This is a genomic window from Intestinimonas massiliensis (ex Afouda et al. 2020) (genome assembly GCF_001244995.1).
In the GTDB taxonomy this organism is placed as follows: domain Bacteria; phylum Bacillota; class Clostridia; order Oscillospirales; family Oscillospiraceae; genus Intestinimonas; species Intestinimonas massiliensis.
This window is the reverse complement of record NZ_LN869528.1, coordinates 641,143-804,651: the sequence shown is the minus strand read 5'-3', so window position 1 is coordinate 804,651 and position 163,509 is coordinate 641,143. Positions and strand designations below refer to the sequence as shown.

Genomic DNA, 163,509 nt, shown 5'->3' with positions numbered 1-163,509 from the left:
AGGCTTTCCGCCGGTTCTCAACCGCTCGCCTCACGCGAACTTTTGTATTTTACTACATCCCGTTCGCTTTGTCAAGACCTTTTTTCAAAACCCTCCAGATTCCTCTCTCATCGGGCTCCTACTCGCCGGCCTCTCGTGAGGCGCTCGATTAATATACCAAATCCGCGCCCTCCTGTCAACACCTTTTTTCATTTTTTGCGTCACTTTTTCTCATAAACTTTACGCAACAAGATCTGCTCTTTTCATTTCGTTACGACCACTATATATGTGCCCGTCCACCGGCCCGTTTGACCTTTTGAACAAGGCGCAGAAGGGCCGGGACGCCAAATCCCAACAGCAGATTGCCAAACAGCACTCCCTCGGAGGCCGCCCTTTGGGCGGTAAAATCGTCCGGGAACAGAAAGACAGCCCCCAGAAAGGTAAGCGCCACCACGACGGGGACCGACCACTTTCGCCCCTGCTCGCCCCAAAGTGTCTCCGACATATTCCGGCAGGCAAAGACCAAAAGTCCCAGCAGCGCCAGATCGCTGAACGCCCACAGGGCGACCACCACCGACTCCACCCGCTGGAAGGCTCCGTTTATGCCCACGCCCCGCGCTACCTCGAAGAAGGGCTCCTCCAGTTGTGCGGACAGATCGGGGCCCAGTTGGCCCAGCACGGCGAACTGAAGGGCCGCCATGACCAGGCAGCCTGCGGCCAGCCACCGCACGCAGCGCCGGCGGTCCCCCTCCACCACCGTGATCTGCCCGCCCAAAAAGGCCATAAAGACTCCCGCTCCGGCCACGCCTAGGGGCACCAGGGTGGCTGCGGCGGCACCGGGCAGGTCGGAGACCCAAACCGGCAGCACGTTTTCCGGCGTCAGGTCCTGGATGGAGACGGCCAGCACCAGCCCCAGGGCCAGGGCCAGAGCCAGATAGAACACCTCGGTCGCCCGGGTGAAGGCTGAGAGCTTTTTCCGCCCCATCCAGAGCACCAGCGCCAGCAGCACGGCCAGGAACACCGTGACCGAAGCGTTTCGGTATCCGGTGGCCAGCATGCGCTCCCCGTAGAGCCGGGCCTGGAGGCAGAGCAGGAAGAGGGCCCATATACCATATATAATAGTAAGCCCTCCGCCCAGGACCTTCCCCAGCACCGTCTGAAAGATCTGGGCCAGTCCGCTGTCCGCCGGGGCCGCGTGGAACAGCCCGCGGAAGATCCACCCCATGGCCAGCAGCACGGGGAAGGCCAGCAGTCCGGTCAGCCAGGCCCCCTCCCCCGCCGTGGCCGCCGTCCAGGTGGGCAGAGCCCGCACCATGGGGGACAGCAGGGCAGTAAAGAGCAGGACCAGCACCTGCCGGACGGATATTTTATCGCGGTCCAGAAGCGACCACCTCCTTATTTATCACTCTCCGGGCCCCTTTGCAGCGGGGCCTAGCCTCCGGCCACCTTGACCTGCACATTCACTGTGAAGGCCAGGCCCGGAAAGCCCTCCTCCCAGTCCTGCTCCAGCTCATCCTTGCGCCATGGGGCGGACAGGGCGGCGCGCTGCCGCAGGTTGAGGTAATCGGCCTCCAGCGCCCGGCTGTGGGAGAGGGCTGTCTCCATGCGCGTGCGGCAGAGGCGGGCCGTCTCCGCCTCCAGCCAGGCCAGCTCTTCCCGGCTCAGGGCATCTCCGCCCCGGACCTCAGCCAGGCGGGCCTCCACCTTGCACTTTACCTCCAGCCCGGCGAGTGCGCCGCCCCGGAAAATCGGCGTATAGCCGGTCCGCACGCCGGTGAGGAGCAGGGCCACCCGGGCGCCGTCCGGCGCGGCGCACTCCAGCAGTCCGCCGTCGGCCCGCCCCAGCAGGAGATGGATCCCATGAGCCTCTTCTCCCGCCGCCCAGCCGCACAGGGCCCCATCCCGGAAGAGGGCGTACCCGGCGGTGCTGACCGTCGTGTCCCCCTCCGCCCCGTCGCCGGGCCGGGAGGGCCCCTGGGCCAGTGCAGGCAGGAAGGTGGTCCCGCTCCGGGCCAGGTCCACCAGGGCCTCCCGGGCGGTACGGGGCAAGGTGGCGGCACCCTGATCGGCGTTAGACTCCATGGCGTCCAGCCGGTCGTCCACGCCGCCGCTCTCCTCCCCCCCGAAGAGCACATCGGAAGCGCTGCCTCCCCGCACCACCCAGAGTCGGGCCTCCAGCCGCAGCTCCGGGTCCCGGGCCATCAGGGCCAGCAGGTCGTCCAGGCCCCGTTGGGCCAGGCCCTCCCCCACCACCACCTGCTCCACGTCGCCAAAGAACAGCTCGTCCTTGCCGTAGCTCTGCATCATGGTCCGGGCGGCGCTGACGGTGTCCGCCTGAGCGGAGAGGACCACGCCGGCCTGGCCGGGAGAATCCCCCACGGCGGGCCGCTCGCCGCTGGAGGCGGTGACCGCCACGCCGTCCAGGCGCTGGGTGGCCACGTCCACCCCCAGAGTCCGCAGCAGGACGGTGTCCTCAATCTCGTAGGCGTAGGGCAGGGCGTCCAGGGGGGCGCAGCCGGTGAGGGCGGCGCAGGCCGCGGCCGCCAGCAGCAGCCATTGGGCTCGACTCACTTCTGATTCCTCCTGTTCCGGATCTTGAGGGCGGCCTCCCGCAGCTTGGCCTTGGGCAGGGGCTGGCGCAGGACGGTCCGGCCCTCCACCTGCTCCCCGGCGTTGGCGGCGAAGGGGGTCAGGTAGGCCACGCCGAAGCTCTCGATGCCCGCCAGATGGAACACCAGCGCCGCCGCGCCCGCTGCGATGCCGAACAGCCCGCCCACGCTGGCGCAGAGGGCCAGCAGGAACCGCCACAGGCGCAGGGCGCCGGCCAGGTCCTGGGAGGGCATGGTATACCCGGCGATGCCGGCGATGGCCACCACGATGAGGACTGCGGGGGAGACGATGCGGGCCTCCACGGCGGCGGAACCCACCACCAGCCCGCCCAGGATGGACACGGTCTGTCCGATGGAGCCTGGCAGGCGCAGCCCCGCCTCCTGGATGATCTCAAAGGCGATGAGCAGGATGAGCACCTCAAAGATGGAGGTGAAGGGCACGTCCTGCTTGGCGGCGATGATGGAGAGGGTGAGCTTGGTGGGGAGCATCTCGGGGTGGAAGGTGACGGCGGCGATATAGAGGGCGGGCAGGAACAGGGTGGTCAGCATGCACAGGTAGCGCAGCACCGTCAGCATGGAGGCCACCATCCAGCTCTGGGCCTTGTCCTGGGGGGTCTTGAAGAACTGGCTGATGGTGCCGGGGACCAGCCACCCCAGGGGCAGGCCGTCCACCAGGATGCCCACCCGTCCCTCCACCACCCCGGCGGTGAAGCGGTCGGGCCGCTCTGTGGTGGCCACCAGGGGGAAGGGGGTGTGCAGGTCGTCCACGATATACTCCTCCAGGTTCCCGGTGGCGATGAGTGCGTCGATGTCGATGGCGTCGATGCGCTGCTCCACCGCCTTCACCAGCTCCGGATTGGTCAGCCCCTCGATCCACAGGATGTCCACCGGGGTGACGGTCTGGCGGCCCACCAGCAGCTCCTTGATCTTCAGGCTGGGAGCGCGCAGGCGGCGGCGGACCAGGGAGGTATTGGTCCGAATGGACTCCACGAAGGAGTCCCGGGGCCCTTTGAGGGGCGGCTCGTTCTCCGGCTCGGAGACAGAGCGCTTCTCCTCGGTGCCGGTATTGAAGGAGAGGCAGACGGATTCCCCGGGAAAGAGCAGCAGGCAGTTTCCGCCGATGAGGTCAAACACCGCCTCGTCCATGGTGGTCCGCTCCTCCACGCTCAGGTTGTAGAGGGCGCCGTCCCGGATGCGCCCGATGGCGCCGGCCAGGTTCCCCACAGCCAGGGCCTTGTCCTGGGCCAGGGGCCGCAGCACATAGTCGCTTACCCGCTCCATGCGGACCATGCCGCCGATGTAGCACAGGGTGAGCTTCTTTGCCGGGTCGCCCCCCAGGTCCACCGCCCGGTGGGAGAAGTCCACGCAGCCGTCAAAGACCTGCTCCAGGCTCTCCAGGCACAGGGGCAGGTCGATCCGGGGCTCCCGGCGCGGATGGGGCGGCACGGGAATCTTCTCCCGTCCAAAAAAGCCCATGGGTCCGGCCTCCTTTCCCGGGTATTTTCTCCGGGCGCCCGGAAAATATACCCGCCAAAGGGGCGGGCCAATTGTGAAGTGGTCCAAAAATCCTGAAAATGATTTAGCTCCCCATAGACAATGTTAGGCCCCGGGAGTATAATGTAGATGTTGTGGATTGGAGCATCAATTTCGCCCGGAGTCGGGAAGCTCCGGCGGAGACAGGAGGCTTTACCTGAAATGGCGAAGATCATACGAAAAGAGAGACTCAACCCCACCGTCACGCGGATGGACGTGGAGGCGCCGTTAATCGCCAAAAAGGCGCAGCCGGGGCAGTTCGTCATTCTGCGGGTGGATGAAAAGGGAGAGCGTATCCCCCTGACCATTGCGGACTACGACCGGGCGGCGGGCACCGTCACCATCATCTTCCAGAAGGTGGGCCTGACCACCGAGCTGCTGGACGGCCTGGAGGCGGGGGACGACATTCTGGACTTTGTGGGCCCGCTGGGCACGGCCACCGAGGTGGAGCCGGATGTGAAGCGGGTGGCGGTCATCGGCGGCGGCGTGGGCTGCGCCATCGCCTTCCCCCAGGCCAAGGCCCTCCACGCCCGGGGGGTGCAGGTGGACGTGATCGCCGGGTTCCGATCCAGGGACATCGTCATCCTGGAGGATGAGTTTAAGGCCAACTGCGACCGCTTCTACCTCACCACCGACGACGGTACATACGGAGAAAAGGGCCTGGTGACCGATAAGCTGAAGAGCCTGATTGACGGCGGGGCCAGCTATGACCTGGTCATCGCCATCGGGCCCATCATCATGATGAAGTTCGTGTGCAAGACCACGGAGCCCTATGGTATCAAGACCCTGGTGAGCCTGAACCCCATCATGATCGACGGCACCGGCATGTGCGGCGGCTGCCGGGTGAGCGTGGGGGGCCAGGTGAAATTCGCCTGCGTGGACGGTCCGGACTTCGACGGCCACCAGGTGGACTTCGACGAGCTGATCACCCGCAACGGGGCCTACCGGGAGCGGGAGGCAGAGACGAAGCAGAGCCATCTGTGCCGTCTCCAGCAGTGGAAGGAAGGGGTGTGAGGACATGGCGAACCTGAGCCCGACCAAGGTACCGGTCCCCGAGCAGGACCCCAACGTGCGCAATCACAATTTTGAAGAGGTCAACCTGGGCTATACCCCCGAGATGGCGGTGGAGGAAGCAGGGCGCTGCCTCCAGTGCAAAAAGCCGGCCTGTGTGGCGGGCTGCCCGGTGAACATCCAGATCCCCGAATTCATCGCCAAGGTGGCGGAGGGGGACTTCCAGGCGGCCTATGAGATCATCCATCAAACCAACGGTCTGCCCGCCGTGTCCGGCCGGGTCTGCCCCCAGGAGAGCCAGTGCGAGAGCCTGTGCGTCCGGGGCAAGAAGGGGGAGCCGGTGGCCATCGGCCGACTGGAGCGGTTCGTGGCCGACTGGTACCGGAACAACGTGCATGCGAAGCCGGAAAAGCCGGCGTCCAACGGCGTCAAGGTGGCGGTGGTGGGCTCCGGCCCTGCCGGGCTGACCTGCGCGTCCGACCTGGGCAAGCTGGGCTACCAGGTCTCCATCTTCGAGGCCTTCCACACCGCCGGCGGCGTGCTGGTGTACGGCATCCCCCAGTTCCGCCTGCCCAAGGAGATCGTCCAGCACGAGGTGGAGGGCATTCTGGACCTGGGGGTAGAGCTGGACCTGGACACCGTCATCGGCAAGACCATCACCATCGACGAGCTGTTTGAGATGGGCTACCGGGCGGTGTTTGTGGGCTCCGGCGCGGGCCTGCCCATGTTCATGGACATCCCCGGCGAGACCCTGAGCGGGGTGTACTCGGCCAACGAGTATCTGACCCGGGTGAACCTGATGAAGGCCTACCGGGAGGAGTACGACACCCCCATCAAGAAGAGCAAGTCCGTGGCCGTGGTGGGCGGCGGCAACGTGGCCATGGACGCCGCCCGGTGCGCCAAGCGGCTGGGTGCGGAGCACGTCTATGTGGTCTACCGCCGCAGCGAGGCGGAGATGCCGGCCCGTGTGGAGGAGGTCCACCACGCCAAAGAGGAGGGCATTGAATTCCACCTGCTCAACAATCCCCGGCGCATCCTGTCCGACGGCAAGGGGGCCGTGGCGGGGATGGAGTGCATCCGCATGGAACTGGGCGAGCCGGACGAGTCCGGCCGCCGCCGCCCGGTGGAGGTCCCGGACAGCGCGTTCGTGCTGGACGTAGACACGGTAATCATGAGCCTGGGCACCACGCCCAACCCCCTGATCCGCTCCACCACTCCCGGCCTGGAGACCAACCGGAAGGGCTGCCTCATCGTCAACGAGGAGACCATGCAGACCACCCGGGACGGGGTCTATGCCGGCGGCGACGCCGTCACCGGCGCCGCCACCGTCATCCTGGCCATGGGCGCCGGCAAAAAGGCCGCCGCCGCCATCCACCAAGCCCTGAGCAAATAAGCTTCTTTCCCCCGGCCGCGCCGCCCGAACAGCGGCGCGGCCGTTTTTTCCGAAATAAGGGTTGATTTTCCCACTGAATAGGATATACTAAAACCCGTTATCGACGATAAACACCTTACATATGAAGATAAAGGGGTCCCGAACATGCAATTTCAGGTAAACGACAGCAAAAACGTCACCATCCAGGTGGGAGACCGCTATTTCGCCCGCAACGCCATCCAGACCCACTTCGTCCAGATCGGCGAGAACTACATCGACCTGGTGAAGCGGTACGTGGCCCCCCTCTATCAGGAGGGGGACATCCTCTCCATCAGCGAAAAGATTGTCGCCCTGTGCCAGAAGCGGGTGGTATATAAGAAGGACATGCGCCTGAGCTGGCTGGCCAGGTTCCTCAGCAAGTTCGCCATGCACTCCGAGGCGGGCATTGGTGTGGACAGCCCCTGGAAGATGCAGTTTGCCATCGACCACTGCGGGACCCTGAAGGTCATCTGGGCGGCGATCTGCGCCGGCGTGGGCAAGCTCTTCGGCAAGCACGGCATTTTCTACGACATGGTGGGCCAGGAGATCACCGGCCTGGACGGTTTCTATGACCACGTGTTCGACGTGTACGGTCAGTTTGGCATCCGCATCCCGGAGAATTCCTCCGGGGTCTGCGACGAGATTTACGCCGCCACCGGGGTAAAGGCCATGATCGTGGACGCCAACGACCTGACCCGGGACCTTCTGGGCAAGGCCCAGGCGCTGGAGGAGCCCGAGGCCGATCTGCTGGGCATGATCCGGGACAATCCGGCGGGCCAGTCCGCCCAGTGCACCCCCTTCATCCTCATCCGGCCCATCGCCGCGGAAGAGGTGGAGGCCTGCGAGGCTGCCCGGGTCCAGACCGTGGAGCTGGATCCCAAGACGGTGACCACCGCCGGCGGCGAGGCGTGAGCTTTTTCGGGGGAGGGCTTGACGCTCTCCCCCTTTTCTGTTATCCTATACATACCGACGGTATGTATAAAAAGGAGGCAAACCATGGCCCGCAATAAGTACCCGGAGGAAACGGTACAGAAGATCCTGGCCGTCTCCTACCGGCTGTTTCTGGAAAAGGGCTACGACCACACCACCATCCAGGATATCACCGATGCGCTGGGCATGTCCAAGGGTGCGGTCTACCACCATTTTAAGTCCAAAGAGGCCATTCTGGACCGCATTTACGACCAATACTACGCCGAAAGCGGCCTGCACGCCGCCGCGCTGGATGCCCCGGGCCTCAGCGGCCTGGAAAAGCTGCGCAAGCTCCTGCTGCTGGAGCTCACCGATCAGGGAAAGCTGTCCATCGACTCGGTCACCCTATCCTTCCGCAGCAATCCCCAGCTCCTTCAGCTCATGCTCACCTCCTCCATCCGGGATGCCAGCCCCATGATCCAGCGGCTTTTGGAGGAGGGCGTGGCCGACGGTTCCATCCATACCCACCGCCCCAGGGAGCTGGCCCAGGTCTCCATTCTTCTGCTCAACGTGTGGATCGGCCTTTTTCCCGGCAGCCGGGACGAGTTTCTGGCCAAATTTCAGTTCCTCAAGGAGCTCACCGACGGTATGGGCGCGCCCATCTTCAACGAGGAGCTGATGGCCGCCGCCCAGACCTATTACGACCACTTTTCCAACCTGCTGGACCCGGCCTGACCCCTTCCGCCCCCTTTCGGGGGGCGGTTTTTCCGCTCACAATACATACCGACCGTCGGTATTTAATAAAAGGAGTGTTTTTATGAAGCCCGCCTCTCCCTTCCGCCGTGATTTCACCCTTATGGTCATCGGCCAAATCATCTCCCTGTTCGGCAATGCCATTCTGCGCTTTTCCCTGTCCCTGCACGTGCTCTCCCTCACCGGCTCTGCCGCCGTGTTTGGCAGCATCCTGGCCCTGGCCATGGTCCCCACGGTCCTCCTCTCCCCCCTTGGCGGGGTGTTGGCCGACCGGCTGCCCCGGCAGCGGATTATGGTGGCGCTGGACTTCTTCACCTGCGGACTGATTCTTTGCTTTGACCTGTTTTTCGCCCGCTCGGGCTCGCTGGGCGCCATCACGGCGTTTCTCATTCTGCTGTCTCTGATCCAAGCGGTATATCAGCCCTCGGTCCAGGCCAGCATCCCCTCCCTGGCGGCGGAGGAGGCCCTGATGGCGGCCAACGGCGTAGTGGTGCAGGTACAGGCCCTGTCCGGCCTGCTGGGCCCCATTCTGGGTGGCGTGCTGTACGCCGCCTTCGGCCTGTACCCGCTCCTGGCGGGCAGCGCCCTGTGCTTCTTTGCCTCCGCCGTTTTGGAGCTCTTTCTTCGCATCCCCTTCACCCCGCTGGCCAGGACCTCCGCCCCCCTGGCCCAGCTCGGGCGGGACCTGGGCGACGCCCTCCGCTTTCTCTCCCGGGACAACCCGCGGCTCTTGAAGCTGCTGGTGGTGGTGGCGGGCATCAATCTGTTCCTCTCTTCTCTATTCACGGTGGGCCTGCCCTATCTGGTTAAGGTCCATCTGAGCCTCAGCGATCCGCTCTACGGGTTTGCCGAGGCGGCCATGGGCATGGGCTCCATCCTGGGCGGGCTGCTCTCCTCCACCCGGCTGGGCCGCCTGGGCTTTGAGAAGTCCTACCGCCACATTTTGGCCACCGTGCTCCTCCTCCTGCCCGCGGCGGCAGTTCTGGCCGCCGGAGCGCCCGACGGGATGGCCTACGGGGTACTCATCGTCTGTATGGCCCTGGGCATGGCCTTTGCCGCGCTGTTCTCCATCGCCGCCCAGACCTTTCTCCAGCGGGCTACGCCCGCCCCGCTGCTGGGCAAGGTGGGCTCTTTCGTCACCACCTTCTGCACCTGCGCCATGCCGGCGGGGCAGGCCATGTACGGCGTGCTCTTTGACGCGGCGGGCCCCGCCCCCTGGTCGGTGGTGCTGCTGGGGGCGGCGGCCACCCTGGTTTTGGTGGAGGCCACCCGCCGCATCCTCCGGGGCGTGGGCGGGGCGGGCGGCCCGGCAGCAGCCCCCTCTCGCCGATAAAACGCACTTTTTGCGTTTGCGCCTTGTCTTTCCACGGGATTTGGGCTATACTGAAGGTGATTTTGGCGTCTGCCCGTCCTGAAGCGGGTGCGCAGGAAGCGGAGATGATTTTATGGAACTGCAGAACTTTGATCAGATTTTAGAGCGGGTCCCCAAGATGTCCCGTCCCATGCGTGTGATCCTGGCCGGTTCTGACGGCGAAAACATGCTCAAGGGCATTTTTGCCGCGCAGGAGAAGGGGTTGGTGCAGCCGGTGCTGGTGGGCGACCGGGCCCGTACCATGACCGTGCTGGAGCGGCTGGGGCTGGACAAGGAGCCCTATACCATGGTGGATACACCTCCGGGACACAACGTCACCCAGGCCGCCATCGACATCATTCATTCCGGCGACGGCGACGTGCTGATGCGGGGCAATATGCCCACCCGGGAGTTTCTGATGCCGGTGCTGGACGGCAAAAACGGCCTGCGGACCGACCGGCTGATGAGTCATGTGTCTCTGGCCTCTCTGCCGGAGTACCCCAAGCTGCTGGCTCTGTCCGATATGACGGTCATCATCAACCCCAACCTGACCCAGAAGAAGGCCATCATCCGGAACACCGCCGACGCGCTGAAGGCCTTCGGCTATGAGAACCCCAAGCTGGCCCTGCTGGCCCTGGTGGAGAACGTGACCTTCCACATGCCCGACACCATTGAGGCCCAGCGCCTGGTGGCCGAGCAGAAGCAGCGGCCCTTTGCCGACTGCGAGCTGTGGGGCCCCATCGCCTACGATCTGATCCTGAGCAAGGAGGCCGCCCGGCTGAAGGACTACGACTGTCCCTGGAGCGGCGGTGGGTTTGACGGCATCATCGCCCCCGACCTTTCCACGGCCAATACGCTGGTGAAGAGCTGGCTCATCCACGCCCACGCGGTGACCTGTGGCGCGGTGGTGGGGGCCAAGGTGCCCATCGCGCTGACCAGCCGTAGTGCCAACGAGGAGGAGACCTACCTCTCTCTGGTGTTCTGCGCCGTGCTGGACGCATGGCGGAAAAAGAATCGGTCCGCGGAATAAGGGGACTGCAAACTGCCCGGACCTTTCGGTCCGGGCAGTTTTTGGGGCGGGGCAAGGCCCCCCGAGGCCGCCCGGTAGCCGCAGAAGTCGGAATTTTAGGAGGGATACTGTGGACCTTACCTGTTACCTGGCGCTTCCCCAGCAGGCCGACGGGGCGGCCTTTGACGCCATGATGCGCAATTGGCGCGCCTGCGGGGGCCGCCTCCATCCGGCATTATCTCAATCACACCAACCTCATCGACGGCGGTCATCTGGCATACGGCATCGCGCCCGCCCACCGCGGAAAGGGGTATGGAACGCGGATTCTGGCGCTGGCGCTGCAAAAGATGAAGGAGATGGGCATCCGGAGGGTGCTCATAACCTGCGACGCCAGCAACATCCCCTCGCAAAAGGTCATCCGGTCCGGCGGCGGCAGGTTTGAACATGAGACTCTGGATGAGGACGGTGTCCCCATCCATCGGTATTGGATCGACAACTGACCGAGGCCGGAGGAGCTCGCTCCTCCGGCCTCTTTCTGCGCACCCGCGCAACCCCCGCGCCCGTGCCGGGACTCCGTGCAAGGAGTTCTATTTCTCCTCCTGGGTTTCCTCCGCCTCGGCCGCTTCCAGATAATCGCTGAGAATCTTGATGATGAGATTGGAAACGCTGCGGCGCTCCCGGGCCGCTTGGGCCTCCAGGCGGGCCTTAAATTCATGGGTCACTCTGCAACTGATCTGGGTGTCCGTTTTTGCCATATCTCCTGCCTCCATTTGCTATACATTGTATAACGATGTATCTCAAATGTGTTGACTGTCTTTGTCTGATTTTGTTATACTTTGTATGTCATTTGGTTGAATGCTTTATGGGAGGGAGCGTATGGACATCCACCTGATCTCAGAAGCCCGATATCAAAATCTCCTGGCCATCATCGCCCATCAAAATCATACCACGCCGGAGCGGGTCGAGACCGACCTGGATGCCGCCCTCCAGTCCGCCTGGGCCCACTCCGGCTCTCTGCCCCAGAGCCGGCGACCGCCCCCGTTCGACCGGTTCGAGCGGCGGCCCACCGTCCGGGAGTTTATCTCTGTCCTTGCCGAGCGCATGACCTAAGTATGCCCCTTCACCCCGTTGGGGATGCCTCTCCTGTCATCCCGTCCGGGCTGTTTTCTCCTCACCCTCTTTTCCAGCTCGCACACCGCCACTGGGGCCACCGCCAGGGCCAGCACGCACAGCCATTCGGCCGCGTCCATGGGCACGGTGTCGAAGACCAGCATCAGCGGCGGGAAGCACAGCACCGCTAGCTGCATGGCCAGGCCCGCCAGAAAGGCTCTGTTCATGGCCTTATTGGAGAACACCCCGATTTGGAACAGGGAGTGGTGTTCGCTGCGCACGTCGAAGGCGTGGAAGAGCTGGCAGAGGGTCAGCGTGGCGAAGGCCATGGTGTTGGCCACGCCGTCGGCCTGTCGCAGGGGGGCCAGCACGTGCTCTCCCAGCATGTAGGCGGTGAGGGTGAGCCCCCCCACCATGAGCCCCTGCCAGGCCAGCCGGAAGGCAAAGCCCCCGGTAAAGAGGCTTTCGTGGGCGTTGCGGGGCGGCTGGTCCATGACCCCTTCCTCCACCGGCTCCACCCCCAGGGCCAGGGCAGGCAGGGAGTCGGTGACGAGGTTGAGCCACAGGAGCTGCACCGGCACCAGAGGCATTTGCCGGAAATCCAGCACCGTGGCGAAGAAGATGGTGAGGATCTCCCCGATGTTGCAGCTAAGCAGATAGTGGATGGCCTTTTTGATGTTGGCGTAGATGCCCCGGCCCTCGGCCACGGCGGAGACGATGGTGGCGAAGTTGTCGTCGGTGAGGATCATGTCGGCGGCCCCCTTGGCCACGTCGGTGCCGGCGACCCCCATGGCGCAGCCGATGTCGGCGGCCTTGAGGGCGGGGGCGTCGTTGACCCCGTCGCCGGTCATGGCCACCACCTTGCCCCGGCGCTGCCAGGCCCTGACGATGCGCATCTTGTGCTCGGGGGACACCCGGGCGTAGACCGCGAACTTCTCCACCTCCCGCTCCAGCATTTCCTGGGGTATGAAGTCCAGATCCTCTCCGGTGATGGCCAGGTCTCCCTCCCGGCAGATGCCCAGCTCCCGGGCGATGGCCACCGCCGTCAGCCTGTGGTCGCCGGTGATCATGATGGGTCGGATGCCGGCGGCGAAGCACTTTTCCACCGCCCCCCGCACCTCCGGCCTGGGCGGGTCGATCATGCCGACGAGCCCGGCGAAGGTAAGTCCCTGCTCCAGGGTGTCGGCGTCCAGGGCGGCCGGCGGCGCGGGCAGGTCCTTGAAGGCGGTCCCCAGTACCCGCAGGGCCCGGGAGGCCATATTCTCGTTGGCGGCGGCGATTTGCCGGCTGAGGGCGGGGGTGAGCTCCGCCGTCCCCGCCGTCCCCAGCGCCTTTTTGCACCGGCGCAGCAGCACGTCGGGGGCTCCCTTCACCATCACCCGCACTCCGCCGCCGGGCAGGGGGTGGACGGTGGACATGAGCTTGCGCTCCGAGTCAAAGGGCAGCTCGCCCCGGCGGGGCGACTCCCGCTCCAGGGCGTTTTTGTCGATGCCCTCCTGCCAGGCGGCCCGGACCAGAGCGGTTTCGGTGGGGTCCCCGGCGGCCAGCACCTCCCCGGACGGAGAGAAGGACAGCACCGCGTCGTTGCACAGCGCGGCGATGGTGAGGGTCTGCGCCCGGTGCTTCTTTCCCGCCGTCCACACGTCCACCACCGTCATCCGGTTCTGGGTGAGGGTGCCGGTCTTGTCGGAGCAGATGACCCCGGCGCAGCCCAGGGTCTCCACGGCGGGGAGCCGCTTGACGATGGCGTTGCGGCGCGCCATGCGCTGCACCCCCAGGGCCAGCACGATGGTGACGATGGCGGGCAGGCCCTCGGGAATGGCGGCCACTGCCAGGGAGACGGCGGTCATGAACATGTCCAAAATCTCCTTGCCCTGGAGGAGTCCCACCCCGAACATGACGGCGCAGACGCACAGGCAGACAAAGGAGAGGGTCTTGGAGATCTCTGCCATCTTCCGCTGGAGAGGGGTGGCGGCGGTCTCCTCGTCCATGAGAAGTCCGGCGATGCGCCCCACCTCGGTGTTCATGCCGGTGCCGGTGATCACTGCGGTGCACCGGCCGGAGGTGATGACGGTGGCGGCGATGACCATGTTGCTCCGGTCGGCCAGGGGGGTGTCTGGGGGCAGGCGGTCGGCGGGGGCCTTGGATACCGGGGCCGACTCCCCGGTCATGGCCGACTCGTCAGCCTTCAGGTTGGCGCACTCCAGGACCCGGGCGTCGGCGGGGACCAGGTCCCCGGCCTCCAGCCGGATGAGGTCGCCGGGGACCAGCCGGGCGCTCTCCACCCGGACGTTTCTGCCGTCCCGCACGGCCTTGGCCATGGGGGCGGACATCTTCCGCAGGGCCTCCAGGGCCTTTTGGGCGTTGTCCTCCTGGGAGATGGAGATGAGGGCGTTGACCACCACGATGACCAGAATGATGACGGCGTCGATCCAGTCCTCTCCCCCGCTGGCCCAGAGGGACAGGGCGGCGGCGGAGAGCAGCACCAGAATCATGGGGTCCTTCATCTGGCCCAAAAACCGGGCAAAAAAGCCCTCCTCCTCCTGGTGCTCCAGCTCGTTGGGCCCGTATTGCTCCAGCCGCCGCTGGGCCTCGGCCTGGCTCAGGCCCCGGCGGCGGTCGGAGCCCAGCTCGTCCAGCACCTGGGCGGCGGGCTTGGTGTGCCATGCGCTCATAGGTATCCTTCCCTTCTTATCCCTTGTCCATCCTTGGTACGGCCCAGTATAGCCCCCCGCTTGTCCGGGATACAAGGGAATGGTGACGGACGATTACAGGCATAAAACAAGGAGGCACAGCATAGGCTGTGCCTCCTTGGAGCAATCCCTCGGGGGTTATCCCGCCGGCGTGGCGCTGGGGGTCGCCGCAGCCTCCGGGCTGCCGGACTCAGGCGGCGTGGTCTCGGCGGGCTCGGGCTGGGCGGCGGCGGTCATCTCGGCGCGCAGGTCCACCAGGGCGGTGTAGAAGCGCTCGGCGTTGAGCTGGTCGAAGGCGGCGGTCTTCTCCACCTGGGCCTCCTCCATCCACTGGTCGGACTGCTCGTTCATCTTGGCTGTGGTGTACTGGTTCCGGGTGTCGGCGGTATCGGCGTCCAGCCGCAGCAGGATGTGATAGCCGTAGGTGCTCTGGACGGGGTCGCTGATCTCGCCCACGGCGAGGGCTGCCGCGCCCTGGGTGAACTCCGTGACCAGGGAGCCGCTGCCGTCCAGCAGGGCGCCGGAGGCGTCAAAGACGTAGCCGTCGGGGTTGTTGACCGCGCCGGTGGAGCTCACATCGGACGTGTTGGCGGCCATGAGCGCGTCGAACTGCTCTTCGGTGTCCCCAGCGGCCTTGAGCTGGGCCCGGATCTCGTTGGCCTTCTCCAGGGCGGCGGCCATGCCGTCGTCGGTGACGTTGCCGTCGGCGTCCTTGGTGGGCTCGGCGGCGATCAGGATGTGCTTGGCCCGGACCACGCCGTTGTCCTCCAGCCACTGGCCCATGGCCTCGGCGGTGAGGCCGTCGCCGCCGAAGAGCTTATCCTTCAGGTGGCCGTAGATGTAGGGGGTCTGGTTGACCATGTCGAAGGTCTCGCCGGAGATGCCGATGAAGGCCAGCCAGCGCAGGTACTCGCTCTCGGCGTCCCCGCTGGTGCCGGAGGCCTCGAGCTGGCTCTTCAGCTCGGCCACCTGTGCGTCGTAGTCGGCCTTGTCCTCGTCGGTGAGGCCGCAGTCCTGCTCCTCGGCCTTCTGCCATACCACCTCGTAGAGCTTGGCGGTCTCCAGGGCGTTGTTGAGGACGTAGTCCCGGGTGGGCACCCCCTCCAGCTCCTGGTCCCAGTTGATGTCGCCGCCGCCGTAATACTGGTTCATCTGCATCACCTGGTCGGCGGAATAGGCCACCCAGTAGAGCAGCTCCTCGGCCGTGACCTCCCGGCCGTTGACGGTGGCCACCGCCGTATCCCGGGCCATGCCGATGGTCTCCTGGATCACGTCGGCGGGGACGCCGTCGGGCAGCGTGACGGAGGGCTTCGGGGAGCTCCCCTGTCCGCCTCCGCAGCCCGTAAGGGCGGTGACCAGCAGCGCGCCGGCGGCGGCTGCACTCAGCAGCTTTTTTCCAAATCTCATTGCATTCTCTCCTTAAATAGGGTCCCAAATCTTCGGGAACACGGCTTTTATCATACCACCTTTTGTCCCCAAACACAACGGGAATCCCGTCATGTTTACACCCCGTTCAAGGAAATTTCACGAAAGAGGGGCCGCGCCGGAAGGCGCGGCCCCTGGGGCATCATGGCAGATCCGCCCGGAGCACCAGCGTGCCGGCCAGGCCCAGCCGCTCCAGCACCGCCAGGGTGTCGGTGGCGGTTTTCTGTACGGTGATGGTCACGGAGCGGGTCCTATCCCGGTTGGCCCGCTGGGTGGAGTCGGCCGCCAAAGCCGTTTCCGTCCCGGCCGCTTGGCCCTCCGGCACATAGAAGGTCAGCTCCAGATCGTTGTAGTAGCAGTTGGTCTGCCGCTGGGCGTCGTCCAGCAGATAGCGCCGGCCGATGCGGCCCGCCTTCAGGTCGGACTGCAAGGCGGCCAGCAGGTCGTCCCAGCCCTCCTGCGGGACGGCCGCCCGGCCCGCCTGGACCTCCTCGGCGTAGCGGTCGGCGTATTCCTCGCCGTACTTTTCCGCGTTTTCGGCCCACTGCCGGCCGTCGTCCGTCACCGTCAGGTAGGCGTCCACCAGCCTCCAGCCGCTGATGTCCGCGGGGAAGTAACCGTACCAGGTCACCTCCGGCCGGTTGATGAGCGCCTGGAGCCTGGCCGCGGCGGAGTCCGGGTCAGCGAGCATGTCGGCGGTGAGGAACAGGTCGTCGTAGCGCCGCCGCACCTGGGCCCCGGTGTCCAGATCGTAGGAGATCCAGAGCTGGACCGAGCCGGCCTTCTGTATGTCCCGCAGCACGGTGCCGCCGGCCAGGGTAACGTCGCCGTACCAGTCGCCGGAGTGGCTCCGATCTCTGTCAACGGCGTCCTTTTCCTCCACTATCGCCCGGTGGAGCTCGGTGACCAGCCGGATGAGCTCCGGGTCGCTGGTGTCCAGCCTCACAGCCCTGCCGTCGTCGTAGGGGGCGGTGTAGGGTCCATGCAGGGTGAGGGAGGTCACCCGGTCCGGGTCGGGGACCCGGCGCTCGAAGCCAGTCAGGTCCAGCTCCATGACGGCGGTGGCGGCGGTCATGGCGCACAGCAGGAGGACGCACCCCTTCCAGGAGCCCTTAAAGACCCAGAAGGCCTTCTGCAGCAGCATCTCCGCCACAAAGTAGCCCATGGCGCCGCACAGGAGCATGAACAGCAGCAGGGTCCAGGCCCCCTGGGGCAGGTTCCAGCCCAGCCAGGCGTACAGCACCGAGCCGAAGGCCAGGCCGGCGCACAGGCCCACGCCGTACTTGAAGATGGGCCGCACCCAGTTCACCGCCACCACGTCGCCGGCGGTCTCCAGCGAACGGCGGCGGTAGAGGCACAGGGCCAGGACCGCCAGCACCAGCCCGGCCAGGGCGTAAACCAGGGCATAGCCGAACCCCTGGAACCGGATGGCCAGGACCACTGCCCCAGCCTCATCCCACTCCCGGAAGGCCCCCACCTTGTCGATCAGCTTGGCCACGGGGGTCAGCCACAAGGCCGCCCGCTCCACCCCGTCGATGCCGGAGAAGCCGAAGACGAACTGCCGCAGCACCGCGCTGACGAGCATGTAGAGCCCGGTGGCCAGGCCGTTGAGAATGGCGTAGAAGGCGGGCAGGGCCAGGATGTGGCCGGTGAACATGGCGCAGAAGACGGCGAAGGAGTAGAAGAACAAAGCGTAGCACACCTGGCAGCCCAGCCACAGGCCCAGGGCCCCGGCGTTGAGGCAGCCCTTGGCCGCCTCGGCCAGCAGGGCAAGCCCGAAGACTGCGACGGCGGGCAGCAGCAGGAAGCTGAGTCCGGACAGATAGTTGGTGAGGAACAGCCCCTCCCGCTTCACCGGCAGGGCGTGGAGCATCCCCACGCTGCGGCTCTGATACAGGTAAGAGAACACCGCCATGGCGGCGAGGATGGCGAAGCCCACCGACAGGATCACGCTCAGTTCCCCGGCATACTCCAGCACAGTGTAGTTGGCGAAGTGGTTGGCCCCCTCGTCCAGTCCGCTCCAGCTTCCGCCGCCCCGGTAGTTGGTCATCAGGTTCAGCGGCAGGGCCACGAGCCAGACCAGCCCGTACAGGGCCCATACGGGCCAGAACCGGGCCATGTTTTTCTTCCAGAGCGTGGGGTAGAACCAGCTCTTAGAGGACGATGTCGCGGACTTCATAGTCCTCACCTCCCAGCTCATAGATAAAGATCTCCTCCAGGGTGAGGGGCAGGGCGTCCATCAGGATGGGGGCGTAGACGGCCAGGCGGTTGGTGACCTCGGTGGCGTTGCCCCGGATGATGAGGGTATGGATGCGCCCCACCTGGGACACGTGGAGGACCTCCAGGTCGTCGGGCAGCTTGGGCAGCTCCTTTTCCTGAAAGACCACCTGCATCTTGACCACGTTCTCCTGGAGGTCGGAGAGCCCCCGCTCCACCAGCACTCTGCCGTGGGAGAGGATGCCCACGTGGTCGCACACGTCCTCCAGCTCCCGCAGGTTGTGGGAGGAGACCAACACGGTGGTGCCGTGCTCGGCCACGTCGGACATGAGCAGGCTCCACACCTGACGGCGCATCACCGGGTCCAGCCCGTCCACCGGCTCGTCCAGCACCAGCAGATCGGGCCGGCAGCACAGACTCAGCCAGAAGGCGGACTGCTTCTGCATCCCCTTGCTCAGCCGCCGGATGGGCTGCTTTTCGTCCACCAGAGTGAAGATGTCTTTCAGCGCCTCATAGCGTTTTGGGTCAAAGCGGGGGTAAAAGCCCCGGTAGAAGCGCATCATGTCCCGGGTGGAGGCGGAGAGGAAATAGTAGAGCTCGTCGGGGATGGAGGCCATGCGGGCCTTGACGGCCGGATTTTCGTACACCGGCTCCCCGGCCACCAGCACCTTGCCCTCGTCCTGGCGGTAGATGCCGGTGATGTGGCGCAGGATGGTGGACTTGCCCGCGCCGTTGGGCCCCACCAGGCCGTAGATGGACCCATCGGGGACCGTCATGGTCAGGCCGTCCAGGGCCCGGAAGCCCTCAAAGGTCTTGACCACGTTCTGTACTTCGATCATGCCTGCGTCTCCTTTCCCTTGGCCGCCCGAAGCCGGGCGGCCAGCTCCTCGGGGGTGAGCCCCAGAAAGAGGAGCTCCGACGCTGCGGCGTCGAACTGCCGCAGCAGGGCGTCCCGCCGGACGGTGTTGATGCCGCCCCGCTCGGCGGCGAAGGAGCCCTTCCCCGCCACGGTGCAGAGATAGCCCTCCCGCTCCAGGGCCTCGTAAGCCCGCTGGATGGTGTTGGGATTGATGGCCAGCGAGCTGGCTAAAGCCCGGACGGACGGCAGCTTGTCGCCGGCCTGGATGGCCCCGGTGACCACCAGATGCCGCAGGCCGTCCTTGACCTGCTCGTAGATGGGCCGGGCATCCCGGTAATTCAGACTCAACATGTCTTTGTCCCCATCCTCCTTTATGAAACTGTACTAAGCGTCTTAGTACGGTTATGATACCCATTTTCCCTCGGAAGTGTCTTAAGGATTTATGAAGATTTTCAATCTTCCATCAAAAATCACATGACAAGGCCGGCGCAATGGGCTATACTATGGGCAGAAAAAACATTCTGTAAAGGACCTGGTGACCTCTGCCTATGTATTATGACTACAATTACCGCTGTTTTGTGAACTGCGTCCGGGACCTGCTGGACTCCCCGGAGGTCCAGTCCATGCGGAGCATCCGCCACCACCCGGGCATGAGCTGCTACGACCACTCGGTGTTCGTATCCTACGTGGCCTTCCGGCTGGCCCGCCGGTGGAAGCTGGACTACAGGACCGCCGCCCGGGCGGGGCTGCTCCACGACCTGTACCTCTATGACCCCCGCCAGCCCGGCAGCCACCAGGGCAACCAGTGCTTTGCCCACCCCAAGGCGGCGCTGAGCAACGCCTGGGCCCTGTGCGGCTCCCTGACTCCCAAGGAGGAAAACATCATCATCTCCCACATGTGGCCCCTGGCCCGGAAAATGCCGCGGTACAGGGAATCCTTTGTGGTCAACCTGGCCGACAAGACCTGCGCCACGCTGGAGGTGGTGGGTCTGTACCGCTATCTGCGCCGCCGGCGGCGGCGCAAGGCGGCGGCCGCCGCCTGATCTTCCCGGCATTTGTGAAATTGACCGCGTCTTTTACCAAAGGCGCGGTCTTTTTGTCCATTTTTGCGGAAAAATTTTTGCAATTTTCGGTGCAAAGCCTTGGGCCATTTGTTATAATGAATCCTGTAAAGAATTCGTATGCCCGTATGGGATGGGAGGTCCCTTTTATGGAATCTTTGGGCGCGATTGTATTTCTGCCCCGAGAGGGCGATTTGCCCTCCCTCATGCTGGAGGATATCCTGTTCGACCCGGCGGCCCGGTGGCTCTCGGCGGCTTTGGAGCGCGCCGGCGCGGAGCGCTTTCTGGTGGTCTGCCACGACGATGACCGCGCCGCGGCGGAGGCCTGCTTCCCCGCCGGGACGGAGTTTGTCACTGCCGGCGCGGTGGACGCCAACCGGCGTCTTACCGCCTTTCTCACCGGCCTGAGCGGCCCGGTGGCCGTGTTTACCCGTCCTGTCTTTTTGGATGACCAGGGGGCGGCCCGGCTGCGCGGAGGGGATCTGCCCCAGGGCGAGGACTCCGGCGTGTACGCCATCTCCGCCGCCGCGCTGGGCGCCGCGGTGGAGGGGGGCGGCGACTTTCTCACCAGCCTGCGGGCCGAGGGCAAGGTGTTCGGCGTCCGGCCCGGTCTGTTCCATGGCCTGCTGCCCCTGGACCGCTGCGCCCCCACCTGGGACAGCGCCCAGGACTTCGCCCGGTACGCCTCCATCACCCGGTTGCAATCGGAGCTGGGTACTGCTCCGGTCCGCTTTCTGGACAAGGGCAGCGTCTACATCGGCCCCCGGGTCAGCGTAGGCGGCGGCACCCGCATCCTCCCCGGCACCATCCTGAAGGGGGAGACCGTCATCGGCCGGGACTGTGAGATCGGCCCCAACACCATGATCACCGACTGCGCCATTGGGGACCGGGTGACGGTGAATGCCTCCCAGCTCAATGCGTCCACCGTGGACGACGGGACCAAGATCGGCCCCTTCGCCTACATCCGTCCCAACTGCCGCGTGGGCCGGGACGTGAAGGTGGGGGATTTTGTGGAGCTGAAAAACTCCACCGTGGGGGACGGCACCAAGATCTCCCACCTGACCTATGTAGGGGATACCGATGCGGGATCGCGCATCAACTTCGGCTGCGGCACGGTGACGGTGAATTACGACGGCACGGCCAAGTTCCGCACCACCATCGGGGACGGGGCCTTCATCGGCTGCAACACCAACCTGGTGGCGCCGGTGAAGATCGGCGAGGGGGCCTACATCGCGGCGGGCAGCACCATTACCGACGACGTGCCGGCCGACTCGCTGGCCATCGCGCGCTCGTCCCAGACCATCAAAATCCAGTGGGCCGCCAAACGGCGCCGGGCCAGGGGAAAGAAGTGAAAAACCGCGCTGACTGTATGACGACGCGGAAAATTTATAAAAATTTGTGAGGGATGTTGAAATGATCGCACATGGCAAGGACATCAAGATATTCTCCGGCAACTCGAACCGGGCGTTGGCGGAGAATATCTGCCGGGAACTGGGCACCCAGCTCGGCAACGCCGAGGTAGGGGCCTTCTCCGATGGGGAGAACTTCGTCTCCATCTACGAGACGGTTCGCGGCTCCGACGTGTTCGTGGTCCAGTCCACCTGCTCTCCCGTCAACGACAATCTGATGGAAATGCTCATCATGATCGACGCGTTTAAGCGGGCCTCCGCCGGCCGCATCACCGCCGTGATGCCCTACTTCGGCTACGCCCGGCAGGACCGGAAGGCCAAGCCCCGCGACCCCATCTCCGCCAAGCTGGTGGCCAACATGATCGTGGCCGCCGGGGCCGACCGGGTGCTGACCATGGACCTGCACGCCTCCCAGATCCAGGGCTTTTTCGACATCCCCGTGGACAATCTGCTGGGCAACCCCATCTTCACCCAGTATTTCCACCAGCGGTACGAGGGCCACGAGGACGAGACCATCGTGGTCTCCCCCGACGTGGGCTCCGTGGCCCGGGCCCGGGCCTTTGCCCAGAAGCTGGGGATGGGCCTGGCCATCGTGGATAAGCGCCGTCAGAAGGCCAACTCCTCTGAGGTCATGAATATCATTGGCGATGTGCGGGATAAGAAGGTCATCCTCTTCGACGACATGGTGGACACCGCGGGCTCCATCTGCGGCGCGGCCCAGGCTCTGGTGGAGCTGGGCGGGGCCACCGAGGTCATCGCCTGCGCCAGCCATGGCGTGCTCTCCGGCCCGGCTATCGAGCGCATCGAGAAAAGCGCCCTCAAGGAGATGGTGTTCCTCGACACCGTTCCCGCCCGCCCCGAAGTAAAGTGTGATAAGATCAAATATATCTCCGTGGCCCACATGTTTGCCGAGGCCATCGAGCGCATCTACGAGGAAGTCTCTGTCTCCAAGCTCTTCCTCTAAGGACCGTTTTCAACACCAATGCACAGGGGCGGAGCGATGCTCCGCCCCTGTGTCGTTTCGATCGAGGTAATTATGATTTTTGGTAAGAATCGCTCCTCCGGCGGCGTGGAATGGCTGCTGGTCTGCCTGGGCAACCCCGGGGACCCGTATGAGAACACCCGCCACAACGTGGGCTTTCAGGTGGCCGACGAGATCGCCGCCCGCAAGGACGTGCCCGTTCAGCGTCTGAAATTCCGCGCCCTCACCAACACGGTAGAGCTGGGCGGGGCCAAGGTGCTGCTGATGAAGCCGGTGACCTATATGAATCTGTCCGGCGAGGCCGCCCGAGAGGCCGCCGCCTTTTACAAGGTGCCGCCGGAGCGGGTGCTGGTGGTATCCGACGACGTGGCCCTGCCGCCGGGCAGGCTGCGCATCCGGAAGGGGGGCAGCGCGGGGGGCCACAACGGGCTGAAAAACCTGATCCAGCATCTGGGCACCGACCAGTTTCCCCGGGTCCGGGTGGGCGTAGGGGAAAAGCCCCGTCCGGACTACGACATGGCCGACTGGGTGCTGGGCAAGCTCCAGGGGGAGGACAAGAAGGCGGTGGATGCGGCGGTGAAGCGCGCGGCGGACGCGGTGGAATGCCTCATCCGGGAGGGCCCCGACCGGGCCATGAGCCGATATAACGGCTAATCCCCGTCCGCCAGCTCCCGCCCCGCGTCCAGGCCCGGCGCCAGTCCCAGGCGGCTCCCGCAGAGTCCCCCGCTTCGAAAAAATCCGGTCTTTTGGTGTCACTTTTTTCCTAATTTTCAATTTCAGAATGGGAGGCTGCCATGAAATTACTCACCCAGATCCTCTCCGGGGTACCGGAATTCCCCCGCCTGCTGGCAGCTCTCGACTCGGGGGGCTGTCCGGCGGCGGTGTCCGGGCTGTCCGCCGTCCACCGAGCCCACTTTGCCGCCGGGATCTGGGAGCAGACGGGCCGCCCGGTGGTGCTGCTGTGCGCCGACGAAACCGAGGCCGACCGTCTGGCTGAGGACCTGACCGCCTTTACCGGCCAGGCCGTCCGGCGGCTGTCCGCCCGTGACTTCACCTTTCACAACGCCGCCGTGGTCTCCCGCCAGTGGGAGCACCGGCGGCTTTCGGCGCTGCGGGCGCTGGCGGCGGGGGAGTCTCCCCTGACAGTGTGTACGGTGGAGTCCCTGCTCCAGCGCACCCTGCCCCGCACCCTGCTGACCCAGTGCGCCCAGATGCTGCGGGTGGGGGAGTCCCACGATCTGCCCGAGCTGGCCGAGCGCCTCTCGGCGGCGGGCTACACCCGGTGCGAGCAGGTGGAGGGTGTGGGGCAGTTTGCCCTGCGGGGCGGCATCCTGGACGTTTTCTCCCCCGCCTTTGACAGGCCGGTGCGGGCGGAGTTCTTCGGTGATGAGATCGACTCCATGGGCCTGTTCGATGTGTCCAGCCAGCGGCGGACGGTAAATCTGCGGGAGGCGGAGATCCTCCCCGCCTCCGAGGTGCTGCCCCAGTTTGCCCCCGGCGGCTTCCCCGGGCTGCTGGAGGCCCTGGACGGCCTGATCGCCCGGGTCGAGAAGTCCAAGCCCTCCCACCCCGCCCTGCTGGCCACCCTGAACGAGGACCGGGAGCGGTTCCAGGCCGGGGTGGCCTTTCCGGCGGTGGACCGCTATCTGGCCCTGATCTATCCCCAGATGGCCACGGCGGCAGACTATCTGCCCGAGGACGCGGTGGTCCTGTTCTGCGAGAGCCCCCGGGTGGCGGAGCGGGCCAAGCACTACCTGTGGCGGCTGGAGGAAGATGTTAAGACCCTTTTGGAGGGTGGCCAGGTATCGGGTGAGCTGGCGGTGTACGCCCGCACCATGGAGGAGCTCTGCCGGGTCCTGGGCGACTACCCGGTGTGCTTCCTGGATTCCTTTGCCTCCTCGTCCTACCCCCTGCGGCCCCGGGTGATGCTGGACGTGATGGCCAAGCAGCTCCCCTCCTACGGGGCCAGCCTGGAGACCGCCGCCGGTGACCTGCGCCACTACCAGGGCGCCGGCTTCGGCGCGGTGGTGCTGGCCGGCGGGGAGCAGCGCTGCTTAAACCTCCAGTCCCTGCTGCGGGAGGAGAAGGTCCGCTCGGCGGTGGACTTTGCCCTCCACGACCTGCCCGGCCCGGGCCAGGCGGTGCTCTGCGTGGGCGGGCTGTCGGCGGGCTTAGAGTACCCCGACGCCAAGCTGGCGGTGCTCACCGAGGGCCGCCCGGCGGCCCCCAGGAAGCCCCGGCCCAAAAAGCAGACCAACCGGCAGAAGCTGGACTCCTACGCCGACCTCTCCCCCGGCGACCTGGTGGTCCACGAGCACCACGGCATCGGCCGGTATGTGGGCATGGTGAAGATGACGGCCGACGGGGTGCAGAAGGACTATGTGAAGATCAACTACGCCGGGGCGGACGTGCTGTACGTCCCGGCCACCCAACTGGACCTGGTGAGCAAGTACATCGGCGCGGGCGAGAACGTGGAGGCCAAAAAGCTGTCCAAGCTGGGCGGCGCCGACTGGGAGAAGGCCAAGACCCGGGCCAAAAAGGCGGTGGCCGACCTGGCCAAGGGGCTGATCCAGCTCTACGCCGAGCGCCAGCGCCTGCCCGGCTACGCCTTTTCCCCCGACTCCCCCTGGCAGAAGGAGTTCGAGGACCAGTTTGAGTATACCGAGACCGACGACCAGCTCCGCTGCATCGCGGAGATCAAGCGGGACATGGAGAAGGCCGCTCCCATGGACCGGCTCCTGTGCGGCGACGTGGGCTACGGCAAGACGGAGGTGGCCTTCCGGGCCATCATGAAGTGCGTGCTGGACGGCAAGCAGGCGGCCATACTGGCCCCCACCACCGTCCTGGCCCGGCAGCACTATCTCACCGCCAAGCGCCGCTTCGCCAAGTTTCCGGTGGAGATCGACGTGGTCTCCCGGTTCCGCACCGCCGGTCAGATGCGTGCCACCCTGCAAAAGCTCCAGGCGGGGAAGATCGACCTGCTCATCGGCACCCACCGGCTGTTCCAGAAGGACGTGAAATTCAAGGACCTGGGCCTGCTGGTGGTGGACGAGGAGCAGCGCTTCGGGGTGGCCCATAAGGAAAAGCTGAAGGAACTGAGCAAGCAGGTGGACGTGCTCACCCTGTCGGCCACGCCCATTCCCCGCACGCTGAACATGGCCCTGAGCGGCATCCGGGACATGTCCACGCTGGAGGAGCCCCCTCAGGACCGTCTGCCGGTGCAGACCTATGTGCTGGAGCACGACTGGGGGGTGCTGGCCGACGCCATGAAGCGGGAGCTGGAGCGGGGCGGCCAGGTCTACTACCTCCACAACCGGGTGGAGACCATCGAGCGCACCGCCGCCCGCATCCAGGCCCTTCTGCCGGAGGCCCGCATCGGCGTGGGCCATGGCAAGATGACCCAGGAGGAGCTCTCCGACGTGATGAGCCACATGACCGACGGGGATCTGGACATCCTGGTGTGCACCACCATCATCGAGACGGGCATCGACATCCCCAACGCCAACACCCTCATCATTGAGGACGCCGACCACCTGGGTCTGGCCCAGCTCCACCAGATCCGGGGCCGGGTGGGCCGGTCGGCGCGCCGGGCGTCGGCCTACATGACCTACCGCCGGGGCAAGGTGCTCACCGAAGTGGCGGCCAAGCGCCTGGGTGCCATCCGGGAGTTCGCGGAATTTGGCTCCGGCTTCAAGATCGCCATGCGGGACCTGGAGATCCGCGGAGCGGGCAACGTGCTGGGCCCCGAGCAGTCCGGCTTCCTGTTGAGCGTGGGCTACGACATGTACCTGAAGCTGCTGGAGGAGGCGGTGCTGGAGGAGCGGGGAGAAAAGCCGGAGCTTCGGGCCGAGTGCGCCGCCGACCTCACCGTGGCAGCCTCCATCCCGGACCGCTACGTCCCCTCGCCGGAGCAGCGCATGGACCTGTACCGCCGTATCGCCCGCATCCGCAGCGAGGAGGAGGCGGACGACCTGGTGGACGAGCTGGTGGACCGCTACGGCGACCCGCCCCGGCCGGTGAACAACCTGATCTCGGTGGCTCTGCTGCGGGCGGCGGCGGCCAAGTGCGGCGTCACTGAGATCGCTCAGCGGGGAGAGCGGCTCAACTTCACCCTGCGAGACCCGGACCTGGCCCGGGTGTCGGCCATCGCGGGCCGTCCCGCCTACCGGGGCCGGCTGCTCTTCTCGGCGGGCGACAAGCCCTACCTCTCCCTCAAGGTGAAAAAGGGCGAGGACCCGGTCAAGCTGTCGTCCAAGCTCATCGAGGAATACGGCGGGGCGGCTCCGTGAGGGCGCTCTCCCCGCTTTTCGTTGCGCTGGCGGGAATTTTGTTCTGTCCGGCGCATCGTTTTTTTCGGTCCTCCGTCGTTTTTTTGCCCTCCCTTCCTGGGGGGCTGAGACCCCTTTTTCAGCCCGGGCGCACCGTCTTTTTCCCCCTGTCAAGAAAAAATTTTTTGCGCACTTTTTTGTAAAAAGCGCCTTTTTTAACCATTGGGTGAATTCTTCCCTATTGGTTGAAACGTCCAAACCCCTTGCAAATCGGACGTTTTTTCTCAGATTGGTGCTACCACTATCGTTTCTATGTAAAAGCTATTTGTGAATCGTATTATTTGTATTGTGCAAATATTCGATACTTTTTCGTTGCTTTTTTAGGGACAATCGTGTATAATTGAAAATTGAAGGGAAGCGAATCATTCAAATTATGCAAAATTCATAATTGATGGAGGTAATGTCATGCGCGAAGTGTACATTGTAAACTGCTGCCGTACTGCTGTTGGTAATTTTGGTGGCTCTCTGAAGGATGTCCCCGCAGCCGATCTGGGCGCGATCGTGGTCAAGGAGGCCCTGAAGCGCGCCAATGTCGCCCCCGAGAACGTGGATGAGGTCATGTTTGGCTGTGTGCTGACCGCCGGCCTGGGCCAGAATGTGGCTCGCCAGGTCAGCGTGAAGGCCGGCATTCCCTTCTCCGTCCCCTCCTACACCGTCGGCATGGTCTGCGGCTCCGGCATGAAGTCCGTCATCGAGGCCGCCCGTACCATCCAGGCCGGTGACGCCGACATCATTGTGACCGGCGGCACCGAGAACATGTCCGCCGCTCCCTTTGCCCTCCCCGACGAGCGCTGGGGCGCCCGCATGGGCGACAAGAAGGCCGTAGACACCATGATCAAGGACGGCCTGTGGGACGCTTACAATAACTATCACATGGGCACCACCGCCGAGAACATCTGTGACGTGTGGGGCATCACCCGCGAGGAGCTGGACGCCTTCGGCGCCTCCTCCCAGCAGAAGACCGAGGCCGCTCAGAAGGCCGGCAAGTTTGCCGACGAGATCGTGCCCGTGATGATCAAGAAGAAGAAGGAAATGGTGGAGTTCAAGGTGGATGAGTTCCCCAAGGCCGGCGTGACCGTCGAGGGCATCGCCAAGCTGAAGGGCGCTTTCCCCTGCGGTCCTGAGGGCGTGGAGGACGAGATCGTCCACACCTTTGAGGTAACCGAGTGCCACGAGGCCGACGCCCACAAGCACGTGCAGCGCGTCACGGCCGCCCAGGCCTCCGGCATCAACGACGGCGCGGCCGCCATCATCGTGGCCTCCGGCGAGGCCGTTGAGAAGTATGGCCTCAAGCCCATGGCCAAGCTGGTCTCCTGGGGCCAGGGCGGCGTGGACCCGAAGATCATGGGTGTGGGCCCCGTGCCTGCCTCCCGTCAGGCCATGAGCAAGGCCGGCCTGACCATCGAGGACATGGACCTGGTGGAGGCCAACGAGGCCTTTGCCGCTCAGTCCATCGCCGTGGCCCGCGAGCTGCACTTTGACATGAGCAAGGTCAACGTCAACGGCGGCGCCATCGCCATCGGCCATCCCGTCGGCTGCTCCGGCGCCCGCATCATCGTCACCCTGCTCCACGAGATGCTCAAGCGCCCCGACGCCAAAAAGGGTCTGGCCACGCTGTGCATCGGCGGCGGCCAGGGCGTTGCCACCATCTTCGAAAAGTGCTGAATTCCTTATAAACTCTTGGTCTCGGGTGTTGATACCCGCTCCAAAACGTGCTAAGATAATAGTGATAATAGGTCTGGCGGGCGGCCCCTTCTGGGTCCGCCCGCTGGAGCGCGTTATCGAAGGGATTACCAAACTAGCAGCAGGAGGGAAAAACTGTGGCAAAAATTATTTCTGTTGAGGAAGCCGTAGCGATGATTCCCGATGGGGCCACTATCATGTTCGGCGGCTTCCTGGGGTGCGGCAGCGCCCACAAGATCATTGACGCTCTGTCTAAGAGCGGCAAAAGCGGTTTTACCATCATTGGCAACGACTGCGGCATGGCGACCGGCCCCGACGGAGATCTGTACGGCATGGCCAAGCTGGTCCATAACAAGCAGGTCAAGCGCGTCATCGCCACCCATGTGGGTATGACCCCCGACGTGGCCACTCAGAACATGGTGGACAAGACCCTGGAGGTCAACCTGATCCCTCAGGGCTCCCTGGCGGAGATGATCCGGGCCGGCGGCGCCGGTCTGGGCGGCGTGCTCACCCCCACCGGCGTGGGCACCATCGTGGAGGACTCTCCCCTCTGCCTGGGCAAGCAGACCATCGACGGCAAGGAGTACCTGCTGATGAAGCCTCTGCACGCCGACTTTGCGCTGGTCAACGCGTATAAAATCGACAAGGCCGGCAACATGTGGTACAAGGGCACCACCCGCAACTTCAACGTGGTGGCCGCCACCGCCGCCGACGTGGTCATTGCCGAGGCCGACAATCTGGTGGAGATCGGTACCATTGAGCCCGAGAACGTAGTCACTCCCGGCGCCTACATCAAGTACATCGTGGATGGAGGGAAAGCATAATGGAAAAGTCTGAGATCAAGGGCTTTATCGCCAAACGTGTTGCCAAAGAGCTGAAGGACGGCGACGTGGTGAACCTGGGCATCGGCCTGCCGACCATGGTCCCCGCCTACCTGCCCGAAGGCGTGAAGGTCACGCTCCAGTCCGAGAACGGCATCATCGGCACCGGCCCCAAGCCCACCGCTGAGGAGGCCGAGCCCAAGTATAAGACGGATGCGGGCGGCTCCCCTGCGCAGGCCGGTCTGGGCGGCTGCTATGTAGACTCCGCCACCTCCTTTGCCTTTATCCGCGGCGGCCATGTGAACGCCACCATTCTGGGCGGCCTGGAAGTGGACCAGGAGGGCTCTCTGTCCAACTGGATCATCCCCGGCAAGAAGATGCCGGGCATGGGCGGCGCCATGGACCTGCTGGTGGGCGCGAAGAACGTCATCGTGGCTATGGAGCATACCGCCAAGGGCAATCCCAAGATTCTGAAGAAGTGCACCCTGCCCTACACCGCCGTGCACTGTGTCACCAAGATCATCACCGAGATGTGTGTGTTCGATGTGACCAAGGACGGCCTGGTCATGACCGAAATCAACCCCGAGTTCACCGTGGACGACGTGAAGGCCGCTACGGCCGCTGACTTCACCGTGGCCGAGGGTGGCCCCAAGGATATGACGGCCTGATTCTACCTGTAAAAAGCTCCCTGGACCATCGGGGCAGTATCCGTAAGACCGTTAGATGCAGGAACGGCGTGACTTTCGAAGTCACGCCGTTCCTGCATCTCATAATGTGGATAGCCGCAAAGCGGCGCAAGCGGTGTAGTCCCTTGTTCGGAACACAGTGACGCAAAATACCCCGGACATTCAGGTGTCCGGGGTGTTCAGTCTCGTTTCACGCACGTACAGGAGATACCCGTATAGAAGTGCGCCATTGTATCTGCTCGAAAAGTCGGAATTTGTCACTCCACATGATAGCCCTTAATAATGTAAACGGATTCCTGAATAGCGGCCACACTTGCAATGATACACGCAAATATGACCACCAGGGCCTTTGCCTGCCATGCATATTCGCTTCCGATAAACAGCGGAGGAACAAATACTATGATTCCGCAAACTTTATTCCATACAGAATGCACTGTGGCAAACCGATGGCATCGAATAAAGCCGACGATTATATTTACAGCTTTAATGATTGCGATAATACTGATCCAAATCAGCAGCCATGACGGGACAACAACAGAACCGATAATTTTAATAAGCACAGCCAGTACGAAAAAGATGTCTGCTATTGTGTCAAATTTAGCCCCCCAAGCCGTTGCGTTTCCCGATTTGCGTGCTACTGTGCCGTCCACGGCGTCCGTAATTCCTCCAAGCAGATAGAATAAGTAGAACCACGTTGAAAACGCCGGAAAAATTAGAATCAGCAGAGCGCATATTATCCGTATGGCTGTTAAGATGTTCGCCATTTAATCTCCTCCAACAAATCCCAATTTGTAAGTCTGTTTGGTGCCATATTATCACATAGCAGCAGAGGATACAAGAACAGCCGCAGCAGTGCAAACTCCTGTGGCTGTTACTGTCTTATGAATACCGACTTTCAGTCCGGGGAGCTTTTTTCTCTTGCCTTTTGTTCTTTCACAGAGCGCTTCAAGACCGTCTCGACCAGATTGGAAAGTTTCCTGTTCTCCTGCTTGGCATAAGTCTGTAAGTCTTCTACCAGTCCTATTTCAAGGCGGAAGCTATAAACTTTCTTCTCAACGCCCATTTTCATCCCCTTAAAATAGTTTATATTACATTGGCAGCGGCATCAACATCCTCCGGGATGCCCAGCAGAAGGCGGAGAAGCTCCATCTGGAAATGAGTGATGAAAAGTCCCCCGGCGCTCATTGAGCGCCGGGGGACTTCTGTCTTTTCAGGCGTTTTCAGGCGTCTTCCCGGCCCACGAGCTTGCTGCACTCGTTCACGGCCCGCTCCACGGCGTTGAGGATGTTCTGATAGCCGGTGCAGCGGCACAGGTGGCCGGAAATGAGCTTGCGCAGCTCGTCCCGGGTGTAGGTCTTTCCCGAGCCCACGATCTCCACGGCGGACAGGATGATGCCCGGCGTACAGAAGCCGCACTGGACGGCGGCCTCCTCCACGAAAGCCCTCTGGATGGGGCTGAGCGCGCCGGTGTCCGGGTCTTGGAGCCCCTCCACCGTGAGGATGCTCTTTCCCTCCGCCCAGACGGACAGGTAGATGCACGAGTCGATGGCCGTGCCGTCCACCAGGACGGTGCAGGCGCCGCACTCCCCCACCTCACAGCCCTTTTTCACGCTGGTGAGCCCCAGCCGCTCCCGCAGGGTGTCGGCCAGGGATTCCCGCGGGTCAATACCCACCTCCACGTCCTTGCCGTTGACGGTCATATGCAGAATCTGCATCATATCTGTGCACCTCCCTTCCTGGCGGCCTCGGCCAGCGCCCGGCCGGAGAGTTCGGATACCAACTGGATGCGGAATTCCCGGGACGCCCGCCAGCTCGTCCGGGGATTGACGTCGGCCAGGGCCAGGGCCCCGATCCTCTCGACAGCTTCCGACAAGGCCATTCCCTTTACGCCATTTTCCGCCGTCAAAGCCCGCATGGGGACGGGTCCCGCCACGCCGAAGGCCAGACGGGCGTCCTCCACGGTCCGTTTGTCCGCGGACAGCTTCACCAGGCAGGACACTCCCAAGGTGGCGATGTCCATGGCATTGCGCTGGGCGTACTTGATGTAGTGGCCGCTCCAGCCCGCATAGTGGGCCTTGGGGATGACGATCTGCATCAGCAGCTCGTCGTGGGCGAGGGCCACCTTTCCCACGCCCTGGTACCACGCCCCAATGGGGATGATCCGCCAGCCGTCGGGGCCCTTGACGTGCATCTGGGCGTCCAGGGCCATGAGGGTGGAGGCGGTGTCGGCGGAGGTAACGCCGTTGCAGACGTTGCCGCCGATGGTGCCCGCCGCCCGAAGCTGGGGCCCGCCGGCAGTGTCGGCGGCCTCGCCCAGCACGGGGACGGTTTTCCGGATCACGTCGCTGTAGGTGACCCCCCGGAAGGTGGTGAGGGACCCGATGCGGACGTCGCCGCTGTCGTCCAGGTGCACCCCGGCCAGCTCCTCCTGGAGCTCGTGGATGGACACCAGGCGGCAGCCCGCCAGCTTGCCCTCCCGGCATTTGATGAGCACGTCGGTGCCGCCGGCGATGACCACCGCCGACGGATCGGCCCGGAGGGCGGCGATGGCGTCGTCTGCGCTTTGGGCCTGATAGATGGATGTGATGTCGTACACGATTACTCCCCCTTTGCGTCGATGAGCCCGGCGGCGGTAAAGGCCTCCACCAGCCGCTGGGGATTCATGGGCAGGCGGTTCAGGGCCACGCCGGTGGCCTGAAGGATGGCGTTCCGGATGGCGGGGGCCACGGGGATGGAGGGCGGTTCGCCCAGGGCCTTGTTGCCGAAGGGGCCGGAGGGGTCGTCGGTCTCCACGAAGAGGGCGCGGAGCTCGGGGTGATCCATGGCGGTGGGCAGCTTGTAATCCAGCAGGTTCCCGTTGAGCAGCCGTCCCCTGTCGTCGAACTTCATCTCCTCGCTGAGGGCGTAGCCGATGCCCATGGACATGCCGCCGTGGACCTGGGCCTCCGCCAGGGCGGGGTTGATGAGCTTGCCGGAGTCGTGGACGTTGACCATGTTCCGGATCTTGACCTTGCCCAGGGGGATGTCCACCTCCACCTCCGCGAAGCAGCAGCCGAAGGCGAAGGTGTTCTCCTTGCAGTGGCTGGTGGCCTCGGCGGTGATGTGGACGCTGTGCTCCAGGGAATAGAAGGCCTCCATGGCCAGGGCCTCCAGGGAGAGCAGAGCCGCGCCGGAGGTTTTTTCCACCACGTCCCGGCCGCGGATATCCAGCGCCGCCTGGTCCAGTTGAAGCACCTCGGCGGCGTACTCCAGCACCCGCGCCCGGAAAATCCGGCCGGTCTTTTGGATGGCCTTTCCCGTGACATAGGTCTGCCGGGAGGCGTAGGCGCCGGTGTCAAAGGGGGCGGTGTCGGTGTCTTGGAAGGAGACGATATGTACGTCCTCGGTGGGGATGCCGATGGTCTCGGCGGCCATCTGGGAGAACACGGTGTCGCCGCCCTGGCCGATCTCGGTGGCGCCCAGGTGGAGCTGGACGGTGCCGTCCTGGTTAAGGACCATCCGTGCGGAGGAGGTCTCCAGAGAGATGGGATACACGCCGGTCTTGTAGGAGAAGACCGCCATACCCACGCCCCGCCGGACGGGGCCGGTCTGGTTCCTGTATTTCTCCCGCAGCTCGGACCAGTGGATGGCCTCGGCCCCCTTTTTCATGCACTCGGCCAGGCCGGTGGAGTGGCAGGTGATGCCGTTGAAGGGGTCCTTGTAGCCCAGGGGCATGATGTTCTGGAGCCGGAACTCGAAGGGGTCCAGCCCGTACCGGCGGGCGATGTCCTCCATCATGCACTCCACGGCGAAGTTGCACTGGGGGATGCCGTAGCCCCGCATGGCGCCGGGGGCGGGCAGGTTGGTGTAGACGGTGTAGGCCTCGGAGTGGTGGCCGAGCCGGTCCAGATAGAGCTGACGGAAGCCGGTGACGGCGTTGGCGACGATGGAGTGGCCGTGAGAGGCGTAGCCGCCCTGGTTGGACACCGCCCGGCAGGAGCGGGCCATGAGGTAGCCGTCCCCGTCCACAGCGGCCTCCACGTCGAAGGCGATGGGGTGGCGGGAGCGGGTGTTCTGGAAGGTCTCCTCCCGGGAGATGTCCAGCTTCACCGCCCGTCCGCCCACCTGGGTGGTGAGGAAGGCGTTGAGGGGCTCGTAGAGCACCTCCTGCTTGTTGCCGAAGCCGCCGCCGATGTAGGGCTTGATGACCCGGATCTTGCCCCACCCGATCCCCAGCGCCTGCCCCACCACCCGCCGGACGATGTGCGGGATCTGGGTGGAGGTAACCACGGTGATGCGGCCGGCCTCCATGTAGGCGTAGGAGATGGGGGGCTCGATGTGGCAGTGCTGGACCTGCTGGGTCTCATAGTGGCCCCGGAAGTGGTGGTAGGCGGGGCAGGCCAGCACGTCCTCCACGGACTGGAAATCGGACGGCGGCATGGGCGTGCGCAGATCCATGTGGGCCAGCACATTGTTGGGGTACTCCTGGTGGATGGGTATGCCGCCGCCCCGCATGGACTCCTCCGGGTCCAGGCAGACGGGGTACTCCTCGTACTCCACCCGGATGAGCTTAAGGGCCCGGTCGGCGGTGACGGTGTCCTCAGCCACCACGGCGGCGATGTCGTCTCCGTAGTAGCGCACCCGTGAGGCGAGCAGCTTCCGGTCGGAGATATCCTGGTGGGCCTTCTCCACCGACCAGGGGTGGCCGGGGGTGGGGAACTGGATGTCGGGCACGTCGAAGCAGGTGACCACCTTAACGACGCCGGGCAGGGCTTGGGCGGCGGAGATATCCATGGACTTTACGACGCCGTTGGCGATGGTGCTGTGGAGAATCTTCGCCACCAGCATGGGACCCTCGTGAAAATCGTCGGTATACCGGGCCCGGCCCGTCACCTTGTCGGCGGCGTCCACCCGGTTGATGCTTCTTCCAACTTCCACAATGCGCACCTCCTTGTTGAGCCTATTATACCCGATTCCGCGGGAGAAAGGAAGGGGGAAGCACCGCACCCTCTCCCCCAAATTTTCGGGTGCGCGGGCCCTGGAATCTAAAAATTATTTTGTCTGCCTAACATTTTGTGTAATATGACTTGATTTCTCCTCACCATGTGCTATCATGGACGTAAGAGCATATCATAGACCGCGTATTATAAGGAGGCGTCGCCATGATCGACCTGACCGTAAACAAGGAAGCGCTGGAGCGCAATATTCAAAAGGCCCGGGAAAACCGGATCGTCATCCCCACCTACCGGCAGATGAAGGACCCGGAGACCATCCCCGGCAAGATCAAGGACAAGCTGGCCAAGACGGGGCTGTGGGACGTGGACCCGGTGAACCTGTTCCGCATCACCTGGAAGAACGAGGCCCGGGAGAGCGGCGGGCTGTACCAGGCGGTGCCCAACTATGTGGAGCTGCCCCCGGAGCTCACGGGCGTGAACGCCCGCATCGTGGCTCTGGTGGGCAAGTGGTTCCCCACCGGCTGTCACAAGGTGGGGGCCTCTTACGGCTGTCTGGTCCCCCGGCTGGTCACTGGCCAGTTCGACGCCGGGTATCACAAGGCGGTATGGCCCTCCACGGGCAACTACTGCCGGGGCGGGGCGTTCAACTCCAAGCTGCTGGGGGTCCACGGCGTGGCCATCCTGCCCGCCGAGATGAGCCGGGAGCGGTTTGACTGGCTCCACTCCATCGGGGCGGAGGTCATCGCCACCCCGGGCTGCGAGTCCAACGTGAAGGAGATCTTTGACAAGACCAACGAGCTCAAGGGCGACCCCCAGTATATGATCTTCAACCAGTTTGAGGAGATGGGCAACCACCTGTGGCACTATCAGGTCACCGGTGACGCCATCGCGACTGTGTTCGAGGCCATCAAGCGCCCCGGCGACCGGATGGCGGGGGCCTGCTTCACCTCCGGCTCGGCGGGCACCATCGGCTGCGGCGACTACCTGAAGGAGGTCTACCCCACCATGAAGCTGGCGGTGGGCGAGGCTCTCCAGTGCCCCACCATCCTGTGCAACGGCTTTGGCGACCACCGCATCGAGGGTATCGGCGACAAGCACATCCCCTGGATTCACAACGTGAAAAACACCGACATGGTCATCGACATCGACGACGAGGACTCCCAGCGGCTGCTGCGTCTGTTCAACGACCCGGCGGGCCTGCAATACCTGAAGGAGGAGGCCGGCGTGGACGGCGAGACCCTGTCCAAGCTGTCCTGGCTGGGCATCTCCGGCATCGCCAACGTGCTGTGCTGCATCAAGATGGCCAAGTATTACGAGATGACGGAGCGGGACGTGGTGTGCACCGTCCTCACCGACTCGGCCGCCATGTACGGCAGCCGCATCCGGGAGCTGGCCGACCAGTACGGCCCCTACGACGCCAAGGCGGCGGCGGTGGACCACCACCTGCACCTGCTGGGCCTGCGGACCGACTCCATGGCCGAGCTGGGCTACCGGGACCGCAAGCGCATCCACAATCTGAAATACTACACCTGGGTGGAGCAGCAGGGCCGTACCATGGCCGAGCTCAACGACCTGTGGTACGACGAGGACAAGACCTGGAAGGGCGTCCACGGCCAGGCGGAGGCGCTGGATGAGCGGATCGACGCCTTTAACGAGGCCGCCGGCGTGCTCAAGAGCCTATAAAGGAGACGCTATGCTGAAAAACGTCACCCATGCCAAGTGCGTCCGCTGCGGCGCGGAGTACGAGGCCGTCCCCGGCCTCACCACCTGTACCTGCGGCGGGATGCTGGACATCCAGTACGACTACGGCTACATCCGCACCCTCGTTTCCCGTGGAACGCTCTCCGGCTGTCGGGACTACTCCATGTGGCGCTACCGGCCCTTCCTGCCGGTGGAGCCCGACTCCCCTCCCACCCCTCTGCGGGTGGGCTGGTCCCCGCTGTACCCCGCCCCGCGTCTGGCCCAGGTCCTGGGGCTCAAGGACCTCTACATCAAGGACGACGGCCAGAATCCCACTTCCTCTCTGAAGGACCGGGCCTCCGCCATGGCGGTGGTCAAGGCCCGGGAGGCCGGGGCGGACACCATCGCCTGCTCCTCCACCGGCAACGCCGCCTCCTCCCTGGCGGGCAACGCGGCGGCGGCGGGGCTCCACACCTATATCTTCGTGCCCGCCCGGGCGCCCAAGGGCAAGGTGGCCCAGCTCATGATCTTCGGTGCCACCGTCATCACCGTAGACGGCTCCTATGAGGACACCTTCGAGCTCAGTAAGGCCGCCATCGACAAGTGGGGCTGGTATAACCGCAACGCCGCCATCAACCCCTACCTGCTGGAGGGGAAAAAGACGGTGACGCTGGAGATCCTGGAGCAGCTCGGCTGGCAGGTCCCGGACTACATCGCCCTGTCGGTGGGGGACGGCTGCACCATCGCCGGGGCCTGGAAGGGGCTCAAGGACCTGTACGCCGCCGGGCTCATCGACCGCCTGCCCCGGCTCATCTCGGTCCAGGCGGAGGGCTGCTGCCCCCTGAACCGGGCCATCCAGACCGGGGAGCCCTGGTCCCCCATGGAGGAGAACACCCTGGCCGACTCCATCGCCGTGGGGGTGCCCCGCAACGCCGACAAGGCTCTGATGGCCATTCGGGAGTCCCAGGGCGTGGCCGTGAACGTCTCCGACGGGGAGATCCTGGCCGCCATGCGGCTGCTGGGCCGCACCTGCGGGGTCTTTGGGGAGCCCGCAGGGGTTACCGGCGCCGCCGGGGTGAAAAAGGCTCTGGAGCTGGGGCTCATCGACCCGGCCTCCACCGTGGTCAGCGTGGTCACGGGCAACGGCCTGAAGGACGTGGCCAACGGCATCCAGGCCGCCGGGGAGCCCATGCTGGTGCGCCCCGACATGGACTGTCTCCTCTCGGCCTTTGCCCAGCGCAGCATTACCCCCTGAACGGGGGAAAGGGGGAGCGTCACATGTATGAAAAAGCCGCCCGGACCGGCAATCTTCTCTACCGCGCCACCACGCTGGGGGGCACGGCCCTGACCCTGATCCTGTTCTTGTGGAAGGGGCCCATGGGGACCTTCCGGCTGGTGCTGTTTCTGGCCTGGCTGGCCCTGGGCGCCTATTCGTCGGTAAAAACCCTGGCCGACCTGGCCTCCGGCCGCCGGGCCCGTGAGACCAACTTTCAAACCATGCTGAAGACCTGGGAGGGCCGCACCGGCAGCCCCTCCTCCGCCCTGAGCAGCTTCTGGACCATCACTCTGGTGACGGCGGCGGGCAAGCTCCTGGTGCCCATTCTGCTCTACCTGGTGTAAAGGAGGCCCCTATGTCGATTCTGATTCAAAACGGCGTCCTGGTCCTGCCGGACGGCCCGCAGAGGGCCGATCTGCGGGTGGACGGGGACAAGATCGTCCAGCTCGGCCCCTCCCTGCCCGCGGGGAACAGCCGGGTGCTGGACGCCGCCGGGAAGCTGGTGTTTCCCGGCTTGATCGACACCCACACCCACTTCGAGATGAACAAGGGCCTGGCCAACGAGACGGCGGACGACTGGTTCACCGGCACCCGGGCAGCTCTGGCGGGGGGCACCACCACCGTGCTGGACTTTGCCGAGCCGGAGCGGGGCTGCTCGCTGGCCTCCGCGCTGGAGACCTGGCACGGCCGGGCGGACGGAAAAGCCTGCTGTCACTACGGCTTCCACATGACCATCAAGGACTGGGACCCCCGCATCCGCTCCGAGCTCCGGGACATGGCCGCCGCGGGGGTGACCTCCTACAAGGTCTATCTGGCCTATGACAACCTGCGCCTGAGCGACGCCGCAGCCTACCAGGTGATCCAGGCGGTGGGCCGGGAAGGGGGCGTGCTGGGCTGCCACTGTGAAAACGGCGACCTGGTCAACGCGGGCATCCGGGCGCAGAAGGCCGCCGGACGCCTGGGCCCCTCCGCCCATCCCCGGTCCCGCCCCCCGGCGGTGGAGGCCGAGGCGGTGAACCGCTGGCTGGCCATCGCCGAGTGCGCGGGGTATCCGGTAAACGTGGTCCACCTGTCCACCCGGCGGGGGCTGGAGCACGCGCTGGCCGCCCGTGAGCGGGGGCAGAAGGTCTATCTGGAGACCTGCCCCCAGTATCTTCTGCTGGACGAGAGCTGCTACAGCCTGCCCGGCTTTGAGTCGGCCAAGTACGTCTTTTCCCCTCCCGCCCGGCCCCTGGAAGACCAGCAGGCCCTGTGGCAGGCTCTGGAGCGGGGGGACATCGACACCCTGGGCACCGACCACTGCTCCTTTGACTTCCACGGGGTGAAGGAGCTGGGAAAGGACGACTTTTCCAAGATTCCCAACGGCCTGCCCGGGGTGGAGCATCGCCCCGCCCTGCTCTATACCCACGCTGTGGCCTCGGGGCGCATCACGGCCGCAGACATGGCCCGGTTGCTGGCGGAAAATCCCGCCCGGCTCTTCGGCATGTACCCCCAAAAGGGGGTCCTGGCGGTGGGCAGCGATGCAGATATTGTAATATTTGATCAAAATTATACCGGTCGTATTACAAGTGCAACTCAATATCAGAACGTGGACTACACCCCCTATGAGGGCTGGGCTCTCCGGGGCCGGGCCGACACGGTGCTTCTGTCCGGCCAGGTGGCGGTGGAGGGCGGCCGGGTGGTCCTGGAGCGGCAGGGCCGCTACGTCCGCCGGGGCCCGGCGGGCTTCTGGCGATGAGGGCCGCCGCGACGGTGGGGGCGGTGCTGATGGCCTCCGGCGCAGGGAGCCGGTTTGGCTCCAACAAGCTGCTCCACCCGGTGGAGGGGAGGCCGCTGATCCAGCGGGCCTTCGCCGCCCTGCCCGCCGCCCTCTTTGACCGGGCCGTGGTGGTGAGCCGCTACCCGGAGATCCTGTCCCTGGCCGCCCAGGCGGGCTACCACGCCTTTGAAAATCCCTTTGCCGACCTGGGCCAGTCCAGGTCCGTCACCCTGGGCCTGGCGGCGGTGGAGGATCTGGACGGGGCTCTGTTCGCCGTCTGTGACCAGCCCTGGCTGACTACGGAGAGTATCAAACGTCTGCTAAATTCCTTTCAGGAATCGCCCGACTGCATCTGCGCCCTGTCCTGGGGTGGAAAGCGGGGCAACCCGGCGCTCTTTCCCAGGGAATTTTACCCGGAGCTCTTTGCCCTCACCGGCGACGCCGGCGGCGGAGCGGTGATCCAGGCCCATCCCGACCGGCTGGTCCTGGTGGAGGCGGCCGACCCCCGGGAGCTCCGGGATGTGGATACCCTCAACGATCTGTAAAAAAGAGGCCCGGACTGTCCGGGCCTCTTTTTTATTCCTCCGCCGCCAGCCGGAGCACCTTTTCCACGTCCTCCCGCTCGGCGTGGCCCTCGTGGACCTTCTCCCCGCCGACGTAATAGGTGGGCACATAGAAATAATCGTAGGAGTCAGCCAGGTCGGCCTCCTCCCGCTCGTCGATCACGCGCAGGGGGATGTCCCGCCACTCCGGGTGCGCCTGGAGCAGCTCCTCCTGGCATTGCAGGGCCAGCCGGCAGTGGGGGCAGTCCTTGAGCACAAACAGCAACATTTCTTTCATAGTATGGATTCTCCTTTGTATCTTTGTATCTCCCAGCTTGCCCCTCCGCCCTGCTTTCCATTCACAGCTCCAGCTTGAGGGGCAGGCTGTCCAGGCTGGCTTCGATGCAGGTGTAATACCGGCCAAAGTGTACGATCAGCCCCAGCTTGTCCTCCGTCAGATAGAAGTCCTCCAGATAGCCGTTCTCGCCCCAGTCCACAAACGCCCCGGCCAGGAACTCCATCTCGCCCCCGGGGCAGGTCCACTGGGGCGTCCAGTCGTACCGGCGGATCAGGGCCCCGCCGTCCCCGTCGAAATCCACCACGTCGGTGAGGGCCAGCCGCCGCCCGGTCTCCCGGTCCACGGTGACCCCCCGCTCCCCCCAGCTCGGGTGGGCGGCCCAGCGGAAGTCGTAGTAGCTGTAAAACCGCACGGAGAGGTACTTCTCATCCTCCCGGGTGATCTGATAGGTTCCCTCCGTCGCGCCGTTTTCCTTCTTCCGGATGTCGTAATCCCCGCCGAAGTCGAAGGGCACCTCCACCGCCGCCTGCCGCAGCAGGTCGTCCACCGTCTTTTCCACGCCCTCGGTGTCCCAGCCCCGCACCCAGCCGATCTGGGGGTAGTCCGCCATCACGTCCAGCCCTCGCCGCTGGTCCACGTAGTGGTAGGTCTCCCGGTGGAAGTCCCCTCCGGTGCGGAAGGGGTCCTGATGGTCCGTCACCGTCTCCACCGGCACCGGCGGAGTGTCGAATCGGGGGACCTCCGCCGCCGGGGCCTCGGTGTCGATCTCCAGGGTCCAGACCGGGTCCACCTCGGGGCAGTACCCCTCGTCTCCGGACAAAAAGGGCTCCGACAGGCTGTGAAAGCCATACCAGTCGGCCTCCTCGTCCCAGCCCACGCTGAAGTAGCCCCCGCCGCGGAGACCGTCGCCCCCCTCCACCACCACGGCGCACAGACTCTCCCCCTCCAGCGCTCGGAAGTAGTCTCGTTCCTCCTCCAGGGGCCCGAAGGACAGGGTGTATTTCCCCGGCAGCCGGTAGTCCGTCAGCCCCTGGCGGATATACAGGGCCAGTTGGCGGTACAGGGCGGCGTGTTCGGGCTCGGGCTCCGGCGCGGGGTCTGCCTCCCCGCCCGCCGGAGCACAGGCGCCCAGCAGCGCGAGGAGTATCAACATAAGGGACAGCTTTTTCATGGTTTTGACCTCCAGGACCGTTTTTCTCCCCTATCCTATCAGGTCTTTCTCCAAAAATCCCCCGTTTCCGGCTACATTGGGTTACAAAGGGTATCAGCCCCGGCGGCTCTGGAAGTACAGCAGCCCCTCCAGCACGCCGCCGCCCACTGCCCGGGCCTTGTCCGAGACGGTGAAGCAGTGCTCGTATTCACACCGGGGGTCGATGTCCCCCGCCTTCATGCCCTGGGTGACCCGCAGGCCCGCGGGGAGCATTCCCCGCACCATGCCCGGCATGGCGGCGTACACCGGCGTGCCATCCACCCGGGCCACCAGCGCTCCGGTCTCCACCCTCTGGCCGATCTCCACCTCCGGCTCAAAGATTCCGTCTGCCGTGGCCCGGATGATCCGCTGGGCGGAATAGCCGCCGATGTCGCCGGGCACGCCGGTGTTGGGGATGGCGCTCCCGGCCAGGATGAGCCGCCCCAGGTAGTGGCCCCGCTTGGTCTCCACCACCCCATGGCAGTCCACCCCCGCCGTAAAACCCGGCCCCAGGGCCAGGACGATGGGGGCGTCGGTGAGGGCCGTGCCCAGGTTCCGCTTGGCCAGGATGGCGTCCACCAGGGCATCGAAGGGCAGTTCGGTCCGAATGCGCGCCTCCGGGTCGGCCAGCACGGGGACCTCTCCCGCCGTCAGGCAGGCCGCGGCCTCCTCCGCCGTCTCCACCCGGCGGGCGGCGATGCCTTCCACCTGGGCCGTCCCGTCATACATGCACTGGCAGAAGGCCACGGTCCGCCGCACCGCCGTGGGCCGGGCGATGTCGGTCATCACCACCCGGAACCCCGCCCGGTGCAGCCGCACCGCCGTGCCGGTGGCCAAGTCCCCGGCCCCTTTGATCAAAACCAGCATTTTCCGTCACGCTCCTCTTCCCGAAATGCCGTCAGCACGGCTTGAAGGCCCATGGCCCGAATCTGGGCCGCGCATACCTCCCCGGCGGCCCGGCGGGCCGGCGTGTCCGCCTTGTTGAGCACGCACCGGAAGGCCGCACCGACCGGGACCCCCTTGCGCCCCCCCAGGGGGTGGGTCAGCAGCCGGGCCGCGTCCGCCGCCGTCACGAGGGCGTCCGGGGGCTTGTCCACCAGGGCCGCCGCCCGGTCCGGCCGGTGGCAGGTCTCCCCGATGGGGCGGCCCACCGCGTCCAGCCCCGCCACGGCCAGCACCGCCCGGCTCTCCGGCGGGATCACCGGCTCCCACTCCTCCGGAGCTTTGAGGGGCAGGCGGTTGGCCCCGTCCCCCTCCACCAGCACCACGCCGGCCAGGTCCAGCAGGGCCGCCGGGTTCTCCGGGCCGGTCAGCTTGCCCTTCTCCCCCACCGTCCCCACGGTCACCGCCCGCCGGGCCTCCAGCAGGGCCCGGGTGGGCCGTTCGGACCGCGGGAGCCCGGGATGGGGCAGGATGTGGGTGGTGGTGGTGACGGCCACGGTGTAGCCCGCGTCCACCGCCTGCCGCGCCAGGGCATAGAGCAGGGTAGTCTTGCCGCCGCCCCCCACCAGGGTCACCAGCCGGTGGGCCGCCGGGTCCAGGGCCAGCCTGCGCCAAAGCTCCATGTCCTTACCCTCCCGTCAGATGCTCGATCAAAATTCGGACCCCGATCAGAATGAGGACGATTCCGCCCGCCAGCTCGGCCCGCCGCTGGAAGAGGCAGCCCAGCCGCCGGCCCAGCAATCCCCCCAGCACCGACAGGCAGAAGGCCACCGCCCCGATGACCCCGGCGGCGGTCAGGATGTCCACCTCCATGCACGTCAGGGAGACGCCCACCGCCAGGGCGTCGATGCTGGTGGCCACCGCCAGGGCCGTCAGCCGCCCCGGCGTGAGGGCGGCCGGCTCGGGCCGCGCCTGGGTCCCGCAGCCCTGAACCAGGGCCCCTGCCGCCATCCGTCCGCCGATGAGGGCCAGCAGGGCAAAGGCGATCCAGTGGTCCGCCGCCTCCACATAGGCGCTGACCCCGGTGCCCAGCAGCCAGCCCGCCAGGGGCATGGCAAACTGGAAGGCCCCGAACCACACGCCCAGCTTGAGTGCCTGGGCCGGCCCAAAGCCGGGGACGGCCACCCCGCTGGATACCGACACGGCAAAGGCGTCCAGCGCCAGGCTGAGGGCGATGAGGAGGAGAAAGACGGCCTGTTCCACGCGATCACCTGTTTTCCTGTTTGATATCATAGCACACCTGTACACATTATGCCAGAGCCTTGCGCCCCATGCCAAAACCGGGTACAATAGCGGGGAGAGAAAGGCAGGTGGGTCCCCTATGGAGCGGGAGGAGTATATGCGTCAGGCCCTGGCCCTGGCGGAGGAGGCCGCCGGGCACGGCGACGTGCCGGTGGGCTGCGTGGTGGTAAAGGACGGGGCGGTGATCGGCCGGGGCTGCAACCGCCGGGAGGAACGGGGGGACGCGGTGGCCCACGCGGAGGTGGAGGCCATCCGGCAGGCCTGCCGGGCGGTGGGGGGCTGGAATCTGCACGACTGCGCCCTCTACGTGACGCTGGAGCCCTGCCCCATGTGCGCCGGGGCCATCATCAACGCCCGGGTGGGCACGGTGTGCTACGGGGCCCGGGACGAGAAGGCGGGGGCCTGCGGCTCGGTGCTGGACCTGTTTGCCGAGCGCTTCAACCACCGCCCCCGGGTATACGGCGGGGTCTTGAAAGAGGAGTGCGCCGCTCTGCTCCAGGATTTTTTCCATGATCTGCGCAAAAATTCCCCGAATTTTCCCCAGAATTAAAACAATTGTAACAACTCCAGCTACTTTTTTTAACAATACCTCTGTATGCTTCGTGTTGCAAGAGACATTACTTCTTTTCATTCTATCCTCCGATCCTGTGAAAAAGCAGCGGCCTGACCGCTGCTTTTTCACGCCCGGAGGGGCAGTTTGGCTGCATTACGTCAACTTTACGAAAAACCCCCGAGATTTAATGCTCTTGTAACAACTTAAGATTTGATTGTTAACAACTCTTGGGTATCATAACACTTGCAAGAGACAGTTTCTTTTCATTTCATTGTATCCTCTTTCCTTTGGCAGAGCCGGACGTCAGGAGCAGGCGTCCGGCTTTTGCTGTCCGGAAAAAACGCCGCCCGCCGCAGCCGTTTCCATCGGCTGCGGCGGGCGGCGGTTTGTTCGCTTATCTTTCCTCTCGGAAGTAGGACAGCCCCAGATGTGCCGGCGGCTGATTCTCCCGCTTTTTCCGCAGGCTCACCACCACCAGCACCAGGATGGTGGCCAGATAGGGCAGCATCTTGAACAGCTCCTGGCTGGAGCGGCTCAGGCCCGGGATATACAGGTACAGCCAGGTGAGGAAGCCGAACAGGTAGGCGCCCCAGATGGCGTTGAGGGACCGCCACACGGCAAAGATGACCAGGGCCACGGCCAGCCAGCCCAGGGCCTCGATGGTGCCCTCGCTGGCCCAGGTGCCCTTGATGTAGTCCATGGTGTAGTACAGCCCGCCCAGGCCGGAGATCCCCGCGCCGATGCAGGTGGCCAGGTACTTGTAGCGGATGACGTTGACGCCGGCGGCGTCGGCGGTGGCGGGGTTTTCGCCCACCGAGCGGAGGTTGAGGCCCATGCGGGTGCGGTTGAGGAACCAGCGCAGCAGCACGGCCAGCAGGATGGCCAGATAGACCATAAAGCCGTAGCTAAACAGCAGCCGGCCGGGCGCGCCCAGGTTGGCCAGGGCGGGGATGTTGGCCCGGTAGGCGGCGGAGGTGGTGGCCACCGAGATCTGGCCCACGCCGCCGGCCATGGTGTTGAGGGCGCCGCCGAAGAAGTTGGCCACGCCTCCGCCGAAGATGGTGAGGGTCAGGCCGGTGACGTTCTGGTTGGCCCGCAGGGTGATGGTGAGGAAGGAGTAGAGCAGTCCTCCGGCGGCGGCGGCCAGGAAGGCGCAGACGAAGGAGAGCGCCAGACAGACGGCGGGGTTGGGGGTGGGGGTGGACAGCTCGTAGCCGAAGGCGCTGGCCAGACCGGCGATGCCGCCCAGGTACATGATGCCGGGCACGCCCAGGTTCAGGTTGCCGGACTTCTCGGTGATGATCTCCCCCAGGGCGCCGTAGAGGATCACGGTGCCGAAGACGATGGAGGCCTGAAGCAGCGACAGGATGTCGATCATGAGTGGTGGGCCTCCTTTCTCCCGCGGAAGATCAGCTTGTACTGGATAAAGAACTCGCTGCCGATGATGCAGAACAGGATGATGCCGGTGATGACGTTGGAGGCGAATTCGTTGAGCTTGAACTGGGAGGCGATCTGGCTGGCGCCCTTCTGGAGGAAGACCAGCAGGAAGGAGATGAGCACCATGACGAAGGTGTTGAACTGGGCCAGCCAGGCCACGATGATGGCGGTAAAGCCCCGGCCCCCGGCGGTGGAGGTAGAGATGGTGTGGCTGGCTCCGGCCACGGCGATGAAGCCGGCCAGGCCGCAGATGGCGCCGGAGATGGCCATGGTGCGGATAAAGACCTTGGACAGCCGGATGCCGGCGTAGCGGGCGGTGTTCTGGCTTTCGCCCACCACGGCGATCTCATAGCCCTGCTTGGAGCTCTTCAGATAGATGTACATCCCCACGGTGAGGACGACCACAATGAGGACGTTGAGGCCGTAGGCCTGGCCGAAGAGCTCGGGGAACCATCCGTCCTTGGTGCTCTGGTTGATGATGCCCACCACGTTGGAGCCGTAGGGGTTCTCCCACAGGGCCACGCAGTAGGAGGTGATCTGGATGGCCACGTAGTTCATCATGAGGGTGAACAGGGTCTCGTTGGTGCCCCAGCGGGCCTTGAACACGGCGGGGATCATGCCCCACACCGCCCCGGCGCACAGACTGGCGATGGCCATGATGACCAGCAGCACCGGAGTGGGCACGGTGCCGCCCAGGGCGAGCATGAGCCCGGCGGTCATGCACCCGCCCACCAGGATCTGCCCCTCGGCGCCGATGTTCCAGAACTTCATTTTGAAGGCGGGGGCCAGGCCGATGCCGATGCACAGCAGCATCATGGCGTCCCGAATGGTGACCCAGCTCCGGCGCGAGGAGCCGAAGGCCCCTTCGAACATGGCCTCGTAGACCTGTACCGGGTTGAGCCTGGTGATGGCGTAGATAAAGGCGCCGCTGAGGATCAGGGCCAGGACCACGGCGGCGACGCGGATCAGCCAGCCCTTCCAGTGGGGCAGGCCGTCCCGCTTGGCGATGCGGAGGACGGGCTCTTTGTGGACAGCCGGGGTACTCATGCGCGCTCATCCTCCTTTTTCAGATTGGTCATGAGGAGGCCGACCTCCTCCTTGGTGGCGGAGCGGCCGTCCACGATGCCGTTGACGTGCCCGGCGCAGAGGACCAGGATGCGGTCGCACAGCTCCAGCAGCACGTCCAGGTCCTCGCCCACATAGACCACCGCCACGCCCTTCTTTTTCTGCTCGTTGAGCAGGTGGTAGATGGTGTAGGAGGTGTTGATGTCCAGGCCCCGAACGGCGTAGGCGGTCATGAGCAGGGTGGGGCTGGAGGCGATCTCCCGGCCCACCAGCACCTTCTGCACGTTTCCGCCGGACAGGCGACGTACCGGGGTGGACAGGCTGGGGGTCATGACCTCCAGCTCATCCTTGACCTGCTGGGCCAGGGTCTTGGGGGCCCGGCGGTCCAGCATGGGTCCCCGGCCGGCCCGGTAGCTTTTGAGCATCATATTGTCCGGCATGTCCATGTCCCCCACCAGGCCCATGCCCAGCCGGTCCTCGGGGACGAAGGCCAGGGAGACGCCGATCTTTCTGATCTGCAACGGGTCCTTGCCGATGAGCTCCTCTCCCGCCCGATCCACGGGCACGTGCTGCCCGGCGATGGCCTCATCGGGGGCGGGGGGGTGGTAGAGAATGTGGCCGCCGCTCTGGACGCTCTGGAGCCCGGCGATGGCCTCCAGCAGCTCCTTCTGCCCGCTGCCGGAGATGCCGGCAATGCCCAAAATCTCCCCGCCGTAAGCCTCAAAGGACACATCGTCCAGGGCCTTGACCCCCTCGTCGGACAGGACGGTGACGTGCCGGACCTCCAGGCGGAGGTTCCGCTTCTCCACTACCGGCCGCTCGATGTTCAGGGTGACCGCCCGGCCCACCATCATGTCGGTGAGCTTCTGGGGATCGGTGTCCTGGGTGGCCACATCGCCGATGTACTCCCCCTTGCGCAGCACCGCCACCCGGTCGGAGATGGCCATGACCTCGTGGAGCTTATGGGTGATGATGACCACGGACTTGCCGTCCGCCTTCATGTTGCGCAGCACATCGAAGAGGCGGTCGGTCTCCTGGGGGGTGAGGACGGCGGTGGGCTCATCCAGGATGAGGATGTCGGCCCCGCGGTAGAGGACCTTGATGATCTCCACCGTCTGCTTCTGGGATACCGACATGTCATAGATCTTCTGGTCCGGGTCCACCTGGAAGCCGTACTTGGCGCAGATCTCCCGGATGCGTCCGGAGACCGCCTTGAGATCCAGCCGCCCCTCGTTTTTCAGCCCGAGGGCCACGTTTTCGGCGGCGGTGAACACGTCCACCAGCTTGAAGTGCTGGTGGACCATGCCGATGCCCAGGTCGAAGGCGTCCTTGGGGGAGCGGATGGTGACGGGGTGCCCGTTCACCGCGATCTCGCCCTCGTCCGGGAAATAGATGCCCGAGAGCATGTTCATCAGCGTGGTCTTGCCGCTGCCGTTCTCTCCCAGCAGGGAGAGGATCTCCCCCTGGCGGATGTCCAGATCCACCTTGTGGTTGGCCACAACGGCACCGAAGGTTTTGGTGATGCCCCGCATCTGGACTACATTTACGGTTGCCAAGCAATTCACCCTTTCTCCCTGGCCTTCCCGGAATCCAGGCGGGGCCATGGTTTCGTGTACCACTCTATTGTACCAAAATGGAGGGCTTGCTGCCAAGCCCTCCATTGCGGTTTGTGGTGTACTTTATGAAATTTATTCGGCGGTGAGCTCGGTAATGCCATCGATGCGCAGGTCGAAGTAGGGGGCGGAGCGGATGACGGACTCGTAGAACACGCCGTCGGTGATGGTCTCGGCGCCGTTCATGCCGTAGGACTCGGTATAGGAGGTCAGGTGCTCACCGCCCACGGTGAAGTTGGCGCAGTCAAAGATATTGAGGCTGCCGTCCTTCAGGCCGGCCCAGACCTCTTCCACCTTCTCGGCGGTGCCCTCGGCGCAGGACTGGCCCAGCGCGGAGATGGACACGGCGCCGTCCTTGATGCCGGTGGCAAAGTCGGCGGGGATCTCCTCTCCCTTGAGGAATTTGTCCAGGGTGGTCTGGTACAGGACGGACCAGACGTTCTGGGCGGAGGTCAGGGCGGCGGCGGGGGCCACGGAGAGCATATCCACGTTGTAGCCCACGGAGTAGGCGGTCTTGCCGCCGTCGAGGGCGGCCTGGACGGCGGAGGGAGCACCGGTGGAGTCGGCGTGCTGGCCGATGATGACGCAGCCGCGGGCCATCAGGGCGTTGGCGGCCTCAGACTCCTTGGCGGGGTCGTACCAGGACTGGGTGTACTGCACGTCCATGTGGGCCTCGGGGACGATGGACCGGATGCCCAGGAAGAAGGCGGTGTAGCCGGAGACCACCTCGGCATAGGGGTAAGCGCCCACATAGCCCACGTAGGGATCGGTGACGGTACCGGCGTCCAGGAGCTCCTTGAGCTTCATGCCGGCCACCACGCCGGAGACATAGCGGGACTCGTAGGTGTAGGGGAAGATGTTCTTCAGGTTGGCCAGGCCGGAGGCGGCGGCGTTGTCGCCGGTGCAGGAGACGAAGATCACGTCCTCGAACTCGGAGGCAGCCTGCTGCATGTAGCTCTGATGGCCGTAGGAGTCGGAGAAGATGATGGTGCAGCCCTGCTCGGCCAGATCCACGGCGGCGTCGTAGCAGTTTTCATCCTCGGGCACGTTGTACTTGATGATGAGCTGGGTGTCCAGGTCCAGGCCCAGGTTCTTGCAGGCGGTGGTCAGGCCCTCGATGTGGGCCATGTCGTAGCCGGAGTTCTCGTCGTGGAGCATGATGCCGCCCACCTTGACGGCGGAGGCGGGCTCGGCGGGGGTGGACCCTGCGGGAGCGGAGGCGGCGGGGGCAGAGGCGCTGGGAGAGGGACTCTGGCTGCCGGAGCTGGAGCAGGCGGCCAGGCCCAGGACCATGACGCCGCCCAGGAGCAGGGCGAGAATGCGCTTTTTCATTTCTGGTTCCTCCTTATTTCTGGTTGGTTTATGGAACGTGATACCCGTATTCGCTATGTAAAAACGGCTGCCATAGCCGGGATATCCTGATACCGCATATCGCCGACTGGCAGCCGTCTGGCTTCCATCCGCTCATCCCAAGAAGGCGTCCCTTCTTGGCTGCGGCAGCATACGTAGAACCTATGTCGTCGTCGGAACAAAGTTCGTTCCACTCCGCCCGTCTGACGCCGGGCATCCGTTTCGTTCCCTTGTTCAGCAGAACTCCACGCCGGTCTCCTCGCTCATGGACTTGATCCGGGCCAGGGACTCCACCCGCACGCCCATGGAGCGGATGCGGTCTCCGCCGGGCTGGAAGGCCTTCTCCACGCAGATACCGGCGCCCACCAGGGTGGCCCCGGCGTCCTCCACCAGCTTGATAAGCCCCTGCAGGGCGCTGCCGTTGGCCAGGAAATCGTCGATGAGCAGCACCCGGTCCTCCGGGCGCAAAAACTCCCTGGCCACGATGATGTCGTAGACCTTGCCGTGGGTGAAGGACTCCACCTTGGAGGTATACACGTCCCCGGCGATGTTCTTGGTCTTGTTCTTCTTGGCGAAGATGACCGGGCAACCAAAAAACTGCGCAGTCACGCACGCGATCCCGATCCCCGATGCCTCGATGGTCAAAATCTTGGTGACCCCGCAGTCGCCGAACAGGCGCCGGAACTCCTTGCCGATCTCGGCAAAGAGGCTCACATCCATCTGGTGGTTCAGGAAGCTGTCCACCTTGAGCACGTCGCCGCCCCGAATCTTTCCGTCCCTGCGGATGCGCTCCTCCAAAAGCTCCATGGCCCCTTCTCCTGTCTCTATCTTTCGTAATGGAAAAAACTATCTTCATTTTACAGGAAAACGCCGCGCCCTTCAATCAAGCAAATTGCACAAAAAGCGGCGGTCATATCCGGGCTTTTCACGGAATGTTTCCAAGCCGCAGCGCCCGCAGCCGTTTTTTAGGGCTTGCGGCTTTGCCCCATAAGCATTACAATAGGGGCTGCGACAGAATCCGCCCCTTTGTGTGTTCCGTTTGGAGGTTTTTCTTATCATGCTCAAGCGTCAAATTCCCGCGCTGATGATCTGCGCCGTTCTGCTCTGCTTGCTGTCCGCCTCGGCTCTGGCGGTGGAGTTCCCCGACGTCTCTCTGGAGCACTGGGCCCATGACGACGTGGTCAAGGCGTCGGACTGCGGTCTGGTCCAGGGTCTGGAGGACGGCACCTTCCGCCCCGAGGAGACGCTGAACCGGGCGTCCTTTGTGACCATCCTCCAGCGCATGTTCGGCTGGGAGACGGTGACCCCCACCGTCCCCTCCTTCACCGACGTCCCGGCCGACGCGTGGTACTACGCCGCCGTGGAGACCGCCCGTGCCCACGGGGTGCTGGACGCGGACACGGCCTTCCACCCCATGGGCTACATCACCCGCTCGGACATGGCGGTGATGCTGGTGCGGGCCCTGGGCTATGACACGCTGGCCGACAGCCTGGCCGCCGCGGGGGCTCCCTTCCCCGACGTGACGGAGAACGCCGGCCACATCACCGTGGCCGCCGCCATCGGCATGACCAACGGCATCGTGGATGAGCGGACCGGTCAGACCCTGTTCCAGCCCGCCTCCTTCGCCACCCGGGGGCAGGCGGCGGCCATGCTGGTGCGGGTGTATGACCGCTATACCGCCCGGGTAAACTGGCTCCATGGGTTTTACGCCTTCTCCTCCTACGCCCAGATCGCCTATACCGCCGACATGGACGCCGTCAGTGTGGGCTGGGCCCGTATGAGCTGGGACGAGACCAACGGCGCGTGGCTCAACTCCACCAGCGCCGGAGGCAACGACTGGGTGAAGCCCAACGACGCCTCCGCCGCCACCTCTTATTTCCAGGGGAATGGCACGCCGTATAACCTGAACGTCTATGCCGACACCGCCAAGCTCACCCTGTCCGGGGGCGGCGAGACCAGCGCCCTGGACCAGGTTCTGAATACCGAGGCCGGCCGGGAGCAGGCGGTGTCGGCCCTGGCCGCCGCCGCGGCCGACTATGCCGGCATCACCATCGACTTCGAGGGTATGAAGTCCGCCGACTGGCGCGCTCCCTTCGTGGCCTTTCTCACCCGGCTCCGGGCCGCCCTGCCGGCGGACAAGGCCCTCTACGTCTGCGTGCCCCCCGACGACTGGTACAAGGGCTACGACTACCGGGGCATCGGCGAGGTCTGCGACAAGGTCATCCTGATGGCCCACGACTACCAGTGGACCTCCGTGCCCGACGGCTATGTGGGCGTCCGGGCCCCTGACTCCCCGGTGACCCCCTTCCCCAGCATCTTCCGGGCCCTCTCCTCCATCACCGACGCCGCCACCGGCGTACAGGACCGGAGCAAGATCGCCCTGGCCATCTCCTTCGGCACCGCCGGGTTCCAGGTGGACGGCAACGGTCTGCTGGCCAGCCAGACCATCTATCACCCGGCTCAAGCCACCATCGCCCGGCGCCTGGCCCAGCCGGACACCGTCATCACCTACGACGCCGGTGACCGCAACCCCTGCGCCGTCTACACCGGGGACGACGGGACCGTCCGCTATCAGCTCTGGTACGAGGACGCCCGCAGCGTCACCGACAAAATCGAGCTGGCCCGGATGTTCGGCGTCAACGGCGTCTCGCTGTGGCGTGTCGGCAACATTCCCAGCTATGCGGAGGACGCCGCGCTGTACTACGACGTGTGGCCCGCCATTTTAGCCCAGCGGCCCTGATTTATCCTCACCACGGACGGGAGACGATTGGCATGCGCCCGAAAAAGCTCGCCCAGGAATTTCTGCTGATGACCCTCGGCACCGCCCTGGTGTCCGTGGGGGTCTACTTCTTCAAGTTTCCCAACCACTTCTCCATGGGCGGGGTGTCGGGCCTGTCCATTCTGCTGGGCGCGGTCATCCACGTGCCCTGGCTCACCCCATCCGCTTTCAACACCATCATCAATATCCTGTTTCTGATTCTAGGCTTCCTGCTGCTGGACAAGGGCTTCGGCCTGCGGACGGTGTACTGCTCCCTGCTGTACTCCGGCCTGGTGCAGGTGTTTGAGTGGCTGTGCCCCCTGGACGGCCCCCTCACCGGCGAGCTCATGCTGGAGCTCTTTTTCGCCGTCCTCCTGCCCGCCCTGGGCTCGGCCATCCTGTTCAACCTGGACGCCTCCACCGGCGGCACAGACATCGCCGCCATGATCCTGAAGAAGTACAGCGGCACCGACGTGGGACACGCCCTGCTCTACACTGACATCGTCATCGCCGCCGCGGCCCTGTTCATCTTCGGCATCACCGCCGGGCTGTGCTCTCTGCTGGGCCTGGTGCTCAAGTCGGTGCTGGTGGACAGCGTCATCGAGTCCCTCAACCGCCGCAAGGCCTTTATCATCATCACCTCCGATCCCCGGATGGTCTCCGGGTTCATCACCCACGACCTGGCCCGGGGCGCTACCATCTGGCGTGCCCAGGGGGCCTACACCTTGGAGGAGCACTGGGTGGTGCTGACGGTGCTGACCCGGGGGCAGGCGGTGCTGCTGCGCCGCTATTTGAAGGAGCACGATCCCCATTCCTTCATGATCGTCACCAATTCCAGCGAGATTTTCGGCAAGGGCTTCCTGCGGGCCTGAGCCCGGCTTCGGCCCCGGTCCAGAGCGGCGTTCCGGACCGGGGCCTCTTTTCTTTTTCTTGACAGCTTTGCTTTTCTCAGGTAATATGGTCCTATGCTCCCGTTTTTGTGCGGATTGCTCTGTTTTTATGTACTTTTTTGCGCTTTCCAATGAAAATATTTCAGCTTTCGATTTGTATTTCATCATACGGGTCTCTTGTATGTGGAAGAAATAAAAAAGGAGTGGATCGAGTGGATTATCAAGCCGAATATCAGAAAAAGCGGACCACCGCTGCCGAAGCCGTCAAGATCATCCAGTCCGGCGACTGGGTGGACTATGGCTGGTGCACCAATCACCCCGTGGCCCTGGACCGGGCGCTGGCGGCCCGAAAGGACGAGCTGACCGACGTAAACGTCCGCGGCGGCGTGACGATGTGGATGCCGGAGATCTGCAAGGCAGACGACGCCGGCGAGCATTTTACCTGGAACGCCTGGCATATGAGCGGCGTGGACCGGAAGATCGCGGCCAAGGGGATGGGGTACTTCTGCCCCATGCGCTATTCCGAGCTGCCCCGCTTCTACCGTGAGAACGTCACGGTGGACGTGGCCATGATCCAGGTCAGCCCCATGGACGAGCACGGCAACTTTAATTACGGCCTGGCCGCCTCCCATCTGTCCGACATGCTGTCCGTTGCCAAGCACATCATCGTGGAGGTCAACCAGAACATGCCCTGGGTGAACGGCCTGACGGGCAGCGAGATCAACATCATGGACGTGGACAAGATCGTAGAGGGGGACAATCCCCCGGTGGCCGAGTTGGGCGCCGGCGGCCCGCCCTCGGAGGTGGACCAGGCCGTGGCGGAGCTGATCGTGCCCGCCATTCCCAACGGCGCCTGCCTCCAGCTTGGCATCGGCGGCATGCCCAACGCCGTGGGCATGATGATCGCCCAGTCCGACCTGCGGGATCTGGGCGTACATACCGAGATGTACGTGGACGCCTTCGTGGATATCGCCCGGGCGGGCAAGATCACCGGCGCCCGGAAGAACCTGGACAAGGGCCGTCAGGTGTACGCCTTTGCCGCCGGCACCAAAAAGCTGTATGAGTACGTCAACCGCAACCCCCACGTGCAGGCCGCGCCGGTGGATTATACCAACGACGTGCGGGTCCTGTCCCAGTTGGACAACTTCATCTCCATCAACAACGCCATCGACCTGGACCTGTTCGGCCAGGTGAACGCCGAAAGCGCCGGTCTCAAGCACATCTCGGGCACGGGCGGACAGTTGGATTTCGTGATGGGGGCCTACCTGTCCAACGGCGGGAAGAGCTTTATCTGCATGTCCTCCACTGTGGCGGGCAAGGACGGGACGCTGAAGAGCCGGATCATCCCGACCCTGGCCAACGGGTCCATCGTCACCGACCCCCGCTCCACCATCCAGTACCTGGTCACCGAGTACGGCATGGTGGACCTGAAGGGCACCGCCACCTGGCAGCGGGCGGAGAAGATCATCTCCGTGGCCCATCCCGACTTCCGGGACGAGCTGATCGCCCAGGCGGAGCAGATGAAGATCTGGAAGCGCTCCAACAAGCGCTGATCCCTCCAGGGCCCGGCGGCATCCCCGCCGGGCTCTTTTTTGCGGCCAGGCCCTGCGCTCTTCCCCGGGAAATGGTCTGTCCGCAAAAGATTTCCCACTCGACGCGGTTCGACTGCTTTTACAGGAATTTATGGTAAAATATGGGTATCCAACAAAAAGGGAGGCCGCCCACATGCCGCTTTTACGTCGAAAGGGCCTGTATGAGACGGGCCGTGTCATCTACCTTCACCCGGACGTTCTGCACCCCAATCCCAACCAGCCGCGGAAGCGCTTTTCCCCCGACGGCCTGGAGGAACTGGCGGCCAGCATCCGGGAGCACGGCGTCCTCCAACCTCTGACCGTCCGGAAGGTGGACGGGAGCTTTGAGCTGGTCTCCGGCGAGCGCCGTCTGCGGGCAGCCCGGATGGCCGGGCTCAGCGAGGTTCCCTGCATTGTCATCGACGTGGACGGCGTGTGCTCCTCTCTGCTGGCCCTGGTGGAGAACCTCCAGCGCCGGGACCTGGATTTTCTGGAGGAGGCCATGGCGCTGGACCGGCTGATCCACACCTATGACCTGTCCCAGGATGAGGCCGCCCGGCGCATCGGCAAATCCCAGTCGGCGGTGGCCAATAAGCTGCGGCTGCTGAAGCTCTCTCCCCGGCTGCTGGACCGGCTGCGCCAGAACGGGCTCACCGAGCGCCACGCCCGGGCCCTGCTGCGCCTGGAGACCGAGGAGCAGCAGTGGGAGGTGCTCGAGTACGTCATCGACCACCATCTGACCGTGGCCCAGACCGAGGCCTATATCGAGGCCCGGCTGACTCCCCCTCCCCCCCGGAAGAAAAAGCCCACCTTTATTCTTAAGGACGTGCGGCTCTTTCTCAACACCGTGACCAAGGGGCTGTCCATGATGAAGGATGCCGGGGTGAACGCGGAGTATGGCCGGCAGGAGACGGAGGACGCCATCCTGTTGACCATCAAGATTCCCAAGGCGGCCTCGTAACGGGCCGGGCAGACCGGGTATCAAAAGAGCGCCAATGTTTCACGTGAAACATTGGCGCTCTTTTTCGCTTTTCTCAGTTGAATAAAACCATATTACGCATTATAATGGTAGAAGTTCTGCAAATGATAGAAAGAGAGCGGGTGCCCTATGGCGAAAACCATTGCGATAGTCAACCAAAAAGGGGGCGTGGGAAAGACCACCACCTGTGTGAACCTGGCCGCGGCCCTGAAGCTGCTGGGGATCCGTGTGCTGGTCTGCGATTTCGACCCCCAGGCCAACACCACCTCCGGTCTGGGCGTGGACAAGACTGCCGCCTCCCCCTCCATCTACGACGTGCTCATCGACGGCGCCGACTGCCGCAAAGCGGTGGTCCCCACCCCCTGGGCCGACGTGATCCCCTCCAACAAGGCGCTGGCCGGCGCCACGGTGGAGATGATCGGCATGGACCGGCGGGAATACCTGCTGAAGCAGGCCCTGTCCTCCTTCCAGGAGGATTACGACTACATCTTTGTGGACTGCCCCCCCTCCCTGGAGCTGCTCACCCTCAACGCCCTGTGCGCGGCGGACACCATTCTGGTGCCCGTCCAGTGTGAGTATTACGCCCTGGAGGGCCTCAGCGACCTGCTGTCCACCATCCGGATCGTCAAGCGGTCCCTGAACCCCTCCATCGACCTGGAGGGTGTGGTCCTCACCATGTACGACGGCCGGACCAATCTATCCATGCAGGTGGCGGAGGAGGTCAAGCGCCACTTCCCCGGCAAGGTCTACGCCTCGGTCATCCCCCGGAATGTCCGGCTGTCCGAGGCCCCCAGCCACGGCAAGCCGGTAACGGCCTACGACAGCCTCTCCCGGGGCGCCGAGGCCTATCGGTCCCTGGCGGAGGAGCTGCTGGAGAAAAACCGCTGCCTTGCCGCCCGGCTATGACCCCGCATCCATTCTCACCAGAAAGGACTGATCACATGGCATCCGAACGCGGCCTGGGCAAGGGGCTTGGAAAGGGCCTGGGCGCTCTGCTGGGCGACGCCGCCTTGCAAAGCCAGGAGGGCGGCTCGGTCTCCCTCCCCATCGCCCAGGTGGAGCCCGGCCTCAAGCAGCCCCGGAAACGCTTTGACGAGGAATCCCTGGCCGATCTGGCCGATTCCATCCGGCTGCACGGCATCATCCAGCCCCTCACCGTCCGGCGGCTGGCCTCCGGTTATTATCAGATCATCGCCGGGGAGCGGCGCTGGCGGGCGGCCAAGCTGGCCGGGCTGGCCGAGGTCCCGGCGGTCATCATCGAGGCCGACGACCGCAAGGTCATGGAGCTGGGCCTCATCGAAAACCTCCAGCGGGAGGACCTGAACCCCATGGAGGAGGCCCAGGGCTACAGATCTCTGATGGAGGACTACGGCCTCACCCAGGAGGAGACCGCCCAGCGGGTAGGCAAATCCCGTCCCGCCGTGGCCAACGCCCTGCGCCTGCTGGCTCTGCCCGACGCGGTGTGCCAGCTCTTGGAGGAGGGCAAGCTCTCCGCCGGGCACGCCCGGGCCATTCTGGCCGCCCCGGCCGGGGAGCTGCAAAAGCGGCTGGCCCGCAAGGTGGTGGAGGAGGGCCTCTCCGTCCGGCAGACCGAGGCCCTGGCCAAACGGCTGTCCAGGGAGCAGCAGGAGCTGGACGAGTGCGGCGGCGAAAAGCCGGTGGACCCCATGAAGCTGTACCGGGACGCCGCCGCCAAGGAGCTGTCCACCCACTGGGGCCGCAAGGTCTCCATCACCATGGGTCCCAAGAAGGGCAGGCTGGAATTTGAATTTTACAACGACGAGGACCTGACCCTTCTGCTGGACCAGTTGGAAACGCGCCTCGCAAGCGGCAAAGGAGGGGGCGCGCGGTGAGCACGGGAAGCGACAAGGAAGAACAGGTCTCCCTCCAGCACGCGGCGGAACACGAAAAGCCCCACAAAAAGCTCTCGGTGATGACCTATCTGGTCATCCTGATCGCCGCCGCTTTTCTGTTACTGCTCCTGTCCTATTTTATGCAGCAGCGGGCCAATCAGGAGGCCATCGCCGACCTGCAGCAGACCTCCAACTCCGCCGTCCAGTCCCTGGACAACCTGATTGCGGAGCGGGATGGGCTGAAGCGGCAGAATGAGGAACTCCAAACACGCTTGGATGAGCTTCAGTCCGAATTGAACGACGCCGTCCGCGCCGCACAGGAAAACCAGGAGCAGCAGTCGACGGCAACCGAGGCCAACTTGGCCCTGATGCGGCTGAATCAGCTCCGGGCCCTCTATAACCAGGGGCGCTACCGGGAGGCCCGGGCCCTGCTGGAGGAATGGGGCGAGGCCGGGGCGGCCTCCACGGAGAAGGCGTTGGAAGGCATCCGCTCCGCCATGACCGAGGAGGAGCTGGAAATTTACGACCCTCTGGAGGCTTATCGCCAGCTTGTGGACTGGTTAGAATAATGTGAATGTTTCACGTGGAACAAAATAAGAAAGGTTGAACCAACATGCTCGACATTCGATTCATCCGGGAAAACCCCGAGGCGGTCAAAGAAAACATCAAAAAGAAGTTTCAGGAGGCAAAGCTTCCCCTGGTGGATCAGGTGATCGCTCTGGACCAGGAGAACCGGGACACCATTCAGGAGGCCCAGGCCCTGCGCACCGCCCGCAACGCCAAGTCCAAACAGGTGGGCATGCTGATGGGCCAGTCCAAGAAGGACCCTTCCAAGCTGGCGGAGGCCGAGGCGCTCAAGGCCGAGGTCAAGGCGGACGCCGACCGGCTGGCCTGGCTGGAGGGCCGGGAGGCCGAGCTGGCAGCGGAGATCCGCAAGATCCTGCTGGTCATCCCCCAGATCATCGACCCCACCGTGCCCATCGGGCCCGACGACTCCGCCAACGTGGAGGTGGAGCGCTTCGGTGAGCCCCTGGTGCCCGACTTTGAGGTCCCCTATCACACCGACATCATGGAGTCCTTCGACGGCATCGACATGGACGCCGCCGGGCGGGTGTCCGGCTCCGGCTTCTATTATCTGCTGGGCGACATCGCCCGCCTCCACGAGGCGGTGCTGGCCTACGGCCGGGACTTCATGATCGACAAGGGCTTTACCTACTGCATCCCCCCCTTCATGATCCACGGCAACGTGGTGGAGGGCGTCATGAGCCAGACCGACATGGACGGCATGATGTATAAGATTGAGGGCGAGGACCTCTACCTCATCGGCACCTCTGAGCACTCCATGATCGGCCGGTTCATCGACCAGATCATCCCCGAGGACAAGCTCCCCCAGACCCTCACCTCCTACTCCCCCTGCTTCCGCAAGGAAAAGGGCTCCCACGGCATTGAGGAGCGGGGCATCTACCGCATCCACCAGTTTGAAAAGCAGGAGATGATTGTGGTCTGCAAGCCGGAGGACTCCAGGGACTGGTACGAAAAGCTGTGGCGCTTCTCCGTGGAGCTCTTCCGCAACTTCGACATCCCCGTGCGGCAGTTGGAATGCTGCTCCGGCGATCTGGCCGACCTGAAGGTCAAGTCCTGCGACATCGAGGCCTGGTCCCCCCGCCAGCAGAAGTACTTTGAGGTCTGCTCCTGCTCCAACCTGGGCGACGCCCAGGCCAGGCGGCTGAAGATCCGCTACCGCGGCGAGGACGGCAAGACCTATCTGGCCCACACCCTCAACAACACCTGCGTGGCCCCTCCCCGGATGCTCATCGCCCTGCTGGAAAACAACCTCCAGGCCGACGGCAGCGTCAAGATCCCCAAGGTGCTCCAGCCCTATATGGGCGGCAAAGAGGTCCTGATCCCCCGAAAGTAAGCAGCCCCGGTCGAAACCGCCCATCCAAATCACATTAGAAAGAAGGCAGATTTTATGGCAGAGAAAAAAAGCGGATTTGTCGCAGAATTCAAACAGTTTATCGCCCGCGGCAATGTAATGGATATGGCGGTCGGCGTCATCGTCGGCGGCGCCTTCAAGGCCATTGCCGACTCCCTCACCGCCGACATCATCATGCCCATCATCGGCATCTTTGTCCGTGAAAACTCCTTTGCAGACCTCAGCGTCACCGTGGGCTCCGCGGTGATTACATATGGCAATTTTATCCAGGCCATTCTGAACTTCCTCATTATGGCTTTTGTGGTATTCTGCCTAATCAAGGGCATCAACTCCTTCCACCGCAAGAAGGAGGAGGCCCTGGCCGAGCCCCCTGCGCCGCCCGAGCCCTCCCATGAGGAAGCCCTGCTGATGGAGATCCGCGACCTGCTGAAGGAGAACGACAAGCATGTCTGATGCCCCCCGCTTCGACCCCGGCTCCCCCGAACAGGAACCCCGGCCGCCGGTGGTCTACGCCACCCCGGTCAAGCGGGCCTGGGCCTGGGTGGGCATCGCCTATATGGTGATCTTCACCCTCACCTTCACCTACTATCTGGCCACCGCCCGCATCCTGAACGGCATCGGCCCCGTCCTGCTGGTCCCCGCCCTGCTGGGCCTGGTCGCCACCGCCGTGCTCCGCTTCCGCCAGGGCCAGGGCAAGGGCGGCCTGCCCGCCTGCATCCTCATCACCGCGGCCTGCATTCTGCTGGCCCTGTGCAACCTGGCCGCCGGGCTCTACCGGCTGGCCGCAAACTTCGGAGGCTGAAACCATGAAAGAGCTCCTCGCCCAGGGCCTGGCCCGGCTGGGCCTCACCCCGCCCCCCGCTGCGGCCGAACAGATGGAGACCTACGCCGGGCTGCTGCTGGAACAAAACAAGGTCATGAACCTCACCGCCATCACCGACCCCGAGCAGGTGGCCCGGCTCCACTTTCTGGACTCCGCCGCCCTGCTGGGCTGCGCCGGAGACCTGTCCGGCAGGACCCTGATCGACGTGGGCACCGGGGCGGGCTTTCCCGGCATGGCCCTCAAGCTGCTCTGCCCAGAGCTCAAGCTCACACTGCTGGACAGTCTGGCCAAGCGGCTGGACTGGTTGGCCGCGGTCTGTTCCCGCCTGGGCCTGGAGGACGTGGAGATCGTCCACGCCCGGGCCGAGGAGCAGGGGCTGAAGCCCGGCTTCCGGGACCACTTCGACTTTGCCACCGCCCGGGCGGTGGCCGACCTGCGGGTGCTGTGCGAGCTGTGCCTCCCCTTCGTGCGGGTGGGCGGCCGGTTCCTGGCCATGAAGGCCGCCGACAGCCAGGAAGAGCTGGACGCCGCCCGAACAGCCATCCAGACTCTGGGCGGACGGCGGCTGGAGGACTACACCTACACCATCCCCGGCACCGACGTCATCCGGCGGGTGGCCGTCATCGAAAAGACGGCCCCCACCCCAAAACCCTACCCCAGGCGCTGGGCCAAGATTCAAAAGGCCCCACTTTAGCAGACCTCCTGCCAGCATTGGTCGTGCCAATTTTACCCCTTTCAGAACTTTTTTCTGTTTTCCACAAAAATGGTTTACAATCATTGTTCTATAATGCTATAATGTTACATTGGACAGGGGGAACCGTATGGGTACCGTAATTGTAATCACGTCGGGCAAGGGCGGCACTGGAAAGACCTCCCTTACCGGCGGCGCAGCCTCCTGTCTGGCCGCGCTGGGCCGGCGGGTGCTGTGCATCGACCTGGACATCGGCCTGCGGAATTTGGATATCTCCCTGGGTATGACCGACCGGGCCCTGATGGATTTTACCGACGTGCTGTCCGGCCGGTGCTCGCTGGAGCGGGCCGCCGTCCCCCATCCCGTCATCCAGGGGCTGCACCTGCTGACCGCCCCCCTCTCCCCTCCCCGGGAGGGACTGCCGGAGGCGGCCATGCGGACGCTGCTGGACCAGGCCCGGTCCCAGTTTGATTACATCCTCATCGACTCCCCCGCCGGGCTCGGCTCCGGCTTCCGGCTGGCGGTCTGCGGGGCCGACCGGGCTGTGGTGGTCTCCACCAACGATTCCTCCGCCCTCCGGGACGCCCAGCGCACGGTGGCCGAGCTGGGCAAGCGCCTGGACACCATCCACCTGGTGATGAACCGCATCCAGCCCAAGCTGATGCGCCGCCTGCGCACCACCATCGACGACGCCATGGACGAGGCGGGGCTCCCCCTGCTGGGCGTCATCCCCGAAGATCCCCAGGTCATCCTGGCCGCCAATACCTCCAAGCCGCTGATCCTGTTCTCCCGCAAAGGCGCGGCCATTGCCTATCTGAATATCGCAAAGCGCATCATGGGGGAGCGGGTCCCTCTGATGAAAATCCGCTGAGAAGGGGTTTTGAGATGAATATCGCACTGATGAGTCACGACCGAAAAAAGGAGCTGATGGTGCAGTTCTGCATCGCCTACTGCGGCATCCTCTCCAAGCACACCGTCTGCGCCACCAACACCACGGGCAAGCTGGTGGCCGAGGCCACCGGACTGCCGGTGTACCTCTTCCTCTCCCACGAACACGGCGGCAGCCAGCAGATCGGGGCCCGGATCGCCTACAACGAGATCGACATGGTCCTCTTCTTCTCCGATCCCCAATCCAATGACCTGGACGCCGACCTGAAATATATCACCAATCTGTGCGACCAGTACAACATCCCCTTCGCCACCAACGTGGCCACCGCCGAGATGCTGATCCACGGTCTGGAGCGGGGCGACCTGGACTGGCGCGACATCGTCTCCCCCAAGACGACCCCCTTCAAGGTCTGACCGTGGATAAGCGCAAGGCCCATACCCTCTGCGCCGCCGTTGCCCTGCTGGTGTTTGCCGCTCTGCTGGCGATGGACGTATGGCTGGTGATCCAGGTGCGCGGGCTCCGGGAACAGCTTGAACTGCGCAGCACCGAGACCGACAACCGCATCGCCTTCTTCCGGGACCACGTGGACAACCAGCACAGCCTCCTGCTGGAGCGGCTGGAGCAGCAGGGCAGCCTCTTCTCCAGCCAGAGCGCCGCGCTGGATTACGTGGGCGGGACCGTCACCCTGACGGTGACGGTGGTCCCCAGGGAGCTCCGACAGGACGAGACCCTGCTGCTGACGGTGGACGGGGCCCGGACGGCGGACTTCCGCCCCGACGAGACCGGCACCCGCTGGATCGCATCGGCCGAACTGCCCCTGCAGGAGAGCTATACCCCCGTGGTCAGCTTTCTCTCCGACAGCGGGCGGCGCATCCAGACCCTGGACCCCCTCTCCACCGACGAGCTGCTGAGTGTGGAGACCGCCTCCTGCTGGGGCGGGGACCTCTACAACCTGCCCGACCGCTCCCAATTCTATCTGGGGCTGGATCTGGACCCGAAACAGGTGGAGTCCCTGGAGGTGGTCCTCCGGGAGAGCGGCAGCAACGCGGAGCTGGCCCGGTTCCCCATGACGGCTGCGGCCGATTTCCCCACCGAGCACTTTGGGGAAAGCTATACCTTCTACGCCGCCGACCTGGGCGACTGGCGGGACCGGGAGGGGCACTATGAGGTGTGGGCCGAGCTCACCACCTCCGGCGGACTGCTGCTCACCGGGCCCAACAGCGTGGGCGGCTTTTCCCAGTCCGGAAACACCGCCGGCACCAGCAGCGGCATGGAAACCCTACGCCCCGCCTGGGATTGATGGTTGACTTTTCTGCCAAAGTAATATAATATGCTGTGCAGCAACACCGCGAAGACGGAGCATGAGTACCCCGCAACACCCCCGGACAGAGAACGGCGCCTTTGGCTGAGAGCGCTGAACGGCAAGGAGCGGGCGAAAGACGGCCCCAGCAGCGGGCCCGGAGACGGGCGCGGTCCCCTTCCCGCAACAGAAGGCGCAAGGGCGGAGCTTCTCCGCTGAAATTGGGTGGCACCACGAAGTATCTTTGGATGCTCTCGTCCCATATACGGGATGAGAGCATTTTTTTGCTTGAAAGGAGAACGAAAATGGCCAAACTCAAACCCCGCACCCTCTCCGGCTTCATGGAATTACTGCCGGAAAAGCAGGTGTTCTTCGACCGGATGGTAGCCGAGCTGCGGCGTACCTACTCCCTCTACGGCTTCACCCCCCTGGACACCCCCCTCATCGAGGCCAGCGAGGTGCTGCTGGCCAAGGGCGGCGGTGAGACCGAGAAGCAGATCTACCGCTTCACCAAGGGGGACACCGACCTGTCCCTCCGCTTCGACCTGACCGTCCCCCTGGCCAAGTACGTGGCCCTGCACCAGAACGAACTCTCCTTCCCCTTCCGCCGCTTCCAGATCGGCAAGGTCTACCGGGGAGAGCGGGCCCAGCGAGGCCGGTTCCGGGAGTTCTATCAGGCCGATATCGACATCATCGGGGACGGCTCCCTGGACATTGCCAACGAGGCCGAGATACCCTCCATCATCTACCGCACCTTTACCGCCCTGGGCCTGCGCCGGTTCAAGATCCGCGTCAACAACCGCAAGGTGCTCAACGGCCTGTTCGCCCTGCTGGGGCTGGAGGAAAAGGCCGGGGACGTCATGCGGACGGTGGACAAGCTGGAGAAGATCGGCCCGGACAAGGTCAAGGCCATCCTGGTGGACGACTTCGGCGTGGAGGCCCCGACGGCCGACAAGCTGCTGGACCTGCTGCGCACCGACGACCCCATGGGGGCCCTGGAGGCCTACCGGGGACACAACGAGCTGCTGGACACCGGCATCGACGAGTTGTCCACCGTGGTCCGGTATATGGCCGCCTTCGGCGTGCCCCAGGACCACTTCATGGTGGACCTGACCATCGCCCGGGGCCTGGATTACTACACCGGCACCGTCTACGAGACCGTCATGCTGGACCACCCGGAGATCGGTTCCATCTGCTCCGGCGGCAGATATGATAACTTAGCGGAATATTACACCGATAAACAACTCCCCGGCGTGGGTATTTCCATCGGCTTGACCCGCCTGTTCTTCGTGCTGGAGGATCAGGGGTACCTGAACCAGGAGGTGCTCACCGCCCCCGCCGACGTGCTGGTCCTCCCCATGACCGAGGACCTGGGCCCCGCCGTCTCTCTGGCCACGGCCCTGCGGGAACAGGGGATACGCGTCCAGCTCTACACCGAGAACAAGAAGTTTAAGGCCAAAATGAACTACGCCGACAAGCTCAAGGTTCCCTTCGTGGCCTTCCTGGGGGAGGACGAGGTGAAAAACGGCGTGGTCTCCCTCAAGGACATGGCCTCCGGCGTCCAGGAATCGGTGGCCCTGACCGCAGCCCCCGGCTGGCTGGTCGAGAAGGTGGCCGGGCTGGGCGTGGGGACCCCCATCCGGGACCGGGAATAAGCCCTCTTCCTCTCCGCCCTGTGGAGAACGAAACCCGCATGACGCGCAGTCTTCCAACGAAAGACCCTCTTATGATACAGTTTGTACTTTTCACATTATATATTACAATTTGGAGTTGATTTTATGATGCAATCCCGCACCCATACCTGCAACGAGCTCCGCATGGAGCACGTGGGACAGCAGGTGAAGATCGTCGGCTGGATGGAAAACATCCGGGAGGTGGGAGGAAACCTGGCCTTCGTCATCCTCCGGGACTTCTACGGCACCACCCAGGTGGTGATCGAGACCGAGGATATGATGAAGCGGGTCAAATCCGTCAACAAGGAGTCCACCCTCTCGGTGGAGGGCGTGGTACGGGAGCGGGATTCCAAGAATCCCAAGCTCCCCACCGGCGACATCGAGGTGGTCCCCTCCCAGATCGAGGTCTTGGGCCGCTGCCGCTACAACGAGCTCCCCTTCCCCATCAACCGCAGCCGGGAGGCCGACGAGGCCGCCCGCCTCAAGTACCGCTACCTGGACCTGCGCAACCCTGAGGTCAAGGCCAACATCATCCTGCGCTGCCAGGTGGTGGCCGCCCTGCGTCAGGCCATGACCGAGCACGGCTTTTTGGAGATCACCACCCCCATCCTCACCGCCTCCTCCCCCGAGGGGGCCCGGGACTACCTGGTGCCCGCCCGGAACCATCCCGGCAAGTTCTACGCCCTGCCCCAGGCCCCCCAGCAGTTCAAGCAGCTTCTGATGGCCTCCGGCTTCGACCGCTACTTCCAGATCGCCCCCTGCTTCCGGGACGAGGACGCCCGGGCCGACCGCTCCCCCGGCGAGTTTTACCAGCTCGATATGGAGATGGCCTTTGCCTCCCAGGAGGACGTGTTCGCCGTGCTGGAGGACGTGTTGCCCCCCATCTTCGCCAAATACGGCAAGTACGGCGTCGCCTCCTCCGCCCCCTTCCGGCGGATCCCCTTTTCCGAGGCCATGGAGACCTACGGCTCCGACAAGCCCGACCTACGCATCGACCTGACCGCCGTGGACGCCACCGCGCTGCTGGGCGGCTGCGGCTTCGGGCCTTTTGAGGGCAATGTGGTCAAGGCCGTGCCCGTCACCGACTTTACCGCCACCCGGAAGCAGATCGACAAGCTCTGCGCCGACGTGGAGGTCCAGACCGGCAACAAGTGCTACTGGTTCCGGCTGGACGAAAAGGGGGAGATCGTAGGCGGAATCGCCAAGTTTGTCCAGCCCATCCGGGACCAGGTGATCTCCACTCTGGGCCTGAAGCCCAATACCTTCGTGGGCCTCACCGCCGGGAAAACGCTGGCCGCCCAAAAGACTGCCGGCGCCCTCATCAAGCTGCTGCCCACCCTGGCCCCCCACCACATGGACCAGGCCCGCTACGAGTTCTGCTGGATTACTGACTTCCCCATGTACGAGATCGGCGAGGAGTCCGGCCAGTTGGAGTTCTGCCACAATCCCTTCTCCATGCCCAAGGGCCAACTGGAGGTGCTGCTCCGGGCAGAGCGGGGCGAGATCGATCCCCTCACCATCACCGCCGACCAGTACGACCTGGTATGCAACGGCGTGGAGCTCTCCTCCGGCGCGGTGCGGAACCACGACCCGGAGATCATGATCAAGGCCTTTGAGCTGGTCCGCCTGGGCGAGGACGACGTGAAGGCCAAGTTCCCCGCCATGTACAACGCCTTCTGCTACGGCGCGCCCCCCCACGCCGGCATCGCTCCCGGCGTGGACCGGATGGTCATGCTGCTGGCCGGCGAGGACTCCATCCGGGAGATCATCCCCTTCCCCATGAACAAGAACGCCCAGGATCTGATGATGGGCGCGCCCTCCGAAGTCAGCCAAAAGCAGCTCGACGAGCTGCATATTGCGCTGGTCAGGCCGGAGGAGTAAGCCCCTTCACAAGCAGGAGCCTGCCTCTGCTTTGGGCTGACCGGGGCCCCGCAAAGCGGGGCGGCGCGAAACGCGCCGTACAAGCGTTTTGTGAAGCAAAACCTTGGTGCGGGGGCAATTGACTTGCCTCCGCACCAAAAAAATTGGGGTCCCCGCAAAATTTTGATTTTGCGGGGCCAGCCAAAAGCAGCTCGACGAGCTGCATATTGCGCTGGTCAGGCCGGAGGAAATCTGATCACGGCTCGGCGGACTTTTGCGTTGTCCGCCGAGTCTTTTTTCTTTATTCTTGACATATGCCGATAAATAGTGTATCCTCTGTTTATCGGCATATGTCAGAAACTAGAGAGGAGGTCCGCAGATGCCCAGGCCCTGCAAGAGAAGACGGGTATGTGCCCTACCGGAACGGCCCAACTTCGGTCCCGTGGGCGCAGGCCCCGTCCGACAAAGCGTACCCATGACGGTGGACGAATTTGAGACCATCCGGCTCATTGATCTCGAGGGGCTGACCCAGGAGGCCTGCGCCGGTCAGATGGAGGTGTCCCGGGCCACGGTCCAGGCCATCTACGGCAGCGCCCGGCACAAGCTGGCCCAGGCGCTGGTCCAGGGCCGGGAGCTGGTCATCGGCGGAGGGGACTTTGTCCTCTGCACCGGCGAGGGCCAGGGCTGTGGCTGCGGACACTGTCACAAAAAGCGCGGGCATCACAAGGAGGATCAGCCATGAAAATCGCAGTTACCTACAACAACGGACAAATCTTTCAGCACTTCGGCCACACCGAGACCTTCAAGGTCTATCAGGTGGAGGACGGCAAGGTGGCCTCCAGCGCGATACTGGACAGCAGCGGCAGCGGCCACGGGGCTTTGGCCAGCCTGCTCCGGAGCCAGGGCGTGGACGCCCTCATCTGCGGCGGCATTGGCGGGGGAGCCAAAACCGCCCTGGCCCAGGCCGGAGTCACCCTCTACGGCGGGGTATCGGGCAGCGCCGACCAGGCCGTGGCCGACCTGCTGGCGGGCAAGCTCACCTTCAACCCCGACGTGATGTGCAGCCACCACGGGGAGCATCATGGCCATGACTGCGGAGAGCACCACGGCGGACACCACGACCACCACTGCGGCGGACACTGCGGAAGCTGAGGCGGCGGCCCGCAGGAGGGTAAAAAAGGCCCTCGGCCCTACCTGGTAGGGCCGGGGGCCTCAACTTGTCGAAAAAGGCCTTTGGCCTTTTTCGACAGGGGGATGCATGACAGACAGGGCTCGATTCTTGCAGAAAAGTCGCCCTGTCCGTCATGAGAGGTGTCATTTCCGACGCGCATGTCGCCGGAAATGACGGAGCTTCCTTTCTTTCCGCCGTCTGCGGACGACGGAACTCTGCGAGGCTTTTCTCCAGGAGGTTTTTTCGACAGCCGGGGGCCTTTTTGTGTCTAGTCACCCGTGGGGGCCGCAGGGGGCTTCGGGCCCCCTCCGCTCCGATGGCGGCGGCGGCGAGGGCGGCTGGAGGGTCTTTTCTCCTCCCCCTCTTTTCCCGGCTGCGGCTGGGGCTTGTCGCCCTGCTCGTCCTGGGGCCCCTTCGGAGGCCGCGGCTTATTCGGCCGGGGCGGCTGCTCCTGGCTCCTGGGCTGGCCCGCCTGGGGCTGGGCCGGGGCCTGCGCGCCTCCCTCCCCCGCCGGCTTGCGGCGGCGGCGGGACCGGCTGTGGCCCTTTCCCTCCCCCTGCTTCTCCGGCCGGGGCGGCTCTCCATGGTCCGGCTCCGCCGGGGCATCGGAGGCGCTGAACACCGCCTCCAGCGCCGCGGCCAGAGAGGACCGTTCCGCCGCCGCCCAAGGCTTGGCTTCCTCCTCCGGGTCCACATAGCGCAGCTTGGCCAGCTCCTCCGGCGGCGGGGCCACATAGCCCTCCGGCCGCTTGCCCTTGCCGCTGCGGACCACACAGACCTCGCAGTTGCGATAGCACTTGGGGGGCTCCTGGCTGTCCTCCAGACGCACCTTTACCTGCTCCCGGAGCAGATTCACCCCGCTCACCGTCCCTACGCCGTCCGGCGTCTCCACAAAGGACTCCTGCTTGGGACAGCGCTTCACCGCGTCCTCATAGGCCTCCTGCTCATACTTCAGGCAGCACATCAGCCGCCCGCAGGTGCCGGAGATCTTGGTGGGGTTCAAGGACAGGTTCTGGGTCTTGGCCATCTTGATGGACACCGGCTGGAACTCGTCCAAAAACGTGGCGCAGCAGAAGGGCTTGCCGCAGATGCCCAGGCCGCCCAGCATCTTGGCCTCGTCCCGGACACCGATCTGCCGCAGCTCGATGCGGGTGTGGAACACCGAGGCCAGATCCTTCACCAGGGCCCGGAAATCCACCCGGCCCTCGGCGGTGAAGAAGAACAGGATCTTATTGCCCTCGAAGTTGTATTCCACCTCCACCAGCTTCATCTCCAGCTTGTGCTCGGCGATCTTCTCCTGGCAGATGCGAAAGGCCCGCTCCTCCTTCTCCCGGTTGCGCTGGAGGGTCTTCTTGTCCTCCTCGGTGGCCAGCCGAATCATGGGGCGCAGAGGCTGCACCACGGCGGAATCCTCCACCAGGGTGTTCTCCTTGACGCACTCGCCGTACTCCACGCCCCGGGCCGTCTCGATGATGACCCCCTGGCCGGGCTCCACCCGGACGCCCCGGGGGTCAAAATAATACTGCTTGCCGCCGCTCTTAAAGCGGACGCCGATAATCTCTGTCATGGGGTTACCTCGTTTTGTTTGGATTCCCGGGCATACTGCCCGCGCACAGCCAGCCCGCGATATGGCCCGGGCCCACGTTGAAGTCCAGGGCGGAGCGCAGGGCCTTTACATGCTCCGTCAGCGCCAGCGCCCGCTTGCGGTCCGGGCTGGTCAGCAGCCCCTCCCGTAGGCGCTCCACCGTCTGATCCAGCAGGGCGGCCAGGCCCTCCCGGTCCAGCTTCTCCAGGCCCACGCAGTATTCCATCCGCTCCAGCTCGCCGCCGGTGAGCAGCAGTCCCGCCAGCGTGCGGGATTGCTCCACCAGGGCCGGGTCAGGCGCCTCCCCCGCCAGCCGGTCCAGCCGCAGCGTCTCGCATCGGGAGCGCACTGTGGGCAGCAGGTCCCCGTCGCTCTCCGCCAGCAGCAGGAAGGCCGCGTAAGGCGGGCCGTCCTCCAGCAGCTTGAGCATGGCGTTCTGGGCGCTGGCGTTCATGCTGCCCGCATTCTCGATCTGATAGACCTTCCGCGGCGCCTCGTTGGGCAAAATATAGGCGTCCGACCGCAGGGCCCGGACGGCGGCCACGTTCACGTCCTTCCCGTCCTCCCCCACCCGCACAATGTCCGGGTGGATGCCCGCCGCCGCCTTCCGGCAGCCCGAGCAGACGCCGCAGGGGGGATTCTCCCCCGTACACACATAGGACATGGCCAGCCGGTCCGCCGCCGCCCGCCGCGCGGCTCCCGCCGGCCCACTGAGAATATAGGCGTGGGACAGGCGGGAGGCAGCCGGCTCAGGCCCGTTCAAAGCGCTCAATGTCCACCACAAAGATGGTGGCCCCGCCCACCGTGACCTCCACCGGCATACTGGGGTAATAGCCGTAGCTCATCTCGGTGGTGGTGGGAATCATCTGCTTGCGGCTGTGGGAGTGCTCTTTGATGATATCAATCACGGTCTGCACCTTCTCCTCGTCCACACCGATGAGGATGGTCACGTTGCCCGCCATCAAAAAACCGCCGGTGGTGGCCAGCTTGGTGGAGGAGAAGCCCTTCTTCGTCAGCGCATGGGTGACGGCGTTGGCATCGTCATAGTTAATGATCGCAAGGACCAGTTTCATGGTTGTCCCTCCCATTACAAGGCGCACGGCGAAGTGATTACGCCTATCGTATTATCGGTATTATATCCTATTTCCGTCAAATAGGAAAGGTGTTTTTTTTCGATACGCTCCCCGGGGGCGATGACCGGCACGCCGGGGGGATAGGGGGCCACCTGCACCCCGCAGACCTCCCCCTCCGTCTGCCGCAGAGGGAGGTACCGCCGGGGCGCGAACAGGGCCTGCCGGGGGCGGACCACCAGCGGCGGAATACCGGGCAGGCCGGGACAGGAGCGGGTGGGGACGGGGGGCAGAGACAACCCCTCCAGCGCCGCGCGCAGCCGGGCAAACTCCGCCGCCCCATCGGCACAGGTGGCGATGAACACCACATGGCCGACGTCGGCCATCTCTGGATAGACACCCTGCCCCTCCAGCGCACCCTTCACACCAAATCCGTCGCGGACGCTCAGCACCAGACGGCAGGGGTCCAGCGCCAGGTCAGGCCGGGGCCGGAGGGCCGGGAGCTCCGCCCGCAGAGCCGCTACCTCCTCCGCCACAGTCCCATACGCCGCCGCGCCCCCATCCTCCAGCGCAGCCCGGCACAGGTCCAGAGCCGCCATCATGGGATAGGAAGGACTGGAGGAGCCGTAGATGGAGCCCGCCCGGCGCAGGTCATCCAGGCTATAGGTCCCGGAGGAGAACAGCAGAGCCGTCTGGCCCGGGGCCGGGAGGGTCTTATGGGCCGAGCAGACCACCAGGTCGGCCCCCCCATAGGCCTCCAGCCCCAGGAAGGGCAGATGGGCTCCGTGAGCCCCATCCACCACCAGCGTTCCACCGTGGGCATGGACGACCTGGGCAATGGCGAAAATATCCGACAACACCCCGTAATAGGTCGGTGATGTAATACAAACTGTTTTTATATCCGGGTGATTTTTCAGCTCATTGTCCACAAGCTGTGGAGAAATCGGTCCGGTCACTCCCTCCTCGGTCAGCCAAGGGCGGGGCAGGTACACCGGCTGCAGGTCCAGCAGGGCCATAGAGTGATAGACCGAGCGGTGACAGCCCCGGTCCACCAGCACGCCGCCCCCCACGGAGCAGGCCAGCGTCAGGGCGGTGTGCAGGCCCTGGGTGGAGCCGCCGGTGAGAAACAGACAGGCCGACATCCCGAAGGCCGCCGCCCAGAGCTTCTCCGCCGCCTCGATGGGGCCGCCGGGGGAGAACAGGTCTCCCGTTGGGGGCAGCTCGGTGAAGTCCAGCTCCGACAGGCGGGACAATTCCGGCGCGGGCAGGGGCTTTCCATGGTGGCCGGGCATATGGAAGCGGAGGGGACCGGTATCGGCAAAGGCGCGCAGCGCGTCATAGAGCGGGGTATGGGACATCCGAAAGACCTCCTGTGTAAAAAAGCGGCGGGACGCAATCGTCCCGCCGCTCTTCCTCTGGATTTAATTTCTGTGCTCTCCCCGGGAGTAGGCCACCACCGTACGGCGATTGGGCTCGGCGCCGGTGGAGTAGGTGGTCACGTCGGGGTAATCCTGCAGAGCGGTGTGGATGACATGGCGCTCGTAGGCGTTCATGGGCTCCAGCGTGACGTTCCGGCGGTATTTGACCACCTTGCCCGCCACCTTCCGGGCCAGCCGCTGCAGGGATTCCTCCCGCTTGGCCCGGTAGTTCTCCGCATCCACATGGATGCGCACCCGCCGGCTCTGCCCCTTGTTCACCGCATAGCTGGTGAGCTGCTGAATGGCGTCCAGAGTCTCTCCCCGGCGGCCGATGAGGGCGCCCAGGCCCTCGCCCAACAGTTCTACCTTGTAGTTACCCTCCTCGGTGACCAGAATCCTGGGCTCGGCCTTTACCTCCATGCGCTCCAGCAGGCCGGTGAGGAATTCACGGATCTGAGCGGCCCTCTCGTCATCCCCGGCGGGGGGAGCGGCCACAGGCGCGGCCGCGGGAACCTCCGCTTTCGGGGTGGCGGGGGCGGGCTGGGCCGCCGCAGGCGCCTTTTTCGGCGCGGCCTCCTTCCTGGCGGGCTGTGCCGCAGGCGCGGGGGCGGGCGCCTCGTCCGCCGCTTCGTACGTCACCTTGATCTTGGCGGGAGTGCTGCCGATGCCCAAAAAGCCCGACTTGGCCCGCTCCAAAATTTCCACAGAGACCTCATCCCGGTCCAGGCCCAGCTCCCGCAGGGCCTTCTGGATGGCCTCCTCTTCATTCTTCCCGGTGGTTTCGATCCATTTCATCATTTGGTATCTTCTCCTTACTGGGACAGACTTACTGTTTGGTCTCGCCGTCCTGCTCCGGATCGGCGGTCATGTCCTTGACTTCCTGGTCCAGCGCCTTCCAGGGGTCGTCCACATCCACGGTGGACTCCTCCGGCACGGCAGGGGTCTGCTCCGGCTGTTCGGCGGCCCGCTCCTCCAGGAGCTCCTCTACGACGGCCTCGTCGGCCTGGCACTCCAGGGCCTCCTCAGCCAGCTTTTGGGACGCCTCGGGCTCCTCCTGCTTCTTTTTGCCGAAAAAGCGGCGCTTCTTCTCCAGCGCCTCCTCCACGGCGGCCTCGTCCACCGGCTCGCCGGGGTCGCGGTAGGCCGTGGGACCCTCGGGACGGTAGCGGTAGGGATCGTAGGCCCGGCCCCGGGCATAAGCGCGCACGCCCACGCCGCTGACCGAGATCACCGACGCGTCGGACTTCTTTTTCTCCACGGGGAGCTTCTTCTTACCCTTGTTGGCTTTGGCGTCGGCCAGAGCCTGGGCCTTGCGCTCGGCCGCCTCCCGGCGGCGGCGCTTTTCCTCCTCCTTCTCCAGCCGCTCCTGCTCCTCGCGGGCGGCGGCGGCGGCCTCGTAGTCCTTCTTCAGCATCTTGCCCGCCACAAACTCCTGGAGCATGGACAGCAGGTTGTTGGCCACCCAGTACACACCCAGGCAGCCCGGCATCATAAAACCGATCCACAGGGACATCAAGGGGGACATGATCAGCATGCTCTTGCTGGTGGAATTCTGCTGCGCCGACTGGTTGTTCACCGAGTTGGTCTTCATGGAGATCAGAGAGAACACAAAGCCGGTGACAGCCGAGATGATGGGGATGAGGAACAGGCCGATGCTGTTCCAGTTGATGCCGTTGGCCCAGAACTTCAAGGTGGGGATGTCGGCCAGGTTCAGACCCAGGAACTGGAAGTTCAGGGCCTGGAGCTGATCGGCAAACTCCGCCACGGCGGGGTTGGAGACGATCTCCTGGAAATTCTTGGCCAGCACGTCGGCCCCCTGAAGCTGCTGGTAGGCGGCGTTGCCCGCCGAGGTCATGTAGGAGCCCAGCACCTCCATCAGGGTCCCGATCTGGGTGGGGTTCAGGCCCATGGCATATTTCATGGGCTGACGGATGATGGCATACAGGGGGAACAGAATGAACAGCGGGACCATCGTCCACAGGCAGCCGCTCATAGGGTTGACGTTTTCCCGTTCGTAGAGCTTCTGCACCTCCAGATTCTGCCGCTCCCGGTCGTTGGCATACTTCTTCTGGATGGCCTGGATCTTGCCGTTGAGCATGTTCATCTGGATCATGCCCCGCTTGCCCTTCAGAGAGAAGGGGAAGAGGATCAGCTTGACGATCAGGGCGAAGACGATCAGGGCCGCGCCGTAGTTGCCGAAGACGTTGTAAAACAGCGTCAGCAGCCAGGTAAAGGGCGTGAGTACGTAGTACCAGATATCCATTGACTGGCCTCCATTTTTTGTAGTAGCGCTTAGGGTACAGGGTCGTATTCGATGGACTTCTGCCGGTGAAAGGGCTGACACTTCAGGATACGCCGGAGAGCCAGCCAGCCGCCCTTGCACGCGCCGTATTTTTCCACCGCCTCCAAAGCGTAGGCCGAGCAGGTGGGAATAAAACGGCAGCAGGGCGGCCGCCCAGGTGACACATACCTGCGGTAAAATCGGATCAGGCTCAGAAGCACGCGCTTCACGAGGCCTCCTCCTCCCTGCGGAGCAAGCCCAGATTGTCCATCAGCTTGAGAAAGGAGTCCTCCAGCTTGGCATAGGGGGTAAAGACCGCACGAACCCGCGCCACCAACACGATGTCATAGCCGGATCTGATCCGGCCCTCGTTGGTGCGGTAGATCTCCCGGATACGGCGGCGCACCTTGTTGCGCACCACGGCCTTTCCCACCTTTTTGCCCACGGTGAGGCCCAGACGGTTTCCGCCGGTCCGGTTTTTCCGGCAGTAGACCGCCAGACAGGGCGAGGCCGCGCTCTTCCCCTTGGCGTAAAGACGCCGGAAGGCATAGTTTTCTTTCAGGCTGCTTGTGAATTTCAACCCGGCTTCTCCCCCGTCGCGCCCATAAAGCAAATGCTGCGTATGCACTGCAGGGGCGGTGGGAATGCTCCCCCGCCCCTTCATGAGCCTTATTTCGATTCCAGCCGCACGATCAGTAGGTCAGACGGGCGCGGCCCTTGGCGCGGCGGCGGGCCAGAACCTTTCTGCCGTTGGCAGTCGCCATCCGCTTGCGGAAGCCGTGCTCCTTGCTGCGCTGGAGCTTCTTGGGCTGATAGGTACGCTTCATGCTGTACACCTCCCATGCAAGGTATCGACGGGTCGTGCCCGTCCACCACAACGGCCGGTTTCCGGCCGCGGTCGTCAAAGGATACGCCCCCATCTTACAGGACGCGATTGTTATTATACTTCATGTTTTTATCCACTGTCAACCACATTTTTGTCCCTTTTCGCCGGGAAGTTTTCCGCCTTCCTGCCCCTACACCATATCTTGTGGTCTTTCGCGGGACGGACACAAAAATCCTATTTATTTTATAATGTATCCGCCCGTTTTTATTGCGTTCTCGTCCTTTTTTTGATATACTAAGTTGATACGAAATACGCTAGAATGGGAGGTCCTGCGATGAATTCCCCCGCAGACATCTGGGCACGTGTGCTCTCCCTGATGGAGGCGGATATGACCGCCACCACCATCCACACCTGGTTTGACGACACCGAAGCGGTCGCTCTGGAGGAGGACCGCTTTGTGCTCTATACCCCCTCCGACTTTAAAAAGGACATCATCGCCGCCCGCTATCTGGGCGCGGTGAAAAAGGCCCTGCACGAGCTGTTCTCCGCCGAATTCGACGTGCTGGTGCTGGGCCCCGGCGAAATGGAGCAGCGCAGGGCCCGTCAGAAAAAAGACGACAATTTCCTGCCCGGCACCGAGGAATATACCTTCGAGCGCTTTGTGGTGGGCTCTTCCAACAAGTTTGCCCACGCCGCCGCCCGGGCCGTGGCCGACCACCCCGCCCAGAACTACAACCCCCTGTTCATCTACGGAGAATCCGGGTTGGGCAAGACCCACCTGCTCTACGCCATCGCCCACACCATCCACAACAATCACCCCGATTACCGCATCGTTTACATCAAGGGCGACGCCTTCACCAACGAGCTCATCCAGGCCATCCGGGAGGGACGCAACCAGGAATTCCGGGAAAAGTTCCGGGCCGCCGACGTGTTCCTCATGGACGACGTACAGTTCATCGCCGGAAAGGATTCCACCATGGAGGAGATGTTCCATACCTTCAACACCCTCTATGAGACCAAAAAGCAGATCGTCTTTACCGCCGACCGACCCCCAAAGGAGATGCTCAAGCTGGAGGACCGGCTCAAGACCCGGTTCGAGTGGGGACTCATCGCCGACATCCAGCCGCCCGACTATGAGACCCGGATGGCCATTATCAAAAACAAGGCCATCCGCATGGGGGTGGAGCTGCCCGAGCCGGTGCTCCAGTATATCGCGGAGAACATCACCGCAAACGTGCGGCAGATCGAGGGCACCGTGAATAAAATCATGGCCCTGCGGGACCTGGAGGGCAGCGACATCGACGCCGCCACCGTCACCCGGGCCGTCCGGGACATGTTCAAGGACCCCACGGACATTCTGCCCACCTCCGACGTCATCATCGACGAGGTCTGCAAATATTACAGCATCGAAAACGACGTGCTCCGGGGACAGGGCCGGACCAAAGACACCGCCCTGGCCCGTCAGATCGCCATGTTCCTCATCCGGGAGATGACCAACATGTCCCTGAAGGAGATCGGCCGCGAGTTCGACAACCGGGACCACACCACCGTCCTCCACTCCACCGACCGCATCGAAAAGCTGAAAAAATCCAACCCCGACATCGCCGAGGTCATCAAGGACATCCGGGCCAACATCAACGCCCGGTATGAATGAGTTCCGTCGTTTTTTTGGTTGACATAATATTATAGCCCGTTTCGACTCCTTTCCACCGATTTTGTGGAAATGTGGAAAGGGGTCTGTGGATAAGCCTGGCCGATCTTTCCCCGCTGTGGAAGAGCGTAAAAAAACTTCCACACCCCCTGTGGGCGGAAAAGGGTTAGGGCCCCAACGGGTGGAGACGGTTATCCACAAAAATTTGCCCTACGGCATACTGTTTCTACAAATATCCTGTCCTCTCCTCCAAAAGCGGAGACGGCAGAGAGAAAGGAAGGAACCTGTCCATGAAGTTTTCCTGCGAAAAAGCTCTTCTGCAGTCCGCCATCGGCACCGCCGCCCGGGCTGTCTCCCCCAAAAGCTCCATTCCCGCTCTGGAGGGCATCCTCCTGGAGGCCGGAAACGACCTGCGCCTGACCGGCTACAACCTGGAGACCGGAATCCGCACCACCGTCCCCGCCCAGATCGAACAGGGCGGCAGTCTGGTCCTCTCCGCCCGGCTGTTCGGCGAGATCATCCGAAAACTGCCCGACGACGTGGTGGTCTTTTCTGCCGACGGCTATATGGTCCACATCTCCTGCGGCATGAGCCACTTCAATATCCTGGCCACCGACCCGGAGGACTTCCCCGAGCTGCCCAGTGTGGAGGATAAAAACGGCTTCACCATCAAACAAAGCGCCCTGGGCTCCATGATCCGCCAGACCCTCTTCGCCGTCAGCGACAACGAGTCCCGACCCATCCACACCGGCTCCCTCTTTGAGGTGGACTCTACCGGCGTCACTGTGGTGTCAGTAGACGGCTACCGGCTGGCCCTGCGCCATGAGTCCATTGAGGAGAGCGGCGGATTGCCCTCCTACTCCTTTGTGGTGCCCGGCGCTGCCCTCAACGAGGTGGAGAAGATCTGCTCCGACGTGGACGACCCCGCCACCGTCACCCAAGGCGAGCGGCACGTGCTGTTCCGCATCGGAGACACCATGCTGGTGTCCCGCCGGCTGGAGGGCGAGTTTTTGGCCTACCGCAACGCCATCCCCCGCAACAACGCCATCCAGGTGGTAGGCGAGACCCGCAAGCTGCTCGCCTCCATCGACCGGGTCTCCCTCATCATCAGTGACAAGCTCAAATCCCCCCTGCGCTGCGTCTTCGGCGACAACGTGCTGAGTATCACCACCAAGACCGGCATCGGTGACGCCGCCGATCAGTGCCCCATCGAGGGGGACGGCGGCGGACTGGAGATCGGCTTCAACAACCGCTATCTGATGGACGCCCTCAAGGCCGCACCCGCCGAAAAGGTGCGGCTGGAGCTCACCTCCGGCGTGGCCCCCTGCGTCATCCTGCCCGCCGAGGGGGAGGAGAATTTTCTCTATATGGTGCTGCCGGTGCGGCTGAAGGCATCCGAATAGCGAATGGAACCGCGGCAATACCGGCTATAACAGTAAGGAGCGAGTATGCAGAAACAAGACGTGAAAATCACCACCGCGTTCATCAAGCTGGACGCCCTGCTCAAATTCGCCGGGGTGGCCGGCACCGGCGGAGAGGCCAAGGAGGCCGTCCAGGCCGGCGCGGTATCGGTCAACGGGGAGGTGTGCACCATGCGGGGGAAAAAAATTCGCCCCGGCGACGTGGTCACCCTGTCCGGCGTGCAGATCAGCGTGCAATGATCGTCCGACGGCTGGAGCTGGACTTCTACCGCAACTACCCCCATCTGGAGGCAGACTTCTCCCCCGTCACCAACGTCATCTACGGAGAGAACGCCCAGGGCAAGACCAATCTGCTGGAGGCGCTGGCCTATCTATCCACCGCCTCCTCCCACCGGGCCCGGTACGACCGGGAGCTCATCCAGTTCGGCGTGGACTCGGCCTTCATCAAGGGGGAGCTCTTTTCCCGGGAAAGGGACTTCACTTTGGAGGCCCGGCTGTCCCGGACGGGCCGGAAACACCTGTTCTCCAACGGGGTGCGGCTGAAAAACGCCGGGGAGCTGTCCGGCATTCTGAATACTGTGCTGTTCTGCCCCGAGGACCTCTCCCTCATCCGGGAGGGGGCCGCCGCAAGGCGGCGCTTCCTCAACGAGTGCATCTGCCAGCTCCGGCCCCGTTACGCCGCCGCCCTGGCCGAGTACAACCGGCTCCACGAGCACAAGACCCGCATCCTCCGGGACTGGCCGGAGAAGCCCTCCCTGCTGGATACCCTGGACGAGTTCTCCCTGCGCATGGCCCAGACTGGCGCCATCCTCATCCACTACCGGGCCCATTTCGTCAAGCGGCTGCGGGAGACGGCTCCCGCCATCCACGCCGATTTCTCCGGCGGGCGGGAGCGGCTGGGGCTGACGTATGAGACCGTCAAGACGGTGACCGACCCGGAGGCCAGCCCCCGGGACATCCTGCCCCGGCTCCTGGAGCACCAGGAGGCCCACCGGCAGGCCGAGCTGGAGGCCCGCTCCTGCCTCACCGGGCCCCACAAGGACGACCTGAACGTGGAGCTGGACGGACGGAGCGCCAAGAGCTTCGCCTCTCAGGGGCAGACCCGCACCGCCGCCCTCTCCCTCAAGCTGGCCGCCCGGGAGATCTTTTTCCACGACACCGGGGAGTGGCCGGTGCTGCTGCTGGACGACGTGCTCTCCGAGCTCGACGCCCGCCGGCAGGAGTTCGTCCTCAACCGCATCCAGGGCGGCCAGGTCTTCATCACCTGCTGCGAGGACGACAAGCTGGAGGGATTGCGGGAGGGAAAGACCTTTCACATCCGGGCCGGCGCGCTGATTTAGCCGCCAACAGGAAAGGAACTGCATTTGGTCATTCTCATCGCCTTTGTACTGGCCCCCCTGGGGGCCGGTTTTGTGCTGGAATATCTGGTATGCCGCCTGTCCATGGGACACGGCAGACTGTGGAAGCTGCTGCCCCCCGTCCTGGCCGCCGCGCTGACCGGGGCGGTGGCCCTGGGCCGCTACCGGGTCTGGGCCTCGGCGGAATCCCCCCTGCCCACCCTCCTTTTCGTGCCCGGTCTGCCCGCCCTGCTGGGCTTTCTCGGCCTGCTGGCCGGGTGGCTGGCATGGCGGCGCATGTGGCTGCCCCGGGTGGTCAGGAACAAACAATCCGAGTAAAAGAGCGTTAGGAGCGTTTTATGTATCTGCACTTAGGCCAGTCGGTGGTGGTCCCCTTTCGGGATGTGGTCGGCATATTCGACCTGGATAACACCACCTCCTCCATTTATACCAGAAAATTCCTGGAGCGGGCGGAAAAGGAGGGCCGCGTGGTGGATGTGTCCGGGGACCTGCCCAAGTCCTTTACCGTATGCAGGACCGGCAAGGGTCCCCCTACCGTCTATCTGTCCCAGCTCTCCTCCGCCACTCTGCTCAAGCGGGTGGAGAACAACACCTTTGAATGAATGCCCATGCGGAGCACATCCATCCGCTCTCTTCCTCCAAAAAGGGAACGGGTGGATGCGCTCCGCAATCAAACCCAGGAGGTTTTAGAATGTCTGAAGAACTGGAAACCAACGAGATCGGCCAGATGGAACAGGTCGAGCACGAATACGGCGGCTCGGAGATCCAGGTCCTCGAGGGCCTGGAGGCCGTCCGCAAGCGGCCCGGTATGTATATCGGCTCCACTTCCTCCTCCGGCCTGCACCATCTGGTCTATGAGATCGTGGACAACGCCATCGACGAGGCCCTGGCCGGCTACTGCGACGAGATCAACGTCATCATCCGGGAGGGCGACATCATCACCGTCACCGACAACGGCCGCGGTATCCCCGTGGACATCCAGCCCCAGACCGGGCGGCCCGCCCTGGAGGTCGTCTACACCATCCTCCACGCCGGCGGTAAGTTCGGCGGCGGCGGCTACAAGGTATCCGGCGGCCTCCACGGCGTGGGCGCCAGCGTGGTCAACGCCCTCAGCGAGTGGCTGGAGGTCCAGGTCCACAAGGACGGCAAGATCTATGAGATGAAATTCGCCCGGGGTAAGGTCACCCAGGAGATGACCGTGACCGGCGATACCGAAAAGCGGGGCACCATGGTCACCTTTAAGCCCGACCCCGAGATGTTCACCGACACCACCGTCTACGACTACGACATCCTCCACACCCGCATGCGGGAGGAGGCCTTCCTCAACGCCGGGCTGCGCATCCACACCATCGACCAGCGACCCGGCCGGGAGCAGCACGACGACATGTGCTACGCCGGCGGCATCCGGGAATTCGTCACTTGGCTCAACCGGGCCAAGACCCCCATCCACACCGGCGTCATCTATATGTCCGGACAGCGGGGGGACTCCATGGCCGAGCTGGCCTTCCAATACACCGACAGCTACAGCGAGACCATCCTATCCTTCGCCAACAACGTCCACACCCCCGAGGGCGGCATGCACGAGACCGGCTTCAAGCAGGCCCTCACCTCCACCCTCAACGCCTATGGAAAAAAGATGAACCTCCTCAAGGACGGGGACGAGATCAAAGGCGAGGACTACCGGGAGGGCCTGACGTGCGTCCTCTCCGTCAAGCTCACCGACGCCCAGTTTGAAGGCCAGACCAAGGCCAAGCTGGGCAACTCCGAAATCCGCACCCTGGTCAGCAGCATCGTTTCGGAGAAGCTGGAGGAGTTTTTGGAGGAGAACCCCGCCGTGGGCAAGGCCATCCTGGACAAGGCCCTCACCGCCTCTCGGGCCCGGGAGGCCGCCCGCAAGGCCCGGGAGTCCATCCGGCGTAAGACCGCCCTGGGCGGCGCCGCCATGCCCGACAAGCTGCGGGACTGCAACGAGGTCAACCCGGAACTCACCGAACTCTACATCGTCGAGGGCGATTCCGCCGGCGGCTCCGCCACCCAGGGCCGGGACTCCCGCTTCCAGGCCATCCTCCCCCTGTGGGGCAAGATGCTCAACGTGGAGAAGGCCCGGGCCGACAAAGTCTACGGCAACGACAAGCTCCAGCCCGTCATCACCGCCCTGGGCGCCGGCATCGGGGACGAGTTCGACCCGAGCAAGCTGCGCTACCACAAGGTCATCATCATGGCCGATGCCGATGTGGACGGCGCCCACATCCGTACCCTGCTGCTCACCTTCTTCTTCCGCTTCATGCGGCCCCTCATCGAGCAGGGCTACGTCTACGCCGCCGTGCCCCCCCTCTACAAGCTGACCCGGGGCAAGGCCACCCGGGTGGCCTTCTCCGACGAGGAGCGGGATCGGATCTCCGCCGAGCTGCGGGGCGACAACCCCAACGCCAAGGTGGACATCAACCGCTATAAGGGCCTGGGCGAGATGGACCCCCACGAGCTGTGGGAGACCACCATGGACCCGGAAAAGCGCACCCTCAAGCGCATCGAGCTGGACGACGCCGTCAAGGCCGACGAGACCTTCACCATCCTCATGGGGGAAAAGGTGGAGCCCCGGAAGGAATTTATCGAGAAAAATGCCCAGTATGCCGTCAATCTGGACTACTGAGGGAAAAGAACGCACATGAAAAAAGCAAGCATTTGGATGATCGGCACACTGCTGTGCGCCCTTCTGGCCGCCTGCGGGAGCAACCCGGCCGCAGAGACGCCGGAGCAGTCCCCTACCGCCGCCGTACAGACTCCCGCGTCCAGCCCTTCCGGCGCGCTGGAGCCGTCGCCCACGCCGGAACCGACCTCGGAACCGCCGCAGACCTCCCTGCTGACCGAGGAGAACGCCCCCGCACGGGCAGCCTATGGCGCTGCTCTGATGGAACTGCTGGATCACAATATTCTGCCCGACGGGACCGACTATTCCAACGGCTATATTGGCAGTATTGAGGATAGAGAGAGAATGGCGCAAAACCAGTTTGCCGTCTGGGATGTGGACGGAGATGGAAGAGAAGAACTGATCCTCCTCTACACTACCACGGCCGGGGAGCGGGGCTTCGTGTTCGATTGGGACGAGGCGTCGGGAGAGCTGCGGACGCAGTTGGAGGAATTTCCCCTGCTCACCTTTTATGAAAACGGCGCCGTTATGGCGGGCTGGTCCCACAACCAGGGCAAGGGCGGAGATTTCTGGCCCTATTTCCTCTACCAGTATCTGCCCGAGACCGACGGCTACCAGCAGGTGGGCGCGGTGGATGCCTGGGACAGGGCCCTGGGGATCGAGGGCTATCCCGACCAGGTGGACCGGAGCGGAACGGGTTTTGTCTACTATATCTACGGGGATCTGGCGGCGGAATGGGACAAGGTCGAGCCGGTGGACGCCGCCGAGTACCACGCCTGGCTGGACCCCTATTTGGGAGAGGGCGAAGAGCTGGCCCTTCCCTATTGCCCGCTGACAGCAGAGAACATCCGGATGATCCAGACGGCGGGCTGACAGACCGTGACAAGCGAAATGCTTTTTGGAAGAAGAAAGGCTGTTTTTGAATGAGTAAGAAACCACAGTACGATCCCGAGGAAATCCGTTACCCGGACCAGGTCATCGTCACCTCTCCCCTGGTGCCCGAGATGGAGAAATCCTACATCGAATACGCCATGAGCGTCATCGTGGGCCGGGCCCTGCCCGACGTCCGCGACGGCCTCAAGCCCGTCCACCGCCGCATCCTCTACGCCATGTACGAGGACAACCTGACCCACGACCGGCCCTTCAAAAAGTCCGCCACCTGCGTGGGCGACGTGCTGGGCCGCTACCACCCCCACGGCGACCAGTCCGTCTACGACGCCCTGGTCCGTCTGGCCCAGGACTTCTCCATGCGCTACCCCCTGGTGGACGGCCACGGCAACTTCGGCTCCGTGGATGGCGATCCCCCCGCCGCCTACCGTTACACCGAGGCCCGCCTGGACAAGATCTCCCAGGAGATGCTCCGGGACATCGACAAAGAGACCGTGGACTGGGACCCCAACTTCGATGAGTCCCGCAGGGAGCCCCGGGTGCTCCCCTCCCGCTTCCCCAACCTGCTGGTCAACGGCTCCTCCGGCATCGCCGTGGGCATGGCCACCAACATCCCGCCCCACAACCTCACCGAGGTCATCAACGCCACCATCTGCGTGCTGGACAACCCGGAGGCCACCTTGGCCGACCTGATGGAGCACGTCCACGGCCCCGACTTCCCCACCCGGGGCATCATCATGGGCCGCTCCGGCATCCGGGCCGCCTATGCCACCGGCCGGGGCCGCGTCATCATCCGGGCCCGCACCGAGTTTGAGGAGTTCGGTAAGGACCGCATCCGCATCATCGTCACCGAGATCCCCTATCAGGTCAACAAGCGCATGCTCATCAAGAACATGGCCGAGCAGGTGGAGGATAAGCGGCTGGAGGGCATCTCCGACATCCGGGACGAGACCGACCGCAACGGCATGCGCATCGTCATCGAGCTCAAGCGGGACGCCAATCCCCAGGTGGTGCTCAACCGCCTGTTTGCCCAGACCCAGCTCCAGACCTCCTTCGCCATCAACATGCTGGCCCTGGTCAACAACCAGTCCCAGCCCAAGATCCTCTCCCTGCGCCACATTCTGGACGAGTACATCGCCTTCCAGGAGGAGATCATCGTCCGGCGGACCAAGTACGACCTCAAGAAGGCCCAGGAGCGGGCCCACCTGCTGGAGGGCCTGCTCATCGCCCAGGACAACATCGACGAGGTCATCAAGATCATCCGCAGCAGCTACGACAACGCCAAGGAAAATTTGATGAACCGCTTCGGCCTGGACGACATCCAGGCCCAGGCCATCCTGGACATGCGGCTAAAGGCACTCCAGGGTCTGGACCGGGAGAAGCTGGAAAACGAGTACAAGGAGCTGGAGGAGCGCATCGCCTACTATCAGGAGCTGCTGGGCTCCGAGACCATGATCCGCCAGGTCCTCAAGGACGAGCTGACCGCCATCCGGGACAAGTACGGCGACGAGCGCGTCACCGAGATCCAGGACGTGGAGGACGAGATCGACATCGAGGACCTCATCGAGGAGGAGGAGTGCGTCTTTACCCTCACCGCCGCGGGCTACATCAAGCGGCTGCCCGCCTCCACCTACCGGGCCCAGCGCCGGGGCGGTAAGGGCATCACCGCCCAGACCTTGAAAGAGGAGGACGTGGTGGAGACCGTGTTCACCGCCTCCACCCACGACTATATCCTCTTCTTCACCAACAAGGGCCGGGTCCACCGGAAAAAGGGCTATCAGATCCCCGAGGCCGGCCGCACCGCCAAGGGCACCAACATCGTCAACGTCCTGCCGGTGGAGTCCGACGAGAAGGTCACCGCCATGATCCACCTGCGCCAGTTCCCCGAGGACCGCTACCTCACCATGGTGACCCGCAACGGCACCGTCAAGCGCATCCAGCTCTCCTCCATCAACACCGCCCGCAAGGCGGGCATCCGCTGCATCACCCTGGAGGAGGGGGATGAGCTCATCTGCGTCCGGGAGACCGACGGCGAGCAGGCCCTTCTCATCGCCACCCACGACGGCATGACCATCTCCTTCCTGGAGAGCGACGTGCGGTGCATGGGCCGGGACGCCTGCGGCGTCATGGGCATCCGGCTGCGGGACGGCGACTACGTGGTGGGGGCCGCCCGGGCCAAGTACGATCACCAGGTGCTGATGGTCACCGAGCGCGGCTACGGCAAGCGCACCCCCATGGACGAGTATTTCCGTGCCGACGGACCCCAGAAGCGGGGCGGCTACGGTCTGAAGGGCTATCAGGTCACCGAAAAGACCGGACCCGTGGTGGGGGTCAAGGTGGTCAGCGACGAGGACGATATCCTGGTCATCAACGACGCCGGCGTCATCATCCGCATGGCGGTGAAGGACATCAACGTCTACAGCCGCTCCGCCCAGGGCGTCAAGCTGATGAATCTGGACGAAGGGGTCAAGGTGATCTCCATCGCCCGCACCGACCACGAGGAGGAAGAGACCGGCGAGGGCGCGTCCGCCCCGGAGACGACGGAGGGCTGATATGGATCGAAAGCGGAAACAGCGGGTCACCTATCGGCCCAGCAAGTCCAGCGGCGTGTTCGGCGGCGTGGTGGGGGTCATTTTCGTCCTCATCGGCGTGTTTGTGGTCATTCCCACCTTCGGACCCTTCGGCATCCTGTGGACCCTCTTCGCCGTGGCCATCACTGGAATGAGCCTCTACCAGGCCTTCGGCAAGGGCTATGTGGGCCCCGAGATCCACATCGAGGAGGACGGCGGCGAGCCGTCTGAGACGCCCGCTCCCGTGGGCGGCGTATCCGCCCAGGACCGGCTCACCGAGCTGCGGGCCCTCTACGACCAGCGCCTTATCACCCAGGAGGAGTATGAGGAGAAGCGCAGGGAGATCCTAAAGGACCTGTGACAGGAGGCTTATGAAAACAGTCACCATCTACACCGACGGCGCCTGCTCCGGCAACCCGGGGCCGGGCGGCTGGGGCGCCATCCTCATGTACGGCGGCTTTCAAAAGGAGCTGTCCGGCGGGGAGGCGCACACCACCAACAACCGCATGGAGCTCACCGGCGTCATTACCGCCCTGGAGGCCCTGAAGGAGCCCTGCGCCGTGGAGCTCTACTCCGACTCCAAGTACGTCATCGACGCCCTGGAAAAGGGCTGGGCCAAGGGCTGGCGGGCCAGAGGCTGGGTCAAGGGGGACAAAAAGCCCGCCCTCAATCCCGACCTGTGGGCCCGGCTGCTGGACCTGTGCGACTACCACAAGGTCAACCTCCACTGGGTCAAGGGACATGCCGCCAACCCCTATAACAACCGCTGCGACGAGTTGGCGGTGGCCGAGAGCCGGAACCATAAGCAGTAAAAGAGGAGCGCGTGCGATGAATCGCACGCGCTCCTCTTACTCTTTTACAAAATAGGCGATGCCCGCCGCGCCGGGCCCGGCGTGGGTGCCCACCACGCTGCCGATGTCGCTCTCCCGCCAGGACGTCAGGCCCAGCTTTTCCACAAAGTGCGCCCGGCACTCGGCCAGAACCGCCGGGGCGTCCGAGTGGCCGAAGGCCACGGGAAGCGTCAGATCCGGCCGCTCCTGCTCCATCCGCCGATCCATCCACTGGAAGGCCGCCTTTCGGCCCCGCACCTTGGCGGCGGCCTCCACCACCCCGTGCTGCACCTTGAGGATGGGAGTGATGCCCAGCATCCCGCCCAGCACCGCGGAGGCTCCCGAGATACGGCCCCCCATCTTCAGGTATTTCAGGGTGTCCACCACCGCCAGCAGCCGCACCCGCCCGGAAATGGCCTGGACCTCTGCCGCGATCCGGGCGGCCGATCTGCCCTGATCCCGGAGCATTACAGCATACTCCACCAGAAGACCCAGCCCAAAGGTCACCGCACCCGAGTCCACCACAAAAATATGGGTCTCGTCCACAATGTCACGGGCGATCGAGGCCGACTGAAAGGTGCCGGAGAGCAGCGAGGACAAAAAGATCCCCACCACCTCGTCCCCGGCCTCCACATGGGTCCGGAAGCGGTTGACAAACTCCTCCGGATTGACCTGAGCGGTGACCGGCAAGGCCTCCGCACGCCGCAGGCGGTCATAAAACGCATGGTTGGTGATGTCCACCCCATCCCGGAAGGTCTCATCCCCAAAGTGGACGGTGAGCGGAGCCACCTCCACCCCCAGCTCCGCCTGACGGGCGGCGGAGAGCTCACTGGTGCTGTCGGTCAAAATGCGAACCATGTCTGGCTACCCCCTTATTGGTCTGTTTTGCCGGTCCTTTTCCTGAAAAAAGCCGGCCAGATGGCCCAGCGCCCGGACCAGAACCCCGGTCTCATCCTCCGTAAGGACCGCCAAAAGCCCGTCCACCATCTCCCGGTGGAAACGGGCATGGACGGCGTTGGCCGCCCGGGCCGCGGCTGTGGGCAGGATGCGAACCGCCCGTCGGTCCTTCTCGTCCCGGCGGCGCTCCAGATAGCCCTTCTTCTCCAGCAGCGTCACCGCAGTGGTCAGCGTCCCCGCCGTCACGCGCTGGGCGGCGGCAATGGCGGTGGCCCGGTTGTCTCGGCCCTCCTCCTCCGCCCGGCAGACCTCCTCAATCAGGTGCAGCTCCCGCAGGGACAGGTCCGGAAACCGGCCCGCCAGGTCCCGCTCCTCCGTCCGGAGGATTTCGTTGAACACACGGACCAGAAAGAGATTCAGTTCCTTGCCGCGGTTTTCCATGCTGGGTCATCCTTTTCATTTGGTTTGAAAATCAAAGCGTTCCAAGCATAATACGGCAGGGTCCTTTTTGTCAAGGATATTTTGAAATTCAAAGTACTTTGAGCGGCAAAAAAACCGCCTGCCGAAGCAGACGGTTTTCCAGCGGCTCTTCCAATCAGGCCAGCTTGTTGAGCTTGATGGTCATGGCGCTCTTCTTGTTGGCCGCGTTGTTCTTGTGCAGCAGACCCTTGGCAGCAGCCTTGTCAATGGCTTTGACAGTGGCCTTGTAAGCGCTATCGGCCTCGCTGCGGTTGCCTTCGGCCACCACGGCTTCAAACTTCTTGATCTGGGTCTTCAGCGCAGACTTGGCAGCCTTGTTCCGCGCAGCCTTGGTCTCGTTGACCAGCACGCGCTTCTTGGCAGACTTAATATTCGGCAAACCAAACACCTCCTCCGATGCGATCTATTGGGGCATATTCTGCCCGTGCAGATATTTATTTTAACAGCCGGGCGGGAAAAATGCAACTGATTTTTTCGGTTTTTTCACATTTTTTTGTATATCACAGCCGTTGCCGCTAAAAATAGCGGATGGAGTATGAATACGGCACAAGATATTGATGTGTGGAGGCAAAAAACAATGCTGAAAAGACGGACGGATCTGGCGCTGGAGGCCAAGGAGCTGTGGACCGAGTCGGCGGAGAAGGAGACCAAGCTGGAGGGCGTCCGGGCCCGGGACAGTCTGCGGGAGGGGTATCAGGTCACTACGGTGGATATCCTGGACGAGCAGGGCGCCAGCTCTTTGGGCAAGCCGGTGGGCTCCTATGTGACGGTACAACTGGACGCCCTGGCCCGCCGGGAGGAGGACGCCTTCGGCCGGGCCGCCCGGGCCATCGCCGCCGAGCTGAATGGGCTGCTCAAGCTGCCCGAGGAGGCCACATGCCTGGTGGTGGGGTTGGGCAACCGGGCCATTACCCCCGACGCCATCGGGCCCGGGGTGGCCGACCACACCATGGTCACCCGCCATCTGGTGGAGCAGGCACCGGAGCACTTCGGTTCCTTCCGACCGGTAGCGGCCTTGGCCGCCGGAGTGCTGGGCACCACCGGCGTGGAGAGCGGCGAACTGGTAAAGGCGGTAGCGGAAAAGATCCGGCCGGGCTGCATCATCGCGGTGGACGCCCTGGCCTCCCGATCCATGGACCGGGTGTGCACCACCGTACAGTTGGCCAACACCGGCATTGTCCCAGGCTCCGGCGTGGGCAACCACCGGGCCGCCCTCAACCGGGAGACCTTAGGCGTCCCCGTCATTGCCGTGGGAGTACCCACGGTAGTGGACGCCGGGACGCTGGCCGCCGATATTCTGGCGGAGGCCGGGCAAGAGGGGCTGGACCCGGAGGCCCTGGCCGGGGCGGGCGAAGGGCTGATGGTCACGCCCAGAGATATCGACCAGCGGGTGGCCGACCTGGTCAAGGTCATCGGGTACGGGATCAACCTGGCGCTTCAGCCTGGCTTGACAATCGAGGATGTGGATCTGTTTCTGAGCTGAGGCGGACCCGATGACCAGCGTGCAAAGCACGCCGCCGCGCAAGCGGCGCAGCCCGGCGGAATTGATTTTCGCCGGGCACAGATGAAATACGGGGCCCCCGTGGGATGTCAATCCCATGGGGAACAGCGGGTACGGGATCAACCTGGCGCTTCAGCCTGGCTTGACAATCGAGGATGTGGATCTGTTTCTGAGCTGAGGCGGACCCGATGACCAGCGTGCAAAGCACGCCGCCGCGCAAGCGGCGCAGCCCGGCGGAATTGATTTTCGCCGGGCGCAGATGAAATACGGGGCCCCCGTGGGATGTCAATCCCATGGGGAACAGCGGGTACGGGATCAACCTGGCGCTTCAGCCTGGCTTGACAATCGAGGATGTGGATCTGTCCCTGAGCGGATAGGTCTCTGTGGGCAAAAAGGGAGCGCCCGGACTTCCCCAAATCCGGGCGCTCCTTGATGGGAGAATAGGCACATGAAAGGAATCAGGCGGCTTTGTCGTGCTGGCCCGTCGGCGCATGGAAGGGAATCAACTGACCGATCTCCTTGTCGTTGGGCGTGGCGATGGAGGTCACGGCCAGCGCCAGGGCTAGACCAAAGGTGACATAGACTGCGGCACTCCACAGCAGACTGACAAGACAAAACACAACGGTGAGAACCAGCAGGACGTTGGATGTGCGTTTCATAAGAAGCTCCTTTCCAAAAAGCGGTTATGGTTAGATGTTTAACATATTACTTATCTGTCTAACATCAAGATACACAAAGACGGCCGATTTGTCAAGAGGGTTTGCGCATTTCTCTGTTTTCCATAAAACCGCCCTGTCCTTTTTGACAGGGTAAACAGGAGTTGTGGGAATTCTTGCTTTTTCTCCCTGTTTTGCGTATAATTGAAAAACAACTGTGGATACGAACTTTTCGGGGAGGCAATGGAGAGATGGCGGCGAGAAACAAGGGAAGTCTTTCTCAGCAGGTGGCAAAACAGCTTCTCAGCGACTTCCAGGAGGGCGTGCGCTACCGGCCCGGCGACAAGCTCCCCAACGAGAACGATTTGGCCGGCGAGTACGGCGTGAGCCGGGGCACCCTGCGGGAGGCTATCCGCATCCTCTCGTCCCACGGGGTGCTGGTGGTGCGGCGGGGCATGGGGACCTTTGTGGCCGAGCAGCTCCCGGAAAAGGCGGATTTCGGCCTGATGGAGCTGCTCACCCAAAAGACGGTGCTGAAGGAGCTCTTCGAACTGCGGCTGATGGTGGAGCCCCGGTGCGTGGCCCTGGCCTGCCGCCGGGCCACCAGCGAGGAGCTGCGCAACATCCTCCGGCTGGGGGAGGCCTTTGAAAAGACCGTTCTGGAGGGGGGCGACAGCATCGCCGCCGACCAGGCCTTTCACTCCGGCATCGTCCAGGCCATGCATAACGACTTCATGGCCCAGTTTATCCCCGGCATCCAGCGCTCCATCAGCCAGTCCGCCGCCCTTCAGGATGGGGTCAACTGGTTCAGCGGCGAGACGGTGGAGGACCACCGGCTGATCCTCTCCTTTCTCCGCATCCGGGACCAGGAGGGCGCGGAGGCCGCCATGCGGCTGCATCTGGTCCACATCATCAACCGCCTGAACCTCCCCGACGACGGAGAGCCCGTACTCTAGGGCCCAGAAAGGCGAAATCCCTTGACGGCGGGCGGTTTCGGTGATACAATACACTCCACGATACAGCGACAGGCAGTGACCGGGAGGAGTACGCGAGGGCCCGGGCCAGAGAGAAGCCGGACGGTGCGAGGCTTCCGAAGGTCCCCGCGGAAGGCGTCCGGGAGCTCCGGCCAGGAAATGGGCCGGCGGTACCCGCCGTTACAGGGGCCGAGCGCGGGGCGGTCTGCCGCCCCGAATTCAGGTGGCACCACGGACAGACTGTTCGCCCTGAGCCTTTGGCTCAGGGCGTTTTTTATCGGTCTGCCGCCTCATTGTGTTCTCCAGTTCTATTTTATTTCATAAGGAGTGCTTCCCATGAAAAACACCGAAAAAACCATGGAAAAGCTGGTGGCGCTGTGCAAGGGCCGCGGCTTTGTCTACCCCGGCAGCGAGATCTACGGCGGCCTGGCCAACTCCTGGGACTACGGCCCCCTGGGCGTGGAGCTCAAAAACAACGTCAAGCGGGCCTGGTGGAAAAAGTTCGTTCAGGAGTCCCCTTACAACGTGGGCCTGGACGCCGCCATCCTCATGAACCCCGAGGTGTGGGTGGCCTCCGGCCACGTGTCCACCTTTAACGACCCCCTCATCGACTGCAAGGCCTGCAAAATGCGCCACCGGGCCGACAAGCTCATCGAAAACTGGTGCGCCGAGCAAAACCGCACCGACGTGAACGTGGAGGCCATGACCCAGGACGAGCTGGTGGCCTTTATCCGGGACAACGGCGTCACCTGCCCCGGCTGCGGCAAGTCCGATTTCACCGACATCCGCAAGTTCAACCTGATGTTCAAGACCCACCAGGGCGTCACTGAGGACTCCTCCACCGAGGTCTACCTCCGGCCCGAGACCGCCCAGGGCATTTTTGTCAACTTCCCCGCCATCCAGCGCACCACCCGCAAAAAGCTGCCCTTCGGCGTGTGCCAGGTGGGCAAGTCCTTCCGCAACGAGATCACCCCGGGCAACTTTATCTTCCGCATCCGGGAGTTCGAGCAGATGGAGCTGGAGTTCTTCTGCCAGCCCGGCACCGACCTGGAATGGTTCCGGTTCTGGCGGGAATACTGCCACCAGTGGCTGCTGAGCCTGCACATCCAGGACGAGAACCTGCGCCTGCGGGATCACGAGCCCGAGGAGCTGGCCTTCTACTCCAAGGCAACCACCGACTTCGAGTTCCTGTTCCCCTTCGGCTGGGGCGAGCTGTGGGGCGTGGCCGACCGCACCGACTACGACCTCAAGCAGCACCAGGAGCACTCCGGCAAGGATCTGACCTACTTCGACCAGGAGAAGAACGAGCACTATATCCCCTACGTTATCGAGCCCTCCCTGGGCGCCGACCGGGTCACCCTGGCCTTCCTGGTGGAGGCCTATGACGAGGAGGTGGTGGACGCCGAGAAGAACGACGTGCGCACCGTCATGCGCTTCCACCCCGCCCTGGCCCCCTTCAAGTGCGCCGTCCTCCCCCTGAGCAAGAAGCTGGGGGACAAGGCTCTGGAGATCCGGGACCTGCTGGCCAGAGACTTCATGGTGGACTACGACGATGCCGGCTCCATCGGTAAGCGCTACCGCCGCCAGGACGAGATCGGCACCCCCCTGTGCGTCACCGTGGACTTCCAGACCGTGGGCGACGACAAGACCCCCGCCGACGGCTGCGTCACTGTCCGGGACCGGGACACGATGGAACAGGTCCGCATGCCCATTGGCGAGCTGAAGGCATATATCGCCCAAAAGATCGCATTTTAAGCCCGTACTTCCTGCGGGCGGCCCTTCGGCCGCCCGCTCTTTCCCTATTCTGGAGAGTGCTATGAAACACGTTTTTCTTTTCCAAACCCATACCGACCCCGGCTGGTCCCCGGGCAGGCGGGCCGGCTTCTGGCTGTGGAACCTGTTCTGGGTGGCGGCCGCCAGCCTCTGCGTGGGGACGCTGAGCCTGTACTTTGCCGCGGTGTTCAAGCAGGCCGAGCTGTTTGGAAGCTACTTCAAAAACCCACTCATTGCCCTGCTGAACCTGGCCCCCGTGCTGCTGCTGGCCCTGGGGCTCTACTTCCTCACCGGGCGGCCCGGCCTGGCCTACGGCCTCACCGCCGGGCTCACCGCCGGCTTTACCATGGGCAACTGGTTTAAGCTCCAGTTTCGCAACGACCCCCTGCTCTTCGAGGACCTGCTCCTGCTCAAGGAGGCGGGCAACATGGCGGGGAAATACCAGCTCTTCCTCTCCCGCACCATGGCCCTGGCCCTGGCCCTGCTGCTGCTGGGCGGAGTGTTTTTCCACTTCTGCGTCCGGGGCAGGCTGAAGGGACAGACCCGCTATCGTTTTCTGGGTATCTCCGCCGTCATTCTGGCGGCCCTGCCCCTCCAGGAGGCCATCCTCAGCGACAGCGTCTACCAGGACCGCACCGCCAACAACGACCTCATCAACCGCTGGTCGGCTACCCAGGTCTACGTCTCCAAGGGCTTCGTCTACCCCTTTCTCTACAGCGTCAAGTCGGCCTCCGACGCGCCGCCGGAGGGCTATGATGCCAAGCGGGCCGAGGCTATGCTGAACGCCTACCAGGACGCCGACATCCCGGAGGACCAAAAGGTATCCCTCATCACCATCATGCTGGAGGCCTACAGCGACCTGTCCGGCTTTGACATCCCCGGCCTCAGCGACCGGGTCTACGCCGACTACCACGCCCTGGAGGCCGAGAGCTACACCGGAAATCTCATCACCAACATCTTTGCCGGCGGCACGGTGGACACCGAGCGGTGTTACCTCACCGGCTTCTCCCGGCTGGGTTCCTTCCGCTCCCCCACCAACTCCTACCCCTGGTACTTCCGCTCCCAGGGCTACTCCGTGCTGGGAGCCCACCCCTGCTTCTCCTGGTTCTACAACCGGGAAAACATCAACCGCAACCTGGGCTATGAGGACTACTGGTTCGTGGAGAACCACTTCGCACCCCTCACCGGCGGGGACGTGGGCTACGACAAGGTGCTCTTCCCCGAACTCATCGGCATGTGGGAGGAGAACCGGAGCACCGGCAAGCCCCTGTTCGCCTATAACCTGACCTACCAGGGCCACGGCCCCTACGACGCCGACGTGACCTGGTGGGGGGACGATTACGTCACCGGCGGGGACTACACCGACGCCGAGCGGAACATCCTCAACAACTATTTCGGCTCCATCTACGACACCAACCAGCACCTGACGGAGTTTTTCGACTACTACCGCCAGGCCGAGGAGCCGGTGGTCATCGTCCTGTTCGGGGACCACAAGCCCTGGCTGGGGGACGGCAACTCGGTGTACGAGACCCTGGGCATCAACCTGGACTTCTCCACCGAGGAGGGGTTCTACCACTATTACGCCACCCGCTACCTCATCTGGGCCAACGACGCGGCCAAGGATGTCCTGGGAAATAACTTCACGGGAGAGGGCCCGGATCTGGGCCCCTACTTCCTGATGAACCAGGTGTTCCGGCTGTGCGGCTGGGAGGGGCCCGCCTTTGTGCAGGCCACCCAGCAGGTGATGGACCGGGTGCCCGTCCACAACACCCCCACCGGCCTGTATGTGGAGCAGGGCGTCCTCACCGGCAGCCTCACCCCCGAGGGACAGGCCCTGGTGGACGACTACAACACCATGCAGTATTATTGGCGCAAGCATTTTGCCTACGAGAAGTAAGCAGTCAAACGGCTTTTTTGACACGCTGAGGCGCGGCCCCGGGGCCGCGCCTCTTTTTTGCATAAATTTTACCGCCCAGGATGTGAAATTCACAGATTCTTGATGATTCGCCATATGGTTCTGATATAATAATTCTTCACACGAAAGGGTGGACGATCACAATGGAACAGGCACAAACGGAACTCTCCTGGCGGGAACGGGGCCGGTTATGGCTGCGGTTGGGCATCCGATTTCTGCTCATCGCGGCGGTGGTGCTGGGCCTGCGGTATCTAGCGCCCCCCCTACTCTCTCTCTTCATGCCCTTTGTCCTGGCCCTGCTGCTGGCCTGGCTGCTCAACCCCCTGGTGCGCACCCTTCAAAAGGCCCTGGGCCTGAGCCGGGGTATCCTCTCCCTGCTGCTCATTCTGCTGGTCTTCGGCGGCGTAGGGGGCGTTTTGGCCGCCTTCGGCTACAGCGTATTTGCCGAGATCCGCTCTCTGGTGACCAACTGGCAGGATATCTGGGCGGGGGTCCAGGCCGCCATCGAGGCCACCGGCGGCTTCCTCGACTCCCTGCTGGCCCACCTGCCCCAGGAGGTGGAGCAGACCGTCAACAGCGCCCTGGACAGCCTGACCCAATGGCTTCAAACCGCCCTGCCCAACTTCTTCACCAACGCTGCCGAACGGGCCGGCAATTTCGCCATGAGCATCCCCTCCTTCGTCGTGGCGCTGGTGGTCTTTATCATGGGGACCTATTTCATCACCGCCGACTATCCCCATCTGCGCTTTCTGGTCACCGACCACCTCTCCCCCGCGTTCCGCCGCTTCCTGGGCCACGTCAAGCACGCGGCGGTAGGGGCTTTCGGCGGCTATGTCCGGGCCCAGATCATCCTCTCGCTGGGGGTGCTGCTCATCCTGCTGGCCGGATTCGTCCTCACGGGCCAGAGCTACGCCGTATTGCTGGCCCTGCTGCTGGCGGTGCTGGACTTCATCCCCATCATCGGGGCCGGCACCGTCATGGTGCCCTGGGCGGTGATCGACCTGTTCCTGGGCCAGTTCGGCCACGCCGTGGAGCTGATGGTCATCTGGGGCATCATCTGCGTGTTCCGCCGGGTGGCCGAGCCCAAGGCCGTGGGCAGCCAGACCGGATTGTCCCCCATCCTGTCTCTGGTGAGCATCTATGTGGGCATGCAGGTGGCCGGGGTGCTGGGCATGATTTTGGGTCCGGTGCTGTGCATGGTGGTCATCAATGTGTGCAAAACCGGGCTGTTCGACGGGCTGACGGATGACCTGCGCCTGGCGGTGGACGATACCGCCCGCTTCCTGCGCAACCGGCCCGTCCCCAGACGGCCGGAGCGGTAGCCCGGTTCAAAAAAGATTCTTACTTCGTTCAAAAAACATCGGAGGTTTCTTCACGCAATGGACATATTTTTTGAGTATCCTTTACCACGATCAGAGAAATGCTAAAGCACAGGAAGGAGCGAGCGTTATGTACTATCGCAATGATTATAACAGCCCCCACGAGCCGTGGGAGCAGCCCATCGAAACGACCGGCCATGTGGTGGAGGAGCCCGGGCACAAGGAGCCCAAAAAGAAAAAGTCCTTCGGCGGGAAGATCGTGGCCCTGTGCCTGGTCTGCGCCCTGGTGGGCGGCGTGGCCGGAGGGGCCGGCGTGGCCGCCTTCTCCGGAAACGGCAGCGGCGGCGGTTCCACCACCCTGGTGGAGGGAGAGCGGACCCCCACTGTGGTCAATGTATCCAACGTCACCACCAAGGACCCTCTGACCGCCTCCCAGATCTATCAGGCCTATGTGGGCTCCACCGTGGGCATCACCACCGAAATCGTCACCACCAACTACTTCGGCCAGCCCGTGTCCCAGGCGGCGGCCGGCTCCGGCTTCGTCATCTCCGACAACGGCTACATCCTCACCAACTACCACGTCATCAAAGGCGCATCCTCCATCAAGGTGGCCTTTATGGACGGCACCAACTATGACGCCACGCTGGTGGGTGGCGAATCGGAAAACGACATCGCCGTGCTCAAGATCAACGCCTCCGGCCTCTCCCCCGTGGTGCTGGGCAACTCCGACAACGTCCAGGTGGGCGAGCAGGTGGTGGCCATCGGCAACCCCCTGGGCGAGCTGACCTACTCCATGACCCAGGGCATTATCTCCGCCAAGGACCGCTCCATCACCATGTCCGACGGCACCGTGATGAATATGCTCCAGACCGATACCGCCATCAACAACGGCAACTCCGGCGGGCCCCTGTTTGACATGTACGGTCAGGTCATCGGCATCACCAGCGCCAAGCTGTCCAACAGCGCTACCGCCGGCTCGGGGGCCACCATCGAGGGCCTGGGCTTCGCCATCCCCATCAATGACATCAAGGGCATGGTGGAGGACATCATCGCCAACGGCTATGTCACCGGAAAGCCCTACATGGGCATCACCGTCACCACCGTGCCCGAGTCCGTGGCCTCCCAGTACGGTCTGAGCCAGGGAGCCCTGGTCAAGAGCGTGGATTCCTCCTCCTGCGCCGCCAAGGCTGGGCTGAAGGAGAACGACATCATCACCGCCATCGACGGCCAGACCGTCCTATCCTCCGCCGAGCTGGTGGAGGCCAAGAAGGATTACAAGGCGGGCGACACCATCACCCTGACGGTGGACCGCAGCGGCGAGAAGCTCACCCTCACCCTCACCTTTGACGAGGATACCCCCGAGCGGCAGGCCGCCCAGCAAAAGCAGTTGGAGCAGCAGGAACAGCAACAGAAACAACAGCAGCAGAACAATTCCGGCAGCTACTACTGGCCCTTCGGCGGCTTCTCCCCCTGGTTCTATTAAGGACGTAACATCCAAATCCCCCCGGCGGCAGGTGCCGCCGGGGGGATTTTTCAGGCTTCGGGAGCCATTTCCTGCTCCTCGTCCGCCGCTTTTGGCCGGAAGGTCAACACCACCAGCAGCAGGCAGAGCAGAGCCAGCACCAGACCCGCCGCCACCTGCTCCGGCTCCGGGCGGTAAAACCGGGGGTACAGATCGGACAGGGTGGGCTTAGCCAGGATAAATTCCTTGCTGCGGGGCAGGTAGGCCCACTCCTCCCCCAGACCGGGCAGCAGATCAGCGCCCAGCAGCAGCAGGGCCGTAGGGGCCAGGCCCCGGCGGCGGCCCTTTTTCAGGGCGAGCAGCAGGCAGAGCAGAATCAGCATCCCAGCCAGGCCGCCGTAGAGCAGGCTCTGCCGGAGGTACGCCTCCAGAGGCAGGGCGTCCAGGCGGAAGAGCAGCCAGAAGGCCGTCAGCAGCAGCAGGGAGAGGGCGGGCAGCAGCTCCCGGACAGCGGGTCGGCGGAGCCCCGGCCGGAGCAGCACCGGTCTCCGCCCAAAGCCGCAGCGCTCCACCAGCCAGAGGGTGAGGGCGGTGAGAGCCAGGGCCAGAAGCACGCCCAGCAGGAGGAGCAGGGGCAGGTGGTCTTTCCACCAAAACAGCAGCCGCACACGCCATTCCTGGACGTTGGCGATGGTCATGGCGGCGGGCAGGGCGGCCAGGCCCGTTCCCAGCCGAAGGACTACCGTCAGGTTGACCGACAGGTCCATGGCGGCGTTGCCGATGCGGAACCAGCGGTTCTGGTAGCAGTAGTACCGCTGAAGATAGACCCCGTAGGCCATGCACCCCAGGTAGGCCAGGTAGCACAGCAGGGTGGGCATAAACAGGTCCAGCAGGAAGAAGAGCACCCCGCCTCCCAGGGCAAACGCAAAGGACAGCAAGCTCTGCCCGTCCGCCCGGGTGAGGGTCCGGATGGGCTTTTCCCCGTCCAGCAGGTCATCCACCGTCACCCCCAGCGCCCGGGCCAGGGGGACCAGCAGCGGCACGTCGGGATAGCCGCCCCCCGACTCCCAGCGGGAGACCGTCTTGTTGCTGACCCCCAACTGGTCCGCCAGGTCCTGCTGGGTCATGGCCTTGGCCCGGCGGTAGTTTTTCAGCCGTTCACTGAAATCCGGTTCCATAGAATCGACTCCTTTTCCCTTGGGTGTGGATATTGTAGCATGGCGGGGCGGAAAAAGGCCACCCCATGGTCCGGGAATTCACTCCCGGCAGGCGGGAAAGGGCCTGGAATCCGGTCTCGGGACGAAAAAAGGGCCGGTTTTACACCGGCCCTTCTCAAGGTGTGGAAAATCAGTCCTCCCTCGTCCGGGTGAGGGCACCGAAGAAGCGGACCATCAGGGGGATGTAGGTGCCCACGAAGAGGATGGAGGACAGCACCGCCGCCGCACTCCGCTTTTTCAGTGGGATGCCCAGCCCGATCAGAATGCCCAGCGCCATCAGGCACAGCTTCAGCGCCGCCACGTCCTCCAGATCCATGTCCTTGATGGCGAGCCGTCCCGCCGCCAGCCACTTGTCCAACATGTGCACACGTTCCTTTCCGCCGGGGCCTAAGTCCAGGCCCCCTCCAGTTCCAACAGCCTTCGTTTCAGCTCCAGACCCCCGCCGTAGCCGGTGAGGGTGCCGTCCGCCCCCACCACCCGGTGGCAGGGGATCAGGATGGGGATGGGATTGCGGTGATTGGCCTGCCCCACCGCCCGCACCGCCCTGGGCGAGCCCACTGCCGCGGCGATCTGGGCATAGGTGCGCGTCTCGCCCCAGGGAATAGCCGTCAGGGCCGCCCAGACCCTCCGCTGAAAAGAGGTGCCCCGGGGGTCCAGCGGCAGGTCGAAGCTCCGACGCGCCCCGGCCAGGTATTCCAGGACCTGACGGCGGGCCTCGGCCAGCACCGGGGTCTCATGCTCGGCGATTCGGGGTACCGGGGCGTTGGGCAGGGCCAGGCCGGTGACGCACGCCCCCTCCCCCAGCAGGGCCAGACGACCCGCCGGGCTGTCAAACAGGATCAAATCCATGGGGCTCACCTCCGAAAACAAGCGGGACGGTCAAAATGCACGATCTCCAGCTCGATGCCCTCGGTATCGTAGAAAAAGAAGGCGTAGTCGTCCGGAGTATACTCCGGATAAAACCGGGGCGGAAGGCGGATCGCCGCGCCGGGGATGGCCCGGACCTGGCCATAGAGCCGGTCCACCTCCTCACGGCGATCCACACCGAAGGCCAGGTGGTGGAGGGAAACGGGCTTCCGGCGGCAGACGGCCTCCCCCGCCAGGGCGGGGCGGGGGCAGATGAGAGTCAGGTCAAAGGCCGGGCTGCCATAGTCCACACAGCGGAATTCGTGTTTCGGGATGTTATCCCAGTTTTTGCGGTCTAGATCAAAGCCCAGCAGGGGCAAAAGTTCGTCGTAGAACGGCTCTGCCCGGTCCAGGTCGGCCACCGTGAGCTCGATATGGTCGATGCGGGGGACCATCAGTCGTACCGGCGGACCACCGCCACCACCTTGCCCAGAATCTGAGCGCCCTGGCCGTCGATGGGCTGGTACTCCGGGTTCTCCGGCAGCAGCCACACATGGCCGTCCCGGCGGCGAAAGGTCTTGACCGTGGCCTCGTCCTCGAACAGAGCCACCACGATGTCCCCGTTGCGGACGGTCTGCTGCTGGTGGACGATGACAAAGTCCCCGGGCAAAATGCCCGCGTCCAGCATGGACTCCCCCCGGACTTTCAGGGCGAAGTGCTCCCCGGACAGGCCGCCGGTGTCAAAGGTGAGATAGTCCTCGATATGCTGCTCCGCCAGTATGGGCGCGCCGGCCGCCACGCTGCCCACCACCGGGATCTTATCCGCCGGGGCCTCCACCTCCGGCGCGCCGGGGCCGCCGCTGACCGTGATGGCCCGGGTCTTCCCCTCCGCCTTGGTGATGAGTCCGGCGGACTCCAGCCCCTTCAGATGAAAATGCACCGTGGAGGGGGATTTCAGCCCCACCGCCTCCCCAATCTCCCGCACCGAAGGGGGATAGCCATGGTCCTTCTGGAAGGCGACGATATAGTCGTAAATCTGCTGCTGCTTGTCGGTGAGCTTCTTCATGGCAGACCCTCCTCTGCATCTCAGGCGGAACATAAAGCCTTCTGCGCGCTCGTATACATATACTCTAACGCTATCCTATCATACAACCGCCGGAAAGTCAAACATTCGTTCTAAGAAACTAAAAGGTTTCTTGATCTTTTCCCCATCAGCCGATCGGCGGAAAGAAATGGGACAGGAGGTACGGCATGGACCCCAACAGCGAGATGCCCGGTATTTTATTCGACGCCCTGGCCCGGGCCCGGCGGCGGGCCATTGAGCGGGAGCTGGCCCGGGAGGAAGGGGGCTGCTCCGCCGTGTGGAGGGACGCGTCTCCGGCCATCCGGCGGGTGGACCGGCAGATGTTCGAGGGCTTTTCTCGGGAGGAGCTGGACCTGCTGGCCGCCTTCCAGCGCCGGATGCTCTCCGGGCTGCGGCGGGGGGACGGGCCCAGATGCCCCCGGGGAGGAGGAGCGGGATGAGATGAGAGAGAACAAGGCGGCAGCGCCCGGAGGGGGACGACCAGCGGGACCAGATGAACAGGCTGCCGGGGACAGGGCGCTGGACCGATTGGCTCTTGCAATCCACGGAAGAAACGGTATAATAAAAACTGGAAAACAAAAATGCGGCAGCTCCGGAGTGTTGCAGCACCCCGGAGCCTGCGCAGGTGCACCACCACCTACACAACGGCCCTTGGGCCGCGCCGCACGCTTCATTATACGGTATTCCCAACCCTTTTACAAGGCGGGAAATAACGTGTATTTGGCGTGCCCTGTGTGCATTTGAGAGACTTTGTCCTCGGATGCCGTGTAGGGAATCCCCTGCACGGCATTTTTGTTTCCCGCCGAGATGCCGGGGGAGTCTGTCCCCCGGCCGTCCGGTGCGGACACAGAGGAGGAAGTATAGATGAAACAGAGATTGGCGCCCCTGTTCCTGGTACTGGCCCTGTGCGCGGGGCTGGCCGCCCCCGCCCTGGCCGGCGACGAGCCCGTCCCCGGGCCGTATTTTACCATCAGCACCCAGACGGAGGGCCGCTTTGTCGTGAGGATGGACCGGTCAGCCGACGGCGAGGGCTGGAGCTTTGATGCCGCCACCCGGACCATCGCCCTCAGCGGCGCCGGAATCCAGTACCTGGAGATCTGCCGCGCCGCCGCTCCCGTCAGCCTGGTCCTGGCCGACGGGACCACCGGCACCCTGACCGGCGGCTGCGCCGTTCTGGCGGCCCCCCGGGCGGGCCTGACCATCTGGTGGAGCGCCAGGTCCACGGGCGGGGGGCCGCCGGTGTGACCCGCCGCCTCCCCCGCAAAAAGCCGCCGCGTCTGCATCGCAGACGCGGCGGCCTTTTGTGGTCAATAGCGGTTGACCCAGCCGGAGATCAGATAGGTGGGCACCAGCCAGGCGGTCAGGAAAAAGGTCAGGTTGGCGGCGGTCAGAGAGTCCCACGCCCCCTGGGCTGTGAGATAAAAGGCCAGCAGCACCCCGATCACCGAGCCCAGCACTGCCAGCAGGGCTGCGGCGGTCACCGCCCACCGCAGCCGGCGGGCGCCCACCACCGCCTCGGCAAAGGGGGCCAGGCCCTCCCGGCACAGCACGGCGGTGATGACCGGATCGTGGGGGGCGTCCGGGTCGGACAGCTCCCCCCGCCGCTCCACCGTGGGAAAGTCCATCTTCTCCACCGGCAGCTTAAACTTCTGCCGCAGCATGGCGGGGATGAGATTGAAGTCACGGGTGGCCAGCACCGGCGACACCTTGCCCCCGATAAGGGAGGTGAGGGACGGGGAGATCACCGGATGGAGAACGTAGTTCAGGGCGAAGATGCCTGCCAGCTCCCCGTCGATGGCGCAGAACACGGCGTTGCGCACGTTGAGGCCCTGGGGCAGGGAGACCTCCAGCAGAGACATGAAGGCGGCGGAGCCCACAGCAATCTGCTCGTTGCGGATGACGGCGGTAAGGCCGCCCCCCTCATGGCGCTCGATGCCGCCGGTGGTGCGGCGGTAGACGGCGCCCTGGGAGCGCAGCAGGTCGTGGAAGATTTTGTCCAGGCCGCTGCCCGCGTCCCGGATGAGGGTGGCGGTGACCGCCACCACCTTTTCCACCGGGTAGTCCCCAAAGATCTTGATGCCGTTCAGGGAGACGGAGCCGGGGGGGAAGAGGTCGGCGTCGGTGAGGAGGATGGCGCTCCCCTGCCGGGCCACGCCGGGCCACCCGCCCAGAGCGGCGCCGCTGGAGGACAGCCGCCGGGACAGCACCCGGAAGGGACGGCCGAACAAAAGCATGCCCGACAGGCAGGCCGCCGAGGCGGTGGTGGCCGACAGGCACCACACCAGCCGCTCCGGGGCCCCCCGACCCACCGAAGCGATGAGGGAGAACAGCAGGCAGGACAGCAGCAGCAGCGGCGCGGCCACCCGGAAGATGCGCTGGGCTCCGTCGTCCTCCTGGATCTGGCTGCCGAAGCCGATGGGAGAGCCCGACCACTTGGCGTAGGCGCTGCGGCCGTTCCAGGCCTTCTCGTCCAGGGTGACCAGATAGGGCTCGGAGGCCGCCGCCGCCGTGCGGCAGGCCATGCGCAGGCCCTGCCGCTTGGAGTAGGTCCCCCACAGGGTGAAGAACAGGGACAGCCCCGCCGCCACGCAGTAGGGGAGGCCCTGCCGCTCCGGGGTCAGGCGCCCCATGGTCAGGGCGTCGGCCAGGGCGAAGAGGCAGGAGAAGGCGGTCAGGGTGTCCGCCCCGGGCCGCAGAGTGAACAGCCGCGCCAGACCCAGAATCAGCCCGTCCGCGCCCAGCAGCATGGCGGCCGCCAGCAGGATGGCCGACAAAAGCCCCTGGAGCGGGACGCTGGCGGCCAGGGCGGCGGGCAGCGGAAAGGGCAGCAGCGGAGCCAGCGTCAGCCACAGCATGGGCAGGCACAGCAGCAGCACCAGCACCGCGCGCAGCCGCAGCAGACCCAGGCCCCTGCCGTACCGGCCCGCCAGCTCCGCCGGCGGCAGGTCGGGGGGCGGGGCCGCCTCTCTGCGGGGCTTGCGCTCCCGGAAGAACCGGCCCGCCGGGGGCTCCTCCTCGTCCACGCCGGGGATGAGCCGTTCGAACCGGAGGGTCTCGTCCGAGACCTCCACCCCCTCCTGCTCAAACATCTGCTCGGCATATGCGTCCGCCTTGCGCTTGAGATGTTCGATGCCCGCCTGGAGAGGGGGCGTGTCATCCTCCGGGAATTCCAGCACCTTGTCCGAGACGGGCGGCTGCCCCGTCTTGGGCCGGGGCGGCGGCGGGAGGGCCTCCTCCTCTTCCGCGTCCTCCTCCGGCCCGTCCGGGTCCTCCCCGCCGGGCGCCTCCGGCGCCGGGGTCGGGAAGGGCACCACGTTCTCCGGCGGAGGGGGCCGCCGCTTGGCCTCCGGCCAGGGCAGGTCCGGGCCGGAGGGCTTCGGCCCGGAGCCGAATTCCACCAAAATCTCCTCCAGCGTGAATTCCGCCGCCTCAGTGTCCTTATTCAGCTTGTCATCCCGGTCGTTTGACATCCCTGAATTCCTTGCTTTCTTGATGAGATATTACGGCTCCAGCCGCTGGCGCACCGCCTCGTAGAGCAGGATGGCCGCCGCCGCCGAGGCGTTGAGGGAATTGAGCTTGCCCTTCATGGGGATACTCACTTTGAAGTCGCAGGTCTCGGCCACCAGACGGCCCATGCCCGTCCCCTCCGAGCCGATGACGATGGCCGCCGGGCCCTTCAGGTCGGCGTCGTACAGCCGGGTGTCCCCGTCCGCCGCCGTGCCGAAAACCCACACGCCCGCCTCCTTCAACTCCTTCAGCAGAGCGGGCAGGTTAGCCACCCGGGCCACCGGCACATGGGACACCGCCCCCGCCGAGGTCTTGGCCACCACGGCCGTCAGCCCCGCCGAGCGGCGCTTGGGGATGATGACCCCGTGGGCCCCGGCGCACTCCGCCGTGCGGATCACCGCACCCAGATTGTGGGGGTCGGACAGCTCGTCGCACACCACGATCAGGGGAGGCTCCCCCTTTTCCCGGGCAATGGACAGGATGTCCTCCACCGTGGCGTATGCCCGTACCGCCGCCACGGCGATGACCCCCTGGTGGGCGTGGGTCAGGCTCATGGCGTCCAGCTTGCGCCGGTCGGCCTCCACCACCACGATGCCCTTGCCCCGCGCCGTGGAGGCAATGTGGCCCAGGGAGGCGTCGGTCTCCCCCTTGGCAATATAGATTTTATCCACCGGCGTGCCCGCCCGCAGAGCCTCCAGCACCGCATTGCGGCCCTCGATGACCCCATCGGATTCCTGTTGCCGGTCCTTCCAATCTTCCCGCTTTTCCCGCATGGCTTGTCCTGCCTTTCCGTTCAATCAGCTTTCAGTATACCATATTTGCGCGTGGAGAAAAAGAAGAATTTGCGCGCTTTGACCCGCAGTCCAGGCCAAGCTCCCCGGCCCGTCCGTCCCCCCCCGCTCCCCCCCACCCCACCCCCGTCATTCTGAGGCGCAGCCGAAGAATTCGTCCTTCCCCGTCTCATGCGGCGGCAAAAAGGACGGTGGGAACGGATTCTTCGCTCCGCTCAGAATGACGCGGGGGGCAGAGAAAAGGAGCGGTCCATTTGTCCTGGCTATACCAGGAACAATGGACCGCCCCTTATCCGTTCCTTTTTATTGGATTGGAACCGTCTCCCCATCCTGCCCGGAGGACGGGTCCAGACCTACGGTGGTAAATACGGGGTTGTTCTCAAATTTCTCGAATCGAGTCATCCGGTCAAAGTCCCCGCCGCAGAGGTAAACGAAATTGCCCTTAATGACCAGGTCGTAGACGGAATCCTGACCATGCAGGACCGCCGTGTCCTCCGACATGGCCCAGGTCCCTTCATCCAGTGCTTTCCCGCCCTCCCCGAGGTAAAGGGAAAAGTGATCGCCGTCAAAGGTCAGATAGGTCGCAAAATTAACGATCCGATCCGTGCCGAAGGTGCCGTACAGCGCGGCGTCCTTTGGATGCGCCTTCCGCTGTGCATATAGAGAACCCCAGCCGACGAGGCTGAAGAGGAGTAAAAGAAGGATCACGGCCCAGACCAAGAGAGATACCTTGTTCGCTTTTCTCATGTTCTGCTCCCCTTTCGTCCAATCAAGGACCGATGTGACACAAGACTCCGACTTTTGCGTTTCTATCTAAAGGTTATGATACACCCCAACAGTATGTTTGCCAATCATTAATAATGCAATACTCCGATTCAAAAAGGCAGACAGAGGGACGGTTCGCGGCCTGGGCCCGGCCCCCCGGCCCACCCCTCCTCCCCGCGTCTGGGCGTAAAACACCCCCGGTGTCACCAATGTAACACTGGGGGGTGCGGTACAAGACGGGAGAACCGTCCCCTTGTCTGCCCTATTCAATTGGAACCAGGGTATATGGTCCAGCATCTTCAAAATAATAGACATCTAAAGGAACATCCATACTATTCATTACAATGTACCATTTGTTGTCGGTATATAAAGCATAGTTCAAAATTTTTTCGTTAGAAGTTTTTTGTGAATTAATAACTGTATTTAACTCATACAACCTATCGGCTATTTTTTTTATATTAACAATTTCGTAAGAGATTAATTTATCTTGGATAAAGCCATTTACAGCTAATTTTCTAAAGGTTTCGACTTGGGAATTAAAAAAAATCATAGTTGCTGCCTGTTCATATCGCTCAGAAATAATATTATCAAAATATTGGGTTGCCATCTCCTGTACGTCGTTTTTTTCGTTGATATTTTTTTTAATATGTAAAATTGCAACAGTTAATATAAACACAACGATTAGAGCTATAAATAAACCAACATATTTTTTAACTAATCTATACATATACACTCCTTAGAGAAATAGTTATGGGGAGTATATACTTCCCATAACTATTATGAAAAAAGTACTAATACCTAAAGAATTTATGCAAGCTTGTCTACTGAGCGCCACTTTACTGTCCCAGATAAGTCACCACCTGTTCTGTTTGAAACAGCTCCAAAATAAGTATACGTATTGTTAAATTCTGCCTTGGTATCATATGTGTATCCTACCAACGGACACATCTTATAGCTTGTATACTCAAATCCACTATACGATTTCCATATACCGATGCCCACTTTTGTCGTATCGGAGTACCCACCTGACACGGTCATATTCGTGTCATAAGCTATTAGATTGTGTTTTACATCAGAACCCATAAATCCATAATTTGCTGTCCAAAAATATTCATTATCTCCTAAAGGCCCAAATTTATAAGAGAGCAATAGAGTAGTTGAGTCTCTAGGCTGTGGGTCTGTGAGAACGACATGGGCAACATCCTGATTTAAAACGTCCCCGTGGGTTGCAGCGAATGCAGGGGCAGACATGCCAATTGCTAGTGAAAGAGTTAAGGCCATGCAAATAAATTTTGATTTAATATTCATTTTTTTCTCTAGGGCTTGTTTGAAAAAAGGCGGAGATTGTGCTAAAGCAACAAAATAGCGATGGAGGCAAGATACACAAAGGCCAGGAAGGAAGCATCCGACTTGTCATATCGGGTGGCGATTCTGCGAAACCACTTGATTTTCTGGAAAAAACACTCCACCAGATGGCGCTCTTTATACAGATGCCAGTCAACCGGCCGGGGATCGGAAACGTTGCTTTGCGGCGGGATCACATAGCTGGCCCCGTGCGCTGAGATATATTCCCGAATCGTCCGGGCACCATAGGCCCGATCTGCCAGCACGGCACTCCCGCTGATCCTGACTTTTTTCAGCAGTTCAACAGCGTGAACCGAATCGTGGTCATTTCCAGCGGAGAGCAGGAACTCCACCGGGTTTCCCAGACCGTCTACGACAGCGTGGAGTTTTGTGTTCCACCCGCCTTTGGTACGGCCAACCGCCTTATCCGCCGTTTTTTTCCCCGCCATTTGCGCTTTCATGCACCTTTACGCAAGTGGAGTCCATGCTCAGGTTCTCCATATCCGCGTCCGCAGACAGTGTGTGGAATACCGCTTCCAGAGTGCCGTCATCCCGCCATTTGGCGAATCGGGCGTATATAGACTGCCAAGGGCCATAGGTCTCCGGCAGCTCACGCCACTGCGCACCGCTCCGGACGATCCAGAGCATTCCGTTGAGCATGATCCGGTTATCCTTCCGGGGACGACCCCGCTTTCCCGTTTCTTCCGGTGGCAGCAGCGGCTTGATCCGTTCCCATTGTTCTTTTGTTAATTCATATCGTTTCATGCTCGTAGCTTCGCATAACTTGGTTTCTTGTGCAACTTTTATTTTTCAAACAAGGCCTAACCCCTCCTGACAAGCAGTTTTCCGTGGCAAGAAAAATCTTGCCACGGAAAACTGCTATGAAGCTTCTTAGAAGTATACGTCTGTGGTGTTTCTTAGCCTACATCCACCGTAAGTCGTACGTTTTGCAGACCGGAGCCTTGGTGGCTTATGAATAGATTGTATTCATGGGTAGGGTCAACGTTAAAAGACTTTGAGACAGGAGCAGTGCTGTTATAGGCCAGCGAGAAATAATCGGAAATCAACTGCTCATCTTTGTCATAAATCGAAACGTTCACATCCGATTTGCTCGGGTCCTGTGAATCGGTGAAAGTAACTGTGACTACACCAGTTTCATCACTTTCAAATGTCAGTCCAGTAACCAAGGTGGTATTGCTTGTACCCGGATAAGGATTAGCAGGGACACCCCTCACCCATCCGCTAAAAACATTTCTGTCAGCGGTTGCCAGCATAGAGATAGGACTCTGAGGATACCGATGATACTCGGTTCCAGGAATACACATAGACGTATCGACCTGGCTCCAATCAATACCAAAATAATAGGGGTCATCCTCAAGAGATGCGGCACTAGCGGAAACGGCCAGAGAAAGCATCATGCAGACGGCGCACAGGACACTCAGGAGCTTTTTGAACTTTTTCATTATGATATCTCCTTATTCTCGTTTGGGAAATGAATCCTCATGGATGAACGGTACTGGGATACTTGTGCTACGGAGTTTGATTTGCTGAATCTTCTGACGGCCTCACCGCTTTTTAGTCTATAGGGAAAGCCGCGGACCGTCAAATTTCTACCCCATTGGACTCCCCTCCGATCCTCACCGCCCGTCGGCGGGCCATTGGCGTATTTGTGTCCCAAGCTGGGACAGAACTTGAAGCGCCCTATTTATGCTCTCATCCAATAAAACGATTTTCTGCGAAAAGTGCAACGGGCTTTTTTCAAAAGATTTTATTTAGGCCTTGTTTGAAAAAAGATAGAGAATGTGCCAAAGCAACAAAATAGCGATGGAGACAAGATAAACGAAGGCGAGAAAGGAAGCATCCGACTTGTCATATCTGGTGGCGATTCTGCGAAACCACTTGATTTTCTGGAAAAAACACTCCACCAGATGGCGCTCCTTATACAGATGCCAGTCAACCGGCCGGGGATCGGAAACGTTGCTCTGCGGCGGGATCACATAGCTGGCCCCGTGCTCTGAGATGTATTCCCGAATTGCCCGAGCGCCATAAGCCCGATCTGCCAGTACAGCACTCCCGCCGATTCTGACCTTTTTCAGCAGTTCAACAGCGTGAACCGAATCGTGGTCATTTCCAGCGGAGAGAAGGAACTCCACCGGGTTTCCCAGACCGTCTACGACCGCGTGGAGTTTTGTGTTCCACCCACCTCTGGTACGGCCAACCGCCTTATCCGCCGTTTTTTTCCCCGCCATTTGCGCTTTCATGCACCTTTACGCAAGTGGAGTCCATGCTCAGGTTCTCCATATCCGCGTCCGCAGACAGTGCGTGGAATACCGCTTCCAGAGTGCCGTCATCCCGCCATTTGGCGAATCGGGCGTACACGGACTGCCAGGGACCATAGGTCTCCGGCAGCTCACGCCACTGCGCACCGCTCCGGACGATCCAGAGCATCCCGTTTAGCATGGTCCGGTTATCCTTCCGGGGGCGGCCCCGCTTCCCCGTTTCTTCCGGTGGCAGCAGCAGCTTGATTCGTCCCCATTGTTCTTTTGTTAGTTCATATCGTTTCATGCTATTAGCTTCGCATAGCTTGGTTTATTGTGCAACTTTTATTTTTCAAACAAGGCCTAATCTGTTGATTTCGACCTCAATTACGGTATGTATGATATCATCTTAACATATACTTGTCAATAACAATTATATTTACAAGAAGAATATTTTTTGCTAAACTAAAACTATCCTAGGAAAAGGTGCACCATGATGCCAAGGAACAGCGACAAAACCACAAAGAGCGGCACGACCGCCAGTATCAACGACCAGCTCAAAAAGGCAACGACAGAAATGTTGGTGCTTTTTGTGCTGCGCCAAAAACCCATGTACACCTACGAGATGATGAGCACCATCGAGCGGCTGAGCGAAGGTAGGCTGAGCTTCAACACCCTGTACCAGGCCATCTACCGCCTGCGGGACTTCGGATATATCAGCGAGTCCGACAAGGTCCTGTCCGAGGATAACCGCATAAGGATCTATTTTTCCATCACGGAGGCGGGCGAGGGTTACCTCAGAGACCTGAGGGTGGAGTATCAGAATTTCATCGACACCATATCCCTGATTTTTTCAAAGGACGGCAGACTGGATGAGGGCGACGGACATGAAAACTGAATGGAAAGCCTATTATCGTGATTTGGCGTGGCGGCTGGAATGTCCGAGGGCGAAGCGCAGGGAATTGATCGAAGAGACACGACGGGCCGTCACGAATTTCATGGAGGAGGCCCCCCACGCCGAATTTGCCGACGCGGTACGGTTCATAGGTACGCCGGCAGAGCTGGCGCGGTCCTACAACGAGCTGCTGGGGCCGGAGGCCACCGAAAAATTCCGCAGGGGCAGGCGCATCCGGCGCAGGATTGTGCTGGGCTTTGCAATTGTGGCCCTCGCCGTGGCGGTCATTTACTGCGCTTACTTACGAGAGCGGCAACACGACGTAAATATAACAGAAGAAAAAACAATTGTCATATACAAAACAGAAGAGGGAGAGAATCCATGAAAAAAATGATTTCTATGTTGACAGCTCTCGCTTTGGTATTGTCGTTGTGCCTTATCCCGACTTGTTCCGCTTACGGGCGGGAGAATACGAAAGTAGTCGATTTGGGGAACGGCATCACGGTCGAAACGACGACTACCGTTTACGATTCGCTTTTGCGCAGTTCCACACAAAAGGCGTCCTCTACCAGTAAGTTTAAAAATAACGGTGAATTGATCGCCACTGTCACTCTGACCGCTACTTTCGGTTATGACGGCTCCCGCGCGTGGGTGGTCAGCGCCTCCGGCTCCCACTCCATGGAGAGCGGCTGGACATACAGCAACCAGAGCATCTCCAAATCGGGCGGGACGGCCAATCTGACGGCGGACATCAAGAGCACCACCGGACTGGGCGCGTTCCCCGTCGACATCAGCCTGACCTGCAGCAAGGACGGCGACATCAGCTAAAGGAACGATATGTGAAAAATAAGGCCGGCCCGCGGTCCTGGAAAAACCAGGACAGGCGGGCCGGCCTTTTCCCTTAGCGCGCGGAGCGGATTCACAGAAAGTTTACGGGGGGTTTTCTTGTATTTTAAGGTGTTGTGTGCTATATTAAAGCAAACTTGTTATACAATAGGATAGCAGGCGAAAGGTTCCAATAAAGGAGGACACGCCTTGAACCAAAATAACAACAAGGGCTCGGGGAACAACTCTGGCGGAAATAAAAACATGATGGGGATCATCTCCATCATCCTCTGGGCCCTCATCATCGTGCTGATGGTCAACTATGTCACGTCCATGGCCACCACCCGGCAGAGCACCGAGATCGACTACTCGGAGTTCGTCCAGATGGTGCGGGACGACAAGGTGGCCTGGGTGGTGATGGAGAGCAACAAGTACACCATCTACCCCAAGCCCGACGCAGCCGCCCAGACCCAGTCCGCCAAGCCGGAGACGACGGAAAGCCCCATTCCCGGCCTGGAGGGCCTCATGCAGTCCGCTGAGAGCGGCACCGATCAGTGGAAGCAGCAGCTCAAGAGCGGACCCTCTTACTACTGCGCCCCCATCGCCAGCGACAGCGAGATCGCCCGCCTGATCCCCCTGATGGAGGAGCACGGCGTGGTCTACGGCCCGCCCTATGTGGAGCAGCTCTCCCCCATCATCTCCCTACTCATCTCCTATGTGCTGCCCGTCATCATCATGGTGGTGCTCTTCTCCTTCCTGTTCCGCAACATGTCCTCCAAGATGGGGGGCGGCCTGGGCGGCGTGGGGAAGGCCAACGCCAAGGTCTATGTGGAAAAAAAGACCGGCGTCACCTTCCGGGACGTGGCCGGTCAGGATGAGGCCAAGGAGTCCCTGGAGGAGATCATCGACATCCTCCACAACCCCCAAAAATACACCGAGATCGGCGCCAAGCTGCCCAAGGGCGCCCTGCTGGTGGGCCCCCCGGGCACCGGCAAGACCCTGCTGGCCAAGGCTGTGGCCGGAGAGGCGGGGGTCCCCTTCTTCTCCATCTCGGGCTCCGACTTCGTGGAGATGTTCGTGGGCGTGGGCGCCAGCCGGGTCCGCGACCTCTTCAAGGAGGCCAGCAAAATGGCCCCCTGCATCATCTTTATCGACGAGATCGACACCATCGGCAAATCCCGGGACAACCGCCTGGGCGGCAACGATGAGCGGGAGCAGACCCTGAACCAGCTCCTGGCCGAGCTGGACGGCTTCGACCCCACCAAGGGCGTCATCGTCCTGGCCGCCACCAACCGGCCCGAGGTGCTGGACCAGGCCCTGCTGCGGCCCGGCCGGTTCGACCGCCGTATCACCGTGGACCGGCCCAACCTGGCCGGTCGTGTGGCCACCCTCCAGGTCCACACCCGCAATATCCGCCTCTCCGAGGACGTGGACCTGAACAAGATCGCCCAGGCTACCGCCGGCGCTGTGGGCGCCGACCTGGCCAACCTGGTCAACGAGGCCGCCCTCCGGGCCGTGCGCCTGGGCCGCCGGGCCGTCAATCAGGAGGACCTGCTCAAGTCCTTCGAGCTGGTCATCGCCGGGTCGGAGAAAAAGGGCACCGTCCTCACCGAGCACGAAAAGAAGCTGGTGGCCTATCACGAGGTGGGTCACGCCCTGGTGGCTGCCAAGCAGAAGAACACCGAGCCCGTCCAAAAAATCACCATCGTTCCCCACACCCAGGGGGCGCTGGGCTTTACCCTCCAGACCCCGGAGGAGGAGAAGTTCCTCAACACCAAGGACGAGATTCTGGCCAAGATCCGGGTCTGTATGGGCGGCCGGGCCGCCGAGGAGCTCATCATGCACACCCAGACCACCGGCGCAGCTCAGGATATCCAGCAGGCCACCAGCCTGGCCCAGTACATGGTCACCATGTACGGCATGTCCGACGAGTTCGGCATGACCGGGCTGGCCTCCCGCCAGAGCCAGTATCTGGAGGGGGGCTACGGTCTCAACTGCGCCCAGGAGACCGCCGCCCAGATCGACCGGCTGGTTACCAAGATCATCAAGGACTGCTATGCCGAGGCCATCCAGATCCTGCGGGACAACGAGGAGATGCTCCACGCCATCACCAGCTACCTGCTCCAGAAGGAGACCATCACCGGCACCGAGATGAAGGCCATCCTGGAGGGGCGGGACCCGGAGCTGGCCGAGGCTGAGGTCTCCGGTGTGAGCCGGGCAATGCGTGGTCCGGCGGCCCAGCCCGCCGTCACCGACGGCGTGGAGGCCCCCGCCCGAAATATCCACATCGTCAGCGATCCCCCCGTGGCCCCCCCGTCCCCGGCGGAGGAGCCGGGCGTGCCCAGTCCGCCCGACGAAAACAAGACCCAGGAGTGATGAAAGAGGTCCCGCGGCAACGCCGCGGGACCTCTTTGCTGTCTCACAGCCTTCTCCAGATTTGACAGAGGATAGAAACTGTGGTATCATGATACCAATTTCATAAAAAAGAACCGTCGATGCGGAAGCATAGAAGGGCTTTTTAGTATTTTTACTGTGAGGTAAGCGTATGAAGAAAGCCGCTTCTATTTTTTTACGCGCGGACATTGTCCAGGAGGATATTCGGAGACTGACGCTGTGGCTGCAGAACCAGCGCGTCACCCGGTTCCTCAACGAGGACGCCCGGGTGGTGGACGAGCTCAACCGGCTGCTGGCCGACGTGCCGGCTCCCATGCTCCGCTATCACATGAACCAGCAGGGCCGCTTTTTTCTGGTGTGCCCGGAAGGGGGCGGCCCCATCGGCTTTTTGAAGCTGCGGGAGCACGCCGTCGGAACCTATGAGATGGTGATCGTCATCGGGGACGAGACCCTCTGGGGCAACGGCTATGGCCGGCAGGCCGTGCGGGCTGCCGTGGCCAAGGTTTTTCTGGAGTGGCGGGGACGCAGCCTGACGGCCCGCATCTATCACGGAAACACCCGGTCGGTGGGTCTGGTGTGCGGCTGCGGCTTTCGGGAGCGGGAACGACTGGAAAAACTGAGCTGCTACCGCATCACCAGGGAAGAGTATCTGGCCCAAGCCGAGCGGGGCGGGAGCCTGCGCTACGGCACGTGATGAAATAAAGGCGGGGGCGCTGTATCCATCCGATACAGCGCCCCCGCCTTTTTGTCAAAGCTCCTCCATATGCCGGTCCACCAGACTCAGCAGCTCCAGGTCGCTGGAGAAGGACATGGGAGATTGGCCCTCCATCCAGTCCACCGCTCCCTGCCAGGTGGCGTTCCGGCGGGTGAGGATGGCAAGCTGGAAGGTGGTCAGGGCGCCTCTGGACGCCTCCACCTCCGCCTCGCTCATGGCCCCGCCGGGCAGCACGGAGGCCGGGTACTCCGACGCGTCCTGGACAAAGGTGCGGATACGCTGGGACGCCTGAGGAAAGTTCTGGGCGTCCAGCACCCCCTCCACCTTTAAAAGCAGGTCGCCCAGGTCCGCAAAGGCCATGGGGGCGGTCAGCCGTTGGCTGACGATCCGGCCGCTGAGCCGGCCGTCCTCCTTTTGGTCTACACAGATGCGGAAAAGGCCGTTTTTCGGATTCAGTTTGGTGCTCATATCCTCACCTCATTTGGTTTTTTTCGGCTCCGCCGGCCAAGGCGGCCAGGCGGCGGATCATCCAGTCGCTGTTGGCGGCGTGGCGGAAGGCGGTGTCCGGATGGACCCGCCCGGCCTGGACCAGCCGCAGGATGCTCTGGTCCATGGTCACCATCCCCTCCTGGCTGGAGGAGGCGATGACGCTGTCCAACTGGAACGCCTTGGATTCCCGGATCATGTTGCGCACGGCGGGGTTGACCGTCATGACCTCAAAGGCGGGGACCTGCGCGCCGTCCTCCGCCTGGAGAAGCTGCTGGGAGACCACGCCCTCCAGCACCAGAGCCAGTTGGGTGCGGATCTGCTGCTGCTGGGCCGGGGGAAAGGCGTCCACGATGCGGTCCACCGTGTTGGCCGCCCCGATGGTGTGGAGGGTGGAGATGACCAGATGGCCCGTCTCTGCGGCGGTGACGGCCGCCTTGATGGTCTCGGCATCCCGCATCTCCCCCAGCAGGATGATGTCCGGAGCCTCCCGCAGGGCCGCCCGCAGAGCCGCGTCGTAGGAGGCGGTGTCGGTATACAGCTCCCGCTGGGTTACCACGCTCATTTTATGCTGGTGCAGGTATTCAATGGGGTCCTCGATGGTCACCACATGGGCTTCGCGGGTGGAGTTCACATGGTCCACCAGACAGGCCAGGGTGGTGGTTTTGCCGCTCCCCGCCGGGCCGGTGACCAGCACCAGGCCGTGGGGATAATCGGCAAAGGCCATTACGTTGTCCGGGATGCCCAGGGCGTGCCGGTCGGGCAGGTTGAAGGACACCACCCGGATGACCAGGGCCAGGGAGCCCCGCTGCCGCAGGGCGTTGACCCGGAAGCGGCTGAGGCCGGAAACGGCAAAGGAAAAGTCGTCGTCCCCGGTATCCAGCAGCTTGGTCATGTCCCGGCCCGCCAGGGAGTAGAGCTCCTGAGTCAGCGCCAGGGTCTGGGCGGGAAAGAGCTTCTCCCCCTCCCGGCACAGGCGGCCGTTGATCTTATAGTCCACCGGCAGGCCGGCTACCACCAGCACATCAGAGGCCTCACGGGTTACGGCGTTTTGCAGGATATCAGTCAGGGGCATAACTACCGCTCCTCTTCGTTGTTCGCCGGGGCCCCGGGGATCAGCCCGCTGGCAGGGTGCCGTCAAAGACCGGCAGAGGGTCCGCCTCCGCAGGGGCGTCTTCCCCCTGGGCCGGGACGGTCTGCCAGGCCAGAACGGCCACGGTGCCGTCCGCCCGGCGGGCCAGATGGATGTGCAGGGACTGGGCCTCCGTCATGGGCAGGGTGGCCTCCAGCTCCTCCGCACTGCCGGCGGAAAAGCCGGACAGGAGACGCGCGGCCTCGGCGTCGGCGGCGTAGTAGGCCGTCACCGTGTCGGCGTTGATGCGGGACAGGGCCCAGTCAGCCCGGGCAGAGGTATAGGTCAGGGCGGAAAAGACCGCCAGAGTGAGCACCAGCAGGACGGTGAGCACCGTCAGCACGCCCACGCCGACGGGGGAACCGCGGTCATCCTTCACGGCAGGCTCACCTCCAGTTCATAGACGAGGCGGCCGTCCCTGGATATGCGGACCCGTCCGGTTTGGACGGAGGTCCCGCCGCCGGTACGGGTGTGCTGCACCTGGTAGCCGTCCACGGTCCGGTCGGCCCCGTCCCCGTGGCTCCGCCACGTCTCGGCGGCGGTCTGGGCCAGATAGACCGCCTGGGTCAGCTCGGCGCTCTCCCGGCTCATGGATCGGGCCCTCACCAGCAGGGCCACGCAGACGGCGGCGCACAGGGCAAAGATGACCAGGTCCAGGATCAGCTCGACCAGCAGCAGACGGGCGCGGGAGCGATCGTTCACAGCATGCCCACCTCCCCGCCAAGCCGGCAGCGGGGGGCCACCGACACGGAAGAGACCGTCCCGTCAGAGGCGGTGGCGGTGAAGCAGAGCAGGCCGTCCTCGGCACGGATGTCCAGGGACGAAAGCTCCAGCACCGGTAGGCCGTCCTCCGGCAGGAGGGGATAGCCCTCCTCCACGTAGAGCTCCCGAAGCTGGCCGCCGTAGCAGTAGAGCAGGGTGATATAGCTGGACCCGCCGGCGGGCTCCACCAGGGCCAGCGCGTCGCCGCCGCCGAAGGACTCCACATAGACGCATCCGTCGGCGTCGGAGCGTCGGACCTGATGGACCAGGTAGCTCAGGGCGGTGCGGCGGGTGTAATTGACTTCGGCAACGGCCGCCGTGTCCCGGTAGGCCCCGCTGGCCAGCAGGGTCAATCCCATGGCCAGCACCGCGAACAGGGCGCACAGGGCAAAGACGGCGGCGGAATGGAGGCCGCCGCGGGGCAGGGCAGGTGACAAAAGGCGGAAGCCTCCTTTCCAGTGGGGGGAGTGCCGCCGGGCACCCCCGAAGGGGGGACGCGCAGCGGCCAAGCGTTTCGGCGCCAGCCGAAACCTTGCCGCAGGCCGAATTTATTTCGGCCGAGGAAGAAACAAGAAAAGGGGCCCCCGTCGGCCGCGTCAGCGGTCGATGGGGAAGGCGGAATGGAGGCCGCCGCGGGGCAGAGCAGGTGACAAAAGGCGGAAGCCTCCTTTCGGGAATGAGGATCCCTCTCAGCGGATGGGCAGTACGGTGATGTCCGGCATCAGATTGGAGGCGACGTAGCGGTAATCTACAAAGTACCGCTCCCGGTCCACCGACACGCCATAGCGTTCCTCCAGGTCGGACAGGTCCCGGGGGTAGGCCCCCTCCAGGGCATAGCACTGGACCGCCGCCCGCCGGATGGACTGCTCAGCCAGGGAGAGGGATTCCCGGCCTGCCCGGTTCCCCAAAGTGCCCGTGATGAGAAACAAGGCCAGCGGCAGGGCAACCAGCACCCCCAGCAGGGGCAGCGTCCGGCAGAGAGAAGGGCGTTTCATGCGACGTCACGACCTTTCCTAGCCGCCCACGGCGGACAGCACCCCCAGCAGAGGCAGCATGACCGACAGCAGCACCAGGCCCACCGCCGCGCACAGCACGATGACCAGAGCATATTCAAACCGGGAGAGCAGACGGGTTAACAGCTCCTCCCCCTCCGCCTGGCAGCGGGCGGCCACCTCGGTCATGGCGGCGTCGGAGGCGCCGGAGCGGAACCCGGCGGACAGCAGACCGGCCTGGAGGCCAGTGAGCAGGCCGGCATCCTCCACCGCCCGGGGGAAGGGGACGCCGGAGAGCATCTGTGCCCGGCACGTCCCCACCTGGGTCTGGAGGGGAGTGCGCTCCAGCAGCTCGGCGGTGCGGTCTATGGCCTCGTCCAGGGGCAGGCCGCTCTGGAGCATCAGGGCCATGGCGGAGGCGAACTGCCCCCGGGCCAGGGCGGCGCCGGTGGCCCCCCGGGCAAAGAGCGCGGCCCCCCGCTCTCCCCGGAAAAAGAGAAGCAGCACCGCCGCTCCCGCCAGGAGCAGGACGGCCAGCGCCACCGCCGCCCAGCGGCCCAAGCCGCCGAAACGCAGCAGGGAGGCGGCCATGGGGGATGCGCCGCCCCCCACCTGGGCAAAGACCTGCGTGAGCACCGGCAGCACCCGGCGCACCAGCACCAGGAACACCAGCGCGATGAGGGCGGCCATCACGGCGGGATAGGTCACTGCCCGGCGGAGCGCCTCGCCGGTGGCAGACTGGCGGCGGTAATAGCCGCTCAGGGCCTCCAGCACCTGCTCCGCCCGCCCGGCGGCCAGGCCGATGGATACCATACGCAGCAGATAGGGGGGGAACTCCCCCGCTTCCGCCAGCGCCCGGTCCAGCGGCTGTCTCTTATACACATCTCGTTGTGTATAAGGGGCAGCTCCAGCACCGGGAGGCCGTCCTCCGGCCGGGGGGGATAGCCCTCCTCCCCGCAGAGCTCCCGAAGCCGGCCGCCGTGGCAAGGCCCGCCAGCAGGGCGCGGCTTCGGGGCGTGGGGGCGTCCTCCGCCAGCAGGGCTGCGCTGTCCGACCAGGACATCCCCGCCCGGCAGAGCTGGCCCAACTGCCAGCACAGGACGGACAGCTCGTCGCCGGTCAGAGCGGTCTTCGTCTCGTTTCGTTTCATGACAGACCTCGCAGGTTACAGATTGGCGGTCCCCCCGAAAACGGGGAGAAACAGGGACGGGCAGACCTGGGCCAGCCCGTCCCTGCCAGGGGATCAATAGGCGTACTTTTGGCTGTAGTTGGAGTCGGTGGTGACATATTCCATAATGGAAGGGCTCCGCTTGCCGCTGGAGACAAAGGTGGGGTCCATCAGGGTCCAGTCCTTGCCGTCAAACCGGATGGCACCGGCGATCCAGCCTGTGCCATCCACATAGACGTCGATCCAGGCGTGGTAGATGGTGCCCGCATACCCCACCACCAGCTTGCAGGGAATGTTCTGACTGCGGAGCATGGCGGTCATCACGGCGGCATAGTCAAAGCAGATGCCCTTTTTGGCCGCCAGAATGTCGTCCACCACCGGCAGGTAGCCGGAGGAAACGGTGGACGCCTTGTCGTAGTCGTAGGTGAAATGGTCCACCACAAAGTCAAAGACCTTGCCCACCTTGTCCAGGTCGCCGGAGGCGTCCTGACACAGCTCCGCCGCCTGGGCCGCCGTGGCGCTGTCGGCGGTGTAGTTGACGTACTGATTGCTGTAGAGGAAGGGCAGAAAATCGTTGCGCAAGGTCATCTTCACCGAGGTGGAGTAGGCCTGGGCGTATTTGGAGCCGTTGGTATTTTCAAAGACCTTGACGGAATAGGTGCCGTCCCCCTCGGTGAGCGGGAAGGTCTCAGGTTCGCCGGCGTTGTTCAAGTCATAGGTGTAGGTGGCGCCGCCGGTCTTGGCGATCTGGACCTTGATGCGCACGCTCTTGCCGCCGGTATACGCCACGATGAGATAGCCCTCGCTCAGGTTAGAGGCGTCCACGCTGGCCTTGGCGTTGGAGTAAACGGTGACGCCGGTCTGGGTCTCCTGCTTGGCAGGCAGACAGGCGGCCCGGGCAGACTTGGCCTCCGCCCCGGCGGCCCCGGCGGCCAGCGCCGCCCCCGCCAACAGGCACAGACCCACCAGCAGGCTGCCCGCCCGCCGGAACAGAGTCTCTTTCATGCGTTCTCACCCTCCAAAGGAGCAGATTCCAGATAGTCAAAGTCGCTGCTGTCGTCAAAGATCCCGTCCAGAAGGGCCCGGACCACGATGCGGTGGTCGGAGATACCGATGGGTTCGCAGGAGGTGATGGTCAGGCAGCTATAGCCCGTGGTGGCGATGGGGCTCCAGTCGTCGGGCTCCACCACCCAGGTGTCGTCGTAGAGATAGCGGTAGATGCAACCGCCGCCGGTGAGGTAGAAATAGTCCCCCTCCCCCAGCGTGTCCACATAGTAAAAAGGGGCGTGGTCGGTGACGTTGCCGTTCTTGTCCAGGCCATTGCGGTGGCCCGCCAGGGACACGTTGCGGTTGCCCTCCCCGGGGAGCTGGGCGTACTCGTACAGCCCCACCCCCTTGCTCAGGGTCTGGGCGTCGGTGCCGTCCCAGATGGTGCGGGTGATGCCGATGGCCGGGATATACAACTCCAGAGATCCGTCCACGTAGTCCCTGCGCTCCTGAGTGATGGGCCAGGCGCCCACCTTCAGACCGTCCACCACCTCGGGCATCACGGAGGCGGTGGGCTCCGGTGTGCCGGAGGGCGCCGGGTCGGGCTCGGCCGTGGGAGCGGGAAGAACGGCGGAGGGGGTGGGGCTGGGCTCCGGCGCTGAGGCGTTCCGCCCGGACAGCAGCAGCGCCGCCGCCAGCAGAAGCAGGACCGCCGCCCCGGCCAGGACGGCCGTCAGGATGGTTTTGGTGTTGGCTTTCATACGCTCTCCACTTATCAATCTATGCCGAACGTTCAGTTTAGTTCGATCTCCCGCACCCGGACGGTCAGCTTGAGGAAGTTGCGCCGGTGCTGCTGGTAGAAGGCGTTGACCACCCGGTCCATGACCATGTTGCTGTCCTCAAAGTTGGCGGCGGGCAGCAGAATGACAAACTGAGCCCCGCTGAATTTGGACACCACATCGCCCCGCCGCAGGTTCCGAACCAGGACCTCCTGAAGCTGGTCCATGGTGGCGGAGAGCACCTTCAGGGGCGGCACGCCCCCGTCGGGCAGGGACACGGTGATGAGGCACAGGTGGACGCAGGCGCCGCTCCGGAGGGCGCGGCGGGCCTCCAACCGGTAGGCCTCCTTGAAGAAGCCGTACTCACAGACAAAGGCGCCGGGCCGGGAGGCGGCCTCCTTCAGATCCCCCATAATGACGCCCAAGTCGGTCTCCAGCGTCTTTTCTGTGGACATGATCTCGATATACAGCGCCCGCAGCTCCTCCGACGGGCGCACGCCCAGGTTGCGATAGAGCAGGTCGGTGGCCTTTTCGTAGTGGGCCAGGGCGGCGGTGTCCCGGCCCTGCCGCAGCAGGGAGCGGACGATCAGGGTGTGCAGGCCCTCATCCAGGCCGTCCAGGGCGCTGGCCTGCTGGCAGATGTCCTGCATCTCTTCAAAGAGCTCCGCCTGTTCCAGCAGGACGGCCTGGGCCTTTACCGCCGATAAGTACAGCCCGTGGTAGCGCACCGACAGGGGGATAAGCCACATCTGGTGGTCCAGCTTGGGCAGCAGGTCCCCCTGGTACAGGGAGAGGGCGCTGCGGTAGAGGTCCATGCGGGATTCGCTGGAGAGGGACTCGTCCGCGGCCCGGGCGCACAGCGCCTCGAACCGGTCGGTGTCCAGGTCGCAGCCCACCGCCGGATTCCACAGATAGGCCCCCCGCTGGGCCAAAATGGGCTGCAGCTCGCCGAACAGGGGCTCCAGCATGGAGCGGATGCGGTAGAGCAGCGTCTTGAGGGCGTTGACCGGGTTGGAGCTGTTGTCGTCCGGCCAGAACGTCTCGATAAACTCCGTTTGGGGGACTGGCCGGTCCCGGTGCAGGATCAGATAGGCCAGTACGCTCCACAGCTTCAGAGAGCGGTTGATGTCGTCGGTAAGGGCCGTTCCGTCCAGCTCCAGGGCAAAGCCCCCGAGCAGGGAGACGGAAACCGTTTTGATCACCGTTGGCTCTGCAGTGCGCTTCATACACAGGGCCTCCTTCCAGGGCGGATGGATTCGAGAGTTCGCAAAAGAGGAATCAGCGGATCAAGCGCGGCCCCAAGCAAGAAGGGGCTATCATAATTATAGTAACAGATTTTTCAAAAAAAAGAAAGGGAGAAATTACAGATTATCAAAAAATTTTTTAATAAATAAAAAATATGTAACCAAATTGGAGGAGGAGCCGAGCAAGCCTTGCGTTTCTGGGGCGGATAGAGTAAAATAACCGGGAAAAAGGAGGCGGGAAGCATGGAGCAGAACTATGGGATCACCAGTCCGGAGCTCTTTACCATCCTTGACGGGGACCGGGCCTGGCGGGGGGCGGACCAGGAGTGGTACGCCGACGAATGGCAGCGCAAGGCGGGCTGCGGCCCCACCACCGCCTCCCACCTGGTCAGCTATCTGGCCGATACCCGGCCGGGCTGGGGGGATTTGTACCCCTCCCACAGCCGCCGGAAGAGGGACTTTCTGGCTCTGATGAACGAGATGTGGGAGCACGTCACCCCCGGCCGCATGGGGGTCAACACCCTGCACGCCTTTGTCCGGGGGCTGGAGAGCTATGCCCGGGAGAAGGGGCTGGAGCTTCCCATCCGGGAGCTGGACGTGCCCGCCCTCAAGTCCGCACGGCCCACCGTCGGCCAGTGCGCCGCCTTCCTCCGCACCGCCCTGGCCGCCGACAGCCCGGTGGCTTTCCTGAATCTGTCCCACGGGCTGGTGAAGGAGCTGGATAGCTGGCACTGGGTCACCATCGTAGGGCTGGAACAGCACGGAGACGGACTCATGCAGACCACGATCCTGGACGGCGGCCGGGAGTACGCCGTTGACTTCCGGCTGTGGTTCCAGAGCACCCGGGCCGGAGGCGGGCTCATCTATGTGCCGGGGGTGTGAGCGATGCGGGATTATTTGGCCGGACACTGGACGCTGGTCCTGCTGTGGGCGCTGGTCCTGAGCGCGGTGGATTTCTGCCTAATGGGGGTCGATAAGCGGCGGGCCCGCCGGGACGCCTGGCGGGTACCGGAAAAGACCCTGTGGCTGTTCGCCCTGCTGGGGGGAGCTCCCGGCGGCTGGCTGGGGATGCGGGCCTTTCACCACAAGACCCGCCACTGGGATTTCCGGTACGGCTTCCCCCTGCTGGCGGCGCTGGACGCCGCTCTGCTGCTCTGGCTGCGGCTGGGGTGAGCGGCGGTGAGCGACAATCTTTTCCCTTGACAATCCCCCGGGGCGGGGGTATAGTGAGGAAGCTGTTTTGCTGTATGAAATGATTGACGTGTTCCTCGATTGTTTGTACGAAATCGGGGGACATGTCTTTTTTTGTCTCACAAAACAAGTTTTTTGCAGGAGGTATCCGATATGTATCAGGGTACTGTAAAGTGGTTCAACGCGGAGAAGGGCTTCGGCTTTATCTCCAACGACAACGGCGGCGAGGACGTGTTCGTCCACTTCTCCGCCATCCAGACCAGCGGCTATCGTCAGTTGGAAGAAGGCCAGAAGGTCACCTTCGATACCGAGCCCGATCCCCGCGGCAACCGCGGTCTGCGGGCCGTCAATGTGGTCCCCTGCTGAAACAGGCCGGACGCAGAAACGCGGGGGAGAGGCGCCGCCTCTCCCCCGCATTTTGTTGGACCGGCTTGACTTTTTTGACGAAGAATGGTATAGTAGCACCCACATAAGGGAGTAGTCGGCGCGCTGCGCAGCCGGGCCAACATACTGGAGGGAGAACCTCCTGGCTCGGCTTGAAATGACGAGACTTATCTGTTTGAGGCAGATGGGTCTCTTTTTTTGTGCCCTCTGCAAAGAAAAAGGAGGAACCAAACCATGCAGCTTTGGGAACTGTTCGTCATCGCGGTGGGCCTGTCCATGGACGCCTTTGCCGTGTCCATCTGTAAGGGGCTGTCCGTGCAGCGGCTGCGCTGGAGCCACGCCCTCACCGCTGGAGCGTGGTTCGGGGCCTTTCAGGCCCTGATGCCCTTGGCCGGCTGGCTGCTGGGCACCCGATTCGAGGGGCTCATCACCAATGTGGACCACTGGGTGGCCTTTGTGCTGCTGGTCCTGATCGGAGGCAACATGGTCAAGGAGTCCCGGGGCGCGTGCGAGGCGCTGGACGCCTCCTTTGCCGTCCGGGCCATGTTCCCCCTGGCTGTGGCTACCAGCATCGACGCCCTGGCCGTAGGGGTCACCTTCGCCTTCCTCGGGGTGGACATCCTCCCCGCCGTCTGCTTCATCGGCTGCACCACCTTCGTCCTCTCCGCCGTGGGGGTCAAGGCAGGCAGCGCCTTCGGCGCCCGGTTCCAGTCCAGAGCGGAGCTGTTCGGCGGTGCGGTGCTCATTGCCATGGGCGTGAAGATCCTGCTGGAGCACCTGGGGGCGCTGGGATAAACAAGGGGCCGGACGCGCAGCGTCCGGCCCCTTGTTTCTGATGGGAGCTACAGCCAGACGGCCCAGTCCCCATAAGCATAGGTGCCGCTTCCGTGATGGAGCCTGCCCTCGGATTTCAATTCCCGGAAGGCGTCCCGCATCCGGACCAGAATATCTGGGCCAACCGCCAGACTGTGGTGGCCGGGAAAGACTCGCTTGACGTCCAAGGAGGCCACCTTTTCCAGGGAGAGAAGGTAGGCCTCCGGGTCGGTAGAGGGATAATAGGCGAAAAGGGTGCCCAGGTAGACAAGGTCGCCGGTGAAGAGGTAGCCCCGGTCCGCCTCATAAAAGCACATATGCCCTGGAGAGTGCCCGGGCGTGTGAAGTACCTGGATGCGGCGGTTGCCAAGATCAATAAGGTCGCCGTCCCGCAGCACCCGGGTAGGCGTGCCCTGGAAGAGAGAGTAGGTGCGGACGTCGTAGCCCTCCGGCAGATCGCAGCGATCCACCACCATGTCCTGGATCTGCGCCGGCGACAGAGGAAAGCCCCCGTGGAGCCAGTCCAGTTCAGCTTCGTGGGCGTAGAAATCGGGAAAGTAGCGGTGGCCGCCGATATGGTCCCAGTGAATGTGGGTGGCTACGGCGGTGACCGGCTTTTGCGTCAGTCGGACCACCTGGTCATAAATATTGCAGATGCCCAGGCCGGTGTCGATAAGCAGGCTGCGCTCCGAGCCGTTGAGCAGATAACAGTGGGTCTCCTCCCAGTGGCGGTACTCGCTGAGAATAGAGGTATCTGGGTCGATTTGGTCCAGGGTAAACCAGTCTTTCATGGGTGTGCGGCTCCTTTCTCGCTACAGCTCCAGCACGGCGCCGGAGGACAGAGAGTGGAGCCGTTCCCCCAGTACCGGGCGCAGCAGCTCATAGGCCGGCGCGCCGGTGCAGTGGCCGGTCCAGACCTCCTCCACGCCCAGCTCCAAAAGACGGCGGCCCAGCGCCTCCACCGCCGCGGGCGGCGCCCCCAGGGTGGTCACGCCCCCGTGGCCCATCAGGTGAAAACCGCCCAGGAAGGCCCGAACGGGCCGGCCGGGGAAGAAACGCCGCGCCTCCTCCACCACCGTATCCGCCCCGGCGTGGGAGCAGCTACTAAAGAGCACCAGCCCGTCGTCAGTCACAAAAATCAGGCTCTGTTCATGGGAAAAGTCGTCGTCCACTGCCCCGACGGCGGTCTCCCGGTACATGGACACGGCCCTCCCCCGCCGGGCCAGGCCGGGGGTGTCGTGGGGCAGCAGCCACACGCCGGGGGCGGCCTCCAGAGGCCCGTCCACGAAGCGCAGCCGCTGGGCGTACCCGGCCAGCTCCCCCGGCACGCCGATGTACCGGGGCTCGGACCGGGTGCGGACATAGCCGGGCTCCAGCGCCTGGGGGCGCAGGTAGAGCGGCGCGGCGGCGTTGCGGGCAAAAAAGGCCGAAAAGCCGCCGGCGTGATCGAAATGGCCGTGGGAGAGGACGGCGGCGTCCACCGCCCCCAGATCCACCTCCAGCGCGGCGGCGTTTTCCACCAGGCGGGGACTGGCCCCCGCGTCCAGCAGCCAGCGGCGACCGCCGTGCTCGATGTGAAGGGACAGGCCGTGCTCGCAGGCCAGGCCCGCCGGGGCGGTGTTCTCGATCAGGACGGTGACGCGCATGAGCTCACTCCTCCTTCTTCGGCAGCCGGTGCCGGGTGCCGTCCGGTTCCTGGATGAGGGTGCGGTCCAACTGCTGCTCCAGGCTCTTGCGGACGGCGGCCACGTATTCCGCCCGCAGGGCGGCCCGGTCGGCCTCCTCCGCCGGGGTCAGGGCCTCCCCGGCCTTCACCCGGCGGGCGTAAGCGTTGATGCGGTCGATCTTTGCCTGTTCCATGCTCCCGGCTCCTTTCCGCTACACGTAGCGCTCGATCACGATCATGGTCCGGCCCTTCTTGGAGGGGCCGGACACCTCTTTCAGCACGCACTTGCCCAGGCCCCGGCAGGTGATCACGTCCCCCTCCGCCACGGTCCGGTCGGGCTTGACGCACTCCCGACCGTTGAGGGCCACCTTCCCCGAGGAGATGGCGTCGGCCATTTTGGACCGGGCCAGGGAGAAGCCCGAGGAGGCCACCGCATCCAGCCGCAGGGTGGCCACCGTGTCCCGGATGATCTTGACCTGCCGGACGGGGGGGACCAGCTCGTCCAGCGCCATGGGGACCGCCCGGACCCGCTGACGGCCCACCTGGTCGAGCTGGGTCAGCAGGACCTTTTCCGCCTCCTCCAGCACGATCACCTGACAGGCGCCCTCCCCCACCAGCAGGTCGCCCACCTTCTCCCGCGTGATGCCCAGGCCCAGAATGGAGCCCAGAAAGTCCCGGTGGGTCAGCCCGGCGCCGGTGGGGACGCTCAGACGCAGGGCCCGCAGGGGGCAGTCCGGCCCGGCCCGCCAGTCCTCCGCCTCCAGCCAGTCGGGGAGGAAGGCGCAGACGGTGCGCTCGGCCTCCTCATAGCCGCCCCAGAATCGGTGCCGGGGCCGACCCGAGGCGGCGATGAGCCGCTCTGCCGCGGTCCGCTCGGCCAGGGAGAGGAAAAAGGTGTGGGCGGGGATGCCCCGGTTCCGGGTCAGGTCCAGCTTGTCCAGCACCCGGGCCAGCACCAGCCGCTCGTCGGCATCGGCGGCCAGCTTGTTCAACAGTTCCGTCTTGTTCATAGGGCCGCGTCTCTGGTCACCGGGGCGAAGTCCGCCTCCGCCAGCCCGGCCAGGTCCTGGGGGGAGAGCTCCACCTGATAGCCAATCTTCCCGGCGCTGACCACGATGGCGGCCTGAGCCCGGGCGGAGGAATCCAGCACGGTCCTCAGCCGCTTTTTCATCCCCAGGGGAGAGCAGCCGCCCCGGATGTAGCCGGTGAGGGGGGTGAGTTCCTTGACGGGGATCATCTCGATGGACTTCTCCCCCACCGCCTTGGCCGCCTTTTTCAGGTCCAGCTCGGCCAGCACGGGGATGACAAAAACATAGTTGGCCTTGGCGGCCCCACGGGTCACCAAGGTCTTGAACACGGCGGCGGGGTCCTTGCCGACGAGACCGGCCACTGTGGCCCCGTCCACCGCCTCCCCCTCGCTATGCGCGTACTGGTGGGGGGTATAGGGCACCTTCTTCTGCTCCAGAAGGCGCATGACGTTGGTTTTCTCTTCCCGCATATGGGTTCCTCCTTGCCTGAGGGGATGGTTAGACCGCAGTGCTCTTCTGGGCGTTGTAGAGCCTGGCGTACGCCCCGCCCTTGGCCATGAGCTCGGCGTGGGTGCCCTCCTCCACGATGCGGTTGTCGTCGATGACCAGGATGCGGCCGGCCGACCGGATGGTGGACAGGCGGTGGGCGATGATGAGGGTGGTGCGGCCCACGGCCAGCTCGTCGAAGGCCCCCTGGATGCGGGACTCGGTCACCGCGTCCAGGGCGGAGGTGGCCTCGTCCAGAATGAGGATGGAGGGGTTTTTCAGAAAGATGCGGGCGATGGACACCCGCTGCTTCTGCCCGCCGGAGAGCATGACGCCCCGCTCCCCCACATAGGTCTGGAAGCCGTCGGGCATCTCCACAATGTCGTCGTAGATCTCCGCCTTCCTGGCGGCGGCCACGATCTCGGCCTCGGTGGCGTCGGGCCGGCCGTAGCGGATGTTGTCGTAGATGGTGCCGGCGAAGAGGAACACGTCCTGCTGGACGATACCGATGTGCTCCCGCAGGGAGTGCTGCTGCACCGTGCGCACGTCCACCCCGTCGATGAGGATGCGCCCGGCGGTCACGTCGTAGAATCGGGGGATGAGCTGGCACAGGGTGGACTTGCCCCCGCCGGAGGGACCCACCACCGCCACCGTCTCGCCGGGCTTTATGTGGAGGGTGACGTGGTCCAGCACGGGCTCGCCCTCCGGCTCGTAGCGGAAGGTCACGTCGTCCACCAGAATGTCGCCCTTGACGTCGCCCACCGCCGCGGCGTCGGGGGCGTCCTGAATCTCAGGCTCCACCCGCATCAGCTCCACGAACCGCTTGAAGCCCGCCATGCCCTGCATAAACTGCTCCACAAAGGCGGACAGCTTGCGGATGGGGGTGATGAAGGTGCCGATATAGAGGAAGAAGGTGGTCAGGTCGATGAGCTCCATGCGGCCCTGCATCATCAGATAGCCGCCGAAGGCGATGACCAGCACCGACATGACGCCCATGCAGAACTCCAGGCCGGACTGGTACACCGCCATGGCCCGGTAATAGCCCCGCTTGGCCCCCCGGAACCGGGAATTGGACCGCTCGAACTTGTCGATCTCGGTGGCCTCGTTGGCGAAGGCCTTGGCGGTGCGCATGCCGGAGATGGAGGACTCCAGCTCCCCGTTGATGCCGGCCATCTTCCGCTTGACCTCCGCCGAGGCGTGCATCATCCGCCGGCGTTGGAGGACGGTGAAGAGGAGAAACAACGGCACCACGGCAAAGACCACCAGGGCCAGCTCCCACCGGATGGTGAGCATGACCAGAAAGGCGCCCGCCAGGGTGACGGTGGAGATGAACAGGTCCTCGGGGCCGTGGTGGGCCAGCTCGGTGATCTCGAACAGGTCGGTGGTGACCCGGCTCATGAGCGGACCGGTGCGGTTCTTGTCGTAGAAGGAGAAGGACAGATCCTGCATGTGGGAGAAGAGGGCGGAGCGGATGTCCGCCTCGATGCGTACCCCCAGCAGGTGGCCCCAGTAGGTGACGATGAAGTAAAAGATCCCCTTGAGCAGGTAGGCCAGCAGCAGGGCGACCATCACGGCGAAGAACAGGCCGAACAGCCGCTGGGGCAGCATGTGCTGCATGGCGTACCGGGAGACCAGAGGAAAGGCCAGATCCACCAGCGAGATGCCCAGCGCGCAGAGCATATCCAGAAGGAAGATGGCCAGGTGGGGCTTGTAATAAGAGGCGAAGATGCGCAGATAGCCGCTTTTCCGCATCTGTTCCGGGGTCATGAAGACCCTCCTTTCAAATGGAAAGATGTTTCTGTTTTTTAGTATATCGCCCCACCGGCGGCTTTGTCAACCGATGGGGCCCGGGGCTTTACTTTTCGGCCAAACCATCTTATAATATCTCATCATCCAAGATGGGGCGCTCGCCCCGCGCGGAAAGGCGGGATCGTATGCTGGAAAGTCTCCTCCTGGTGGCGGGCCAGGTCCTGACCCTTTTCCTCCTGATGGGGATCGGCTTCCTGCTGGCGCGGATCGGGAAGCTGACCGAAAAGGCCGTCAGCGAGCTGTCCTTCCTGGTCCTCTATATCGTCATCCCCTCCGCCATCATCCAGTCCTTTCAGGTGGAGCGGACGGCCGAGCTGATCCGCACCCTGCTGATGGGCGGGGCGGTGATGGCCGTGTTCTACGGCATCCACATCGCCGTGGGGCAGTTGTGCTACCGGAAGCAGCCCCTGGACATCCGGGGCCCCATGCGCTTCAGCCAGGTGTACTGCAACACCGGCTTCATGGGCCTGCCCCTTCTCTCCGCCATCCTGGGGGAGGAGGCGCTCATATTCGGCGGGCTGGCCATCGTCATGTTCAACCTGTTCCAGTGGACCCACGGCGTGCGCATCATGGGGGGCAGGGTCTCGCTGAAGTCCACCCTGATCAACCCCGGCACCGTGGGGCTGGCGGTGGGGCTGTTCCTGTTCCTCACCGGCTGGCGGTTCCCCGGCCCGGTGAGCAAGGCCATCGGCTATGTCTCCGACCTGAACACCCCCCTGGCCATGATGGTGGTGGGGGCCCAAATGGCCCGGGCCGACCTGAAAAGCACCTTTACCCGGCCCATCCTCTACGGCTCCGCCCTCTACAAGCTGGCGGCCGCCCCCGCCATCGTCCTGCTGGTCCTCCTCCCCCTGAAGGTGGACCCCATCCTCTTCTGCGCCTGCGTCATCCTCAATGCCACCCCCACCGCCGGCGTGACCGGGATGCTGGCCCAGACCTACGGCCGGGACACGGTGGTGTCGGCCCAGACCGTCACCCTGTCCACCCTTTTGAGCATCCTCACCCTGCCCGTCTTTGCCACGCTGGCCCGGACGCTGACCGGGATCTGACGGCCCTGCCTATTCTCTGACAGAAGGAGGACCTCTATGTCCGCCAAAGAAGAATTCATCGACCTCTACACCGCCCACATCCGCCGGGAGGGGGCCGACGCCCTGCTGGACTATCTGGAAAACAAGTCGGACTTTTTTACCGCGCCCGCCTCCGCCCGATTCCACGGGGCCTACGCCGGGGGCCTGTGCGAGCACAGCGTCAACGTCTACCACTGTCTGGCCGAGTACCTGGCCCGGGAGCGGGTGCAGGAGCTCTATGGCCTGGAGTACCCCGCCGAGTCGGTGGCCGTGGCCGCCCTGCTCCACGACCTGTGCAAGATAGGGTGCTACAAGTCGGGCTCCCGCAACGTGAAGGGGCCCGACGGCAAATGGACGGCGGTGCCCACCTTTTATTATGAGGATACACTGCCCTACGGCCATGGGGAGAAGAGCGTGTACATCATCTCCGGCTTTCTGAAGCTCAAGCGGGACGAGGCCATGGCCATCCGCTGGCACATGGGCTTCTCCGGCTCGGAGGATAGCCGGCTGGTGGGGCAGGCCCTTCAGCAGTATCCCCTGGCCTTCGCCCTCAGCGTGGCCGACATGGAGGCCACGTACTTTCTCGAAAACGAAGACGGCGTATGACCCGCCGCGCAAAGGAGACGATCCCTTGAAACCCAAGCGCCAAAACGATCTGGGAAAGGACCCGCTGGGCCCCCTGCTGCTGCGGCTGGCGGTGCCCGCCATCACGGCCCAGTTGGTCAATGCCCTGTACAACATCGTGGACCGAATGTACATCGGCCACATCCAGGAGGTGGGCGACCTGGCGCTCACCGGCCTGGGGGTGGCCTTTCCCGTGCTCATGTTCATCTCCGCCCTGTCCGCCCTGGCGGGTATGGGGGGCGGCTCCAGAGCTGCCATCCGCATGGGGGCCGGGGATGAGGAGGGAGCCAACGCCATCCTGGGTGGCTGCACCGCCCTGCTGGTGCTCATCTCCATCGTGGTGACGGTGGTGTTCCAGCTCCTGCGGGAGCCCATGCTCTACGCCTTCGGGGCCAGCGGGAACACCATCGGCTACGCCTCCGGCTACCTGAAAATCTATCTGTGGGGCACCATCGCCGTGCAGCTCTCCCTGGGCCTGAACAACTTCATCACCACCCAGGGCTTTTCCACCACCAGTATGCTCACCGTGGTCATCGGCGCGGTGTGCAACATCGTGCTGGACCCCATCTTCATCTTCGGACTGGACCTGGGGGTGCAGGGCGCCGCCCTGGCCACCATCCTGTCCCAGGCGGTGTCGGCGGTGTGGGTGCTGGCCTTCCTCACCGGCAGAAAGTCCCGGCTGAAGATCCAGCGCCGCCACCTGCGCCTGGACCCCAAGGTCCTGCTCCCCGTGGCGGCCATCGGCGTCTCCCCCTTTATCATGCAGTCCACCGAGAGCCTGGTCAACATCGCCCTCAACTCCTCCCTCAAGCACTACGGCAGCGACACCTTCGTGGGGGCGATGACCATCGCCTCCTCCGTCATGCAGGTGCTGACCATGCCCTTCATGGGCCTGTCCCAGGGGGCCCAGCCCATCATCGGCTACAACTACGGGGCGGGCAATACCGACCGGGTGAAGCGGACCTTCCGGATGATGTTTGCCGCCGGTATGAGCCTGAGCATTCTGGGCTTTACCCTGGTACAGCTCTTCCCCGGCGCCTTCATCGCCATCTTCAACGACAAGCCCGAGCTGGTCCAGGCCACCGAGTGGGCCATGCACATCTATTTCGGCGGCATGTTCATGCTGGGGATGCAGTTCTCCTGCCAGCAGACCTTCGTGGCCCTGGGACAGGCCAGGGTCTCCCTCTTCCTGGCCCTGCTGCGGAAGATCGTGCTGCTCATCCCCCTGGTCTATCTCCTGCCCCGGGTCCTCCCCGCCCTGCTGCCCCCGGCCATGGCCGACCGGGAGGTCTTTTCCGTCTACCTGGCCGAGCCCATCGCGGACATCTGCGCCGCCACGGTTACCGGCCTGGTCTTCCTGTGGAAGTTCCCCAGGATCCTGAAGAAACGGACCGGAGAGCTCTCAGGCGGCCCGGCGTAAGGGGACGGGCCCAAAATGGCCGAACGGATCACGCTCGCCCCGTTCCGGTTCGGCGGGGGGTGCCGGCCCCGTAGGTCCGCATTCTGGACCTGTCCGCCCTGCGGGTGAACATCCTGCTCCCCATGGGGAGCAGCGTGGGACCGGCAGAGGCAAATATAAGAGGCTTTGTCCCGGTAGGGACAAAGCCTCGTTTTCATGCGTGCCGAAAGGGCCGGGCAGCGGAGAAAATATAAGAAAAATTTAATGGGTTCTTTATGCCGTTTACAGATGGCGGTGATAGGATAACTCCCACACGATGGGAGGGATACCTGTGGAAACGCTGACGGAGGACCGGAGCCGGCCGGCGGAGGCCGTGCGCCCGGCGGACGGCCCGGGCCAGAGGGTGAGCCTGCGCCGGCTCTTCTGGATCTTCTTCATTGCCTCCTTCCTGGGGGCCAACATCGAGACGGCGTTCATGCTTCTCACCCGGGGCGAGCTCCAGAACCGCAGCGGCGTCCTGTTCGGCACCTTTTCTCTGGTGTGGGGGTTCGGGGCGGTGCTGTTTACTCTGTGCTTCCGGCGGTTCCAGGGCCGGGGCGGAGTGCGGGTGCTGCTGGGCGGCGCCCTGGTGGGGGCGGGGTATGAATACCTGTGCTCCTGGCTCCAGGAGGTGCTGTTCGGCGCCTGCTTCTGGGATTACAGCCACCTGCCCTTCAACCTCCATGGCCGGGTCTGCCTGGTCTTTTCCCTGCTCTGGGGGGTGGCCGCCCTGGTGTGGGTGCGGCGGATTTACCCCTGGCTGCAGCGCTGGATCGACCGCATTCCCGCCCGGACGGTCGGCCCCCTCACCCGGGTGCTGGCTGTGTTTATGGCGGCCAACATCGCTCTCACCGCCGCCGCCCTGGGTCGGATGGATGAGCGGCAGCGGGACCTGCCCCCCTCCAGCGGCGCCGAGCGGCTTCTGGACCGCTACTTCCCCGACGAGACCCTGCACCGCTGTTTTTCCAGCATGGTGTATGTGGGGACGCCGGAGGATCGGTAAGCCCCATTTTCCACTCAAATCCGGCTCATTTGCCTTCCATATGGTACAAAGCCGCCCCATCACAAGGCGCTGAGGCAAAACCATTGCCTCGGCGCCATTTTTTTGATATAATATTCCGATTGATATCAGCGCCGCTGCGCAGACTAAGGATGGAAAGCTGTGGACAACATCATTCTCGTCGGCATGCCGGGGGCGGGCAAGAGCACCGTGGGAGTGCTGCTGGCCAAGACCCTGGGCTATGCCTTTCTGGACACCGACCTGGTCATCCAGGCCCGGGAGGGGGCCCTCCTCCAGCAGCTCCTGGATGCCAGGGGCCAGGAGGCCTTTCTGGAGGCCGAGGCGGACGCCGTGTGCGCCGTCTCCTGCCGATGCACCGTCATCGCCACCGGGGGGAGCGCGGTGTACCGGACGCGGGCGGTGGAGCGCCTGCGGGAGCTGGGCCGGGTAGTGTATCTACGTCTGCCTCTGGACGAGGTGGAGCGGCGTCTGAACAACATCGGCAGCCGGGGTATCGCCATGGCCCCCGGCCAGACTCTGGCCGACCTCTACGCCTATCGTACCCCCCTGTACGAGGGCTGCGCCGACCTGACCGTGGACACGGCGGGGCAGACCCTGGAGGAGTCGGTCTCCGCGGTGCTGCGGGCACTGGGGAAGGGCGAAACGGGGCCCTTGCCGACCCCCTGAACATGGCAACTACGAACGTAAAGGAAGAATCCCATGAAATTCAATGAGCTGGGGCTGATCGCCCCGATCCTCAAGGCATTGACGGCCCAGGGCTACGCCGAGCCCACCCCCATCCAGCGCCAGGCCATCCCCCCCGCCCTCAAGGGCCGGGACGTGCTGGGCTGCGCCCAAACCGGCACGGGCAAGACCTGCGCCTTCGCCGCCCCTATCCTCCAGCGGCTCCACGCCGACGTGGTGGTGGGGCCCCGGTATATCCGCGCCCTCATCCTCACCCCCACCCGGGAGCTGGCCCTCCAGATCCAGGAGTGCTTCGAAGCCTACGGCAAGAACCTGCCCCTGCGCTCCGCCGTTATCTTCGGCGGCGTGGGACAGCAGCCCCAGGTGGACCAGATCAAAAAGGGCCTGGATATCCTGGTTGCCACCCCCGGTCGCCTGCTGGACCTCCAGGGCCAGGGCCTGCTGGACCTGGGCCGGGTGGAAATCTTCGTGCTGGACGAGGCCGACCGGATGCTGGACATGGGCTTTATCCACGACGTGCGCCGGGTGCTTAAGCTGCTGCCGGCAAAAAAGCAGACCCTCTTCTTCTCCGCCACCATGCCCCCCGAGGTGATGGAGCTGGTCAACGCCCTGCTCCGCGACCCGGTGAAGGTGGCGGTGGACCCGGTGTCCTCTCCGGTGGAGGTCATCCGGCAGAGCCTCTATTTTGTGGACAAGGGCAACAAGACCAAGCTGCTCTCCCATCTGGTGCGGGAGCTGGGGGTGAAAAACGCCCTGGTGTTCACCCGCACCAAGCACGGGGCCAACAAGGTGGCCTCCGACCTGGTGAAGAGCGGCATCACTGCCGCCGCCATCCACGGCAACAAGTCCCAGACCGCCCGGCAGCAGGCCCTGGCCGACTTCAAGGCCGGGAAGGTGCAGTGCCTGGTGGCCACCGATATCGCCGCCCGGGGCATCGACATTGAGGAGCTGTCCCACGTGTTTAACTACAACCTGCCCGAGGTGCCGGAGACCTATGTCCACCGCATCGGCCGCACCGGCCGGGCGGGCCACGGCGGCACGGCCATCTCCTTCTGCGACTTTGCCGAGCGGGAGTATCGGAAAGGCATCGAGAAGCTGATTGGCAAAAAGCTGCCGGTGGTGGAGGGGCACCCCTGGCCCATGGAGGTCTTTGAGGCGCCCAGGGACGCCAAGGGGCGGACGGTCAACGCCGACGACGCCGAGGCCCGCGCCGCCGCCCGGGAACGCAAGGCGCTGCGGGATGCGGCCCAAAAGCGGGCGCAGCCGGTCCCGGCACCGGAAGCCGCCGCGCCCACGCCGGCCAGAAAAAAGCGGAAGCCCAACTGGCAGAAGGCGGAGGGCGAGCGGGCCGGACGGCTGGACGCCGTCCTGCCGGAGCGCTCGGCGGGGCCGGTGGAGGCCGATTACGGTGATTTCAACCGCCCGGACCCCTTGGGAGAGGACCGCATCATGGACGCCACCGCCCGTCTGCTGGCCCCCCGGCCGCGGATGTTCTCCCAACGACCGGAGGCCCCCGCGCCGGAAAGGCGGGCCAGGAAAAAGAACAAGTCCGCCGCCGGACCGGCGGCAGAACCCCAGGAGCGCCCCGCGCAGGGGGGCCGGGGCAAACGGCGGGAGGAGGGCAAGAGCGCCGTCCCCGCACCCGTTCAGGCGGTGAAAAAACGCCACGACCGGGGTCGTGGTCACCGGGCGGGGCCGGTCATGCCCACGCGGAGCAGCAGCGTGAAGGACTCTACGGAGCAGCCCAGCCTGATGAAGCCCTATTATCTGAACGACGACTGAGAAAGAAGCACGAAGACGGCGGGCGGCACGGTGCGGCCCGCTGTCTCCGATTATGAAATTTGACTGGGTGAGAACCATGGACTACAACGCTGGAAGCTATGATATCGCCGTCATCGGGGCAGGGCACGCGGGCATCGAGGCCGCCCTGGCCGCCGCCCGGCTGGGACTGAAAACGGTGTGCTTCACTGTCAACCTGGACGCGGTGGGTAACATGCCCTGCAATCCCGCCATCGGCGGCACCGGAAAGGGCCATCTGGTCCGGGAGCTGGACGCCCTGGGCGGCGAGATGGCCCGGGCGGCGGACCGGGCCTGCATCCAGTATCGTACCCTGAACCGGGGCAAGGGCCCCGCCGTCTGGTCCCTGCGGGCCCAGGCCGACCGGCGGGAGTACCAGAAGATCATGAAGCACACCCTGGAATTGCAGGAAAACCTGTGGGTGAAGCAGGCCGAGGTCACCGACCTCTTCACCGACGAGTCCGGTGCGGTGGACCGGGTGCGTACCGCCGCCGGAGCGGTGTACCAGGTCCGGGCCGCCGTGGTGTGTACCGGTACCTATCTGGGTGGGCGGACCATCGTGGGCGACGTGACCCGGGATTCCGGGCCCGACGGCCTGGCCGCCGCCCTGCCGCTGACCCAGAGCCTGCTGCGGCTGGGGCTGGGCCTGCGCCGGTTCAAGACCGGAACGCCTCCCCGGGTCAACGCCCGGAGCGTGGATTTTTCCAAAATGGAGGTCCAGCCCGGCGACGAGACGGTGGTCCCTTTCTCTTTCGAGACCCGGGAGGTTCCACAAAACCGGGCGGTGTGCTACCTGACCTACACCAACCAGCGCACCCACGCCGTGATCCGGGCCAACCTGGACCGCTCCCCCCTCTTCTCCGGTGTCATCGAGGGGGTGGGGCCCCGGTACTGCCCCTCCATCGAGGACAAGGTGGTCCGCTTCGCCGACAAGCCCCGGCACCAGCTCTTCATCGAGCCCATGGGGCTGGACACCGAGGAGCTCTACATCCAGGGCTTCTCCTCCTCCCTGCCCGAGGATGTGCAGGTGGAGATGCTCCACACCGTCGCCGGACTGGAGAGAGCCGAGATGACCCGGTCGGCCTACGCCATCGAGTACGACTGCGTGGACCCCACCGAGCTCTACCCCACCCTGGAGCACATCAGGGTCCCCGGACTCTACGGGGCGGGGCAATTCAACGGCTCCTCCGGCTATGAGGAGGCCGCTGTCCAGGGCTTTGTGGCGGGGGTGAACGCTGCCCTGAAGCTGCTGGGCCGGCCGCCTATGGTCATTGGCCGGGACCAGGGGTACATCGGGGTGCTGATCGACGACCTGGTGACCAAGGGCACCAACGAACCCTACCGCATGATGACCTCGCGGACAGAGTACCGGCTGCTCCACCGGCAGGACAACGCCGACCAGCGGCTGTGCCCTATCGGTCACGCCGCCGGTCTGGTCAGCGACGAGCGATATGAGCGGGTGAAGGCCAAATACGCTGCGGTGGACCGGGAGATCAAGCGGCTGGAGAGCCGAGGCGCGCCCCCCTCCCCGGTCCTGGATGCGATGCTGGAGGGCAAGGGGGAGCCCCCCGCCAAAAGCGGGGCCCGGCTGGCCGACCTGCTGCGGCGGCCCCGGGTGGGGTACGGCGATTTGGCCCCCTTTGACCCGGAGCGCCCCGACCTGCCCGCCGCCGTGGCCGAGCAGGTGGAGATTGCCCTCAAGTACGAGGGGTACATTGCCCGGCAGCGGCGCCAGGTGGAGGAGATGCGGAAGATGGAGCGCCACCCGCTCCCGCCGGACCTGGATTATCTGGCCATTCCGGCGCTCCGGCTGGAGGCCCGGCAGAAGCTGGATCAGATCCGTCCGCTGAACCTGGGACAGGCCAGCCGCATTTCCGGCGTCAGCCCGGCGGACATGGCGGCGCTGATGATCTATCTGGAGCGGGGCTGACGCCGGGGCCCCGTGGAAAACGGGGCGCGCCGAAGGCGCGGACAAGCGTTTTGCGGAGCAAAACCTTGGCGCAGGGCCAATTTACTTGGCCCGAGCGATAAAAGAGAGGGGGCCCCATGAAACAGGGTTTCATGGGGGATCAGCCCGGCGGATATGGCGGCGCTGATGATCTATCTGGAGCGGGGCTGACGCCGGGGGCCCCGTGGAAAACGGGGCGCGCCGAAGGCGCGGACAAGCGTTTTGTGGAGCAAAACCTTGGCGCAGGGCCAATTTACTTGGCCCGAGCGATAAAAGAGAGGGGCCCCATGAAACAGGGTTTCATGGGGGATCAGCCCGGCGGACATGGCGGCGCTGATGATCTATCTGGAGCGGGGCTGACGCCGGGGGCCCCGTGGAAAACGGAGCGCGCCGAAGGCGCGGACAAGCTGAAGAAGCGAGGTTGATCTATGAAGAAGCCGCATTTGGTACTGGGACTCTCCGGCGGGGTGGACTCCGCCGTATCGGCTCTGCTTCTGCGGGAGAGCTATCAGGTCTACTGCCTCTGGCTGGACATCGGCCTGGGAGGCGGCGAGGACGCGGCCGCCATGGCCGACTGGCTGGGGCTGCCCTTTGAAAAAAAGGACATCCGCAGGGAATTGGAGCACTTCGTCTGCCAGCCCTTTGTGGAGGATTATCTGGCGGGCCGCACCCCCTTGCCCTGCGCCCGGTGCAATCCCCTGGTGAAGTTCCCCGCTCTGCTGCAGAAGGCCGAGGAGCTGGGGGGCGGCTATGTGGCCACCGGCCACTACGCCCGGGTGACCCAGGGGCCCGAGGGCCGCATTCTTCTGCGCAAGGGCCAGCCCGCCAACGACCAGTCCTACATGCTGGGACGTCTGACCCAGAGCATCCTGCGCCGGACCGTGTTCCCTTTGGGGGGGTATGAAAAAGTACAGGTCCGGGCCCTGGCGGCCCAGCGGGGGGTGCCCGTGGCCCATAAGCCGGACAGCATGGAGATCTGCTTTATCCCCGGCGGGAACTACGCCGCCTGGCTGGACGCCCGGGCCCAGACTCCGCCGCCCGGCGACTTTGTGGACCGGGAGGGCCGTGTTCTGGGCCGCCATAAGGGCATCCACCACTATACCCTGGGCCAGGGGCGGGGTCTGGGAATCTCCGGTCCCCACCGCTATTTCGTCTCGGACATCGACCCGGCGCGCAACACCGTCACCCTGTCCGACGGGTCCGATCTGTCGGCCCGGCGGGTGTTCTGCACCCACCCCAACTGGATCTCCATTCCTGGACTGGAGGCCCCCATGGAGGTGACGGTCCGGCTGCGCCACTCCCGGGCCGAGACCCCCGCCCGGCTGCACCCCTGGAAGGACGGAGTGGCCCTGGAGCTGGCCGTCCCCGCCCGGGCCCCCACGCCGGGGCAGCTTGCGGTCTTCTATCAGGAGGACATCGTGGTGGGCTCGGCCTGGATCGAAAAGGAGGACGGGGACACATGGAGCTGATACAGGCCAAAGGCGACACCTGGTATCTGGCCGCCGCCGAGCTGATCCCCCTCTACCGCCTGGAGGGCGGTCGCTGCATCCTGCTGGACAGCGGCCTGGAGAGCGAGCGGGAGGCGCTCTCCGCCGCGCTGGACCGGGCGGGGCTGACGCCGGTGGGGGTATTCGGCTCCCACACCCACCGGGACCACTCGGTGAACAACGGGTGGCTGCGGGAGCGCTACGGCACCCGCATCTGTCTGCCCGAGGGGGAGGCCGTCATTGCCTCCACCCCCCTCATGTGCAAGCAGGTGTACGCCTCCCTGTCCCTGGAGGGCCTGATGGAGGACTGCGGCGGCATGGTGTGCCGGGCGGATGAGACCGTGGGGCCGGAGGACGGTACGGCGGAGTTTCTGGGGGTCCCCTTCCGGGTGCTCCACGCCCCCGGCCACACCCCCGACCACATCTGCACCATCACTCCGGACGGAGTGTGCTACACCGCCGACCTGATGCTGGCCGGTCCGGCGCTGGAGACCGCCCGGCTGCCCTATCACTACGTCCATGCCGTCGCCCGGGCCAGCATGGAAAAGCTGCGGGATGCGGCGGGCGGCTGCGCCTGCTGCATCGCGGCCCACCGGGCGGTGTTCCGAGACCCGGCTTCGGTGGCGGCGGGGAATCTGGCCCTGCTGGACCGGGTGGGCGGGGAGATGCTGGAGCTGCTGCGGACGCCCCTGACCCTGGGGGAGCTGGTGGCCGCCGTGGTGGAGCGGAAAAAGCTGCTGACCCACAGTGAGATGAAGGCCGCCCGGTATGCCCGCAGCGTGCAGTGCTTTGTGGAATATCTCCGGGACACCGGCCGGCTGGACGTGGTGGTGGACCGAGGGATGCGCCGCTTTGTGCGCAGATAAAGGAAGAAAAGCGGGGCCGTGGAGAATCTCCACGGCCCCGCCGTTTTTTTGCTGGTTTATTTGCCGCCCTTGAGGGCCTTCATCCGATCGCCGTGGTCCAGAATCCGCTTGCGCAGCCGCAGGTTCTCCGGAGTGACCTCCAGCAGCTCGTCGTCCGCCAGGAACTCCAAGCACTGCTCCAGGCTCATCTGCCGGGCGGGTGTCAGCCGCAGGGCCTCGTCCGAGCCGGAGGCCCGCATGTTGGTGAGCTGCTTCTTCTTGCACACATTGACCGAGATGTCCTCGTTCTTGGGGGTCTCACCCACCACCATGCCGGCGTAGACGGGCACGCCCGCGCCGATGAACAGCGCGCCCCGCTCTTGGGCGTTGAACAGGCCGTAGGTCACGGCCTCGCCGGTCTCAAAGGCCACCAGGCTGCCGGTATTCCGCCGGGTCACCTCCCCCTTGAAGGGGGCGTAGCACTCAAAGACCGAGGCCATGATGCCCTCACCCTTGGTGTCGGTCAAAAACTCATTGCGGTAGCCGAACAGGCCCCGGGCGGGGACCAGGAACTCCACCTTCATCCGGTTGCCCACGGGGGTCATCTCGGCCATCTCACCCTTCCGGGCGCCGATCTTCTCGATGACCGAGCCCACGGCCTCGGCGGGCACGTCCACCACCAGCCGCTCGATGGGCTCGCACTTCTGGCCGTCGATCTCCTGATAGAGCACCCGCGGGGGGGAGACCTGGAATTCGTAGCCCTCCCGGCGCATGGTCTCGATGAGGATGGACAGGGACATTTCGCCCCGGCCGGCCACGTTGAAGGAGTCGGTGTTGGCGGTCTCGGTGACCCGGAGGGACACGTCCTTCAGCGTCTCACGGAACAGCCGCTCCCGAAGCTGGCGGGAGGTGACGAATTTGCCCTCCCGGCCGGCAAAGGGGGAGTCGTTCACCGAGAAGGTCATCTCGATGGTAGGAGCGGAGATCTTGACGAACTCGATGGGCTCCACCGCGTCGGGGGCGCAGATGGTGTCGCCGATGGTGATGTCGCCAATGCCGCTCATGGCGATAATGTTGCCGGCGGTGGCCTCGGTCACCGGGACCTTGCCCAGTCCGTCGAACTGGTACAGGGAGACGGCCTTGGCCTTTTGGGGGGCGTCGTCCGGGGTGTGGAAGTTACACACCGCGATCTCCTGATTCTGCTTGATGGTGCCCCGCTCGATGCGTCCGACGGCAATGCGGCCCACAAACTCATTGTAGTCGATGGAGGAGACCAGCATCTGGAAGGGGGCGTCCTCGTCGGCCTCGGGGCCGGGGATATAGTCCAGGATGGTGTCGAAGAGGGGGGCCAGATCGGTGCCGGCCACCTCCGGAGAGTAAGAGGCCGTGCCCTGGCGGCCCGAGCAGAACAGCGTGGGAGAATCAAACTGCTCTTCGGTGGCGTTCAGGTCCATCAACAGCTCCAGCACCTCGTCGCAGACCTCGTGGATGCGCTGGTCGGGGCGGTCGATCTTGTTGATGACCACGATGACCCGGTGGCCCAGTTCCAGAGCCTTGGACAGCACGAAGCGGGTCTGGGGCATGGGGCCCTCGGCGGCATCCACCAGCAGGATGACGCCGTTGACCATCTTCAGGATACGCTCCACCTCGCCGCCGAAGTCGGCGTGGCCCGGGGTATCCACGATGTTAATCTTCACGTCCTTATAGTGGACGGCGGTGTTCTTGGCCAGGATGGTGATGCCCCGCTCCCGCTCCAGGTCGTTGGAGTCCATGACCCGTTCCACGGTGGCCTGGTTCTCCCGGTAAATGCCGCCCTGCTTGAGCATCTCGTCCACCAGAGTGGTCTTGCCGTGGTCAACGTGGGCGATGATGGCAATGTTTCTTAAGTGTGTGTTCTGCAATTTCAGCACCTCTTATAGACTGCGATTCCAATGTCATTCCAAATTTCCGACCCCATATTATATCCTGTCCGGGGGAAAAAGGCAACTTTTTTCTTTTGATTGTCAAAAAAAGAGCGAAACAAAGAATGTTACATATATTAAAAAGAAACAGAATATTTATATTAATCAGTAACATATAACCACAATGTGACTGTGGCGTGCTATACTTACAATCAAATATGGAGGCGAGACGGAGAAAGGCGGGCTTATCATGGGAAAAGACCGGAACGACAGACGGAAAAAGCTCATCGCCAGTTGCCTGCTGGCGCTGTTGCTGATCGGCGGCGTGGCCGCGGCGGAGCGGCTCAATCAGATGGACCCCGCCAGTCGGGGGCTGACCGGTACTCCATCCGGGGTAACCTTCTGGAGGGCGGAGCAGGAGGACGTGGAGATCCCCGACGAGGCGGCGCCCAAGGCCCCGGCGCCCCGAGCTGCGGGGGACGCGTTGTAAAAAGGAAAAGGGCCTGGTGGCCGATGGGCCGGGCACTTTTTGACGGGATGCGGCGTTGACAGCCGCCCGGATTTGGGTTACAATATCCGGGCAGTTGTCCATATGCGCCAGTAGCTCAATAGGATAGAGCATACCCCTCCTAACAATTGAATCGTTCGAACCCCGGAGCCCTTCATAGTTGAATAATTTCTGTATATGCCCCCGTACCTCACCAGGATAGAGGGTCCGCCTCCTAAAAATCGAATCGTTCGAATCCTGGAGCCCTGCAAAATTGAATATTTTCTGTATAAGCCCCCGTAGCTCAGTTGGATAGAGCGGTCGCCTCCTAAGCGACAGGCCACTGGTTCGAACCCAGCCGGGGGTGCCAAAAATGACCGCTGTAAGCCGTTTTTTGATGGTTTACAGCGGCTTTTGTTATCATTTCCTCAGAGCGTTCTTGCCACTCCGCCGGAACAATTTTATACATTTTCCGCTGTATGCCTGCTAATTGGCTTCGAACTATTTTTCTGACCTTGCTAATAAAAAACGTCGATTTGCTAATACGATTTTCCCGCCCTATTTTTCGGATGGGGCCGACGCCAGCAATGCGGCCAGTGTGTTGGCCAGTTCCGGCGACTTGCGAAGCTGTTCTACCAGGGCCTCCAAATCCAATGTGGCGGGCGCCGGTTCCTTCGGTTCCTCCGGGGGCCGAACCGAACGCAGGTCAGGATTGGCATAGAAGGCGCTCTCAAACTTCTGGGCGTTGATCTTGCGGTCCTCGTCCAGAATGTGCGCATACACGCTGGTGATCATGTCGATCTGAGCGTGGCCCGTATCACCCTGGGTGGCCTTCAGGTCGCCGTGGTTCAGCTTTAACTTATAGGTGGTACTGGAATGGCGTAGGGAGTGAAAGACCACTTTGGGCAGCCCCGCTTTCTCCCGCAGCTTCTCAAACGACTTCAGGATGATACGGTCCTCACAGGGGCGGCCATTGGCCAGTGCCACCACCAGGTCGTAGTCCTGATACTCGTCGCGGAGCAGCGCCCGCAGCTCATCTTGTGCGGATTTCCATTCCCGCAAGATATACGCCAGGGTCTTGGGCAGCCACACCTTGCGGATGCTGGAATCGGTCTTGGGCTTCTTCAAAATGATCCTGGTGCTGGTGTTTGGAAACAGCGGCGTGAACACATGATAGATGTCCTTTTGCCCCAGCATCTCAATGGCCCGCTTGGAGGCCCGCGCCAGCTCCTTGTCGATGTAGACATAGGCGTTGTCATCGGCGATTTCTTCATCGGAGATGTGGACGTTGCTCCAGGTCAGCCCCAGAATCTCACCCATACGCAGCGAACAGGCAAAGGCCAGATTCATTGCCACATAGAGTTTGCTGTCCGTACACTGGTCCAGGGCGGTGCGGATCATATCGGCGGTCCAGATGTCCCGCTTCTTGTATTCCACTTTGGGCAGAACCACATTGTCAAAGGGGTTCTTGGCAACCAGCTCCCACCGAACTGCCTGCTTGAAGGCACAACGGAGAAGTTTGATGATCTTCTCGATGGTGGCGTTGGTCACGAACTCCGTTTTGGCGTGATGCGTCCTGGTGTTCACCGCGGGGGTTTTCTGCAAGGTCTGGATGTACTTGTCCACCACCCGCGTGGTGATGTCCTGCACCTTCATGTCCCCGATGATAGGGTTGATGTAGTTGGCAATCAGCGAGTTTTGGCTGTCATACATGGATACGCCCCACCGCTTTTCGCCGTATAGGGAAACGAAGTCGGACAGGAACTCCGCAATATTCTGATTGGTGGGCGGAAGGAAGGAGTTGGAGCTTTTCTGACTCTCAATCTCTGCCTTGCGCTTCAATGCCTCTTGGTAGGAAGTGCGGGTTTCCCACTTCTGCTTGGTCTCGCCGTTCTCGTCTACATAGGTATAAACAATAGAATAGTTTTTCTTTCTCTTGATGATAGATGCCATAACGAACCTTCCTTTCTGATGTCACAGATCAAGCGGCTCCAGCCACTTGTCAAACGACCGCTTGGGAATTCGTATGGCGTTACCAATTCGTACGCTTTTGAAAAGGCCCTCCTGCACAAGGCGGTATGCCTGTGTCCGGCTGACACCCAATATACGGGCAACCTCGTTGACCGTATAGGTGCGGCACTCCAAAGGCCTTCTCTCCGTACCGTTCTGAATTTCTGACACGGCAGCCTCCTTTCCAGTCAGAAACGGCACACAAAAGGGTGTTCATTCATAACTTCCACCCTCATTGTACCGCGCCATTTCGGGTTTGTCTGCTGCTAATGGAAAGTTTACGAATTATCCGTAAACAGAAAAGCAGAAGATTTATCTGAAAATAAAAGAGGCAAAAAAACGGATGGCTGCTGGCTACAGCTCCACGGGAATTTCACCCCGGCCCATGCTGATGGGTGCGCCGCGCAATGCTTTGAGGGCGTTCAACGCGGGAGTCTCATTATCCTGTCTGTGCATCCTCGCCCACAGGCTGCCACACCTGTTTCGCGGCCTGGTTTTGTCGCTCACCTGTTTGGTAGGGGTCCCGTCCTGCGGACTTGCAACAGACTTCATGGCGCACCGGCCGACCGGCTCCACACAGACAGATCGTATCCGTCTGCCTTATGCTGCCCGAAGGCTTTCTTTGTCAAGGTGGGGTCAGTCCCCGGCATCGGCAAAGGAGGAAAGGGTAAGCCGCTTGCCTTCTGCCAGGGCTGAAAGGATCAGGCGCGCATCACGGCCCGGATCAGTCGGATTTCCAGACAGCGTTTCATGTGGGTATCCACGCACACATGAGGGGTTCCGTCCTTGTCATAGAGAGTACGGGTACACAGGCGGCTCATATAGTCGTCGTAGTACCGCAGCACTTGCTCCATGGCCTCGCTGTCACCGCCGGAGGCCGCGTGAATCACCCAAACGGGCGGCAGGTCCTTTCCCTTGTGGATGGGCTCTGTCATCTTCCTCAGCCTCCTTTCGGCATCAGCGCCGACAATGCTTCGCGCAGCTCCTGCAGCGCCTTCGTCCGGTGCCGCTGAACGGCGCTACGGGACATCCCAACGAGATTGCCGATCTCACCGTCTGCCAGGCCCAGGGTGCAGTGCAAAATCAAAATGCTCTGCTCCGTGTGCGGCAAAGCGGAGAAAGCCTCGGCCACAAGCTCGTTGTCGATATGTAGATCGTAGCCGTGCGACGAGAACACAATGCTGTCGCTGGGGTAACAATCCACGACGCAGAGCTTGTCCAGCTCCGCCTGGGACAAGTCGCTAAAGAAGGCTTCACGCTCTCTTTGGCGTTTCATGTTCCGCAGGTAGGCTCTGGCCTCGTTTCGCAATACCTTCTTGCAAAAAGCATCGAACCGGCATTGCTCGCCATAGTCGCGGGGGTTAGATTCCATCAGTTTCACCCCCTTTCCATGGGGGGATCAGGTGGTTCTCTCCCTTTCCGCTACTACCAATCCTGCGAGAGCGTGTTCTGCCCGCTAAGCGCCTCCTTTTTGAAGAAAATTTGAGAAAATCAACAGCCAGCCAGCCCGACCGCAGGAAATCACAAAAAGCGCCCGGCAGGTCACAGACCCACCGGGCGCAATAGCAAGTGATATGCAGATTGTTTACATGGTATAGTTCACACTCATGGCCGAACATCTCCGCCGACTGGAACGAGCTTTTCTTGAGCGGCTGGCCCTTGTCAGATCAGGCGGGGACAGCATCCGGCGCAGCATGGCAGCATCCTCCTTCTATGCCGCCGTGTGAGCTGTCAGGGCAAAAGGAAACGGCGGCCTTGATTTCTCAAAGCCGCCGCTGAACGTATGGGCGTGTCAATAGGGCTGCTGCACGACGGCTTTTTTCTTTTGCCGTCGTCCGGCAGATTCTTTGATATTTAAGTTCTTGTATAACTTCCTATCTCCAATGCAAGGAATGTAAAATAGCAGCCACACATTTAGCAGCTCATAGATACGGTTGCCTGGTAATGTTGGAACAACTCACAGCGAAAAAACACTTTTTAACGCTTTCCCTAAGAGTTCAATTTTGCCGATCTTCTCCAAATCTTTTCGCAGCTTTTCTTCACTGCCATTCTTCCCGGCAACAACCTTAATGATTTTTGTTCCGGGGATAGTGCTTTTTTTCATTTGCAGCACCTCCTTTCTCCCTCATTATAAAAGTCTTAGCTATCAGCGCAAAATAAGTCCGAGTATTCAGACCATTTTTGCTTGGATGTGATATAATGGGTATTAGTCAAGTAAGAGGTGAGATTTATGGAAACATACGGTATCACGATTCGTAAGATTAGATTAAGCAAGGGCTTTTCTCATAAAGAAATATATACCGGCATTTTGAGTAAGTCCTTTGCCATTGATTTTGAGAAGGGAATGTATGACATCAAGTTTAATCTCATGCTGAAAATTTTGGATAGGCTAATGATTTCCGTGGATGAACTTCTTCTGATACATAGCCAGTACAAAACAACACCTTGCCATGAACCTTTGCTGAATGTTAATCTTGAGCGAATAAAAAATGATCCATCATACTCTGCCGATATAGAAAAGAAATTCTATGATGAAATGAAGGCAAATAAAACTTCATCCAGCAGATTACAACACGCAGAAATAGTAGCATTAAGATCTGTATATGGAGATCCTGATTATCAAAATTCATCCGAGTATCAAGTAGCCAAGAGCTACATTCAGAAGTATCTTTTTGATGTGGAAACTTGGTCATTGTCTGAATTTCGTATATTTTCAGATATGAGCTTTATATTTGAGAATGGTGATGTGAAAACCTCACTTTTCCTTACTGCATGGGAAACCTTAGAAAAGTATAAAGCGCATCCAGATTATCAGGTATACCTATCTCATTTGTTAGTGAACAATCTCTATCAACTGATTCGCACCAGGCAATATACCATTGCAGAAAAAGCGATTGACAAACTGCAAGAGTTAACGATTGATCCTAATATGCTATCTTGGAAAGTTCCAATGCTTTATTATGACGGTTTGCTAAACTATGCAACAGGTAATCCGCAATCCGGCTTATCAAAAATCAAAAAAGCAAAGCAAATCTATCATCTATGCGGCAATGATTTCATGGTTGAGCAAATGGACATTGGGCTTGAACTTTTGCAAAACCCATAGGAACAAGCTATACTTTTGAAAAACAGGGTATATTAGCATGGCGGCTCCCTCCGTGGGCCGCCGATCCTGTGCCGGGCAAAGAAAAGCGGCGGCTTTTTTCTTTTGCCGTCGTCCGGCAGATGGTATCTTTATTTAGTTACTCACTAAGGCTTTAATTTTTCCAACTAAATTAAAATCCGTTTTGCAGCAGAAACTACCATAGTACAGTTTGGCTTTTTGCTCTAATGTTCTACTGTCATCGCCAGACATTAGCAGAAAAGGCGTTCTCAAACCTTTATGACGGATTTTTTCAAGCAAATCCAACCCCGTGCCATCTTTCATGTTGAAATCGGAACAGATTGCATCAACTGTGACTGCTTGAAGTATGTCCAATGCTTCCTTGACGCCCGTGGCCTTAATCGTATCAAAATCGCCCGATAACACAGATGACAGGACTTGCAGATATTCCGTGTTATCATCCACTATCAATATTCGTTTCATATCATTCTATCGTTTATCCCACAGTAATCTGGATCGCGCCCGAATAGTCTGTGCCGGTGATTCCGATGTAGTTCGCTCCAGCTTGAAGCTGAACGGCAACGCTTCCACTGGCAGATTCAGAAAGTACTTGCTCCTCCAAGTCCGGGGAGATGTAAATGAGTTGACAGTCCCCATCAAGAGAATCAAACTGGTATCGGATTACAATTTCACGGCACTCATTTTCCTTGAGGTCGGTGTCAGCAACCAAAATATCCTGTCCGTTAAATCCAGTTACAGAAGCGTCATAGGTGGCCAGAAAAGCATCGTTGTCCGAAGTCCGGCTGCCCTCAAAAGACTGATAAGGGGTTATAAGAGCGTTGCTTTTCCCAATCACTACATCATCACCTAATTGCTCTGCTCCTTCCCTGAGATTTTCACTTAACCTGTCGAGGCCGGAGCAGGCAGTACAGGCCAGTAAAGAAACAGCAATCAGGCAACACCCAATAATTTTGCCAATTTTTCGCATAGCAATTTCCTCACTGAACGAAAGTAAGGAACATGGCAAGCGCAACAATTCCCACCATCAGCAGTGCCCAAAACGCGCTGATTACCGTGGATGCGATATTGATAACGCTGCGGCTTTCCTTGCTCCGCACACATACCACCGAAAGGATCAGGCCCAGCAGGACAAAAACGATATTGGCTCCGGCCCAAGCGGTTCGGACTCCGTCCGACAGCGAAATGTGCAGAAGCGATGGGGCAAGAGCCGCCAGCGGCAGGATGCTCACAATGAGCGCAGCGATACTAACTGATTGAAGTTTTTTCTTTTCCATAGTTTTACCTCATTTCTTTTTTCCCAAATTGGGTGACAGCCAGCGCAAAAAACAGGCCAAACACTATAATTGCGCACGGCAGGAATGGAAACATCGAAAAAGCGGCGTCGGAAGTTTCTGCTGTAAAGTCATGGAGAGAGCAGGAAACGAGATAACCGCTGTAACAGTACGGGTAGGCGATCCACAGCGGCGTATTTGCAACCAATACACCAGGAATCACAAGCAGCAAATTTAATCCCACAGAAAGAAGCGGCTTTTCAAACAGCACGGTGATGGCCCACATAGCCGCAATGCACGGCAGCATAGTCAGAAACAGCCCCAAGCACCATTTCAGAAGATACAGGATTGGCAGGGTCTCTGTGACCCCCATTGTCTGTGTTGCAATCAACCCGGCAATTACGAACACGACGAGAAATACCACCATTTCCATGAACAGATAAAAGGTAAGCACACAGAACTTTGCAATGGATAATGTGTAGCGGCTGACCGGCAGCGCCAGCATTTTCAGAATCCCGTTATTTCCTGTTTCTCGCCCTGCGATCATCACGCAGACTACAATCATACTGAACGGGAGCAGATAGTAGGCGTAAACAAGCGCACTTTGAATGAACATGGCAGGCCACGCATTGGTGTATTCCGGTGTAAAGTAGTTGCTCAAACTCGCAACCCCGGAAACCACCACCAATAAAGGTGCAATGAAAATCAGGGGTACGATTTTGGAGCGTTTTACTTTCATAAACTCGATTTTGAGTAAATCCAAAAAGCTCATTTCTTATTATCCCTCCTTACTCGTAGCGTCTGTACTTCGCCAGCCACAAGCCCACAGCAAGGAACAACAGCGTTTCCGCCAAAGCGACAAGAGCAACCGTCGGATCAGGCTGGGCGCTCATGGCTACTGCTGGTTTCAGAATAATCACAAAAGGATGCACCAGCAAAAGCGTCAGCCCCGAATTTGCAAGAGCCATACCACTTAGAAAACCGGCGACACCAATTCCAAGCGGCACCCACATATTTTCAAAGCGCGAGGAAATCAGCAGCATAAACGACAGCACCGGCATAGATGTGAGAAAAGAGTATCCGGCAAAGCGTACCAGCGTACCCATCTCAAACGCTCCGTCCGGCAAATCCGTCATACCGATCTGTGCAAGAGCCAGATTTTGCAGTACTATTGCAACCAAAAACATGACCGTCAGAATCAGGAATTTGCACAGGTACATGGCCGGGACACTTACGGGAAGCATATACATCTTCTTAACTGCGCTCCCCTTAAATTCCATGTTGTAGATCATGCAGGTAGCAACCACGATACCGAACAGGTTCAGCACCATAATCATGCCGTAGAGCTGGGTCAACAAGACATCCATCGGAGCCAGCGGCAGATTCAGAAGCGTATCTTTCCGCACAATGAAATTGACAAATGCGTAGGCGGCTCCCAAGACACCAACGGCCAGCAGCACGGGAATCACGCCGGTTCGCTTTTCTTTCCGAAGTTCGATTGCCAGCGTTTTCATAATTTCGCCCTCTGCTTTCTGTCCATGTTGTCCTTCTCAACCATAGAAAGGAACACATCTTCCAGATTGTCCGCTGCGAAACCGGATTGCAGAGCATACTGACGCAGATCATTCATGCTGCCCTCAAACAGCAGCCGCCCGTGGTTGAGAATCCCAATGTCGTCCGCGATCAATTCGATTTCAGACAGCATATGGGACGAGATCAGCACCGTGCAATCGTAAAGGCTGGGCAAGGATTTTACCAGATTGCGGATTTCGTGGATACCGGACGGGTCAAGGCCGTTGGTGGGTTCGTCCAGAATCAGAATCGGCGGACGCCCCAAGAGCGCCCCGGCAAGGCCCAAGCGTTGCTTCATTCCCAGCGAATACTTCTTTGCCAGCCGGTCACCAAACTCGGTCAGCCCCACCAGCTCCAGCGCATCTTCCACATCGGCTTTCGGCAGTCCCAAAATGCGGCGGATAATATCAAGATTTTCCCGCCCGGTGAGGTTCGCGTAGAAAGACGGCGCTTCGATGAAAGAGCCGATCTCTTTGAGAATGGAAATCCGGTCATTCGGAAACTGCTTCCCATCAATGGTAAAGCTACCCTTTGTCGGTGCGGTCAGACCCAGCAGCATTTTCATGGTCGTGGATTTTCCTGCACCATTGGGGCCGAGAAACCCATAAATGCTGCCCTTGCGAATATGAAGCGAAACATGGTTGACCGAAGTGAAGTTCTTGTACTTCTTGGTCAACTGTTCCGTTGTGATGATATAGTCCATAGAAACATCTCCTTTCGATGCTTTTATGGTACGACTTCAACCTGACATCTACATTCTCCCGTCCTTACTTTTACCTTACTTTTTGCAGAGGGGCTCCGCAGAACAAAATCCCCATGATATAATGGGAACAAAGAAGTTGAATGGAGATAATTCTATGGATAATTCCTTTTTGCATAGAAAAAGACTCCTGCTGGTAGATGATGAGCAGGAGTTATTGAAGATGGTAACAGATATATTGAAAGATGCAGGATTTGAAACTGTTCTTACTGCTATGTCGGTTAAAGACGCTGTCCTGACCACAAAAAATGAAAATCCTGATTTAATCGTTTTGGATGTCATGCTGCCAGATGGGGACGGATTTTCTCTGATGCAGCAGCTTCGGACCTTTACCAATGTGCCGATCATTTTCTTAACAGCAAAGGACGAGGCCGCAGACAAATTATCGGGATTGGGGCTTGGTGCAGATGATTACATTTCAAAGCCTTTTATGCCGCAGGAATTGTTACTGCGTATCTATGCGGTACTGCGTCGAACTTATAAAGAGGATTCACCGCTGCTTGTTTTAGATGGATGTACGATTGATTTCAGCCGGGCCGAAGTTCACAAAGGCAGCGAAACCATTTCACTGACCGCCAAAGAGCACACCCTGCTCGAAACCCTTGCCCGTAATGCCGGAAAGATCGTTACCGTAGATTCGCTTTGTGAAGCCCTCTGGGGGGACAATCCTTTTGGCTACGAAAACAGTCTCAATGCTCATATCCGGCGCGTCCGGGAAAAGATTGAAACCGACCCGTCAAAACCTGTATCTCTGATAACCATTAAAGGGTTAGGCTATAAGCTAATAGCAAGGAAGTGATGCCATGAGATCATTTGCACATTATATATCTAAACATCTTGTGTCTTTCGCTGCCTTTATCCTGATATTGCTTTTTCTTAATGCAGTAGTATTCGGTCTTACTTTTCAAAAGATTGTGACCGAGGATTATGGCGATTCCTCTCCGCAATCCATGTTGGAAATGACTGCTGCCGCCGCTACGCCGGAACAATTATCGGTTGAAGCGGTGCAAAAGCTCCGGCAGAATGATATTTGGGCAATCTACTTAAACGCTGATGGACAGTGCTATTGGTCGGTTGATTTGCCGGAAAATGTGCCGGAAAGTTACACCATTCAAGATGTCGCACTATTTTCAAAAGGGTATATTGAGGATTACCCGGTTTTTGTCTGGAACACCGATGATGGGCTGTTGGTGTTGGGTTATCCAAAAGACAGCTATACAAAACTCACCAACAATTATTATTCCATTGCGGCGCTTCGAAGGCTCCCCGCCTTTGTGCTGGGAATGTTGGGATTGGATGTGTTGTGTCTCTTTTTGGCCTACTATTTTTCCAAACGCAGAATCATTCATAATACAGAACCGATTGTGTCCGCTGTGGAAACCCTGGCAGACGGGAAGCCAGTTTCACTTCATATCAGCGGTGAACTGTCGGAAATTGCAAGCAGTGTAAACAAAGCTTCTTCCATTTTGAATAGACAAAATGAGGCACGAGCTAACTGGATCAGCGGCGTTTCTCATGACATCCGCACACCTCTCTCCATGATTATGGGGTATGCGGGCCGTATTGCGGAAGATAAAACTGCCAGCACAACCATCCGAGAACAGGCGGAAATAGTACGGAAGCAAAGTGTACGGATCAAAGAACTGGTACAGGATTTGAATTTAGTATCGCAGTTGGAATATGAAATGCAGCCGCTTCATAAGGAAGTGGTTCGCTTATCTAAACTGCTGCGCTCCTATGTAGCTGACCTGTTGAACACAGGAATCTCCGATAGCTACAATATTGGAATTGAGATTGCTCCCGAGGCTGAAAATACTGTGCTGGAATGTGATGCCAGATTGATTTCACGTGCGGTGAACAACCTTGTCCAGAACAGCATGAAACACAACCCGCAGGGCTGTGAAATCTGCCTTTCTCTTGCGGCATCAAAAAACCAGCTTATCTTGACGGTTACGGATAACGGAATAGGTCTGTCTGAGGAAAAGCTGCACGAGTTGGAGGAAAAGCCGCATTATATGGAAAGTACAGATGAGCGGCTTGATTTGAGGCATGGACTTGGGTTGCTGATTGTCCAACAAGTCGCCGCAGCGCATCAAGGGTATTTTGAACTTGTCAACACTCAACCGCATGGATGCCGGGCGACTATATCCTTTCCAATGCAATAGAGCTTACATAATGAAAAGCGCCAGGCAGGAAACGAAAAACTCCCTGTCTGGCGTTTCTAGTATGAATAATAAAATGCAGATATAACACATATAGCAACATTCCACGGGCAAAGTATGAAATATACAATGTAAGTGGGTGATGCTATATGGCGAATGTCAAAGATTGCCCCGGTTTTGAAACTTTCGGTGCCGATGTAAAAGCTGCACGGAGCGTAAAGCATCTGTCGCGCAGAACATTGGCGGAGATCGTCAACATCGACTCCCGGTATCTTGCAAATATCGAGAACGAAGGTACGATCCCCAGCTTACCGGTTATCATACAGCTTATCAAAGTGTGCGGACTTCCCGTAGAACGGTACTTCAATCCAGAGGTCATGCGGGAGGAAAGCACACAGAGACAGCGTATCAGCCACAAACTGAAACTCTGTCCGGAGCAGTATTTGACCGTCATCGAAGGTGCGCTTGACGGGGCGCTGAAAACTGAAAAATCAGCAGATGAAACGGAGGGTGTGTGAGCACCCTCTGTTTTCGTTTTCCAAGGCGGCTTTGCCGCCCTTTTCTTTGTGAAAAATCCGGGATTTTGCGGGCAGATAAAGGTATTTCCGGCATTGTATTTACGAGGGAAGGAGCGTAGAGCAAGCACAGCAAGTGTGGCCACACTTGCGAATTTTGCTTTAGGGAACCCCTTGCCCCTAAACACAAAATTGCTTGTTGGGATAGTCCCAAACCCTTATGCAGAAAGGACGGTGCCGCCCTATGGTAAATCGAAAACGCCCCATCATCCTGCGCTGCCCGGTAACAGCGGAAGAACGCAACCTAATTGAGCAGAAGATGGCCCAGCTCCAGACAAAGCGGATTGGCGCCTACCTGCGGAAGATGGCAATTGACGGATATATCATCTATGTGGACACTAGGGACATCAAGGAGATGAACCAGCTCCTGTCCGCCATTGGCCGGAACATCAATCAGATCGCCAAGCGAGTCAACGCCGGTGGCCCCACCTATCAGGCCGACATGGAGGAAATCCGGGAAAGGCTGGATCAGATATGGCAGTTACAAAGACGCATCCTATTAAGTCAACGCTGAAAGCGGCCATTGACTATATCTGCAACCCTGACAAGACGGACGGAAAGCTGCTGGTGTCCTCCTTTGGCTGCGCCGCCGAGACCGCCGACATTGAATTTGAATGGACACGCCGCCATTCCATCGACAAAGGCACACACCTAGGCCGCCACCTGATCCAAGCCTTTGAGCCTGGGGAGGTCTCCGCCGAGGAAGCCCATGAGATCGGGATGCAGTTGGCAAAAGAAATATTGGGTGGCAAGTACGAGTTTGTACTTACCACCCATATCGACAAGGGGCATATTCATAATCATCTGATCTTCAATGCGGTCAGCTTCACCGACCACAAGCACTACCATTCCAACAAGCGCAGCTACCATGAGATACGCCGAGCCAGCGACCGGCTCTGCAAAGAACACGGCTTGTCCGTCATCGTCCCCGGCCAGGATAAGGGCAAGAGCTACATTGAGCATCAGGCCGCACAGAACGGCACCAGCTACAAGGCAAAGCTGAAAGCCGCCATCGACCGGCTGATCCCCGTTTCCTCCAGCCTGGAAGATTTGCTTGCCAGGTTGCAACGGGAAGGGTACGAAATCAAGCGGGGAAAGTATATCTCCGCTAGGGCACCGGACCAGGAGCGGTTTACCCGACTCAAAACTCTGGGTGCCGATTACACGGAAGAAGCCGTTGTCTCCCGGATCGCCGGAGGGCCCCGCCCCTCCAGGCAGCCCCGGCAGCGCAGCGGGAAGGTCAGTCTGCTCATTGACATTCAGAACAACATCAAGGCCCAGCAGAGTGCCGGATACCAGCGGTGGGCGACTATTGAGAATCTGAAACGGGCGGCGGCCACCATGAACTTTCTCACCGAACATGGCATCAACACCTATGAGGAATTAGTGGAACGGTGCGACGCCGTTGCCGCTGCCTCCATCCATACTAGGGAGAGCCTACGGGATACGGAGCAGCGGATCGCCGACGTTGCCCTCCTGGGAAAGCAGATCGACACCTACCGCAAACTGAAGCCCGTCTATGACCGCTATAAGGCGTCAAAGGACAAGGAAAAGTTCCTGCGTGGTTTTGAGAGCGAAATCATCTTGTTTGAGGCGGCAGCCAGGGAAATCAAGAAGGCCGGGCTCGCCAAACTTCCTTCCACCGAAAAGTTGAAAGCGGAACTAAATGAGCTCACTGCCCGCAAGACCGCCCTGCAAGCAGAACTTCGGAAGATACAGCGGGAGGAAAAGGAATACGACACACTCCATCGGAACATAAGGATATTATCTCAACCAAAACACAAGCCAGAAAAAGAGTTAGAACTGTAATGAAACTCTAAAGCTGGTTAAAATATTTCGTATGTATTAGCTATTATTGAATATTTAAATTCGAAGTAATGTCTTTGCCAAATGTTCTCAATGATATTTCGCTTAAAGACCTTGCAAATAGGTCTGAAATATATTGAGAGCAAACATACTGTTTACCATAGCTAGACAGATAATTAACTAATACTACTGCACTACGTTTATCTACTCTTTGATCCTTATACCAAGAAGTAAGAATTGTAGGTAATTCATCTGGGCAGTTCTCTATTAGATTACAAACAACCTCATAATCCTCAACGCTAATGTTATGATAGCAAACAACATTGGTGTGAGACAAGTGTTGCTTGACTTGTGCATCAAAGTCAAATAACAATTCACCTATAGGCTGTACTTTCTCCATGCTCACAGAAAGAATGATTGTTTGCTCAACACCGAAAAAAAACTTTAAGGTTTCTTCTGGAATATTGTTATCATCGGAGTTTATTTCATTTAAACGAGTTAATACCTGAATTACTGGATCTACCATCAATTCATTTACTTCTGTATTGATAGCTTCGCGTGAAACACCGGTTAATGTATCAGAATGTGGACTCTTGGCTTTAGCCTCAACAGCAATCAGAACATTGCCTATGCGGAAGTAACAATCTGATGAAGCTTTACTTTCACCTTTGTACATATATGGAAACTCATTTTGAAACAATACGGAGTATTTCTCTTCGGCGTTTTTAGCTGCGGCACAAGTAATTTCTTGTATGTAGTGCTCAAAAGGCTTTCCGAAACGCGTCATAAAAGTTTCGCCATCTTCCCCGATAGAAAAGCGAATGTCCCAATAGAGCCCTTCCCACATTTGATATATGATAGTTGTTTCAGAGAATGCAAACTGCCAGTCTCCTATCTTTATAAATGGTGTGCGATAAAGTGGCTCAAAATTCCACACTTGAGCGGCTAGTCCAGACACTCGTTTTTGAACCTTTTCATAATCGCTACACATATTTCGCATTATTTTTTTATATACAGAAGCTAACTGTTTTGCGTCAAATCCCTCGGCCTTGATACACGGCAATTTAGCAAACATTCCTTCAACTGTAAATTGAGGAATTATATATGCGAGAGAATTAAATAGTACTGCCAGCCGATCCTCAACTGAAAAGCCCTTTTTCTCCTCATAGAGATTCAAAAAATCAATTGTCTCTTGATCACGTTTTGCAATCGTGGAAAATATATAGAAAGCGCGGGCGATTTGGTTTTTTATAATCCTATGTGTATTATGATAGAGTGTTAAATAAAGGTATTCTGTTTCATGACCGTCCACATCATCTTTGGGCAACATATCATTAATGGCTAGAAGTGCATCCATCATCAGAAGCAAATCATTCGGTATTATTGGACTCAATTGTTCTTCTACAGGGCAATAAATTAACGCTAGTTTTTCAAGCAAGAAGATAGACTGAGGGCACATAATTGTTTTAAACTGATTATATATCATCCAATTTCCACCTAATTCACGAATATGGCCTGAATGAAATGCTCTTAACTTCCAGTCTAAGCGAATAGCCTCTAATACATGGCTGCATACCGAATTGTGTAGAGAGGAAAAACGAGAAAGGATAGCAATTGCCTTTTGACACCCTATTTTTGATAACATATTTTCAAACTCTACGGTGTCCATTTCATGTCCAAATACTTCACTATACTCTGCAAGCGGCTCATAACTAAGATGATTTATTTCCATGTTATTCCCTCAATTCTATTTGTTATTATATTAAACTGTCATAATCTTACCAAAAGCAGTGTAAAATTGTTTTCAAAATGTGGAAGGCAACATACTTGCTCTAGAAATTACCTAATATCGCAAAAGTGTAATGCTATACAGTTTTCAAGATATAACTGACAAAGTATTCCTTACTAATAATTTTATCAGAGTTCCTGCATTTTACAATAAAAAAGAGCGCCACCATCGGACAACTTTAATCCGATGATGGCGCTCACATTTTGCTTGACAAAAGGTGAAAATCCGACTTTTCCCCTATTTAGAAATACCCTATTGCCCCACGCGGGAAATCATACTGCCCCTACACGGGAAAGCCGCCGTAGCCGGTTTCTTTCCCCATTTCGAACCCTAATTCCTGCACTTTTTGGAGCGGCGGGAAAGATAGTGCGGGCAGGACACCACCACTGCCCGGAAACTCTGCTTGCAGGGATGGACACAGCCTTTACAGAGCTTGTTATACTGGCGCCTGCCGTTCTCGCCCAGGAAGAACGCCCATTCCAGACGCCATTTCTTGCTCCGGCTCATAAGTCGCCCAGCTCCGGGGGCTTCTTCTGCGGGGCAGGCTTGTCCAGGCCTTTCCGTTCCGCGCACTCCCGTTTTGCATCCTCCAGCCGCTCCCGGATAGAGGGCTTTTTCTCCGGCGTGGTCCTGCGCGCCTCGGCCTGGGCTTTCTCCAATTCCTCACCACGGCGGCCGTTGTTGATGATCCCATCGATCATCCCATAGTCGTCCTCCAGGGTCATTTCCGCCGTGCGCAGCGGGTTTTCCGGCTCCACGGGAACGGATACGATCTGCCCGTTGATGCTGGCGAACAGCTCCGGCTGCTTGAATTGCTCGGTGTACTTCTGGATCATGTCCGGGGGCAGGGACGCGAAGCTCTCCGGCCCCAGGCCCACCACTAGGAAGGTGCCCGCCACAATGTCGTAAATCTCCCCATGCTCGTCCCGGAGGGAACGGTTCAGGTCCAGGCCAACGAGCTTGCCTTCATCGTTCAGCACCAGCCCTACCGGATCGTCAAAGGGATAGAAGGCGGCAATATCACCGCCCACCTCCGCTTGCAGCGCATGGAGGCCGGAGTTGATCTCCTTCACATAGGGCTCCTTCATGGGCTCCACCACCAGGACGGTCATCTTCTCCGGCGCGGTATGTTCGTGGGCGTCTCCGTTGGGGATGGCAAAGGCGCGGCTGCCGTTGGCCATGATGAGATACTTTCCGTCCTCGGACTCGTGGTGGAAACCGTATCCGGCCGCCTCCATCTGTTCCCGGCTCATATCCGTTACATGGAAGGTGCCCCTGGGGGTCTGCACCGTCTCGCCGGTCTCTCGGTCATCCGGGGTGGGCGCCGCTTGCTGCCCGTACAACTCCGCTTCATACTCCCGGTTTGCCTGTTCCGCAAAGGACAGCATCTCGTCCACATGGGACTGATCCGGGTTTTCGATGGCCTCCCGAATCGCCTGGGGGTCCACATCCAGAAATTCCTCATAGCCGGTGGCGTCCTTGAACTTCTCAATCTCCGAAGGCAGATAGTCCTCCTGGGTCTGCCCCAGGGCGGCCAGCTTCTCGTCCAGAGCGGAGATACGCCCGGCCATCAGGTTTTCGTAGATTTCTTCCTTTGCCGCGTGTTCCTCCGGGTGCTCGGCGGCATACTGCGGATCGTTCTGCCGGAAAAACTCGTCCATATCGTAGGCAAGGTCCATGGCCCATTCCGAAATTTCTTCTTCGGGGATGTCATCCTGGAAGGTCATCACCCGGTATTCCTCCGGGATGCTGCCGCGCTCGCCATCGTAATACTCATGGAAGCTGTCCCCGGTGTCCCGCACATAGCCAAGGTCGGTGAACTGGCCGCTTTCCTCCAAGGCGATGTCCCGCCCGTAGGCCTCATAGTCGATGTAGTTGCGCAGATGCTCCGGCACCTGCATGGCGTCCAGTTCCTCGATATAATACCGGCCCAGATCATCGTGGTCATGGATGTCGGGGTAAATGTCGTAGCAGTCAAGGTTCTCCGTCAGGTTGATAAGCTCCTGGATGCTGCCCGTGTGGTCGCCGATCTCCATGGCCGCTTGGAACCGCTCGTATTCGTCCTGGCTCATATCATCCAGTTTGGAGGCCAGGTAGTTCAGCTCGTCCAGGTTGGCATACTCACCCAGCAGGTCATAGAGGCCGTCCACATAGCAATCGTAGTCCGTGATGAACCATTCCTCATAGGTCTGCCCGAAGTCGTCTTTCGCGCCGATCCCGATGCGCTCAAAGACCTTTTTCAGTTCCTCCGTCGTGGTGGGGAACTTCACCCATTCGCCCACAAGGGCGCCCTCGTTGTACTTGCCCAGGTTGGTGATGAAGGCGGCAAAGGGATAATCTTTGTCATAGTCATAATGGGGCATAGCGACACCTCCTTATCGCTCCGGCGCAGGCTTTTCCCGATGGGTCTGCGCCTTGCTCTGATTGGCACATTCTTTCCGGCTCTGTTCCAGCCGTTCCTTGATGGAGGGCTTTTTCTCCGTCTGCCTCTCCCTGCGGCGCTCATGCTCCCACTCGTCGCCGGAGAGGGTGAGATAGCCTCTACTGGTGAAGCACCCCTGTTCCTCCCGCATGGCATGGTTGCCGAAGGGAACGGGATCAATGGCGTCCAGCAGCTCCAGGGGCAGAAGGACATCCAAATGCTGCGCCAGATAGCGCCAGCCCACATCCTCCACCTTGCGGATGCTGGGCTCCAGGACAAAATACTCGGTGTTGGCGGGGAACTCCCGGAACTGCTCCAGGGTGGTCAGACGATAGGGCGACTCCTGGACAGCGGCCAGGAGATCACGGTCCTCCGGGGAAAGTCCGGCAAGCGCCTGGGCCGCTGCCTCCAGCTCGCTTGCGTCACCGCCTGCGGGGAGCAGCGGTTTCAAATACTCCATGAAATTGGTTTCGGTTTTGCTCAAAGACATCATCCTTTCTGAAAATGGGGAAAAGAAAAGCAGGAAACCCGGAAAGGTTTCCTGCTTGGTGCCGTCACCGGCGGCTACTATTTTGTTGTGGTATGTAGTCTTATCCCTTCAGGTTCTCCAGCGCAGCGGGATTATTGGAAAGAATTGCGCCGACTGTCTGGCAACTTTCCAATTCAGAACAGTCGCCGCAGGTCGTCACGCCTTTTTGCAGGGCGCATTGGCGAATACCGCAAAGGCTTTCACAATACACCGTTTTTAGCCCATCCACGCGGCAGCCTTGACAGTTGATGTGCTCCGGCAGAATGGGCGCATGATTTAATTCAGACCATAGTTTCGCAGTTTTCTCGCGCAATGCCTGATCGTCGTTGATCGTTGCAAGATAAGCGTTGCACTTTTCACAGTCCAGCCCACAGTATGCGATCATATCCCTCACGGCTATTTACCTCCTGAAAGATTTTAATCTTATTATACAGCAATCCATTACTCTTGGATAGAGCCGTGAAGGAAGAACGACACAATGCTTATTTCTCGATGCGGTAATTCACATACTTCCCGCCAGTGTCGGCCAGAACGATTGTCCCGTCATAGGTTTTTCCGGTACGCAGGGAGCGCAGCCCTTTGACCTTTACCTTTCCGTCTTTGAGCAATGCGGCGGCGATTTTGGAAGTAAAAACCTTCCCGCGCTGCTCAAAAAAGCTGTTATTCTTCCACATGACAAACTGGCAGGCGCGGTCCGAGCAGGCGAAGTTCTTCTTGCCCTCATAAACCGGCTTGCCGCAGCGGGGGCAGAGGCCCACCGTTTTCTTCTCCGGCTGGAACAGCTTTTGCCCATCCTCGGAAATGTGGGAGTATTTCTTCACCAACTCCGCCGCCATTGCCTCGATCCCGTCCATGAAGTCCTCCGGCGATGCCTGGCCCTTTGCCACCTCGTTCAACCGCTGCTCCCAATCCGCTGTGAGCTTGGGAGAGGTCAGCAGCTCCGGCAGCACCGTGACCAAGTTGACACCTGCCTTTGTGGGGATCAGATTCTTGCCCTTGCGCTCCACGAACCCGCCGGACACTAGCTTTTCGATGATGGCCGCCCTAGTCGCCGGGGTGCCCAGGCCGCGCCGTTCTGCGTCCTCCGGGATGTCCTCCTTACCCGCGTTCTCCATGGCCGACAGAAGGGTGTCCTCCGTGTAGGGCTTGGGGGGCGAAGTGAAGTGCTCGGTGACGGAGGCAGAGACCGGCTCAAAGACCTGCCCCTCGGTCAAGACCGGAAGGTCATGCTCGGCATCTTCATCCTCCGGCTTCTCCTTCAGGGAGGAACGGAACACCTCCTGGATAGCCCTCCAGCCCTGGGAAAGCACTTGCTTTCCTTTTGCCGTGAAGGTATGTCCGCCGCAATCAAAGGTGGCCGTGACCGCTTCATACACGAAAGGCTCCGCCGCCGTACACAGTAGCTTGCAGCAGACCAACAGGAGGATATTTCGCTCGCCCACAGGCAGCGCAGGCACATCCGCCTTTTCCAGCTCCAGGGTGGGAATCAGGGCATGGTGATCGGATACCTCCTTGTTGTTCACCAGCGCCAGAACATCGGGGAAAAACTCCGGGCAGGCGTCGAAGGGCGGCACCCGCGCCGCCAGATGCAGGACCACGGAGGCGGTCTCCGCCATGTCGCCGGTCAGATACCGGCTGTCCGTACGAGGATAGGTCAGCAGCTTCTTTTCATAGAGCGATTGGGCGTAGTCCAGGGTTTGCTTGGCCGTGTAGCCGAACACCCGGTTTGCCTCCCGCTGCAAGGTGGTCAGGTCGTACAGCTTGGGCGGCTTTTCTGTCTTTTTCTCCCGCACCACGGATACACAGGTTGCTTTTTTACCATCGCAGGCGTCCCGGATGGTCTGGGCGTCCTCCATAGCCGGGATTTTTTCAGAAACCGCCTCGGCTCCATCCATCGCCAGGCGTACATGATGGTATTTCTCTTTGCGGAACAGGACGATCTTGCTGTCTCGGTCTGCCAGCATCGCCAGGGTGGGCGTCTGCACCCGCCCCACATTCAGGGTGCGGTGGTAGAGGACGGAGAACAGGCGGCTCGCATTGATACCGATAAGCCAGTCCGCCTTTTGACGGCAAAGCGCCGACTTATACAGAGGATCGTAGTCCGCGCCGGGGCGCAGATCGGCAAAGCCCTCCCGGATCGCCGCGTCCTCCATCGAAGAAATCCAGAGGCGTGAGAAGGGTTTGGTGCATCCGGCGGCCTTATAGACCAGCCGGAAAATCAGCTCACCCTCGCGCCCCGCGTCGCAGGCGTTGACCAGTTCCGTCACATCGGGGCGCTCCATCAAGGAACAGAGGATGTGGAACTGGGTGGCCTTTTCCTCGGACACCACATAGCGGAAGGGGTTGGGCAGGATGGGAAGGTCCTCGTACCGCCACTTCTTGTAACGGTCATCGTAGGCGGCCGCGTCCGCCAGTCCCACCAGATGCCCGATGCACCAGGAAATGAGCCAGCCGCCGCCCTCAAAATAGCCGTCGGCCCTGGATGTGACACCCAGGGCCGACGCGATACTCTTTGCTACGCTCGGTTTTTCGCAGATTACCAATTTGCTCAATTCTGGTCCTCCTGTTCTCCCTGTTCAGGAACGTCCTCGTTTTCGTATTCCTCGTCCTCGAACTCATAGTCGTCCGGGTCGGCGCTGACCTTTGCGCCCTGCTTGGGCTTGATGAACTTGATGTAGGCGAAGGCTCCGCCGCCTCCCAAGACCGCCAGCAGCAGGATCAGCACCAGGGCGCCGCCGCTGCTGCCGGACTCCTTCTCCGGCTCCGGTTCAGACTCCGGCTCCACCTCCGGCGCTTTCCCGGCGCACTCGCTCATATTCACCGCGCAGACCGGACAGGCGGTATTCACCGCACCGGCCTGGCATTTCTCGGCGCAGGTACAAGCCGCAGGCGTTTCTTCCGTCTGTCCATCTTCCATCAACGCCATCAGGTCGGCTTCATCCACCTGGTTCAAGAAGTGAACGGCGGTCTCCTTGTCCTCGTTGGCC

The 163,509-nt window shown here is 62.2% G+C and carries 167 protein-coding genes, 1 tRNA gene and 3 pseudogenes (1 of these 171 only partly in view); 86 read left to right on the top strand and 85 right to left on the bottom strand.

Annotated elements, in window-relative coordinates:
- Nucleotides 1-259 precede the first annotated feature (259 nt).
- The 3 genes from BN2154_RS04090 to BN2154_RS04080 all read right to left on the bottom strand — a co-directional run bounded on the left by BN2154_RS04090 (nucleotide 260) and on the right by BN2154_RS04080 (nucleotide 4,064).
- A complete protein-coding gene (locus BN2154_RS04090; protein WP_278320003.1) occupies nucleotides 260-1,345 on the bottom strand; it encodes a GerAB/ArcD/ProY family transporter in 1,086 nt (361 codons plus the stop codon).
- Between the two features lie 65 nt (nucleotides 1,346-1,410).
- Nucleotides 1,411-2,550: a Ger(x)C family spore germination protein gene (locus BN2154_RS04085; protein ID WP_050617567.1), complete on the bottom strand. Its 1,140-nt coding sequence runs from the start codon at nucleotides 2,548-2,550 to the stop codon at nucleotides 1,411-1,413.
- Nucleotides 2,547-4,064: a spore germination protein gene (locus tag BN2154_RS04080; RefSeq protein ID WP_050617566.1), complete on the bottom strand. Its 1,518-nt coding sequence runs from the start codon at nucleotides 4,062-4,064 to the stop codon at nucleotides 2,547-2,549. Before BN2154_RS04080 ends, BN2154_RS04085 begins: the two co-directional genes overlap by 4 nt.
- Nucleotides 4,065-4,283: 219 nt before the next feature.
- On the opposite strand from BN2154_RS04080, the gene BN2154_RS04075 reads away from it, so the two are divergent.
- The 7 genes from BN2154_RS04075 to BN2154_RS15130 all read left to right on the top strand — a co-directional run bounded on the left by BN2154_RS04075 (nucleotide 4,284) and on the right by BN2154_RS15130 (nucleotide 11,065).
- Nucleotides 4,284-5,135, top strand: a complete 852-nt coding sequence (locus BN2154_RS04075) for a sulfide/dihydroorotate dehydrogenase-like FAD/NAD-binding protein (protein ID WP_050617565.1) — start codon at nucleotides 4,284-4,286, stop codon at nucleotides 5,133-5,135.
- Nucleotides 5,136-5,139: 4 nt separating this feature from the next.
- Nucleotides 5,140-6,525, top strand: coding sequence for an NADPH-dependent glutamate synthase (gene gltA / locus BN2154_RS04070; protein WP_050617564.1), 1,386 nt, complete (start codon nucleotides 5,140-5,142; stop codon nucleotides 6,523-6,525).
- Between the two features lie 144 nt (nucleotides 6,526-6,669).
- Entirely contained in the window at nucleotides 6,670-7,455 is a 786-nt protein-coding gene (locus tag BN2154_RS04065) for a F420-0--gamma-glutamyl ligase (protein WP_242853681.1), read from the top strand.
- An 84-nt stretch (nucleotides 7,456-7,539) separates the two neighbouring features.
- Nucleotides 7,540-8,187 (top strand): TetR/AcrR family transcriptional regulator, encoded by a 648-nt coding sequence (locus BN2154_RS04060; protein WP_050617563.1) that lies wholly within the window; start codon nucleotides 7,540-7,542, stop codon nucleotides 8,185-8,187.
- An 82-nt stretch (nucleotides 8,188-8,269) separates the two neighbouring features.
- Entirely contained in the window at nucleotides 8,270-9,538 is a 1,269-nt protein-coding gene (locus tag BN2154_RS04055) for an MFS transporter (RefSeq protein WP_050617562.1), read from the top strand.
- 112 nt (nucleotides 9,539-9,650) lie between these two features.
- Entirely contained in the window at nucleotides 9,651-10,586 is a 936-nt protein-coding gene (locus tag BN2154_RS04050) for a phosphate acyltransferase (protein ID WP_050617561.1), read from the top strand.
- Between the two features lie 179 nt (nucleotides 10,587-10,765).
- The gene (locus BN2154_RS15130; RefSeq protein ID WP_094762344.1) at nucleotides 10,766-11,065 is read left to right on the top strand and encodes a GNAT family N-acetyltransferase; all 300 of its coding nucleotides are present in this window, start codon (nucleotides 10,766-10,768) and stop codon (nucleotides 11,063-11,065) included.
- 87 nt (nucleotides 11,066-11,152) lie between these two features.
- On the opposite strand, the gene BN2154_RS15705 is transcribed toward BN2154_RS15130, so the two are convergent.
- Entirely contained in the window at nucleotides 11,153-11,320 is a 168-nt protein-coding gene (locus tag BN2154_RS15705) for a toxin-antitoxin system HicB family antitoxin (RefSeq protein ID WP_154666638.1), read from the bottom strand.
- A 121-nt stretch (nucleotides 11,321-11,441) separates the two neighbouring features.
- Here BN2154_RS15705 and BN2154_RS04045 point away from each other — a divergent pair, with 121 nt between their 5' ends.
- Complete coding sequence (locus BN2154_RS04045) at nucleotides 11,442-11,675, top strand: sporulation initiation factor Spo0A C-terminal domain-containing protein (RefSeq protein WP_050617560.1); 234 nt, start codon at nucleotides 11,442-11,444, stop codon at nucleotides 11,673-11,675.
- Here the strand turns inward: BN2154_RS04045 and BN2154_RS04040 are convergent.
- From BN2154_RS04040 to BN2154_RS04020, 5 genes are all read right to left on the bottom strand, one after another.
- Nucleotides 11,672-14,350 carry a calcium-translocating P-type ATPase, PMCA-type gene (locus BN2154_RS04040; RefSeq protein WP_050617559.1) on the bottom strand — a complete coding sequence of 893 codons (2,679 nt, stop codon included), beginning with the start codon at nucleotides 14,348-14,350 and terminating at the stop codon, nucleotides 11,672-11,674. The two genes, BN2154_RS04045 and BN2154_RS04040, sit on opposite strands and share 4 nt — an antisense overlap.
- 156 nt (nucleotides 14,351-14,506) lie before the next feature.
- The gene (locus BN2154_RS04035) at nucleotides 14,507-15,775 is read right to left on the bottom strand and encodes a peptidylprolyl isomerase (protein WP_050617558.1); all 1,269 of its coding nucleotides are present in this window, start codon (nucleotides 15,773-15,775) and stop codon (nucleotides 14,507-14,509) included.
- A gap of 160 nt (nucleotides 15,776-15,935) precedes the next feature.
- Complete coding sequence (locus BN2154_RS04030) at nucleotides 15,936-17,972, bottom strand: hypothetical protein (RefSeq protein ID WP_242853680.1); 2,037 nt, start codon at nucleotides 17,970-17,972, stop codon at nucleotides 15,936-15,938.
- On the bottom strand, nucleotides 17,947-18,849 hold the full coding sequence (locus BN2154_RS04025; protein WP_050617556.1) for an ABC transporter ATP-binding protein: 903 nt from the start codon (nucleotides 18,847-18,849) through the stop codon (nucleotides 17,947-17,949). The genes BN2154_RS04030 and BN2154_RS04025 overlap by 26 nt, the downstream gene beginning before the upstream one ends.
- Nucleotides 18,846-19,220 (bottom strand): GntR family transcriptional regulator, encoded by a 375-nt coding sequence (locus BN2154_RS04020; protein WP_050617555.1) that lies wholly within the window; start codon nucleotides 19,218-19,220, stop codon nucleotides 18,846-18,848. The genes BN2154_RS04025 and BN2154_RS04020 overlap by 4 nt, the downstream gene beginning before the upstream one ends.
- Nucleotides 19,221-19,417: 197 nt before the next feature.
- On the opposite strand from BN2154_RS04020, the gene BN2154_RS04015 reads away from it, so the two are divergent.
- The 8 genes from BN2154_RS04015 to BN2154_RS03980 all read left to right on the top strand — a co-directional run bounded on the left by BN2154_RS04015 (nucleotide 19,418) and on the right by BN2154_RS03980 (nucleotide 29,821).
- A complete protein-coding gene (locus BN2154_RS04015) occupies nucleotides 19,418-19,912 on the top strand; it encodes an HD domain-containing protein (RefSeq protein ID WP_050617554.1) in 495 nt (164 codons plus the stop codon).
- Nucleotides 19,913-20,079: 167 nt separating this feature from the next.
- The gene (locus BN2154_RS04010; protein WP_050617553.1) at nucleotides 20,080-21,282 is read left to right on the top strand and encodes a DapH/DapD/GlmU-related protein; all 1,203 of its coding nucleotides are present in this window, start codon (nucleotides 20,080-20,082) and stop codon (nucleotides 21,280-21,282) included.
- A 61-nt stretch (nucleotides 21,283-21,343) separates the two neighbouring features.
- Nucleotides 21,344-22,303, top strand: a complete 960-nt coding sequence (locus BN2154_RS04005; protein ID WP_050617552.1) for a ribose-phosphate pyrophosphokinase — start codon at nucleotides 21,344-21,346, stop codon at nucleotides 22,301-22,303.
- Nucleotides 22,304-22,375: 72 nt separating this feature from the next.
- Nucleotides 22,376-22,975, top strand: a complete 600-nt coding sequence (gene pth, locus BN2154_RS04000) for an aminoacyl-tRNA hydrolase (RefSeq protein WP_050617551.1) — start codon at nucleotides 22,376-22,378, stop codon at nucleotides 22,973-22,975.
- A 140-nt stretch (nucleotides 22,976-23,115) separates the two neighbouring features.
- The gene (gene mfd, locus BN2154_RS03995; protein WP_050617550.1) at nucleotides 23,116-26,610 is read left to right on the top strand and encodes a transcription-repair coupling factor; all 3,495 of its coding nucleotides are present in this window, start codon (nucleotides 23,116-23,118) and stop codon (nucleotides 26,608-26,610) included.
- 444 nt (nucleotides 26,611-27,054) lie between these two features.
- The gene (locus tag BN2154_RS03990; protein WP_050617549.1) at nucleotides 27,055-28,314 is read left to right on the top strand and encodes an acetyl-CoA C-acetyltransferase; all 1,260 of its coding nucleotides are present in this window, start codon (nucleotides 27,055-27,057) and stop codon (nucleotides 28,312-28,314) included.
- Nucleotides 28,315-28,469: 155 nt separating this feature from the next.
- Nucleotides 28,470-29,156, top strand: a complete 687-nt coding sequence (locus BN2154_RS03985; protein WP_094762341.1) for a CoA transferase subunit A — start codon at nucleotides 28,470-28,472, stop codon at nucleotides 29,154-29,156.
- Nucleotides 29,156-29,821 carry a 3-oxoacid CoA-transferase subunit B gene (locus BN2154_RS03980; protein WP_050617547.1) on the top strand — a complete coding sequence of 222 codons (666 nt, stop codon included), beginning with the start codon at nucleotides 29,156-29,158 and terminating at the stop codon, nucleotides 29,819-29,821. The genes BN2154_RS03985 and BN2154_RS03980 overlap by 1 nt, the downstream gene beginning before the upstream one ends.
- A 275-nt stretch (nucleotides 29,822-30,096) precedes the next feature.
- Here BN2154_RS03980 and BN2154_RS03975 read toward each other — a convergent pair whose 3' ends face one another.
- From BN2154_RS03975 to xdhA, 5 genes are all read right to left on the bottom strand, one after another.
- Nucleotides 30,097-30,603 carry a CDP-alcohol phosphatidyltransferase family protein gene (locus BN2154_RS03975; protein ID WP_050617546.1) on the bottom strand — a complete coding sequence of 169 codons (507 nt, stop codon included), beginning with the start codon at nucleotides 30,601-30,603 and terminating at the stop codon, nucleotides 30,097-30,099.
- Nucleotides 30,604-30,734: 131 nt separating this feature from the next.
- Nucleotides 30,735-30,902, bottom strand: coding sequence for a CopG family transcriptional regulator (locus BN2154_RS15700; RefSeq protein WP_154666637.1), 168 nt, complete (start codon nucleotides 30,900-30,902; stop codon nucleotides 30,735-30,737).
- Nucleotides 30,903-31,059: 157 nt separating this feature from the next.
- Nucleotides 31,060-31,557: a xanthine dehydrogenase subunit XdhC gene (xdhC, locus tag BN2154_RS03970; RefSeq protein ID WP_050617545.1), complete on the bottom strand. Its 498-nt coding sequence runs from the start codon at nucleotides 31,555-31,557 to the stop codon at nucleotides 31,060-31,062.
- The gene (gene xdhB / locus BN2154_RS03965) at nucleotides 31,554-32,435 is read right to left on the bottom strand and encodes a xanthine dehydrogenase subunit XdhB (protein WP_050617544.1); all 882 of its coding nucleotides are present in this window, start codon (nucleotides 32,433-32,435) and stop codon (nucleotides 31,554-31,556) included. The genes xdhC and xdhB overlap by 4 nt, the downstream gene beginning before the upstream one ends.
- A 2-nt stretch (nucleotides 32,436-32,437) precedes the next feature.
- Complete coding sequence (gene xdhA, locus BN2154_RS03960; RefSeq protein ID WP_050617543.1) at nucleotides 32,438-34,756, bottom strand: xanthine dehydrogenase subunit XdhA; 2,319 nt, start codon at nucleotides 34,754-34,756, stop codon at nucleotides 32,438-32,440.
- Nucleotides 34,757-34,980: 224 nt separating this feature from the next.
- Here xdhA and BN2154_RS03955 point away from each other — a divergent pair, with 224 nt between their 5' ends.
- From BN2154_RS03955 to BN2154_RS03935, 5 genes are read left to right on the top strand one after another with little or no spacing between them, the layout of a single operon-like run.
- On the top strand, nucleotides 34,981-36,456 hold the full coding sequence (locus tag BN2154_RS03955) for a pyridoxal-phosphate dependent enzyme (protein ID WP_050617542.1): 1,476 nt from the start codon (nucleotides 34,981-34,983) through the stop codon (nucleotides 36,454-36,456).
- A 13-nt stretch (nucleotides 36,457-36,469) separates the two neighbouring features.
- Nucleotides 36,470-37,708: a threonine synthase gene (locus BN2154_RS03950; protein WP_050617616.1), complete on the top strand. Its 1,239-nt coding sequence runs from the start codon at nucleotides 36,470-36,472 to the stop codon at nucleotides 37,706-37,708.
- A 23-nt stretch (nucleotides 37,709-37,731) separates the two neighbouring features.
- Complete coding sequence (locus BN2154_RS03945; RefSeq protein ID WP_050617541.1) at nucleotides 37,732-38,073, top strand: hypothetical protein; 342 nt, start codon at nucleotides 37,732-37,734, stop codon at nucleotides 38,071-38,073.
- 11 nt (nucleotides 38,074-38,084) lie between these two features.
- Nucleotides 38,085-39,467, top strand: a complete 1,383-nt coding sequence (hydA, locus tag BN2154_RS03940; protein WP_050617540.1) for a dihydropyrimidinase — start codon at nucleotides 38,085-38,087, stop codon at nucleotides 39,465-39,467.
- On the top strand, nucleotides 39,464-40,033 hold the full coding sequence (locus BN2154_RS03935; protein ID WP_242853679.1) for a nucleotidyltransferase family protein: 570 nt from the start codon (nucleotides 39,464-39,466) through the stop codon (nucleotides 40,031-40,033). The genes hydA and BN2154_RS03935 overlap by 4 nt, the downstream gene beginning before the upstream one ends.
- 31 nt (nucleotides 40,034-40,064) lie before the next feature.
- Here BN2154_RS03935 and BN2154_RS03930 read toward each other — a convergent pair whose 3' ends face one another.
- The 5 genes from BN2154_RS03930 to BN2154_RS03910 form a co-directional block, all read right to left on the bottom strand.
- Nucleotides 40,065-40,328, bottom strand: a complete 264-nt coding sequence (locus BN2154_RS03930) for a thioredoxin domain-containing protein (protein ID WP_050617539.1) — start codon at nucleotides 40,326-40,328, stop codon at nucleotides 40,065-40,067.
- 61 nt (nucleotides 40,329-40,389) lie between these two features.
- On the bottom strand, nucleotides 40,390-41,499 hold the full coding sequence (locus tag BN2154_RS03925) for a polysaccharide deacetylase family protein (protein WP_050617538.1): 1,110 nt from the start codon (nucleotides 41,497-41,499) through the stop codon (nucleotides 40,390-40,392).
- Nucleotides 41,500-41,592: 93 nt separating this feature from the next.
- Nucleotides 41,593-42,384: a selenium-dependent molybdenum cofactor biosynthesis protein YqeB gene (gene yqeB / locus BN2154_RS03920; protein ID WP_050617537.1), complete on the bottom strand. Its 792-nt coding sequence runs from the start codon at nucleotides 42,382-42,384 to the stop codon at nucleotides 41,593-41,595.
- A complete protein-coding gene (yqeC, locus tag BN2154_RS03915; RefSeq protein ID WP_050617536.1) occupies nucleotides 42,372-43,082 on the bottom strand; it encodes a selenium cofactor biosynthesis protein YqeC in 711 nt (236 codons plus the stop codon). Before yqeC ends, yqeB begins: the two co-directional genes overlap by 13 nt.
- Nucleotides 43,083-43,086: 4 nt before the next feature.
- The gene (locus BN2154_RS03910; RefSeq protein WP_242853678.1) at nucleotides 43,087-43,662 is read right to left on the bottom strand and encodes a manganese efflux pump MntP; all 576 of its coding nucleotides are present in this window, start codon (nucleotides 43,660-43,662) and stop codon (nucleotides 43,087-43,089) included.
- A 118-nt stretch (nucleotides 43,663-43,780) separates the two neighbouring features.
- Here BN2154_RS03910 and tadA point away from each other — a divergent pair, with 118 nt between their 5' ends.
- Nucleotides 43,781-44,251: a tRNA adenosine(34) deaminase TadA gene (tadA, locus tag BN2154_RS03905; protein WP_050617534.1), complete on the top strand. Its 471-nt coding sequence runs from the start codon at nucleotides 43,781-43,783 to the stop codon at nucleotides 44,249-44,251.
- A gap of 397 nt (nucleotides 44,252-44,648) precedes the next feature.
- Here the strand turns inward: tadA and BN2154_RS03900 are convergent, their stop codons facing one another.
- The 5 genes from BN2154_RS03900 to BN2154_RS03880 form a co-directional block, all read right to left on the bottom strand.
- Nucleotides 44,649-45,632, bottom strand: a complete 984-nt coding sequence (locus BN2154_RS03900; RefSeq protein ID WP_050617533.1) for an ABC transporter permease — start codon at nucleotides 45,630-45,632, stop codon at nucleotides 44,649-44,651.
- On the bottom strand, nucleotides 45,629-46,738 hold the full coding sequence (locus BN2154_RS03895) for an ABC transporter permease (RefSeq protein WP_050617532.1): 1,110 nt from the start codon (nucleotides 46,736-46,738) through the stop codon (nucleotides 45,629-45,631). The genes BN2154_RS03900 and BN2154_RS03895 overlap by 4 nt, the downstream gene beginning before the upstream one ends.
- Nucleotides 46,735-48,288, bottom strand: a complete 1,554-nt coding sequence (locus BN2154_RS03890; RefSeq protein WP_050617531.1) for an ABC transporter ATP-binding protein — start codon at nucleotides 48,286-48,288, stop codon at nucleotides 46,735-46,737. The genes BN2154_RS03895 and BN2154_RS03890 overlap by 4 nt, the downstream gene beginning before the upstream one ends.
- A 156-nt stretch (nucleotides 48,289-48,444) precedes the next feature.
- Entirely contained in the window at nucleotides 48,445-49,701 is a 1,257-nt protein-coding gene (locus BN2154_RS03885; protein ID WP_050617530.1) for a BMP family ABC transporter substrate-binding protein, read from the bottom strand.
- Between the two features lie 252 nt (nucleotides 49,702-49,953).
- Complete coding sequence (locus tag BN2154_RS03880) at nucleotides 49,954-50,526, bottom strand: xanthine phosphoribosyltransferase (protein ID WP_050617529.1); 573 nt, start codon at nucleotides 50,524-50,526, stop codon at nucleotides 49,954-49,956.
- A 250-nt stretch (nucleotides 50,527-50,776) separates the two neighbouring features.
- On the opposite strand from BN2154_RS03880, the gene BN2154_RS03875 reads away from it, so the two are divergent.
- From BN2154_RS03875 to BN2154_RS03790, 18 genes are all read left to right on the top strand, one after another.
- Nucleotides 50,777-52,459 (top strand): S-layer homology domain-containing protein, encoded by a 1,683-nt coding sequence (locus tag BN2154_RS03875; protein WP_050617528.1) that lies wholly within the window; start codon nucleotides 50,777-50,779, stop codon nucleotides 52,457-52,459.
- A 32-nt stretch (nucleotides 52,460-52,491) separates the two neighbouring features.
- On the top strand, nucleotides 52,492-53,349 hold the full coding sequence (locus tag BN2154_RS03870; RefSeq protein ID WP_050617527.1) for a YitT family protein: 858 nt from the start codon (nucleotides 52,492-52,494) through the stop codon (nucleotides 53,347-53,349).
- A 230-nt stretch (nucleotides 53,350-53,579) separates the two neighbouring features.
- Entirely contained in the window at nucleotides 53,580-54,920 is a 1,341-nt protein-coding gene (locus BN2154_RS03865; RefSeq protein WP_050617526.1) for a butyryl-CoA:acetate CoA-transferase, read from the top strand.
- Nucleotides 54,921-55,092: 172 nt separating this feature from the next.
- Nucleotides 55,093-55,899, top strand: a complete 807-nt coding sequence (locus BN2154_RS03860; protein ID WP_050617525.1) for a ParB/RepB/Spo0J family partition protein — start codon at nucleotides 55,093-55,095, stop codon at nucleotides 55,897-55,899.
- Nucleotides 55,900-56,046: 147 nt separating this feature from the next.
- Nucleotides 56,047-56,823 carry a ParA family protein gene (locus tag BN2154_RS03855; protein ID WP_050617524.1) on the top strand — a complete coding sequence of 259 codons (777 nt, stop codon included), beginning with the start codon at nucleotides 56,047-56,049 and terminating at the stop codon, nucleotides 56,821-56,823.
- A gap of 35 nt (nucleotides 56,824-56,858) precedes the next feature.
- On the top strand, nucleotides 56,859-57,770 hold the full coding sequence (locus tag BN2154_RS03850) for a ParB/RepB/Spo0J family partition protein (protein ID WP_050617523.1): 912 nt from the start codon (nucleotides 56,859-56,861) through the stop codon (nucleotides 57,768-57,770).
- Complete coding sequence (locus BN2154_RS03845) at nucleotides 57,767-58,339, top strand: MreC domain-containing protein (protein WP_050617522.1); 573 nt, start codon at nucleotides 57,767-57,769, stop codon at nucleotides 58,337-58,339. The genes BN2154_RS03850 and BN2154_RS03845 overlap by 4 nt, the downstream gene beginning before the upstream one ends.
- Before the next feature lie 44 nt (nucleotides 58,340-58,383).
- Nucleotides 58,384-59,688 (top strand): serine--tRNA ligase, encoded by a 1,305-nt coding sequence (gene serS, locus BN2154_RS03840; RefSeq protein ID WP_050617521.1) that lies wholly within the window; start codon nucleotides 58,384-58,386, stop codon nucleotides 59,686-59,688.
- A 54-nt stretch (nucleotides 59,689-59,742) separates the two neighbouring features.
- Nucleotides 59,743-60,159: a large-conductance mechanosensitive channel protein MscL gene (mscL, locus tag BN2154_RS03835; RefSeq protein WP_050617520.1), complete on the top strand. Its 417-nt coding sequence runs from the start codon at nucleotides 59,743-59,745 to the stop codon at nucleotides 60,157-60,159.
- Nucleotides 60,152-60,508, top strand: coding sequence for a hypothetical protein (locus tag BN2154_RS03830; protein ID WP_050617519.1), 357 nt, complete (start codon nucleotides 60,152-60,154; stop codon nucleotides 60,506-60,508). Before mscL ends, BN2154_RS03830 begins: the two co-directional genes overlap by 8 nt.
- A gap of 4 nt (nucleotides 60,509-60,512) precedes the next feature.
- Nucleotides 60,513-61,223 carry a 16S rRNA (guanine(527)-N(7))-methyltransferase RsmG gene (gene rsmG / locus BN2154_RS03825; protein ID WP_050617518.1) on the top strand — a complete coding sequence of 237 codons (711 nt, stop codon included), beginning with the start codon at nucleotides 60,513-60,515 and terminating at the stop codon, nucleotides 61,221-61,223.
- Between the two features lie 127 nt (nucleotides 61,224-61,350).
- The gene (gene minD, locus BN2154_RS03820; protein ID WP_050617517.1) at nucleotides 61,351-62,091 is read left to right on the top strand and encodes a septum site-determining protein MinD; all 741 of its coding nucleotides are present in this window, start codon (nucleotides 61,351-61,353) and stop codon (nucleotides 62,089-62,091) included.
- A 14-nt stretch (nucleotides 62,092-62,105) separates the two neighbouring features.
- Nucleotides 62,106-62,522, top strand: a complete 417-nt coding sequence (locus tag BN2154_RS03815; RefSeq protein WP_050617516.1) for a methylglyoxal synthase — start codon at nucleotides 62,106-62,108, stop codon at nucleotides 62,520-62,522.
- 2 nt (nucleotides 62,523-62,524) lie between these two features.
- A complete protein-coding gene (locus BN2154_RS03810; protein ID WP_050617515.1) occupies nucleotides 62,525-63,409 on the top strand; it encodes a hypothetical protein in 885 nt (294 codons plus the stop codon).
- Nucleotides 63,410-63,714: 305 nt separating this feature from the next.
- On the top strand, nucleotides 63,715-65,064 hold the full coding sequence (gene hisS / locus BN2154_RS03805; protein WP_050617514.1) for a histidine--tRNA ligase: 1,350 nt from the start codon (nucleotides 63,715-63,717) through the stop codon (nucleotides 65,062-65,064).
- Nucleotides 65,065-65,187: 123 nt separating this feature from the next.
- Nucleotides 65,188-66,963, top strand: coding sequence for an aspartate--tRNA ligase (gene aspS / locus BN2154_RS03800; protein ID WP_050617513.1), 1,776 nt, complete (start codon nucleotides 65,188-65,190; stop codon nucleotides 66,961-66,963).
- Nucleotides 66,964-67,321: 358 nt separating this feature from the next.
- Nucleotides 67,322-67,684, top strand: a complete 363-nt coding sequence (locus BN2154_RS03795) for a DUF134 domain-containing protein (protein WP_050617512.1) — start codon at nucleotides 67,322-67,324, stop codon at nucleotides 67,682-67,684.
- Nucleotides 67,681-68,094, top strand: a complete 414-nt coding sequence (locus BN2154_RS03790) for a NifB/NifX family molybdenum-iron cluster-binding protein (RefSeq protein WP_050617511.1) — start codon at nucleotides 67,681-67,683, stop codon at nucleotides 68,092-68,094. The genes BN2154_RS03795 and BN2154_RS03790 overlap by 4 nt, the downstream gene beginning before the upstream one ends.
- 767 nt (nucleotides 68,095-68,861) lie before the next feature.
- Here the strand turns inward: BN2154_RS03790 and BN2154_RS16230 are convergent.
- The 9 genes and pseudogenes from BN2154_RS16230 to rpmH form a co-directional block, all read right to left on the bottom strand.
- Nucleotides 68,862-69,680, bottom strand: a pseudogene (locus BN2154_RS16230) (PSP1 domain-containing protein); the annotation flags it as partial.
- Between the two features lie 4 nt (nucleotides 69,681-69,684).
- On the bottom strand, nucleotides 69,685-70,461 hold the full coding sequence (locus tag BN2154_RS03780) for a hypothetical protein (RefSeq protein ID WP_050617509.1): 777 nt from the start codon (nucleotides 70,459-70,461) through the stop codon (nucleotides 69,685-69,687).
- Complete coding sequence (locus BN2154_RS03775) at nucleotides 70,448-70,771, bottom strand: cyclic-di-AMP receptor (RefSeq protein WP_050617508.1); 324 nt, start codon at nucleotides 70,769-70,771, stop codon at nucleotides 70,448-70,450. Before BN2154_RS03775 ends, BN2154_RS03780 begins: the two co-directional genes overlap by 14 nt.
- A gap of 14 nt (nucleotides 70,772-70,785) precedes the next feature.
- Nucleotides 70,786-72,126, bottom strand: coding sequence for an aminotransferase class I/II-fold pyridoxal phosphate-dependent enzyme (locus tag BN2154_RS03770; RefSeq protein WP_050617507.1), 1,341 nt, complete (start codon nucleotides 72,124-72,126; stop codon nucleotides 70,786-70,788).
- Nucleotides 72,127-72,189: 63 nt separating this feature from the next.
- The gene (gene jag, locus BN2154_RS03765) at nucleotides 72,190-72,984 is read right to left on the bottom strand and encodes an RNA-binding cell elongation regulator Jag/EloR (protein ID WP_050617506.1); all 795 of its coding nucleotides are present in this window, start codon (nucleotides 72,982-72,984) and stop codon (nucleotides 72,190-72,192) included.
- Between the two features lie 28 nt (nucleotides 72,985-73,012).
- A complete protein-coding gene (locus BN2154_RS03760; RefSeq protein WP_050617505.1) occupies nucleotides 73,013-74,449 on the bottom strand; it encodes a YidC/Oxa1 family membrane protein insertase in 1,437 nt (478 codons plus the stop codon).
- Nucleotides 74,450-74,478: 29 nt separating this feature from the next.
- Nucleotides 74,479-74,697, bottom strand: coding sequence for a membrane protein insertion efficiency factor YidD (gene yidD / locus BN2154_RS03755; protein ID WP_050617504.1), 219 nt, complete (start codon nucleotides 74,695-74,697; stop codon nucleotides 74,479-74,481).
- Nucleotides 74,694-75,047, bottom strand: coding sequence for a ribonuclease P protein component (rnpA, locus tag BN2154_RS03750; RefSeq protein ID WP_050617503.1), 354 nt, complete (start codon nucleotides 75,045-75,047; stop codon nucleotides 74,694-74,696). The genes yidD and rnpA overlap by 4 nt, the downstream gene beginning before the upstream one ends.
- Nucleotides 75,048-75,159: 112 nt before the next feature.
- Complete coding sequence (rpmH, locus tag BN2154_RS03745) at nucleotides 75,160-75,294, bottom strand: 50S ribosomal protein L34 (RefSeq protein ID WP_050617502.1); 135 nt, start codon at nucleotides 75,292-75,294, stop codon at nucleotides 75,160-75,162.
- A 333-nt stretch (nucleotides 75,295-75,627) separates the two neighbouring features.
- Here rpmH and dnaA point away from each other — a divergent pair, with 333 nt between their 5' ends.
- The 11 genes from dnaA to rnhA all read left to right on the top strand — a co-directional run bounded on the left by dnaA (nucleotide 75,628) and on the right by rnhA (nucleotide 86,640).
- The gene (dnaA, locus tag BN2154_RS03740) at nucleotides 75,628-76,947 is read left to right on the top strand and encodes a chromosomal replication initiator protein DnaA (protein ID WP_050617501.1); all 1,320 of its coding nucleotides are present in this window, start codon (nucleotides 75,628-75,630) and stop codon (nucleotides 76,945-76,947) included.
- 287 nt (nucleotides 76,948-77,234) lie between these two features.
- Nucleotides 77,235-78,347 (top strand): DNA polymerase III subunit beta, encoded by a 1,113-nt coding sequence (dnaN, locus tag BN2154_RS03735; protein WP_050617500.1) that lies wholly within the window; start codon nucleotides 77,235-77,237, stop codon nucleotides 78,345-78,347.
- A 45-nt stretch (nucleotides 78,348-78,392) separates the two neighbouring features.
- Nucleotides 78,393-78,605, top strand: a complete 213-nt coding sequence (locus BN2154_RS03730) for an RNA-binding S4 domain-containing protein (RefSeq protein WP_050617499.1) — start codon at nucleotides 78,393-78,395, stop codon at nucleotides 78,603-78,605.
- Complete coding sequence (gene recF / locus BN2154_RS03725) at nucleotides 78,602-79,705, top strand: DNA replication/repair protein RecF (protein ID WP_050617498.1); 1,104 nt, start codon at nucleotides 78,602-78,604, stop codon at nucleotides 79,703-79,705. Before BN2154_RS03730 ends, recF begins: the two co-directional genes overlap by 4 nt.
- Before the next feature lie 24 nt (nucleotides 79,706-79,729).
- The gene (locus BN2154_RS03720; RefSeq protein ID WP_094762339.1) at nucleotides 79,730-80,041 is read left to right on the top strand and encodes a Tat pathway signal protein; all 312 of its coding nucleotides are present in this window, start codon (nucleotides 79,730-79,732) and stop codon (nucleotides 80,039-80,041) included.
- A 20-nt stretch (nucleotides 80,042-80,061) separates the two neighbouring features.
- Entirely contained in the window at nucleotides 80,062-80,325 is a 264-nt protein-coding gene (gene remB / locus BN2154_RS03715; RefSeq protein ID WP_050617496.1) for an extracellular matrix regulator RemB, read from the top strand.
- Between the two features lie 89 nt (nucleotides 80,326-80,414).
- Nucleotides 80,415-82,373, top strand: a complete 1,959-nt coding sequence (gene gyrB, locus BN2154_RS03710) for a DNA topoisomerase (ATP-hydrolyzing) subunit B (RefSeq protein ID WP_050617495.1) — start codon at nucleotides 80,415-80,417, stop codon at nucleotides 82,371-82,373.
- Between the two features lie 15 nt (nucleotides 82,374-82,388).
- The gene (locus BN2154_RS03705) at nucleotides 82,389-83,243 is read left to right on the top strand and encodes an LptM family lipoprotein (RefSeq protein WP_050617494.1); all 855 of its coding nucleotides are present in this window, start codon (nucleotides 82,389-82,391) and stop codon (nucleotides 83,241-83,243) included.
- Nucleotides 83,244-83,293: 50 nt separating this feature from the next.
- A complete protein-coding gene (gyrA, locus tag BN2154_RS03700) occupies nucleotides 83,294-85,810 on the top strand; it encodes a DNA gyrase subunit A (protein WP_050617493.1) in 2,517 nt (838 codons plus the stop codon).
- Nucleotide 85,811: 1 nt separating this feature from the next.
- Entirely contained in the window at nucleotides 85,812-86,189 is a 378-nt protein-coding gene (locus BN2154_RS03695) for an SHOCT domain-containing protein (protein ID WP_050617492.1), read from the top strand.
- Nucleotides 86,190-86,199: 10 nt separating this feature from the next.
- On the top strand, nucleotides 86,200-86,640 hold the full coding sequence (rnhA, locus tag BN2154_RS03690) for a ribonuclease HI (RefSeq protein WP_050617491.1): 441 nt from the start codon (nucleotides 86,200-86,202) through the stop codon (nucleotides 86,638-86,640).
- 36 nt (nucleotides 86,641-86,676) lie between these two features.
- On the opposite strand, the gene BN2154_RS03685 is transcribed toward rnhA, so the two are convergent.
- The 3 genes from BN2154_RS03685 to rpsT all read right to left on the bottom strand — a co-directional run bounded on the left by BN2154_RS03685 (nucleotide 86,677) and on the right by rpsT (nucleotide 88,414).
- Nucleotides 86,677-87,516 (bottom strand): DegV family protein, encoded by an 840-nt coding sequence (locus BN2154_RS03685; protein WP_050617490.1) that lies wholly within the window; start codon nucleotides 87,514-87,516, stop codon nucleotides 86,677-86,679.
- Between the two features lie 6 nt (nucleotides 87,517-87,522).
- Nucleotides 87,523-87,996, bottom strand: a complete 474-nt coding sequence (locus BN2154_RS03680) for a MarR family transcriptional regulator (RefSeq protein ID WP_050617489.1) — start codon at nucleotides 87,994-87,996, stop codon at nucleotides 87,523-87,525.
- Nucleotides 87,997-88,150: 154 nt separating this feature from the next.
- Complete coding sequence (gene rpsT / locus BN2154_RS03675; protein WP_050617488.1) at nucleotides 88,151-88,414, bottom strand: 30S ribosomal protein S20; 264 nt, start codon at nucleotides 88,412-88,414, stop codon at nucleotides 88,151-88,153.
- A 198-nt stretch (nucleotides 88,415-88,612) separates the two neighbouring features.
- Between rpsT and gpr the strand changes: the two genes are divergently transcribed.
- Complete coding sequence (gene gpr, locus BN2154_RS03670) at nucleotides 88,613-89,518, top strand: GPR endopeptidase (RefSeq protein WP_050617487.1); 906 nt, start codon at nucleotides 88,613-88,615, stop codon at nucleotides 89,516-89,518.
- A gap of 476 nt (nucleotides 89,519-89,994) precedes the next feature.
- Here the strand turns inward: gpr and BN2154_RS03665 are convergent, their stop codons facing one another.
- Nucleotides 89,995-90,195 (bottom strand): hypothetical protein, encoded by a 201-nt coding sequence (locus BN2154_RS03665; RefSeq protein WP_050617486.1) that lies wholly within the window; start codon nucleotides 90,193-90,195, stop codon nucleotides 89,995-89,997.
- A gap of 284 nt (nucleotides 90,196-90,479) precedes the next feature.
- Between BN2154_RS03665 and BN2154_RS03660 the strand changes: the two genes are divergently transcribed.
- The 5 genes from BN2154_RS03660 to BN2154_RS03640 all read left to right on the top strand — a co-directional run bounded on the left by BN2154_RS03660 (nucleotide 90,480) and on the right by BN2154_RS03640 (nucleotide 97,656).
- A complete protein-coding gene (locus BN2154_RS03660) occupies nucleotides 90,480-91,148 on the top strand; it encodes a FadR/GntR family transcriptional regulator (protein WP_195892302.1) in 669 nt (222 codons plus the stop codon).
- Nucleotides 91,149-91,502: 354 nt separating this feature from the next.
- Nucleotides 91,503-92,921, top strand: a complete 1,419-nt coding sequence (locus BN2154_RS03655) for a glycine--tRNA ligase (protein WP_050617484.1) — start codon at nucleotides 91,503-91,505, stop codon at nucleotides 92,919-92,921.
- A gap of 61 nt (nucleotides 92,922-92,982) precedes the next feature.
- Nucleotides 92,983-94,836: an LTA synthase family protein gene (locus BN2154_RS03650; RefSeq protein ID WP_050617483.1), complete on the top strand. Its 1,854-nt coding sequence runs from the start codon at nucleotides 92,983-92,985 to the stop codon at nucleotides 94,834-94,836.
- Between the two features lie 161 nt (nucleotides 94,837-94,997).
- Nucleotides 94,998-96,176, top strand: a complete 1,179-nt coding sequence (gene ytvI, locus BN2154_RS03645) for a sporulation integral membrane protein YtvI (protein WP_050617482.1) — start codon at nucleotides 94,998-95,000, stop codon at nucleotides 96,174-96,176.
- Between the two features lie 127 nt (nucleotides 96,177-96,303).
- Nucleotides 96,304-97,656, top strand: a complete 1,353-nt coding sequence (locus BN2154_RS03640; protein WP_050617481.1) for a S1C family serine protease — start codon at nucleotides 96,304-96,306, stop codon at nucleotides 97,654-97,656.
- Nucleotides 97,657-97,706: 50 nt separating this feature from the next.
- On the opposite strand, the gene BN2154_RS03635 is transcribed toward BN2154_RS03640, so the two are convergent.
- The 5 genes from BN2154_RS03635 to lexA all read right to left on the bottom strand — a co-directional run bounded on the left by BN2154_RS03635 (nucleotide 97,707) and on the right by lexA (nucleotide 100,764).
- A complete protein-coding gene (locus BN2154_RS03635) occupies nucleotides 97,707-98,813 on the bottom strand; it encodes a helix-turn-helix transcriptional regulator (RefSeq protein ID WP_050617480.1) in 1,107 nt (368 codons plus the stop codon).
- A 169-nt stretch (nucleotides 98,814-98,982) separates the two neighbouring features.
- Nucleotides 98,983-99,213: a hypothetical protein gene (locus BN2154_RS03630; protein WP_050617479.1), complete on the bottom strand. Its 231-nt coding sequence runs from the start codon at nucleotides 99,211-99,213 to the stop codon at nucleotides 98,983-98,985.
- Between the two features lie 26 nt (nucleotides 99,214-99,239).
- Nucleotides 99,240-99,701, bottom strand: a complete 462-nt coding sequence (locus BN2154_RS03625) for a methylated-DNA--[protein]-cysteine S-methyltransferase (RefSeq protein ID WP_094762338.1) — start codon at nucleotides 99,699-99,701, stop codon at nucleotides 99,240-99,242.
- Between the two features lie 5 nt (nucleotides 99,702-99,706).
- Nucleotides 99,707-100,153 carry a VOC family protein gene (locus BN2154_RS03620; RefSeq protein WP_050617477.1) on the bottom strand — a complete coding sequence of 149 codons (447 nt, stop codon included), beginning with the start codon at nucleotides 100,151-100,153 and terminating at the stop codon, nucleotides 99,707-99,709.
- Complete coding sequence (gene lexA / locus BN2154_RS03615; protein ID WP_050617476.1) at nucleotides 100,153-100,764, bottom strand: transcriptional repressor LexA; 612 nt, start codon at nucleotides 100,762-100,764, stop codon at nucleotides 100,153-100,155. The genes BN2154_RS03620 and lexA overlap by 1 nt, the downstream gene beginning before the upstream one ends.
- A 185-nt stretch (nucleotides 100,765-100,949) precedes the next feature.
- On the opposite strand from lexA, the gene BN2154_RS03610 reads away from it, so the two are divergent.
- Both BN2154_RS03610 and BN2154_RS03605 read left to right on the top strand, forming a co-directional pair.
- Nucleotides 100,950-101,222, top strand: coding sequence for a hypothetical protein (locus tag BN2154_RS03610; protein WP_050617475.1), 273 nt, complete (start codon nucleotides 100,950-100,952; stop codon nucleotides 101,220-101,222).
- Between the two features lie 424 nt (nucleotides 101,223-101,646).
- Nucleotides 101,647-102,027: a hypothetical protein gene (locus BN2154_RS03605; protein ID WP_050617474.1), complete on the top strand. Its 381-nt coding sequence runs from the start codon at nucleotides 101,647-101,649 to the stop codon at nucleotides 102,025-102,027.
- Between the two features lie 62 nt (nucleotides 102,028-102,089).
- Here the strand turns inward: BN2154_RS03605 and BN2154_RS03600 are convergent, their stop codons facing one another.
- From BN2154_RS03600 to BN2154_RS15120, 8 genes and pseudogenes are all read right to left on the bottom strand, one after another.
- The gene (locus tag BN2154_RS03600) at nucleotides 102,090-104,252 is read right to left on the bottom strand and encodes a hypothetical protein (protein ID WP_050617473.1); all 2,163 of its coding nucleotides are present in this window, start codon (nucleotides 104,250-104,252) and stop codon (nucleotides 102,090-102,092) included.
- A gap of 30 nt (nucleotides 104,253-104,282) precedes the next feature.
- On the bottom strand, nucleotides 104,283-105,062 hold the full coding sequence (gene rlmB, locus BN2154_RS03595; RefSeq protein WP_050617472.1) for a 23S rRNA (guanosine(2251)-2'-O)-methyltransferase RlmB: 780 nt from the start codon (nucleotides 105,060-105,062) through the stop codon (nucleotides 104,283-104,285).
- 321 nt (nucleotides 105,063-105,383) lie between these two features.
- On the bottom strand, nucleotides 105,384-105,827 hold the full coding sequence (locus BN2154_RS03590; protein ID WP_050617471.1) for a hypothetical protein: 444 nt from the start codon (nucleotides 105,825-105,827) through the stop codon (nucleotides 105,384-105,386).
- A gap of 280 nt (nucleotides 105,828-106,107) precedes the next feature.
- Nucleotides 106,108-106,572, bottom strand: a complete 465-nt coding sequence (locus tag BN2154_RS03585) for a hypothetical protein (RefSeq protein ID WP_050617470.1) — start codon at nucleotides 106,570-106,572, stop codon at nucleotides 106,108-106,110.
- A gap of 80 nt (nucleotides 106,573-106,652) precedes the next feature.
- Nucleotides 106,653-107,153: a hypothetical protein gene (locus BN2154_RS15695; protein ID WP_154666635.1), complete on the bottom strand. Its 501-nt coding sequence runs from the start codon at nucleotides 107,151-107,153 to the stop codon at nucleotides 106,653-106,655.
- Between the two features lie 41 nt (nucleotides 107,154-107,194).
- Nucleotides 107,195-107,954: pseudogene (locus BN2154_RS15125) on the bottom strand (IS5 family transposase).
- Nucleotides 107,955-108,106: 152 nt separating this feature from the next.
- Nucleotides 108,107-108,652, bottom strand: coding sequence for a hypothetical protein (locus BN2154_RS03570; RefSeq protein WP_050617467.1), 546 nt, complete (start codon nucleotides 108,650-108,652; stop codon nucleotides 108,107-108,109).
- A 309-nt stretch (nucleotides 108,653-108,961) separates the two neighbouring features.
- Nucleotides 108,962-109,754, bottom strand: a pseudogene (locus BN2154_RS15120) (IS5 family transposase).
- Nucleotides 109,755-109,940: 186 nt separating this feature from the next.
- Between BN2154_RS15120 and BN2154_RS03555 the strand changes: the two are divergent.
- The 5 genes from BN2154_RS03555 (at nucleotide 109,941) to BN2154_RS03535 (ending at nucleotide 114,255) form a co-directional block, all read left to right on the top strand.
- Entirely contained in the window at nucleotides 109,941-110,345 is a 405-nt protein-coding gene (locus BN2154_RS03555; protein ID WP_242853676.1) for a PadR family transcriptional regulator, read from the top strand.
- The gene (locus tag BN2154_RS03550; RefSeq protein ID WP_050617464.1) at nucleotides 110,335-110,727 is read left to right on the top strand and encodes a hypothetical protein; all 393 of its coding nucleotides are present in this window, start codon (nucleotides 110,335-110,337) and stop codon (nucleotides 110,725-110,727) included. Before BN2154_RS03555 ends, BN2154_RS03550 begins: the two co-directional genes overlap by 11 nt.
- Before the next feature lie 209 nt (nucleotides 110,728-110,936).
- Entirely contained in the window at nucleotides 110,937-111,170 is a 234-nt protein-coding gene (locus tag BN2154_RS15985) for a hypothetical protein (RefSeq protein ID WP_050617463.1), read from the top strand.
- 261 nt (nucleotides 111,171-111,431) lie between these two features.
- Entirely contained in the window at nucleotides 111,432-113,543 is a 2,112-nt protein-coding gene (ftsH, locus tag BN2154_RS03540) for an ATP-dependent zinc metalloprotease FtsH (protein WP_094762352.1), read from the top strand.
- Between the two features lie 169 nt (nucleotides 113,544-113,712).
- A complete protein-coding gene (locus tag BN2154_RS03535; RefSeq protein ID WP_050617461.1) occupies nucleotides 113,713-114,255 on the top strand; it encodes a GNAT family N-acetyltransferase in 543 nt (180 codons plus the stop codon).
- Between the two features lie 54 nt (nucleotides 114,256-114,309).
- Here the strand turns inward: BN2154_RS03535 and BN2154_RS03530 are convergent, their stop codons facing one another.
- The 11 genes from BN2154_RS03530 to BN2154_RS03480 all read right to left on the bottom strand — a co-directional run bounded on the left by BN2154_RS03530 (nucleotide 114,310) and on the right by BN2154_RS03480 (nucleotide 121,808).
- Nucleotides 114,310-114,744, bottom strand: a complete 435-nt coding sequence (locus BN2154_RS03530) for a hypothetical protein (RefSeq protein ID WP_050617460.1) — start codon at nucleotides 114,742-114,744, stop codon at nucleotides 114,310-114,312.
- Between the two features lie 4 nt (nucleotides 114,745-114,748).
- Nucleotides 114,749-115,837: a type IV pilus twitching motility protein PilT gene (locus BN2154_RS03525; protein ID WP_050617459.1), complete on the bottom strand. Its 1,089-nt coding sequence runs from the start codon at nucleotides 115,835-115,837 to the stop codon at nucleotides 114,749-114,751.
- A gap of 40 nt (nucleotides 115,838-115,877) precedes the next feature.
- Nucleotides 115,878-116,273 carry a hypothetical protein gene (locus tag BN2154_RS03520; protein WP_050617458.1) on the bottom strand — a complete coding sequence of 132 codons (396 nt, stop codon included), beginning with the start codon at nucleotides 116,271-116,273 and terminating at the stop codon, nucleotides 115,878-115,880.
- Nucleotides 116,270-116,596, bottom strand: a complete 327-nt coding sequence (locus BN2154_RS03515) for a hypothetical protein (protein WP_050617457.1) — start codon at nucleotides 116,594-116,596, stop codon at nucleotides 116,270-116,272. Before BN2154_RS03515 ends, BN2154_RS03520 begins: the two co-directional genes overlap by 4 nt.
- Nucleotides 116,593-117,093, bottom strand: a complete 501-nt coding sequence (locus BN2154_RS03510) for a DUF4860 domain-containing protein (RefSeq protein ID WP_050617456.1) — start codon at nucleotides 117,091-117,093, stop codon at nucleotides 116,593-116,595. The genes BN2154_RS03515 and BN2154_RS03510 overlap by 4 nt, the downstream gene beginning before the upstream one ends.
- A 252-nt stretch (nucleotides 117,094-117,345) precedes the next feature.
- Nucleotides 117,346-117,651 (bottom strand): hypothetical protein, encoded by a 306-nt coding sequence (locus tag BN2154_RS03505; RefSeq protein ID WP_050617455.1) that lies wholly within the window; start codon nucleotides 117,649-117,651, stop codon nucleotides 117,346-117,348.
- A gap of 18 nt (nucleotides 117,652-117,669) precedes the next feature.
- Nucleotides 117,670-118,530, bottom strand: a complete 861-nt coding sequence (locus BN2154_RS03500; RefSeq protein WP_050617454.1) for a type II secretion system F family protein — start codon at nucleotides 118,528-118,530, stop codon at nucleotides 117,670-117,672.
- Nucleotides 118,523-118,798 (bottom strand): hypothetical protein, encoded by a 276-nt coding sequence (locus tag BN2154_RS15685; protein WP_154666633.1) that lies wholly within the window; start codon nucleotides 118,796-118,798, stop codon nucleotides 118,523-118,525. Before BN2154_RS15685 ends, BN2154_RS03500 begins: the two co-directional genes overlap by 8 nt.
- A gap of 93 nt (nucleotides 118,799-118,891) precedes the next feature.
- Entirely contained in the window at nucleotides 118,892-119,821 is a 930-nt protein-coding gene (locus tag BN2154_RS03490; protein WP_050617452.1) for a transglutaminase-like domain-containing protein, read from the bottom strand.
- Entirely contained in the window at nucleotides 119,818-120,564 is a 747-nt protein-coding gene (locus BN2154_RS03485; protein ID WP_050617451.1) for a sortase, read from the bottom strand. Before BN2154_RS03485 ends, BN2154_RS03490 begins: the two co-directional genes overlap by 4 nt.
- A 32-nt stretch (nucleotides 120,565-120,596) precedes the next feature.
- On the bottom strand, nucleotides 120,597-121,808 hold the full coding sequence (locus BN2154_RS03480) for an AfsR/SARP family transcriptional regulator (protein WP_050617450.1): 1,212 nt from the start codon (nucleotides 121,806-121,808) through the stop codon (nucleotides 120,597-120,599).
- Between the two features lie 261 nt (nucleotides 121,809-122,069).
- Between BN2154_RS03480 and BN2154_RS03475 the strand changes: the two genes are divergently transcribed.
- The 4 genes from BN2154_RS03475 (at nucleotide 122,070) to BN2154_RS03460 (ending at nucleotide 124,196) form a co-directional block, all read left to right on the top strand.
- A complete protein-coding gene (locus BN2154_RS03475; RefSeq protein ID WP_050617449.1) occupies nucleotides 122,070-122,708 on the top strand; it encodes a hypothetical protein in 639 nt (212 codons plus the stop codon).
- 3 nt (nucleotides 122,709-122,711) lie between these two features.
- Nucleotides 122,712-122,999 (top strand): DUF1294 domain-containing protein, encoded by a 288-nt coding sequence (locus BN2154_RS03470; protein ID WP_050617448.1) that lies wholly within the window; start codon nucleotides 122,712-122,714, stop codon nucleotides 122,997-122,999.
- 171 nt (nucleotides 123,000-123,170) lie between these two features.
- Entirely contained in the window at nucleotides 123,171-123,383 is a 213-nt protein-coding gene (locus tag BN2154_RS03465) for a cold-shock protein (protein ID WP_050617447.1), read from the top strand.
- Nucleotides 123,384-123,635: 252 nt separating this feature from the next.
- Entirely contained in the window at nucleotides 123,636-124,196 is a 561-nt protein-coding gene (locus BN2154_RS03460; RefSeq protein ID WP_050617446.1) for a manganese efflux pump MntP, read from the top strand.
- Nucleotides 124,197-124,243: 47 nt separating this feature from the next.
- Here BN2154_RS03460 and BN2154_RS03455 read toward each other — a convergent pair whose 3' ends face one another.
- The 6 genes from BN2154_RS03455 to BN2154_RS03430 are packed head-to-tail and all read right to left on the bottom strand — an operon-like array spanning nucleotide 124,244 to nucleotide 129,161.
- Nucleotides 124,244-125,005 (bottom strand): MBL fold metallo-hydrolase, encoded by a 762-nt coding sequence (locus BN2154_RS03455; RefSeq protein ID WP_050617445.1) that lies wholly within the window; start codon nucleotides 125,003-125,005, stop codon nucleotides 124,244-124,246.
- Between the two features lie 21 nt (nucleotides 125,006-125,026).
- Nucleotides 125,027-125,860, bottom strand: coding sequence for an MBL fold metallo-hydrolase (locus BN2154_RS03450; protein ID WP_050617444.1), 834 nt, complete (start codon nucleotides 125,858-125,860; stop codon nucleotides 125,027-125,029).
- A 4-nt stretch (nucleotides 125,861-125,864) separates the two neighbouring features.
- Nucleotides 125,865-126,074 (bottom strand): DUF896 domain-containing protein, encoded by a 210-nt coding sequence (locus BN2154_RS03445; protein ID WP_050617443.1) that lies wholly within the window; start codon nucleotides 126,072-126,074, stop codon nucleotides 125,865-125,867.
- A gap of 18 nt (nucleotides 126,075-126,092) precedes the next feature.
- On the bottom strand, nucleotides 126,093-126,890 hold the full coding sequence (locus tag BN2154_RS03440) for a YlmH family RNA-binding protein (protein WP_050617442.1): 798 nt from the start codon (nucleotides 126,888-126,890) through the stop codon (nucleotides 126,093-126,095).
- Complete coding sequence (gene ybaK, locus BN2154_RS03435) at nucleotides 126,887-127,378, bottom strand: Cys-tRNA(Pro) deacylase (RefSeq protein WP_050617441.1); 492 nt, start codon at nucleotides 127,376-127,378, stop codon at nucleotides 126,887-126,889. Before ybaK ends, BN2154_RS03440 begins: the two co-directional genes overlap by 4 nt.
- Before the next feature lie 28 nt (nucleotides 127,379-127,406).
- Nucleotides 127,407-129,161 (bottom strand): ABC transporter ATP-binding protein, encoded by a 1,755-nt coding sequence (locus BN2154_RS03430; RefSeq protein WP_050617440.1) that lies wholly within the window; start codon nucleotides 129,159-129,161, stop codon nucleotides 127,407-127,409.
- Nucleotides 129,162-129,328: 167 nt separating this feature from the next.
- Between BN2154_RS03430 and BN2154_RS03425 the strand changes: the two genes are divergently transcribed.
- The 10 genes from BN2154_RS03425 to BN2154_RS03380 all read left to right on the top strand — a co-directional run bounded on the left by BN2154_RS03425 (nucleotide 129,329) and on the right by BN2154_RS03380 (nucleotide 140,135).
- On the top strand, nucleotides 129,329-130,252 hold the full coding sequence (locus BN2154_RS03425; RefSeq protein ID WP_050617439.1) for an AEC family transporter: 924 nt from the start codon (nucleotides 129,329-129,331) through the stop codon (nucleotides 130,250-130,252).
- A gap of 36 nt (nucleotides 130,253-130,288) precedes the next feature.
- A complete protein-coding gene (locus tag BN2154_RS03420) occupies nucleotides 130,289-130,876 on the top strand; it encodes an HD domain-containing protein (protein WP_050617438.1) in 588 nt (195 codons plus the stop codon).
- Between the two features lie 25 nt (nucleotides 130,877-130,901).
- A complete protein-coding gene (locus BN2154_RS03415) occupies nucleotides 130,902-132,314 on the top strand; it encodes an MATE family efflux transporter (RefSeq protein ID WP_050617437.1) in 1,413 nt (470 codons plus the stop codon).
- Between the two features lie 310 nt (nucleotides 132,315-132,624).
- Nucleotides 132,625-133,335, top strand: coding sequence for a putative ABC transporter permease (locus BN2154_RS03410; RefSeq protein WP_050617436.1), 711 nt, complete (start codon nucleotides 132,625-132,627; stop codon nucleotides 133,333-133,335).
- Between the two features lie 159 nt (nucleotides 133,336-133,494).
- The gene (locus tag BN2154_RS03405; RefSeq protein ID WP_050617435.1) at nucleotides 133,495-134,019 is read left to right on the top strand and encodes a shikimate kinase; all 525 of its coding nucleotides are present in this window, start codon (nucleotides 133,495-133,497) and stop codon (nucleotides 134,017-134,019) included.
- Nucleotides 134,020-134,052: 33 nt separating this feature from the next.
- Nucleotides 134,053-135,819 (top strand): DEAD/DEAH box helicase, encoded by a 1,767-nt coding sequence (locus BN2154_RS03400; protein ID WP_050617434.1) that lies wholly within the window; start codon nucleotides 134,053-134,055, stop codon nucleotides 135,817-135,819.
- A 76-nt stretch (nucleotides 135,820-135,895) separates the two neighbouring features.
- The gene (gene mnmG / locus BN2154_RS03395; RefSeq protein WP_050617613.1) at nucleotides 135,896-137,764 is read left to right on the top strand and encodes a tRNA uridine-5-carboxymethylaminomethyl(34) synthesis enzyme MnmG; all 1,869 of its coding nucleotides are present in this window, start codon (nucleotides 135,896-135,898) and stop codon (nucleotides 137,762-137,764) included.
- A 116-nt stretch (nucleotides 137,765-137,880) separates the two neighbouring features.
- Nucleotides 137,881-138,207: a hypothetical protein gene (locus BN2154_RS03390; RefSeq protein ID WP_050617433.1), complete on the top strand. Its 327-nt coding sequence runs from the start codon at nucleotides 137,881-137,883 to the stop codon at nucleotides 138,205-138,207.
- Between the two features lie 3 nt (nucleotides 138,208-138,210).
- Nucleotides 138,211-139,251 (top strand): tRNA 2-thiouridine(34) synthase MnmA, encoded by a 1,041-nt coding sequence (gene mnmA / locus BN2154_RS03385; protein WP_050617432.1) that lies wholly within the window; start codon nucleotides 138,211-138,213, stop codon nucleotides 139,249-139,251.
- The gene (locus tag BN2154_RS03380) at nucleotides 139,242-140,135 is read left to right on the top strand and encodes an MBL fold metallo-hydrolase (protein WP_050617431.1); all 894 of its coding nucleotides are present in this window, start codon (nucleotides 139,242-139,244) and stop codon (nucleotides 140,133-140,135) included. The genes mnmA and BN2154_RS03380 overlap by 10 nt, the downstream gene beginning before the upstream one ends.
- A gap of 56 nt (nucleotides 140,136-140,191) precedes the next feature.
- Here the strand turns inward: BN2154_RS03380 and typA are convergent, their stop codons facing one another.
- Nucleotides 140,192-142,015, bottom strand: a complete 1,824-nt coding sequence (gene typA, locus BN2154_RS03375; protein ID WP_050617430.1) for a translational GTPase TypA — start codon at nucleotides 142,013-142,015, stop codon at nucleotides 140,192-140,194.
- A 250-nt stretch (nucleotides 142,016-142,265) separates the two neighbouring features.
- Here typA and BN2154_RS03370 point away from each other — a divergent pair, with 250 nt between their 5' ends.
- Entirely contained in the window at nucleotides 142,266-142,505 is a 240-nt protein-coding gene (locus tag BN2154_RS03370; protein ID WP_050617429.1) for a hypothetical protein, read from the top strand.
- A gap of 290 nt (nucleotides 142,506-142,795) precedes the next feature.
- Nucleotides 142,796-142,872 (top strand) — tRNA-Arg (locus BN2154_RS03365).
- 188 nt (nucleotides 142,873-143,060) lie between these two features.
- Here the strand turns inward: BN2154_RS03365 and BN2154_RS03360 are convergent.
- From BN2154_RS03360 to BN2154_RS15680, 5 genes are all read right to left on the bottom strand, one after another.
- Entirely contained in the window at nucleotides 143,061-144,455 is a 1,395-nt protein-coding gene (locus tag BN2154_RS03360) for a site-specific integrase (protein WP_193499870.1), read from the bottom strand.
- Nucleotides 144,456-144,476: 21 nt separating this feature from the next.
- Complete coding sequence (locus BN2154_RS03355) at nucleotides 144,477-144,683, bottom strand: helix-turn-helix domain-containing protein (RefSeq protein WP_050617428.1); 207 nt, start codon at nucleotides 144,681-144,683, stop codon at nucleotides 144,477-144,479.
- A gap of 530 nt (nucleotides 144,684-145,213) precedes the next feature.
- Nucleotides 145,214-145,447: a helix-turn-helix domain-containing protein gene (locus BN2154_RS03350; RefSeq protein ID WP_050617427.1), complete on the bottom strand. Its 234-nt coding sequence runs from the start codon at nucleotides 145,445-145,447 to the stop codon at nucleotides 145,214-145,216.
- A gap of 5 nt (nucleotides 145,448-145,452) precedes the next feature.
- Nucleotides 145,453-145,884: an RNA polymerase sigma factor gene (locus tag BN2154_RS03345; protein ID WP_050617426.1), complete on the bottom strand. Its 432-nt coding sequence runs from the start codon at nucleotides 145,882-145,884 to the stop codon at nucleotides 145,453-145,455.
- A 585-nt stretch (nucleotides 145,885-146,469) separates the two neighbouring features.
- On the bottom strand, nucleotides 146,470-146,616 hold the full coding sequence (locus BN2154_RS15680) for a hypothetical protein (protein WP_154666632.1): 147 nt from the start codon (nucleotides 146,614-146,616) through the stop codon (nucleotides 146,470-146,472).
- Between the two features lie 126 nt (nucleotides 146,617-146,742).
- Here BN2154_RS15680 and BN2154_RS03340 point away from each other — a divergent pair, with 126 nt between their 5' ends.
- Nucleotides 146,743-147,618 (top strand): Rgg/GadR/MutR family transcriptional regulator, encoded by an 876-nt coding sequence (locus BN2154_RS03340; protein WP_050617425.1) that lies wholly within the window; start codon nucleotides 146,743-146,745, stop codon nucleotides 147,616-147,618.
- 132 nt (nucleotides 147,619-147,750) lie between these two features.
- On the opposite strand, the gene BN2154_RS03335 is transcribed toward BN2154_RS03340, so the two are convergent.
- The 6 genes from BN2154_RS03335 to BN2154_RS03310 are packed head-to-tail and all read right to left on the bottom strand — an operon-like array spanning nucleotide 147,751 to nucleotide 151,182.
- Nucleotides 147,751-148,098 (bottom strand): response regulator, encoded by a 348-nt coding sequence (locus BN2154_RS03335; protein ID WP_050617424.1) that lies wholly within the window; start codon nucleotides 148,096-148,098, stop codon nucleotides 147,751-147,753.
- Between the two features lie 13 nt (nucleotides 148,099-148,111).
- Nucleotides 148,112-148,603, bottom strand: a complete 492-nt coding sequence (locus BN2154_RS03330) for a hypothetical protein (protein WP_050617423.1) — start codon at nucleotides 148,601-148,603, stop codon at nucleotides 148,112-148,114.
- A gap of 10 nt (nucleotides 148,604-148,613) precedes the next feature.
- Entirely contained in the window at nucleotides 148,614-148,910 is a 297-nt protein-coding gene (locus BN2154_RS03325; RefSeq protein WP_050617422.1) for a hypothetical protein, read from the bottom strand.
- Between the two features lie 4 nt (nucleotides 148,911-148,914).
- A complete protein-coding gene (locus BN2154_RS03320) occupies nucleotides 148,915-149,679 on the bottom strand; it encodes an ABC transporter permease (protein ID WP_050617421.1) in 765 nt (254 codons plus the stop codon).
- 16 nt (nucleotides 149,680-149,695) lie between these two features.
- Nucleotides 149,696-150,421 carry an ABC transporter permease gene (locus BN2154_RS03315; protein WP_050617420.1) on the bottom strand — a complete coding sequence of 242 codons (726 nt, stop codon included), beginning with the start codon at nucleotides 150,419-150,421 and terminating at the stop codon, nucleotides 149,696-149,698.
- Entirely contained in the window at nucleotides 150,418-151,182 is a 765-nt protein-coding gene (locus BN2154_RS03310) for an ABC transporter ATP-binding protein (RefSeq protein WP_050617419.1), read from the bottom strand. Before BN2154_RS03310 ends, BN2154_RS03315 begins: the two co-directional genes overlap by 4 nt.
- Nucleotides 151,183-151,336: 154 nt before the next feature.
- On the opposite strand from BN2154_RS03310, the gene BN2154_RS03305 reads away from it, so the two are divergent.
- The 5 genes from BN2154_RS03305 to BN2154_RS03285 all read left to right on the top strand — a co-directional run bounded on the left by BN2154_RS03305 (nucleotide 151,337) and on the right by BN2154_RS03285 (nucleotide 155,785).
- Nucleotides 151,337-152,038, top strand: coding sequence for a response regulator transcription factor (locus BN2154_RS03305; protein WP_050617418.1), 702 nt, complete (start codon nucleotides 151,337-151,339; stop codon nucleotides 152,036-152,038).
- Between the two features lie 4 nt (nucleotides 152,039-152,042).
- The gene (locus tag BN2154_RS03300) at nucleotides 152,043-153,404 is read left to right on the top strand and encodes a sensor histidine kinase (protein WP_050617417.1); all 1,362 of its coding nucleotides are present in this window, start codon (nucleotides 152,043-152,045) and stop codon (nucleotides 153,402-153,404) included.
- A gap of 146 nt (nucleotides 153,405-153,550) precedes the next feature.
- Nucleotides 153,551-153,919 carry a helix-turn-helix transcriptional regulator gene (locus tag BN2154_RS03295; RefSeq protein WP_050617416.1) on the top strand — a complete coding sequence of 123 codons (369 nt, stop codon included), beginning with the start codon at nucleotides 153,551-153,553 and terminating at the stop codon, nucleotides 153,917-153,919.
- Between the two features lie 241 nt (nucleotides 153,920-154,160).
- Complete coding sequence (locus tag BN2154_RS03290) at nucleotides 154,161-154,490, top strand: plasmid mobilization protein (protein ID WP_050617415.1); 330 nt, start codon at nucleotides 154,161-154,163, stop codon at nucleotides 154,488-154,490.
- Nucleotides 154,451-155,785, top strand: a complete 1,335-nt coding sequence (locus BN2154_RS03285; RefSeq protein ID WP_050617414.1) for a relaxase/mobilization nuclease domain-containing protein — start codon at nucleotides 154,451-154,453, stop codon at nucleotides 155,783-155,785. Before BN2154_RS03290 ends, BN2154_RS03285 begins: the two co-directional genes overlap by 40 nt.
- 43 nt (nucleotides 155,786-155,828) lie before the next feature.
- Here BN2154_RS03285 and BN2154_RS03280 read toward each other — a convergent pair whose 3' ends face one another.
- The 6 genes from BN2154_RS03280 to BN2154_RS03255 all read right to left on the bottom strand — a co-directional run.
- Nucleotides 155,829-157,514, bottom strand: a complete 1,686-nt coding sequence (locus BN2154_RS03280; RefSeq protein WP_154666630.1) for a hypothetical protein — start codon at nucleotides 157,512-157,514, stop codon at nucleotides 155,829-155,831.
- 560 nt (nucleotides 157,515-158,074) lie between these two features.
- Nucleotides 158,075-159,934, bottom strand: coding sequence for an antirestriction protein ArdA (locus BN2154_RS03275; RefSeq protein WP_050617412.1), 1,860 nt, complete (start codon nucleotides 159,932-159,934; stop codon nucleotides 158,075-158,077).
- A 12-nt stretch (nucleotides 159,935-159,946) separates the two neighbouring features.
- Complete coding sequence (locus tag BN2154_RS03270; protein ID WP_195892301.1) at nucleotides 159,947-160,483, bottom strand: hypothetical protein; 537 nt, start codon at nucleotides 160,481-160,483, stop codon at nucleotides 159,947-159,949.
- A gap of 100 nt (nucleotides 160,484-160,583) precedes the next feature.
- Complete coding sequence (locus BN2154_RS03265; RefSeq protein WP_368013983.1) at nucleotides 160,584-160,907, bottom strand: DUF3795 domain-containing protein; 324 nt, start codon at nucleotides 160,905-160,907, stop codon at nucleotides 160,584-160,586.
- 97 nt (nucleotides 160,908-161,004) lie between these two features.
- Nucleotides 161,005-163,074 carry a DNA topoisomerase 3 gene (locus BN2154_RS03260; protein WP_050617410.1) on the bottom strand — a complete coding sequence of 690 codons (2,070 nt, stop codon included), beginning with the start codon at nucleotides 163,072-163,074 and terminating at the stop codon, nucleotides 161,005-161,007.
- Nucleotides 163,071-163,509, bottom strand: the 3' portion of a protein-coding gene (locus BN2154_RS03255; protein WP_050617409.1) for a DUF4366 domain-containing protein. The gene runs 296 nt beyond the window's last position; the window shows 439 of its 735 coding nt (coding positions 297-735); the start codon falls outside the window, past its right edge — the gene reads right to left on this strand; its stop codon occupies nucleotides 163,071-163,073. Before BN2154_RS03255 ends, BN2154_RS03260 begins: the two co-directional genes overlap by 4 nt.

Bases quoted from the DNA above. Each gene is read 5' to 3' on its own strand.
- remB (WP_050617496.1), top strand. From the start codon at position 80,062: ATGTATCTGCACTTAGGCCAGTCGGTGGTGGTCCCCTTTCGGGATGTG.
- dnaN (WP_050617500.1), top strand. From the start codon at position 77,235: ATGAAGTTTTCCTGCGAAAAAGCTCTTCTGCAGTCCGCCATCGGCACC.
- mnmG (WP_050617613.1), top strand. From the start codon at position 135,896: ATGGACTACAACGCTGGAAGCTATGATATCGCCGTCATCGGGGCAGGG.
- BN2154_RS03935 (WP_242853679.1), top strand. From the start codon at position 39,464: ATGAGGGCCGCCGCGACGGTGGGGGCGGTGCTGATGGCCTCCGGCGCA.
- BN2154_RS03460 (WP_050617446.1), top strand. From the start codon at position 123,636: ATGCAGCTTTGGGAACTGTTCGTCATCGCGGTGGGCCTGTCCATGGAC.
- BN2154_RS03860 (WP_050617525.1), top strand. From the start codon at position 55,093: ATGCCGCTTTTACGTCGAAAGGGCCTGTATGAGACGGGCCGTGTCATC.
- yqeC (WP_050617536.1), bottom strand. From the start codon at position 43,082: ATGGAGCTTTGGCGCAGGCTGGCCCTGGACCCGGCGGCCCACCGGCTG.
- BN2154_RS03620 (WP_050617477.1), bottom strand. From the start codon at position 100,153: ATGGTCCCCCGCATCGACCATATCGAGCTCACGGTGGCCGACCTGGAC.
- BN2154_RS03665 (WP_050617486.1), bottom strand. From the start codon at position 90,195: ATGAAACGCACATCCAACGTCCTGCTGGTTCTCACCGTTGTGTTTTGT.
- BN2154_RS03770 (WP_050617507.1), bottom strand. From the start codon at position 72,126: ATGTCCCATACCCCGCTCTATGACGCGCTGCGCGCCTTTGCCGATACC.
- tadA (WP_050617534.1), top strand. From the start codon at position 43,781: ATGGAGCGGGAGGAGTATATGCGTCAGGCCCTGGCCCTGGCGGAGGAG.
- rnhA (WP_050617491.1), top strand. From the start codon at position 86,200: ATGAAAACAGTCACCATCTACACCGACGGCGCCTGCTCCGGCAACCCG.
- minD (WP_050617517.1), top strand. From the start codon at position 61,351: ATGGGTACCGTAATTGTAATCACGTCGGGCAAGGGCGGCACTGGAAAG.
- mfd (WP_050617550.1), top strand. From the start codon at position 23,116: ATGAAATTACTCACCCAGATCCTCTCCGGGGTACCGGAATTCCCCCGC.
- BN2154_RS03400 (WP_050617434.1), top strand. From the start codon at position 134,053: ATGAAATTCAATGAGCTGGGGCTGATCGCCCCGATCCTCAAGGCATTG.
- pth (WP_050617551.1), top strand. From the start codon at position 22,376: ATGATTTTTGGTAAGAATCGCTCCTCCGGCGGCGTGGAATGGCTGCTG.
- BN2154_RS15700 (WP_154666637.1), bottom strand. From the start codon at position 30,902: ATGGGCGTTGAGAAGAAAGTTTATAGCTTCCGCCTTGAAATAGGACTG.
- gltA (WP_050617564.1), top strand. From the start codon at position 5,140: ATGGCGAACCTGAGCCCGACCAAGGTACCGGTCCCCGAGCAGGACCCC.
- BN2154_RS03990 (WP_050617549.1), top strand. From the start codon at position 27,055: ATGCGCGAAGTGTACATTGTAAACTGCTGCCGTACTGCTGTTGGTAAT.
- BN2154_RS03335 (WP_050617424.1), bottom strand. From the start codon at position 148,098: ATGAAACGAATATTGATAGTGGATGATAACACGGAATATCTGCAAGTC.
- BN2154_RS03330 (WP_050617423.1), bottom strand. From the start codon at position 148,603: ATGCGAAAAATTGGCAAAATTATTGGGTGTTGCCTGATTGCTGTTTCT.
- dnaA (WP_050617501.1), top strand. From the start codon at position 75,628: ATGAATTCCCCCGCAGACATCTGGGCACGTGTGCTCTCCCTGATGGAG.
- BN2154_RS03485 (WP_050617451.1), bottom strand. From the start codon at position 120,564: ATGAAAGCCAACACCAAAACCATCCTGACGGCCGTCCTGGCCGGGGCG.
- serS (WP_050617521.1), top strand. From the start codon at position 58,384: ATGCTCGACATTCGATTCATCCGGGAAAACCCCGAGGCGGTCAAAGAA.
- xdhC (WP_050617545.1), bottom strand. From the start codon at position 31,557: ATGATGCAGATTCTGCATATGACCGTCAACGGCAAGGACGTGGAGGTG.
- BN2154_RS03650 (WP_050617483.1), top strand. From the start codon at position 92,983: ATGAAACACGTTTTTCTTTTCCAAACCCATACCGACCCCGGCTGGTCC.
- BN2154_RS15695 (WP_154666635.1), bottom strand. From the start codon at position 107,153: ATGAATATTAAATCAAAATTTATTTGCATGGCCTTAACTCTTTCACTA.
- BN2154_RS03815 (WP_050617516.1), top strand. From the start codon at position 62,106: ATGAATATCGCACTGATGAGTCACGACCGAAAAAAGGAGCTGATGGTG.
- BN2154_RS03945 (WP_050617541.1), top strand. From the start codon at position 37,732: ATGTATGAAAAAGCCGCCCGGACCGGCAATCTTCTCTACCGCGCCACC.
- ftsH (WP_094762352.1), top strand. From the start codon at position 111,432: ATGATGGGGATCATCTCCATCATCCTCTGGGCCCTCATCATCGTGCTG.
- BN2154_RS03795 (WP_050617512.1), top strand. From the start codon at position 67,322: ATGCCCAGGCCCTGCAAGAGAAGACGGGTATGTGCCCTACCGGAACGG.
- BN2154_RS03760 (WP_050617505.1), bottom strand. From the start codon at position 74,449: ATGGATATCTGGTACTACGTACTCACGCCCTTTACCTGGCTGCTGACG.
- BN2154_RS03295 (WP_050617416.1), top strand. From the start codon at position 153,551: ATGGCGAATGTCAAAGATTGCCCCGGTTTTGAAACTTTCGGTGCCGAT.
- BN2154_RS03455 (WP_050617445.1), bottom strand. From the start codon at position 125,005: ATGAAAGACTGGTTTACCCTGGACCAAATCGACCCAGATACCTCTATT.
- BN2154_RS03360 (WP_193499870.1), bottom strand. From the start codon at position 144,455: ATGGCATCTATCATCAAGAGAAAGAAAAACTATTCTATTGTTTATACC.
- BN2154_RS03855 (WP_050617524.1), top strand. From the start codon at position 56,047: ATGGCGAAAACCATTGCGATAGTCAACCAAAAAGGGGGCGTGGGAAAG.
- BN2154_RS03695 (WP_050617492.1), top strand. From the start codon at position 85,812: ATGGATCGAAAGCGGAAACAGCGGGTCACCTATCGGCCCAGCAAGTCC.
- BN2154_RS04015 (WP_050617554.1), top strand. From the start codon at position 19,418: ATGTATTATGACTACAATTACCGCTGTTTTGTGAACTGCGTCCGGGAC.
- BN2154_RS03630 (WP_050617479.1), bottom strand. From the start codon at position 99,213: ATGTTGGACAAGTGGCTGGCGGCGGGACGGCTCGCCATCAAGGACATG.
- BN2154_RS03465 (WP_050617447.1), top strand. From the start codon at position 123,171: ATGTATCAGGGTACTGTAAAGTGGTTCAACGCGGAGAAGGGCTTCGGC.
- BN2154_RS03285 (WP_050617414.1), top strand. From the start codon at position 154,451: ATGGCAGTTACAAAGACGCATCCTATTAAGTCAACGCTGAAAGCGGCC.
- BN2154_RS03685 (WP_050617490.1), bottom strand. From the start codon at position 87,516: ATGGTTCGCATTTTGACCGACAGCACCAGTGAGCTCTCCGCCGCCCGT.
- BN2154_RS03605 (WP_050617474.1), top strand. From the start codon at position 101,647: ATGAAACAGAGATTGGCGCCCCTGTTCCTGGTACTGGCCCTGTGCGCG.
- BN2154_RS03280 (WP_154666630.1), bottom strand. From the start codon at position 157,514: ATGGAAATAAATCATCTTAGTTATGAGCCGCTTGCAGAGTATAGTGAA.
- BN2154_RS03885 (WP_050617530.1), bottom strand. From the start codon at position 49,701: ATGAAAAAGCGCATTCTCGCCCTGCTCCTGGGCGGCGTCATGGTCCTG.
- BN2154_RS04045 (WP_050617560.1), top strand. From the start codon at position 11,442: ATGGACATCCACCTGATCTCAGAAGCCCGATATCAAAATCTCCTGGCC.
- BN2154_RS04065 (WP_242853681.1), top strand. From the start codon at position 6,670: ATGCAATTTCAGGTAAACGACAGCAAAAACGTCACCATCCAGGTGGGA.
- BN2154_RS03320 (WP_050617421.1), bottom strand. From the start codon at position 149,679: ATGAGCTTTTTGGATTTACTCAAAATCGAGTTTATGAAAGTAAAACGC.
- BN2154_RS03655 (WP_050617484.1), top strand. From the start codon at position 91,503: ATGAAAAACACCGAAAAAACCATGGAAAAGCTGGTGGCGCTGTGCAAG.
- BN2154_RS03775 (WP_050617508.1), bottom strand. From the start codon at position 70,771: ATGAAACTGGTCCTTGCGATCATTAACTATGACGATGCCAACGCCGTC.
- BN2154_RS04050 (WP_050617561.1), top strand. From the start codon at position 9,651: ATGGAACTGCAGAACTTTGATCAGATTTTAGAGCGGGTCCCCAAGATG.
- mnmA (WP_050617432.1), top strand. From the start codon at position 138,211: ATGAAGAAGCCGCATTTGGTACTGGGACTCTCCGGCGGGGTGGACTCC.
- BN2154_RS03830 (WP_050617519.1), top strand. From the start codon at position 60,152: ATGTCTGATGCCCCCCGCTTCGACCCCGGCTCCCCCGAACAGGAACCC.
- BN2154_RS04005 (WP_050617552.1), top strand. From the start codon at position 21,344: ATGATCGCACATGGCAAGGACATCAAGATATTCTCCGGCAACTCGAAC.
- BN2154_RS03325 (WP_050617422.1), bottom strand. From the start codon at position 148,910: ATGGAAAAGAAAAAACTTCAATCAGTTAGTATCGCTGCGCTCATTGTG.
- jag (WP_050617506.1), bottom strand. From the start codon at position 72,984: ATGATGAAATGGATCGAAACCACCGGGAAGAATGAAGAGGAGGCCATC.
- ytvI (WP_050617482.1), top strand. From the start codon at position 94,998: ATGGAACAGGCACAAACGGAACTCTCCTGGCGGGAACGGGGCCGGTTA.
- BN2154_RS03380 (WP_050617431.1), top strand. From the start codon at position 139,242: ATGGAGCTGATACAGGCCAAAGGCGACACCTGGTATCTGGCCGCCGCC.
- BN2154_RS04040 (WP_050617559.1), bottom strand. From the start codon at position 14,350: ATGAGCGCATGGCACACCAAGCCCGCCGCCCAGGTGCTGGACGAGCTG.
- BN2154_RS03535 (WP_050617461.1), top strand. From the start codon at position 113,713: ATGAAGAAAGCCGCTTCTATTTTTTTACGCGCGGACATTGTCCAGGAG.
- BN2154_RS04020 (WP_050617555.1), bottom strand. From the start codon at position 19,220: ATGTTGAGTCTGAATTACCGGGATGCCCGGCCCATCTACGAGCAGGTC.
- BN2154_RS03370 (WP_050617429.1), top strand. From the start codon at position 142,266: ATGGGAAAAGACCGGAACGACAGACGGAAAAAGCTCATCGCCAGTTGC.
- BN2154_RS03850 (WP_050617523.1), top strand. From the start codon at position 56,859: ATGGCATCCGAACGCGGCCTGGGCAAGGGGCTTGGAAAGGGCCTGGGC.
- BN2154_RS03625 (WP_094762338.1), bottom strand. From the start codon at position 99,701: ATGGATTTGATCCTGTTTGACAGCCCGGCGGGTCGTCTGGCCCTGCTG.
- gyrA (WP_050617493.1), top strand. From the start codon at position 83,294: ATGAGTAAGAAACCACAGTACGATCCCGAGGAAATCCGTTACCCGGAC.
- BN2154_RS03790 (WP_050617511.1), top strand. From the start codon at position 67,681: ATGAAAATCGCAGTTACCTACAACAACGGACAAATCTTTCAGCACTTC.
- BN2154_RS04035 (WP_050617558.1), bottom strand. From the start codon at position 15,775: ATGAGATTTGGAAAAAAGCTGCTGAGTGCAGCCGCCGCCGGCGCGCTG.
- BN2154_RS03570 (WP_050617467.1), bottom strand. From the start codon at position 108,652: ATGAAAAAGTTCAAAAAGCTCCTGAGTGTCCTGTGCGCCGTCTGCATG.
- BN2154_RS03925 (WP_050617538.1), bottom strand. From the start codon at position 41,499: ATGAAAAAGCTGTCCCTTATGTTGATACTCCTCGCGCTGCTGGGCGCC.
- BN2154_RS03585 (WP_050617470.1), bottom strand. From the start codon at position 106,572: ATGTATAGATTAGTTAAAAAATATGTTGGTTTATTTATAGCTCTAATC.
- BN2154_RS03525 (WP_050617459.1), bottom strand. From the start codon at position 115,837: ATGCCCCTGACTGATATCCTGCAAAACGCCGTAACCCGTGAGGCCTCT.
- BN2154_RS03265 (WP_368013983.1), bottom strand. From the start codon at position 160,907: ATGATCGCATACTGTGGGCTGGACTGTGAAAAGTGCAACGCTTATCTT.
- BN2154_RS03600 (WP_050617473.1), bottom strand. From the start codon at position 104,252: ATGTCAAACGACCGGGATGACAAGCTGAATAAGGACACTGAGGCGGCG.
- BN2154_RS03555 (WP_242853676.1), top strand. From the start codon at position 109,941: ATGATGCCAAGGAACAGCGACAAAACCACAAAGAGCGGCACGACCGCC.
- BN2154_RS03955 (WP_050617542.1), top strand. From the start codon at position 34,981: ATGATCGACCTGACCGTAAACAAGGAAGCGCTGGAGCGCAATATTCAA.
- BN2154_RS03440 (WP_050617442.1), bottom strand. From the start codon at position 126,890: ATGAACAAGACGGAACTGTTGAACAAGCTGGCCGCCGATGCCGACGAG.
- BN2154_RS03305 (WP_050617418.1), top strand. From the start codon at position 151,337: ATGGATAATTCCTTTTTGCATAGAAAAAGACTCCTGCTGGTAGATGAT.
- yqeB (WP_050617537.1), bottom strand. From the start codon at position 42,384: ATGCTGGTTTTGATCAAAGGGGCCGGGGACTTGGCCACCGGCACGGCG.
- BN2154_RS03635 (WP_050617480.1), bottom strand. From the start codon at position 98,813: ATGGAACCGGATTTCAGTGAACGGCTGAAAAACTACCGCCGGGCCAAG.
- BN2154_RS03315 (WP_050617420.1), bottom strand. From the start codon at position 150,421: ATGAAAACGCTGGCAATCGAACTTCGGAAAGAAAAGCGAACCGGCGTG.
- aspS (WP_050617513.1), top strand. From the start codon at position 65,188: ATGATGCAATCCCGCACCCATACCTGCAACGAGCTCCGCATGGAGCAC.
- BN2154_RS03490 (WP_050617452.1), bottom strand. From the start codon at position 119,821: ATGAAAGAGACTCTGTTCCGGCGGGCGGGCAGCCTGCTGGTGGGTCTG.
- rpmH (WP_050617502.1), bottom strand. From the start codon at position 75,294: ATGAAGCGTACCTATCAGCCCAAGAAGCTCCAGCGCAGCAAGGAGCAC.
- BN2154_RS15685 (WP_154666633.1), bottom strand. From the start codon at position 118,798: ATGAAACGAAACGAGACGAAGACCGCTCTGACCGGCGACGAGCTGTCC.
- BN2154_RS03680 (WP_050617489.1), bottom strand. From the start codon at position 87,996: ATGGAAAACCGCGGCAAGGAACTGAATCTCTTTCTGGTCCGTGTGTTC.
- BN2154_RS04025 (WP_050617556.1), bottom strand. From the start codon at position 18,849: ATGATCGAAGTACAGAACGTGGTCAAGACCTTTGAGGGCTTCCGGGCC.
- BN2154_RS03420 (WP_050617438.1), top strand. From the start codon at position 130,289: ATGTCCGCCAAAGAAGAATTCATCGACCTCTACACCGCCCACATCCGC.
- BN2154_RS03275 (WP_050617412.1), bottom strand. From the start codon at position 159,934: ATGCCCCATTATGACTATGACAAAGATTATCCCTTTGCCGCCTTCATC.
- BN2154_RS03300 (WP_050617417.1), top strand. From the start codon at position 152,043: ATGAGATCATTTGCACATTATATATCTAAACATCTTGTGTCTTTCGCT.
- BN2154_RS03975 (WP_050617546.1), bottom strand. From the start codon at position 30,603: ATGGCGAACATCTTAACAGCCATACGGATAATATGCGCTCTGCTGATT.
- BN2154_RS03345 (WP_050617426.1), bottom strand. From the start codon at position 145,884: ATGGAATCTAACCCCCGCGACTATGGCGAGCAATGCCGGTTCGATGCT.
- BN2154_RS03425 (WP_050617439.1), top strand. From the start codon at position 129,329: ATGCTGGAAAGTCTCCTCCTGGTGGCGGGCCAGGTCCTGACCCTTTTC.
- BN2154_RS03590 (WP_050617471.1), bottom strand. From the start codon at position 105,827: ATGAGAAAAGCGAACAAGGTATCTCTCTTGGTCTGGGCCGTGATCCTT.
- BN2154_RS03610 (WP_050617475.1), top strand. From the start codon at position 100,950: ATGGACCCCAACAGCGAGATGCCCGGTATTTTATTCGACGCCCTGGCC.
- BN2154_RS03270 (WP_195892301.1), bottom strand. From the start codon at position 160,483: ATGTCTTTGAGCAAAACCGAAACCAATTTCATGGAGTATTTGAAACCG.
- BN2154_RS03930 (WP_050617539.1), bottom strand. From the start codon at position 40,328: ATGAAAGAAATGTTGCTGTTTGTGCTCAAGGACTGCCCCCACTGCCGG.
- BN2154_RS04010 (WP_050617553.1), top strand. From the start codon at position 20,080: ATGGAATCTTTGGGCGCGATTGTATTTCTGCCCCGAGAGGGCGATTTG.
- BN2154_RS03895 (WP_050617532.1), bottom strand. From the start codon at position 46,738: ATGAGTACCCCGGCTGTCCACAAAGAGCCCGTCCTCCGCATCGCCAAG.
- BN2154_RS15705 (WP_154666638.1), bottom strand. From the start codon at position 11,320: ATGGCAAAAACGGACACCCAGATCAGTTGCAGAGTGACCCATGAATTT.
- BN2154_RS04080 (WP_050617566.1), bottom strand. From the start codon at position 4,064: ATGGGCTTTTTTGGACGGGAGAAGATTCCCGTGCCGCCCCATCCGCGC.
- BN2154_RS03870 (WP_050617527.1), top strand. From the start codon at position 52,492: ATGCGCCCGAAAAAGCTCGCCCAGGAATTTCTGCTGATGACCCTCGGC.
- mscL (WP_050617520.1), top strand. From the start codon at position 59,743: ATGGCAGAGAAAAAAAGCGGATTTGTCGCAGAATTCAAACAGTTTATC.
- ybaK (WP_050617441.1), bottom strand. From the start codon at position 127,378: ATGCGGGAAGAGAAAACCAACGTCATGCGCCTTCTGGAGCAGAAGAAG.
- BN2154_RS04055 (WP_050617562.1), top strand. From the start codon at position 8,270: ATGAAGCCCGCCTCTCCCTTCCGCCGTGATTTCACCCTTATGGTCATC.
- BN2154_RS15680 (WP_154666632.1), bottom strand. From the start codon at position 146,616: ATGAAAAAAAGCACTATCCCCGGAACAAAAATCATTAAGGTTGTTGCC.
- BN2154_RS04075 (WP_050617565.1), top strand. From the start codon at position 4,284: ATGGCGAAGATCATACGAAAAGAGAGACTCAACCCCACCGTCACGCGG.
- BN2154_RS03505 (WP_050617455.1), bottom strand. From the start codon at position 117,651: ATGAAACGCCCTTCTCTCTGCCGGACGCTGCCCCTGCTGGGGGTGCTG.
- BN2154_RS03980 (WP_050617547.1), top strand. From the start codon at position 29,156: ATGGAAAAGTCTGAGATCAAGGGCTTTATCGCCAAACGTGTTGCCAAA.
- BN2154_RS04030 (WP_242853680.1), bottom strand. From the start codon at position 17,972: ATGAAGTCCGCGACATCGTCCTCTAAGAGCTGGTTCTACCCCACGCTC.
- gpr (WP_050617487.1), top strand. From the start codon at position 88,613: ATGCTGAAAAGACGGACGGATCTGGCGCTGGAGGCCAAGGAGCTGTGG.
- BN2154_RS03875 (WP_050617528.1), top strand. From the start codon at position 50,777: ATGCTCAAGCGTCAAATTCCCGCGCTGATGATCTGCGCCGTTCTGCTC.
- BN2154_RS03450 (WP_050617444.1), bottom strand. From the start codon at position 125,860: ATGCGCGTCACCGTCCTGATCGAGAACACCGCCCCGGCGGGCCTGGCC.
- BN2154_RS03350 (WP_050617427.1), bottom strand. From the start codon at position 145,447: ATGACAGAGCCCATCCACAAGGGAAAGGACCTGCCGCCCGTTTGGGTG.
- BN2154_RS03340 (WP_050617425.1), top strand. From the start codon at position 146,743: ATGGAAACATACGGTATCACGATTCGTAAGATTAGATTAAGCAAGGGC.
- hisS (WP_050617514.1), top strand. From the start codon at position 63,715: ATGGCCAAACTCAAACCCCGCACCCTCTCCGGCTTCATGGAATTACTG.
- BN2154_RS03390 (WP_050617433.1), top strand. From the start codon at position 137,881: ATGAAACAGGGTTTCATGGGGGATCAGCCCGGCGGATATGGCGGCGCT.
- BN2154_RS03640 (WP_050617481.1), top strand. From the start codon at position 96,304: ATGTACTATCGCAATGATTATAACAGCCCCCACGAGCCGTGGGAGCAG.
- BN2154_RS03475 (WP_050617449.1), top strand. From the start codon at position 122,070: ATGGAGCAGAACTATGGGATCACCAGTCCGGAGCTCTTTACCATCCTT.
- hydA (WP_050617540.1), top strand. From the start codon at position 38,085: ATGTCGATTCTGATTCAAAACGGCGTCCTGGTCCTGCCGGACGGCCCG.
- BN2154_RS03530 (WP_050617460.1), bottom strand. From the start codon at position 114,744: ATGAGCACCAAACTGAATCCGAAAAACGGCCTTTTCCGCATCTGTGTA.
- BN2154_RS03290 (WP_050617415.1), top strand. From the start codon at position 154,161: ATGGTAAATCGAAAACGCCCCATCATCCTGCGCTGCCCGGTAACAGCG.
- BN2154_RS03470 (WP_050617448.1), top strand. From the start codon at position 122,712: ATGCGGGATTATTTGGCCGGACACTGGACGCTGGTCCTGCTGTGGGCG.
- recF (WP_050617498.1), top strand. From the start codon at position 78,602: ATGATCGTCCGACGGCTGGAGCTGGACTTCTACCGCAACTACCCCCAT.
- BN2154_RS03445 (WP_050617443.1), bottom strand. From the start codon at position 126,074: ATGGAACAGGCAAAGATCGACCGCATCAACGCTTACGCCCGCCGGGTG.
- gyrB (WP_050617495.1), top strand. From the start codon at position 80,415: ATGTCTGAAGAACTGGAAACCAACGAGATCGGCCAGATGGAACAGGTC.
- BN2154_RS03550 (WP_050617464.1), top strand. From the start codon at position 110,335: ATGAAAACTGAATGGAAAGCCTATTATCGTGATTTGGCGTGGCGGCTG.
- rsmG (WP_050617518.1), top strand. From the start codon at position 60,513: ATGAAAGAGCTCCTCGCCCAGGGCCTGGCCCGGCTGGGCCTCACCCCG.
- rlmB (WP_050617472.1), bottom strand. From the start codon at position 105,062: ATGCGGGAAAAGCGGGAAGATTGGAAGGACCGGCAACAGGAATCCGAT.
- BN2154_RS04060 (WP_050617563.1), top strand. From the start codon at position 7,540: ATGGCCCGCAATAAGTACCCGGAGGAAACGGTACAGAAGATCCTGGCC.
- BN2154_RS03430 (WP_050617440.1), bottom strand. From the start codon at position 129,161: ATGACCCCGGAACAGATGCGGAAAAGCGGCTATCTGCGCATCTTCGCC.
- BN2154_RS03730 (WP_050617499.1), top strand. From the start codon at position 78,393: ATGCAGAAACAAGACGTGAAAATCACCACCGCGTTCATCAAGCTGGAC.
- BN2154_RS03880 (WP_050617529.1), bottom strand. From the start codon at position 50,526: ATGGAGCTTTTGGAGGAGCGCATCCGCAGGGACGGAAAGATTCGGGGC.
- BN2154_RS03310 (WP_050617419.1), bottom strand. From the start codon at position 151,182: ATGGACTATATCATCACAACGGAACAGTTGACCAAGAAGTACAAGAAC.
- BN2154_RS03890 (WP_050617531.1), bottom strand. From the start codon at position 48,288: ATGCGGGGCATCACCAAAACCTTCGGTGCCGTTGTGGCCAACCACAAG.
- BN2154_RS03705 (WP_050617494.1), top strand. From the start codon at position 82,389: ATGAAAAAAGCAAGCATTTGGATGATCGGCACACTGCTGTGCGCCCTT.
- lexA (WP_050617476.1), bottom strand. From the start codon at position 100,764: ATGAAGAAGCTCACCGACAAGCAGCAGCAGATTTACGACTATATCGTC.
- BN2154_RS03480 (WP_050617450.1), bottom strand. From the start codon at position 121,808: ATGAAGCGCACTGCAGAGCCAACGGTGATCAAAACGGTTTCCGTCTCC.
- BN2154_RS03900 (WP_050617533.1), bottom strand. From the start codon at position 45,632: ATGATCGACATCCTGTCGCTGCTTCAGGCCTCCATCGTCTTCGGCACC.